General features: G+C 60.0%; 224 protein-coding genes, 3 tRNA genes, 2 pseudogenes and 2 riboswitches (1 of these 231 running past the window's edge). Of the genes and pseudogenes, 112 read left to right on the plus strand and 117 right to left on the minus strand.

Annotated elements, in window-relative coordinates; genetic code table 11:
* Positions 1 to 511 carry the final stretch of a DegT/DnrJ/EryC1/StrS family aminotransferase gene (locus ACXAC3_RS15460; protein WP_475161983.1) on the plus strand. It extends 704 nt beyond the left edge of the window, so 511 of the gene's 1,215 nt are visible here — the last part of the coding sequence; its start codon lies beyond the left edge, outside the window; it ends in the stop codon at positions 509 to 511.
* Between the two features lie 3 nt (positions 512 to 514).
* Here the strand turns inward: ACXAC3_RS15460 and ACXAC3_RS15465 are convergent, their stop codons facing one another.
* The 4 genes from ACXAC3_RS15465 to ACXAC3_RS15480 all read right to left on the minus strand — a co-directional run bounded on the left by ACXAC3_RS15465 (position 515) and on the right by ACXAC3_RS15480 (position 4,357).
* Complete coding sequence (locus tag ACXAC3_RS15465; RefSeq protein ID WP_475161985.1) at positions 515 to 1,276, minus strand: trypsin-like serine peptidase; 762 nt, start codon at positions 1,274 to 1,276, stop codon at positions 515 to 517.
* A gap of 11 nt (positions 1,277 to 1,287) precedes the next feature.
* Positions 1,288 to 1,842, minus strand: a complete 555-nt coding sequence (gene phaR, locus ACXAC3_RS15470) for a polyhydroxyalkanoate synthesis repressor PhaR (RefSeq protein WP_475161986.1) — start codon at positions 1,840 to 1,842, stop codon at positions 1,288 to 1,290.
* Positions 1,843 to 1,976: 134 nt separating this feature from the next.
* Positions 1,977 to 2,423, minus strand: a complete 447-nt coding sequence (locus tag ACXAC3_RS15475; RefSeq protein WP_475161988.1) for a phasin family protein — start codon at positions 2,421 to 2,423, stop codon at positions 1,977 to 1,979.
* Positions 2,424 to 2,554: 131 nt separating this feature from the next.
* Positions 2,555 to 4,357 (minus strand): PHA/PHB synthase family protein, encoded by a 1,803-nt coding sequence (locus ACXAC3_RS15480; protein ID WP_475161990.1) that lies wholly within the window; start codon positions 4,355 to 4,357, stop codon positions 2,555 to 2,557.
* A gap of 111 nt (positions 4,358 to 4,468) precedes the next feature.
* Here ACXAC3_RS15480 and phaZ point away from each other — a divergent pair, with 111 nt between their 5' ends.
* Entirely contained in the window at positions 4,469 to 5,740 is a 1,272-nt protein-coding gene (gene phaZ, locus ACXAC3_RS15485) for a polyhydroxyalkanoate depolymerase (RefSeq protein ID WP_475161992.1), read from the plus strand.
* A gap of 5 nt (positions 5,741 to 5,745) precedes the next feature.
* Positions 5,746 to 6,330 carry a DUF6151 family protein gene (locus ACXAC3_RS15490; RefSeq protein ID WP_475161994.1) on the plus strand — a complete coding sequence of 195 codons (585 nt, stop codon included), beginning with the start codon at positions 5,746 to 5,748 and terminating at the stop codon, positions 6,328 to 6,330.
* Here the strand turns inward: ACXAC3_RS15490 and ACXAC3_RS15495 are convergent.
* The 4 genes from ACXAC3_RS15495 to ACXAC3_RS15510 all read right to left on the minus strand — a co-directional run bounded on the left by ACXAC3_RS15495 (position 6,321) and on the right by ACXAC3_RS15510 (position 9,508).
* Positions 6,321 to 7,037 (minus strand): alpha/beta fold hydrolase, encoded by a 717-nt coding sequence (locus ACXAC3_RS15495; RefSeq protein WP_475161996.1) that lies wholly within the window; start codon positions 7,035 to 7,037, stop codon positions 6,321 to 6,323. The two genes, ACXAC3_RS15490 and ACXAC3_RS15495, sit on opposite strands and share 10 nt — an antisense overlap.
* A gap of 84 nt (positions 7,038 to 7,121) precedes the next feature.
* Positions 7,122 to 7,736, minus strand: a complete 615-nt coding sequence (locus ACXAC3_RS15500) for a hypothetical protein (protein WP_475163451.1) — start codon at positions 7,734 to 7,736, stop codon at positions 7,122 to 7,124.
* A gap of 30 nt (positions 7,737 to 7,766) precedes the next feature.
* On the minus strand, positions 7,767 to 8,762 hold the full coding sequence (locus ACXAC3_RS15505) for an alpha/beta hydrolase (protein WP_475161997.1): 996 nt from the start codon (positions 8,760 to 8,762) through the stop codon (positions 7,767 to 7,769).
* Entirely contained in the window at positions 8,759 to 9,508 is a 750-nt protein-coding gene (locus tag ACXAC3_RS15510; RefSeq protein WP_475163453.1) for an alpha/beta hydrolase, read from the minus strand. Before ACXAC3_RS15510 ends, ACXAC3_RS15505 begins: the two co-directional genes overlap by 4 nt.
* A 214-nt stretch (positions 9,509 to 9,722) precedes the next feature.
* Here ACXAC3_RS15510 and thrS point away from each other — a divergent pair, with 214 nt between their 5' ends.
* From thrS to ACXAC3_RS15535, 5 genes are all read left to right on the plus strand, one after another.
* Positions 9,723 to 11,681, plus strand: a complete 1,959-nt coding sequence (gene thrS / locus ACXAC3_RS15515; protein WP_475161999.1) for a threonine--tRNA ligase — start codon at positions 9,723 to 9,725, stop codon at positions 11,679 to 11,681.
* A 221-nt stretch (positions 11,682 to 11,902) separates the two neighbouring features.
* Positions 11,903 to 12,205: a BufA1 family periplasmic bufferin-type metallophore gene (locus ACXAC3_RS15520; RefSeq protein WP_475162001.1), complete on the plus strand. Its 303-nt coding sequence runs from the start codon at positions 11,903 to 11,905 to the stop codon at positions 12,203 to 12,205.
* A gap of 71 nt (positions 12,206 to 12,276) precedes the next feature.
* A complete protein-coding gene (gene bufB, locus ACXAC3_RS15525) occupies positions 12,277 to 13,134 on the plus strand; it encodes an MNIO family bufferin maturase (protein ID WP_475162002.1) in 858 nt (285 codons plus the stop codon).
* The gene (locus tag ACXAC3_RS15530) at positions 13,131 to 13,892 is read left to right on the plus strand and encodes an HvfC/BufC N-terminal domain-containing protein (RefSeq protein ID WP_475162004.1); all 762 of its coding nucleotides are present in this window, start codon (positions 13,131 to 13,133) and stop codon (positions 13,890 to 13,892) included. Before bufB ends, ACXAC3_RS15530 begins: the two co-directional genes overlap by 4 nt.
* A complete protein-coding gene (locus ACXAC3_RS15535) occupies positions 13,889 to 14,416 on the plus strand; it encodes a DoxX family protein (protein ID WP_475162007.1) in 528 nt (175 codons plus the stop codon). Before ACXAC3_RS15530 ends, ACXAC3_RS15535 begins: the two co-directional genes overlap by 4 nt.
* Position 14,417: 1 nt before the next feature.
* Here the strand turns inward: ACXAC3_RS15535 and ACXAC3_RS15540 are convergent, their stop codons facing one another.
* Entirely contained in the window at positions 14,418 to 14,786 is a 369-nt protein-coding gene (locus ACXAC3_RS15540) for a hypothetical protein (RefSeq protein ID WP_475162008.1), read from the minus strand.
* 40 nt (positions 14,787 to 14,826) lie between these two features.
* A complete protein-coding gene (locus ACXAC3_RS15545; protein ID WP_475163456.1) occupies positions 14,827 to 15,144 on the minus strand; it encodes an ArsC/Spx/MgsR family protein in 318 nt (105 codons plus the stop codon).
* A 216-nt stretch (positions 15,145 to 15,360) separates the two neighbouring features.
* Here ACXAC3_RS15545 and ACXAC3_RS15550 point away from each other — a divergent pair, with 216 nt between their 5' ends.
* Positions 15,361 to 15,567: a cold-shock protein gene (locus ACXAC3_RS15550; protein ID WP_008758035.1), complete on the plus strand. Its 207-nt coding sequence runs from the start codon at positions 15,361 to 15,363 to the stop codon at positions 15,565 to 15,567.
* Positions 15,568 to 15,648: 81 nt separating this feature from the next.
* Here ACXAC3_RS15550 and ACXAC3_RS15555 read toward each other — a convergent pair whose 3' ends face one another.
* The gene (locus tag ACXAC3_RS15555; RefSeq protein ID WP_475162010.1) at positions 15,649 to 15,957 is read right to left on the minus strand and encodes a hypothetical protein; all 309 of its coding nucleotides are present in this window, start codon (positions 15,955 to 15,957) and stop codon (positions 15,649 to 15,651) included.
* A 59-nt stretch (positions 15,958 to 16,016) separates the two neighbouring features.
* Entirely contained in the window at positions 16,017 to 16,928 is a 912-nt protein-coding gene (gene thyX, locus ACXAC3_RS15560; protein ID WP_475162011.1) for an FAD-dependent thymidylate synthase, read from the minus strand.
* Between the two features lie 175 nt (positions 16,929 to 17,103).
* Between thyX and ACXAC3_RS15565 the strand changes: the two genes are divergently transcribed.
* From ACXAC3_RS15565 to ACXAC3_RS15575, 3 genes are read left to right on the plus strand one after another with little or no spacing between them, the layout of a single operon-like run.
* Positions 17,104 to 17,532, plus strand: coding sequence for a VOC family protein (locus tag ACXAC3_RS15565; protein ID WP_475162012.1), 429 nt, complete (start codon positions 17,104 to 17,106; stop codon positions 17,530 to 17,532).
* Positions 17,529 to 18,233, plus strand: coding sequence for a DUF1194 domain-containing protein (locus ACXAC3_RS15570; RefSeq protein WP_475162013.1), 705 nt, complete (start codon positions 17,529 to 17,531; stop codon positions 18,231 to 18,233). The genes ACXAC3_RS15565 and ACXAC3_RS15570 overlap by 4 nt, the downstream gene beginning before the upstream one ends.
* Positions 18,230 to 19,006: a DUF1194 domain-containing protein gene (locus ACXAC3_RS15575; RefSeq protein ID WP_475162017.1), complete on the plus strand. Its 777-nt coding sequence runs from the start codon at positions 18,230 to 18,232 to the stop codon at positions 19,004 to 19,006. Before ACXAC3_RS15570 ends, ACXAC3_RS15575 begins: the two co-directional genes overlap by 4 nt.
* On the opposite strand, the gene ACXAC3_RS15580 is transcribed toward ACXAC3_RS15575, so the two are convergent.
* From ACXAC3_RS15580 to ACXAC3_RS15590, 3 genes are all read right to left on the minus strand, one after another.
* Positions 18,953 to 19,450 carry a MarR family winged helix-turn-helix transcriptional regulator gene (locus tag ACXAC3_RS15580; protein WP_475162019.1) on the minus strand — a complete coding sequence of 166 codons (498 nt, stop codon included), beginning with the start codon at positions 19,448 to 19,450 and terminating at the stop codon, positions 18,953 to 18,955. The genes ACXAC3_RS15575 and ACXAC3_RS15580 overlap by 54 nt on opposite strands.
* A gap of 78 nt (positions 19,451 to 19,528) precedes the next feature.
* Complete coding sequence (locus ACXAC3_RS15585) at positions 19,529 to 19,786, minus strand: succinate dehydrogenase assembly factor 2 (protein WP_475162023.1); 258 nt, start codon at positions 19,784 to 19,786, stop codon at positions 19,529 to 19,531.
* Complete coding sequence (locus ACXAC3_RS15590; protein ID WP_475162025.1) at positions 19,783 to 20,175, minus strand: helix-turn-helix domain-containing protein; 393 nt, start codon at positions 20,173 to 20,175, stop codon at positions 19,783 to 19,785. Before ACXAC3_RS15590 ends, ACXAC3_RS15585 begins: the two co-directional genes overlap by 4 nt.
* A 91-nt stretch (positions 20,176 to 20,266) precedes the next feature.
* Between ACXAC3_RS15590 and ACXAC3_RS15595 the strand changes: the two genes are divergently transcribed.
* Positions 20,267 to 21,469 carry a pyridoxal phosphate-dependent aminotransferase gene (locus ACXAC3_RS15595; RefSeq protein ID WP_475162026.1) on the plus strand — a complete coding sequence of 401 codons (1,203 nt, stop codon included), beginning with the start codon at positions 20,267 to 20,269 and terminating at the stop codon, positions 21,467 to 21,469.
* Between the two features lie 13 nt (positions 21,470 to 21,482).
* Complete coding sequence (locus ACXAC3_RS15600; RefSeq protein ID WP_475162028.1) at positions 21,483 to 21,884, plus strand: hypothetical protein; 402 nt, start codon at positions 21,483 to 21,485, stop codon at positions 21,882 to 21,884.
* Between the two features lie 12 nt (positions 21,885 to 21,896).
* Here ACXAC3_RS15600 and ACXAC3_RS15605 read toward each other — a convergent pair whose 3' ends face one another.
* Positions 21,897 to 23,249 (minus strand): MATE family efflux transporter, encoded by a 1,353-nt coding sequence (locus ACXAC3_RS15605; RefSeq protein WP_475163459.1) that lies wholly within the window; start codon positions 23,247 to 23,249, stop codon positions 21,897 to 21,899.
* Between the two features lie 174 nt (positions 23,250 to 23,423).
* Between ACXAC3_RS15605 and ACXAC3_RS15610 the strand changes: the two genes are divergently transcribed.
* A complete protein-coding gene (locus ACXAC3_RS15610; RefSeq protein WP_475162031.1) occupies positions 23,424 to 24,299 on the plus strand; it encodes an alpha/beta fold hydrolase in 876 nt (291 codons plus the stop codon).
* Positions 24,300 to 24,302: 3 nt separating this feature from the next.
* Here ACXAC3_RS15610 and ACXAC3_RS15615 read toward each other — a convergent pair whose 3' ends face one another.
* Positions 24,303 to 24,911 carry a carboxymuconolactone decarboxylase family protein gene (locus ACXAC3_RS15615; protein ID WP_475162035.1) on the minus strand — a complete coding sequence of 203 codons (609 nt, stop codon included), beginning with the start codon at positions 24,909 to 24,911 and terminating at the stop codon, positions 24,303 to 24,305.
* Positions 24,912 to 25,034: 123 nt separating this feature from the next.
* Between ACXAC3_RS15615 and ACXAC3_RS15620 the strand changes: the two genes are divergently transcribed.
* Both ACXAC3_RS15620 and parE read left to right on the plus strand, forming a co-directional pair.
* The gene (locus ACXAC3_RS15620) at positions 25,035 to 25,877 is read left to right on the plus strand and encodes a methyltransferase domain-containing protein (RefSeq protein ID WP_475162036.1); all 843 of its coding nucleotides are present in this window, start codon (positions 25,035 to 25,037) and stop codon (positions 25,875 to 25,877) included.
* A gap of 135 nt (positions 25,878 to 26,012) precedes the next feature.
* A complete protein-coding gene (gene parE / locus ACXAC3_RS15625) occupies positions 26,013 to 27,971 on the plus strand; it encodes a DNA topoisomerase IV subunit B (protein ID WP_475162038.1) in 1,959 nt (652 codons plus the stop codon).
* Positions 27,972 to 28,144: 173 nt separating this feature from the next.
* Here the strand turns inward: parE and ACXAC3_RS15630 are convergent, their stop codons facing one another.
* The 10 genes from ACXAC3_RS15630 to ACXAC3_RS15675 form a co-directional block, all read right to left on the minus strand.
* A complete protein-coding gene (locus tag ACXAC3_RS15630) occupies positions 28,145 to 28,786 on the minus strand; it encodes a DUF3800 domain-containing protein (protein ID WP_475162039.1) in 642 nt (213 codons plus the stop codon).
* Between the two features lie 202 nt (positions 28,787 to 28,988).
* Complete coding sequence (locus ACXAC3_RS15635; protein ID WP_475162042.1) at positions 28,989 to 29,768, minus strand: alpha/beta hydrolase; 780 nt, start codon at positions 29,766 to 29,768, stop codon at positions 28,989 to 28,991.
* A gap of 58 nt (positions 29,769 to 29,826) precedes the next feature.
* The gene (locus tag ACXAC3_RS15640; protein ID WP_475162043.1) at positions 29,827 to 30,972 is read right to left on the minus strand and encodes an iron-containing alcohol dehydrogenase; all 1,146 of its coding nucleotides are present in this window, start codon (positions 30,970 to 30,972) and stop codon (positions 29,827 to 29,829) included.
* Positions 30,973 to 31,040: 68 nt separating this feature from the next.
* Positions 31,041 to 32,423: an aldehyde dehydrogenase family protein gene (locus ACXAC3_RS15645; RefSeq protein WP_475162046.1), complete on the minus strand. Its 1,383-nt coding sequence runs from the start codon at positions 32,421 to 32,423 to the stop codon at positions 31,041 to 31,043.
* Between the two features lie 94 nt (positions 32,424 to 32,517).
* Entirely contained in the window at positions 32,518 to 33,879 is a 1,362-nt protein-coding gene (locus ACXAC3_RS15650; RefSeq protein ID WP_475162048.1) for a glutamine synthetase family protein, read from the minus strand.
* Positions 33,880 to 33,936: 57 nt separating this feature from the next.
* The gene (locus tag ACXAC3_RS15655; RefSeq protein ID WP_475162051.1) at positions 33,937 to 35,622 is read right to left on the minus strand and encodes a Na/Pi cotransporter family protein; all 1,686 of its coding nucleotides are present in this window, start codon (positions 35,620 to 35,622) and stop codon (positions 33,937 to 33,939) included.
* A gap of 146 nt (positions 35,623 to 35,768) precedes the next feature.
* A complete protein-coding gene (locus tag ACXAC3_RS15660) occupies positions 35,769 to 36,803 on the minus strand; it encodes a TRAP transporter substrate-binding protein (protein ID WP_475162053.1) in 1,035 nt (344 codons plus the stop codon).
* Positions 36,804 to 36,855: 52 nt separating this feature from the next.
* Positions 36,856 to 38,175: a TRAP transporter large permease gene (locus tag ACXAC3_RS15665; RefSeq protein WP_475162055.1), complete on the minus strand. Its 1,320-nt coding sequence runs from the start codon at positions 38,173 to 38,175 to the stop codon at positions 36,856 to 36,858.
* Positions 38,172 to 38,744: a TRAP transporter small permease subunit gene (locus ACXAC3_RS15670; RefSeq protein WP_475163461.1), complete on the minus strand. Its 573-nt coding sequence runs from the start codon at positions 38,742 to 38,744 to the stop codon at positions 38,172 to 38,174. The genes ACXAC3_RS15665 and ACXAC3_RS15670 overlap by 4 nt, the downstream gene beginning before the upstream one ends.
* Positions 38,745 to 38,752: 8 nt before the next feature.
* On the minus strand, positions 38,753 to 39,508 hold the full coding sequence (locus ACXAC3_RS15675) for an N-formylglutamate amidohydrolase (protein ID WP_475162058.1): 756 nt from the start codon (positions 39,506 to 39,508) through the stop codon (positions 38,753 to 38,755).
* A 155-nt stretch (positions 39,509 to 39,663) separates the two neighbouring features.
* On the opposite strand from ACXAC3_RS15675, the gene ACXAC3_RS15680 reads away from it, so the two are divergent.
* On the plus strand, positions 39,664 to 40,533 hold the full coding sequence (locus ACXAC3_RS15680) for a MurR/RpiR family transcriptional regulator (RefSeq protein ID WP_475162061.1): 870 nt from the start codon (positions 39,664 to 39,666) through the stop codon (positions 40,531 to 40,533).
* An 840-nt stretch (positions 40,534 to 41,373) separates the two neighbouring features.
* Here the strand turns inward: ACXAC3_RS15680 and ACXAC3_RS15685 are convergent.
* Complete coding sequence (locus ACXAC3_RS15685) at positions 41,374 to 42,048, minus strand: TIGR04283 family arsenosugar biosynthesis glycosyltransferase (protein WP_475162064.1); 675 nt, start codon at positions 42,046 to 42,048, stop codon at positions 41,374 to 41,376.
* Positions 42,049 to 42,120: 72 nt separating this feature from the next.
* Here ACXAC3_RS15685 and ygfZ point away from each other — a divergent pair, with 72 nt between their 5' ends.
* Both ygfZ and ACXAC3_RS15695 read left to right on the plus strand, forming a co-directional pair.
* Positions 42,121 to 42,858 carry a CAF17-like 4Fe-4S cluster assembly/insertion protein YgfZ gene (gene ygfZ / locus ACXAC3_RS15690; protein ID WP_475162067.1) on the plus strand — a complete coding sequence of 246 codons (738 nt, stop codon included), beginning with the start codon at positions 42,121 to 42,123 and terminating at the stop codon, positions 42,856 to 42,858.
* 106 nt (positions 42,859 to 42,964) lie between these two features.
* The gene (locus ACXAC3_RS15695) at positions 42,965 to 43,909 is read left to right on the plus strand and encodes an ABC transporter transmembrane domain-containing protein (protein ID WP_475162069.1); all 945 of its coding nucleotides are present in this window, start codon (positions 42,965 to 42,967) and stop codon (positions 43,907 to 43,909) included.
* 57 nt (positions 43,910 to 43,966) lie between these two features.
* Here the strand turns inward: ACXAC3_RS15695 and efp are convergent, their stop codons facing one another.
* Complete coding sequence (efp, locus tag ACXAC3_RS15700; protein ID WP_039525334.1) at positions 43,967 to 44,530, minus strand: elongation factor P; 564 nt, start codon at positions 44,528 to 44,530, stop codon at positions 43,967 to 43,969.
* A gap of 218 nt (positions 44,531 to 44,748) precedes the next feature.
* On the opposite strand from efp, the gene ACXAC3_RS15705 reads away from it, so the two are divergent.
* Positions 44,749 to 45,069, plus strand: a complete 321-nt coding sequence (locus tag ACXAC3_RS15705; RefSeq protein ID WP_037310273.1) for a DUF6280 family protein — start codon at positions 44,749 to 44,751, stop codon at positions 45,067 to 45,069.
* Positions 45,070 to 45,135: 66 nt separating this feature from the next.
* On the opposite strand, the gene ACXAC3_RS15710 is transcribed toward ACXAC3_RS15705, so the two are convergent.
* Positions 45,136 to 45,705: a cobalamin biosynthesis protein CobQ gene (locus tag ACXAC3_RS15710; RefSeq protein ID WP_475162071.1), complete on the minus strand. Its 570-nt coding sequence runs from the start codon at positions 45,703 to 45,705 to the stop codon at positions 45,136 to 45,138.
* A 61-nt stretch (positions 45,706 to 45,766) separates the two neighbouring features.
* Between ACXAC3_RS15710 and ACXAC3_RS15715 the strand changes: the two genes are divergently transcribed.
* Entirely contained in the window at positions 45,767 to 47,224 is a 1,458-nt protein-coding gene (locus ACXAC3_RS15715) for a cobyric acid synthase (protein WP_475162073.1), read from the plus strand.
* Between the two features lie 3 nt (positions 47,225 to 47,227).
* Here the strand turns inward: ACXAC3_RS15715 and ACXAC3_RS15720 are convergent, their stop codons facing one another.
* The 3 genes from ACXAC3_RS15720 to ACXAC3_RS15730 form a co-directional block, all read right to left on the minus strand.
* Positions 47,228 to 48,043, minus strand: coding sequence for a hypothetical protein (locus ACXAC3_RS15720; protein ID WP_475162075.1), 816 nt, complete (start codon positions 48,041 to 48,043; stop codon positions 47,228 to 47,230).
* A gap of 74 nt (positions 48,044 to 48,117) precedes the next feature.
* Complete coding sequence (locus tag ACXAC3_RS15725) at positions 48,118 to 49,536, minus strand: TolC family outer membrane protein (protein ID WP_475162077.1); 1,419 nt, start codon at positions 49,534 to 49,536, stop codon at positions 48,118 to 48,120.
* A gap of 96 nt (positions 49,537 to 49,632) precedes the next feature.
* Positions 49,633 to 50,286 carry a protein-L-isoaspartate O-methyltransferase family protein gene (locus tag ACXAC3_RS15730; RefSeq protein WP_475162079.1) on the minus strand — a complete coding sequence of 218 codons (654 nt, stop codon included), beginning with the start codon at positions 50,284 to 50,286 and terminating at the stop codon, positions 49,633 to 49,635.
* 240 nt (positions 50,287 to 50,526) lie between these two features.
* On the opposite strand from ACXAC3_RS15730, the gene ACXAC3_RS15735 reads away from it, so the two are divergent.
* Positions 50,527 to 51,114 carry a hypothetical protein gene (locus tag ACXAC3_RS15735; protein WP_475162081.1) on the plus strand — a complete coding sequence of 196 codons (588 nt, stop codon included), beginning with the start codon at positions 50,527 to 50,529 and terminating at the stop codon, positions 51,112 to 51,114.
* Between the two features lie 307 nt (positions 51,115 to 51,421).
* Positions 51,422 to 51,495, plus strand: a tRNA-Cys gene (locus ACXAC3_RS15740).
* A 35-nt stretch (positions 51,496 to 51,530) separates the two neighbouring features.
* On the opposite strand, the gene ACXAC3_RS15745 is transcribed toward ACXAC3_RS15740, so the two are convergent.
* Positions 51,531 to 52,487 (minus strand): NAD(P)-dependent oxidoreductase, encoded by a 957-nt coding sequence (locus ACXAC3_RS15745; RefSeq protein ID WP_475162083.1) that lies wholly within the window; start codon positions 52,485 to 52,487, stop codon positions 51,531 to 51,533.
* A 111-nt stretch (positions 52,488 to 52,598) separates the two neighbouring features.
* Here ACXAC3_RS15745 and ACXAC3_RS15750 point away from each other — a divergent pair, with 111 nt between their 5' ends.
* The 8 genes from ACXAC3_RS15750 (at position 52,599) to cobJ (ending at position 61,816) form a co-directional block, all read left to right on the plus strand.
* Positions 52,599 to 53,483: a LysR substrate-binding domain-containing protein gene (locus ACXAC3_RS15750; protein ID WP_475162085.1), complete on the plus strand. Its 885-nt coding sequence runs from the start codon at positions 52,599 to 52,601 to the stop codon at positions 53,481 to 53,483.
* A 72-nt stretch (positions 53,484 to 53,555) separates the two neighbouring features.
* Positions 53,556 to 53,762, plus strand: a riboswitch (cobalamin riboswitch).
* Positions 53,763 to 53,856: 94 nt separating this feature from the next.
* Entirely contained in the window at positions 53,857 to 54,237 is a 381-nt protein-coding gene (locus ACXAC3_RS15755; RefSeq protein WP_475162087.1) for a DUF1636 family protein, read from the plus strand.
* A complete protein-coding gene (gene cobW / locus ACXAC3_RS15760) occupies positions 54,234 to 55,289 on the plus strand; it encodes a cobalamin biosynthesis protein CobW (protein ID WP_475162089.1) in 1,056 nt (351 codons plus the stop codon). The genes ACXAC3_RS15755 and cobW overlap by 4 nt, the downstream gene beginning before the upstream one ends.
* A 6-nt stretch (positions 55,290 to 55,295) precedes the next feature.
* Positions 55,296 to 58,589: a cobaltochelatase subunit CobN gene (cobN, locus tag ACXAC3_RS15765; protein WP_475162090.1), complete on the plus strand. Its 3,294-nt coding sequence runs from the start codon at positions 55,296 to 55,298 to the stop codon at positions 58,587 to 58,589.
* Positions 58,586 to 59,713, plus strand: a complete 1,128-nt coding sequence (gene cobG / locus ACXAC3_RS15770; RefSeq protein ID WP_475162091.1) for a precorrin-3B synthase — start codon at positions 58,586 to 58,588, stop codon at positions 59,711 to 59,713. The genes cobN and cobG overlap by 4 nt, the downstream gene beginning before the upstream one ends.
* A complete protein-coding gene (locus ACXAC3_RS15775) occupies positions 59,713 to 60,342 on the plus strand; it encodes a precorrin-8X methylmutase (RefSeq protein ID WP_475162093.1) in 630 nt (209 codons plus the stop codon). Before cobG ends, ACXAC3_RS15775 begins: the two co-directional genes overlap by 1 nt.
* Complete coding sequence (locus ACXAC3_RS15780; protein ID WP_475162097.1) at positions 60,339 to 61,067, plus strand: precorrin-2 C(20)-methyltransferase; 729 nt, start codon at positions 60,339 to 60,341, stop codon at positions 61,065 to 61,067. Before ACXAC3_RS15775 ends, ACXAC3_RS15780 begins: the two co-directional genes overlap by 4 nt.
* Positions 61,064 to 61,816 (plus strand): precorrin-3B C(17)-methyltransferase, encoded by a 753-nt coding sequence (cobJ, locus tag ACXAC3_RS15785; RefSeq protein WP_475162099.1) that lies wholly within the window; start codon positions 61,064 to 61,066, stop codon positions 61,814 to 61,816. The genes ACXAC3_RS15780 and cobJ overlap by 4 nt, the downstream gene beginning before the upstream one ends.
* Here cobJ and ACXAC3_RS15790 read toward each other — a convergent pair.
* Complete coding sequence (locus ACXAC3_RS15790) at positions 61,789 to 62,538, minus strand: cobalt-precorrin-6A reductase (protein ID WP_475162101.1); 750 nt, start codon at positions 62,536 to 62,538, stop codon at positions 61,789 to 61,791. The two genes, cobJ and ACXAC3_RS15790, sit on opposite strands and share 28 nt — an antisense overlap.
* Here ACXAC3_RS15790 and cbiE point away from each other — a divergent pair.
* The 9 genes from cbiE to ACXAC3_RS15835 all read left to right on the plus strand — a co-directional run bounded on the left by cbiE (position 62,537) and on the right by ACXAC3_RS15835 (position 69,384).
* Positions 62,537 to 63,736, plus strand: a complete 1,200-nt coding sequence (cbiE, locus tag ACXAC3_RS15795; RefSeq protein WP_475162103.1) for a precorrin-6y C5,15-methyltransferase (decarboxylating) subunit CbiE — start codon at positions 62,537 to 62,539, stop codon at positions 63,734 to 63,736. The genes ACXAC3_RS15790 and cbiE overlap by 2 nt on opposite strands.
* Positions 63,733 to 64,101, plus strand: coding sequence for a cobalamin biosynthesis protein (locus ACXAC3_RS15800; protein ID WP_475163464.1), 369 nt, complete (start codon positions 63,733 to 63,735; stop codon positions 64,099 to 64,101). The genes cbiE and ACXAC3_RS15800 overlap by 4 nt, the downstream gene beginning before the upstream one ends.
* The gene (gene cobM, locus ACXAC3_RS15805; RefSeq protein WP_475162106.1) at positions 64,098 to 64,892 is read left to right on the plus strand and encodes a precorrin-4 C(11)-methyltransferase; all 795 of its coding nucleotides are present in this window, start codon (positions 64,098 to 64,100) and stop codon (positions 64,890 to 64,892) included. The genes ACXAC3_RS15800 and cobM overlap by 4 nt, the downstream gene beginning before the upstream one ends.
* Positions 64,885 to 66,201 carry a cobyrinate a,c-diamide synthase gene (locus ACXAC3_RS15810; protein ID WP_475162111.1) on the plus strand — a complete coding sequence of 439 codons (1,317 nt, stop codon included), beginning with the start codon at positions 64,885 to 64,887 and terminating at the stop codon, positions 66,199 to 66,201. The genes cobM and ACXAC3_RS15810 overlap by 8 nt, the downstream gene beginning before the upstream one ends.
* Complete coding sequence (cobA, locus tag ACXAC3_RS15815) at positions 66,198 to 66,926, plus strand: uroporphyrinogen-III C-methyltransferase (RefSeq protein WP_475162114.1); 729 nt, start codon at positions 66,198 to 66,200, stop codon at positions 66,924 to 66,926. Before ACXAC3_RS15810 ends, cobA begins: the two co-directional genes overlap by 4 nt.
* Positions 66,919 to 67,662 carry a precorrin-6A synthase (deacetylating) gene (gene cobF / locus ACXAC3_RS15820; RefSeq protein ID WP_475162119.1) on the plus strand — a complete coding sequence of 248 codons (744 nt, stop codon included), beginning with the start codon at positions 66,919 to 66,921 and terminating at the stop codon, positions 67,660 to 67,662. The genes cobA and cobF overlap by 8 nt, the downstream gene beginning before the upstream one ends.
* 43 nt (positions 67,663 to 67,705) lie before the next feature.
* Positions 67,706 to 67,912, plus strand: a riboswitch (cobalamin riboswitch).
* A gap of 36 nt (positions 67,913 to 67,948) precedes the next feature.
* Complete coding sequence (locus ACXAC3_RS15825; RefSeq protein WP_170741109.1) at positions 67,949 to 68,119, plus strand: CbtB domain-containing protein; 171 nt, start codon at positions 67,949 to 67,951, stop codon at positions 68,117 to 68,119.
* 4 nt (positions 68,120 to 68,123) lie between these two features.
* A complete protein-coding gene (locus ACXAC3_RS15830; protein ID WP_475162121.1) occupies positions 68,124 to 68,822 on the plus strand; it encodes a CbtA family protein in 699 nt (232 codons plus the stop codon).
* A gap of 67 nt (positions 68,823 to 68,889) precedes the next feature.
* On the plus strand, positions 68,890 to 69,384 hold the full coding sequence (locus ACXAC3_RS15835) for a hypothetical protein (RefSeq protein WP_475162124.1): 495 nt from the start codon (positions 68,890 to 68,892) through the stop codon (positions 69,382 to 69,384).
* Here the strand turns inward: ACXAC3_RS15835 and ACXAC3_RS15840 are convergent.
* Positions 69,381 to 69,716, minus strand: coding sequence for a DUF1636 family protein (locus ACXAC3_RS15840; protein WP_475163468.1), 336 nt, complete (start codon positions 69,714 to 69,716; stop codon positions 69,381 to 69,383). The genes ACXAC3_RS15835 and ACXAC3_RS15840 overlap by 4 nt on opposite strands.
* 150 nt (positions 69,717 to 69,866) lie before the next feature.
* Here ACXAC3_RS15840 and ACXAC3_RS15845 point away from each other — a divergent pair, with 150 nt between their 5' ends.
* The 7 genes from ACXAC3_RS15845 (at position 69,867) to mdoH (ending at position 79,361) form a co-directional block, all read left to right on the plus strand.
* Positions 69,867 to 70,325 carry a DUF302 domain-containing protein gene (locus ACXAC3_RS15845; protein WP_475162127.1) on the plus strand — a complete coding sequence of 153 codons (459 nt, stop codon included), beginning with the start codon at positions 69,867 to 69,869 and terminating at the stop codon, positions 70,323 to 70,325.
* Positions 70,326 to 70,403: 78 nt separating this feature from the next.
* On the plus strand, positions 70,404 to 72,023 hold the full coding sequence (locus tag ACXAC3_RS15850) for a thiamine pyrophosphate-binding protein (protein WP_475162129.1): 1,620 nt from the start codon (positions 70,404 to 70,406) through the stop codon (positions 72,021 to 72,023).
* Complete coding sequence (locus tag ACXAC3_RS15855) at positions 72,010 to 73,194, plus strand: CaiB/BaiF CoA transferase family protein (protein ID WP_475162132.1); 1,185 nt, start codon at positions 72,010 to 72,012, stop codon at positions 73,192 to 73,194. The genes ACXAC3_RS15850 and ACXAC3_RS15855 overlap by 14 nt, the downstream gene beginning before the upstream one ends.
* A gap of 181 nt (positions 73,195 to 73,375) precedes the next feature.
* Entirely contained in the window at positions 73,376 to 74,746 is a 1,371-nt protein-coding gene (locus tag ACXAC3_RS15860) for a tetratricopeptide repeat protein (RefSeq protein ID WP_475162134.1), read from the plus strand.
* A gap of 33 nt (positions 74,747 to 74,779) precedes the next feature.
* A complete protein-coding gene (locus ACXAC3_RS15865; protein ID WP_475162137.1) occupies positions 74,780 to 75,997 on the plus strand; it encodes an OpgC family protein in 1,218 nt (405 codons plus the stop codon).
* A complete protein-coding gene (locus ACXAC3_RS15870) occupies positions 75,994 to 77,493 on the plus strand; it encodes an OpgD/OpgG family glucan biosynthesis protein (protein WP_475162140.1) in 1,500 nt (499 codons plus the stop codon). The genes ACXAC3_RS15865 and ACXAC3_RS15870 overlap by 4 nt, the downstream gene beginning before the upstream one ends.
* A complete protein-coding gene (gene mdoH / locus ACXAC3_RS15875) occupies positions 77,490 to 79,361 on the plus strand; it encodes a glucans biosynthesis glucosyltransferase MdoH (RefSeq protein WP_475162143.1) in 1,872 nt (623 codons plus the stop codon). Before ACXAC3_RS15870 ends, mdoH begins: the two co-directional genes overlap by 4 nt.
* On the opposite strand, the gene ACXAC3_RS15880 is transcribed toward mdoH, so the two are convergent.
* Both ACXAC3_RS15880 and ACXAC3_RS15885 read right to left on the minus strand, forming a co-directional pair.
* The gene (locus ACXAC3_RS15880; protein WP_475162147.1) at positions 79,362 to 80,177 is read right to left on the minus strand and encodes a CE1 family esterase; all 816 of its coding nucleotides are present in this window, start codon (positions 80,175 to 80,177) and stop codon (positions 79,362 to 79,364) included. It lies immediately after the preceding gene.
* Entirely contained in the window at positions 80,174 to 80,665 is a 492-nt protein-coding gene (locus ACXAC3_RS15885; RefSeq protein ID WP_475162150.1) for a rhodanese-like domain-containing protein, read from the minus strand. The genes ACXAC3_RS15880 and ACXAC3_RS15885 overlap by 4 nt, the downstream gene beginning before the upstream one ends.
* Positions 80,666 to 80,871: 206 nt before the next feature.
* On the opposite strand from ACXAC3_RS15885, the gene ACXAC3_RS15890 reads away from it, so the two are divergent.
* From ACXAC3_RS15890 to selD, 7 genes are read left to right on the plus strand one after another with little or no spacing between them, the layout of a single operon-like run.
* Positions 80,872 to 83,742: a monovalent cation/H+ antiporter subunit A gene (locus tag ACXAC3_RS15890; RefSeq protein ID WP_475162152.1), complete on the plus strand. Its 2,871-nt coding sequence runs from the start codon at positions 80,872 to 80,874 to the stop codon at positions 83,740 to 83,742.
* Positions 83,742 to 84,101, plus strand: a complete 360-nt coding sequence (locus ACXAC3_RS15895; protein ID WP_475162154.1) for a Na+/H+ antiporter subunit C — start codon at positions 83,742 to 83,744, stop codon at positions 84,099 to 84,101. Before ACXAC3_RS15890 ends, ACXAC3_RS15895 begins: the two co-directional genes overlap by 1 nt.
* On the plus strand, positions 84,098 to 85,642 hold the full coding sequence (locus ACXAC3_RS15900; protein ID WP_475162155.1) for a monovalent cation/H+ antiporter subunit D: 1,545 nt from the start codon (positions 84,098 to 84,100) through the stop codon (positions 85,640 to 85,642). The genes ACXAC3_RS15895 and ACXAC3_RS15900 overlap by 4 nt, the downstream gene beginning before the upstream one ends.
* Positions 85,642 to 86,139: a Na+/H+ antiporter subunit E gene (locus ACXAC3_RS15905; RefSeq protein ID WP_475163471.1), complete on the plus strand. Its 498-nt coding sequence runs from the start codon at positions 85,642 to 85,644 to the stop codon at positions 86,137 to 86,139. The genes ACXAC3_RS15900 and ACXAC3_RS15905 overlap by 1 nt, the downstream gene beginning before the upstream one ends.
* Complete coding sequence (locus tag ACXAC3_RS15910) at positions 86,136 to 86,405, plus strand: K+/H+ antiporter subunit F (protein WP_475162157.1); 270 nt, start codon at positions 86,136 to 86,138, stop codon at positions 86,403 to 86,405. The genes ACXAC3_RS15905 and ACXAC3_RS15910 overlap by 4 nt, the downstream gene beginning before the upstream one ends.
* A gap of 7 nt (positions 86,406 to 86,412) precedes the next feature.
* Positions 86,413 to 86,799, plus strand: a complete 387-nt coding sequence (locus ACXAC3_RS15915) for a Na+/H+ antiporter subunit G (protein ID WP_475162158.1) — start codon at positions 86,413 to 86,415, stop codon at positions 86,797 to 86,799.
* Between the two features lie 5 nt (positions 86,800 to 86,804).
* Entirely contained in the window at positions 86,805 to 88,964 is a 2,160-nt protein-coding gene (selD, locus tag ACXAC3_RS15920) for a selenide, water dikinase SelD (protein WP_475162159.1), read from the plus strand.
* Here selD and mnmH read toward each other — a convergent pair.
* Complete coding sequence (gene mnmH / locus ACXAC3_RS15925) at positions 88,955 to 90,007, minus strand: tRNA 2-selenouridine(34) synthase MnmH (protein WP_475162160.1); 1,053 nt, start codon at positions 90,005 to 90,007, stop codon at positions 88,955 to 88,957. The two genes, selD and mnmH, sit on opposite strands and share 10 nt — an antisense overlap.
* Positions 90,008 to 90,051: 44 nt before the next feature.
* Positions 90,052 to 90,717: an SOS response-associated peptidase gene (locus tag ACXAC3_RS15930; protein WP_475162162.1), complete on the minus strand. Its 666-nt coding sequence runs from the start codon at positions 90,715 to 90,717 to the stop codon at positions 90,052 to 90,054.
* A gap of 55 nt (positions 90,718 to 90,772) precedes the next feature.
* Between ACXAC3_RS15930 and ACXAC3_RS15935 the strand changes: the two genes are divergently transcribed.
* On the plus strand, positions 90,773 to 92,425 hold the full coding sequence (locus tag ACXAC3_RS15935) for a tetratricopeptide repeat-containing sulfotransferase family protein (protein ID WP_475162164.1): 1,653 nt from the start codon (positions 90,773 to 90,775) through the stop codon (positions 92,423 to 92,425).
* Positions 92,426 to 92,483: 58 nt separating this feature from the next.
* Here ACXAC3_RS15935 and ACXAC3_RS15940 read toward each other — a convergent pair whose 3' ends face one another.
* Positions 92,484 to 94,061 (minus strand): bifunctional metallophosphatase/5'-nucleotidase, encoded by a 1,578-nt coding sequence (locus ACXAC3_RS15940; RefSeq protein WP_475162166.1) that lies wholly within the window; start codon positions 94,059 to 94,061, stop codon positions 92,484 to 92,486.
* Positions 94,062 to 94,168: 107 nt separating this feature from the next.
* Between ACXAC3_RS15940 and ACXAC3_RS15945 the strand changes: the two genes are divergently transcribed.
* Genes ACXAC3_RS15945 through arsC form a run of 4 tightly spaced genes read left to right on the plus strand, consistent with a single transcriptional unit; the run spans position 94,169 to position 96,328 of the window.
* Positions 94,169 to 94,507 (plus strand): DUF952 domain-containing protein, encoded by a 339-nt coding sequence (locus tag ACXAC3_RS15945; RefSeq protein ID WP_475162168.1) that lies wholly within the window; start codon positions 94,169 to 94,171, stop codon positions 94,505 to 94,507.
* Complete coding sequence (locus ACXAC3_RS15950; protein WP_475162172.1) at positions 94,504 to 94,935, plus strand: DUF1330 domain-containing protein; 432 nt, start codon at positions 94,504 to 94,506, stop codon at positions 94,933 to 94,935. The genes ACXAC3_RS15945 and ACXAC3_RS15950 overlap by 4 nt, the downstream gene beginning before the upstream one ends.
* Positions 94,932 to 95,990 (plus strand): quinone-dependent dihydroorotate dehydrogenase, encoded by a 1,059-nt coding sequence (locus tag ACXAC3_RS15955; protein WP_475162174.1) that lies wholly within the window; start codon positions 94,932 to 94,934, stop codon positions 95,988 to 95,990. Before ACXAC3_RS15950 ends, ACXAC3_RS15955 begins: the two co-directional genes overlap by 4 nt.
* A complete protein-coding gene (gene arsC, locus ACXAC3_RS15960; RefSeq protein ID WP_475162175.1) occupies positions 95,987 to 96,328 on the plus strand; it encodes an arsenate reductase (glutaredoxin) in 342 nt (113 codons plus the stop codon). Before ACXAC3_RS15955 ends, arsC begins: the two co-directional genes overlap by 4 nt.
* Here arsC and ACXAC3_RS15965 read toward each other — a convergent pair.
* The 3 genes from ACXAC3_RS15965 to ACXAC3_RS15975 are packed head-to-tail and all read right to left on the minus strand — an operon-like array spanning position 96,325 to position 98,585.
* Positions 96,325 to 97,641, minus strand: coding sequence for an MATE family efflux transporter (locus tag ACXAC3_RS15965; protein WP_475162177.1), 1,317 nt, complete (start codon positions 97,639 to 97,641; stop codon positions 96,325 to 96,327). The two genes, arsC and ACXAC3_RS15965, sit on opposite strands and share 4 nt — an antisense overlap.
* A gap of 6 nt (positions 97,642 to 97,647) precedes the next feature.
* Positions 97,648 to 98,166: a PaaI family thioesterase gene (locus ACXAC3_RS15970; protein WP_475162179.1), complete on the minus strand. Its 519-nt coding sequence runs from the start codon at positions 98,164 to 98,166 to the stop codon at positions 97,648 to 97,650.
* Positions 98,166 to 98,585: a PaaI family thioesterase gene (locus ACXAC3_RS15975; RefSeq protein WP_475162180.1), complete on the minus strand. Its 420-nt coding sequence runs from the start codon at positions 98,583 to 98,585 to the stop codon at positions 98,166 to 98,168. Before ACXAC3_RS15975 ends, ACXAC3_RS15970 begins: the two co-directional genes overlap by 1 nt.
* A 113-nt stretch (positions 98,586 to 98,698) precedes the next feature.
* On the opposite strand from ACXAC3_RS15975, the gene ACXAC3_RS15980 reads away from it, so the two are divergent.
* The 8 genes from ACXAC3_RS15980 to ACXAC3_RS16015 all read left to right on the plus strand — a co-directional run bounded on the left by ACXAC3_RS15980 (position 98,699) and on the right by ACXAC3_RS16015 (position 106,555).
* On the plus strand, positions 98,699 to 99,067 hold the full coding sequence (locus tag ACXAC3_RS15980) for a MerR family transcriptional regulator (protein ID WP_475162182.1): 369 nt from the start codon (positions 98,699 to 98,701) through the stop codon (positions 99,065 to 99,067).
* A 299-nt stretch (positions 99,068 to 99,366) separates the two neighbouring features.
* Entirely contained in the window at positions 99,367 to 99,768 is a 402-nt protein-coding gene (locus ACXAC3_RS15985; RefSeq protein ID WP_475162184.1) for a MerR family transcriptional regulator, read from the plus strand.
* A 46-nt stretch (positions 99,769 to 99,814) separates the two neighbouring features.
* Positions 99,815 to 101,596, plus strand: coding sequence for an acyl-CoA dehydrogenase C-terminal domain-containing protein (locus ACXAC3_RS15990; protein ID WP_475162186.1), 1,782 nt, complete (start codon positions 99,815 to 99,817; stop codon positions 101,594 to 101,596).
* Positions 101,597 to 101,650: 54 nt separating this feature from the next.
* Positions 101,651 to 101,863, plus strand: coding sequence for a hypothetical protein (locus ACXAC3_RS15995; protein ID WP_475163473.1), 213 nt, complete (start codon positions 101,651 to 101,653; stop codon positions 101,861 to 101,863).
* A gap of 146 nt (positions 101,864 to 102,009) precedes the next feature.
* Entirely contained in the window at positions 102,010 to 102,648 is a 639-nt protein-coding gene (locus ACXAC3_RS16000) for a glutathione S-transferase family protein (protein ID WP_475162188.1), read from the plus strand.
* Between the two features lie 12 nt (positions 102,649 to 102,660).
* Positions 102,661 to 103,872, plus strand: coding sequence for an acetyl-CoA C-acetyltransferase (locus ACXAC3_RS16005; protein ID WP_475162190.1), 1,212 nt, complete (start codon positions 102,661 to 102,663; stop codon positions 103,870 to 103,872).
* Positions 103,872 to 104,357: a cupin domain-containing protein gene (locus ACXAC3_RS16010; protein WP_475162191.1), complete on the plus strand. Its 486-nt coding sequence runs from the start codon at positions 103,872 to 103,874 to the stop codon at positions 104,355 to 104,357. The genes ACXAC3_RS16005 and ACXAC3_RS16010 overlap by 1 nt, the downstream gene beginning before the upstream one ends.
* Complete coding sequence (locus tag ACXAC3_RS16015; RefSeq protein WP_475162192.1) at positions 104,354 to 106,555, plus strand: 3-hydroxyacyl-CoA dehydrogenase NAD-binding domain-containing protein; 2,202 nt, start codon at positions 104,354 to 104,356, stop codon at positions 106,553 to 106,555. Before ACXAC3_RS16010 ends, ACXAC3_RS16015 begins: the two co-directional genes overlap by 4 nt.
* Positions 106,556 to 106,625: 70 nt before the next feature.
* Here the strand turns inward: ACXAC3_RS16015 and ACXAC3_RS16020 are convergent, their stop codons facing one another.
* The 3 genes from ACXAC3_RS16020 to ACXAC3_RS16030 form a co-directional block, all read right to left on the minus strand.
* The gene (locus ACXAC3_RS16020) at positions 106,626 to 107,384 is read right to left on the minus strand and encodes a Hint domain-containing protein (RefSeq protein WP_475162194.1); all 759 of its coding nucleotides are present in this window, start codon (positions 107,382 to 107,384) and stop codon (positions 106,626 to 106,628) included.
* Between the two features lie 173 nt (positions 107,385 to 107,557).
* Entirely contained in the window at positions 107,558 to 108,220 is a 663-nt protein-coding gene (locus ACXAC3_RS16025; RefSeq protein WP_475162195.1) for a sulfotransferase family 2 domain-containing protein, read from the minus strand.
* Positions 108,217 to 109,152 carry a DMT family transporter gene (locus ACXAC3_RS16030; RefSeq protein ID WP_475162198.1) on the minus strand — a complete coding sequence of 312 codons (936 nt, stop codon included), beginning with the start codon at positions 109,150 to 109,152 and terminating at the stop codon, positions 108,217 to 108,219. The genes ACXAC3_RS16025 and ACXAC3_RS16030 overlap by 4 nt, the downstream gene beginning before the upstream one ends.
* 148 nt (positions 109,153 to 109,300) lie before the next feature.
* Between ACXAC3_RS16030 and ACXAC3_RS16035 the strand changes: the two genes are divergently transcribed.
* Positions 109,301 to 110,317 carry a hypothetical protein gene (locus ACXAC3_RS16035; protein ID WP_475162200.1) on the plus strand — a complete coding sequence of 339 codons (1,017 nt, stop codon included), beginning with the start codon at positions 109,301 to 109,303 and terminating at the stop codon, positions 110,315 to 110,317.
* Positions 110,318 to 110,323: 6 nt separating this feature from the next.
* On the opposite strand, the gene upp is transcribed toward ACXAC3_RS16035, so the two are convergent.
* The 7 genes from upp to ACXAC3_RS16070 all read right to left on the minus strand — a co-directional run bounded on the left by upp (position 110,324) and on the right by ACXAC3_RS16070 (position 116,716).
* On the minus strand, positions 110,324 to 110,956 hold the full coding sequence (gene upp, locus ACXAC3_RS16040; protein ID WP_475162203.1) for a uracil phosphoribosyltransferase: 633 nt from the start codon (positions 110,954 to 110,956) through the stop codon (positions 110,324 to 110,326).
* On the minus strand, positions 110,953 to 111,939 hold the full coding sequence (locus tag ACXAC3_RS16045) for an adenosine deaminase (protein WP_475162205.1): 987 nt from the start codon (positions 111,937 to 111,939) through the stop codon (positions 110,953 to 110,955). Before ACXAC3_RS16045 ends, upp begins: the two co-directional genes overlap by 4 nt.
* The gene (locus tag ACXAC3_RS16050) at positions 111,936 to 113,147 is read right to left on the minus strand and encodes a phosphopentomutase (RefSeq protein ID WP_475162208.1); all 1,212 of its coding nucleotides are present in this window, start codon (positions 113,145 to 113,147) and stop codon (positions 111,936 to 111,938) included. Before ACXAC3_RS16050 ends, ACXAC3_RS16045 begins: the two co-directional genes overlap by 4 nt.
* Entirely contained in the window at positions 113,144 to 114,451 is a 1,308-nt protein-coding gene (locus tag ACXAC3_RS16055) for a thymidine phosphorylase (protein ID WP_475162211.1), read from the minus strand. Before ACXAC3_RS16055 ends, ACXAC3_RS16050 begins: the two co-directional genes overlap by 4 nt.
* Before the next feature lie 3 nt (positions 114,452 to 114,454).
* On the minus strand, positions 114,455 to 114,847 hold the full coding sequence (locus ACXAC3_RS16060; protein WP_475162215.1) for a cytidine deaminase: 393 nt from the start codon (positions 114,845 to 114,847) through the stop codon (positions 114,455 to 114,457).
* A 104-nt stretch (positions 114,848 to 114,951) separates the two neighbouring features.
* On the minus strand, positions 114,952 to 116,049 hold the full coding sequence (locus ACXAC3_RS16065) for a cupin domain-containing protein (RefSeq protein ID WP_475162222.1): 1,098 nt from the start codon (positions 116,047 to 116,049) through the stop codon (positions 114,952 to 114,954).
* On the minus strand, positions 116,018 to 116,716 hold the full coding sequence (locus tag ACXAC3_RS16070; RefSeq protein ID WP_475162226.1) for a hypothetical protein: 699 nt from the start codon (positions 116,714 to 116,716) through the stop codon (positions 116,018 to 116,020). The genes ACXAC3_RS16065 and ACXAC3_RS16070 overlap by 32 nt, the downstream gene beginning before the upstream one ends.
* Positions 116,717 to 116,900: 184 nt before the next feature.
* Here ACXAC3_RS16070 and ACXAC3_RS16075 point away from each other — a divergent pair, with 184 nt between their 5' ends.
* From ACXAC3_RS16075 to ACXAC3_RS16085, 3 genes are all read left to right on the plus strand, one after another.
* Positions 116,901 to 119,174 carry an NADP-dependent malic enzyme gene (locus tag ACXAC3_RS16075; RefSeq protein WP_475162229.1) on the plus strand — a complete coding sequence of 758 codons (2,274 nt, stop codon included), beginning with the start codon at positions 116,901 to 116,903 and terminating at the stop codon, positions 119,172 to 119,174.
* Positions 119,175 to 119,450: 276 nt separating this feature from the next.
* On the plus strand, positions 119,451 to 121,340 hold the full coding sequence (gene prpE / locus ACXAC3_RS16080; RefSeq protein ID WP_475162231.1) for a propionate-CoA ligase PrpE: 1,890 nt from the start codon (positions 119,451 to 119,453) through the stop codon (positions 121,338 to 121,340).
* Between the two features lie 93 nt (positions 121,341 to 121,433).
* On the plus strand, positions 121,434 to 122,891 hold the full coding sequence (locus ACXAC3_RS16085) for an amidase family protein (protein ID WP_475162234.1): 1,458 nt from the start codon (positions 121,434 to 121,436) through the stop codon (positions 122,889 to 122,891).
* Positions 122,892 to 123,130: 239 nt separating this feature from the next.
* Here the strand turns inward: ACXAC3_RS16085 and ACXAC3_RS16090 are convergent, their stop codons facing one another.
* Positions 123,131 to 123,892 (minus strand): NAD kinase, encoded by a 762-nt coding sequence (locus ACXAC3_RS16090; protein ID WP_475162235.1) that lies wholly within the window; start codon positions 123,890 to 123,892, stop codon positions 123,131 to 123,133.
* A gap of 167 nt (positions 123,893 to 124,059) precedes the next feature.
* On the opposite strand from ACXAC3_RS16090, the gene glyA reads away from it, so the two are divergent.
* Complete coding sequence (glyA, locus tag ACXAC3_RS16095) at positions 124,060 to 125,355, plus strand: serine hydroxymethyltransferase (RefSeq protein ID WP_475162236.1); 1,296 nt, start codon at positions 124,060 to 124,062, stop codon at positions 125,353 to 125,355.
* Positions 125,356 to 125,417: 62 nt separating this feature from the next.
* Here the strand turns inward: glyA and ACXAC3_RS16100 are convergent, their stop codons facing one another.
* Positions 125,418 to 125,792 (minus strand): hypothetical protein, encoded by a 375-nt coding sequence (locus tag ACXAC3_RS16100; protein WP_475162237.1) that lies wholly within the window; start codon positions 125,790 to 125,792, stop codon positions 125,418 to 125,420.
* A gap of 91 nt (positions 125,793 to 125,883) precedes the next feature.
* Between ACXAC3_RS16100 and ACXAC3_RS16105 the strand changes: the two genes are divergently transcribed.
* Positions 125,884 to 126,642 (plus strand): alpha/beta fold hydrolase, encoded by a 759-nt coding sequence (locus ACXAC3_RS16105; protein WP_475162239.1) that lies wholly within the window; start codon positions 125,884 to 125,886, stop codon positions 126,640 to 126,642.
* 18 nt (positions 126,643 to 126,660) lie between these two features.
* On the opposite strand, the gene ACXAC3_RS16110 is transcribed toward ACXAC3_RS16105, so the two are convergent.
* From ACXAC3_RS16110 to ACXAC3_RS16130, 5 genes are all read right to left on the minus strand, one after another.
* Complete coding sequence (locus tag ACXAC3_RS16110; protein ID WP_475162242.1) at positions 126,661 to 127,038, minus strand: rhodanese-like domain-containing protein; 378 nt, start codon at positions 127,036 to 127,038, stop codon at positions 126,661 to 126,663.
* An 80-nt stretch (positions 127,039 to 127,118) separates the two neighbouring features.
* Entirely contained in the window at positions 127,119 to 128,471 is a 1,353-nt protein-coding gene (locus ACXAC3_RS16115; RefSeq protein ID WP_475162244.1) for an HlyD family type I secretion periplasmic adaptor subunit, read from the minus strand.
* Positions 128,468 to 130,432, minus strand: coding sequence for a type I secretion system permease/ATPase (locus tag ACXAC3_RS16120; protein WP_475162245.1), 1,965 nt, complete (start codon positions 130,430 to 130,432; stop codon positions 128,468 to 128,470). Before ACXAC3_RS16120 ends, ACXAC3_RS16115 begins: the two co-directional genes overlap by 4 nt.
* A 320-nt stretch (positions 130,433 to 130,752) precedes the next feature.
* Positions 130,753 to 132,351, minus strand: coding sequence for a type I secretion protein (locus tag ACXAC3_RS16125; protein WP_475162248.1), 1,599 nt, complete (start codon positions 132,349 to 132,351; stop codon positions 130,753 to 130,755).
* Positions 132,352 to 132,830: 479 nt separating this feature from the next.
* The gene (locus ACXAC3_RS16130) at positions 132,831 to 134,966 is read right to left on the minus strand and encodes a hypothetical protein (protein WP_475162252.1); all 2,136 of its coding nucleotides are present in this window, start codon (positions 134,964 to 134,966) and stop codon (positions 132,831 to 132,833) included.
* Positions 134,967 to 135,577: 611 nt separating this feature from the next.
* Here ACXAC3_RS16130 and ACXAC3_RS16135 point away from each other — a divergent pair.
* Both ACXAC3_RS16135 and ACXAC3_RS16140 read left to right on the plus strand, forming a co-directional pair.
* On the plus strand, positions 135,578 to 136,333 hold the full coding sequence (locus tag ACXAC3_RS16135; RefSeq protein WP_475162255.1) for a helix-turn-helix transcriptional regulator: 756 nt from the start codon (positions 135,578 to 135,580) through the stop codon (positions 136,331 to 136,333).
* A complete protein-coding gene (locus ACXAC3_RS16140) occupies positions 136,326 to 136,823 on the plus strand; it encodes a hypothetical protein (protein ID WP_475162257.1) in 498 nt (165 codons plus the stop codon). The genes ACXAC3_RS16135 and ACXAC3_RS16140 overlap by 8 nt, the downstream gene beginning before the upstream one ends.
* A gap of 8 nt (positions 136,824 to 136,831) precedes the next feature.
* Here ACXAC3_RS16140 and ACXAC3_RS16145 read toward each other — a convergent pair.
* A tRNA-Leu gene (locus ACXAC3_RS16145) sits at positions 136,832 to 136,916 on the minus strand.
* A gap of 346 nt (positions 136,917 to 137,262) precedes the next feature.
* Positions 137,263 to 137,338: transfer RNA gene (locus tag ACXAC3_RS16150), tRNA-Thr, on the minus strand.
* 184 nt (positions 137,339 to 137,522) lie between these two features.
* On the opposite strand from ACXAC3_RS16150, the gene ACXAC3_RS16155 reads away from it, so the two are divergent.
* Complete coding sequence (locus ACXAC3_RS16155; RefSeq protein WP_475162258.1) at positions 137,523 to 138,398, plus strand: hypothetical protein; 876 nt, start codon at positions 137,523 to 137,525, stop codon at positions 138,396 to 138,398.
* A gap of 169 nt (positions 138,399 to 138,567) precedes the next feature.
* On the opposite strand, the gene ACXAC3_RS16160 is transcribed toward ACXAC3_RS16155, so the two are convergent.
* The gene (locus ACXAC3_RS16160; RefSeq protein WP_475162260.1) at positions 138,568 to 138,837 is read right to left on the minus strand and encodes a DUF2312 domain-containing protein; all 270 of its coding nucleotides are present in this window, start codon (positions 138,835 to 138,837) and stop codon (positions 138,568 to 138,570) included.
* Between the two features lie 162 nt (positions 138,838 to 138,999).
* On the opposite strand from ACXAC3_RS16160, the gene ACXAC3_RS16165 reads away from it, so the two are divergent.
* Positions 139,000 to 139,218, plus strand: coding sequence for a hypothetical protein (locus ACXAC3_RS16165; protein WP_475162262.1), 219 nt, complete (start codon positions 139,000 to 139,002; stop codon positions 139,216 to 139,218).
* Positions 139,219 to 139,227: 9 nt separating this feature from the next.
* On the opposite strand, the gene ACXAC3_RS16170 is transcribed toward ACXAC3_RS16165, so the two are convergent.
* On the minus strand, positions 139,228 to 139,443 hold the full coding sequence (locus tag ACXAC3_RS16170) for a hypothetical protein (RefSeq protein WP_475162266.1): 216 nt from the start codon (positions 139,441 to 139,443) through the stop codon (positions 139,228 to 139,230).
* 246 nt (positions 139,444 to 139,689) lie between these two features.
* Here ACXAC3_RS16170 and ACXAC3_RS16175 point away from each other — a divergent pair, with 246 nt between their 5' ends.
* Genes ACXAC3_RS16175 through ACXAC3_RS16190 form a run of 4 tightly spaced genes read left to right on the plus strand, consistent with a single transcriptional unit; the run spans position 139,690 to position 141,880 of the window.
* Entirely contained in the window at positions 139,690 to 140,553 is an 864-nt protein-coding gene (locus tag ACXAC3_RS16175; RefSeq protein ID WP_475162270.1) for an MBL fold metallo-hydrolase, read from the plus strand.
* A gap of 32 nt (positions 140,554 to 140,585) precedes the next feature.
* A complete protein-coding gene (locus ACXAC3_RS16180; protein WP_475162272.1) occupies positions 140,586 to 141,008 on the plus strand; it encodes a YeeE/YedE family protein in 423 nt (140 codons plus the stop codon).
* Positions 141,008 to 141,439: a DUF6691 family protein gene (locus ACXAC3_RS16185; RefSeq protein WP_475162277.1), complete on the plus strand. Its 432-nt coding sequence runs from the start codon at positions 141,008 to 141,010 to the stop codon at positions 141,437 to 141,439. Before ACXAC3_RS16180 ends, ACXAC3_RS16185 begins: the two co-directional genes overlap by 1 nt.
* A gap of 9 nt (positions 141,440 to 141,448) precedes the next feature.
* Entirely contained in the window at positions 141,449 to 141,880 is a 432-nt protein-coding gene (locus tag ACXAC3_RS16190) for a protein tyrosine phosphatase family protein (protein WP_475162280.1), read from the plus strand.
* 8 nt (positions 141,881 to 141,888) lie between these two features.
* Here the strand turns inward: ACXAC3_RS16190 and ACXAC3_RS16195 are convergent, their stop codons facing one another.
* The 5 genes from ACXAC3_RS16195 to ACXAC3_RS16215 form a co-directional block, all read right to left on the minus strand.
* A complete protein-coding gene (locus ACXAC3_RS16195; RefSeq protein ID WP_475162282.1) occupies positions 141,889 to 142,998 on the minus strand; it encodes a FliM/FliN family flagellar motor C-terminal domain-containing protein in 1,110 nt (369 codons plus the stop codon).
* Positions 142,999 to 143,075: 77 nt separating this feature from the next.
* On the minus strand, positions 143,076 to 145,754 hold the full coding sequence (locus ACXAC3_RS16200; protein ID WP_475162286.1) for an ATP-binding protein: 2,679 nt from the start codon (positions 145,752 to 145,754) through the stop codon (positions 143,076 to 143,078).
* On the minus strand, positions 145,742 to 146,056 hold the full coding sequence (locus ACXAC3_RS16205) for a hypothetical protein (protein ID WP_475162289.1): 315 nt from the start codon (positions 146,054 to 146,056) through the stop codon (positions 145,742 to 145,744). Before ACXAC3_RS16205 ends, ACXAC3_RS16200 begins: the two co-directional genes overlap by 13 nt.
* On the minus strand, positions 146,053 to 146,433 hold the full coding sequence (locus ACXAC3_RS16210) for a response regulator transcription factor (protein WP_475162291.1): 381 nt from the start codon (positions 146,431 to 146,433) through the stop codon (positions 146,053 to 146,055). Before ACXAC3_RS16210 ends, ACXAC3_RS16205 begins: the two co-directional genes overlap by 4 nt.
* 77 nt (positions 146,434 to 146,510) lie before the next feature.
* On the minus strand, positions 146,511 to 147,806 hold the full coding sequence (locus tag ACXAC3_RS16215; protein ID WP_475162293.1) for a short-chain fatty acyl-CoA regulator family protein: 1,296 nt from the start codon (positions 147,804 to 147,806) through the stop codon (positions 146,511 to 146,513).
* 217 nt (positions 147,807 to 148,023) lie between these two features.
* Between ACXAC3_RS16215 and ACXAC3_RS16220 the strand changes: the two genes are divergently transcribed.
* From ACXAC3_RS16220 to aat, 4 genes are all read left to right on the plus strand, one after another.
* Positions 148,024 to 148,560, plus strand: coding sequence for a LuxR C-terminal-related transcriptional regulator (locus ACXAC3_RS16220; protein WP_475162297.1), 537 nt, complete (start codon positions 148,024 to 148,026; stop codon positions 148,558 to 148,560).
* A 152-nt stretch (positions 148,561 to 148,712) separates the two neighbouring features.
* Positions 148,713 to 149,216 carry an acetyl-CoA carboxylase biotin carboxyl carrier protein gene (gene accB, locus ACXAC3_RS16225; RefSeq protein ID WP_475162301.1) on the plus strand — a complete coding sequence of 168 codons (504 nt, stop codon included), beginning with the start codon at positions 148,713 to 148,715 and terminating at the stop codon, positions 149,214 to 149,216.
* Positions 149,217 to 149,225: 9 nt separating this feature from the next.
* Positions 149,226 to 150,575, plus strand: a complete 1,350-nt coding sequence (gene accC, locus ACXAC3_RS16230; protein WP_475162303.1) for an acetyl-CoA carboxylase biotin carboxylase subunit — start codon at positions 149,226 to 149,228, stop codon at positions 150,573 to 150,575.
* A gap of 48 nt (positions 150,576 to 150,623) precedes the next feature.
* Complete coding sequence (aat, locus tag ACXAC3_RS16235) at positions 150,624 to 151,256, plus strand: leucyl/phenylalanyl-tRNA--protein transferase (protein WP_475162308.1); 633 nt, start codon at positions 150,624 to 150,626, stop codon at positions 151,254 to 151,256.
* Here aat and ACXAC3_RS16240 read toward each other — a convergent pair.
* The 6 genes from ACXAC3_RS16240 to ACXAC3_RS16265 form a co-directional block, all read right to left on the minus strand.
* Entirely contained in the window at positions 151,211 to 151,579 is a 369-nt protein-coding gene (locus ACXAC3_RS16240) for a DUF2155 domain-containing protein (RefSeq protein ID WP_475162312.1), read from the minus strand. The genes aat and ACXAC3_RS16240 overlap by 46 nt on opposite strands.
* Complete coding sequence (gene mlaD / locus ACXAC3_RS16245) at positions 151,576 to 152,028, minus strand: outer membrane lipid asymmetry maintenance protein MlaD (RefSeq protein ID WP_475162316.1); 453 nt, start codon at positions 152,026 to 152,028, stop codon at positions 151,576 to 151,578. The genes ACXAC3_RS16240 and mlaD overlap by 4 nt, the downstream gene beginning before the upstream one ends.
* A gap of 12 nt (positions 152,029 to 152,040) precedes the next feature.
* Positions 152,041 to 152,424, minus strand: coding sequence for an NADH:ubiquinone oxidoreductase subunit NDUFA12 (locus ACXAC3_RS16250; protein ID WP_475162320.1), 384 nt, complete (start codon positions 152,422 to 152,424; stop codon positions 152,041 to 152,043).
* A gap of 79 nt (positions 152,425 to 152,503) precedes the next feature.
* Positions 152,504 to 152,878 carry a RidA family protein gene (locus ACXAC3_RS16255; RefSeq protein WP_475162322.1) on the minus strand — a complete coding sequence of 125 codons (375 nt, stop codon included), beginning with the start codon at positions 152,876 to 152,878 and terminating at the stop codon, positions 152,504 to 152,506.
* Positions 152,879 to 152,941: 63 nt separating this feature from the next.
* Positions 152,942 to 154,207 carry an ATP-dependent Clp protease ATP-binding subunit ClpX gene (gene clpX / locus ACXAC3_RS16260; protein WP_170332602.1) on the minus strand — a complete coding sequence of 422 codons (1,266 nt, stop codon included), beginning with the start codon at positions 154,205 to 154,207 and terminating at the stop codon, positions 152,942 to 152,944.
* Positions 154,208 to 154,339: 132 nt separating this feature from the next.
* Positions 154,340 to 154,972, minus strand: a complete 633-nt coding sequence (locus tag ACXAC3_RS16265) for an ATP-dependent Clp protease proteolytic subunit (protein ID WP_475162325.1) — start codon at positions 154,970 to 154,972, stop codon at positions 154,340 to 154,342.
* 341 nt (positions 154,973 to 155,313) lie between these two features.
* Between ACXAC3_RS16265 and ACXAC3_RS16270 the strand changes: the two genes are divergently transcribed.
* Positions 155,314 to 155,655 (plus strand): ArsR/SmtB family transcription factor, encoded by a 342-nt coding sequence (locus ACXAC3_RS16270; RefSeq protein WP_475162329.1) that lies wholly within the window; start codon positions 155,314 to 155,316, stop codon positions 155,653 to 155,655.
* 15 nt (positions 155,656 to 155,670) lie between these two features.
* Here ACXAC3_RS16270 and ACXAC3_RS16275 read toward each other — a convergent pair whose 3' ends face one another.
* A complete protein-coding gene (locus ACXAC3_RS16275; RefSeq protein WP_475162331.1) occupies positions 155,671 to 156,720 on the minus strand; it encodes a zinc ABC transporter substrate-binding protein in 1,050 nt (349 codons plus the stop codon).
* A gap of 92 nt (positions 156,721 to 156,812) precedes the next feature.
* Between ACXAC3_RS16275 and ACXAC3_RS16280 the strand changes: the two genes are divergently transcribed.
* The 4 genes from ACXAC3_RS16280 (at position 156,813) to ACXAC3_RS16295 (ending at position 159,050) form a co-directional block, all read left to right on the plus strand.
* Positions 156,813 to 157,292, plus strand: coding sequence for a Fur family transcriptional regulator (locus ACXAC3_RS16280; protein WP_475162332.1), 480 nt, complete (start codon positions 156,813 to 156,815; stop codon positions 157,290 to 157,292).
* 26 nt (positions 157,293 to 157,318) lie between these two features.
* Positions 157,319 to 158,044 (plus strand): ATP-binding cassette domain-containing protein, encoded by a 726-nt coding sequence (locus ACXAC3_RS16285; protein ID WP_475163474.1) that lies wholly within the window; start codon positions 157,319 to 157,321, stop codon positions 158,042 to 158,044.
* Positions 158,044 to 158,838 (plus strand): iron chelate uptake ABC transporter family permease subunit, encoded by a 795-nt coding sequence (locus ACXAC3_RS16290; RefSeq protein WP_475162335.1) that lies wholly within the window; start codon positions 158,044 to 158,046, stop codon positions 158,836 to 158,838. The genes ACXAC3_RS16285 and ACXAC3_RS16290 overlap by 1 nt, the downstream gene beginning before the upstream one ends.
* Positions 158,839 to 158,912: 74 nt before the next feature.
* Positions 158,913 to 159,050, plus strand: a complete 138-nt coding sequence (locus ACXAC3_RS16295; protein ID WP_475162337.1) for an entericidin A/B family lipoprotein — start codon at positions 158,913 to 158,915, stop codon at positions 159,048 to 159,050.
* 1,184 nt (positions 159,051 to 160,234) lie between these two features.
* Here the strand turns inward: ACXAC3_RS16295 and ACXAC3_RS16300 are convergent.
* The 5 genes from ACXAC3_RS16300 to lepA all read right to left on the minus strand — a co-directional run bounded on the left by ACXAC3_RS16300 (position 160,235) and on the right by lepA (position 164,528).
* Positions 160,235 to 160,684, minus strand: coding sequence for a hypothetical protein (locus ACXAC3_RS16300; RefSeq protein ID WP_475162340.1), 450 nt, complete (start codon positions 160,682 to 160,684; stop codon positions 160,235 to 160,237).
* A 127-nt stretch (positions 160,685 to 160,811) separates the two neighbouring features.
* A complete protein-coding gene (locus tag ACXAC3_RS16305) occupies positions 160,812 to 161,126 on the minus strand; it encodes a hypothetical protein (RefSeq protein WP_475162344.1) in 315 nt (104 codons plus the stop codon).
* 91 nt (positions 161,127 to 161,217) lie between these two features.
* Positions 161,218 to 161,397, minus strand: coding sequence for a CTP synthetase (locus tag ACXAC3_RS16310; protein ID WP_475162346.1), 180 nt, complete (start codon positions 161,395 to 161,397; stop codon positions 161,218 to 161,220).
* Positions 161,398 to 161,957: 560 nt separating this feature from the next.
* Complete coding sequence (locus tag ACXAC3_RS16315; protein ID WP_475162347.1) at positions 161,958 to 162,332, minus strand: DUF2971 domain-containing protein; 375 nt, start codon at positions 162,330 to 162,332, stop codon at positions 161,958 to 161,960.
* Between the two features lie 396 nt (positions 162,333 to 162,728).
* Positions 162,729 to 164,528 carry a translation elongation factor 4 gene (lepA, locus tag ACXAC3_RS16320; RefSeq protein ID WP_170511302.1) on the minus strand — a complete coding sequence of 600 codons (1,800 nt, stop codon included), beginning with the start codon at positions 164,526 to 164,528 and terminating at the stop codon, positions 162,729 to 162,731.
* Positions 164,529 to 164,772: 244 nt separating this feature from the next.
* Between lepA and ACXAC3_RS16325 the strand changes: the two genes are divergently transcribed.
* The 3 genes from ACXAC3_RS16325 to ACXAC3_RS16335 all read left to right on the plus strand — a co-directional run bounded on the left by ACXAC3_RS16325 (position 164,773) and on the right by ACXAC3_RS16335 (position 166,305).
* Entirely contained in the window at positions 164,773 to 164,898 is a 126-nt protein-coding gene (locus tag ACXAC3_RS16325) for a hypothetical protein (RefSeq protein ID WP_475162350.1), read from the plus strand.
* A gap of 88 nt (positions 164,899 to 164,986) precedes the next feature.
* Positions 164,987 to 165,298: a hypothetical protein gene (locus ACXAC3_RS16330; protein ID WP_475162354.1), complete on the plus strand. Its 312-nt coding sequence runs from the start codon at positions 164,987 to 164,989 to the stop codon at positions 165,296 to 165,298.
* 65 nt (positions 165,299 to 165,363) lie between these two features.
* Positions 165,364 to 166,305, plus strand: a complete 942-nt coding sequence (locus tag ACXAC3_RS16335; RefSeq protein WP_475162356.1) for a LysR family transcriptional regulator — start codon at positions 165,364 to 165,366, stop codon at positions 166,303 to 166,305.
* On the opposite strand, the gene ACXAC3_RS16340 is transcribed toward ACXAC3_RS16335, so the two are convergent.
* Positions 166,302 to 166,745 carry a low molecular weight protein-tyrosine-phosphatase gene (locus tag ACXAC3_RS16340; RefSeq protein WP_475162357.1) on the minus strand — a complete coding sequence of 148 codons (444 nt, stop codon included), beginning with the start codon at positions 166,743 to 166,745 and terminating at the stop codon, positions 166,302 to 166,304. The genes ACXAC3_RS16335 and ACXAC3_RS16340 overlap by 4 nt on opposite strands.
* Positions 166,746 to 166,773: 28 nt before the next feature.
* Here ACXAC3_RS16340 and ACXAC3_RS16345 point away from each other — a divergent pair, with 28 nt between their 5' ends.
* Positions 166,774 to 167,469 carry an NAD-dependent deacylase gene (locus ACXAC3_RS16345; protein ID WP_475162359.1) on the plus strand — a complete coding sequence of 232 codons (696 nt, stop codon included), beginning with the start codon at positions 166,774 to 166,776 and terminating at the stop codon, positions 167,467 to 167,469.
* Between the two features lie 69 nt (positions 167,470 to 167,538).
* A complete protein-coding gene (locus tag ACXAC3_RS16350; RefSeq protein ID WP_475162360.1) occupies positions 167,539 to 168,147 on the plus strand; it encodes an HdeD family acid-resistance protein in 609 nt (202 codons plus the stop codon).
* Positions 168,148 to 168,235: 88 nt separating this feature from the next.
* On the opposite strand, the gene ACXAC3_RS16355 is transcribed toward ACXAC3_RS16350, so the two are convergent.
* The 6 genes from ACXAC3_RS16355 to meaB all read right to left on the minus strand — a co-directional run bounded on the left by ACXAC3_RS16355 (position 168,236) and on the right by meaB (position 172,209).
* Positions 168,236 to 168,709 carry a copper chaperone PCu(A)C gene (locus ACXAC3_RS16355; RefSeq protein ID WP_475162362.1) on the minus strand — a complete coding sequence of 158 codons (474 nt, stop codon included), beginning with the start codon at positions 168,707 to 168,709 and terminating at the stop codon, positions 168,236 to 168,238.
* A gap of 43 nt (positions 168,710 to 168,752) precedes the next feature.
* Positions 168,753 to 169,148, minus strand: a complete 396-nt coding sequence (locus ACXAC3_RS16360) for a hypothetical protein (protein ID WP_475162363.1) — start codon at positions 169,146 to 169,148, stop codon at positions 168,753 to 168,755.
* A gap of 37 nt (positions 169,149 to 169,185) precedes the next feature.
* Positions 169,186 to 169,338: a hypothetical protein gene (locus ACXAC3_RS16365; protein WP_475162365.1), complete on the minus strand. Its 153-nt coding sequence runs from the start codon at positions 169,336 to 169,338 to the stop codon at positions 169,186 to 169,188.
* A 174-nt stretch (positions 169,339 to 169,512) separates the two neighbouring features.
* A complete protein-coding gene (gene rpmB / locus ACXAC3_RS16370; protein ID WP_008756960.1) occupies positions 169,513 to 169,800 on the minus strand; it encodes a 50S ribosomal protein L28 in 288 nt (95 codons plus the stop codon).
* 159 nt (positions 169,801 to 169,959) lie between these two features.
* Positions 169,960 to 171,111: a Hint domain-containing protein gene (locus ACXAC3_RS16375; RefSeq protein WP_475162367.1), complete on the minus strand. Its 1,152-nt coding sequence runs from the start codon at positions 171,109 to 171,111 to the stop codon at positions 169,960 to 169,962.
* Positions 171,112 to 171,231: 120 nt separating this feature from the next.
* Positions 171,232 to 172,209: a methylmalonyl Co-A mutase-associated GTPase MeaB gene (gene meaB, locus ACXAC3_RS16380; protein ID WP_475163476.1), complete on the minus strand. Its 978-nt coding sequence runs from the start codon at positions 172,207 to 172,209 to the stop codon at positions 171,232 to 171,234.
* Positions 172,210 to 172,360: 151 nt separating this feature from the next.
* On the opposite strand from meaB, the gene hrpB reads away from it, so the two are divergent.
* The 3 genes from hrpB to ACXAC3_RS16395 all read left to right on the plus strand — a co-directional run bounded on the left by hrpB (position 172,361) and on the right by ACXAC3_RS16395 (position 176,949).
* Positions 172,361 to 174,805, plus strand: a complete 2,445-nt coding sequence (hrpB, locus tag ACXAC3_RS16385) for an ATP-dependent helicase HrpB (RefSeq protein WP_475162369.1) — start codon at positions 172,361 to 172,363, stop codon at positions 174,803 to 174,805.
* A gap of 113 nt (positions 174,806 to 174,918) precedes the next feature.
* A complete protein-coding gene (locus ACXAC3_RS16390; protein WP_475162372.1) occupies positions 174,919 to 175,377 on the plus strand; it encodes an NUDIX hydrolase in 459 nt (152 codons plus the stop codon).
* Between the two features lie 93 nt (positions 175,378 to 175,470).
* The gene (locus ACXAC3_RS16395; protein ID WP_475162374.1) at positions 175,471 to 176,949 is read left to right on the plus strand and encodes an inorganic phosphate transporter; all 1,479 of its coding nucleotides are present in this window, start codon (positions 175,471 to 175,473) and stop codon (positions 176,947 to 176,949) included.
* 7 nt (positions 176,950 to 176,956) lie between these two features.
* Here the strand turns inward: ACXAC3_RS16395 and ACXAC3_RS16400 are convergent, their stop codons facing one another.
* The 3 genes and pseudogenes from ACXAC3_RS16400 to ACXAC3_RS16410 all read right to left on the minus strand — a co-directional run bounded on the left by ACXAC3_RS16400 (position 176,957) and on the right by ACXAC3_RS16410 (position 181,157).
* On the minus strand, positions 176,957 to 177,931 hold the full coding sequence (locus ACXAC3_RS16400) for a 2-dehydropantoate 2-reductase (RefSeq protein WP_475162376.1): 975 nt from the start codon (positions 177,929 to 177,931) through the stop codon (positions 176,957 to 176,959).
* Positions 177,932 to 177,997: 66 nt separating this feature from the next.
* Positions 177,998 to 178,807 (minus strand): annotated as a pseudogene (locus ACXAC3_RS16405) (pirin family protein); the annotation flags it as partial.
* A gap of 211 nt (positions 178,808 to 179,018) precedes the next feature.
* Positions 179,019 to 181,157, minus strand: coding sequence for an ATP-binding protein (locus ACXAC3_RS16410; protein WP_475162379.1), 2,139 nt, complete (start codon positions 181,155 to 181,157; stop codon positions 179,019 to 179,021).
* A gap of 72 nt (positions 181,158 to 181,229) precedes the next feature.
* On the opposite strand from ACXAC3_RS16410, the gene ACXAC3_RS16415 reads away from it, so the two are divergent.
* Together ACXAC3_RS16415 and ACXAC3_RS16420 are read left to right on the plus strand one after the other, a co-directional pair.
* Entirely contained in the window at positions 181,230 to 182,171 is a 942-nt protein-coding gene (locus tag ACXAC3_RS16415) for a pirin family protein (RefSeq protein WP_475162381.1), read from the plus strand.
* Positions 182,172 to 182,410: 239 nt separating this feature from the next.
* On the plus strand, positions 182,411 to 183,694 hold the full coding sequence (locus tag ACXAC3_RS16420; RefSeq protein ID WP_475162384.1) for a hypothetical protein: 1,284 nt from the start codon (positions 182,411 to 182,413) through the stop codon (positions 183,692 to 183,694).
* Between the two features lie 154 nt (positions 183,695 to 183,848).
* On the opposite strand, the gene ACXAC3_RS16425 is transcribed toward ACXAC3_RS16420, so the two are convergent.
* Positions 183,849 to 184,043, minus strand: a complete 195-nt coding sequence (locus tag ACXAC3_RS16425) for a hypothetical protein (protein WP_475162385.1) — start codon at positions 184,041 to 184,043, stop codon at positions 183,849 to 183,851.
* A gap of 156 nt (positions 184,044 to 184,199) precedes the next feature.
* Positions 184,200 to 184,934 carry a helix-turn-helix transcriptional regulator gene (locus tag ACXAC3_RS16430; RefSeq protein ID WP_475162387.1) on the minus strand — a complete coding sequence of 245 codons (735 nt, stop codon included), beginning with the start codon at positions 184,932 to 184,934 and terminating at the stop codon, positions 184,200 to 184,202.
* Between the two features lie 558 nt (positions 184,935 to 185,492).
* On the opposite strand from ACXAC3_RS16430, the gene ACXAC3_RS16435 reads away from it, so the two are divergent.
* Positions 185,493 to 186,080, plus strand: a complete 588-nt coding sequence (locus tag ACXAC3_RS16435; RefSeq protein WP_475162390.1) for a hypothetical protein — start codon at positions 185,493 to 185,495, stop codon at positions 186,078 to 186,080.
* A 106-nt stretch (positions 186,081 to 186,186) separates the two neighbouring features.
* Here the strand turns inward: ACXAC3_RS16435 and ACXAC3_RS16440 are convergent, their stop codons facing one another.
* From ACXAC3_RS16440 to ACXAC3_RS16490, 11 genes and pseudogenes are all read right to left on the minus strand, one after another.
* Positions 186,187 to 186,522 (minus strand): hypothetical protein, encoded by a 336-nt coding sequence (locus ACXAC3_RS16440; RefSeq protein WP_475162392.1) that lies wholly within the window; start codon positions 186,520 to 186,522, stop codon positions 186,187 to 186,189.
* Positions 186,522 to 186,803 carry a hypothetical protein gene (locus ACXAC3_RS16445; protein WP_475162397.1) on the minus strand — a complete coding sequence of 94 codons (282 nt, stop codon included), beginning with the start codon at positions 186,801 to 186,803 and terminating at the stop codon, positions 186,522 to 186,524. The genes ACXAC3_RS16440 and ACXAC3_RS16445 overlap by 1 nt, the downstream gene beginning before the upstream one ends.
* 24 nt (positions 186,804 to 186,827) lie before the next feature.
* Entirely contained in the window at positions 186,828 to 187,241 is a 414-nt protein-coding gene (locus ACXAC3_RS16450; protein ID WP_475162398.1) for a hypothetical protein, read from the minus strand.
* Between the two features lie 152 nt (positions 187,242 to 187,393).
* On the minus strand, positions 187,394 to 187,915 hold the full coding sequence (locus ACXAC3_RS16455; RefSeq protein ID WP_475162400.1) for a peptidoglycan recognition protein family protein: 522 nt from the start codon (positions 187,913 to 187,915) through the stop codon (positions 187,394 to 187,396).
* Positions 187,916 to 188,262: 347 nt separating this feature from the next.
* The gene (locus tag ACXAC3_RS16460) at positions 188,263 to 189,027 is read right to left on the minus strand and encodes a hypothetical protein (RefSeq protein ID WP_475162403.1); all 765 of its coding nucleotides are present in this window, start codon (positions 189,025 to 189,027) and stop codon (positions 188,263 to 188,265) included.
* 28 nt (positions 189,028 to 189,055) lie between these two features.
* Complete coding sequence (locus ACXAC3_RS16465) at positions 189,056 to 189,919, minus strand: hypothetical protein (protein WP_475162405.1); 864 nt, start codon at positions 189,917 to 189,919, stop codon at positions 189,056 to 189,058.
* A gap of 1,563 nt (positions 189,920 to 191,482) precedes the next feature.
* Entirely contained in the window at positions 191,483 to 191,698 is a 216-nt protein-coding gene (locus ACXAC3_RS16470) for a hypothetical protein (RefSeq protein WP_475162407.1), read from the minus strand.
* Positions 191,695 to 191,934: a hypothetical protein gene (locus tag ACXAC3_RS16475; RefSeq protein WP_475162410.1), complete on the minus strand. Its 240-nt coding sequence runs from the start codon at positions 191,932 to 191,934 to the stop codon at positions 191,695 to 191,697. Before ACXAC3_RS16475 ends, ACXAC3_RS16470 begins: the two co-directional genes overlap by 4 nt.
* A 181-nt stretch (positions 191,935 to 192,115) precedes the next feature.
* The gene (locus ACXAC3_RS16480; RefSeq protein WP_475162413.1) at positions 192,116 to 193,747 is read right to left on the minus strand and encodes a recombinase family protein; all 1,632 of its coding nucleotides are present in this window, start codon (positions 193,745 to 193,747) and stop codon (positions 192,116 to 192,118) included.
* Between the two features lie 242 nt (positions 193,748 to 193,989).
* Positions 193,990 to 194,142, minus strand: a pseudogene (locus tag ACXAC3_RS16485) (pirin family protein); the annotation flags it as partial.
* 127 nt (positions 194,143 to 194,269) lie between these two features.
* Entirely contained in the window at positions 194,270 to 195,115 is an 846-nt protein-coding gene (locus ACXAC3_RS16490; protein WP_475162416.1) for a phytanoyl-CoA dioxygenase family protein, read from the minus strand.
* A gap of 184 nt (positions 195,116 to 195,299) precedes the next feature.
* On the opposite strand from ACXAC3_RS16490, the gene ACXAC3_RS16495 reads away from it, so the two are divergent.
* The gene (locus tag ACXAC3_RS16495) at positions 195,300 to 195,788 is read left to right on the plus strand and encodes a twin-arginine translocation pathway signal (protein ID WP_475162418.1); all 489 of its coding nucleotides are present in this window, start codon (positions 195,300 to 195,302) and stop codon (positions 195,786 to 195,788) included.
* Between the two features lie 6 nt (positions 195,789 to 195,794).
* Positions 195,795 to 196,397 carry a ferric reductase-like transmembrane domain-containing protein gene (locus tag ACXAC3_RS16500; protein WP_475162421.1) on the plus strand — a complete coding sequence of 201 codons (603 nt, stop codon included), beginning with the start codon at positions 195,795 to 195,797 and terminating at the stop codon, positions 196,395 to 196,397.
* Here ACXAC3_RS16500 and argF read toward each other — a convergent pair.
* The gene (gene argF / locus ACXAC3_RS16505) at positions 196,394 to 197,320 is read right to left on the minus strand and encodes an ornithine carbamoyltransferase (RefSeq protein ID WP_475162425.1); all 927 of its coding nucleotides are present in this window, start codon (positions 197,318 to 197,320) and stop codon (positions 196,394 to 196,396) included. The two genes, ACXAC3_RS16500 and argF, sit on opposite strands and share 4 nt — an antisense overlap.
* A gap of 67 nt (positions 197,321 to 197,387) precedes the next feature.
* Positions 197,388 to 198,575, minus strand: a complete 1,188-nt coding sequence (locus tag ACXAC3_RS16510) for an acetylornithine transaminase (RefSeq protein WP_475162427.1) — start codon at positions 198,573 to 198,575, stop codon at positions 197,388 to 197,390.
* 296 nt (positions 198,576 to 198,871) lie between these two features.
* Between ACXAC3_RS16510 and ACXAC3_RS16515 the strand changes: the two genes are divergently transcribed.
* A complete protein-coding gene (locus tag ACXAC3_RS16515; RefSeq protein ID WP_475162429.1) occupies positions 198,872 to 199,762 on the plus strand; it encodes a DMT family transporter in 891 nt (296 codons plus the stop codon).
* Here ACXAC3_RS16515 and ACXAC3_RS16520 read toward each other — a convergent pair.
* Positions 199,744 to 200,547 (minus strand): ABC transporter permease, encoded by an 804-nt coding sequence (locus ACXAC3_RS16520; RefSeq protein WP_475162432.1) that lies wholly within the window; start codon positions 200,545 to 200,547, stop codon positions 199,744 to 199,746. The two genes, ACXAC3_RS16515 and ACXAC3_RS16520, sit on opposite strands and share 19 nt — an antisense overlap.
* Before the next feature lie 126 nt (positions 200,548 to 200,673).
* Between ACXAC3_RS16520 and ACXAC3_RS16525 the strand changes: the two genes are divergently transcribed.
* Positions 200,674 to 201,249 carry a GcrA family cell cycle regulator gene (locus ACXAC3_RS16525; protein WP_475163478.1) on the plus strand — a complete coding sequence of 192 codons (576 nt, stop codon included), beginning with the start codon at positions 200,674 to 200,676 and terminating at the stop codon, positions 201,247 to 201,249.
* Between the two features lie 6 nt (positions 201,250 to 201,255).
* Positions 201,256 to 201,900, plus strand: coding sequence for an NUDIX hydrolase (locus ACXAC3_RS16530; protein ID WP_475162435.1), 645 nt, complete (start codon positions 201,256 to 201,258; stop codon positions 201,898 to 201,900).
* Position 201,901: 1 nt separating this feature from the next.
* Here the strand turns inward: ACXAC3_RS16530 and ACXAC3_RS16535 are convergent, their stop codons facing one another.
* Both ACXAC3_RS16535 and ACXAC3_RS16540 read right to left on the minus strand, forming a co-directional pair.
* Positions 201,902 to 202,978: a DUF2235 domain-containing protein gene (locus ACXAC3_RS16535; RefSeq protein ID WP_475162436.1), complete on the minus strand. Its 1,077-nt coding sequence runs from the start codon at positions 202,976 to 202,978 to the stop codon at positions 201,902 to 201,904.
* Positions 202,956 to 205,247 (minus strand): xanthine dehydrogenase family protein molybdopterin-binding subunit, encoded by a 2,292-nt coding sequence (locus ACXAC3_RS16540; protein ID WP_475162440.1) that lies wholly within the window; start codon positions 205,245 to 205,247, stop codon positions 202,956 to 202,958. Before ACXAC3_RS16540 ends, ACXAC3_RS16535 begins: the two co-directional genes overlap by 23 nt.
* A gap of 140 nt (positions 205,248 to 205,387) precedes the next feature.
* On the opposite strand from ACXAC3_RS16540, the gene ACXAC3_RS16545 reads away from it, so the two are divergent.
* The 3 genes from ACXAC3_RS16545 (at position 205,388) to ACXAC3_RS16555 (ending at position 210,216) form a co-directional block, all read left to right on the plus strand.
* Positions 205,388 to 208,549, plus strand: coding sequence for a valine--tRNA ligase (locus ACXAC3_RS16545; protein WP_475162444.1), 3,162 nt, complete (start codon positions 205,388 to 205,390; stop codon positions 208,547 to 208,549).
* Between the two features lie 131 nt (positions 208,550 to 208,680).
* The gene (locus tag ACXAC3_RS16550) at positions 208,681 to 209,844 is read left to right on the plus strand and encodes a benzoate/H(+) symporter BenE family transporter (RefSeq protein ID WP_475162445.1); all 1,164 of its coding nucleotides are present in this window, start codon (positions 208,681 to 208,683) and stop codon (positions 209,842 to 209,844) included.
* Between the two features lie 39 nt (positions 209,845 to 209,883).
* Positions 209,884 to 210,216, plus strand: a complete 333-nt coding sequence (locus tag ACXAC3_RS16555; RefSeq protein ID WP_475162447.1) for a DnaJ family domain-containing protein — start codon at positions 209,884 to 209,886, stop codon at positions 210,214 to 210,216.
* Here ACXAC3_RS16555 and ACXAC3_RS16560 read toward each other — a convergent pair whose 3' ends face one another.
* Positions 210,217 to 210,999 (minus strand): crotonase/enoyl-CoA hydratase family protein, encoded by a 783-nt coding sequence (locus tag ACXAC3_RS16560; RefSeq protein ID WP_475162448.1) that lies wholly within the window; start codon positions 210,997 to 210,999, stop codon positions 210,217 to 210,219.
* A gap of 261 nt (positions 211,000 to 211,260) precedes the next feature.
* Here ACXAC3_RS16560 and ACXAC3_RS16565 point away from each other — a divergent pair, with 261 nt between their 5' ends.
* Both ACXAC3_RS16565 and ACXAC3_RS16570 read left to right on the plus strand, forming a co-directional pair.
* Positions 211,261 to 211,662: a GFA family protein gene (locus ACXAC3_RS16565; RefSeq protein WP_475162450.1), complete on the plus strand. Its 402-nt coding sequence runs from the start codon at positions 211,261 to 211,263 to the stop codon at positions 211,660 to 211,662.
* 69 nt (positions 211,663 to 211,731) lie between these two features.
* Positions 211,732 to 212,841: a pyridoxal phosphate-dependent aminotransferase gene (locus ACXAC3_RS16570; RefSeq protein ID WP_475162451.1), complete on the plus strand. Its 1,110-nt coding sequence runs from the start codon at positions 211,732 to 211,734 to the stop codon at positions 212,839 to 212,841.
* Positions 212,842 to 212,942: 101 nt separating this feature from the next.
* On the opposite strand, the gene ACXAC3_RS16575 is transcribed toward ACXAC3_RS16570, so the two are convergent.
* The 6 genes from ACXAC3_RS16575 to ACXAC3_RS16600 form a co-directional block, all read right to left on the minus strand.
* Positions 212,943 to 214,133, minus strand: coding sequence for a pyridoxal-phosphate-dependent aminotransferase family protein (locus tag ACXAC3_RS16575; protein WP_475162453.1), 1,191 nt, complete (start codon positions 214,131 to 214,133; stop codon positions 212,943 to 212,945).
* 51 nt (positions 214,134 to 214,184) lie between these two features.
* Positions 214,185 to 214,820: a bifunctional 4-hydroxy-2-oxoglutarate aldolase/2-dehydro-3-deoxy-phosphogluconate aldolase gene (locus ACXAC3_RS16580; protein ID WP_475162454.1), complete on the minus strand. Its 636-nt coding sequence runs from the start codon at positions 214,818 to 214,820 to the stop codon at positions 214,185 to 214,187.
* A 4-nt stretch (positions 214,821 to 214,824) separates the two neighbouring features.
* Complete coding sequence (gene edd, locus ACXAC3_RS16585) at positions 214,825 to 216,630, minus strand: phosphogluconate dehydratase (RefSeq protein WP_475162456.1); 1,806 nt, start codon at positions 216,628 to 216,630, stop codon at positions 214,825 to 214,827.
* Position 216,631: 1 nt separating this feature from the next.
* Positions 216,632 to 218,077 carry a glucose-6-phosphate dehydrogenase gene (gene zwf, locus ACXAC3_RS16590; RefSeq protein WP_475162458.1) on the minus strand — a complete coding sequence of 482 codons (1,446 nt, stop codon included), beginning with the start codon at positions 218,075 to 218,077 and terminating at the stop codon, positions 216,632 to 216,634.
* 116 nt (positions 218,078 to 218,193) lie between these two features.
* Positions 218,194 to 220,437, minus strand: coding sequence for a phosphoenolpyruvate--protein phosphotransferase (ptsP, locus tag ACXAC3_RS16595; protein ID WP_475162461.1), 2,244 nt, complete (start codon positions 220,435 to 220,437; stop codon positions 218,194 to 218,196).
* A 46-nt stretch (positions 220,438 to 220,483) separates the two neighbouring features.
* Positions 220,484 to 221,722, minus strand: a complete 1,239-nt coding sequence (locus ACXAC3_RS16600) for an aspartate kinase (protein WP_475162462.1) — start codon at positions 221,720 to 221,722, stop codon at positions 220,484 to 220,486.
* Positions 221,723 to 221,753: the final 31 nt, after the last annotated feature.

Consider the following 221,753-nt stretch of genomic DNA (forward strand, 5'->3'; position numbering starts at 1 on the left):
GGCCTTTGCCCGCTGGCAGAACCAGCTACCGCTCTATAACCTGCGGATGAGCAACCTGAGCGCCGCCGTGATCCGGCCGCAGATCCCCGAACTGGCACGGCGCGTGCACGACGGTCTGGCCAATCACGACTACGTGGCCGAGCGGCTGAATTCATCCCCCTATATCAACGTCCCGGCCCCGCTGGCGCCTGAACGCCGCGCGCCGGATTCGATTCAGTTCAACCTGGTCGGATTGGACGAGTCGGAAATCCGCGCCTTTGCCGCCGCAGCCGAGGTGCGTGGCGTCAAGGTTCAGGTCTTCGGTCTGAGCGAAGACAACGCGCGCGCCTTCTGGAACTGGCAATTCCTGCCCGAAAAAGCTGAGCTGACACAAACGCGGGACATGCTGATGAAAGCCTGTGACGTACGCCTGCCCGTGCGGCTGACGAAAGAAGAGCTGGATGTGATCGCCGATATCCTGCTGGCGTCGGTGGGTGAAGTGACCGGTCCAGTGCCCGTTTACGGCACCTGACGTCTATTGCGCATCAAGCTCAAACAGCCTGATTGACAGAAAAAATGCTGTAATCCCTTCGGGGGTTGCAGCAACACGGGACAGGATTGCGGCAACCTGAGGTCCGCTTGGCGTCTGCACCAAAAGGGGGGCGCCGGAATCCCCCCTCATGACCGGGCAGACCGCCAATAGCATCCCGCCTTCAAGGTCTCGCGGCGCGCAGGTCCTGGTTCTGCTCAGCACATGCGGGCGAATGGCCGGATACCCGGCGACAAAGGGCTTCGCCGCAACGGTGTCTGCCGGTGGCAGAAACCCCAGTTCCCGACCGAGCGGTTCGCTGAGCTCCAGAACGGCCCAATCCAGATCGGCCCGGTCATCAAAACCTCCGCCAACGCCCTGTTCGGAATGCAATCGGTACCAGTCGACAGCCGAGACCGCAACGGCAGCCCCGCGCTGATACCCGGCCGCAAAGATGATGCTGGATGCAGGAATCCACCGTTGCCGAGAAGCGTTGTATAAACAATGCGCTGCAGTCAGAACCTGACGCTCTGATACCAGCACTCCGGTACAATGCGATCGCTGGTCTCTGCTGGCAAAGTTGATCCGACCGATGGCCTGCCACGGGAGCATTGCCGCATCCAGAATCTCGCGTTCGCGAATGTCGGCGCAGCCGGACCGCGCCTCCGCCCCAAGCGTACAAATCGGGGACAAGGTACCGGAGTAAAGACCCTGAGACAGCGCAGGCTGCATCCAAAGCAGCGCGACACTCAGGGCCAGCCAACGCATAGAAGATGACTTCAGTTCAGCTTGGACAGTTTTTGCTGCAACTCGGCCAGTTGCTTTTTGATATCGTCCAGATCTTCCTTTGATTCAGACTTGTCTTTTTCGTCCTTCTCGGGCCCGGACCACCCGCCGGACAAACCGCCAGTCATCGCCTTCAGAAAGGCCTGTTGCTGCGCCTGCATCGCTTCGAACCCGGGCATCTGAGACATCGGATTCATGGCGTTCATGTTTTCCATCATCTTGCTTTGGCTTTCGCGCAGCATTTCGAACGAGCTTTGCAAGAATTGCGGCATCATCCCCCCGCCCGGAATCATGTAGCTGCGGACCAGATCGTTCAGCACATTGACCGGCAGCACGTTTTCGCCCCGGCTTTCGTGTTCGGCGATGATTTGCAACAGATATTGCCGGGTCAGGTCATCACCGGTTTTCAGGTCGATAATCTGCACTTCGCGCCCGTCGCGAATAAAGGTCGCGATATCTTCCAAAGTCACATAGTCGCTGGTCTCGGTGTTATACAGCCGACGGCTGGCATAACGTTTGATCAACAGCGGTTTTTCTTGTTCTGACACCGTTTACCCTCCCCAAGGATGATGCGTTGCAGCAGAGATTATGCGAGCGCAGAACAAAAAGAAAGGGCAGGTCAAACGACCTGCCCCACGCGATTGCACCGTTTGGGAGGAATGGGTGCGCCTCGCGGCTTTTCTTACTTGGCAGCCGTTGCTTTCTTGGCAGCAGCGGTCACGTCGTTGGTGGCCTTCTTGACAGCAGCAGTTGCGTCTTCGGCAGCTTCTTTGCCAGCAGCCATCAGCAGCTCGACGGTTTCGGACTGCAGCTTTTTCGCGATCTCAGCGAAAGCAGCCATGTTTTCAGCAGCAACTTCAGCCGACGCGCTTGCGAAATCGGTTGCGGCTTTTGCATAGTCAGCAGGCTCTGCCTTTGCTTTCGACATCTCGGTCAGTTTGGCCAGGGTGTCCTTGGTCCATTTGTTCGAGATTTCAGCCGATTTTTCTGCTGCTTCCAGAGCAACGCCCGACAGTTTTTCGTTCAGGGTCGCGGTCGATTTGAAGGCACCTTCCAGCGCGGTGGTGTCAACGGGGAACGCGCCCATCATGTCTTTCAGGGTCGCGGTAAAGTCTTGAGTCTTTGCCATTGTCGTAATCCTTGTTGCCGAACCGGGCCCACCCCGGTTTTCATCAGCTTGAGGGCAATATGATTGCTGCATTGCAGCATTGCAAGTTTTTTCTTGCTGCAATGCAGAAAAATTTCAGGAATTGCGCGGAATCAACTGGTTGATTTGACCAGGACATATGTCCCGGGTGCCGCCGCCAGCGAGGGATGATCCGAATCGCCGGGCGAGCGGGCGGGTATCTGCTTGCCCGAACGCTTTTTCAGCCATGCCTCCCACAGCGGCCACCAGGACCCCTGGTGGAAGTCGGCATCCCTCAGCCAGGTGTCGGCATCGGGTTTCATGTCGGCGTTAGTGTAATGGCCATATTTCTTCTTGCTGGGCGGGTTGACGATCCCCGCGATATGACCGGATTCGGACACCACAAATGTCTTCGAGCGCGAGCCCATCTGCTGAACGCCCCGGTAGCAGGATTTCCAGGCTGCGATGTGGTCGGTTTCACAGGTGATGGCCATCAGTGGAACGTCGACGTCGCGGACATGCAGCTTGTGCCCCAGAAGATCGAACCCGTCGTTCACGAAATCATTGCGCTGGCACAGACCGCGCAGATACTCGACCGCCATACGCCCGGGCAGGTTCGCCCCGTCCCCGTTCCAGAACAGCAGGTCGAATGCGGGCGGCGTTTCTCCCATCATATAGCTGCGGATGGCGGGGCCATAGATCAGGTCATTCGAGCGAAGGAAGGACATCGTGCGCCCAACGACCCAGGCCTTGAGCACCCCGTCTTTTGAAACCTGATCTTCGATGCCGTCCACGAAATCGTCCTGCAGGAACGGCGTGAATTCTCCCTGATCGCCGAAATCGGTCAGCGCGGTGAAGAAGGTTGCGGACTTGATGGATTTGTCACCGCGCTGTTTCAGCAATGACAGCGTCAGGCCGAGCGTTGTACCGGCGATGCAATACCCTACCGCGTTGACCTGTTTGACCTTGCAGATGGATTTGGCTTCTTCGATAGCGGTCAGAAAGCCTTCCTGCACGTAATCGTCCATGCCGATATCGGCGTGTGAATTGTCTGCGTTAACCCAGCTGACGACAAACAGGGTATAACCCTGCTCGGTCACCCATTTGATAAGGCTGTTCTGTGCCTTGAGGTCGAGGATATAGAATTTGTTGATCCAGGGCGGGAACAGAACGATCGGGGTTTCGTGAACCGTTTCGGTTACCGGTTTGTACTGGATCAGTTCCATCAGGCGGTTGCGGAATACCACGTCGCCCGGGGTTGTGGCGATATTGCCGCCAACCTCGAACGCGCTTTCGTCGGCCAGTCGCACCACCATCTCGCCGTCGTTGGCCTCAAGGTCTGCGACGAGGTTTTCCAGCCCTTTGATCAGCGACTGCCCTTCTGTCTCGACCGCCTTTTCCAGCGCGTCCGGGTTGGTTGCCAGAAAATTCGTCGGCGACATCATGTCGATGATCTGCTGCGAAAAGAACTGCAGACGCTGTTTGTCTTTGGTATCCATATCCTCGACCGACGCGACAGCCTGCGAAATGGCCTCGGCATTGGTCTGGTACTGCTGTCGGATAAAGCGGAAATAGGGGTTGGAGTCCCACATGGGGTTGGAAAACCGTTTATCGGACGGCCTGTTATCACCGTCGTCAATCTCGCCTTTGGTGAAGGCTTGCTGCGCCTCGGCATAGTTCAGAACCGACTTGCCCCAATATTCGATCTGCTGCTCCAGCAGCTTGGCGGGATTTTGCCACGCCTCTGTCAGATAGGCCGTTGCTGCCCTTGCAAACAATTCTTGATTCGGACCGTCCAGCGCGGGGGTATGCGTCTTTTTTCCGGCAAGAATTTCGACCAGCCTTTTTGACAGCTCTTCGACCTTGGTCATGTTTTCTTTAAGGCGTTCAATATGTTCTTCGGGTACCTGAGGTGTCTGATCTTCGCTTGTTGTCATTTTAACAATTCCCCCCTAACCTTGCTGCTATGCAGAATAACGTCGTAGGCGCTGGGGGGCAAAGCGACGAATGGTCCGAACTTTCAGACTGACACTCAGGAGACCCATTTTATGCGCTATATGATCACTTACGATCTTATGGAAACCATGCGCAACACGAACCAATGGATGGGTGCCACCGCCAGTGCCATGGCCTCTTACCCCTTGTTTTCTATGGTTCCCAACCCCGCGTTCAGCATGATGGCCGCATGGGGCGAAGTGACCGAACGCACCTTTCAGCGCATGGTGGTCAAGCCCGACTGGGGTATTCGCACCTATACCTGCGAAGACGGCAAGGACCATCTGGTTGAGATTGTTCCGGTGATGGAACGCCCGTTTGGCGACCTCGTCCATGTGCGCGTGAACGGCCGCGAGGAACAGCCCCGCAAGGTTCTGCTGGTGGCGCCGATGTCGGGCCATTATGCGACCCTGCTGCGATCCACGGTCAAAAGCCTGCTGGTCAATTGCGAAGTCTACGTTACCGACTGGCATAATGCGCGTGATATTCCCGTGTCCGAAGGCAAATTCGATGTCGAGGATTACACGCTTTACCTTGTCGATTTTATGAAGGCGCTTGGCCCGGATACGCATGTTGTTGCGGTATGCCAGCCCGCGCCGCTGACGCTGGCCGCGACAGCCTATCTTGCCGAGGTCGAGCCCAAGGCGCAGCCAACCACCCTGACCCTGATCGGCGGTCCGGTCGACCCGGATGCCACCCCCACCGACGTAACCGATTTTGGCCGTCGCGTGACCATGGGACAGCTGGAAGAAACCATGATCCAGCGCGTTGGTTTCAAATACAAAGGTGTCGGCCGCATGGTCTATCCCGGCCTGTTGCAACTGGCCTCGTTCATGTCGATGAACGCCGACCGCCACTCGCAGGCGTTTTCGGACCAGATCCAGCGCGTGATGCGGGGTGAAGCCTCGGACCACGATGCGCATAACCGTTTCTACGACGAATATCTGGCTGTCATGGACATGACCGCGGAATTCTATCTGTCGACGGTCGAACGGGTGTTCAAAAAGCGTGAAATCGCACGCAACGAGTTTGTGGTGGCCGGTCACAAGGTCGATATCGGAAAAATCACCGATGTCGCGGTCAAGACGGTCGAAGGCGCAAATGACGACATTTCCGCCCCGGGTCAGTGCATCGCCGCCCTTGACCTGTGCACCGGGTTGCCCGAGTCCAAAAAGGCCAGCCATGTCGAGCCGGGCGCAGGCCACTATGGTATCTTCGCGGGCCGCAGCTGGCGCGACAATATCCGGCCTCTGGTGATCGACTTCATGAACGCCAACACGCGTAAACCGCCTCGCCGGGCAGCTAACAAGAACAAAGTGGCCTGATCCCGGTGGGAGGAAAGGCACCAAGGGAAACTTCTTTCTCCTGTGATTGCGGGTCTCTGCGCGGACGCATAACGGCGAATGGCGTACGAACCGGCACGCATGTTGAGTGTTTTTGCCACGATTGCCGCGCCGCCCAGCTGTATTTCGGACAGCCCGATCCGGCCCCCGGCCCGGTCGAGATATTTCAGATGATCCCTGAAGAGATTCAGATCGACGCCGGGGCGGAACATCTAGCGCTGATGCAGCTTAGCCCCAAAGGGATGCTTCGATGGTACGCCGCGTGCTGTAACGCACCGATTGCGACAACCTCGCGCACGCCGCAGTTCCCTTTTGCCGGGTTCATCGTCAAACGGATACCAGAACCCGGCGGGCTCGGCCCCGTCACCACCCGCGGCTTTGTCCCGAAACCCGACGGCAAACAATCGCATGAGAAACTCTGGCCCGCGATATATGGGTTGCTGACGCGCACGGCGAAATCTCGGCTGTCCGGAAGTTGGAAAAAGACCCCCTTTTTCGATCCACAGACCGGCGATCCGGTGGCAAGCCCTACCATCCTCAGCAAATCCGAGCGGGCGGCGCTTTACCCGTAAGACACTTGCCCGGGGCTGGTCAGCCACGCCTCAAGCGCGCCATTCACGATCTGCGGCGTTTCCAGTGTCGGCAGGTGCCCTGCCTCGTCGATCACTTGCAGTTGCGCTCCGGGTATCAACCCTGCCATGAAAGTGTGTTTTCTGACCGGTGTCAGCGTGTCATGCGCCCCGCACAGGATCAGGGTCGGCACGTTGATACGGCGCAGTTCCCCCTGCTGATCGGGCCGACGTTGCAGCGCGCGCATCTGGCGCGCGAACACGTCCGGTCCCAGATCCAGCGCCATATCAATGACCGTGTTGAGTATGGGGATGCGCCGCGGTCCGGGTGCCAGAGTGTCCGACCCGATCATCCTGCGTATGACATCTTCGAGACGGCCCGCCTTGGCGCCCACCATCAACTCCTCACGCGAGGCCGCGATCTGAGGCGTATCGGCCTGTGCATCTGTCGCGATCAGGCACAGGCGCGACACCCGATCCGGTGCCCGGCGAATGATCTCAAGCGCGACGCCACCGCCCATATTCACGCCGCCCAGTGCAAAACGATGCGGCAGTTGATCCAGCAGCCTGGACGCTATCTCCTCGATCCGTTCGCCATTTGATATCGGGGCCACAGTGACCGCGCGCTGTCGCGACAGGCTGACAATCTGGGGTTCGAAAAGCCGGGCATCACACATCAGTCCGGGCAGCAAAACCAGCGGCTCGATCACGCGGGGCCTCCTAAAATTCGACCTCTGGGGCGGACGTCTTTTTCAACAGGATGAGAGGTTTTGAATGCGCGGGCAAGTGAAAGTTCAGGGATAGGCGATCCCCCGAAAACCCGGAAAGTCCGCATAGCGTTTGCGCCGGGTGCCAAGGTCCTCGCCCGGTTCTGCGCTGGGGCGCAGCAGGCAACCCCGAGGTGCGATGTAACTGTCGATCCGGCGGTGGGGTACGGGCCGCCAGACAAGGTTGAAGGCGCAGAGTTTGGGAAAGAACCAGATTTCGGAATAGTCCAGATGATCATGCAGCCACCAGGCCAGATCGCGCCAGTCCCGCCCGGCCTCGTATTGATCCGCAAACCACGGGATGACGATAGACGCCCCGGCGATCCGCTGGTCGCCTTCACCCCGGTCCCAGATATGACACTCCAGCGGATTGTCGTTTCGCGCGCAATTCAGGCGGTTCTCATTCCCGAACCTGTTCAGAGAGGCCGACCGGTACCCTGACCTGACCGCCACCCGTCCGAACGTTTCTTCCAAGGGGTCAAGTAGGGTTTGGCAGAACGCCCTGCCCGTTTCGATGGCAAGGTCAGGGTTGTCGGGGAGGTTCTGCACCATATGGAAATTTCCGATTTCCGAATACAGAAAATCGCGCATGAAAAAGTGCCGGGACAGGCGCACGCGGCCAAGCGTTTCAAGGCTCCACATGCTGCCCGGTTTGCGCATCGACCGCCCCTGTTACCGTACGCCCAGCCCGTCAAGCCAGGCGAGAATTCCGGCCACCGCGGCTTCTGTCTGACCCGGTGACATCAACCGGCCCGCCACGACATGAGCCATGGGATCGTCCCCCGGCCCCATTGTCACAAGTTCGACGGTTGCGGGCGCACCCCAGACCTCAGCCACTTTGTGGGTTCGGTCAGGGCGCACAACCTGATCGTCGTCCGAGAACCAGAACAGCGCGGGCACCTGCGCCCCCGAAAAGTCCAGCGCATAGACCACGTCAACCAGCACCGTCATCGGTACAACGGCCTCCCACGGGTAGACCGCCGACCAGTATTTGTTCTTCTTCGGATCCGGACCGGAAACATCCCGCTCCTTCCCCATCAACACAGGCAACCAGTCCCGAGCCCATGGGAGGCCCGGAATCCATGCGCCCGGTGCGTTGACCCCAAAGTTGGGCGAGACAAAGACCATGCCGGCGACGTCCCGGCTGAGTTCGTCGTCCAGCGCTGCCGCGGCGGCCAGCGTCCCGCCGGTTGAGGTTGAGATGACGACAACCTTGTCACCAACGGCCCGCGCCGCCGCCAGCCCTTCGGCCAGGTCCTGCATCCAGCCCGAGGCCGTGCCTTCGGCCATCGCATCGCCCGAACGACCATGCCCCTGCAACCGGGTATAGACCAGATTGGCCCCAAGCGCCTCGGCGACCAGATCGGGAACCGGTCGGATTTCCTCGGACGAGGCGGAAAAACCGTGCACATACAGGATCGAGACAGGTGTCCGGGTTTCTTGGAATCCGTCCTGCCAGATCACCCGCTTTTCAACACCGGGCACGATGTCGTCAAACGCGGACTCTGTGCTTTCAAAGTAAACCTGAACGCGTTCGCCGAATTTGGCCGGATCAAAGCGCGGATGAAGGTTCACTTCCTCTCGCGGCCCGAACCAGTAGACCAGCCCGCCCACGACGACCAACGCCAGAAGAAGCCGCCCCAATACCTTTCCGATAACCCTGATCATGCTGCCCCCATCACTTCAAGTACCGCGTTTTCGATCACCCCAAGGCACGGCCCGTCCGAGAACCGGTGATCGGCATCTTTCACCAGCAGCAACCGCATGTCTGGCCCGCCCGCATGTTCCAGAAGGCGAATGGCGGTCTCGGTGGAAACCGCGGTGTCCGCCGTGCCTTGCAGAAACCGAATCGGAAAAGGCAGCGTCAGCGTGTCCCGCAAAACCAATTGCTGCCGCCCATCCTCGATCATTCGCTTGGTGATGACGTAAGGCTCCATATAATCCGAGGGCAATTCCACATGGCCAACGGACTCCAGTGCCGCCTTCTGTTCCGCGCTGAACGACGCCCAATACCCGTCTTCGGTAAAATCCGGCGCGGCGGCGATGGTGACCATACCGGCGATCCGATCCGGTATTGCCCTGGCCAGCAGCAGCGCCTGCCACCCGCCCATTGACGAACCGACAACAATCAACGGTCCTGCGGTCAGTTCCGAAACCGCCGCCACCGTGTCCTGATGCCAGTCGCCGATACAACCTTCCTCGAACGTGCCCGAGCTTTCGCCGTGGCCGGAATAGTCGAACCGCAAAAACGCCTGCCCGCGCGCCTGCGCCCAGGCCTCCAGATGCACAGCTTTGGTGCCCTCCATGTCCGATTTCAGCCCGCCAAGAAAAACGACGGTTGGTCCGGTACCTTCGCTTTTGTGATAGGCCAGACGCCGCCCCTGCGGTGTCTCCAGAAATTCCGCCACTGCCATGAAATCCTCTTCCTTTTGCAACATCATGCACGCTCCCACCCCAAGTGCAATTCCCGGATCCCCCTTCATCTGGCTAAAAATACCTCGGGGAGCGCGAGGGGCAGCGCCCCTCGCTTCCGTACTTGACACGCAGGCAGCCGCCTGCCAAATCAGCCGGACACCATAACCCGCAACCGGGCGTTCAGTGGGCGCCAAACCGACGAGGAGAGCCGATATGGCCCTGGATGCAAAATCCGTCTCACTCACCTTTCCCGATGGCAATGCACGATCCTATGACGCAGGCGTAACGCCCGCGCAGGTGGCTGCCGACATCTCGACCTCGCTGGCGAAAAAGGCCATCTCGGCCACCGTGAACGGCCAGCACTGGGACCTGCAATGGCCCATCGAATCCGATTCCGAAATCGCCATCCACACCATGAAGGACGATGTTCAGGCCAATGAACTGATCCGCCACGACCTGGCCCATATCATGGCCCGCGCCGTGCAGGAAATCTGGCCTGATACCAAGGTCACCATTGGCCCCGTGATCGAGAACGGCTGGTACTACGATTTTGACCGCGCCGAACCGTTCACGCCCGAAGACCTCGGCCTCATCGAGAAAAAGATGAAGGAAATCATCAACAAGCGCGACGCCGTGACCACCGAGGTCTGGGACCGTCAGCGTGCGATCGATTTCTACACCGCCAATGACGAGCCTTATAAGGTGGAACTGATCGAAGCCATTCCGGGCGACGAGCCGCTACGCATGTACTGGCATGGCGACTGGCAGGACTTGTGCCGCGGCCCGCACCTGCAGCACACCGGTCAGGTGCCGGGAGACGCGTTCAAGCTGATGTCCATCGCAGGCGCCTATTGGCGTGGTGACAGCAGCCGCGCGATGCTGCAGCGCATCTACGGCGTTGCTTTCACCGGCAAGGAAAAGCTCAAGGCTCACCTGCACATGCTGGAAGAAGCCGCCAAGCGCGACCACCGCAAGCTGGGGCGCGAGATGGACCTGTTCCACATGCAGGAAGAGGCCCCGGGTCAAATCTTCTGGCACCCCAACGGCTGGACCATCTACACGCAGCTTCAGGACTATATGCGCCGCAAGCAGCGCGCCGATGGCTATCGCGAGATCAACACCCCGCAGGTCGTCGACCGCAAGCTGTGGGAGGCCTCGGGCCACTGGGACAAATATCAGGAACACATGTTCATCGTCGAAGTCGAAGAGGAACATGCCAAGGAAAAGGCGATCAACGCGCTGAAGCCCATGAACTGCCCCTGCCATGTGCAGGTGTTCAATCAGGGTCTGAAATCCTATCGCGACCTGCCGCTGCGGCTGGCCGAATTTGGCTCGTGCTCGCGTTATGAACCGTCGGGCGCGCTGCACGGCATCATGCGCGTACGCGGCTTTACGCAGGACGACGCGCATATCTTCTGCACCGAGGACCAGATCGAAGCCGAATGCGCGAAGTTCATCAATTTCCTGGCAAGCGTCTACCAGGATCTCGGATTCGAACAGTTCGAGATCAAGTTCGCCACCCGGCCTGAAAAGCGCGTAGGCAGCGACGCAAGCTGGGATCACGTCGAAGGCGCGCTGGAAGCTGCGATCAAGGCCACCGGCCGGGACTTTACTCTGGAACCCGGCGATGGTGCCTTTTACGGACCCAAGCTGGACTTCTACCTGACGGACGCGATCGGCCGGGTGTGGCAATGCGGCACTTTCCAGGTTGACCCGAACCTGCCTGAACGGCTGGGCGCGACCTATATTGCTGCAGATGGCAGCAAACAGCGCCCCTATATGCTGCACCGCGCCTGCCTGGGCTCGTTCGAGCGGTTCATCGGTATCCTGATCGAAGAACACGCCGGCAAGCTGCCCTTCTGGCTGGCCCCGCGTCAGGTCGTCGTCGCGTCAATCACGTCCGAGGCGGATGAATACGTCCTGGAGGTGGTCGAAACCCTGAAGGCAGTCGGTGTCCGGGCTGAGGCCGATATTCGCAACGAGAAAATCAACTACAAGGTTCGCGAGCATTCGGTCGGCAAAGTGCCGGTCATTCTGGCCGTTGGTCACCGCGAGGTCGAAGACCGCACGGTCAGCGTCCGCAGGCTGGGTGAAAAACAGACACAGGTTCAGTCGCTTGACGCTGTAACAAATGAGCTGTCCAGAGCGGCGACCCCGCCCGACCTGCTGTAACATTCGGCGGCAAATTGCCCGAAATCCGGCCCCGGCTTGAGGGCCGGATTGAAACAATTACCCTTTTTCTTTTCAAAAACAATTTGTTAACCTGCAACGGGGCATGACATGTCCTGACGGGGTTGTGAGACACGGGCTCGTGAATTTAACTGTGACCGTTCAACCATTACCTTTGTCATTGTCACAAGCAGACATACGCAGTCACCAAAAGGATTACCGAGATGTCGAACACCGCAAAAACCCTGGTTATCGCAAGCGCAGTTGCAGCAGCCGTTTCCGGTGCAGCCACAACAGCCACCGCACAGGCCAAAGAGAAATGCTATGGCATTTCGCTGGCCGGTCAGAACGACTGTGCCGCCGGCCCCGGCACCACCTGCGCGGGCACCTCGACCGTTGACTATCAGGGCAACGCATGGACCCTGGTGGATGCCGGCACCTGCGCCGATATCGACCTGCCCAAAGCAGCCGATGGTTCGGCCCGCAAAGGTTCGCTTGAGCCGCTGGATCGCGACCTGCCTGCATAAGCCTGAGTTTTCAAAAACCGAAGGGGCGGGCAATAACGCCCGCCTCTTTGTCGTGATTGGGGAAGACGCACATGCTGGACAACACAACCAGAGAGAACAGACTGCCCGCGGCGCCGGGCGTCGGCTACAAGCCCCAGCATTTTTCCGAGATTCTCGATCATGCCCACCCCGTGGCATGGCTTGAGATTCATGCGGAAAACTACATGGGCGACGGTGGCCGCCCCATCGCACAACTGCGCCATCTGTCGGAACAGTTTCCGATCTCGGTTCACGGTGTGGGCCTGTCGATCGGGGGCGAAGGTCCGCTGGATAAGGACCACCTTGCCCGTCTGAAACATCTGGTCGGCTGGCTGAACCCCGCCAGCTTTTCGGAACATCTGGCCTGGTCGACCCATGACAGCCACTTCCTGAACGACCTGCTTCCCCTGCCCTACACAGACGCAACATTGACCCGCATTTGCGAGCATATCGATCTGGTACAGGAAACCGTAGGGCGGCAGATGCTGCTGGAAAACCCGTCCAGCTATCTGGCATTTGAGGAAAGCGCATGGTCCGAGCCTGATTTTCTGCGCGAAATCGCACGGCGGACCGGGTGCGGTTTGCTGTTGGACGTGAACAACGTATTCGTATCCGCAACCAATCTGGATTTTTCACCCCAAAGCTATATCGACGCCTATCCGCTGGACAAAGTGGGCGAGATCCACCTTGGCGGCCATGATGAGGACGAGGACGACCACGGCCACCCCCTGCTGATCGACAGCCACGGGCGCGAAGTCGTCGATCCGGTTTGGGCGCTGCTCGACTATGTGCTGGAGCGGTCCGGACCCAGACCTGTTCTGATCGAATGGGACACCGATGTACCCGACTGGCCTGTCTTGCGGGCCGAAGCCGACCGCGCGCAGTCGGCCCTGAACCGGGTTCCGGCATGAGCGTTTCGCAATCTACCTTCCACGCCGCGTTGCTGGACCCGGCTGCCGCGATACCCGAGGGCCTTCTGGATGCTGCCGCGCAACCTGCCGGGCGTCGGTTCAGTGTCTACCGCAACAACGTCGCAGTATCTCTGACTGAGGCGATGCATCAGGCCTTTCCGGTCATTACCAAGCTGCTGGGCCCCAAGAACATGGACGGGCTGGCGGGCATCTTTCTGCGCAAACACCCGCCTTCCTCGCCGCTGATGATGTATTACGGCGACGAATTTCCCGACTTCCTGGCCGGGATGGATCAGCTTTCCCATCTGGGTTACCTCGCTGATGTCGCGCGGCTGGAACTTGCATTGCGCCGGTCATACCACGCGGCGGACCGCCCGCCCGCGCCCGCCGATGCCCTGGACGTGCCGCCAGAAGATATCATGCGGGCAAAGCTGGAATTTGCGCCGTCGATGCAGGTTCTGCGCTCGCAATGGCCGGTGTTTTCCGTCTGGCGCTTCAACACGGAAGGCGACGCGCCAAAGCCCGCACCGGGCCCCGAGGATGTCCTGATCACCCGGCCCGACTATGATCCGGTTCCGCAGCTCCTGCCCGAAGGCGGCGCGGACTGGATCGAAGGGCTTCGGTCCGGGCAAGCCATCGGCGAGGCATTTGAACAAACGGCTACCAATTTCCCCGAATTTGACCTTGGGGCCACTCTGGCGCTGCTTTTGCAAGGCGGCGCAATAACCACTGTGACTATCGAAAGGCTGGCAACATGACTGCCCTGATCTCTCTTCACAACAACACCCTGGGAAGGCTGGAAATGACCTCTGGCTGGCTGACGCCCACTCTGGCCCGACTGGTCTTTGCCGCGACACTGCTGATTTACTACTGGAATTCGGCGACGACCAAGCTCGGCAACGGCATTTTCGGATTTCTGTTTCCGTCGGATGGCGCCTACGTGCAGATCTTTCCCAAGGCGATGGAAGCCGTCAGCTATGACAGCTCACAGCTGGGGGTCTTCCATTGGGCCGTTGCGGTCGCAGGAACATGGGCGGAATTTCTGCTGCCAGCGTTGATTGTGATTGGTCTTCTGTCCCGGTTCGCAGCACTGGGCATGATCGCCTTTGTCTGGGTGCAGACCATCGTGGATGTCAACGGCCACGGGACTGAGTTGGGCAGCTACTTTACCAACAACGTGAGTTTGCTGGACGATCGGACGCTGTGGTCGTTCCTGCTTGCGGTGATTGTGGTCAATGGCGCAGGCCCATTGTCGGTTGACCGGATCCTGCGCATCAAATGATCTAGAAATGCGCCTTGGGCTCGTCCGGTTTACCCGCGGCCAGCCCAAGCAGGCCCGCCACGGCCGCAAAAGCAACCGGGAACATTGTGAAGACATTGAACCCGAACGCGTAATACATCCCGGCTGACGAAATCAGCAGCAATACCCCACCGATCAGTGCACGCGCATGTGCCATTGCGCCCCCGGCGATGGCCAGCAACGGGGCGATGATGGACGCCGCCTGAATGAGCTGAGCGTTGTCGACCTGCTCTGCCACGCCTTCGATCTCGCCAAAGCGGTCGATCAGTTCGACATAGCCATAGCCGAAAAAGCCCACGATCATTCCGATCAAGCCGGAAATGACACCCAGAATCATAGCTGCGTTACGCATTCAAAACCTCTTTCTTGCGCCAAATCAGATAAGCACCCGTTCACGCAACGCCAAGACCCGCCCGCGTTTCAGGCCCCCAACCCAGAAACAGCGCGCCATTTTGGTCGATCAAAGGCCGCTTCATCAGAGTCGGGTGTTCAGCAAGCAGCTCCAACGGTGACCGCGTGCGTTGTTCTTCGCCCAATCCACGCCAGGTTGTAGAGCGCGTGTTGAGCAAAGCCCCGCCGAACGCCTCCAGGGCCTGTTCCAGAACGGATTCTGGCACGCCGTCCGCTCGAACGTCGACAAATTCGGCATCCGGCAGGGATTTCAAAGCCTTACGGCAAGTATCACAGGTCTTCAGACCATAAAGGCGCATTTTCGGGCAGCTCCTGTTTTTGGGGCAATTTTTGGCAAATTTGCCTGTGTCTTCCGGTAATTCTTGATTTTTTACTTCACCGTGCAATGTTGAAAAAGACGAAACACGCAATTCGGGCCGTATCGTGTGGGCGATACAGTGACGTGTTGCGGCGGCGTCAATCACTACCCCCACCAATTATGTGGGACAACGTGTAAGTAGAAGGAGACACGGGAAATGCCAACTGGCACCGTGAAATGGTTTAATACCACCAAAGGCTATGGGTTTATCGCCCCTGATGAGGGCGGCAAGGACGTTTTTGTTCATATCTCGGCCGTAGAACGATCCGGTCTGACCGGGCTCGCTGACAATCAGAAAGTCTCGTATGAGTTGCAAGACGGGCGCGACGGCCGCCAGATGGCAGCTGATTTGAAGCCACTGTAAATCACCCCGTTTTCCGCGGGGCCCCAAAACAGGTTGACGGCCAATTTCCGGCCGTTGACCGATTTTCAAAGGTTTGAAACCTTACCCTCGTGCCGGGTCGCTCCCGGCATGAGTGTGCCAGTGTTGACCCATCGCCACGATGCAGGACGTTCCCGTGGCGTAGGTCACCACCATTGTCCAGTCGCCGGACTTGCTGGTCCAGACCTCCATCACCTGCTCCGGTCCCCGCACCCCGGTTGCAGCGCGTTCCGAGCCGAACTGGCGCGTCAGTTTCTCGTGCATGCGGGGCGTCGGCTCGCAGATCACCTCGGCAATCGGAGACTTGGCAACCGCTGGCCCTGCCAACATCAGGACAAGGCAAGCGGATCGGGTTGCGGCAGAAATTGTCATGAGTTGAATGTAACATCTTCATGACAATCCGTATAGACAAACGATATGCGCTTTGCCTTTTACCCTTCGCGAATGACGGCCTCGAACTCGCGCCATTCCCGCGCGGTCATACCGGAGTTTTCCTGCGTTACCGTCTCTCCGGCCAGCATTCTGCGCAGGCTGTCGACCATCTGTGCAGACAGGTTAACGGCGCCCAGGCGGTAATCTTCGAACGCCTTGTAGGCGAAGGGCACCCAGTCGGCGACGATCCTGCACATGGTTTCGGCATAGACCCTGATCTCGTACTGAGCGTGCGGATCGGCCCGCAGGCGCAGGAAGTGGAACAGGTTGTGCAGATCCACCTTCCAGTACCACTGGGTATAGATGTTTGCCGGCAGGTTCATTCGTGCCAGTTCCCGCGCCAGCCCCTGCTGGCCGTCCTGACTGATCATCGCTTCGTAATTGTCATAGCAGCGCGCGCTGTCGGCCTTGAGAATGTCCAGCACGCGCGCGGCCTCTTCCCCTTCCAATGCCGAACCCCGGCCCTGGTTGTTGACCTCGGACTGGGCGGCGACATGGTCCGGCGCCGGGATGTAGAATTCGCGGTCCAGTATCGAATAGCGCGCGGAATATTCGTTCACATTGGCCGTGCGGTGGCGAATCCACTGGCGTGCCACGAATACGGGAAGTTTGACGTGCAGTTTGACTTCGCACATCTCGAACGGGGTCGAGTGCCAGTGGCGCATCAGATAGCGGATCAGCCCCTCATCGTTTTGAACCGATTTGGTCCCCTTGCCATAGGACACCCGCGCCGCCTGGCAGATCGCCGCGTCGTCGCCCATGTAATCGATCACGCGCACAAATCCATGGTCCAGCACCTGATGCGCCGAATACAGGTGGTCTTCCATCCCCGCAGCCACAACGCGGCGTGTAGGATACGACTGCGCCCGTTGCGCTTCGATCTCGGCCAGTTGGTCAGAGGACAGCGGCATGAAATTTCCTTTCCAGCAATGAGTTGCCTGCCACTATATCTCGGCAATTCTCGGACCGGAACCGCGATATGTGCGACGAATTCTGCAATTTCCAAATTGTGTCCGCGCGGCCTCTCGACACCCTTGACCGGCGCGCTAAGCTGCATCGCGTCACCTGAACAGAAAGGAAGCCGCAATGGGGCTGAGATATCTTCACACCATGATCCGCGTGAAGGATCTGGAAAAGTCGATGGCGTTTTACGAACTGCTGGGGCTGAAGGAAACCCGCCGGTATGACAGCGAAGCCGGGCGGTTTTCGCTGATCTTCATGGCGCCCCCGGGGCAGGAAGACCGGCCGATCGAACTGACCTACAACTGGGACGGGGACGACGCGCTGCCCAGCGACAGCCGCCATTTCGGGCACCTCGCCTATGGCGTCGACGACATTTACGGGATGTGCCAGCACTTGCAGGACAACGGTGTCGTGATCAACCGCCCGCCGCGTGACGGGCGCATGGCTTTTGTGCGGTCTCCTGACAACATTTCGGTAGAGCTGCTGCAGAACGGCGAGGCGCTGAAACCCGCCGAACCCTGGGCCAGCATGGAAAGCACCGGCCACTGGTGATCCGCTGGCTGATGACATTGGGCCTGGCCGGGCTGGCCAGCCCCCTTCGGGCTGAAACCTGCCGCCTGGCTCTCGCGCTTGCCATGGATATCTCGACATCCGTGGACGCGACCGAGGATACCCTGCAACGGCAAGGTCTGGCCGCCGCGCTGATCGCGCCCGAGGTGACAGAGGCGTTCTTTTCCTCCCCCATGCCCGTCGCTCTGGCGGTGTATGAATGGAGCGGTCGTACCACCCAGCGTGTCATTCTGAACTGGACGATGATCCGCTCTGAAGCCGACCTGCTGTTGGCGGCGTCAATCGTCCAGCAATCGGTGCGGTCCGACAGCGGCTCGGCCACGGCCATGGGATATGCGCTGGCCTTTGGGGCCACGCTGATGCAGCAGGCCCCAGGCTGTCTGTTCCAAACCATCGATCTGTCCGGTGACGGGTCGAACAATGATGGCTACGGACCGGATTCAGCCTATCGGCACTTTCCGTTTGAAAACACGGTGGTCAACGGGCTGGTCATCAATGCCGCCGATTTCGAGGGCGAGCTGTTCCTGATCCCCTTCTTCGAAAACAACGTCCTGCACGGACCCGGTGCCTTTCTTGAAATCGCGCAGGGGTTCGAGGACTTTGAACGCGCCATGCGGCGCAAGCTGGAGCGGGAATTGCAAGGTCTGCAAATCGGGGCGCTGCATAGCGATGGGCAGCAATGATACGGGTCCTGGCATTTGTCCTCAGCCTGGCCGCAGGTTCGGCGGCATCGGAATGCCGGCAGGCGCTGGCGCTGGGTCTGGACGTTTCCGGGTCGGTGGACAGCGGTGAATACCGCCTGCAACTGGATGGGCTGGCGGCCGCGCTGCAACGACCCGACGTCGCGCAATTGATCCTGTCCAACGCTGCCGCCCCAATCCGACTGGCGATCTATGAGTGGAGCGAGACCGGCCACCAGCGCGTATTGCTGAATTGGACCGATCTGCGATCCATCCAGGATCTGGAACGGATCGGCGCGATGTTGCGCAACACAAGACGCAGCGCCGCGCCGCAGGGAACCGCGCTTGGATCTGCCATGCTGTTCGGGGCTGAATTGCTGTCGCAACAGGCCGCATGCTGGAAACGCACGCTGGATTTGTCGGGCGACGGAAAACACAACCTTGGCCCCCACCCGCGGGACGTTAAAAACACACTCTCGCTGTCGGGTGTCACCATCAACGGATTGGTAATCGGGGCGGACGATCCCAACAATGGTGACACACGCTATGTGCAGGTGGGCGAGCTGTCGGCCTATTACCGCGCCTGGGTCATTCTGGGCCCGAATGCGTTTGTCGAGGTCGTGCTGGGTTTCGAAGCCTATGAGGACGCGATGGCCCGCAAACTGTTACGGGAACTTCAGGGACCTGTCCTGTCCTATGAAGGCGGGCCCAAGCGTCATCGGTCAGTAGATATAGCGGATCTGGTCGGTCCAGTACCGTTCGACCCGGCGCAATGAAGTGGTGATATCCTCAATCCCTTCCAGCCCCAGCACACCGCGACTTTGTAGCCCTTCGGCATGGCGCGCAAACAACTCGGCCACGATATCGCGGATTTCCCGGCCCCGCGGCGTCAACCTGACCCGCACCGAGCGTCGGTCGATCTCGCATCGCTGGTGGTGCATATACCCCATCTCGACCAGTTTCTTGAGGTTGTAACTGACATTGCTGCCCTGATAGTAGCCCCGGCTTTTCAGCTCACCCGCCGTGACCTCGTGATCGCCGATATTGAACAAGAGCAATGCCTGTACGGCGTTGATCTCAAGCACCCCCACGCGCTCGAACTCATCCTTGATGACGTCCAGCAGCAGGCGGTGCAGCCGCTCAACCAGGGCAAGCGCCTCAAGATAGCTGGTCATGAACCCCTTGGTTCCGGGCGCGGAGACCTGCATTTCGATACTCATCCGATCCTCCGATTCAATCGCGCTGTTTCAGGCAGAATGAATTGAAATCCCGAAAAATCGGTTAAGCGGGTTTTTCCGTTATTTTTGAAACGTCTGCGCGATATCGGAAATCAGGTCAGCGAAGGTTTCGGGCGGTCGGACCTGCCCCGTTACCCATTGATACAGATCCTGGTCATTCTCGTGCAGCAGCGCATCGTATGTATCCAGCCCGGCAGGGTCCATATCGGCCAGATGCCGTTCGGCATAGGCCGACAGGATCAGGTCCATCTCTTTGATGCCGCGCCGCATGGAGCGCATCTTCAGACGCTTGACCCGTATGTCCCGGGGTTCGCTCACTGGCCGTTCTCCAGCATCAGGCGCAGCTTTTTTTCCAGCCTTGCCGCACGTTCGGCGCTGGCGCGCATCTCGCCGCGAATGGATCGCAGCTCGGCCACGACCTCTGCCAGTTCGGGAACGCCTTCATCGGCCTCCTGCGGGGCGTCCATGCCCTCGCCCTCACCGGTCAGCAGCCACATGATGGAAACGTTGACCATGCCCGCCATCATCGAAAGTCGGTTCGCGCGCGGCTCGGACAGGTCATTCTCCCACGCTGCAATAGTTGCCTTCTTGACGCCCAGACGACGGGCCATCTGCGACTGCGTCATACCGGCCGCTTCGCGGGCGCCTGCCAGGCGATCCCCGAATGTGGCTGCGTCCGGTCCGTACCAGTCGTTTTCGTCGTTCATCGGGCTCTCCAATTCCATTCTTCATATCGCTTGATCGTCATTCGGGCGCACCCTATGACAGACAGGCTGAACATACAAACCGAGGCCGTCCATGAGTTTCCTGTCTGCGACACTGTCACGCGTAAAACCATCGCCTACGATCGCGATGACGGCCAAAGCGGCCGAGTTGAAGGCCGTCGGACGCGACGTTATCGGCCTGAGCGCGGGGGAACCCGATTTTGACACGCCGCAGAACATCAAGGATGCCGCCGTTGCCGCAATTGCGGCCGGCAAGACAAAATATACCGCCCCTGACGGCATCCCCGAACTGAAGCAAGCCGCCTGCGCCAAGATGAAACGTGACCACGGGCTGGATTACACTCCCGCGCAGATTTCGGTTGGAACCGGTGGCAAGCAGACGTTGTACAACGCTCTGATGGCGACGATGAACGAAGGTGACGAGGTCATTATCCCTGCCCCTTACTGGGTTAGCTATCCCGATATGGTGCTGTTGGCAGGGGGTACTCCGGTGGTCGTTGAAACGACGCTGGAAAACAGCTTCAAGTTGACCCCGGAACAGCTTGAGGCGGCGATCACGCCCAAGACAAAATGGTTCATCTTCAACTCGCCGTCCAACCCCACGGGCGCGGGGTACAGCCGGGCCGAACTGAAGGCCCTGACCGATGTGCTGATGCGGCACCCGCAGGTCTGGATCATGTCCGACGATATGTACGAGCACCTCGCCTATGACGGGTTCGAGTTCTGCACCCCGGCCGAGGTTGAGCCCGGCCTTTATGACCGCACGCTAACCTGTAACGGCGTGTCCAAGGCCTATGCCATGACCGGCTGGCGCATTGGCTATGCCGCTGGCCCGGTTGAGATCATCGCCGCGATGCGCAAGATCCAGTCTCAGTCGACATCAAACCCCTGTTCAATCAGCCAGTGGGCCGCGGTTGAGGCGCTGAACGGCACGCAGGCATTTCTGGCCCCGAACAACGATACGTTCAAACGTCGCCGCGATCTGGTTGTCCGGATGCTGAACGACATAGAAGGCATCACCTGCCCGACGCCCGAAGGCGCGTTCTATGTCTACCCGTCCATCGCCGGACTGATCGGCAAAACGACACCTGCCGGAACGGTGATCGACTCGGATGAGGCATTTGCCACCGCACTGCTCGAAGAGGCAGACGTCGCCGTCGTGTTTGGCGCGGCTTTTGGCCTGTCGCCGAACTTCCGTGTCAGTTATGCAACCTCGGACGAGGCGCTGACAGAAGCTTGCACCCGCATTCAGCGCTTTTGCGCATCGCTGACCTGACCGGAGACCTCTGATGACGGCTGAACTGCCCGAATACTATTTCCGAGTGCGCGAGAACGGTGCGGCTGTGTTCCGGATCGACACCGAGAACCGCCAGCGCCGGATCGAAATGGACCAGATCGCGGTGATCAACATCCGAAACGGCGAGGTTAAGCCGCAGGGACAGCGCGTTCTGAGCGATGCTGATCGCGAGGCGATCACCCGCTGGATGGAAGAACGCAAGACCCTGCTGGCGCAGCGCGATATCGACGACATTCATCGCGCGGTCGATTATCTGAACCTGACCACGCATTGGGCGCAGTCCAAGGCGACGGACGAACAGCTGGAAGAGATCACCGACCGGCTATTGCTGGCCATGCATGATCTGCGCACGGTTCTGGTGCGCAAAAAGGCGGATCGTCTCAGCAAAGGCTGATCCGCCGGGCGGCTATTCTGCGGGCACCCCAATGGCGCGCACCGAACGCAGCCAGAACCGCGCCATCAACAGGACCGCTGCGCAGGCAAGACCCAGCACGAGGCCCAGCCAGATACCGATCCCTCCGAGGTCCTGCGTAAATCCAAAGTAATATGAGGCCGGTATCCCCACGACCCAATAGCTGAGCCCGGCCATCACCATCGGAACTTTCGCATCCTGCAACCCGCGCAGCAGGCCCAGCGCGATTACCTGCGCCCCATCCACAAGCTGGAACAGGGCGGCCATGGCCAGCAAGCCGGTGCCGATCGCCAGAATCTCGGGGCGCTGCGGATCGTCAGGTTCGACAAAAATCGAGATCAGCGGCTCGGCGCAGGTCAGGAACAGGGTAATCGTGAAGACAGAGACAATCAGCGACATCGCCGTCACCGCGATCGCACCTTTTTCAAGATGCGGCCTGTCCTTGCGGCCCAGGGCGTTCCCGGCGCGGATCGTGGCCGCGTTTGACAGCCCCAGATGCACCATGAACGTGGCCGAGGCCAGGTTCAGCGCGATACCATGCGCCGCCAGCGGCACCTGACCGATCCACCCCATCATGAAAGCCGACATCGCAAACAGCGACACTTCGGCCAACAGGGTCAACCCGATGGGAACACCCAGCCGAAGGACGCTGAACAACATCTCCCAATCCGGGCGCCAGAATCTTTGGAACAGATTGTGTTCCGGCAGGACGCGCACGGCGTAGACGATCACCGCGATAAGAGACACGGTCTGCGTCACAACCGAGGCTATGGCCGCACCCATCACGCCGAGTTCCGGCGCGCCCCAATTGCCGAAGATCAGCGCATAGTTGGTCAGCCCGTTAACCACCGCCGCAGCGACCGTGATCCACAGCACGATCTGTGTCCGCTCCAGCGCCGCAAGATAGGATTTCAGTACCATGACCACCAGCGCCGGGAACAATCCCCACCCGGCAACCCGCAGGTATTCCGACGCGGTTTCAGCAACTTGCGGGTCCTGATCCGTGGCAATCAGGATCGGGTAGGACCACCAGAGCAAAGGAATCACCAGCATCCCGTAAAGCAGCGACAGCCACAGCCCCATCCGCGTCGAACGGCGGATGCTGGTTTCATCCTCTTCGGCGGCAGCGGTCGCGACCATCGGCATGACTGCCAGACCAAAACCACCCCCGAACAGGAACAGGACAAAGTAAAAACTGCTGGCCAGCGTGACAGCGGCCAGTGCCTCGACCCCGTACCAGCCCAGCATGATCGTGTCGGTCAGACCGATGGCAAACTGCGCCAGATGCCCGCCGATCAGCGGCAGGCCCAGCACTGCAATGGCCCGGAAATGGGCGCGATATGTCATCACCTTGTTCATCGCATCAGCCATATGCCCGGCCAAAGGCTTGGACAAGAGCCGATCTGAGAAATTTCAGATTGAGACCGGCATCCGGCAATCGCAGGCCCACCTTTCACAAACCAAACCGGGCTTGGACCCGCCGCAGGTTGCTTATTCCACAGGAGAACATACAAACAGACCATGGACACAAGCATCGTCGAACTGAACGGCCATCCCTTCTTTCTGCGCAGCTGGGGGCGGCCGAACCTGCCGCCGCTTCTGATGTTGCACGGGTTTCCCGAATATGGTGGCGCATGGGGTGATCTTGCCCCGTTTCTGTCGGCTCATTACCACTGTCTCGCGCCGGATCAGCGCGGGTATGGGCAAAGCTGGGCACCGGAAGGCACCGGCAATTACACTTTGTCCCAGTTGGTGACCGACATGGCGGCCCTGGCCGAACAAAAGGGCGCGCCGCTGACTGTTCTGGGCCATGACTGGGGGGCGTCAGTGGCTTACGGCCTGGCAATGTTCCGCCCTGATCTGGTCAGGCGTCTGATCATAGCCAATGGCGTCCATCCGGTGCCGTTTCAGCGGGCCCTTGCCGCCGGCGGGGCGCAATCGGAAGCGTCGCAATATATCAACGTCCTGCGCACGCCACAGGCCGCATCGTATTTTTCCGCCGACAATTTCGCCAAACTCGAACAGTTTTTTCGGCACGGCATGGGCGTCGACTGGCTGTCGGAGAGCCGCATGCGCACCTATCGCGCCGAGTGGGCCAGACCCGGTCGCCTCGATGCGATGCTGAATTGGTATCACGCTTCGCCTTTGGTGGTGGCAAAACCCGGCGAACCGCGCACCGACCTGCCCGAACTGCCGCGCGAGCGGCTGATGATCCGTTGCCCGCACCTGTTGTTATGGGGTCCCGAAGACAAAGCCTTGCTACCGGAGACAACACGGGGGCTAGAGGAATTTGCCCCTGACCTGACCCGCATGGACATTCCCGGCACGGACCACTGGCTGCATCACCAAAGGCCCGAGGCTATTGCGCGCGCCATTCTGGACTGGGACACAGGCTAGCGCCTATTTGTGTCCCCAATCCGCCGGGTCCTTGGAATTGTTTGGTGACAGGCCCAGAATGTCGCCATCCGTGGAACATCCCAAGCCCAGAACGGTTCGGTTTGCATAAGCGAAATACGCACAGACCTGATTGATCTCCAGAATCTCGCCGTCATCCCATCCGGCATCCCGGAGCGCCCCGATATCCGCCTGTACCATCTCGGCCGGTGCTTCGGTCAGCTTTCGGGCATAGTTCATCGCACTGATCTGCGCGGTGTCCAGGGGCGCGGTTTCCAGGGTTCTGGCCTCAATCGCGGCGCGAATGGCAAGGCCCCGGTCGGCATCGTCCAGCAGCCGCTGCAATCCACTGAAATGATGTTCGACACAATAGCTGCATTGGTTCAGGGAACTGACCCAGACGCCCAGAACCTCCAGAAACCACTTGGGGACGGAATTGGCCGAATGGTGCAGCACGTTCTTATACAGCGCCATGTGACCTTCCATCGAATGCGGTCGCAGCGAATGCACCATCATGATGTTGTCTACATTGTTGCCCGGGCCGGTCACCCGTTCGTAAAGTTTCTTCAGCCTGCCTGTGGCTTGTTCGAACGGAACGGTTTTTATCCAGCTCATTTGGCCCCCATGGTCCTGCGCGCATCACGTTCAACCCAAACATTTATCCCGTCATTCTTCGAGACAAATCTGGATCATCCCAACATGCCGGGATAAGCTTCCGGAATTCAAGAGGGAGAGTAAATGATGGAAAAGGCGGAAGAAACTGTCGCCGAATGGTATGCCAGCCACCCGATTTCGGCACCGCATATCCTGACCAAGCTGACTGCCAGCAGGGGAAACCTTGACGGTGTTACTGCACAGGAGCTCTACCCTTACGATCAGGATCACTATGACGGGCTGGACGCAAATGCCCGGCTGGCGGACAACACGCAGATGAAGCCCGGCGACAACGTTCTGGACGTCTGCGCCGGCCTTTGCGGACCGGCGCGGTGGTACGCGACCGAACGCGGTGTTCAGGTCACCGGTGTCGATATCAGCCCCAACCGCATCGACGGTGCGAAAGAGCTCAATTCACTGGTCGGGCTGCAGGATCAGGTGCATCCGGTTCTGGCCAGCGCAATGGCCCTGCCGTTCGACGACGCCCGGTTCGACGCTGCGGTCAGTCAGGAATCCTTTTTGCATATCCCGGACAAACCCCGGGCACTGCGCGAGGTTTTTCGCGTCCTGCGCCCCGGTGGGCGCTTTGCCTTTACCGATTGGGTGATGCACACACGCCTGTCGGACGAGGAAATGGAACAATATCGTCAGGGAATAGCCTGTCAGTCCATGCTCAGCATCCCCGAATATCAAACCGGGCTGCAACAGGCTGGTTTTCGGGTGGTTTCCGCGGATGATGTCACGGCCTCATGGGGCGACATCCTGGCACGGCGCCTCAGCATGTACCGGGCGCTTGATGCCGAGGCTGAACGCGCGGGCAACCCGTCCAAAGGGGACGAATTCCTGCGGATGTACGCGCAGTTTGTTGACGACGTTCAGAAGCGGCGAATTGGCGGCGCGCGCCTGACGGCAGAAAAACCTCAATAACCGGTTTCCGATCAGCGGCTTCCGGAAAGGCGCCGGTATTCTGACGTCCAATCGCACACAACACCTCGGGGACCTCTTCCCCCCGACCACATCACCTGCCATAATGGGACCAACCTAAAAACAAGAGCAGCACCCATGCCCGACGATCTGTTGACGCCCAGCGCGACTACTACTTATGACGCCTCTTCCATTGAGGTGCTGGAAGGTCTGGAACCGGTCCGCAAACGCCCCGGCATGTATATCGGCGGCACCGATGAGCGCGCCTTGCACCACATGGTGGCAGAGATCCTCGACAACTCGATGGACGAAGCGGTCGCCGGTCACGCCAACCGGATCGAGGTCGAGCTGCACTCTGACTACGCCCTGACCGTGCGCGACAACGGGCGCGGTATCCCAATCGACCCGCACCCCAAGTTTCCCGACAAATCGGCGCTTGAGGTCATCCTCTGCACCCTGCACGCAGGCGGTAAATTCTCGGGCAAGGCTTACCAGACCTCGGGCGGTCTGCACGGCGTGGGTGCCTCGGTGGTCAACGCGCTGTCGGATTCGATGGTCGTACAGGTGGCGCGGGACAAGCAGCTGTTCGAACAACGGTTCTCGCGCGGTATCCCTCTGGGTCCCGTGCAAAAGGTCGGCGCAGCCCCCAACCGGCGCGGCACCACCGTCACCTTCCACGCGGACGAGGAAATCTTCGGCCATCACCGCTTCAAACCGGCGCGCCTGTTCAAATCCATTCGCTCCAAGGCTTATCTGTTTTCGGGCGTGGAAATCCGCTGGAAGTCCGCCATCGACGATGGTGAGACGCCGACCGAGGCCAGCTTCCACTTCCCCGGCGGCCTGTCGGATTACCTGAAGGAGACAATGAACGGCTCCTCGACCTATGCCGAACAGCCTTTTGCCGGCACGGTGGATTTCAATGAAAAATTCGGCACGCCGGGCAAGGTCGAATGGGCCATCAACTGGACGCCTTCGCGCGACGGGTTCATCCAGTCCTATTGTAACACCGTCCCCACGCCCGAGGGCGGCACCCATGTGGCGGGGTTCTGGGCGGCGGTCCTCAAAGGCATCAAGGCCTATGGGGAACTGATCAACAATAAAAAGGCAGGTCAGATCACCCGTGACGATCTGATCACCGGCGGCTGCGCGCTGGTGTCGTGCTTCATCAGTGAGCCGGAATTCGTCGGCCAGACCAAGGACCGCCTTGCGACGGTCGAGGCGCAACGGCTGGTGGAAAATTCGGTCCGCGACCATTTCGATAACTGGCTGGCCGCGGACACGAAATCCGCCGGCGCGATACTGGACTTCCTCATCCTGCGGGCTGAGGAACGCCTGCGCCGACGGGCCGAGAAGGAAACACAACGCAAGTCCGCCACTAAGAAACTTCGTCTCCCCGGCAAGTTGGTGGACTGTAGTAGTTCAACACGCGACGGCACGGAATTATTCATCGTCGAGGGCGACTCGGCGGGCGGGTCCGCCAAAATGGGCCGTGACCGTAAAACGCAGGCCCTGCTGCCCCTGCGCGGCAAAATCCTGAACGTGCTGGGCGCGGCCAGTTCGAAACTGGGCACCAATGCCGAGATCAACGACCTGACCCAGGCGCTGGGTGTAGGCCTTGGCACTAAGTTCAACGTCGACGACCTGCGCTATGACAAGATCATCATCATGACTGACGCGGATGTGGACGGGGCGCATATCGCCTCGCTGCTGATGACGTTCTTCTTCACCCAGATGCGGCCCATGATCGACGCGGGCCACCTGTATCTGGCCTGCCCGCCGCTTTATCGCCTGACTCAAGGCGCTAAACGCGTCTATTGTCTGGACGAGGCCGAGCGCGACGAATGGCTTGAGAAAGGTCTGGGCGGCAAGGGCAAGATCGACGTCTCGCGTTTCAAAGGTCTGGGCGAGATGGACGCCAAGGACCTGAAAGAGACCACGATGGACCCGGCCTCGCGCAAACTGATCCGGGTCACGATTGATGAAGACGAACCCGGTGAAACCGGCGACCTTGTCGAGCGTCTGATGGGCAAAAAACCCGAACTGCGGTTCCAATACATTCAGGAGAACGCGCGGTTCGTGGAGGAGTTGGATGTTTGAGGCTAACCAGCTTTCTTGCCGGTTGGTAAGCCGCGTGCTGAGGCAATAACGTCCTGCACTTCTTTGTCCAACTTAACCTGTTGAAGCGAGTGAATACACTTTAGACCGGCTCCAACGATCCGACCTTTATGATCAGTAGCGAAACGACCGGACAACTCTAACCAGTAGCGGGTTTAAGGAGTCCAGTAGTTGTCTGGCGTTTTATTGACGCAGCAATAGACACTGTGCGCAACGAAGTCAGCTACTCTGAGCAAGTCTTCTTCGTCTTTGGATTGCTCAATCAAACCAAAGGGATTGATTGTTACCAGTTGCTTTGATTGCGGGTAAATCGGATTGTTCTTCACTTTGCTCAAATACCGGCGAAGAGCGTCATAGTCATGGTTTCTAGTTTCAACGACAATTCGAGGCTCGTGATAATCAGTTGGGAAGTTTGAAAGATCACGCCCGATCATTTCGAGTAAGTACTTTATGCACTTATTGTAGAACTTGTCGGGTTCCCAATCGATTTCCTTAGCATAGTCATCAAGGGTGTGTTTGTTTGAAATCAAGCCATAGAACCGCAAGCGCATATCGGCCAATCGCCGCGCAAAATGCACTTTTTGCGAATGGCTCAAGTCTGTAGCGTGCTTCCAGCGTTTCGTTTTTCGAAACGCATTTTGCAACTCATCAAGCAGTTTTCGAGCCTCAATTTGCGAGGCCCTACGCATAACTACCGCGCCCATACAAAAATATGGAGATGAGCCCGAAGCCGATTTAGACCGAATTTTGGAAAACCCAGTATCACCGCTTTCGTCAATGTAGATTGTACAAGTCATGGAAGCATTCAGCGAAATTGTGGTGCCCCAGAGGAGGCAAAAATATAATTAGGGAATTGTCGCGCGCCTAAGTTCCATGGCTCAACTGTACAACTTTATTAACAAAACAAAAGTGTAGCTAACTCTCGGGTGCGTGCTAGATGCTTTGCATCAAGCATTGGGTGTATAGATCCGGCCGAGTCCGCAACCCGCAGGCCGGGCTTCAGCCCGGCACTACAGTCACCCTGTCCAACCACTCCGCAATCTGCCCCGCTGGACCCTCCCACCCCGGCTCCATGAACAGAAAATGCGCGTGGTTTTCGACCGGCAGAAACGTCGCGCGGTCTCCGTAGAGTTTCGCCAACGCGCGGCAGGTTTTGGGGTTGACGGCCCGGTCCTCGGTGCCCGAGACAATCAGCACCGGGCAGTCGACCTTGTCGATATCGACCTTCATCGCGTGGTGGTCGTCGAACATCCAGAAGAACATTTCGAACATCACCCGCCCGCTCTCAGCACCAAGCTGGTCGAACACCTCATGCTGCTGCGCCTCGGGCATCTTGTTCAGCGCAAAGGGGGCCATCAGGTCGAACTCGACGCGCATGGGCTGTTTCCAGAATGCCCCGCCCTCCATCAACGCGCGCGGCACGGCGCGTTCGTCATCGGTTTCGGGCAAGGTGCCCCACGGCGCGTTGGGGTTGATCAGGACAATCGCGCTGGCCAGCCCGCGCGACGCCACCTGCTGCGCGACGACCCCAGCGATGGCGTGGCCCAGAATGACAGGTTTGCCGTCCAGCCCCTGCACATATGCGGCGATGTCATCGACGTAATCCAGAACGCTGGTATCGGTGAGGCCGGGATCGGGTTCAGCCCGGGGGTCGCCGCCATGATAGCGCAACGCCGGCGTATGGACCGTCCAGCCCCGGTCGCGGAAGAACCCCGCGTAATCCTGCATACACCAAGGACCGGCAAACGCGCCGTGGATCAGAACAATCTCTTTGGTCATGAAAATCTCCCTCACCTCTGATCAGTATGAGAGGTGAGGGAGCGTTTGGGCAAGGCCCTTACAGCGCCGCCTTGAACAGGCCGGTCAGGTTATCCTCGGTCAGTTCTATCGGGTTGCCGCCGCAGGACGGGTCGATGACCGCCCCCTGCACCAGTTCGGGGATCGACGCCTCGGTCACACCCAGATCAGCCAGCCTGCGTGGGATACCAAGGCTGTCATTGAATTCCTGCACAAAGGCGCGGAAGCCGTCGAACCCTCTGTCGATGCCCAGATAGGCAGCGGCCTGCTGGAAGCGGTCGGCGATGACTGGCGCGTTGAACTCCAGCACCGCCGGCATGCAGACCGCGTTGGTGGTGCCGTGATGGGTGTTGAACACCGCGCCGATGGGGTGGCTCATCGCGTGGATCGCGCCGAGGCCCTTCTGGAAAGCGGTTGCGCCCATCGCTGCCGCGCTCATCATCTGGGCGCGGGCTTCGATATCGGTGCCGTCAGTAAAGGCGCGCGGCAGGTAATACTTGACCAGCCGCATCCCCTCCAGCGCGATGCCCTGAGACATCGGGTGGTAATGCGGGCTGGAAAACGCCTCGACACAATGCGCGAACGCGTCCAGACCTGTGCCCGCCGTGATGAAACCGGGCATGCCCACGGTCAGTTCAGGGTCACAAATCACCACGGTCGGCAATACCTTGGGATGGAAGATGATCTTCTTGGCGTGCGTTTCAGAGTTGGTGATGACACTGGCGCGGCCCACCTCAGAGCCCGTTCCGGCGGTGGTTGGCACCGCGATGATCGGCGCGATGGCATCGGCATCCGCGCGGGTCCACCAATCGCCGATATCCTCGAAATCCCAGACCGGACGCGTCTGACCGGCCATGAAGGCAACCATCTTGCCCAGATCCAGCGCCGAACCGCCGCCAAAGGCAATCACCCCGTCATGACCGCCCGCGTTATAGGCCGCAACCCCGGCGTCGAGGTTCTTTTCATTGGGGTTCGGGTCCACATCCGCAAACAGGCCGCGCCCCAGTCCCGCAGCCTCCATGATATCCAGCGTCGACGCTGTGATCGGCAGATTGGCCAGCCCATTGTCCGTGACCAGCAGCGGCCTCTTCATCCCGGCCGCAGCGCAGGCCTCGGGCAGTTCCCTGATGCGCCCGGCACCGAATTTGATTGCGGTCGGATAGGACCAGTTTCCAACAAGTGTCATGTCAGAGATTCCTTTGTTATTGTGGCCTGCCCCGGCGAGGGGGTCTTTCCGGGGCAGGCAGATCGCTCTCAGCCGGTGACCTTTTTCAGGTGATAGGATTTGGGACGTGTCAGGTTGTGGTAACCGATCACGGACAGCCCGCCGCCGCGCCCGGTATTCTTGCAGCCGGTCCAGCACAGGCCCGGGTCCAGATAGTCGGCACGGTTCATGAACACGGTGCCGGTTTCGATGGCGTCACCCACCCGCGCGGCGCGATCCACGTCCCGGGTCCAGAGGCTGGCGGTCAGGCCAAACTCGCTGTCGTTCATCAACGCGATGGCTTCCTCGTCCGAGGACACTTTCATGATGCCCACCACCGGGCCAAAGCTTTCCTCCCGCATCACCCGCATGTCATGGGTGACGTTGGTGAGGATTTGAGGGGTCAGATAGGCCCCGCCGTCATCTTCAGCAAAGGTGTCGATATGGGCCACCGCTCCGGACGCGACCGCCTCGGCAATCTGCGCGCGCACCTCGTCGGCAAAACGGACATTGGCCATCGGGCCAATCGTCGTTTCGGCGTCCAGCGGGTCGCCCAGCTTGTAGCCTTTCACGATCTGAACCGCCTTGGCGACGAAGGCATCATAAAGACTCTCATGCACATAAATCCGTTCGATCCCACAGCAGCACTGCCCCGAGTTGAACATCGCCCCGTCGATCAGCGTGTCAACGGCGGCATCCAGATCGGCATCCTCCATGACATAACCCGGATCCTTGCCGCCCAATTCGGTACCCACGCCGGTAAATGTGCCCGCCGCCGCGCGCTCCATCGCCCGGCCGCCGCCGACCGAGCCGGTGAAGTTCACGAAATCAAACGCGTTGCCCGCAGTCAGGTCACTGGTCACGTCGTGGCTCAGGAACACGTTCTGGAACACATCCTCAGGCACGCCCGCTGCATGAAAGGCCTGCGCCATGCGCTCACCGACCAGAAGGGTCTGTGTGGCGTGTTTCAGCATCACAGTATTGCCCGCGATCAGCGCCGGCGCCACCGTGTTGATTGCCGTCATGTAGGGGTAATTCCAGGGTGCCACGACAAAGACAACCCCATGCGGGATGCGTTTGATGTAGCGCCTGAACGTCTCATCCTCACCCACGGCGATGTCGGCCAGAGACATCTCAGCAATCTCCGCCATGTAACTCGCGCGCTCGTTGAACCCGCCGAACTCCCCGCCATAGCGCACCGGACGCCCCATCATATGCGCGAGTTCGGTAACGATCTCATCATTCATCGCGCCCACGGCAGCGACACTTGCCATCACAAGATCGATGCGTTCTTGCAAGGGCCGTGCCGCCCAGTCCATCTGCGCCGCCCGTGCACGCTCAGCCGCCGCAAAGGCTGCGTCCCGCGACAGCACGTCCCGCTCCGCATATACCGACCCGTCAATCGGTGAGACACATTTCAACATCTGCCCCATAGTCACTCCATTTCCGAAAGAAACAGGATCCCTGCTTCATCTGGCCAAAAATACCTCGGGGGTCTGGGGGCAGAGCCCCCAGCCTGATCCGACCTCACGCCCGCTCGAACCCGCGGGCAATTTCCCAATCGGTTACGACGCGCTCGAATTCCTCGACTTCAACCTCGGCCGCACGTGAATAGTGATCAACCACCTCATCCCCCATGGCCGATCGCAACATGGACGAACTATGCAGTGCATCCCGCGCTGCAAGTAAGTTGCCCGGGATCATCCCGGTCTCACCCTGATACACATCGCCCTTGGTAGGAGGTTGCAACTCCAACCCCTCTTCGATCCCCGCGATCCCGGCGGCCAGCATCCCGGCCATCGCGAGATAAGGGTTCATATCCGAGCCCGGAATCCGGCATTCGACCCGAACGGCCTTGGTTCCATCGCCGCACAGACGGAAGCCGGCGGTGCGGTTGTCTACCGACCAGATAATCCGTGTCGGTGCAAATGTGCCCTTCATGAACCGCTTGTAGCTGTTGATGTAAGGGGCCATGAAATATGTGTAGTCGGCGGCGTATTTCAGCAGACCTGCCATATAGCTTTTCATCAGCGCCGACATGCCCAGCTCGTCCTCTGCATCAAAGAACACAGGCTTGCCATCCGCCCACAGCGACTGGTGCACATGGCTGGAACTGCCGACCTTGTCATGATGCCATTTCGGCAGGAATGTCGCGGCGTGGCCATACTGCCACGCGATCTCCTTCACCGCATTCTTGGCGATCGAGTGATACTCGGCCGTCTCCATAGCAGATGCGTATTTGATGTTCAGCTCTTCCTGCCCGGTCTCAGCCTCGCCCTTCGAATTCTCGACCGGAATCCCCGCATTCCACAGATGATTGCGGATCGGGCGCATCACATGCTCTTCCTTGGTGGTCTGCAGGATGTGATAGTCTTCGTTATAGCCCGAGATCGGTTCCAGATCGCGGAACCCTTCCTTGCGGATCTGATCAAAGCTCTTCTCGAACAGGAAAAATTCCAGTTCGGTGGCCGTCATCGCGTCATACCCCATCGCTTTCAGACGGGCGACCTGTTTCTTCAGGATCGACCGGGGCGCGTGGGGCACTTCCTCGTGCGTATGGTGATCAAGCACATCGCACATCACCATCACCGTGCCTTCCAGCCAGGGCACCGGGCGTAACGTGTGCAGATCCGGCTTCATGGCATAATCGCCATAGCCCCGTTCCCAACTGGTCGCCGCGTAACCGTCCGGTGTGCCCATCTCAAGGTCGGTGGCCAGAAGGTAGTTGCAGCAATGCGTTTCCTCCCACGCGCCGGCCACGAAGTGACCCGCGTGGAACCGCTTGCCCATCAACCGCCCCTGCATGTCCACCATGCAGACCAGAACGGTGTCCACCTCGCCCGCCTCGACCCTGGCCTTCAAATCAGCCAAACGTTGTTCATCGCCCATCTGTCAATCCTTTGTCACCCTCAGAGACCCCGGCCTCATTTCCTCAGTTGACGGCCCTCAATCCTCGGACGCGTCCTTTTCCATTTCCATGACCAGACGCGTCTCCAGCACCTGCCCGCTCTTGTAGAGGATCGGATAGGCGATGGCGGCAACATGGCCGTGCAGGTCCCGCATGGCGCGCAGCGTTTCAAGATGCAGATCGCTGGAGCGGAAGCTTTCAGTCTGCCCCCGTTCCAGCCGCTTCAGATGCGCCTTGCGGCTGTTTCGCGACAAACGCTTGACCTCGGCCTTGTCCAGCACCAGCCGGCGGGCGCAGTCCATGTCGTCCACCAGCAGCACATGGCGGGCCAGCGAGAAGCTTTCCAGTATCGCGCTGTGCAAATCCTTCAGCTCTTTCCACCCTTGGGCGGAAAACTCGGTGCGTTCCGTGTGCTTGATCTGGGCGGTGCGTGTCATGCGGTTCGAAACCACATCGCCCGCGGCCTCCAGTCGGATGGCGTATTCCACCAGCCCGCGCGCCGCCTTGATCTGCGCCTTGGTCATGTTCTGGCGCGGCATGCGCGCGACAAAACGGCGAATTTCAGTCAGTTGCGCATTGACCCGCTCATCCTGCTGCCACAGGGCTGATATCGCGTCGCTGTCGTCCTGTTCGTAAATGTCCAGCACCGGGCGAAACATCCGCTCGACCTGGGTGACCATCTGCAGCAATTCGTGGCGCACCGAGGACATTGCCACATTTGCCCCCGACGCGCTGGGATCGCTCAGCGGGCTGAGCGCATCCGAGAACTGATCCATCGCCTTTTTTTCCACCTCGGGTTCAGGCAGCAACAGAGTCATCGGCCGCTCCAGCCGGTTGACAAAACCCGATGCCAGCAGGAACACAGCCAGGTTGAACCCGATATGTGCAAGGATCAGCGACTGCCCTGCCCCGGTGATCATCAGCGCCCCTTGCGCGCCGTAAACGTTGACTGCAATCAGCACCACAAGCGCGGCACTGCCCCGCAACAGCAGGTTGGCCATCGGAATGCGGCGGGACGAAACCGTCAGGTCGCGCGTCAGCCAGATCGGGATAAAGGCCGAACCCAGATTAGCCCCCAGCACCAGTGACAATCCGGCCGCAAACGGGATCGCTCCGATCTGAACCAGCGTCACGCACATCAGGATCGTCGCAACCGAGCTGTGCATGACGAATGCTAGCACCGCCCCCACGATGAAAGCGCTGAAATAGTCGCTTTCCAGATAACCGGCGATGGCCGGAAGAAACGCGCTTTCGCGGATTGGCTCGACCGCGTCGCGCAGGAACTGAAGTGAGATCAGAATGAAGGCGATACCCAGAATGATCCGTCCCATCAACCGCACATTGGCCCGGTCGGACTTGAGGTACAGCCACCCGCCCAGCGCAAGCAGGACCGGTTGCAGCCAGCCCAGATCATAGGACAGAACCTGAATGATCAGCGCCGAGCCCAGATCGGCGCCCAGCACACCGGCCAGTGCGATACCAAAGCTCACCATGCCCGCCGCGGCAAATCCGGTCAGCAAGACGGCAACTGCGGCCGAGCTTTGAAGGATCGTGGCCAGCACCATTCCGGCCCCGCCAGCAAGAAAACCGTTCGAATGGCGCGTCAGGATCGACTGGAACAGCGCGCCAAAACGCCGTTCGATCCCGGTTCTTACCAGCCGCACGGCAAACAGCAGCAACATGGTCGCTGCAAAAATCTCGATCAAAAAGCCTGCAATGGCCATCTGCTTACACCTCGCCGCTCCGGATCACGCCGCAGCGCACCGGGGGCCTTGATTTTGGTTTAAAAACAGATGTCAGCATACGAATTGTCGGTTCCGTTTGTCCAATCCCGGCGCAGGGCAGATACCGCGCGCCGGGGCTGAGGTTCTTAGCCGTAGCGATAAGGCCGGCCGGCCTTGAGCATGTCGGCGTTATACTGCTTGAAGATTTCGACAACCTTCGCCTTGGTCTCGGACTCGGCCGCGATCTCGTCCCAGAACGCGACTGCCGCGGCTTCGACGGTTGCCCATTCTTCATCCGGGATCGAGGTCAGCTGCATCTTGGTCCCGTTGACCCGCAGGCTGGCTTCGCCGCCCCAGTACCACCACTGGCGATAGTAATGCGACTGGTCACAGCACACGCGGAACAGGGTTTGCAGGTCTTCCGGCAGCTCGTTCCAACGGTCCATATTGGCGAAGAACGACCCGGCCCATGCGCCCGAGATGTTGTTGGTCAGGAAGTAGTTGGTCACATCCGCCCAGCCGACAGTATAATCCTCGGTGATGCCTGACCATGCAATGCCGTCCAACTCGCCGGTCTGCACCGCGACCTCGATGTCTTCCCATGGCAAAGTCACCGGAACAACGCCGAATTGCGACAGGAACCGGCCCGCCGTCGGGAAGGTAAAGACGCGTTTGCCCTGAAGATCGGCCAGGCTGTTGATCGGGTCCTTGGTGGCAAAGTGGCACGGGTCCCACGCCCCGGCCGAGATGTGTTTCACACCGACCTTGGAATATTCTTCATCCCAGATTTCGTTCAGGCCGTACTGGTTGAACAGCACCGGCACATCCAGCGAATAGCGCGAGGCAAACGGGAAATACCCGCCGAATACGGTGACCTCGGTGGGCGACGCCATCGAGTCATCATCCGACTGAACCGCGTCGATAGTGCCTTTCTGCATCGCGCGGAACAATTCACCGGTGGGAACCAGCTGATCGGCATAGAACAGTTCGATCTGCATGCGGTCGCCCGCAATTTGGTTGAACATCTTGATGGCGGGGTCGATCACATGCTCGGCCAGCGCGGGCCCTGCATAGGTCTGCATCCGCCAGGTGATCGTGCTTTGTGCCAGAGCCGGCGTGGCCAGAGGCGCAGCGGCCACACCTACCCCGGCCGTTTTCAGAAACTTACGTCTTGTCGTCATGTCAATTTCCTCTCCGTTGAAGTTATTCGTGCCCATTCGAAAGGCATTCTTGTTAATTTCCATAGACATAGCCGGGCAACCAAAGCGCGATTTCCGGGAACACCATAATAATGATCAGCGCCAGCACCATCACGCCGACAAACGGAATGATCGAACGGTAGATGTCCTTGAGCCTGATCTCGGGCGGGGCCATCGCGCGCATCAGGAACAGGTTGTAACCAAAGGGCGGCGTCATATAGGCGATCTGCGTGGTGATCGTATACAGCACGCCGTACCAGATCAGATCAAAGCCCAGCGCCCCGACCAGCGGCACGTAAAGCGGCGCCACAATGACCAGCATCGCCGTGTCGTCCAGAAACGTGCCCATGACGATAAAGCTCAGCTGCATCAGGATCAGAATCATCCAGGGCGAAAGGCCCAGCTGTTCGGTGAACAGATTCTCAATCGCCTTCACCGCGCCCAAGCCGTCGAACACGGCCCCGAAGCCCAGCGCGGCAAGGATGATCCACATGAACATGCAGGAAATCGCCATCGTCTGTTTGGTGCAGTCTTCGAAAATCTTCCACGTCATGCGGCGCTTGACGACCGAAACGACCAGCGCGGTCAGCGCCCCGATGGCAGAACTTTCCACCAGCGAGGTCCATCCGTTCACAAATGGCACCATCATCGCGGCAAAGATAATCAGCGGCAGGGCACCCGCCCCCAGCAAGCGGATTTTCTCGGCCCGCGGCACCTCATGCGCGTCTTTCATCGCAGGGCCCAGTTCCGGCTGAATGCGGCAGCGAATCCAGATGTACAGGATGAACAGACCGGCCATCAGCAGACCCGGAAGAATGCCAGCCAGCCACAGCTGACCGACTGGCTGCCGCGCGATCATCGCATAAAGCACCAGAACCACCGAGGGCGGCACGAGAATACCCAGGCTGGAGCCTGCCTGAATGACCCCGGTCACCATGGTCTTGTCGTACCCGCGCCGCAACAATTCGGGCAGCGCAATGGTCGCGCCGATGGCCATGCCCGCGACACTCAGCCCGTTCATGGCCGAGACCAGCACCATCAAACCAATGGTGCCAATTGCCAACCCCCCGTTTACCGGGCCCATCCAGACGTGGAACATCCGGTACAGGTCGTCGGCCAGCCGGCTTTCAGACAGCACATAGCCCATGAAGATGAACATCGGCAGGGTCAGCAGCGGATACCATTTCATCAGCTTCATGGCGGCCGAGAACGGGATGTCCTGCCCGCCTGTGCCCCACAGCGCCAACGCGGCAATGGTTGCCACAGCTCCAATGGCGCCAAAGACGCGCTGCCCGGTGAACAGCATCAGCATCATCAGCGCGAACATGAAGATGGCGATAAATTCCTGGCTCATGCCCGCTGGACCCCGATTTCCTGCCCGTTGATCCGGGCTATGTCTTTGAAGAATTCCGAAATTGCCTGCAAAAGCATCAGGAAAAAGCCGAGCACCATGATCGCCTTGATCGGCCAGATATACGGGCGCCATGCGGTGGATGAGCGTTCCAGACGTCCGATCTCTTCACTGCCGGTCAATAGGCCGGTGAAAAAAGACAGCGGCGCGTCGCCCCAGTACCCGAGGCTATAGGCCGTGGACCCCAGCCCGCCATAGAGCAGAACACCCAGATACAGGATCAGCAAAATGACGGTGAAGGCGTCGAACCAGGCTTTTCTGCGTGGGCTCCAGTTGTGATAGAACAGATCCATCCGCACATTCGAGCCCAACTGGATCGAATACGGCCCGCCCATGATGTAATAGGTCACCATCGCGAACTGCGCCAGTTCCAGCGTCCAGAGCGATGGCAGGAAAAACGTTTTCGAGATCGAGGACCACAACAGGATCCCCATCATCGCGAACAGCCCCCACATCATCACCCGGCCGATCCTGTAGTTGACCGCATCGACGACCCGCACATATGACGCCATCGCCCTGATCACACCGCTTTCCTTTCCTGAAATCCGGCCAGCGTCCTGCTGATCCAGGGCACAAGACATTCGGCTGCGGCGATCTGCTGAGCGGGCGTGCGGATCAGATCGTTGCGCAGCTCGATCATGACGTTCAGCAACCCGTTGGGCAGCGCCTGAGTATCCAGCGTATGCGCGACCCCGTCCGCGGCCGAATAGGGTTCGTTCAACCGCGTGATGAATGGCAGTTCGGCAGGGGCCGTTGCCATCATCGCCTGCGCGAACCTGTCGTCCCGCCCATGCAGCAGACCCAATTCAACCTCTCGCTTCTGGCCAAGGTAGACCGGCGTGAAACTGTGCATCGTGACCATCAGCTCAAGCGAGGGCCGATGCCGGTCGATCTGAGCCGAAAGCGCCTGCGAAAAGGGCTGGTAGATGCCGTCGATCCGGGATTTGCGTTCCTCTGGTGATAACGCTGCGTTGGCAGGGATGGCGTAGTTTTCGCTTTTGACAGGCATCGCGCCTGCGGCTTCCGGCGGGCGGTTGCAGTCGTAGACCAATCGCGAAACGCCGCCATAAACCAATGGCGCAGACAGACGCGCCGCCATCAGCTTTGCGACGGCAAGGGCCCCCGGATCCCAGGCTATATGGCTGTTCCGCGCTTCAGGCGTCAGCCCCATATCCCCCAGATACTCCGGTATCCGTCTGGACGCGTGTTCGCACACCAGCACCACCGAAGGCATGCCGTTCGCCGTATCCGTGTGAACAACCGTTCCAAAATCCAAGTTTCAGCCCTGCGATTCCAAGAAATCTCCCTGCGGAAAAATTTCCACACGAGACATTCACCTGTCAATAATTTTCCTGTACAAATCTCACCACACTTGATCACGCTGAAAAATTATTCACACTGCGCAGGAAACCAAAGCAGGAGGACGCTTGAGTGCGGGTAACGGACAGGCTGCTGGCGCACCGGGAAAAGATGACCCCATCCGAACGGCAACTGGTCAGCGTTTTGCTGGATGACTACCCCATGGCGGGCCTTGGCAGTATTACGGAACTGGCCAGCACGGCCTCGGTGTCCACGACGACCGTGGCGCGCATGCTGCAAAAAACCGGCTTTGGCGGGTATCCCCAGTTTCAGGCCGCCCTGCGCGGCGAAGTCAAAGAAATGATTTCGGGGCCTGTCGCCAAACGCGACCTATGGCAAAACGATCTGCCCGAAGAACACATCCTGAACCGCTATTCCCAGCAGACACTCGCCAACCAGAAACGCACGATAGACGAAGTTGATCCGGCCGAATTTGACAGTTTCTGCAACCTGCTATGCGATCCCGACCGGCGCATTTTCATAACGGGCGGGCGCATCACCGGCACATTGGCGCAATATCTGTACCTGCACTTGCAGATGATCCGCCCGGATGTGCGCCTGCTGCCTTTCGCCGCCTCGTGGACCCACGACCTGCTGGATGTCCGCAAGGATGACGTGTTGATCGCTCTGGATGTGCGCCGCTACGAGAACTCTACCCTGCTGATCGGTCAGTTGTGCCACGAACGCGCCGCAGAGATCGTGCTGTTCACCGATCAGTGGCGCTCGCCCATTCACCGACTGGCCAAACACACCTTCGCCGCGCGCATCGCTGTTCCCTCTGCGTGGGATTCGATGGCGGCCATTTTGATGCTGATGGAATGCGTCATCGCCGAAGTACAGGAACGCCTTTGGGATTCGGTCAAGGAACGTACGGACGAACTGGAACAGGCGTTTGACCGGACCAAGCTGTTCCGGAAATTTGGCCAAAGTTCCGGCTCTTAAGGCGTTTCTCCGTAAGAAAGCTACAACTGCCCGTGAGGAGTGTTGCCAGCGCGCGGGCGGACGGTCACTTTGGAGCCATGACGTTTGTGACCGAAAACCAGCTGCCGCTGCTGATCCTGTTTTTCCTGATCGGATCGGTCGGCACGGCATTTCTGTTTCGCAAACCGGCCGGTCACCGGGCGTGGAAACTGGCCGATCTGGTCTGGGTCGTGCTGGGCGGTATCGGTGCGCTGGTGGCTGTGCTTGCGGGGCTTTACACCTCGGACAGTTCGCGGCTGGACCGGCAGATAGACGTGGCTTATGCCGCTACGCTGGCCTTTGATCGGGACGCGGCACGGTTCCGTCTGAGGTTCTGTGATCCCGCCTACGATCCGGACACGACCGTTTTGTGCGAAAAGGTCGAGTTTCTTTCCGCCTCAACCGCCAGCAACGCGGACCTGCCCCTGTTCATCGCGGTGACCAATGAAGTCGCCCCGCTGCAAGGGCTGCAATTCCTGTTCGGCCGGCAGGCGAAAGACGAAAAGGACGACATGCGTGCCATGGCGGCCAAGGCGGACGCGTTCGATATCGACCAGTTTCTGGTCTTCACGACGCTGGACGACGAAACGCAGGCCGCCATCGACAACATGCGCCGCAAGGTGCCCGCTATTGCCGGGGACTATATGATCTTGGCCCAAAGCTATGATGATCTGGTTGAACAGGTCGGCAAACTGAAAGACGAATGGGAATACCTGCAGGCCAATGCGCATATTCTGGTGTTGCAGATCATCGCATTGTGCCTTGTCAGCTTTGCCGCGCCCTTCAGGCTGGGCAAGTCCATCGTTGAACTGCGCACGGCACTCAGCGCCGGTAGTCCTGCGCCAGCCGCTCCGGATCTGCCCCCAGAAAATAGCGCGTCAGAGTCCACAAATTCCGAGCCCCCCGGCGCACCCAGCCCGACCGCTCGTACCGGTCCGCCCGCGTAACCGCACAGGCGTTCAGCAGCGTTACAGCAGGCAGTGCCCGCACCAGCGCTACGTCCTCCATCAGGGGCTGGTTCGGATATCCGCCAGCGTTCTGGTAAGCCCTGCGCGGAACCAGCAGACCCTGATCGCCATAGGGCAGACCGAACACGCGGCTGCGCAGATTGGCCCAGCCCGCAACCCACGACGGTCCGAACCCTCGCGTATCGAAGGCCAGACGAAACGCTGCGGGCCTGCCCGTCGACAAATGCCCTGCGACCACGTCACCCCAGCCTTCCCGCAGAACGGTATCGGCATGCAGGACCAGCAGCCACTCTCCGCTGGCCCGCACACATCCCCGGTGCAGCTGCCCGCCGCGAGAGGGCGGGCCGGTGACGATCTCTGCGCCCGCTTCTTCTGCGATTTCAAGGGTATGATCGGCTGATCCGCCATCCGTGATGATCAGTTCCCGGATCAGGCCGGAATGCAGCCCCTCCATCAATGCCTGCAGCGTCGAAGGCAGAGTGGCCCCGGCATTCAGTGTAGGTATTACGATGCTGATTTGTGCAGGCACGGCGATACCCTCTGGTCATGTCGGCGCGAACTCCTATATCACGGGGCCAAGGGAAAAGACGAGGACCACCCAATGCCCAATCGCCGTATTCTGCGCCTGAGTGGTTCGGACACCGACAGCTTCCTGCAGGGGCTGGTCACCAACGATATCGGCGGGCTGGATCACGGGCTGGTTTATGCGGCCTTGCTGACCCCTCAGGGCAAATACCTGGCGGATTTCTTTTTGAAACGCGACGGCGATGCGGTCCTGCTGGACGTCGCCGAAAATATCGCTGATGGCTTTGTCAATCGGCTGGGCATGTACAAGCTGCGCGCCGACGTCAAAATCGAGGACAGCGGCCTGAACCTGCAACGCGGTACCGGTCCTGCGCCCGAAGGCGCCCTGCCCGACCCGCGCCACCCCGATATGGGCTGGCGGGTATACACGGCCGCTGCGGAAAGTGACGACGGCACGGATTGGGACGCCATCCGCGTGCGCCACTGTATCCCCGAAACCGGCATCGAACTGACCCCGGACAGCTATATCCTTGAGTCGGGATTCGAGGTGCTGAACGGGGTTGATTTCAAAAAGGGCTGCTATGTCGGGCAGGAAGTTACCGCCCGGATGAAACATAAGGTCGAGTTGCGCAAAGGGCTACGCAGCGTTCAGGTCGAAGGCGCGGCTCCGGTCGGGACCCAAATAACGTCAGGCGGCAAACCGGCTGGCACTTTGTTCACCCAGTCGAAGGGTCTGGGCATCGCCTACCTGCGTTTTGACCGCGCGCAGGGTAGCATGCAGGCTGCCGAGGCCACGGTCACCCTTGACGACTGATATGTTGCCGATCCGGCACGACTGAACCGCAGGTTAAGCCGACGGCGCTTGGACAAGGTCCGTTGCACTGCCAAACTGGGTTCAGTTCAATGACCCGGATCCGCATATGTTTAAGTTATACAGAGCGATCTGGCGTGCCAGCGCCGGGCGGCAGATCATCCTGATCATCTTGTCCATTGCCATTGCGGCCCTTGCCGCGGTGCCCCTGGAATTTCAGCGCGATATCGTCAACCACCTTACCTCGACGGATGTCGGCGCTGAACGGCTGATCCGGCTGGGTGCCGGTATGATGGCCGTTATCCTGCTGAGCCTGGCGCTGAAATGGTTGCTGGGGTTCCGCGCGGGCACGCTGGGCGAAGACATGATCCGGATGATCCGCCAGCGGCTGCTGGTCCGTTCGTCCGACATCGGTGAAACCGGTGAATCGATGCGCAAGGGGACCATGACCACGGCCATTTCCGCCGAAGCCGAGGAACTGGGCAAGTTTGCAGGTGGCGCCTTTTCCGATCCGGTGGTCCAGATCGGCACGCTGATCAGCGTGATCGGCTATATCTCGTCCACCCAACCGGGGCTGGGCCTGATCGCTTTTTCCATGATCGTGCCCCAGATCGTGATCGTTCTGGTATCGCAGCGCAAAGTGAACGTCTTTGTTGCCGAACGGGTCCGCATATTACGCAGCTCCACCGACAAGCTGACGACCGAGGAGATCGACGCGGTAGCGCGCGATATCGATGCCCAGTTCGACAAGATATACGAAACGCGGCGCAGGATGTTTCTGTGGAAACTGTCTGCAAAATTCCTGCTGAGCGTTATCAACGGCGCGGGCACCGTCGGGGTTCTGATGCTGGGTGGCTGGCTGGTTCTGCAGGGAAGAACAGATGTCGGTACTGTGGTGGCCGCCGTCAGTGGTCTCGGCCGTATTCAGGGCCCGACCGCGTTTCTGATCGCCTTCTATCGGCAGGTCAGTGCCAACCGCATCAAATACGAACTGATGCTGGAACTGTTTGGCCCCAACCCCGAACGGTATCGATACCTGAAACGTCGCAACTAAAAAGACCGCGCGGCTGGTACCTGCGCGGTCTTTCGTTTTTCCGGAATGGTCGCTGCGTCACGCGCGCTCGGAATATTCCATGGTTTCCGTGTTCACCACGATCATCTCATCCTGGCCGATGAAGGGCGGGACCATGACCTTTACGCCATTGTCCAGAACGGCGGGTTTGAACGAGTTCGCAGCGGTCTGTCCTTTGACCACCGGCTCGGTTTCGACGATCTTGCACGTCACTTTCTGCGGCAGCGTCGCATTCAGCGCTTCGCTTTCATAGAATTCGACCACAATTGTCATGCCGTCCTGCAGAAAAGGACGCCGCTCACCCAGCAGGTCTGAGGGCAGTTCGATCTGCTCGTAAGTCTCGGAATCCATGAACACCAGCATGCCGTCGGATTCGTACAGAAACTGCTGGTCCTTCTGCTCAAGGCGCACGCGCTCGACTTTGTCGGCGGACCGAAACCGTTCGTTCAGCTTGGACCCGTTGCGCAGGTTACGCAGTTCGACCTGCGCAAAAGCACCGCCTTTACCGGGCTTTACGTGATCCACTTTGACCGCCGCCCACAGCCCGTCATTATGCTCAAGCACGTTGCCGGGGCGAATTTCGTTCCCATTTATCTTGGGCATTACATAAATCCTTCACAAACGGTTGATGCGTCAGTTGCCGCCCCTATATCTGGCGGGATCACACCTGGCAAGACAACGACACCTAGTGCTGCACTTGCAGCAAGCTATGCAAATGACGCAACGCAACTATGCATTTTAGGTGTATCCGAATCGCACCTAATAGGTCATAAGGACCGTCACGCCGAAAATGCAAGAGCAAGAACAACAAGGAAGACGAGATGAGAGATTTCGTTGACGGCACTGCCTTTAACAATGAGCAAGGCAATCGTGCACGCAAACTTTTCGCGGCCGTTGTGTTGGCTGCGCTTGATGACGCCATTGCCGATGACAAGAAATACGGCAACGGCCCGGAACAAATCGCCCGTTGGGCGCGCTCGCGCGATGGTCGCGAAGTGCTGTCCTGCGCGGGCATCGACCCGAACGAACGGGTTGTCAGCGGACTGATGGAGTTCGTTGGCCGTGGCGTGCGAACCTCGGTCGCGCTGTCGCGTGAAGAAAGCGAGCGTCGCAATGCCGCTCAGCAGGCAGAAGCCGCCTGATCTAGGGCGACCTCTGAAGGAAAAAACGCGCTCCCGAAACCGGGGCGCGTTTTTCTTTTGGGCACGTCAAAAGAACAAGAACCACTGACGGGCGACCCAAAGTTCCGCTGCCAGAAGCACGCCAAAGAACAGCTTGGCCGTGACCGTCAGTCCTCTGTGCCAAAGCACCGCATAGGATCCTGCGCAAACCACGATGGACGCCGGGGCCACCCAAAGGGCGTGGTGCGCGCTGTCCCAATAGCTGACTGGGCTGTGAAACACCCAATCGCTCAGCGGCCAGAACTGCGGGCGACCGTCACCTGCATGCAGCAGGAAATCCAGGGTCAGATGCAGAAGGCCGGCGGCAGCGGCGACGGCCAGAAACCGCCATCCGCGCCAAAGCCCCATCAGCAACGACAGCCCCCACAGGATAAAGGAATTGTCGATGGCAAATACGGTCTGCCAGGCGGGCGAAAAATAAAGCTCGTCGAACACCACCTGTGGCGGGATGCCAAGAAGGAACAGGGACGTCCCCGCCATGAGGTATAGCGACAAATCAGGCAACAGCGACCCGATCACCGCCGCCCACAGAACCCACCCTTTCGCGGGGCGCGCAAATGCGGCGGCACCGATCAAAAGATGCGCGGGCGTGTTCATCCGGGGCTTTCCCTTTGGCCTCAAATCAGGTCATCTGCGCCCTAACGTATAGGAGACGGCCATGGTTCGCGCCATCATGATTCAGGGCACCGGCAGCAATGTCGGCAAATCGGTTTTGGTTGCCGGGCTGGCGCGGGCCTATACGCGGCGCGGGCTGCGGGTTGCGCCGTTCAAGCCGCAGAACATGTCGAACAACGCAGCGGTGACGGAAAACGGCGGTGAGATCGGGCGCGCGCAGGCGCTGCAGGCCCGTGCAGCCAAACGCGCCACGCACACGGATATGAACCCGATCCTGCTGAAACCCGAAACCGACACCGGGGCACAGATCATAATTCAGGGTCAGCGCGCGGGCACGATGAAGGCGGGCGACTATCGCAAAGACAAATCGAAACTGCTGGGCGCCGCGCTTGAAAGCTTTGACCGGCTGTGCGCCGACGCCGATCTGGTGCTGATTGAAGGAGCCGGCAGCCCGGCCGAGACCAATCTGCGCAAGGGGGACATCGCCAATATGGGCTTTGCCTGCGCCGCCGGTGTTCCTGTGGTTCTGGTGGGCGATATCCATCGCGGCGGCGTGATCGCTCAGATTGTCGGGACGCAGGCGGTTCTGGATCAACGTGATCTGGCGATGATCCGGGGTTTTGCGGTTAACCGGTTCAAGGGCGATGTGTCTTTGTTTGATGAAGGGCGCGACGATATTGCCGCGCGTACGGGATGGCCCTGCATGGGCGTGGTCCCGTGGTTCCACGATGCCTGGAAACTGCCGGCCGAAGATATGATGGACATCCGGTCGCACAGCGGCGGCACCTGCAAAGTCATCGTACCGCAACTGGAGCGTATGGCCAATTTCGACGATCTGGACCCGTTGTCAGCCGAACCCGGTGTCACGGTCGAGATTATCCCCGCCGGCCGCCCCCTGCCCGGCAACGCCGATCTTGTTCTGCTGCCGGGAAGCAAATCCACCATCGGCGATCTGGCCTATTTCCGGGCGCAAGGCTGGGACATCGACCTCTATGCCCATGTCCGGCGCGGCGGGCATGTTCTGGGCCTGTGTGGCGGTTTTCAGATGTTGGGTAAAACCATCGATGACCCTGACGGCGTCGACGGTCGCCCGGGCGCGGTTGAAGGGCTGGGGCTGCTGGACGTGACCACCGTGATGGCAGGCGAGAAACAGGTCACACTGCGCACCGCGCGCACGGTTCCGGGCGATCAACCCGTGACGGGATATGAGATTCACATGGGCCGGACCGAGGGTCCGGATTGCGACCGGGCCTGGCTTGAGATCGAAAACCGGCCAGAGGGCGCCGCTGACCGCACGGGCCGTATTCGCGGCAGTTACCTTCACGGCATCTTCTCGTCCGACGCATTCAGAGCCAGCTATCTGGAACAATTGGGCGCTGCGTCGGATCTGTCATACGAGGACGGTATCGAGGACACGCTGGACGCACTGGCGGATCATCTGGAACAGCACATGAGTTTGGATCGGCTTCTGTCGATAGCCAGCCGTCCGACCCGGTCCTAGAGATCAGTCCAGTTTTTGCTCGGCCAGCGCGCGGTACACTTCCCGCCGTACCATTTTGCGAACATTGCGCGTGATACGCTCACCCAATACGCCCTGCAATTCCTCGCGCACGACCTGCGCCACGAACTCGCGCAGCGCTTCTTCGCTCATCGTCAGGGATACCAAATGCTCCAGTTCTTCCGGAGGTTCGGTGCTTGTCAGCGCAAAGACGTCGGGATCGCGGATAAACGTCGCCGTCGCGTCGAGTTCCGTGTGCTCCAACTCGATCCCGCCTTCATCGACATTGCCACTTGTTGCCACAGCTTCGGCTTCGGCTTCGGCTTCGGCTTCGGCTTCGGCTTCGGCTTCGGCTTCGACAAACTCAGCCTTTGGACGCCATTCAAGCGGTTTGGTTGGCGTGCCGGAATAGGCGTCATCGCTGTCGCCATCGGGTTCCCACTGATCCTCGGTGCGGGCGATCGCGGCTTCCAGCGCTTCGATCTTGGCGCTCAGGCTGACGGCGGGATCGCTTTCGGGTTCCGCGTCCGTTTGCTGTTCCGCCGCCGGTTCTGCGTGCTTAACAATGTCACATGCCCGCAGGATCATCGGCTTGACCAAATCCTCGGCCCGGTACTCCGGTTTCTTTTGCGATGGCCGGGTATTTTCGTCATCCGCCGCTGGCGCACCCACCCTCAACGCGTCGGTCAGAACCAGCCTGCCCGGCTTGCGCGAAACTGACGATGCAACAAGATCGGGGACTTTCCGACCCTCTTCGGTGACCAGACGTTTGATCGAGGACAGGACGTCCTCGATACCCGAGTTTACGACTTTTTCCGTCATTGTTCTCTACCGCTCTATCCTTACGGTAGAGTGTAGCCAAACAATTCGGTCCTCACAACAGGTAGTATCGCCCCTTAGTCGCGGCGCAATGCTTTGAGGACGCGATCCAGATCCCGGCTTTGGCGGCTGACCTGCGCCGGAGCCTTCTTCACCAGATTGTAGTAAAGGGTCGGATCGTAGATTTGCACCGCCAGCCCCAGACGTTCCGCCGTCAACAGGCCCTGAGCCTGCAATAGCTGATACGCAGCCCGGGACCGTTCCGTGCGTGACGCGACCTCGGCCAGTTGCGCGTCAAGAAGATCCTGCTGAGCGTTCAGAACGTCCAGCGTGGTCCGCGCGCCCAGAGTGGCCTCTTCCCGGATACCGTCAAACGCCACCTGCGAGGCACGAACCCGCTCGGTCGACGCCCTCAGGCTGGCAGTGGCGGCCTGAAACGCGGCATACGCGTCGGCGACCCCCTGGGTGATATCCTTCTGAACATTCAGCAGGTTGGCGCGGGAGGCATCCCGCGTCGCCATGGCGCGGCGAACGCTGGCCGCCAGCCGGCCGCCAGCATAAATCGGCTGGTTAAAGCGCAGAGCAATTGTCGCGTCCTCGATATTGTCGTCGTTGTCATAGCTTTCGGTGATACCGGCATCGGCGTTCAGCGTGACATTCGGACCCAGATTGGCGCGCTGCTGCTGAACCACCAGATCCAGCGCCCGCACCTGATGCTGCGCGGACAGAATTGAAGGATGGTTGCGCTGCGCCAGGCTTACCGCCTCGGCCTCGGATCGTGGCAGGTTCGGCAGCCTCGGCTGGCCTGCCGTCCGCCCCGGCGCCTTGCCGACGGCGTTCACATATTCGGCCTGCGCAATGCTCAGGTTACCACGCGCGACCGCCAAATCCGCCTGCGAGCTTGCAAGCTGCGCCTCGGACAGCGCCACGTCCGTCCGCGTAACTTCACCGACATCGAATCGGTCCTGAGAGGCCCGGAGTTCCTCGGCCGACACATCGACGTTGTTCAGCCGGATCGCAACGGTTTCTTCCTGTAGCAGAACGCCCAAATAGGCTTCGGCCGCGCGGAACAGTACAATTTGTTCGATGTCCAGCAGGGTCTGCCTGGTGGACAGAACCGTTTCCTGTGCAGATTGCTTGCCCAGCACGGAAAACCCGCCATCGTAGATCAACTGGCTCAGCGTGAGGCCGGTGAAAAAGTTGGACGGCTCATTCCTGGTGACACCGGTGCTGGTGTCGGCCCGGGTGTAATTCTGGCTGACTTCCACCGTCCAGTTGATGATTGGCCGCAGCGCCGACAGCGCGATTGCAACGTCTTCATCCGCCGCACGCAACAACGCCCGGTTCTGCTCCAGCAATCCACTTGTATTGTAAGCTCCGATGAATGCGTCGGTCAGGTTATCGGCCCAGACCGCCCGCCCCGGCATAGCACTGAGCGCAATGCCCGCCGTCAATGCAAATGCCTTAACTAACTTCCGCCCCGTCCGTGAACGCATAACGAAATCCTTCTCAAACCAAAATTACGCTGCCCTGTGGACAGTTTGCGCGTTTGTTTTCAACTAATCAAGGCAGCGAAAATTTATGCGCTACAACTATAGCGAAAATGCACACTCGGCGGAAAAGGCCCGCAATATCGGCGCATTGGCATTGAACGCGTGGCGCCACGTGATCCGGTCGCCGGATTTGTGCCCGATGCGCACAGTTCCAAGCTCTCCTTCGACGAAAAGGCATGCAATGCGACCGTGATCCTTGAGCTGACCGATCAGGGCATCCGGCACCTGCTCAACCCCGCCTTGAATCATGATGACATCGTAAGGTCCGTGTTCCGTTGCGCCCTGATCCAGCGGCCCGACATGCACAACCGCGTTGTCGGCATCCGCTTCCATCAGAATGGTCTGTGCTTCCGCGGCGAAACCTTCGTCTTCTTCCACGGCGACCACCAATTGCGCCATGTGCGCCGCAACCGCGGTCGAATACCCCAGTCCCGGAGCGATATCCAAAACCACTTCGTCATTGGAAATATTCAGCGCATCCAACATCTTGGCCAGGGTCCGAGGCTCCAACATGCAACGCCCGCCGCCAAGCTCGATCACGCCTTCGGCATAGGCCGCTTCGCGTTGCGCATCCGGCACAAAATTCTCACGCTGGACGCTGAGCATTGCGTCGATGATGGGAAACTTTGTGACATCAGACGGGCGGACCTGTGTGTCGACCATCGTACGGCGCCGGGTTGCGAAATCTGTCATTGGATCGCTCATGTTTGTCCCAAGGGTGTTTGGCTTGTGCCATATCCGGATGAAACCGGCAACGGCTCTGGCGCTGAAACTTTTGCCCCATCGCAGGAACTTGGGCACGGGCAGAGGGCAAGGCGCAACCACGTCTTGGTTTCCCGCTGCAACATACTTCGTGCCGCCGGAACCATTCGCTCACGAAATGCACACGTGTAAAGCGTGTGAGAATGCGGCAGCCAAACAGGTATGTGACTTTTGCGCCAGAACCTGATTCTGGCGTGGCGGCATGGATATCAATCACTTGACGCGGAAATCTTGCTGAACATAGCCTGTATCAAAGTCAGAAGCCGGAAAACGGCAGGCAGAGCAGTCCTAATGAGAAAATCAATTGCGGCCCTGACGGCGCTCATCTCTATGAGCCTGCCTGCGGCATCAAAAGAAATACAGGTTATCAATGACCCCGGCGGCCGGATTCTGGATCGTAAGGTCCAGATCGAAATCGCCAACAGGACCAATGCACAGGTCCGGATCATAGGAGACTATTGTCATTCAAGCTGCACCATGCTGCTTGGCGCGGATGACGTCTGCGTCTCACCTAAAACAATGTTTGGCTTTCATGGCCCCTATCGGTCAACGCGGACGAAAATGACCGCTGATGAGTTCGACAGAAAAAGCGCCTCGCTTTCCACCTACTACCCGGGTCCGGTAAGACGCTGGTTCATGTCCAAGGCCCGGTTTGCCGGGCCCGCCGAGCTTTTGTATGTTTCCGGCGAATACCTGATTGGTCTGGGCGTAAAGGAATGCGGAAGTATTTCAACCGCATCCCGACTATCCAAGCCGTAATTTGCCTCCCGAGGCTTGAAAATGCTATTGGCGGACCCCTGAACTTCGAGCGCTCAAACTCACGACGACCAGAGCCTGCCCCGTCAAGGTTTCGGATAACAGCGTTTTGACAGGTTTGAAGGCGCGGACCGCGGTCGTAACCAACAAGAAAGCCGAGTATTTTCAAAGTCACCTTGTTTGCCGCTCTCTGGGCCAAACAAACGCAAGAACAGAACAAGGCCTGAACGCGAAGGTTTGGGCAAATGTTGGGAATATCGTATTGCGCCCATCCGGCGACTCGTTTAAAGCCCTGCTTTACACCACCTTAGGCGAGTTGGCGGAGTGGTGACGCAGCGGATTGCAAATCCGTGTACACCGGTTCGATTCCGGTACTCGCCTCCACCCTCCTGATCAAATCTCACCTCCGGCACTGGAAATCACGCGTCGGCGCGACCTTGGGGGATGACTTCGTAGCCGGGCTCCTCGGGTTCGTCGTCCAGCATTTCCGTCGGGAAACCCGGTGCCCGGATTTCCAGCCCCGTCGCATCCTCCAACCTCTTGATAATGTTCGGGGACAGCTCCCGCTCGCCATACCGGGCGATGGCGTCATCGAAGATTTTGATCATCACCGGGTTGATTTCCAATGGCACGCCAGCGCGGTCCGCGACCTCCTGAAACAGTCCGATATCCTTTTTCACAAGGTCCATGGTGAAGGAGATATCACGGGATCCGTTGAGAATGACCTGGCTTTCCGTTTCGTGCACGAACGAGGTGCCGGACGAGATTTTGATGGCCTCGTAAGTGGTATTGAGGTCCATGCCCGCAGCCTTGGCCGTGACCAGCGCCTCGGCACAGGTGATCAGGTTGGCTGTCGCCAGATAGTTGGTGAGAACTTTCAGAACCGATGCCGAACCCAGTTCGCCCGTATGCAGCACCCGCCGGCCCATCGTGGTCAGAAAAGGCAGAATGCTTTCAAACGTCTCGCGGTCGCATCCGGCGAAGATCGAGATATTGCCGGTCGCGGCGCGGTGGCATCCTCCGGACACGGGGCAGTCAACGGCAGCCCCGCCGCGAGCGATCACCTGGGCGCCAAGGCGTTTGACCTCGGCCTCATCCGTGGTCGACATCTCCATCCAGATTTTTCCCGGACCGACTTCTGGCAGCATCTCCTGCATCACAGCATCCGAAGCCGCAGGCGACGGCAGGCAGGTGATGACGGCATCGCAGTCGCGCATCAACTGCGCCGGTCCCTCAGCCGCCCTGGCGCCCTGTGCCACAAATTCCACCACCAGGTCCGGGTTCAGATCGTGAACGGTCAGGTCGATACCGTTGCGCAAAAGCGAGCCCGACAGCTTTGCGCCCACATTTCCCAAACCGATAAAACCGACTTTCATTTGTTCCTCCGGAAGCGTGTTCTGTGTTGTTTCGCGGCAAGTATCCATGTTGCCTTTCTGAAAGGAAAACGAATAATAATGCAGGTAATGGTCAGATTTTTTTGGTGATAAATGGACCGCCTGCCAAACCCCGCCTGGCTGCGCAGTTTTGAATCTGCCGCGCGGCATCTGAATTTTACAACCGCGGCGCATGAGCTTGGATTGACCCAGACGGCGGTGTCTCTGCATATCCGGTCTCTGGAAGCGGAACTGGGGCAAAAACTGTTCACCAGAAACGCGCGGCGGCTGGAGCTGACCGAACTGGGGCAGTCCTATTCCATGACGGTGCGGCGCGCGCTTGGCGACATCGTCCTGTCGACGAACAGCCTGTTCGGCCCGGCCTCCCGTCAGACGCTGACGGTAAGAGCGGCGATTTCGACTGCGACCTACTGGGTTGCGGCGGAACTGCCGGACTTCACCACCCGGCACCCGGGCATTCCGGTTCGGCTGGTGTCGCATATCTGGAACGACAGTATCGCGCCCAATGATGTGGACGTCGAAATTCGCCTCGGCTACGGCGACTGGCCGGGCGTAAAATCCGAGAAGCTGACGGCGGAAAGACTGGTGCCGGTGTGCCGGGCCGATGCCGGGGCTCCCGCCCTCGGCACGATTGGCGACGGCCCGTTGATTCACATCCTGGGATATGAGGACAACTGGGCGCGTTATTTCCAGGCCAATGGCATTTCCCCTTCGGACCGGTCACCCCGGCATTCGGTGGATACAACGGTGGCGGCGCTGCAACTTGTCATGGCGGGCGCGGGCTACGCCACAATTCTTGAACGGTTTGCCCGAAATGCAATCCGGCAAGGTGCGCCGATCGCGATTGCTGGTCCGGCGATTCCCTTTGCCCAGTCACATTACCTGATCACCGCACAGGGGGCTGCGCATCAGACAGCGGCGGCCGGATTGTTTTGCGCCTGGTTGCGGGATCGGCTGGGTACGGATGCCGCTGACTGACATTGGCAGGTCGCTTTTCCGACCTTGAGCATTTCGACACCTTGCTGATGCTTGACAACCCCCCTGCCCGTGCCGCATGTCCCTTGCGTTGGTGTCCTCGTAAGAGGATGAAAAGGGAATGCGTCAGCGGTACTCCGTCAAACGCAGCCGCCCCCGCGACCGTGACCGGAGAGGGTGCCCAATGCCACTGGCCCGCAAGGCCGGGAAGGCGGGACATCTGCCAGAGCGAAGCCTCTGACATCCGCAAGCCGGGAGACCTGCCAGCACCCGAAGATGTAACCGGACGGGGTGTTCCGGTGTCGGGTCCATGTGCAGACGCGTGGCCCGCATGAAACCCCGTCCCCCGCGAAGAGGATTTGGGGGGATGAGAGACATGACCGAGACCGCACCTGTCGAGTTGCTGGTCTGCACCACTTGCCGTCGTGGGCTGCCCATCGAAGATGACGCGCAGCGACCCGGCACCCTGCTGCACAAGGCACTTGAACAGGCTGATCTGCCCGAAGGCGTAGACCTGAAACCGGTCGAATGCCTGTCGAACTGCGATCAGGGCTGTTCCGTCGTGTTGCGCGGTGGCCCCGCACGCTGGACCTTTGTCTATGAGAACCTGAACGAAACCGACCACGTCGAAACCATCGTTGAGGGCGTCACCAAGTACCTCGCGACCCAGGATGGTCTGGTCAAATGGCGCGAGCGCCCCGAACATTTCCGCAAAAACTGTGCGGCCCGCATTCCCCCGATTGGAGCCCTGAAATGAGCACTCTTGAGAAACTTCCCGTCACTGTGATCACCGGCTTTCTGGGCTCGGGCAAGACCACGCTGGTCAGGCACCTGATGCAGAACCCGCAGGGCAAGCGTCTGGCCGTCGTGGTCAACGAATTTGGCGATGTGGGTGTCGATGGCGACATCCTCAAGTCCTGCGCCATTCCCGACTGCCCGGCGGAAAACATCATGGAGCTGGCCAATGGCTGTATCTGCTGCACCGTGGCCGACGACTTCATCCCGACCATTGAGGCGCTGATGGCGCTGGAGCCACGGCCCGATCACATCCTGATCGAAACCTCGGGCCTCGCCCTGCCCAAGCCGCTGCTGAAGGCGTTCGACTGGCCCGATATCCGTTCGAAAATCACTGTGGACGGCGTGATCGCGCTGGCCGATGCCGAAGCCGTGGCCGCCGGTCGGTTTGCGCCGGATGTCGAGGCGGTGGACGCCCAGCGTCTGGCCGACGACTCGATTGACCACGAAACGCCTCTGTCCGAGGTATTCGAGGATCAGATTTCCTGCGCCGACATCATCCTGCTGACCAAGCCCGATCTGGCGGGTCCGGAAGGTGTGGCCAAGGCCAAGGCCGTCATCGCCGCCGAAGCGCCCCGCCCGCTACCTGTGGTCGAGGTTGCCGAAGGTGCCGTGGATGTGCGCGTGGTGCTTGGCCTTGAGGCCGCCGCCGAGGACGATATGGACGCGCGCCCGTCGCATCACGACGGCCATGACGACCACGAGCATGACGATTTCGAAAGCATCATCATCGAACTGCCTGAACAGACCGACCCTGCGGCGCTGGTTGCGAATATCGAGCGTCTCGCCAACGAACTGAACATCCTGCGCGTCAAGGGCTACGCCGCCGTTCAGAGCAAACCGATGCGCCTTCTGGTGCAGGCCGTGGGTGCCCGCGTGCGTCACCAGTATTATCGCCCGTGGAAGCCCGGTGAGGAACGCCGCTCGCGTCTGGTGGTCATTGCCGAGCATGACGACATCAACGAGGCCGCGATCCGCGATATCCTTGTGGGCGTGGCCGAGGCCGCCGAGTAACCGCACATGCACGTCGTCTTCCGCGAAAGCCACGGGTTAGAGGAAACAGAGACCCCGACCGATCTGGGCCAGAGCCCGGCGGATCTGGTGGTGTTGTCGTTCTCCGACAGCGACCTTGGCGCTTTCGCGGCAGGCTGGCATCGCGGGGGCGGTGCCGAAGGGCGGATGCCGACGATGCGACTGGCCAACCTGACGGCGCTGAAGCATCCGCTGTCTGTCGACACCTATGTCGAACAGACGCTGGAGGGGGCCAAAGGCATCCTGATCCGCCTGATCGGCGGCGTGCCTTACTGGTCCTATGGGTTGCAGCAGGTGTTGTCACTGGCGCAATCCAAGGGCATTGCCCTGGCCGTATTGCCCGCCGACGGGCGAGAGGACACGCGGCTGGACGACTATTCCACCCTACCCGTTTCAACCCTGCGGCGTCTGGCGCATCTGTGCGACACCGGCGGAGAGGTCGCGGCACAGGCGGCTTTGGCGCAGATGGCGCTGGCGGCAGGGTTGTATGCCGGTCCGGTGATGGGGGCGAAAACGATCCCCGAATGTGGCGCCTGGTGCCCGGATCGCGGCGTGATCCCGGTGGACACAGCGTTTGCAGGCGACGCGAAACACATCCTCGTGACCTTTTATCGTGCTTATCTGACATCGGCCGATACCGCCCCAGTCGCGGCCCTGATCCACAGCTTGCGCGCGCGTGGTTTCGAGGCTGTGGGCGTGTTCGCCCCGTCGTTGAAAGCCCCCGCCGCCGCCAATTGGCTGCGCGAAAACATCGTGGAAATGCAGCCATCGGCGATCATCAACGCCACCTCCTTCTCGGGCAAGGGCGCGTCCGGCACCTCACCTCTGGACGCTGCGAATGTCCCTGTGTTTCAAGTTGCCCTTGCCACGTCACGCCGCAAAGCCTGGGCCGAGGCGGAACGCGGGCTGTCGCCTGCCGACCTCGCCATGCATGTCGTTCTGCCCGAGGTGGATGGGCGGATTTCGGCGGGTATTGCGTCGTTCAAGGAACCGGGCAAGCGTGACCCGCATCTGGAATATTCCCGTTTTGCCCACCGGGCCGAGTCTGAGCGGGTCGAAGCGATCATCGATCGTGTAACCGGCTGGCTTAACCTGAATGACAGGCCCAAGGCTGATCAGGTTCCGGCGCTGGTGCTTTCGACCTATCCCGGCAAGGACTGGCAGATGGCCCATGCGGTGGGCCTCGACGCTCTGGCCTCGGCCGAGGCGATGCTGTCCGATCTGCAGGGCGAAGGCTATGATACCGCGCCCGCTGAGCCAATTGCCGAGACGCTGCTGAACGCGCGGTTGTCATGGCCGTTGCAGGACTATCTGGGCGCACTGTCGGACCTGCCCGAACAACTGCGCGTGGATCTGCAAACAGTCTGGGGCAATCCCGAGGATGACCCGGTATTCGCGGATGGCGCGTTCCACTTCACCGCACTGCGTCGCGGCAAGGCGCTGGTCGTCCTGCAACCCGAACGCGGCACGCCCGAGTTGCGCGATGATGAGTATCACGACCTGTCGCGCACGCCGCGTCACAGCTATGTCGCCTTCTACCTGTGGCTGCGCAAAGGGCTGAGTGCGGATGCGCTGATCCATATCGGTGCGCATGGCACGCTGGAATGGCTGCCGGGCAAATCGGTGGCGCTGTCCGCCAACTGCTGGCCCGAGGCGCTGATCCGTGATCTGCCGGTGATCTACCCGTTCATCGTTAACGATCCCGGCGAAGCCGCGCAGGCCAAACGCCGGATCGGGGCCGTCACGCTGGGCCATATCCCACCGCCGATGAAGGAAAGCGGCACGCCGGACCGGATGGTGCGGCTGGAATCGCTGCTCGATGAGTTTTCTAACGCCGACGGGCTGGACCCGAAGCGTCGCGACCGGTTGCAATCGGATATCCGCGATGAGGCGCAGGCCATCGGTCTGGAAAACGAACTGGGGCTCAATCAGGCCACCTGCACCGCCGAGGCGATCACCCGGATCGACCGTTTCGTCTGCGATATCAAGGAAAGCCAGTTCGGCGACGGGCTGCACGTCTTTGGCCGGGTTCCGGATGTGACGGGCAATTTCGACCCTGCGCCCTCGGCCCATACCGAAAGCCGCGCCCTGATCGACGCGCTGGCCGGAAAACGGATCGAGGCTGGTCCTTCGGGCTCCCCCTATCGCGGGCGTTCGGATGTGTTGCCCACCGGGCGCAATCTCTACACCACCGACCCGCGCTCGGTACCCACGCGCGCCGCTTACACGCAGGGCGTGAAACTGGCCGAGGAACTGGTGCGGCGGCATTTGCAGGAAGAAGGCGATTATCCCAAGGGGTTGATCGTCGACCTTTGGGGTTCGGCCACTATGCGCACGGCGGGCGAGGAATTCGCCATGGCGCTGCACCTGCTGGGTGTGAAGCCGGTCTGGGACAAGGGTTCGGAACGGGTGTCGGGCATCGAGGTATTGCCAATCACCGATCTCAGCCGCCCGCGCCTGGACGTGACCCTGCGCGTCTCGGGCCTGTTCCGGGACGTGTTTCCAACGCTCTCCGCGCTATTTGGCCAGGCTGTGCGGGCACTGGCCGACCGCGACGAAGCCCCCGACTGGAACCCCTACGCCGGTCAGGCCCCGGCTGCGCGGGTCTTTGGCCCTGCGCCCGGCAGCTATGGTCTGAACATGACTCACTTGTCCGAGACCTATACCGACGAGGCCCGAATAAAAGCGGGCGAGGCGTGGCTGGACGCCAGTTCCTTTGCGTTGGAAGGCGAGCATATCGCGCAAGATGTCGATGGCATCACGCAACGCGTCGCCAATGCGGACAGCTTTGTCCACCTGCAGGACCTGACCGAGACCGACCTGCTGCTGGCCAACGACTATGCCACGCATGAGGCCGGGTTTGCCGCCGCCAAGAAAATCACCGGGGGCACTGCGCAGCTGTACCATCTAGACAATACCAATCCGGAAAACCCGCGCGCTCGGACGCTGCCCGAAGAAATCAGCCGCGTGGTGCATGCCCGTGCCGCCAATCCAGGCTGGATCGCGGGGATGCAACGCCATGGCTTCCGGGGCGCGGCCGAAATCGCGGCAACGCTGGATCACATGGCATCCTTCGCGCATCTCTCCGGCACCGTCGCGCCGCATCTTTTCGACCTCTACCACGACGCCACGCTGGGCGATCCGCAGGTCGAGGCGTTTTTGCAAGACGCCAACCCACGGGCGCATCAGGCCATGCAGGACCGGTTCCGCGCTTTGCTGGAGGCTGGTCTTTGGACCACGCGCCGGAATTCGATCCGCGCCGATCTGGAGGGGCTGGGATGAGCGCGCCCATTGTCCAAGGCTGGTGCCCCGGCGCACACCGTCCGATGATGTCCGGCGACGGTCTGGTGGTGCGCGTGCGACCGCGTCTCGCCCGGCTGAGCACAGAGCAGGCGCTTGGTCTGTGCGAATTGGCGGAACGGTTCGGAAATGGCACCATCGACCTGACCAACCGCGCCAATCTGCAACTGCGTGGGGTTCAGGAAAACGATCACAAGCCGCTTCTCGACAAGCTTGCAGCACTGAATCTGTTGGATGCCGAGCCCGGCATTGAGGTGCGGCGCAATATTATGGTCTCGCCGCTTTATCAGGCGGGCGATCTGACCGCGCGGCTGGCTCAGGAACTGATCGACCGGCTGGCCGAATTGCCTGTCCTGCCCGCCAAGTTCGGGTTTGCCATCGACACTGGTCCGGCGCGCCTGCTGGCAGCGGATTCGGCCGATATCCGGCTGGAGACCGGCCCTGACGGCCTGATCCTGCGCGCCGACGGGGCCGAAACCGGGCGGCGCGTGACCGAGGCGGATGCCATTGATCACCTGATCGCGCTGGCCCGGTGGTTCGCAGACACCTACCGGCCCGAAACCCGCCGCATGGCGCGTGTGGTCGCGGCGGAAGGGCTTGCGCCGGAATGGCAGGGCAGCACGGCAGGGCCTTTTGGGTTACCGATTCAGCCCGGCCCCTGCGATCCCGGCATCTTCTACGGCGCTGCCTTCGGGCAGTTGCCCGCGCGATCGCTGTTCAACCTGATTGACAAAAGCGGCGCTGCCGCCCTGCGCGTTACCCCGTGGCGTCTGTTCCTTTTGGAAGGCGGGGCGGCGATACCTGCCCCGGACTTTGTCACAGATGGCACCGATCCGCTGATGACAACCGACGCCTGCCCCGGCGCACCGTTCTGCCCGCAGGCGCAGGTGGAAACCCGCGACATCGCGCGTGCCTTGGCACCGCGCGTTCGCGGTAGCCTGCATGTCTCCGGCTGTGCCAAGGGATGTGCCCGGATGGGTCCCGCCGACGTCACTTTGGTCGGCCAGAACGGACGATTTGATCTTGTCAAACAGGGCCGCGCGGGGGATGAGCCCCGTCAACGCGGGCTGAGCACCGAAACACTAAAGACCATGGACTTCACCTGATGCCCTATGAATACGAAACCGATGGCGCGGCGATTTATAAGCAGAGCTTTGCCACCATCCGGTCCGAGGCCGATCTGGCCCGGTTTGACGCCGATGAAGAACAGGTCGCGGTTCGCATGATCCACGCGGCCGGCATGGTCGGGCTGGAAGAGTTCGTGCATTTCTCGCCTGGTTTTGTGGCCGCCGCCCGCACTGCGCTGGAAAACGGCGCGCCGATCCTGTGCGACGCCCGTATGGTCAGCGAGGGCGTGACCCGGTTCCGTCTGCCCGCCGATAACAAGGTGATCTGCACCCTGCATGACGACCGCGTGCGGCCGCTGGCGGCTGAGATGAGCAACACGCGCTCGGCCGCGGCATTGGAACTGTGGCGCCCGCATTTGCAGGGCGCGCTGGTCGCTATCGGGAACGCGCCAACCGCGCTGTTCCACCTGCTGAACATGCTGGAAGACCCCGATTGCCCCCGCCCCGCCGCCATCATCGGCTGCCCGGTGGGCTTTGTCGGCGCGGTCGAATCCAAGGATGCTTTGTGGGCGGCGCAGCTGGTGCCTTCGTGCATTGTCAAAGGTCGCCTCGGCGGCAGCGCCATCACCGTGGCGGCCATCAACGCCATCGCGAGCCGCGCGGAATGAGCGCGGGCAAGATATATGGCGTGGGCCTTGGCCCCGGCGACCCGGATCTGATGAGCGTTCGGGCGGACCGCCTGCTGCGCGCAGCCAAACACGTGGCCTTTTTCCGCAAACCCGGACGCAGCGGTCAGGCGCGCAAGATCGTCAATGGCATGATCCCTGGCGACGCGGTCGAATTCCCGATGGAATACCCTGTCACCACGGAAATCCCGGTCACCGATCCGCGCTATAACCAACTGCTGTCAGTCTTTTACGAAGACTGCGCCGCGCATCTGAAGGCGCTGTCGGACAAGGGAGAGGACGTGGTGGTTCTGTGTGAGGGTGACCCGTTTTTCTACGGCTCTTTCATGCACCTTTACAGCCGTTTGCGGAACGCAGTTGAAGTGGAAGTTGTCCCCGCGATCACCGGCATGTCCGGCGCGTGGACGGCGACGGGTGACCCGATCACATGGGGCGATGACGTCCTGACCGTTCTGGTCGGCACCCTGCCCGAAGACGATCTGGCGCGGCGCATGGCGCAAACCGACGCGCTGGTGGTGATGAAGATCGGACGCAATATCGACAAGGTGAAACGGGCGTTGAGAACCGCAGGTCTTTACGACCGCGCCTGGATTGTCGAATTCGCCCAGATGCCGAACCAGACAGTGACAAAGCTGTCCGAAGCCTGCGCGAAGGTGACACCTTATTTCTCGATCATCATCGTGCATGGTCAGGGGCGGCGGCCATGAGCGGCTGGGTCAAAATTGCAGGGCTGGGACCGGGCAATGAAGATCTGGTAACGCCCGAAGTCTCGGCCGCGCTGGCCGAGGCAACGGATGTGGTCGGCTATATCCCATATGTCGCACGTGTGGCGGAACGTCCCGGCCTGACCCTGCACGCCAGCGACAACCGGGTCGAGATCGACCGATCCCAGCACGCGTTGCAGATGGCGTCCGAGGGGAAACGCGTGGTCGTGGTGTCCTCGGGCGATCCCGGCGTGTTCGCCATGGCGGCCGCTGTGTTCGAGGCGCTGGAGAACGGCCCCGAAGACTGGCGCGACATCGACATCGACGTGCTGCCCGGGATCACCGCGATGCTGGCGGCGTCGGCGCGGGCGGGCGCGCCTTTGGGGCATGATTTTTGCGCAATCAACCTCAGCGACAATCTCAAGCCATGGTCCCTGATCGAAAAACGCCTGCGTCTGGCGGCGCAGGGGGATTTCGCCATGGCATTCTACAACCCGCGCTCAAAATCCCGCCCGGAAGGGTTTGTAAAGACCCTGGAAATTCTGCGAGAGGAATGTGAGCCCGAACGGCTGATCCTGTTCGCCCGCGCCGTTTCACGCGCGGATGAGGTGATCCGCGTCTCAACGCTGGCCGAGGCCACCCCTGACATGGCCGACATGCAGACGGTGGTTATCGTGGGCTCCTCGCTGACCCGTGTGATCGAACGCGACAGCGCCCCAATCGTCTACACCCCGAGGTTCACGCCCGAATGAGCCAGCCAGTCCAGAACCTGTGCGACACTCGACAGCTCGGTCCGCTGCGGCAGGGCCGGACGGTCGATCATCAGCACAGGCAAGCGCAGCGCCCGCGCGGCGTCCAGCTTGGCGCGTGCACCGGTGCCGCCTGCGTTCTTGGACACGATCAATTCACATCTGTGGCGCTGCATCAATGCCCGGTCATCCGCTTCGGTGAACGGCCCGCGCGACACGATCACGTCGCACTGCGGCAAGGGCAAGACATCCGGCTCATCGACCAGCCGCAACAGGTAATGGTGTTGGGGTTGAGCGGCAAAATCCTCAAGATGCATCCGGCCCACGGCCAGAAAGACACGTCTGGCCGCGCCGGACAATGCGTTAACCGCGGCGGCAATGTCAGGTACGTGGCGCCAGTTGTCCCCATCCTGCGCGCGCCACTCCGGTCGGGTCAGCGCAGCAAGCGGCACCCCGGCGTTACGACAGGCGCTTACGGCGTTCCCGCTCATCTGCGCGGCAAAGGGGTGGGTGGCATCGACCACATGCGTCACCTCGTTTTCGCGCAGGTAACGCTCCAGACCGGCGACACCGCCAAAACCGCCGACGCGCACCGGCATCGGTTGCGGGCGTGGCGTTCCCACGCGTCCGGCGTAAGAATAGGTTGCCGGGATGCCCTGCCCGGTCACGGCTTTGGCCAGCGCGTTGGCCTCGGTCGTGCCACCAAGGATCAGGAGGTTGGTCATGTCTGAAACTCCGTGGCTGACGGTTCTGGGCTTGGGAGAAGATGGACCGGATGGGCTGCCGCCTGCAAGCCGTCAAGTTCTGGACCATGCGGAAATCATCATGGGTCCGCCGCGCCACCTGACGCTGATCCCGGACAGCGCGGCAAAACGCGTTGAGTGGCCGGTACCGTTTTCCGACGGGCTGCCGATCCTTCAGGGGTTTCGCGGGCGCCCGACCGTTGTTCTGGCCTCGGGCGATCCCTTCTGGTTCGGCGCGGGGTCGGTGATCGCGCGGAATTTCGAGCCGGGCGAATGGACCGCGTTGCCCGGGCAATCGACCTTCTCGCTGGCCGCGGCGCGATTGGGCTGGCCGCTGGAAAGCACACAGACCTTTGGTTTGCACGCGGCGCCCCTGACGCGGCTGCGCCCGCATCTGGCCCCTGGATTGCGCGCCATCCTGCTGCTGCGCAATGGCGCGGCGGTGGCGGAACTGGCGACCTACCTGACCGAGACCGGTTTTGCCGACACCCGCCTGCATGTGATGGAAGCCCTTGGCGGCCCTCGGGAACGGGCGCGCAGCGTCTCGCTGACCGAGGCACTGCTGGGCTCGTTCGATCACCCCGTCTGCGTCGGGCTTGAGGTCGCAGGCACCGGACCCGCCTTTCCCAAGGCGTCGGGCAAGCCGGACGAGATATTCGAAAACGACGGGCAAATCACCAAACGACCGATCCGAGCGCTGACCCTCTCGGCGCTGGCCCCGCAAAGGGGTGAGCATTTGTGGGATATCGGTGGCGGTACAGGTTCAATCAGTATCGAGTGGCTTATGTGTGACCCGAGCCTGACCGCAACCACGATTGAGCCGCGCGCGGATCGCGCAGAACGTATCCGGCGCAATGCGGACGCGCTGGGTCAGGATCGACTGAGTGTCGTGCATGGCACCGCCCCCGACGCGCTGAACGGCCTGCCCTTGCCGGACGTGGTATTCATTGGCGGGGGCCTAAGCGCCGATCTGCTCGAATGGCTGCGTGCAACTCTGCCTAGCGGGACACGGCTGGTTGCCAATGCCGTGACACTGGAAAGCGAAGCCCTGTTGGCGCGATGGCAGGAGAAACTCGGAGGCGAGCTGTTGCGGATCGAATTAGCGCAGGCTTCCGCATTGGGCCCCCGGCGCGGTTGGAAATCCGCCTACCCGGTGGTGCAGTGGAGCGTGACCCTATGATCATCGCCGGGCTGGGATTTTCGTCGACGGCAACCGTGGACAGTTTGCGCGCGGCTTTTGAACTCGCCAGTACCGGGCAGAGCGTGGATGCCCTGGCCACCGTTGCCGACAAAGAAGGCCATTCCGCGCTGATTGATTTCGCGTCGGTCACCGCCTTACCCATCCATTTTATCGCGCCTGCCGAACTGGCGGGGCAGCGGACCCTCACATGCTCGAACCGAAGCCGGGCCGCCTATGGAACCGGTAGCGTCGCCGAAGCAACCGCCCTTGCCGCCGCCGGACCCGGCGCGCGGCTGACCACACCCAGACAGATTTCGGACGACCGGCTTGCAACATGCGCCGTCGCCATCGGAGGACAGACATGACCGTTCATTTCATTGGCGCCGGACCGGGCGCTGCAGACCTGCTGACCCTGCGCGGGCGCGACATCATCGCCGCCTGCCCGGTCTGTCTTTACGCCGGATCGCTGGTGCCCGAAGAGATCCTGGGCCATTGCCCCGAAGGCGCAAGAATTGTGAACACCGCGCCAATGGATCTGGATCAGATTATGGCCGAGATCGAGACCGCACATCAGGCCGGACAGGATGTGGCTCGGTTGCATTCCGGCGACCTGTCCGTCTGGTCGGCGATGGGCGAACAGATCCGCCGCCTGAAAGAGATGGGCATTCCGGTCAGCGTGACCCCCGGCGTGCCCTCCTTTGCCGCCGCTGCCGCCGCGCTGGGTACGGAACTGACCCTGCCCGGACTGGCGCAATCGGTGGTTCTGACCCGAACACCCGGGCGCGCATCATCGATGCCCGAGGGCGAGACACTGGAAAACTTTGCGCTCACCGGCGCAACTCTGGCGATTCACCTGTCGATCGGCAATCTGGACAAGGTGATCGCCGATCTGGCCCCGGCTTACGGTGCCGATTGCCCCGTCGCCGTTGTGTATCGCGCCAGTTGGCCGGACGAGCGGATCATCCGCGCGACATTGGCGACTTTGAAGGGCGCGCTGGACGAGAGCATTTCGCGCACCGCGCTGATCATGGTCGGCCCGGCGCTGGCGGGTGAAGGTTTTGACGAAAGCTGCCTCTATTCAAAAGATTACGACCGCCGCTATCGCCCGCAAAGCGCCGACAGCCCGTGGTCGAGATGGAGTCACGGCGATGACTAACCCGCCGGGCCTTCTGATTTCCGCGCCCTCCTCGGGCACCGGAAAAACTACGGTTATGCTGGGCCTGCTGCGGGCCCTTGCCGAGGACGGGCTGACCGTGCAGCCGTTCAAGAGCGGCCCGGACTATATCGACCCGGCCTTTCACCTTGCGGCGGCCGGGCGCGCCTCGTTCAATCTGGACAGCTGGGCGATGGGTGATTCCCTGCTAAACGCCATTTCGGCACAGGCCGAAGGCGCGGATATCGTTGTCGCCGAAGGCTCCATGGGCCTGTTCGACGGCGTCGCCAAACCCGGCGAATTGGGCCACGGGTCCAGCGCCGAGACCGCCTTGCGCATGGGCTGGCCGGTAGTTCTGGTGCTGGATGTGGGTGGTCAGGCGCAATCGGCGGCGGCCACGGCGCTGGGGTTCCGGATGTACAACCCCGACTTGCCCTTTGCCGGCGTGATCCTGAATCGCTGTGCCAGCCCCCGGCACGAACGCCTGACCCGGCTGGGAATGGAACGCGCGGGTCTGCCGGTTCTGGGCGTGCTGCCGCGTCGCGGAGACCTCACCCTGCCTGAACGCCATTTGGGTTTGATCCAGGCGGTCGAACACCCCGATCTGGAAAACGCGATTGTTGGTTATGCCGCGTTTCTGCGTGAACACGTGGATCTGGAGGCGATCAAACTGGCGGCCTCCTCAGGCCCCAATGGGCCATCGTTAGCCGCGCTGCCGCGGCCACCGGCCCAGCGAATTGCGCTGGCCCGGGATGCGGCGTTTTCGTTCACCTATCCGCATTTGCTGGAAGGGTGGCGCGCTGCAGGGGCGGAAATTCTGCCGTTTTCGCCCCTGGCCGACGAAGCCCCGGCGGCGGATGCCGATCTGGTCTGGTTGCCGGGCGGATACCCCGAGTTGCATGCTGGCACGCTGGCCAATGCGGGGACATTCCTTACCGGATTGCGCGAACATGCCGAATCCAAACCGGTGCATGGCGAATGCGGAGGTTACATGGCCCTGGGACAAGCGCTGATTGACAAAGACGGCGTTCGGCACCAGATGGCCGGGCTTCTGGGGCTGGTAACATCTTACGAAAAGCGCAAGTTCAACCTTGGCTATCGCAGGGCGAAGCTGCTGGCGCCGATGCCCGGGTATCCGACGGATACATCCCTGCGCGGGCATGAGTTCCACTATTCCTCAATCGTCGAGCAACCGGACGCCCCGCTGGCGCGCGTGTTTGACGCAGAAGGGGCCGAGGGGCCGCAAACCGGATCGGTGCGCGGCAATGTCACCGGCACGTTCTTTCACCTGATTGCCGAGGCCTCGGCATGAGCGGTTTCGTCTCGTTCATCGGTTCGGGCCCCGGTGACCCGGAATTGCTGACGCTCAAGGCCGTGGATCGGATGCAGAAGGCCGATGCGGTGCTGTTTGACGACCTCAGCAGCGGACCGATCCTGAGGCATGCGCGCGACGACGCCGATCTGGTGGGTGTGGGTAAGCGCGCCGGACGGCCCTCGCCCAAGCAGGACCACGTCAGCCGACTTTTGGTGGATTACGCCAGAACCGGTGCCCGCGTAGTTCGGTTGAAGTCCGGCGATGGCGGATTGTTCGGGCGGCTTGAGGAAGAACTGGTGGCCTTGCGCGCGGCCGGCATCGCGTATGAGATCATCCCCGGCATCCCGTCGGCTGTGGCCGCAGCGGCTGCGGCAGGCATCCCGCTGACCCGCCGGCTGACAGCGCGGCGGGTGCAGTTCGTGACCGGCCATGACGTCAGCGGCAAACTGCCCGAAGACCTGAATCTGCCCGCTCTGGCAGATCCGGATGCGACGACCGTGGTATTCATGGGCAAACGCACGTTTCCTTTGCTGGTCGAAGCCCTGCACGCCCATGGCCTGCCGCTGGAGACGCCCGCGCTGATGGCCGAATCCGTCTCGACCCCCGATCAGACGCTGCATCGCGCGACCGTTGGCGCGCTGTCGGAAAAGCTGAGCGCCGAAGTCGGTACGGCCCCGGCCCTGATCCTCTACGGTCCGCTGGCAGAGTTCGACGATGTTTGACCTGACCCTGATCGGCATTGGCACCGGCAATCCCGACCACGTGACCTTTCAGGGCGCGAATGCCATCCGGTCCGCGGATCTGATCCTGATCCCGCGCAAGGGCGAGAACAAAGCCGATCTGGCCGGGCTGCGGGAAAAGATCATTACCGAGGTAACGGATACGCCGCCCAGGATCGAATATTTCGACATTCCAAAACGCCGCTCGGACGATGGCTATCTGCGCGGCGTGGACGAATGGCACGATGCGATTGCCCTGCGCTGGCAGGCGGCCATCGCGGACCACCCGCAAGCCCGTCATGTCGCCCTGCTGATCTGGGGCGACCCGTCGCTGTATGACAGTTCCCTTCGAATCGCGGCACGGCTGAAGCCGCAGCCCGAAACACGCGTGATCCCCGGCATTACCGCCCTGCAGGCGCTGACCGCGGCGCATGCGATTCCGATCAACGATCTTGGCGCGCCCTATACTGTCACGACAGGCCGCCGCATCCGCGACGACGGCTGGCCGGTTGGCACCTCGAAAGTGGCTGTGATGCTGGATGGCGAATGCTCGTTTCAGAAACTGGACATGGCGGATTATGACATCTGGTGGGGCGCCTATGTGGGCATGCAGGAGGAAATCCTGATCCAAGGCCCTCTGGCCGATGTCGCCGGGCAGATTCTGGAAACCCGGGAGCGGGCGAGATCAGATCACGGATGGATCATGGATATCTATTTGCTGAAAAAGCGCGGGAACTGACCAAAAAGGTCGTAAATGACGATTGCGCCACCGCCGCCATAACGGCTAAATGGAAACGTCTGGTCCTGCCGGAGACATCCGGATGCTAAGAGGGAATTTGGTGCGACTGCCCCGGCAGTCAATTCCAGAGCCGCCCCCGCGACTGTAAGCGGAGAGCCCCTGTTCAACCAGCCACTCCTGATTTCAGGGGGAAGGCGAACAGAGGCACCGACCCGCAAGCCAGGAGACCTGCCAGGCGAAAAACGAAACACCGGCCGTCGGGTGCGGCGGCAGAGGAGAACAAATGATGGCAACACAAACAAAAACAGCATCCGCCGCGCGCACAGGCTTCGTTCCGGTCATGTTCGCAGTGGTTCTGGGTCTGGGTATCATCACGCTGACCGGTCACGTTCAGGCCGCGGCGCTGCATGATGCGGCGCATGACGTGCGTCACGCGACCGGCTTCCCCTGCCACTGAGACCATGTTCAGTCGTATTCTGACCAGCGCGTTGTTCGCTGGTGCTGCAGCGGGGCTGATAGCCGCCTTGCTGCAGTTGGTCTTTGTGCAACCTGTTTTGCTGCACGCCGAGCTTTATGAGTCCGGTGAACTGGTGCATTTCGGGGCCGAGGCCGTTTCCGCCCATCCCGAACTGCCGGGCATGTTCTCGGAACTGACCCGTGACGCGCTGAGCGTCATCTTCACCATGCTGACCTATACCGGCTATGCGCTGGTGATGGTCGCGCTGATGTCGGTGGCCGAAGGTCAGGGACACAGGATTGATGGCCGCACCGGCGTTCTGTGGGGTCTGGCCGGATTCATCGCATTCCATCTTGCCCCCGGTTTCACGCTTGCCCCCGAAGTGCCCGGCGTAGCCGCGGCCGACGTCTATGTTCGGCAGGTCTGGTGGTTTGCAACCGTTGCAGCCGCGCTCGTCGCCCTTTGGCTGATCGCCTTTGGCGGCAACCTGATCAGCTACGCCATCGCCGCGGCCCTGCTGCTGGCCCCGCACCTGATCGGTGCCCCCGAACCGGATGTGTTCACCGGGCCGGTCCCGACCGAGATTGGCGCCCTATTCGCGGCGCGTGCCTTTGGCATCGGTCTGGTGGCCTGGGTTCTGGTCGGTGCGTTTGCCGGCTATTTCTGGCAGAGCGAAGGCAAGCGCGTCGAAGCGACGGCCTGATTATCGAACATCAAAACACACCGGGTCCCGCCCGGTGTGTTTCTTTTTGTCTTCAAGGAAATGAAAGATGGCACGCTCACTTGCCCTTTTTGCAATCGGTCTGGTGTTCGGCGGTGGTGCCGGATTCGTTCTGGCCGCGGCCAACGGCGTCACCTTTGACGGCCACGATCACGGCGACCCCGCGCACCACGGCGGCGCACATGCCGAGGCAATGGCCCATGACCATTCGACCGCCGTTAACCTTGCGGCGGGTCCGGATGCGCCCAGCGTTGCAATTGCGCTGACGCAAGATCCGATGGCCGGGTGGAACCTGCACGTCATGCCGCAGAACTTCCGGTTCTCGCCGGAAAACGCGTCGACCGCCGACAAACCCGGCGAAGGCCACGCGCATGTTTATATCGACGGGGTGAAACTGGCCCGTCTCTACGGCAACTGGATGCACATTCCCGATCTGCCGAAGGGAGAGGTCGAGGTCTCGGTCTCGCTGAACGCCAACAGCCACAGCCCGCTGTTGGTCGACAATGTGCCGGTCAGTTCGGCCGTAACCGTGCAAGTCGACTAAAGCGCCGGTATTCGTGCGCGCAAACACATCCGAAGCCGCCCGCATGGCCGGGCGTCTTCGATCCAGCCGCCAGAACTGTCCAGATAGGTTTTGCAGGTCGCTGCAATATCCTTCGCATCCGCAACGACATTGACCCCTGAAAACACGTAAGACGCCCGCTCAGTGGATTGCAGCGCCAGCGCGGTCGGTTCCGTGCAACTGCTGAAACAGGCGTGCTCGGCAACCTCTACGCGCTCCCCCAGTCCCGCCGCGTCCAGCGCGGAATGCACCGATTTGAGCTCGGCCGCGCGGTCACGCGTGCCGGCGCAACTGTTGCAGATCAATAGGCGCATCCGTTTCAAACCAAACCTCTTTTCTTGGCTCCGCCCCAGTACTGCGGCTTTCCGATGCCCGGTGCAATCCCGATTGCGCACAGGATTGTGAGTGCGCCGTGCGGCGGTTTCTGGCATCAATCGAACTGTGACATCAAGGGAGACACCATCATGCGCGCGCTCTGGGGCCTCATCTGTTTTCTGGCCCTGCCCGTCTGGGCGGACGAGCCGCTATCCGGATGGGCGGTTTTTCCGTCTGACAAAAGCTATGAAGCCCTTGTGGCGGACACAAAAGCCGCCGTAAAGGAAAACGGCCTGATCGTGGTCACGCAGGCCGGGCCGACCAAGGCCGCCGCTGCGCGCGGCATCACCATTCCGGGAAATCTGGTGATCGGGGCCTTTAACAACGATTATGCGGTGCGCGTTCTTGAAGCCTCGGTCAACGCCATGATCGAAGCACCGATCCGCTTTTACGTCACTGAAAACGACGACGGCACCGCAACCTTGTCATACAAGACCCCTAGCTTTGTCTTTGCGCCTTATACGAATGAGGGCGGCGAACCCCTGCGCGATATTGCGGCAGAACTGGATGAAAGGTTTCAGGCCGTGGCGGAATCCGCAGTCAAATAGTCACACTGACGTGAACCAGCTTGCGTCCGGGCGCGTCCTCCGCAATCTCCTGTGCAACCATTGTTTCGGAGCATCATGATGCAGGACCTGTCCCCCCGCGCGGCTGACCTTCTGACCCAACGACTTTACGAGGCTGGGTGCCGCCACGCCTTCGGCATGCCGGGCGGAGAGGTGCTGACGCTGGTCGATGCGCTGGAACAGGCCGGTATCACCTTTCATCTGACCAAGCACGAAAACGCCGCGGGATTCATGGCCGAGGCCGTGCATCACCGCGACGGCGCGCCCGCCATCCTTGTGGCCACGCTGGGGCCCGGCGCGATGAACGGGATCAACGTGGTTGCCAATGCGTTGCAGGACCGGGTGCCGATGATCGTGCTGACCGGATGTGTCGATGCGGACGAGGCGCTGACCTACACCCATCAGGTTATGGATCATGCGCAGGTCTATCGCTCGATCACCAAGGGAACCTTCACCTTGACGGCGCAGGGTGCGGATATCGTGGCGGACAAGGCCGTTTCACTGGCCAACCAACCCCGCCCCGGCCCGGTTCATATCGACGTTCCGATTTCGGTTGCGGATACGCGGGTATCCGGTGTCAAACGCCGGCGCCGTTCCAAGGTTGCCGCCGTCGCGCCCGAGGGGAATTGCGTCGAAAAGGCCCGCCGCTGGGTGGCTGAGGCCGAGCGCCCGTTTGCAATTATCGGGCTGGACGTTCTTTATGATGACTCGCGCAATGTAGTGCGCGCGTTTCTGGAGCATTTCAGCATTCCCTTCGTCACCACCTACAAGGCCAAGGGCGTCGTGCCCGAAGATCATCCCCTGTGTCTGGGGGGCGCGGGCCTGTCACCTCTGGCCGACAAGCATCTGGTGCCACTGGTCGAACAATCCGATCTGGTGTTGTGCCTGGGCTATGATCCGATCGAAATGCGGCCCGGTTGGCGGGAAATCTGGGACCCCGAGGACAAGCGCGTCATCGATATCTCAGCCGTGGTCAACGACCACTACATGCATCAGGCCGGGTTGAACCTGGTGGCCGATACCGGTGCCACGCTGGAGGCCATCGCCAAGGGCAACCCGGCCCGAAAGACATGGCCCAAAGGCGAGCCTGATCAGGTCAGGGCGGCATTGGCGCAGGATTTCCCCACAGACGAAGACTGGGGTCCGGCCGCCGTTATCGCCGAAACCCGCGCCACCCTGCCCGCCGAAACTCTGGCCACCGCCGATAGCGGGGCCCACCGCATCCTGCTGAGCCAGATGTGGGGCTGCACCGAAGAACGCGGCCTGATCCAGTCCTCGGCCCTGTGCACAATGGGTTGCGCAGTGCCCATGGCCATTGGCCTGAAGCTGGTCGAGCCGGATCGCCCGGTCATCAGCTTTTCCGGCGATGCCGGGTTCCTGATGGTGGCCGGAGAACTGTCGACCGCCGCCGAAATGGGGGGAAACACGATCTTTCTGGTCTTTGTCGATGCAAGCCTTGCCCTGATTGAATTGAAACAGCGCCAGCGCCAGATGAGCAACATGGGCGTGGATTTCGGTCATCACGACTTTGCCGCCATCGGCCGTGCATTTGGCGGCAACGGGCACACTGTTCGCAATCGAACAGAATTGCGCGCGGCTCTGAACGACGCCATGAAAGCCGATACGTTCACCGTGATTGCCGCCGAAATTGACCGCGGAGGGTATGATGGCCGGATCTGAAGGACCGCTGAAGGGCGTCAAGGTTCTGGACCTCAGCCGCATTTTGGCCGGCCCCACCTGCACGCAATTGCTGGGCGATCTGGGTGCCAGCGTCATCAAGATCGAAAACCCCGCGACCGGCGGCGATGACACCCGCCAATGGGGCCCGCCCTATGTCGCGGATGCCGAAGGCAACCGGTCCGACCTTAGCGCCTATTTCATGTCGGCCAACCGCAACAAGAAATCCGTCGCCATTGATATCACGACCGCGGAAGGTCAGGCAGAGATCCGGCGTCTGGCCTCGCATGCCGATATTCTGATCGAAAACTTCAAACCCGGCGGGCTTGCGAAATACGGGCTGGATTATAGGACCCTTTCGCCGGCATTTCCCAGCCTGGTCTACTGCTCGATCTCGGGCTACGGCCAGACCGGACCCAATGCCGCGAAACCGGGATACGATCTGATGGCGCAGGGTTACGGCGGGATCATGTCGCTGACCGGTGACCCGGATGGCGCGCCAATGAAAGTGGGCGTGGGCATCGCCGATGTGATGTGCGGAATGTACGCGGCCGTGGGCATTCTTGCCGCGCTGCGCCACCGGGACCAGACCGGCGAGGGCCAGCAGATCGATCTGGCGCTGGTGGATGCCCAGGTCGCCTGGCTGATCAACGAAGGCGTCAACTACCTGACTTCGGGCCACGTGCCCCAGCGGCGCGGCAACGGGCACCCCAATATCGTACCCTACGAAGTTTATGAAACGGCGGATGGCCATGTCATTCTGGCGGTTGGCAATGACAGCCAGTTCCGGCGCTTCTGCGACTTTATCGGGCATCCCGAACTGGCGGATGATCCGCGATTTGCCACCAACCCCGCCCGCCTTGAACACCGCGACGCCCTGAACACGGTGCTGCGCCCGGCGATGCAGACGCTGGATACCACCACTGTCATTGACGGGCTTGAAAGCCGCAAGGTCCCGGTCGGTCCGGTGCAATCCATGGATCAGGTATTCGCCACCGATCAGGTCGCCGCGCGGCAGATGCAGATCACGATGCAGGCGCAGCCCGGTGCGGTCCAGTTGATCGGAAACCCCCTGAAACTGTCGCGCACACCTGTAACATATCGTGCGGCGCCACCCGTTTTCGGGGCCGACACCGAGGCCGTTCTTGGCGCTGACAACCCGTTCGACGATTGAAACACTGTGCCTGATTAGGCGGCATGTTGCTGAAACATGCCGTTGAATCGGCGATTTTTTTCACGTTTTGCGCACACAGGTTTTCACCAATTCGAGAGCAGGGCCGATACTGATACGACCCTGCGGGAGTCTCTGCTAAGTCGAATATAGTAGAAAATCTAAGTTGGATTGGACCCCGCGCATGAAACAAGACGTTTTTGGACAAATGAACACCCTCAGCCAGCCCGCAAGTGTCGAGGCGTGGGATGGTGTTCTGCTTGGGTTCATGGCGCATGCCGCGATCACACCTCAGCATCTGGGTACCGTGCTTGAGCTTGAGCCCGATTTTGCGCTGGGCCACGCGGTCAAGGGCCTGTTCATGGTCCTGCTGGGGCGGCGCGAAATGATGTCGGTCGCGGTCGAAGCTTTGTCGGCGGCCAATGCCGCGATGGAACGGCAACCGGTATCCCCGCGCGAGCGTTTGTATGTCGAGGCATTGGGTCTCTACCTTGCCGACCTGCCGTCACAGGCGATCCAGAAGTTCGAGGAAATCCTGCGCGCTCATCCGCAGGACACGCTGGCAATGAAACTCAGCCACGCCACGCGCTTTGTGCTGGGCGATGCGCAGGGCATGCGGCGGTCGATCGAACGGGTTCTGCCTGCCTATGCACCAGACCATGCGGGGCGCGGTTATCTGCTGGGATGCCACTCTTTCGCGCTGGAGGAAACCGGCGCGTATGAAAAGGCCGAGATTGCCGGTCGTCAGGCACTGTGGATGGTGTCGGACGATGCCTGGGGCCTGCATGCCGTGGCGCATGTGCACGAGATGACCGGGAACGCCCAGATGGGGCTGGACTGGCTGGCCGGGCGCGAGGACGCCTGGGCGCATTGCAACAATTTCCGTTACCACGTCTGGTGGCACAAAGCGCTGATGCATCTGGATCTGGGCCAGATCGATCAGGTGATGGAACTGTATGACCAGTATATCCGTCAGGACAAAACCGACGATTACCGCGATATCTCGAACGCGACCTCGCTGCTGTCGCGGCTTGAACTGGAAGGCGTCGAAGTAGGCAACCGCTGGGAAGAATTGGCCGATCTCAGCGCCGCGCGAACCGAGGACGGGTGCCTGATCTTCGCCGATCTTCACTATCTGCTGGCGTTGACCGGCGACAACCGGACCAACGCAACCGGCAAAATGCTGCAGCGTATTCAGAAGGATGCGCAACGCAATCAAGGGGACACTCCGATCCGCATGTCCGATCCGGGCGTTGCGGCGGCCAAAGGGCTTGAGGCCTTTGGCGAAGGCCTGTACGGCGCGGCATTCGATTTTTTGTCAACCGCGCGCGGGTCCATGCAACTGGCAGGGGGCAGCCACGCCCAGCGTGATGTATTCGAGCGCATCACCATTGATTCCGGCCTGCGCGCCGGCCGTCTGGACGCTGTCGAGCGTATTCTGGATGACCGCCGCGCCAAACGGGCCGGAGGCGAGGACAATTACGCCTTGGCGCGCCGCGCATTGATTGACGCGGCCCGCGACGACGGAGACGCACAAAGCGTTCCGGCAGAATAAAAAATAATAAAGACCAAGAAGGACAGAAAACGTATGGCGACTGCATCGCCCGCTTCTGATTTTGCGCCGGTGGCGGCTTCGGCGGCCACCTCTGCAGGTACGCGCGACCCGCGGCTGGATTTTTACCGCGGTATCGCGATGTTCATCATCCTGATCGCGCATATTCCGAACGATCCCTGGGCCAAATGGATTCCCGCCCGGTTCGGGTTTTCCGACGCCACCGAGATTTTCGTTTTCTGCTCGGGCATGGCCTCGGCCATCGCCTTTGGCGGCGCATTCGCGCGCAAAGGCTGGTGGATGGGCACCGCCCGCGTCGCCTTCCGCATCTGGCAGGTCTACTGGGCGCATATCTGTCTGTTCTTCTTTGTGGCCATGAGCATGGCGGCGCTGGATCAGACCGGGTTGTTCGAGAAAACCTATGTCTCGTCCCTGAACCTGCAGCATTTCTTCAATGATCCCGCGCCGCAGATCATTGGGATGTTCACGCTGACCTACGTGCCGAACTATTTTGACATCCTGCCGATGTATCTGGTGGTTCTGGCGATGATGCCGCTGTTCATGGGCCTGTCCCGGATCGGGTTCTGGGCCGTTGCGGCAACGTCGGTCGCGATCTGGCTGGTGGCTCAATTCGATTACCTTGATCTTCCCGCCGAGCCGTGGTCGGAGCGTCAATGGTTCTTCAACCCGTTTGGCTGGCAATTGCTGTTTTTCACTGGCTTTGCCTTCATGCGCGGCTGGATACCGGCCCCTCCGGTGTCGAAAACGCTGATCTGGGCGGCGGCGCTGTTTCTGATCCTGTCCATGCCTTTCGGGTCGTGGAAAGTGTTCACCTGGATCAACGCCGCTGCGCCTGATCTGGCCGGTGAAATCCGCAAGGTCTGGCCGGTGACGAAGGAATTCCGCGACAAGACAGATTTCGGCCTGTTCCGCTATCTGCACTTTCTGTCGCTGGCCTATTTGGGCTGGGTCGTCGCGGGTGAGCATGGCCACAGGCTGATCGCAACGGGGCATGGCGCGGCGGCACGTGTCTGGCAGTTCCTGCTGACGGTGATCACCAAGGTGGGGCAGCAATCGCTGGCGGTATTCGTATTTTCCATGGCAGCAGCACGGCTTATCGGCGTCGGGCTTGACCTCTCTGGGCGGGATGTTGCCAGTGTTTTCGTCGCCAACATGATTGGCTTTGCCATGATCATCGGTGTGGCCTATTTGGCCGCCTGGTTCAAATCACACCCCTGGAAGTCGAAGAAATGAACTTTACGCGCCGCGCATTCCTAGCCTCAACCTCGGCACTGGCCTTCGCTCCGGCGACATTTGCCACAGGTGGCGAGGTTCCGTTTGACCGCAACGACGTCATAGCGCTGGCGCGTGATCTGGCCAGCCGTCCCTTTGCCGAGCGCGAAATGGTGCCGCAGGAATGGCAGGACCTGACTTATCAGCAATACCGCTCGATCCGGTTCCGTCTGGACCGCGCGCTTTGGTACGAGACCGAGACGCCCTTCAACGTCGATTTCTTCACCCCCGGCCTGTATTTCCCCCGCACGGTCAAAGTGTCGACAGTTGAAAACGGAATGACCAAACCCGTGGCCTTTGATCTGGCGATGTTCGACAAGTCCGAAGATGTACCCGAACTGCCGATCGACGACACGCTGGGTTTTTCCGGCCTGCGCCTGCGCACCGAGATGCATCGCCCCGGCAAGACCGATGAGTTCTGCGTCTGGCAGGGTGCCAGCTATTTCCGTGCCATCGGCCTGCATGAGGTGTATGGCCTGTCCGCCCGGGGCCTTGCCCTGAAGACCGGCGATCCGGACGGCGAAGAATTCCCGGAATTCATCCGCTTTTGGCTGGAACGTCCGGAACCAGGCCAGCGCAACATGGTGGTCCACGCCCTGATGGACAGCCCGAGTGTCACCGGAGCATACCGGTTCAACGTCACCGCCGGGGCCGATTGTGTGATGGATATCGAGGCGACGCTGTTCCCGCGCGAAGAGTTGACCCATGTGGGGATCGCCCCGGGAACGTCGATGTTCCTGTTCGATCAGACCAACCACAGCCGGTTCGACGATTTCCGCCCCGCTGTGCATGACAGCGACGGATTGATGATCCGCAATGGCGCGGGCGAGGTTCTGTGGCGACCGCTGGCCAACCCGACACGGCTGCAGATTTCGTCCTTTGTCGATATGAACCCGCGCGGATTTGGACTGATGCAGCGGAAACGCGAATTCTCGGACTATGCCGACCTTGAGGCGAATTACCACAAACGCCCGGGCCTTTGGGTCGAACCCAATGGCGATTGGGGAAAAGGCACCGTCACGCTGGTCGAAATTCCGGCCGATCAGGAGATCTATGACAATATCGTCGCCTATTGGCGCCCGATGGAACCTTACGCGGCGGGCAGTCAGGTCGATCTGTCCTACCGTCTGATCTGGGGTGATGAACCGCAGCGCACGCCCATGCCGCGCATCATCAACACGGCAATGGGAGAAAATACTTTTGGCGAGGGACGTCTTGCCGTCATCGACTTCGAAGCCAGCGAACTGTTCGAAGACCCCGAGGCGATGACCGTCTTCGTGGATTCCCCGCACGCCGACACATCCGATGGCGTCCTGCAACGCAACCCGGACACCGGCGGGCTGCGCCTGGCATTCTCATTCGAGCCGGGCGACCGGAACCATGTTGAACTGCGCGCGCAGTTGCTGAAGGACAAACAGCCGGCCTCAGAGGTCTGGCTTTACCGTTGGACCACATGAGCCGGGATCTTCATATCATGCCACCCGAGGCGCCCCTGGCCATGCCCGCGCAGGATTTCAGCGCGGGGTTCCGGGATGCGCAGGTGCCACAGGCGGGCAGGCCCGCTTCGGCCGGGTTCTGGCGCGCGCTGGCGTTTTCACCCGCGATGGCCGCGACGCTGGGTCTGCTCTGGGTCATGAGCGACTGGTTCGGGGCCGAGGGAATCAACCTGATCGAAGGTATCCTGCTGGCGCTGATCTCGTTCAACTTTTTCTGGATTTCCTTCACGGTCTGCACCGTGTTGCTGGGCATGGTGTCCCTGTCGCGGCAGGAAGCGCCGAAGCGCGACACCCGACCACAGCCCTTGCGCGTGGCCCTGCTGATGCCGGTCTACAACGAGGTGCCGTGGAACGTGCTGGGCAATGCCCGCTCGATGCTTGAGGACTTGCGCACGCGGGGCGGACAGCACCAATATGCCATGTTCATCCTGTCCGACACCCGTGACCCAGAGATCGCGGCGCAGGAACAGGCCAGTATCGAGGCGCTGCGCACCACCCTCGCCCCCGGGCTGGACCTGTATTACCGCCGCCGCGCACAGAATACGGACCGCAAAGTTGGAAATATTGCAGACTGGGTCAGCCGTTGGGGTGCGGATTGGGATGCGATGCTGGTACTGGATGCCGACAGCCTGATGACCGGCCGCGCCATCGCGCGCCTGACCGACGCGCTGGCGCGCGATCCCGGGGCGGGCCTGATCCAGAGCTATCCGCAACTGATCGGCGCGCAGTCGGTCTTTGCCCGGATGCAACAGTTTGCCAACGGTGTCTACGGCATCGCTTTTGCCGAAGGTCTGGCGCGCTGGTGCGGGCAGGAAGGCAATTACTGGGGCCACAACGCCATCATCCGAACGCGGGCTTTCGCCAGTAGTGCCGGTCTGCCAAAACTGCGGGCTTATAATGGTCAGGAAAAGCTGATCATGAGCCACGATTTCGTCGAGGCCGGCCTGATGCGTCGCGCGGGATGGGCTGTGCGGTTCCTGCCGCGCATTCGCGGATCGTATGAGGAAACCCCACCCACGCTGATCGACCACGCCCTGCGGGACCGGCGCTGGTGTCAGGGCAACCTGCAGCACCTGAAACTGCTGGGTTCGACAGGTTTTCGCGCTGTGTCGCGGTTCCACATGTTCCATGGCGCCGTCGGGTACCTGATGTCGCCGCTATGGTTCGCCCTGCTGGTGATGTGGGCGCTGATCGGTCAGGGCGAGGACGCCTCGGTCCTGCATTATTTCAGCCCCGACAACCCGCTGTTTCCGCAATGGCCCGAGATGTCGGAAACCCGCCATGTGCTGATCATTCTGGTGATGTACGCGATGCTGCTTGCCCCCAAGGTGCTGGGTGTTCTGGCCCTGCCCCTCAGCGGGGTGCGCTATGCGGAATTCGGCGGCGGTTTGAAATTCCTGACGTCTTTTCTGGCCGAGGTGATCCTGTCGATCCTCTATGCGCCGATCCTGATGGTGCAGCAGATGATCGCGGTGTTCCGCACCGCTCTGGGCGTACAAAGGGGCTGGTCCCCTCAGGCGCGCGACGGCGGCAGCTACGGCCTGCGAACGCTGATCCTGTGCCACATGCTGGAAACCGTCAGCGGTTTCGCGTTGAGCGCGGGCATCATGTCCGGCCTTGTGTCGATCTGGCTGGCGCCGATTGCCGTCAGTCTGGCCTTAGCGATCCCGCTGTCGGCGCTCAGCGGTGTGTCAGCCGGGGCCGCGCGACGTATGGTCGGGATGAAAGAGGATTTTCATGAGCCCGCCATCACCCGTTCAGCCCGGCGTCACCGGAGCGAGCTGAAGCGGGTGATCGAAGGCAAAGGCATCATGACCCCGGCCGAGTGATCAGCCACCCGGCAACCCCTCGTACCAATCCACCATCATGTCCGCCCAGCCATTGGGAACGTTGTGCCCACCGGGAAACAGCGCGAATTCCAACGCGCCACCTTCGGCGCAGGTCGTCCACCTGCGGCGCAGGAACTGGTCCGTGGTGCTGAACCCGGTGGGCTTGTGATCGGCACATCCGTTAGCCACGCGCCAGATTTCCAGCCCGGCATAGATATCCCCTTGCTGAAAGCGGCCGCCGCCCAGCAATCGCCCCTCCAGCGGCACCACATTGTCAGTCCAGCCATGGGTGTGGAACATGCGCACCGGCCCGTCGCAGGACACAGGGTGCGGGCGCCAGAAGCCGCCTGAAACCGGCGCATAGGCCGAAAACGTGTCCGGTGCCGCACAGGCGAGGTAATAGACCATGAATGCGCCTGCGGAAAACCCACCCAGAACAACGCGATCCGCATCGACGCCAAACCGGTCCGAGGCATCCCGAACCACCTCGGTCAGAAAGGCGGTTTCATCCCGCCCTTCCCATCCGGGAAAGAAATTCCAGCTTTGACGACCGTTGCGCTCTGATCCTTCCGGAGCCATCACCGCATAGCCGCGCGCCAGCAAAGGCTCGACCATGCCCCGGTTCTTCATCGTTCCGGTGGCCGTGCCGCCATAGCCATGCAGGAACACGACCATCGGCGGGTTCTCGGCGGTGGGCAGTTCTATGTGGTAACCGCCTGACGCAGTTTCGCACATGCCCTCCTGATCGGCGCATGCGGCAAAACCGGCCTGCCCGATCAATGCGAAACCGGTGGCCAGGGTTAGTGTTCGGATCATTCCGCTCTCCCGTTGAATTTCTGTATCGGCAATCCCGCGCGCACCCATCCGGGACCTGCGGCCGAGCCCAGCATGCCTTCGGGCACGTCGATGACTTGGGTAAAGCCGGCCTCGGTCAGCTGGTTGCTCAACCGAGCCGAACGTACCCCGCGTGCGCAGATCAACGCAACCGGAGCGGCGCGGTTTCCGCCGGTGAGTTGTTCCAGCGCCGCTGTGAAGTCGTCGCGGCGCATATCCAGCGGCTGCGCGCCTTGGCCAATTCCAGTGGCCTGCCACTCTTTGGGGGTGCGGATATCTATCAACACGACCTGACCGGACAAGGCCTGTTGATGCGCGTCGTCGACGCTTAGCTGTCCGCCCGCGTAAACCGGTGGAATCAGGCGGTATTGACGGATCGCGAATCCGCCCGCCACAACAGCGGCGCCACCCAACAGAACCCACCGACGCGTTCGGTTCACTTTGTTCGACACGCTGCACTCTCCTGACATGCTGCGGTGCTTTTACCACATTCCACGTTTCAATTCCGCGCCGAATTTTGCGCCGCGGATCAAGTTCGCGTCATTATTTCGCACCGTAATACGGCCCTGTCCAATCGTCATGGAACCAACCGGCAAACTTGCAATAGCTGGACAGTTTGAAAATTATCCTTACAAAATCAATACCACTTTTGACCGCCCAGACCGGAGTATCGCACTTGTCCCTATTCCTCATCGCGGCCCTTCCCTTTCTCGGAGCTGTATTCCCAGCCCTTCTGATCCGGGCGGGACGAAACGCAGCAGCCTCGGCGGCAGGTCTGACCACCTTCCTGGCGTTGATGGGGCTTTTGATCCACATCCCCTCGGTCATGCGCGGAGATGTGGTGACGGCGCGGTTCGACTGGATACCGGGCCTGGGCCTGAACGCGAATTTCATGCTGGACGGGCTTGGGTTTCTGTTTGCCCTGCTGATCCTGGGTATCGGGTTGCTGATCATCCTTTACGCGCGGTTCTATCTGTCGCGCGAGGACCCGATGGGGCAGTTCTATTCCTATCTGCTGCTGTTTCAGGGCGCGATGGTCGGGATCGTACTGTCCGACAACGTCCTTCTTCTGCTTATTTTCTGGGAGCTTACGTCGCTAAGTTCATTCCTGTTGATCGGGTATTGGAAACACCTGCCCGCCGGGCGGCAGGGCGCGCGAATGGCGCTTGCCGTGACCGGTTCGGGCGGATTGGCGATGATCGCCGGTATGCTGATTTTGGGCAATATCGTGGGGTCTTATGACCTGAGCGTCATTCTGCAGAACAAAGAGCTGATCCAGGCCTCACCCTATTACATGCCGGCATTGATCCTGATCCTGTTGGGTTGCTTCACCAAATCGGCACAGTTCCCGTTCCATTTCTGGCTGCCGCACGCGATGGCCGCACCAACGCCGGTCTCGGCCTATCTGCACTCTGCCACGATGGTGAAAGCCGGGCTTTTCCTGATGGCGCGGATGTGGCCGGTTCTGGCGGGAACCGATGCGTGGTTCTATATCGTTGCAACCACGGGTCTTGTGACGATGCTGATCGGTGCCTGCATCGCGCTGTTCAAGGACGACCTGAAGGCATTGCTGGCATTTTCCACCGTCTCGCATCTGGGTCTGGTGACGATGCTTTTAGGCTTTGGTACCAAAATCGCCGCCGTGGCCGCCATTTTCCACATCATCAACCACGCGACCTTCAAGGCCGCGCTGTTCATGACCGCCGGGATCGTGGATCACGAAACCGGCACGCGCGACGTCAAGCGACTGGGCGGATTGCGACATCTGATGCCGATCACGTTTACCATCGGCACGATTGCGGCGCTTTCCATGGCGGGCCTGCCGCCACTGAACGGCTTTTTGTCGAAAGAGATGATGCTGGAGGAGACCGTTCACACAACATGGTTGAATTCGCATTATCTGGTGCCCGGTCTGGCCCTACTGGCGGCGCTCTTTTCGGCGGCGTATTCCTTTCGCTTTGTCAGCCACGTTTTCCTTGGCCCGCAGCGCACCGATTATCCCCATCACCCGCATGACCCGCCAGTCGGGCTGTGGCTGGCGCCGGCCTTCCTTGTCGTGCTGGTCGTACTGATCGGCCTTTATTCCGCCGCGCTTGTTGGACCATTGGTCGCAGTCGTATCCAGTGCCGTCATCGGCGGGGAAAAGCTCCCGTATTATTCGCTGAAACTGTGGCACGGCTTTACGCCTGCGCTTTACATGTCGGTCGTGGCCACGCTGGGCGGGCTTTTCCTGCTGGCCCTGCATCGCCGGGGCGAGCTGGTATGGAACGCCCTGCCCAGACCCGAAGCCAAGGTCATTTTCGACGCCGTGATCGGCGCGCTGACAACGCTGAGCCGCTGGATCACCGACACGCTGCATAATGGCGTCATCAGCCGCTATGCGATCATCATGGTCGCGTTCACCGTGGGGCTGGGATATTACGCCTACACCACAGGCTCTATCGGTCTGGAAACGCGGGCGCCGCTGCCTGCCCCGGTCATTCCGATCATCGGCTGGATTTGCCTTGTCGGTGCGACGCTGGCGATCATGTGGTTCCACAGGAACCGCCTGTTGTCGCTGGTGCTGATCGGTGTTGTTGGCCTGATCGTCTCGATGGCGTTCAACTACCTGTCGGCCCCGGATCTGGCCCTGACGCAGATCTCGGTCGAGGTGGTGACGATGATCCTGTTGTTGCTGTCGCTGAACTTTCTGCCCACGGATACGCCGTGGGACAGCAGCGCGGCGCGGCGCTGGCGGGATGCGGCGATATCGGTCGTGGCCGGCATCGGTTCGGGCGCTCTGATCTACGCGCTGATGATGCGGGACTTTGCCTTTCCGACCATCTCGGATTTCCATCTGGCCAATTCGTACAAGGGCGGTGGCGGCACCAACGTGGTCAACGTGATCCTGGTGGACTTCCGGGGTTTTGATACCTTTGGCGAGATCATCGTGCTGGGCATCGCCGCCCTGATCATCTTTGCCCTGACCGAATCCGTGCTGAGTTCGAACGTCCGCGGCTATCTGCTGAACCGCAAGCCGCACTGGCCCCAATCGGGCGATTCACACCCGTTGATGATGGTGGTGGCGACCCGCGTGATGATGCCGATCGCGCTGATGGTCGGGGCCTATATCTTTTTCCGGGGCCACAACCAGCCGGGCGGCGGGTTCATCGCCGGGCTGATCGTCGCGATTGCGTTCCTGATGCAGTACATGGCCAGCGGCTATACCTGGGCCATAGAACGGCAGAGGTTCTATTACCACGGGACCATCGGCTGGGGCGTTCTGATCGCTGCCGCAACCGGGATCGGGGCCTGGTTCAACGAACGCCCGTTCCTGACCAGCGATTTCGGATATATCCACTGGCCACCTCTGGAAGAGTTTGAATGGGCCACAGCAATCCTGTTCGATACAGGCGTGTTCCTTGCGGTTCTGGGCGCGGTGATGCTGGCGCTGGACAGCCTGTCGCGGTTCGCGTGGCAGCCGGGTATGGCACAGGAATTCCCGATGGATATCAACCCGCTGCGGGATGATCCCTCGGACCAAGACCAAGAGAAGGAGCAGGCCTGATGGAAGCGCTCGTAGCCTCCGCCGTAGGCGTCATGACCGCAGCCGGGATTTTCCTGATCCTGCGCCGCCGGACATTTCCCGTCATTCTGGGCCTGTCCCTGATCACCTATGCCGTCAACGTGTTCCTGTTCGCCACGGGGCGTCTGGCGCTGGACGCGCCCGCCGTGCTGAACAAATACGAAGAGGTGACCTATACCGACCCGCTGCCGCAGGCGCTGGTGCTGACGGCCATCGTGATCTCGTTCGGGATGACGGCGGTGATCGTAATGATCGCGCTCAGTGCGTACCTGTCGTCGAAGGATGACCATATCGACATGACCGCGCAGGACAGCGTGGACGCGGCAGGAGAAGACGCATGAACCACTGGATCGTTGCGCCGATCGTCCTGCCCGCGATCCTGGCTCCGTTCATCATCATGGTCCTGCGCTATCACCTGGACCTGCAGCGCATCTTCTCGGTCGCCGGTGTCGTAGGTCTGCTGGGCATCGCGCTGACGGTTACGGCACAGGCTGCCGGCGGTGAAATCCAGGTATATGAACTGGGCGACTGGCCGGCACCCTTTGGCATCGTTCTGGTGCTGGATCGCCTGTCGGCGATGATGGTGCTGCTGACCGCCCTGCTGGCCCTGCCCATCGTGCTTTACGCCATCGCGTCAGGATGGGATGACAGGGGCAAGCATTTCCACGCCCTGTTCCATTTCCAGCTTATGGGCGTCTGCGGTGCCTTCCTGACCGGCGATGCCTTTAACCTCTTCGTGTTTTTCGAGGTGTTGCTGATCGCCTCATATGGTCTGATGACACATGCAGGCGGTTCCGTACGGCTTAAGGCCGGTGTGCAATATGTGGTGTACAACCTGCTGGGCTCGACCCTGTTCCTGTTTGCCCTCGGCACGCTTTATGCCGTGACCGGCACGTTGAACATGGCGGATATGGCTGTGCGTGTGGCGGAACTGCCGGCTGAGGATACCGCGCTGTTGCGCGTGGGGGCCGTGCTGCTGCTGCTGGTGTTCTGCATCAAGGCGGCCGTGCTGCCCCTGCATTTCTGGCTGCCGGCCAGCTATGCCAATGCCCCCCTTCCCGTGGCGGCACTGTTCGCGATTATGACCAAGGTGGGGGCCTACTCGATCCTGCGGATGTACACGCTGACCTTCGGGCCTGACCTTGCGGCGACGCAGGGTCTTGTCGGCGCATGGCTGCAACCTGCGGCGCTGGTGACGCTGGCGATTGGAGCGATCGGCATTCTGGGGGCACAGCACATCGCGCGGATGGTCGCCTTCTGCGCCATCACGTCCATGGGCACGCTGCTGATCGCGATATCGCTGTTCACCGAGACCGCAACCGCTGCCGCGCTTTACTATATCTATCACTCGACGCTGGCGACGGCGCTGATGTTTCTGGTGGCCGACCTTGTGATGGAACGCCGCGGTGGCGCGATTGTGCCCAAGGTGCCAATGCCGCAGAGCGGGTTGATCTCGGCGCTGTTCTTTGTGGGGGCCATCGCGCTGGCCGGTATGCCGCCGCTTTCGGGGTTTGTCGGCAAGCTGCTGGTGCTGGACGCAGCGCGCGACGCGCCGGACGCAAACGCGATCTGGGCCGTGATCCTGATCGGGTCTTTTGTCACCATTGTCGGGCTTGCGCGCGCGGGCTCTCTGATCTTCTGGAAAAGCCACCACGCCGGGCAAGCCCCTGAACAGGCCCCGGAAGACGAGGACGAGGTTGCCGCCCTGCCCGCGCCCGAGCCGCAACCCGGCCTGGCTTTCACCGCCGTCTTTGGCGCGGTTTTGGGTCTTGTGATGCTGACGCTATTTGCAGGCCCAGCCCTGTCTTATGCCGAAAAAACGGCCCAGCAGTTGTTTACGCCCCAAACCTATATTTCGGCCGTCCTGGGAGGAGAAGAATGATGAGACTTCTGCACCGGATATTCCCCCACCCCCATCTGACATTTCTGCTGACGGTGGTGTGGATATTGCTGGCGAATGAACCGTCGCTGAACTCGCTGGTATTTGGCCTGATCCTGGGGATCATCATCCCGTTCATCACGCAACCCTACTGGCCCGACCGCCCCCGGTTGCGGAACTGGCCGATGGTGGTGGAATACATGCTGGTGGTGCTGTGGGATATCGTGATGGCCAATATCACGGTCGCGCGGATCATCCTGTTCAAGCGCGATTCCGACAGGCAGCCGAACTGGATCTGCGTCCCGCTGGAACTGCGCACCCCCGAGGCGATCACGGTATTGGCCGGAACCATCACCATGACACCCGGCACGGTCAGTTGCGATCTGTCGGCGCAGGGCCACAACCTGTTGGTTCACTGCCTGGATGCTCCCGACCCCGACGCCGTGCGCGACCAGATCAAGCACCGCTATGAACGCCGCCTGAAGGAGATTTTCGAATGATCACCTTAGCGATTTATTTTGCCTTCGCCTGTTTCGGTGCCGCCATCATGATGTGCCTTTGGCGCATCATCACCGCCGATGGCGTCGGCACGCGTGTACTGGCGCTCGACACGATGGTCATCAACACCATCGCCCTGATGATCCTTTACGGTCTGGCGTTGGAGACCGAGATCTTTTTCGAAGCCGCGATGATCATTGCCATGCTGGGCTTCGTCTCAACCGTGGCCTATGCGCGCTTCATGTTGCGCGGCAACATTATCGAGTGAGGGCGCCATGAGTTTTATCTTCGAGTTTCTGGTCGCCTTCTTTCTGATCGTCTCGGGCATATTCGGCTTTGTCGGGTCCTTTGGAATGATCAAGCTGAAAGACCCGATGTCGCGCCTGCACGCCCCGACCAAGGCGACGACACTGGGTGTTGGTGGCGTGCTGATCGCATCAATCATCCACTCGGTTGTGATCGAAAATCACCTGTCCCTGCACGAGTTGCTGATCACCCTGTTCCTGTTCCTGACCGCACCGATCACAGCTCTGTTCATTGCCAAATGGCACATTCACCGCCATGAAAAGCCAGACGATCTGCCGGATGCGGGTGAGGACGAGCTTTGGGCCACCCACGCGGTCGAGCAGGTCGAAGACGTACCTGACCACAGCAAGACCTGAATACCATGCTCCAACCTCCGCTGCCCCTGACCCGCGATCTGGTTTTGATTGGCGGCGGCCATACGCATGCGCTAGTGCTGCGTAAATGGGGCATGAACCCGTTGCCCGGCGCGCGTTTGACCGTGATCAACCCCGGCCCCACCGCGCCCTATTCCGGCATGCTGCCGGGCTTTGTCGCCGGGCATTACGAACGCGGGGCTCTGGACATTGATCTGGTGCGGCTGGCCCGGTTTGCGGGTGCGCGGATCATTCTCGGAACGGTCGACGGGATTGATACCGACCGGCGTGAAATCCACGTTCCTGGGCACCCGCCGGTGGCGTTCGACGTCGCCTCGGTCAATGTGGGGATCACGTCCGACATGCCCTCTCTGCCGGGGTTCGCCGATCATGCGGTTCCCGCAAAGCCGCTGGGCCCGTTCGCTGCCAGATGGGCAGAGTATCTGGGCGGCAGCGGGGATGCCTCGGTCGCAGTAATCGGCGGCGGCGTCGCCGGGGTTGAACTGATCATGGCGATGGCGCACGCCTTGCGCCTCAAAGGCCGTCACGCGCAGATTACGTTGATCGACAACGCCTCGGCCCTGACTGCAACGGTCGACAAGGCGGCTGCAACCATTCGCAATGCGATGGCGGAGCTGGGCGTTGAAGTGATCGAGAACGTCAATATCGCGCGCATCGCCGAAGACCGCGTGATACTGGACAACGGCCGCGAGGTTCCGGCCGCGTTCATCACCGGGGCTGCCGGCGCCCGCCCTTATGACTGGTTGGCGAAGATGGGCGTCGATCTGCATGACGGCTATATTCGCGTGAATTCGCACCTGCAATCCAGCGATCCGGCCATCTTCGCTGCTGGTGATTGCGCCCATCTGTCGGAAAACCCAAGACCCAAGGCCGGTGTTTATGCCGTTCGCGAAGCCCCGGTTCTGTTCGACAACCTGCGGGCAGCTTTGGGCGCGGGTCGGATGCGGCGGTACAAACCGCAGACAGACTACCTGAAACTGATTTCGCTGGGCCGCAAATCTGCGCTGGCTGAACGGTTCGGCACGGCGATCAGCGGTCCGTTGATGTGGAAATGGAAAAACCACATTGATCAGGCATTCATGAACAAATTCCGGGAGCTGCCGCAGATGACCCGCCCGGCCCTGCCCCGCTTTTTTGCGGACGGGCTGGAACAGGCGCTGGGGAAAAAGCCCATGTGCGGCGGCTGCGGTGCCAAGGTCGGCCGCGGTGCGCTGCGAACCGCGCTTGACACCCTGCCAGCGCCGGATCGCACTGACATCGTGGTATTGCCGCAGGACGACGCTGCCCTTCTGATCACGGGCGCGGTTCGTCAGGTGATGACCTCGGACCATCTGCGCAGCTTCACCCATGATCCCGTTTTGATGACGCGCATCGCGGCCGTTCACGCATTGGGCGATATCTGGGCCATGGGGGCGAGCCCGCAGGCCGCGACTGCGACAATCATCCTGCCGCGCATGTCACCCGAGCTACAGCGCCGCACGATGGCTGAGATTATGGCAACCGCCAGCGAAGTCATCCGAACCGCAGGCGCCGAGATCGTCGGCGGCCACAGCTCGATGGGGGATGAGATGACCATCGGCTTTACCCTGACCGGCATATGCGAAAGGGAACCGATCACCCTGTCCGGCGCCCGACCCGGAGACGCGCTGATCCTGACCAAACCGATCGGCAGCGGTATTCTGATGGCGGCAGAAATGGCCGGCCAGGCCGATGGCGGATGGGTTGCCGATGCTTTCCGGCAGATGGTGCAGCCACAGGGCGGCGCATCGCGCATTCTGGCCGACGCCCACGCGATGACCGACGTGACCGGGTTTGGTCTGGCCGGGCATCTTGCGGGCATGTGCGAAGCGTCGGAATGCGGGGCTACACTCCAGCTCGACGCGATCCCGCTGATGGCCGGAGCATTGGATCTGAGCGCAAGCGGCGTCCGCTCGACGATATTTGACGACAACCGTGAAATCGCCCCTGAATTGCCCACCGGAGACAAGGCCGATCTGCTGTTCGATCCGCAAACTGCCGGAGGTCTGCTGGCAGCCGTCGCTGCCGACCAGGCGCGGAGGGTTTGCGAAGATTTGCGGCACGCGGGCTATCCGGCGGTCATCATAGGTTCGATCACCGACACACCCGGAATACGCATTCAAAGCTGAGCCAATATGCGTTCGATCCGTGCCGCTGTGTCGCTCAGACCCGCCGCGTCGAGCGCCGGAGCATCAATCCGGGCCAGGATATCCGCAGCCCGGTTACGGCTGGATTTGTCATAGGCCGGGTCATAATGCTGTTCCATCAATGCCCGTGTCAGCGCCTGCTTGTCCCCGGCTTCGAGCAGGGCAAGCCAGCCATCCACAACCTCATGCCCCCGGTGAAATCGCAGCGGAGACAAGCGGTCGTGCATGCGCTCGGCATCGGACAGGATGTCGTCATAGGCGCTGACCAGATAGGCCGTCCGCGCCCCGATCGGTGCATTGATCTGAATGCGCGGCGCAGCGCGCAGCGCGGTCCAGAGCGACGGCGGCAGGATCAACGAGCCGATCTTGGACAATTCCGCCTCAACCACCACCGAACGCGCCATGTCCAGATCGCAGAGCGCAGCCGCCAGCGCGGATTCAAAGGCTTTCTGACCGGGTTGTCCGCCCGGCATCTCGCCCAGCAGGGACCCGCGATGGTTGGCGATGCCTTCAAGGTCCAGCACCTGCACGCCCCGCGCATTCAGATGCGCCAGTAGATCCGTTTTGGCCGTCCCCGTATACCCATCCAACGCGATCAGCCGGTGCGGCAGAGGATCGTCATACAGATAACGGTTCACCAGCCGGCGATAGGTGCGGTATCCACCTTCGACGACCTCGGCCCGCCAGCCGATTTGTTGCAGCATCCACGTAAATGACCCCGACCGCTGTCCGCCGCGCCAGCAATATACCAATGGCTTCCAGCGGCCTTCGTGGTGCGACAGGCTGCGCTCGATGTGATTGGCGGCGTTCCGAAACACCAGCGCGGCCCCGAGTTTACGCGCCAGAAATGGGCTTTGCTGAACATAGATCGTGCCCACGCGCGCGCGTTCTTCATTGTCCAGAACCGGAAGGTTGATGGCGCCGGGCAAGTGGTCCTCGGCGAATTCAGCGGGGCTGCGCACGTCGATCACGGTATCGAAATCATGCGCATAAAGGCCGGGCAGGTCAGTGAATTTCAATGCCATGCCAGCGGTCTATCTTGCGCGGTTCGGAAAGAAAAGGCACGCCGTCAGGCTGGCGCGGGTTCGATCAGCTGCGGCCCGCTGGCCCGGTTCGAATTCACGGCCGGATCAACGCGGAAATAGTCCAGAACCTCTTCGGCACCCGGCCGCATCAGGCGCGCGGCACCTTTTCCCGTCTCACCCAGCCAGAGCGGCCAGTCATCGGGTTCGAGGATCAGGGGCATTCGGTGGTGGACGGTGCTGAGACGGGTGTTGGCAGCTGTTGTCACAATGGCGCAGGTCCCCTGCCGCGCGTCGTCCTTCCCCCAATCTTGCCAGACCCCGGCAAAGGCTATTGGCGCGCCATCCTTGCGATGGATATACCAGGGCAGCCGAGTGCCCTGTTCCGTCTTGGTCCATTCATAGAAACCGGTGGCGACGATCAGGCACCGCCGTTCGCGACAGGCGGCGCGGAACGCAGGCTTGTCAGCCAGCGTTTCGGCCCGCGCATTGATCAGCAGCGGCCCGGCCGTTTCGGATTTGTACCAATGGGGCAAGAACCCCCAACGCAGCGAGTCCAGCCTGCGCCCGCCCTCTCCCGCGCGCACTGCATGGACCTGATTGGTCGGACAGACGTTGAAGTTTGGAACCGAAGGCAAAGTATTCGCGGGTCGTGCCGAAAACAGCTGCGCCATGGCGTCATTGGGAAGAGTTATTGCAAACCGTCCACACATGGGTAATGAACCATCACTAATCGTTTCATACAGGCACAGGGTCTTACGAGGTCACATGCAGAATCAAACAGCGAAAACCCTCAAAGGCAAGGCGGTGGCTGCTCTGGATGCGGGCAAGCTGCAGCAGGCGCTGAAAAAGGCCCAGATTGGCATCAAGAAATTCCCCGGCGACTCGGATTTCCACGCCATTTCGGGGTTCGTCCTGACCGAGATGAAACAGTACAAGAAATCTATCCCGCATTTTGTCGAAGCTTCGCGGATGAAACCGGACGATCCGCAATTCGTGGAAAATCTTGCGAACGCGCTGATGCAAACCGGGCAGATCGCCAAGGCGCTGGATTACACAGAACAAAACCTGGAGAAGTTCCCAAATAACAAAGAGCTGAATCGGGTTCTGGACGAGATCCACCTAAAGGGCAGCAACTGGCGAACGATTGTTGACCATGCGTCCAAAAAGCTAGTCAATGACCCGGACAACGTCAGCCTGTTGTCCAAAAGGGCACAAGCTTTCGGGAAAATCGGCTTCGTTGAAGAAAATTCGCGGGACATTAACCGTGCGTATGAACTCGATCCGGGCAACGAAAAGATCGCCTTTCAGAAGGCGGTAAACCTGCATCAGGGTGGCGACAAACCGGGGTCAGCAGCTATTCTGAAAACTATTCTGGCCGAAAACCCGCAACACGTGTCTTCGCTGTTGCAAATGTCGACCATGACAAACGCCGAAGACGCGGCGAAGCTGATGGACGCTGTCGATGTTGCAATATCAAACAGCGATCAGGAATTTTCTGAACTTGCGTTTGCCAAGGCCCATCTGATTTCGAAAATCGACGGGCTGATTGCAGCGATGCCGCAGTTTGCCCACGCCAATGCGCTGCAGCACGAATCCAACCCGTATAACTTCGAGGACGAAGAGGAAAAGCTGCTTCGGATAACTGGCCTTTTCCCTGCTGAAACGGAACTTGCCGGTTCCGATGCAGTCGAAACGCCGGTGCCGATATTCGTTCTGGGGCAACCCCGATCCGGGACGACTTTGATGGAAATGATGCTCAGCTCGGCTCCGGGCATTGCTGGTTGTGGAGAGCTGACACTGGGCGCTGACCTGTCACGTAAAATCGAAAAAGATCACCAGGAATTTGACGCGGCACACGCCACTGAATTCGCACAAGAATTCCGCAAGTTTATGCCTCCGATCCCCGAAGGCTCTGTCGCCTTCGTCGATAAGATGCCGCATAATTATCAGCGCGTGGGCTTCCTGCTGTCGGCATTCCCCAATGCCAAGGTTATCAACATGCTGCGTGATCCCCGGGATGTCGGGTTGTCTAAATGGATCAGACGGTTCCCTGCGGGTGGGATGCGCTATGCGTCGAACCTCAAGGCAATTGCCCACTCGGCGAATATGTACCGCCGCTACATGGCCCATTGGGATGCCGTGTTCGGCGACAAGATCCTGACGATCCCCTACGAAGATCTGGTCGCTGACCCCAAAACCTATAGCCAGAAGGTGGCGGCATTCTGCGACATCGGGTGGAGCGAGACCATGATGCACCCCGAAAAAAACACCAAGCAGGTCAGAACTGCCAGTATCGATCAGGTGCGAAAGAAAATCTCAACCAAGTCCATCGGCGGGTGGCAGAGTGTGTCCGAACATATTCAGCCCATGCTGGAAGGGTTCGACCCGGCGCTGTGGCCGGAATATGATCTGGGCTAATTGATCCCATTAAAAAAGGCCGCATCACCCGACGCGGCCTTTCCTATTCAGTACAGAGTTACTTCTGCTTGATGCGACCGTCCAGGTACGGCTGGTACGGCGCGTTTGCAGCAAGATATTCCGCCGTCACATCGGCCAGATCCGGGCCGAAATCATAGGCGTTCTTGTCGTCCCCTTCGAACATGCTGTACCCGTCACCACCGTTGCGGACGTAATTGTTCGTGACAACAAGGTATGTGGCCGCGGGATCAATCGGAGCAAAGCCGTCGCCGTCCGCAACCATGACCTCGGACACGCGCCCTTCATTCGGTGCGACTGCGGGGTCCCAGGTAAAGGTCAGGCCGGCGACCTGCGGAAAGCGCCCTTTGACCTCTTCCACCTGACTGACACCGTTTTCCAGCGCGTCTATGACGCCCTGTCCGCTGATCTCGAAGGTGGACAGGGTGTTCTGGAACGGCAGAACCGTCAGCACCTCACCCATCGTCACGTCGCCCGGATCAATGGAAGCCCGCAAGCCACCCGAGTTTGCAATGGCGATTTTGACGCCCTGATCCGCAACCCGCGCCAGCATTGCGTCGGCTACCAGATTGCCCATCTCACATTCCTGCACACGACAGATCGAGCGGTCGCCTTCGATGGCACCGGCAGCGTTTGCGACGACTTTGTTACGGATCTCGTCCAGAGGAACCGCCAGTTCCGCGATGCGGTCCAGTGCAGCCTGATCTTCGGTCACCGTGTTGTCCATGATCAGCGGTTCGCCCGCTGCCGAGACCACGTTGCCATCGTCGTCAAAGGTCACGTTCAGTTCACCGAGGAACTTGCCATAGGCATACGCCTGAACGATCTGAACGCCGTTGACCACGGTCGGGTAAGGTCCCGCCGCCTTGTCCGACACGTTGGACAGATAGGTATTCGAATGGCCGCCGACGATGACATCCACGCCGGTGGTTTCCTGCGCAACGCGCTGATCGACGCCATAGCCGGAATGGCTGAGCACGATGATCTTGTTCACACCTTCGCCCGTCAGCCTGTCAACCTCGGCCTGAACCGCCGGAACGGGGTCCGAGAACGTGATGTTCGGCCCGGGCGAGGCCAGTTCATGCGTATCTTCCGGGGTCAGTCCGATCAGGCCGATCTTTTCGCCGCCCACCTCGATAACTGTCGATTTCTTGATCTTGTCGGTCAGCAATTCTTCGTCGGCGATATCGGCATTCGACATCAGAACAGGGAAATCCACGGAATCGATAAAACCACGCAGAACCTCGGGGCCATCGTCGAATTCGTGGTTTCCGACGGTCATTGCGTCATAGCCCAGCTTGTTCATGAACTCAGCCGCGACTTTACCTTTGTAATAGGTATAGAACAGCGAGCCCTGGAACTGGTCTCCGCCATCCACGAGGATCGAGTTTTCGGCGCGACCGCGCGCCTCGTTCACGGCTGTGACCAGGCGGGCCGACCCGCCGAAACACTTGCCTTCGGCGTTGTCCTCGGCGTTGCAACCGCTGTCGTATTTGTTGATCGGCTCAAAACGCGCGTGGAAATCGTTGGTGTGCAGAATGGTCAGCTTGTACTCGGCTGCTGCCATCCCGGCAGTCAGGCCAAGAACGGCCGCAGAAGCCAGTAAACGGGTGAACATAGTTAAACTCCCTTTGTTATTTTGCGCGATGTTGCGCCGTAGAATGCCGAGAGTCAAAGGGGGAAATCCGTCTTGATTCCGCCGGTCGCGCAGGGCATCACGGCCTTATGCTGATTTACAAGATTTTCCGGGCAGAGGAGTGGGCCACGTTGCAAGCCCAAGGCGCGTCGGACGGGGCACCCATTGACGTGGCGGACGGCTATGTTCATTTCTCGACGGCGGCCCAAGCTGCTGAAACCGCGGCCAAACATTTTGCGGGCATCGACGGGCTGACGCTGTTGGCCTGCGATGCGGACGCCATGGGCAACGACCTGAAATGGGAAATTTCGCGCGGGGGCGCAAAATTTCCGCATCTCTATCGCCAAATCCGCATGGCTGATGTGGTGTGGTCGCGCCCTTTGCCCTTTGACGGCGAAGCGCACCAATTCCCCAAGGAGATGGAATGACCACCTTCATCGACCCGGATCGCACGCAGTTCGAGGCGTTCAAGGCGCTGGACCGCGACCATCCGATCGAAATGCTGAATTTGGTGCGATTCCGCGCCTCGGCCGCCTATCCCGCCGGGCACGAACTGGCCGGTGCGGGGCTGACAGGCGCGCAGGCTTATCGCAACTATGGAACCCAGACCGCGCCGATCATCGCCCGAATTGGTGCGTCCATTCTGTGGCGCGGCGCGTTTCAGGCCACGCTGATCGGTCCGCAGGAGGAAACATGGGACGCGGTCTTCATCGCCCGCTATCCAACTGCACATGCGTTTCTTGAGATGGTCACGGACCCTGAATACCAACAAGCGGTCGTGCACCGTCAGGCCGCGGTGGAAACCTCACGCCTGATCCGATGCGCCCCGGCTGAGGGCAGTGAGGCGTTCGGATGAAACTGACGGAAAAACTGGGGCTGGCCGTCCTGCACCGGATGGACCCGGAAACCGCCCATGGCATGTCGATCAAGGCATTGAAAGCCGGGCTGACCTCGGCACCGGGGCCGGTTACGTCGCCCAGACTGCGGACCCGCCTTGCGGGCATTGACCTGCCAAACCCGGTGGGGCTGGCCGCAGGCTTTGACAAGAACGCCGAGGTCCTGACTCCACTGTCGCGCGCCGGCTTCGGCTTTATCGAGGTCGGTGCCGTCACGCCGCGCCCGCAGCCCGGCAATCCCAAGCCCCGGCTGTTTCGCCTGACCGAAGATCGGGCGGCGATCAATCGCTTTGGCTTCAACAACGAAGGTATGGAGGTCATGGCCCGGCGTCTGGCCAACCGCCCGAAGAACGCGGTGATCGGCCTGAACCTTGGCGCCAACAAGGACAGCGACGATCGCCCCGGTGATTTCGCCAAAGTGCTGGCGCATTGCGCCGCGCATCTGGATTTCGCGACCGTCAATGTCTCGTCCCCCAATACCGAAAAACTGCGGGATTTGCAGGGCAAGGCCGCCCTTGGTGCGCTGCTGTCCGGCGTGATCGAAACCCGGGACGCGTTGCCCCGTCACCTGCCCGTTTTCCTGAAAATCGCCCCCGACCTGACCGAGGCCGAGTTGCAGGATATTGCCGACGTGGCCGCCGAAACCGGCGTGGATGCGGTGATTGCCACCAACACCACCCTGTCCCGCGACGGTTTGCGCAGCCCCCACAAGGACGAAACCGGCGGCTTGTCAGGCGCGCCTTTGTTCGAAAAATCGACGCGCGTTCTGGCCCGCCTCAGCCAGTTGACCGACGGGAAGATGCCCCTGATCGGCGTTGGCGGTGTCAGCACCGCCCAGCAGGCCTATGCCAAGATCTGCGCCGGGGCATCCGCAGTGCAGCTTTACACCGCAATGGTCTACGGTGGGATATCTCTGGCGGCAGAGATAGCGCGCGGGCTGGATGAGTTGCTGGCGCGGGATGGGTTTAACTCAGTCGCGCAAGCCGTTGGAAGTAAACGAGAGGACTGGCTGTGATCGAATATTGGCACAACCCGCGTTGTTCGAAATCCCGCGCCGGGCTGGCACTGCTTGAAGACAGCGGTTCGCAAGTCGGGATACGCAAATATCTGGAAGATGCGCCCTCGGTCGATGAATTGCGTGCGGTGCGTGACAAGCTGGGCCTAAAGACCATCGAGATGATGCGCACCGGCGAAAAAGTGTTCAAGGAACTGGGCCTGAGCAAAACCATGCCCGAGGAGGATCTGATCCGCGCCATGGCCGGGAATCCGATCCTGATCGAACGCCCGCTGGCGATTGCCGGTGACAAGGCTGCCATCGGGCGCCCGCCGGAAAACCTGCTGACGCTGCTTTAGGCGATCTGCGCCTCAAGCCTCGGGTATCGCCACCCCAACGTGACGCCACGCGCGATGTTCAGCACCATCAGCGCAGCCCACAATCCGTGATTTCCCAGCGTCGGTACCAGAATGAAAAGCGCCACCACGTAAATCGCGACCGACTGGATCATCGCGCTGCGCATCGCGCGTGTCCAGGTGGCGCCGATGTAGATTCCGTCGAACATCCAGCTTGCCACGCCAATCGCCGGGGCCAGCGCCGCCCAGATCAGGTATTCTCGTGCGGCGATCCGCACTTCGGGCGAGGTGGACATCAGGTCGATCAAGGCCGGACCGGCCAGATAGAACACGATCCCCAGTGCAAAAGCGCCGCCTACGCCCCATTGGGACGCCATGATGGACGCGCGCCGAACCTGATGTCGATCCCGTGCGCCCACGGCGCTGCCCACCAGTGCTTCGGCTGAAAAGGCGAACCCGTCCAGGGCGAACGCGGTGATTTCAAGGAATTGCAGCAACACCTGATTGGCGGCAAGGTTCACATCGCCCAGATCCGAGCCGACAAAAAGAAACGTGGTGAACGCCCCGGTCAGCAGGACCGAGCGGATCATGATATCCCCGTTCACCTGCATCATCCGTCGCAACCGGGCCGCATCGAATATCCGGGGCCAGTCGCGCCACTGATTGCCGCCAAACGCGGCCCGGCACAGCCACAGGCCCAGCGCCAGCCCGGTCCATTCGGCAATCAGCGTGGCGATGGCAACGCCCTCCACCCCCCAGCCGAAGCCGAGCACGAACCACAGGTCCAACACGATGTTCAGCCCGTTCATCCAGACCTGCAGCACAAACACGCCACGCGTCCGTTCAACCGCGATCAGCCAGCCCGTCACCGCATAAAGCGCGATCGTCGCAGGAGCCCCCCAGATACGGATTTGCAGGTAATCCCGCGTCAGCGCCTCGACCTCGGGGCTGGCGGGCGACAGCGCAAAGGCCCCCCAGAACAGCCAGACCTGGGTCAGGATAAAGAACAGGCCCGCCGCACCGCCCAGCAGCACGCCGCGCATCAGCAATGCCCCGGTTTCCGCCGTGTCCCCGGCCCCGCGCGCCTGCGCCGCAAGCCCGGTGGTTCCCATGCGCAGAAAGCCGAAGATCCAATAGATCGTCGCCAGAATGACGGCGCCCATTCCCACCGCCCCAATCGGGGCGGCCTGCCCCATCTGTCCGACCACGCCGGTATCGACGGCCCCCAGAATTGGCACCGTGGCGTTGGACAGCACGATCGGAACCGCAATCTTCAACACCCGTTTATGCGTAAGGGGTGCCGTGGCCTGCTGCATGGCGGCTTACTTCTGTTCAGGCTTGGGTTGCGGCATCAGGAAATGGCCGGTTGCCTGCGCATAGGGACGCAAATGATGATCCTGCCACGCTTCGACACGCACCGAGGCATAGCGACGTCCCGACCGGCTTATGAAAGCCCGGGCATAGGCGTCACGGGGCAGCCCGGACCGCAGATAATCGACTGTAAAGTCGACGGTTTTCGGGAACCGGATCGATTCATCTCCGGCGATTGTATCAGCATCGATCTCACCGCTTTCGATACCGGGAAAGAAGTATTCCCAACTTAGCGTGATGACGGCCGTGACTTCCAGAAAAGCCGCCGTCACGCCACCGTGCAGCGCAGGCAGCAGCGGGTTTCCGATCAGCTTTTCGTCGAAGTTCAATACGCCGGTCAGCTCGTCGCCGCGCCGGTCGAAACCGATGTTGAGAAACCGGATATACGGCACGCCTTCGACGATGGCCTTCAGGGCCGCATCGCGGCGTTGTTTGACCACCTGCATGGGTTCGGGACGGGGACGCGCCATTACAGACCCTCCACCGTGAAGGACCCCGATGCCGTTGCGACCGGCAGATCCTGATCCTCGTCCATCGCGGTGGCGCGGACAAAGGCGACGTTGCGGGTGATGTGATAGCAGGTTGCGTGGGTCGTGATGCTCTGACCCGGGGTGGCTGCGCGCATATAATCAATTCTCAGGTCTATCGTGGCGGTTCCGCCGGGGGCGGACGGGTGGCTCATGACCGCAGCGCCGCAGCAGGTGTCCAGCACGGCAAAAACCGCCCCGCCATGAATCACCCCGGTTCTGGGATCGCCAACCAGATCCTTGCTGTAAGGCATGGTGATTCCTGCCTCTCCATTGCCGATTGCCGTCAGTTTCATACCAAGCGCCCGGGCATGCGGAATCGCTTCGATGAACTGGCGCGCAATAGATGCTTTGTCGACCATGTGCCTGTGTCCCTTCAATTTATCCCTTTATGAGCCTGTGGCCCGCAAAAGAGCAAGCCCACCTGTTGCGCTTGCTAAAGACAAGCCATAGGCTGTTTCAGAGGAGAACAGGAATGTCCGACAATCGTTTGTCATTCAAAGAGATGTGCGCCGAGTTCGACGTGACTCCACGCACCCTGCGCTACTATGAATACATCGAATTGCTGCAACCTGACCGGGAAGGCCGGTCGCGGTTTTACGGCCCACGCGAGTGTGCGCGGATGACCCTGATCATGCGCGGCCGCAAATACGGATTCCCCCTTGAGGACATCCGGCAGTGGCTGCTGATCTACGAAGATCAGGGCAATCAGGCCCAGATGGCCGCCTTTGTCGAACTGGCCGATCAGCAGATGATCGAGTTGCACAAGCAAAGGCAGCAACTGGACGAAGCGATCGAAGCGCTACAGAAAATGCGCGACCAGACCGCCAAGTCCCTGACCTGACTCACAGGCAGGACCAGTAATCAGTTTTCTGTTCGTTCAGCGCCGTTGATGCGTGTTGGTGTTCCGTACTTGGCCGCTGCGCTGCGGAACGACAAGCGCCTTTCCCGGGGCGCGTGGCCAAAGTTCCGTTGCGTTACGCCCGAAAATGTCAGCAGGCGGCACCTTGACGCGAGCGGATGTTACGTCAACTTATTTGTGACGTAGCGTTTGCATTACGTGAACGTCATCTCCGTGTTGTAACGTGCGCATCGACTGCGCAACTGACTTATCTAGACGCCAGTGACGAGAGTGCTGAAACCATGACCGAAGACCTGATGACCATACGTGAAATGTGCGAGACATATGATGTCACGCCACGCACATTGCGGTTTTACGAGGCAAAGGAACTTTTGTTTCCGATCCGCGAGGGACAAAAGCGTTTGTTCACCAAACGCGACCGGGCGCGGTTGAAACTGATCCTGCGCGGCAAGCGCTTCGGGTTCAGCCTGGAAGAGATTCGGCAATTGCTGGATCTGTACCACGTCGGCGACCAGCAGATGACGCAGATGACCCGCACGTTTGAAATCGCGCGGGAACGTCTGGCCGACATGGAAGCCCGGCGCGAGGAACTGACCCAGGCGATTGACGACCTGCAGGAACAGTTGCGCTGGGGCGAGAAAGTCATCGCCTCGATGAAACACGAGAAAAAGGCCGCCGAATAACCCTGGCGGCTCAATCCCCGGACATCTGAATTTAAGGGAGCTTCAAATGCCCGTTTACAACGCGCCTACCAAAGACATGCAGTTCATTCTGCACGAAGTACTCAACGTTTCGGGGTCTGATATCCCCGGTTACGATGAGTTGGAGGCTGAATTCACCGGCGCTGTTCTGGAAGAGGCAGGCAAGATTTCAACCAACGTTCTGCACCCGCTGAACGTGGTCGGCGACACCGAAGGCTGCCGTCTGGAAAACGGCGTTGTCTATACGCCCACAGGCTTCAAGGACGCCTTCGAGCAGGTCAAGGAAGGCGGCTGGACAGGTCTGGACATGCCCGAGGAATTCGGCGGCCAGAACATGCCCTATGTCATGGGCACCGCAGTTGGCGAGATGTTCTCGGCTTCGAACCAGGCGTTCACCATGTATCAGGGCCTGACTCATGGCGCGGCTTCGGCCATTCTGGCGCATGGCACCGACGAGCAGAAAAACAAGTACCTGCCGAACATGGTCAGCTGCGAATGGACCGGCACCATGAACCTGACCGAACCGCATTGCGGCACCGATCTGGGCCTGATGCGCACCAAGGCGGAACCGCAGGATGACGGCAGTTATAAGATTTCGGGGCAGAAGATCTTTATCTCGTCCGGCGATCACGACATGGCCGACAACATCATCCACCTTGTGCTGGCGAAAATCCCCGGTGGCCCCGAGGGCATCAAGGGCGTTTCGCTGTTCATCGTACCCAAGTTCATCGTCAAGGACGACGGTTCGCTGGGCGAGCGCAACGGTGTTTCGGTCGGCAAGATCGAAGAGAAAATGGGCATCCACGGCAACTCGACCTGCGTCATGAACTATGACGAGGCGACCGGCTGGCTGCTGGGCGATCTGCACAAGGGCATGCGCGCCATGTTCACCATGATGAACGAAGCGCGGCTGGGTGTGGGTATGCAGGGTCTGGCACAGGCCGAAGCCGCCTATCAGAATGCGGTGGAATACGCCAAGGATCGTCTGCAGGGCCGCGACGTGACCGGCGCGAAGAACCCGGACGGTCCTGCCGATCCGCTGATCGTGCACCCGGACATCCGCCGGAACCTGATGGATCAGAAAAGCTTCACCGAAGGCGCGCGTGCGTTCATCCTGTGGGGCGCGACCATGATCGACAAGGCGCACCGCTCGGGTGACAAGGATGCGGACGGGCTAATCTCGCTGCTGACGCCGGTGATCAAAGGCTTCCTGACCGACGAAGGCTATGACATGACCGTTCAGGCACAGCAGGTCTATGGCGGCCACGGCTACATCGAGGAATGGGGCATGTCGCAATATACCCGCGACGCCCGTATCGCGATGATCTACGAAGGCGCAAACGGCGTTCAGGCGCTGGACCTTGTGGGCCGGAAACTGGCGCAGGATGGCGGCAAGCACGTCATGGCCTTCTTCGACATGGTCAAAACCTTCTGCAAGGAAAACGCAGGCCAGAACGAAGCCTATGACAAGGCTTTCATCGAGCCGCTGAAAGCTGCGTCCAAGGATCTGCAGGCCGCGGGCATGTACTTCATGCAGGAAGGCATGAAGAACCCGAACAACGCCCTGTCCGGTTCCTATGACTTCATGCACATGTTCGGCCATGTCTGCCTGGGCCTGGTGTGGGCGCAGATGGCCAAGGCCGCGTATACCGCGCTGGATGGCGGGACGTCGGACAAGGCGTTCTACGAAACCAAGATCGACACCGGCCGTTTCTATATGGCCCGCCGCCTGCCCGCCACCGCAATGCATCTGGCGCGCATTCAAACCGGCGCTGACACGGTGATGGCACTGGAGGCCGCGAACTTCTGATTGAAAACCGGTTCCGGGGCACCGCCCCGGAACCTCTTCTTCCAAGGACACGACATGCCGAAACGCTTTCGCCTGACCCGCCGCTTTCCGGTCGCCATGACCGAGGATGGATATCGCAAGCTGAAAGGTTTTGCCCGTGAATCCGGTCTGGATGAAGGCGAAGCACTGTCTTTTCTGTTCGAAAACTTCAACAGCGTCATTGATGAGGAGAATTTGACCCACCGTTTACGCATCTTCAATTCCGAGCTCGAGTCGCGAAAGCGCTGACAGACCGCGCGACGCCATCAGCGTATGCGTGTTTCCAGCAAGACGAACCCAGAACACGGAGGCAGCCAAACTTGGCCAACCCGGTTCGCCTTTCTTGAGATACGCGGTTTCCAACCTGCACCATGCGCCTTGGGAGGGGCGATTGCATGACCATCAAACTTCACTGCTTCGGAGAAAGTGGGAACGCCTACAAAGCAGCACTGGCGCTTGAGATGTCGGGGCTGGAGTGGGAGCCGGTCTTTGTCGATTTCTTCGGCGGCGTGACGCGAACCCCGGAATACCGCGCCGACGTCAATGAGATGGGCGAGGTCCCGGTTTTGGTGGATGGCGACTTCCACACCAGCCAGTCCGGCGCCATTCAGGCTTATGTCACGGAAAAGACAGGCAAGTTCGGCGGCAAGACCCGCGATGAGAATTACGACATTTTCCGCTGGGTGCTGTGGGACAATCACAAGCTCAGTTCGATGGCCGGGCTGACCCGTTTTCTGATTAACTTCCTGCCGGAACAGCATCGCAACCCGGACGTGATCGCCTTTAACCAGGGTCGTCTGAAAGCGGCCTATCAGGTTCTGAACACCCATCTGGAAGGCCGCGACTGGATAGTTGGCGACGGAGTGACCAACGCCGATCTCAGCTGCTGCGGTTACCTCTACTATCCCGAACCGTTCGGCTTTGACCGCGCCGACTGGCCCCATATCGACGCCTGGCTGACCCGCCTCAGCGAGCAGCCCGGCTGGAAACACCCCTATGACCTGATGCCCGGCAAATTGTCGGATCGAGCTTAAGGAGAGCTACTCATGACCGAAGCTTATATCTATGACGCCCTGCGCACCCCGCGCGGCAAGGGCCGCAAGGATGGCAGCCTGCACGAGGTAACCTCGGTGCGCCTGTCCGCCCTGACCCTGAACGCAATGAAAGAGCGGAACAATCTGGAAGGCCACGCCGTTGAGGACGTGATCTGGGGCAACGTCACACAGGTGATGGAACAGGGCGGCTGTCTGGCACGCACGGCTGTACTTGCCTCGGATCTGGATGAGTCGATCCCCGGTCTGGCGATCAACCGTTTCTGCGCCTCGGGCATGGAAGCCGTGAACCTGGCTGCGAACCAGGTCAAAGGCGGAGCAGGTCAGGCCTACATCGCGGGCGGCGTCGAAATGATGGGCCGCGTGGCCATGGGCAGCGACGGCGCCGCGATTGCCGTCGACCCCTCGTTGGCAATGGACACCTATTTCGTGCCGCAGGGCATTTCCGCCGACATCATCGCCACCGAATACGGGTTCGGCCGCGATCAGGCCGACGCGCTGGCCGTAGAATCGCAGAAACGGGCCGCGACGGCATGGGAAGAGAACCGGTTCGAGAAATCGGTCATCACCATCAAGGACCAGAACGGCCTGACCATTCTGGACCGTGACGAATACATGCGCCCCGGCACAGACATGCAGAGCCTCGGCGCGCTGAACCCGTCCTTTGCGATGATGGGCGAGCAGATGCCCGGCTTCGACAAGGTCGCGATGCTGAAATACCCGCATCTGGAAACGATCAACCACATCCACCACGCTGGCAACAGCTCGGGCATCGTGGACGGTGCGGCGGCTGTTCTGATCGGCAACAAGGAATTCGGTGAGAAATACGGTCTGAAACCGCGGGCCCGCATCAAGGCAACCGCCAAAATCGGCACCGACCCAACCATCATGCTGACCGGCCCGGTTCCGGTGACCGAGAAGATCCTGGCCGACAACGGCATGAAGATCAGCGATCTGGACCTGTTCGAAGTGAACGAAGCCTTCGCCTCGGTCGTGCTGCGCTTCCAGCAGGCGTTCGATGTCGATCCGGCGCTGGTCAACCCCAATGGCGGCTCGATCGCGATGGGCCACCCGCTGGGTGCAACCGGTGCGATGATCATCGGCACCCTGCTGGACGAGCTGGAGCGTCAGGACAAGGAAATGGGTCTGGCCACGCTCTGCATCGCGTCCGGCATGGGTGCGGCAACCATTATCGAGCGCGTCTGATGCCCAAGCTGGATCTCTCTCAGATCCCGTTTCTGGGTGGCTCGGCCTATCCCGGCAAACTGGCCGCTGCGACCGCGGGTCGCTTCGTTCAGCGCGTCGGCGATGCAGGCGGGCTGACCCAGTACGGGGTCAACATTGTCCGGCTGGAGCCGCAGGGGATGTCGTCGTTGCGCCACTATCACATGGAGCAGGATGAATTTGCCATTGTCCTCAGTGGCACCTGCACCCTGATCGATGACGATGGCGAGCACGAGATGCAGCCCGGCGACTGCGCCGCTTTTCCGGCAGGTGAGGCCAACGGCCATCACCTTGTGAACAAAACCGATGCGCCCGCGACTTTTCTGGTGGTGGGCACACGGACCCCGACCGAGACCGGCTATTACAGCGACATAGACATGATGGTGAAGGATGATGAAAACGGATTCGCCTTCACCCGCAAAGACGGCAGCCCCCTGACGGCTGACCAGATTGGAGACGACGGATGACCGAGTTTACCCTGACCAAAGACGCCGACGGCGTTGCAACCATCACCTGGGACGTTCCCGGAAAATCGATGAACGTGATGTCCTTTGACGGGCTGGCACAGCTGAACGACTGCATCGATCAGGCGCTGGCTGATGACGAGATCAAGGGTGTCATCATCACCAGTGGCAAGGAAGGGTCCTTTGCAGGCGGCATGGACCTGAACCTGCTGGCGGTTATGAAGGAAGAGGCTGGCGATGATCCGGCCAAGGGCCTGTTCGACGGCACGATGCGCATGCATGCCCTGCTGCGCAAGATCGAACTGGCCGGCATGGACGCCAAGACCAAGAAGGGCGGCAAGCCGATCGTCACCGTGCTGCCGGGTACGGCCGCAGGCATCGGCATGGAATTGCCGCTGTCCACGCACCGCATCTTTGCTGCCGAGAACCCAAAGGCCAAATTCGGTCTGCCCGAAATCATGGTCGGCATCTTCCCCGGCGCTGGCGGGACGACGCGCATGGTCCGCAAGGTCGGTGCGATTGCAGCCGCCCCGCTGTTGCTGGAAGGCAAGATGCTGGACGTCAAGAAAGCCAAGGGCGCAGGCTATATCGACGAGATCGCGGCTGACCCGATGGCTGCGGCCAAAGAATGGGTTCTGAACGCCAAGGACGCCGATCTGGTCAAGCCATGGGACGCAAAGGGCTACAAAATGCCCGGCGGCGCCCCCTACCACCCCGCTGGTTTCATGAACTTCGTCGGAGCCTCGGCAATGGTGAACGGCAAGACCCAAGGCGCCTTCCCGGCCGCAAAGGCCCTGCTGAGCGCGGTCTACGAAGGCGCGCTGGTCGATTTCGACACCGCGCTGAAGATCGAGGCACGCTGGTTCACATCCGTTCTGATGAACCCGTCCTCGGGCGCGATGATCCGGTCGCTGTTCCTGAATAAGGAAGCGCTGGAAAAAGGCGCTGTGCGCCCGGCAGGCGTTCCAGATCAGTCGGTCAAGAAAATCGGCGTTCTGGGTGCGGGCATGATGGGCGCGGGCATCGCGCTGGTCAGCGCGCAGGCCGGGATGGAAGTGGTTCTGATCGACCGCGACCAGGCCGCTGCCGACAAGGGCAAGGCCTATACCGAAGCGTATCTGGACAAGGGCATGAAGCGCGGCAAGGTGACCGAAGAGAAAAAGGTAGCCATGCTGGGTCGGATCACCGCCACGCCGGAGCTTGAACACCTCAAGGGCTGCGACCTGATCATAGAAGCGGTATTCGAAGACCCCGGCGTCAAAGCGGACATGACCCAGAAGGTCGAGGCGATCATTCCCGAGGACTGCATCTTTGCCTCGAACACCTCGACCCTGCCGATCACCGATCTGGCCAAGGCCTCGGCACGTCCGGATCAGTTCATCGGCATCCACTTCTTCTCGCCGGTTGAGAAGATGTTCCTGGTTGAGATCATCAAGGGCAAGGAAACCGGTGATCGCGCGGTTGCCAAGGCGCTGGACTATGTGCGCCAGATCCGCAAAACGCCGATCGTGGTCAATGATGCGCGGTTCTTCTACTGCAACCGCTGCATTATTCCCTATATCAACGAAGGCGCGCGCATGATCACTGAGGGCGTCAGCCCCGTTCTGGTCGACAACGCCGCGCGTCAGCTGGGCTTCCCTGTCGGGCCTGTCACGCTCACCGACGAAACCTCGATCGATCTGGGCGCAAAGATTGCCCGCGCGACCAAGGCCGCGATGGGCGACGCCTATCCCGACAGCCCTTCGGACGATCTGATTTTCTGGATGGAAGAACAGGGCCGTCTCGGCCGCAAGTCCAAGGCCGGCTTCTTTGACTATGACGAGAAAGGCAAACGTCAGGGCTACTGGAAAGGTCTGCAAGCGCAGTACCCTCTGGCCGAGGACCAGCCGGATCTGATCGAAGTGCAGGAACGGCTGATGTTCGCGCAGGTGCTGGAAGCGGTTCGCGCGGTGGAAGAAGGCGTTGTCGAAGATATCCGCGAGGCCGATGTCGGTGCGATTCTGGCCTGGGGGTTTGCGCCCTGGTCGGGTGGTCCGCTCAGCTGGCTGGATATCATCGGCGCGCCTTATGCGGCGGAACGCTGCGATCAGTTGGCCGCGAAATACGGCGACCGCTTTGCCTGCCCGCCGCTGCTGCGTGAAATGGCCGAGAAAGGCCAGACCTTCTATGGCCGCTTCGACCCAGAGGCAAAAGCAGCCTGACAATAACAACGCTGGCGCATACCCCCATGCGCCAGCGTTACCTGGGGTGTTGACCGGACCGCTATGCCGTTCAGATCATAGCCAACGGTCGTCCCGGACGCCCCGGGCGACGCGTTCCTCTGACCGGCCTGACCGGCACGATCTGGTGGTCCATAATGGGTGCAGGCAGTGCGCCCAGCGAACTTGCAAGAATGGCGACATCACCGCGATTGGCTGTCAGATGGATCAACTCCGCCGCAGTTTCGGCGCTGGCGACCTCATAAGAAACTGCATCCGACACATTGCGTGCTCCAAATCGGCCCGAGGGGCAAAACGCGCGAAACCCGCCTTCAATGAAAACCACTTCGTCCTGATCGAAGAACAGCGTGCTGACATCGAAATAGGACGCTGGCGCGTCCGGGACGATGCGGAACAACCCGCTCAGCATTCTTGCGGGCACCACAGGCGGGTTGGCCGGAAGGTCGATCGGGTTGCGGTCTAATCTGGTTTGATCCAAAGCAACGCCCTGCTCCGGCATCAGCCAGACCGGGCGACCGTTATACGCGGCCTGTGACGGCACGCGGACGGGCAGGTTTTCAACTGTGGTTTCGTCCGCCGGGACCATGATGCAATCTGTCGAAACGCGCGAAACCTGCCGGAACCCGTTATCCAGCGTCCGCACCCTGTCACCGGGCTGAATATCCTCGACCAGCTTCCAGCCGCCACTGGTCGCAACTTTGGTCCCATGCACAATCCCACCCCGACGCGCATTTATCGCAGCCTGCGCCGCGCCGCTGCCGCGATAACCCGGTCGCTCAGAAAAACCCGAAACACTCTCTACTTTCAACACGAACCGCACCCACCTGTAACTCGTAACAACACTTAAAGATGACTAGCACAGGATCGTCAGGCGCGACTTATTTTTGACATATTTAGGCCCAATTTGCGCCGCTAAAGCCCAGAAACCAATGGATTTCCCGAACAACACCGCGACCAGGTCAAGTATTGGCACGCATTTGGAAACTATGCCGGATCACCGGTATCGAACGCGTATCCGAATTTGTGGATGTCCTCGGCACAGGCCTCGGCGACCGCGGCGCGGATTTCCGGGCCGTAATACCTGCGGTAGTCGCCAATGCGGTCGGACTGGTTAAGCCGTGGCAGGTCAACTCGAAACCCCAGATGCGCGAAAAGCGGCGCAGCATCCTGTTCGAAATGCTCAAGCCGGATGTAAAACTGGCATTGCTCGACCCCGTCTGCGCGGGTCATGTAACGGCGCGACGGGTTCTGCCGGAAGGAGGCCAGCGTATGCGGATGCAGAACGAAGTCGTCAAAGCACAGCGTTTTCGCCATCGCGACGGCGGCATGATCAAAACGCTGAACGCGCAGCCAGTGGTAATAGCTAACGATCCGGTCCCACGGATTGCGCACCAGTGTAAACGCGGTCATGGATTGCAGCTCTGCAATCGACAAAACCCCGTCGATATCTGCCAGCGAGGAATGCTTCCACAGACGCCCCCTGCCCGTCAAAGCCCTTGCTCGTTTGCGACGCCTCACAGCCTTGGGCGTATCACCGAGCAGAATGTCATCCTTCATCGCGCGATCTTCCAGAGCCAGCGACAGCGACGTGCCGCCCGTCTTGGGGATGTGGACGAAAACATACGAACGACCGCGCGAGATAATCACGCCGCCTCCTGCCGCTCAGCCGCGCGACCGGACCGCCAACCCAGCAGGGCGCCGGCCGCGGCGATCAATCCGATCCCCGCGATCTGCATGACGCCGATCGACTGCCCCAGCGCCACCCAGGCAAAGAGCGGGCCGAAAATCATCACCGAGTATTCAAACACCGCCACATAGGAGGGCTCACCAATCTGGTAGGCCTTGATCAGCATAAACACCGCAATCGTGGACCCGACCGCCTGCACCACAATCCAAGGCAGCGCGGCGTGTATTGGCCAGACCCATCCGCGCGCCACAAAACCGTCGGGTCCCTCCGGCACCGGTAACGGAAACGCCGTGAGGGCCGCCAGCCCGACGCCGCCTGCCGCGCCCAGAGTTATCACCATGGCAGCCAACAGCGCGACGGTGCTTTCCTGCGCGCAATGGCTGCGCGTGATGACCGCGCCAAGCGCATAGAACATCCCCCCGGCCACAGGCAGCAACGTCAGGGCATCGAACTGATACGGGTTCGGCTGCAACACAAGCAGGATTCCGGTAAATCCGATCAACACCGCCAGAACGCGCCACGGCCCGATCTGCTGCCCCATCGCCACGGCCGAAATCAGCAGAACAAAGATTGGCGACGTGAAGAGACCGGCAAGGGCCTGCGCGATTGGCATCAGCGAAAGCGAGGCAAAGTAACACAGCATCGCCAGCGTGATCAGAACGCTGCGCAGGATGACCGGGCCAACCCGTTTGGGACGGAACCCGCCCAGCCCCAACAACGACAGACCACCGATCAGTGGCAACATCAGCAGGGCGCGGCTTAGGTGGAACTGCCACAATCCGATGGAGTCCGCCAACAGGATCACCACGTTATCCACAACCCCGATGATCGCCATTGCGCTGATCATCAGCACCGATGCCAATATCGGTGAAGTCTGTGTGTTCGCCTGCATCCAGTGCCCCGGTCACGAAGTGGCGCGGGCGTCCAGCCAGCCGCGCGTCGTGATATCCAGCACATTTTCCGAACAGGGCGCAACAGGTTTGCGCCTTTGGATTTCAGCATGCTAAGCTGAGGCAAAATAATCACGAGCATACCTCACCTTGAAGACGGCACTTAAACAGTTCCAGCGGATCGAAGCCACCGGTCTGTGGCGCCCCTCGCCCGATGTTCAACGGCGCGAGGTAGTGGTGTCGATTGGCGAGGCGACTCTGACGATCTCGGATTTCAACGAACAGGCTTTGACACATTGGTCTCTGGCCGCATTGGAACGGCAAAACCCGGGCGGCTATCCGGCCATCTTCAACCCGGACGGCGACCCGGACGAGACGCTGGAACTGGAAGAATCCGAAACCACGATGATCGAAGCCATCGACCGTCTGCAACGCGCCATCGACCGGGCGCGGCCGCATCCGGGGCGTTTGCGGTGGTTGAGCGTTGCCGGCGTTGTCGCGGCCGTTGCGGCCCTGCTGTTGCTTTGGATGCCGGCGGCATTGCAGAACCACGTCGTCTCGGTAGTCCCCGACATCAAGCGCCACGATATCGGCGATGCGATCCTGCAACGGATCGAACGAGTGTCCGGCAGGGCCTGCACTTCCGAAGACGCCCAAGCTGCGCTGGATACGCTGGCCACCCGCACAGGCGTGGAAGAGATCATCATCCTGCCGGCCGGGGTGCAAAGCAGCCTCAGCCTGCCCGGCGGGATCGTCTTGCTCAACCGGTCGCTGGTCGAGGATCACGAAGACCCGTCCGTCGCAGCCGGATTTATCATCGCCGAACGCGCCCGGTCCGCAAGTCAGGACCCTTTGAACGACCTGTTGGACCGCACCGGGGCCACCACCGCCTTTCGTCTGCTGACAACCGGCGAACTGACGCCCGAGATTGTCGATTCCTATACCGAACAGGTGTTGTCAGAGCCGCGCCCGTCCGTGCCTGATGAAGACCTGCTTGCGGTTTTTGCGCAGGCCGCGCTGCCATCCACGCCATATGCTTATGCAAAGGACGTCACGGGCGAAACGGTTTTGGGTCTGATCGAGGCTGACCCGATGGCGGGCCGCCCGCTTCAACAGGTATTGCCGGACCGCGATTGGGTCCGGCTTCAGAACATTTGCGGCGAATAGACCGGGTTACTTGGTTCCGAACATCCGGTCTCCGGCATCCCCCAGACCGGGCATGATGTAACCCTTGGAATTCAATTCGCGATCCAGCGACGCGGTAACGATTTTGACGTCTGGATGCGCCTCTTTCATGCGCTCCACACCTTCGGGAGCAGCCAGCAGGCAGAGAAAGCGGATATCGGTCGCGCCTGCCTCTTTCAGCAGATCTATCGCCGCGGCCGAGCTGTTGCCAGTGGCCAGCATCGGATCAACCGCGATCACCAGACGGTCCTTCAGACCTTCGGGTGCCTTGAAATAGTACTGCACCGGCTCCAGCGTCTTTTCATCGCGATACAGACCAACAAAGCCGACGCGCGCCGACGGGATCAGCTCAAGCACCCCGTCCAGCATCCCGTTGCCCGCCCGCAGGATCGAGACCAGCGCCAGCTTCTTACCGGCCAGAATGGGCGCATCCATTTCTTCCATCGGTGTTTCGATGTGGCGGGTGGTCAGCTTCAGCTCGCGCGTGACCTCATATGCCAGCAGCAGAGTGATCTCGCGCAGCAATTGCCGGAAAACAGCAGTCGAGGTGCCCTTGTCCCGCATGAGCGTCAGTTTGTGCTGGACCAACGGGTGGTCAACGACGGTCAGGTGTTCGCTCATGTTCTCTCCAGTCTTTTCTTGACCCGCGCACGGGTGTCCTCATCACAAAAGGCCGCATTCAGGGCCGTGTCATTCAGGGCGGCGAAATCGTCGGCATCCCAGCCAAAGGCTTTGGCCAGCATCTCATATTCGCGCCGCATGGTGGTATGGAAAAACGGCGGGTCATCGGTAGAGACGGTGACCCTGGCACCCGCGTCGCGGAGTTTCGCAATCGGGTGGGCATCAAAATCGGGATACAGCCCGAGAACCACGTTGGAACCGGGGCAAACCTCAAGCGTGATCTCGCGGTCAACAAGTTCCCGGACAAGATCGGTATCTTCGATCGCGCGAACCCCGTGGCCAATCCGTTCGACGCCCAGATCGCGGACAGCATCCCGAACGCTTTCCGGGCCGCCGAATTCCCCCGCATGGGTGGTCAGTCGCAACCCGGCCTCGCGCGCGCAGTCAAAAGCCCATTTATAGTCGCCCTGCGCGCCCGTGCCCTCGTTGCCGCCCATGCCGAATCCGGTGATCCAGTTTCCGGCGGTTTCCGCCGCACACCGGGCGCTGATCCTTGCCTGCTCTGGCCCGAAATGGCGGACACAGGTCACGACCCCGCGCAGGGTAATGTCGAACTTGCGCTCTGCCTCATCGGCGGCGTCCTGAATGGCGCTCAGGTAATCCCTCCACGCGTGAAGGTCCCCGCCACCGCAGAAATCGGGGCTCAGGAAGGTTTCGGAGTAGACAACGCCGTTTGCCGCGCTTTCTTCAAGGATTGCCAGCGTCAGGCGGCGAAAATCCTCGGGCGTTTTCAACACTTCGCAGGCGGCTTCATATACGCTGAGGAAATGCGCGAAGTCGCGGAAATCATAGCTGCCGTCCGGCTTGAAAATACCGCTCAGGTCGATGCGTTTCTCATGCGCAAGTTGACGGATAAAGGCGGGCGGGGCCGCCCCTTCGTGGTGCAGGTGCAGTTCGATCTTGGGCAGATCAGCAACGGTCATAGAAAGGTCCTTCCCGGTCCTTGCGCCGGAATGTTCAGATGGTGCGCGATACTGGCCGCGACATCGGCGAAATTGACGGCGCCGATCTGCCCCGCGCCCTGCCCGGCGATCAGCACCGGCGCCTGTTCGCGTGTGTGATCGGTTCCGATCCAGCTGGGGTCATTCCCGTGATCAGCCGTCAGCAGCATCAGATCGCCGGGGCGCAGCTTCTGCAGGATCGCGCCAATCTCGCGGTCGAACCATTCCAGCGCGCGGGCGTAACCACTGACGTCGCGGCGGTGGCCATAAAGGCTGTCGAACTCGACGAAATTGGCGAAAGTCAGGCTGCCCTCTTCGGCCTCAACCACCAGATCAGACAGGTGCCGCATCAACGCGTCATCCGCGCCCTTGCGCAGCGTGTCGATCCCCTGCATCGAGAAGATGTCGCCGATCTTGCCCACCGCATGCACACGGCGCCCGGTATCCTGCGCCCAGTTGGTCAGAACCGGTGCGGGCGGCAGGATTGCGAAATCCTTGCGGTTGGTGGTGCGGGTGAAACCATCTTCCGGCGAGCCGATGAACGGCCGCGCGATGACGCGTCCCACCTTCATCCCATGCAGACGTGGGGCCAGTGTTTTGCACATGTCCAGCAGGCGGTCGAGGCCAAAGCTCTCCTCATGCGCGGCGATCTGGAACACACTGTCGGCAGAGGTGTAGCAGATCGGCCAGCCCGTGCGCATATGCTCGGCGCCAAGTTCGGCGATGATCGTTGTACCTGAAGCGTGGCAATCCCCCAAAATGCCTTCGGTTCCCGCTGCTTCGGCGGCGGCGCGGCTCAGGTCCGACGGGAAAGAGGGCGTAGTATCGGGGAAATAGTGCCAGTCCCACGGGACCGGCAACCCGGCCAGTTCCCAGTGCCCTGACGGCGTGTCCTTGCCCGGCGAATGCTCGCGCGCGCAGCCCCAGAGACCCGTCGGATCGGCGGTCAGGCCGGGCGTTTCCGCACCTGATGCAAGCCGCGTCGCCGCCCCAAGACCCAGCGCATCCAGATTGGGCAGATGCAGGGGGCCGGATCGCCCCTCCTCTGCCCGCCCTTCAGCGCAGGCCTGCGCGATATGGGCCAGAGTGTTTGCGCCCGTGTCCGGGTGGTCCCCATTGAAGAACCTGTCCGCATCGGGCGCGCCGCCGATACCGACCGAGTCCATCACCACAAGAAACGCGCGGGTCACGGTGCTATCCTTTCGTGGATGAGGTCATGAACCTGAACCGCATCGGGGCTGATTTCAATGGCTCGCAGAACCGCCTCGGCCGCTTGCCGCGCCGCATCTTCGCGGGCGGCGTGGACCACTGCCAAAGGAGTGCCCTTGTCGACCCTGCCGCCCAGACGGACGATACCCGACAACCCGACCGCAGGGTCAATCACGTCATCCTCAACCTGCCGCCCACCGCCCAGGGCAACAACGGCAAGGCCCAGCGCCTCGCCATCAATCGCTGCGACGTAACCGCTGGCCGGGGCCGGAACTTCAAGGATCACACTGGCTTCGGGCAGGTAGCGGGTCCAGTCATCAACAAACTGCAACGGTCCGCCGACCGCTGCCATCATGCGTCCGAACCGTTCGGCGGCCTGCCCGTTGCGGATGACCTCGGCAACCTTGTCGCGCCCTTCTTCAACCGTGGCGAACATCCTGGCGTCGGCCAGCAGGACCCCACCCAGTTCCGCCGAGATTTCAGCCAGAGGCGCGTCATGCTGTCCGGTCAGCACTTTCATCACCTCATCCACCTCAAGCGCGTTGCCCAGCGCCGGGGCCAGAGGCTGATGCATGTCGGTGATCACTGCCGTCGTCCGACACCCCGCCGCATTTGCGGTTTCAGTCAGCGCCGTGGCCAGACCGCGCGCGTCTTCATGGGTCTTCATAAAGGCGCCGCTGCCGACCTTGACGTCCAGCACCAGCGCATCCGGGCTGGCGGCCAGCTTCTTGGACAGGATCGATGCGGTGATCAGGTCCAGGCTTTCCACCGTCGCCGTCACATCCCGTATCGCATACAGCCGCTTGTCCGCCGGGGCGATCTGCCCCGTCGCGCCGACAATCGCGGCGCCGGTCTCGCGCAGGATCTGCGCCAGACGGTCCTGCCCGATCTGTGTGCTGACGCCGGGGATGGCTTCAAGTTTGTCCAGCGTACCTCCGGTGTGACCCAGACCACGTCCCGAGATCATCGGGACGTATGCCCCCAGTTCGGCCAGCGCCGGGGCCAGTACCAGACTGACGCTGTCGCCAACGCCGCCGGTTGAATGCTTGTCGATCACCGGACCATCCACATCCCAGGTCAGGACGTCGCCGCTGTCGCGCATGGCCACGGTCAGATCGGCGCGACCCTGCGCGCCCAAGCCACCCATACAGACGGCCATTGCAAACGCCCCGGCCTGAGCGTCAGTGACACCGCCATCGGCAAGGCCCTGCGCGAACCAGCTCAGTTCTTCTCTGCCGGGGACTTCGTTGCGACGCAGTTTGGCGATAATCGAGCGTGCGTCCATGCCTTAGACGTCCTCCATATGCGATGCACCGAACGCACCGGGCAAAAGGTCACCGATGGTGGTTTCAAACTCGGCCCCGTCCACGGTGGCCAATGTCACCTTTACCTCACGCTTGCCGAACTCGGCCAGCTTCTGGCGACAACCACCACAAGGTGGCACTGGTTGCGGGGACGAGGCAACCACGTAGACCTCAGCCAGTTCCTGTTCACCCGCGGCGACCATGGCGGCGATGGCACCGGCTTCGGCACAGGTGCCCTCGGGGTAGGCCACGTTTTCAACGTTGCAACCGGAATAGACAGTGCCGCCGGTCGACCGGATCGCCGCGCCTACCTTAAAGTTGGAATAGGGCGCATAGGCTTTTTCCCGGACAGACAGGGCTGCATCTTTCAAAGTCATGGCGATTCCCCATTTTTTGATCATCTGGTCAGAATGTCATACCCTAAATGAAACGCCCCGGGGAGTTGAAGCCCCGCGCGCAAGATTCCTGAGCCAAATTTCACTTAGTCGAGGGTTGTGTTGAAGGTGCCGGGCAAGGTCACCTCAAGCAGTTCGACATCATCCGACGGATCGGCCAGCCGGGTCCGCATGCCGGGCGGGATGACAAAGGCATCGCCCTGTTCCAGCCGGAACGGATCGCGGCCTTCACCCTCCAGCGTGACTTCACCGTTCATGACAAAGGTAAAGTGGATATCGGTGTCATGCGTGGCCCAGACCGGATCGCCCTGCCCTTTGCGTACAACCTGAACCCCGGCAACGCCTTTGGTGTTTTCGGCAATGGTCGTGTCACGGCAGACATAGCCTGGCAGACGGAACGGCCCCCATTCCGCGCCATCGGCCTGATTGTACACAAATCGCTGCCCCTGCCATTCACGATCAGGGCGGTAATGGGGCGTGGGCAGGTCCATCACATGATCAATTTCGGTAACATGCTCGGCTGGAACGCCGATCTCGATCACCTGCACATTGTCGGACGCTTCAAGCACGCGATGGCGGATTTCGGGCGGCTGGATAAAGCAATCTCCGGCGGTCAGGCACATCTTATCGCCCTGATCTTCATAGACCACGTCGACCCAACCGTGGATGCAGAAGATCAGCTGAAATCCGACCTTGTGGAAATGCACCATATCCGGCACCGGACCACCATCGGGAATGCGGATATGGCTGGCAATGATCGACCCGCCCAACCGGTCCGGCACCAGATCGCGGTAATGCATCCCGGCCCGCCCGATGATCCAAGGGGCCTGATCCTTAAGCCTGCGCACCACATAGGAATGCACGGTTTCCGGCATGACCAGCGGCGGGTTCAGTTCTTCAATCTCAACCCGTGTGCCGTTCGGGGCGACAAGACTGCGCTGACCATCGGCGAATTCGTCCGGATTTTCGGTCAGAATCCGCAGTGTACCTGCCGCCTCAGGCGCATCCTTTTCGATGCGCAACCGCAGCCCATGGCCCGAGAAAACCGCAACGCTCGGATCGTCCGCGGGATAGATCATGTCCATCCGCATGCCCAGAACTTTGGTGTAAAACGGAATGTCGTCGCGCAGTTCCTGCGTCGGCAGGCAAATCTCAGCCCGCGTCAGATTGTGAGTGTTGGTCATCCGGCGTCTCTTCGGTCTTGGATTTTGGCCATCCGATCAGAACAGCGGCCAAAATGCCAATCGAAAAGAACATCTCAAGCGTTTCTTCCAGAACGAACAAACGCATCATCATGATCTGGGACAGCTCCGCACTGAACGCGCCGCTGAGTTCTTCCAGAACCTGAGCGACAAAAGCTGACATTCCCGCCAGAAAGAAAACCAGAAGAAACGGCGCCCTTTGCCGGAACGCCCGCCACGCGCTGGGAACGCCGTGCCAGACAAGCCCGCCCAGAACAAGCACCGCCAGAACTACCCGCACCAGCGTCATGTCGAGCACCGTGTCCAGCCCGTTCAAAATCCAGTAAGGCAGGCTGTCAGTGGCGTAAATGTCAGCTTCCAGCTCCCTTTCCGCCAACAGCAGACACACCAGACCGATATACAGCCGGGTCACCCCGGGGAACCGGTACAACGCAGCTATCCCAGCCGTGAATAGTGCCGCGGCCGAGATTGTTTCGATCGGTCCGCCTTCCTGATTGAGCCCAAATGCCTGAAGCGGCCATACCACGACGGCCGCCAGAACCAGCAGAACACCAACGATTGCTGCACGGAACGCAAATCGGTCCGTGCCAAAAGACAATTCACCGGTGGAGTAATTTTCCCCGGCCCGAAACTGATCCTTGTAGCTCATGCCAAACTTTCGTGTTCGCGGTAGGCGTTCAAAATCCGAAGTTGCGGGAATGTAATAGTTCTGCGACAAAGTTCAACCAGCGCGGCAGAGGCGTCAAGAAACTGTTGCAAATTGACGCGACGTAGCCAAGCCGCCAGAAATGGTTTACCCCTCAATCAAATTTCGGAAGGGAGTTGAATTGCCGATGTCTGAAACACCCAGCCTGCGGCAGGCCGCGCTTGACTATCATGCCCATCCAAAGCCCGGAAAGCTTGAGATCAAGGCGACAAAGCCGATGGCCAACGGCCGCGATCTGGCCCGCGCCTATTCTCCGGGCGTTGCCGAAGCCAGCCTGGAAATCAAAGCCGACGCCGCGAACGCCGAACGCTATACCGCGCGCGGCAATCTTGTGGCCGTCGTCTCGAACGGAACGGCAGTTCTGGGCCTTGGCAATATCGGCGCGCTGGCGTCGAAACCGGTGATGGAGGGCAAGGCGGTCCTGTTCAAGAAATTCGCCGGGATCGACTGTTTCGACATCGAGGTCGATCAGCCCGACCCCGAAAAGCTGGCCGACATTGTCTGCGCGCTTGAACCCACCTTTGGGGCGATCAACCTAGAAGACATCAAGGCGCCCGACTGTTTCGTCGTTGAAAAACTGTGCCGCGAGCGAATGAATATCCCGGTCTTTCACGACGATCAGCACGGCACCGCCATCGTGGTCGGCGCGGCCGCCAAGAACGCGCTGCATGTGGCAGGCAAGAATTTCGAGGATATCAAGGTCGTCTCGACCGGCGGCGGCGCGGCTGGCATTGCCTGCCTGATGATGCTGGTCAAGCTGGGGGTCAAACGCGAAAACATCTGGCTGTGCGACATTCACGGTCTGGTCTACGAGGGGCGCGCCGAAGACATGAACCCTCACAAGGACCAGTTCGCGCAGAAGTCTGACCTGCGCACACTGGATGACGTGATCGGCGATGCCGACCTGTTCCTTGGCCTCAGCGGCCCCAATGTTCTCAAGCCTGAAATGGTCGAGAAAATGGCCAAGCGCCCGATTATCTTTGCGCTGGCCAATCCGACGCCGGAAATCCTGCCGCAAGCCGCGCGCGAAGTCGCGCCGGACGCGATCATCGCGACGGGGCGCAGTGATTTCCCCAATCAGGTCAACAACGTCCTGTGCTTTCCCTTCATTTTCCGGGGCGCGTTGGATGTGGGCGCGACCGAGATCAATGACGAGATGCAGATCGCCTGCGTGGACGGAATTGCCGAGATGGCCCGCGCCACCACCAGCGCCGAAGCCGCTGCGGCCTATAAAGGTGAACAACTGACCTTCGGGCCTGATTACCTAATCCCGAAACCCTTTGACCCGCGTCTGGTGGGTGTTGTGTCCTCGTCGGTCGCAAAGGCCGCCATGGACAGCGGCGTCGCCAAACGCCCGATCGAGGACATCGAAGCCTATAAGGAACGGCTGAACCAGTCCGTGTTCAAATCCGCGCTGCTGATGCGGCCGGTGTTCGAGGCCGCCGCTGCCGCGTCCCGTCGGATCGTGTTTGCCGAAGGTGAAGACGAAAGGGTGCTGCGGGCCGCGCAGGCCATATTGGAGGAAACCACGGAAACGCCCATCCTGATCGGGCGCCCCGAAGTGATCAATGCCCGCTGTGAGAGGTTGGGGCTGACCGTCCGTCCCGGGCACGATTTCCAAATGGTCAACCCGCAGGACGACCCGCGGTACTACGACTATTGGAACTCGTATCACGAGATCATGCAGCGCCGCGGCGTGACGCCCGATCTGGCCAAAGCGATCATGCGCACCAACAACACCGCGATTGCAGCCATCATGGTGCATCGCGGCGAGGCTGACAGCATGATTTGCGGCACGTTCGGCGAATATCGCTGGCACCTCAATTACGTCGAACAGGTTCTTGATGACGGTGATCTGCGGCCCCATGGCGCGCTGTCTCTGATGATCCTTGAGGACGGGCCATTGTTCATTGCCGACACTCATGTCCGGCAGTTGCCGACACCCGAGGAACTGGCCGAGTCGACATTGGGGGCGGCACGTCACGTCAGGCGGTTCGGGATCGAACCCAAGATCGCCTTCTGCTCGCAGTCGCAGTTCGGCAATCAGACCGAAGGGTCCGGAAAACGGCTGCGGGCCGCGCTGGATATCCTCGATTCCGAGCCGAGAGCCTTCACATATGAAGGGGAAATGAACCTTGATCTGGCGCTTGACCCGGAACTGCGGTCGCGGATTTTCCCCAACTCGCGGCTTGAGGGGGCAGCCAACGTTCTGATCTTCGCCCATGCCGATGCGGCCAGCGGCGTGCGCAACATCCTGAAGATGAAAGCTGACGGGCTGGAAGTCGGACCGATCCTGATGGGAATGGGCAACAAGGCGCATATCGTGACGCCTTCAATCACGGCACGCGGATTGCTGAACATGGCCGCCATTGCCGGCACCCCGGTGGCCCATTACGGGTAATGCCCGTGAACACGGTGCGTCAGGTGCTCGGACTGGCACCTGACCGCGGGATCTTGATAGGTGATTCTTTGCACCCGGGAATTTGCAGATTTGCAAAACCCGATAATTGTTTTACTCAACGCCGCCCTGGGAAACGGGTTTGCAAAAATTTGCAGGTCAATCTACCGAATTCTGCAAAGATTTTGCGATAAAGTGACGCCCCGTCATTTCCCTTGCTTGTGCGCCGCCCCCTGACCGCCTTACACACGGCACGAGGAATTCTTGGAGGAGGTCAGCGTGGCTTATCAGGACGTTTACGAGAGCTGGAAATCCGATCCGGAGGCATTCTGGATGGAAGCCGCAAAAGGCATTGATTGGGTCCAACCCCCGACCAAAGCGCTGTTTGACGATAACGCCCCGCTCTATGAATGGTTCTGTGATGCCAAGGTGAACACCTGCTGGAACGCGGTGGACCGGCATGTCGAAAACGGCCGGGGTGAGCAGACCGCCATCATCTATGACAGCCCGATCACCCACACCAAGCGCGAGATCTCTTATGTCGAACTGCGCAACCGCGTGGCCAATCTGGCCGGGGCGCTGCGTGCCAAAGGCATCGAAAAGGGCGACCGAGTCATCACCTACATGCCGATGATCCCCGAAGCGCTTGAGGCGATGCTGGCCTGCGCCCGGCTGGGCGCGGTGCATTCGGTGGTGTTTGGCGGTTTTGCCAGCAACGAACTGGCCGTCCGGATCGACGACGCGAAACCCAAGGCGATCATCGCCGCCTCCTGCGGGATGGAGCCGGGCCGCGTGGTGCATTACAAACCGCTGCTGGACGGCGCCATCGACATGGCCAGCCACAAGCCCGAGTTCTGTGTGATCTTCCAGCGTGAGCAGGAAGTAGCGCAGCTTGTCGAAGGTCGCGATGTCAACTGGCACGGGTTTCAATACGGGGTCGAACCGGCGGAATGCGTCCCGGTCGACGGCAACGACCCGGCCTATATTCTTTACACATCCGGCACAACCGGCGCGCCCAAAGGCGTCGTGCGTCCGACAGCGGGCCATCTGGTGGCGTTGAACTGGACGATGAAGAACATCTATGACGTCGATCCCGGCGACGTGTTCTGGGCGGCTTCGGACGTGGGCTGGGTCGTCGGACACTCCTATATCTGTTATGCTCCGCTGATCCACGGCAACACCACCATCGTGTTCGAAGGCAAACCGGTCGGCACCCCCGATGCGGGCACGTTCTGGCGGGTGATTTCTGAGCACAAGGTCAAAAGCTTCTTCACCGCCCCGACCGCGATCCGTGCGGTCAAACGCGAAGACCCCAAGGGGGAAATGCTGGCGAAATACGACCTGTCCAGCCTGCGGGCCCTGTTTTTGGCCGGTGAGCGCGCCGACCCCGACACGATCGTCTGGGCGCAGGATGCGCTTAAGGTTCCCGTGATCGACCATTGGTGGCAGACCGAAACCGGCTGGACCATCGCGGGCAACCCGCTGGGAATCGAGGAATTGCCGGTCAAGCTGGGATCGCCTGCCAAGCCGATGCCGGGCTATGACGTACAGATCCTGGACGAAGGCGGTCACCCGATGAAACCCGGCGAACTGGGTGCGATTGCGGTCAAACTGCCGCTGCCGCCGGGTACACTTCCGACCCTTTGGAACGCGGAGGATCGGTTCAAAAGCTCATATCTCAACCAGTTCCCCGGCTATTACGAAACCGGCGATGCGGGCATGATTGATGAGGACGGTTACCTTTACATCATGGCGCGCACCGACGACGTGATCAATGTCGCGGGCCACCGCCTGTCTACCGGCGGCATGGAAGAGGTCCTGGCCGCCCACCCCGACGTCGCGGAATGCGCGGTGATCGGTGTGACGGATCAGTTGAAAGGGCAAATGCCTGTTGGATTCCTGTGTCTGAACGCCGGCTGCGCGCGCGACCATGGTGAGGTCGTGCAGGACGTGGTGAAGCTGGTGCGCGAAAAGATCGGCCCCGTAGCGGCTTTCAAGCAGGCCGTCGTGGTGGATCGTCTGCCCAAGACCCGATCCGGTAAGATCCTGCGCGGGACAATGGTTTCGATTGCCGACAGCAAAGAGTTCAAGATGCCCGCAACCATCGACGATCCGGTCATACTGGATGAAATCACCGTTGCGCTGAAATCCATCGGCTACGCTCAGTGACCCCGGTTCGGGCGGACAACGTCCGCCCGGCCTCGCCTTTCTCTTGCAACCGGAAACAGGGTCCCTACTGTCTGACCCAGACAGTGAGGCCCCATGACACAAACCGACATCTGGCGTCTGAGCGCCACAGACCTGACCGCCCTGACCCGCAGCGGAGAGCTAAGCACCGAAGACGTTGTGAAAGATGCCGTCGCGCGGATGCATCAGGTCAACCCGGACCTGAATGCCGTGGTCGAGGATCTGAGCGCCGAAGCGCTGGATCGGGCGCGTGATCTGGACAAGGCCCGGATGCAGTGCGCGCCGGCCGGCCCGCTGCACGGGGTGCCGGTGACCATCAAGATCAATGTCGATCAGAAGGGTCACGCGACATCCAACGGGGTTGTGGCGTTAAAGGACGTGATCGCGCCCGACGACGCCCCCATCGTGCGCAACCTTCAAAATGCCGGGGCTGTGGTGATCGGACGGACGAACACGCCCGAGTTTTCCTTTCGCGCAGACACGGACAACCCACTGCACGGGCGCACGCATAATCCTTGGGGTCGGCATATCTCGCCCGGCGGGTCGTCGGGCGGCGCAGGCGCGGCTGTCATGGCCGGGATCGGGGCGCTGGCCCATGGCAACGACATTGGCGGCAGCCTTCGGTTTCCGGCCGCCGCGAACGGCGCGGTCACCGTCAAGCCGGGCCTCGGCCGCGTTCCCGCGTGGAACCCCAGCCAGCAGGCCGAGCGCGGGCTGCTGGCGCAATCCATGTCGGTGCAGGGGCTGATCACACGTTCGGCGGCCGATCTGCACCTGTCCATGCCGAGCCTGATCGCCGCTGACCCGCGCGACCCGTTTCACGTGCCTATGCCCTGGCGCGGTGAACCTGTGAGCGGCCCAATCAGGGTTGCCTATACGAAGGAAACCTTTGGCTATGCCCTGCATCCCGAGGTCGAAAAAGCGCTGGACACAGCCCGCGACGCATTGATCGACGCGGGCTATCAGGTCGTGGAAATCACGCCGCCCGATGTGTTCGACTGCGGGCGGACCGGTTACCGCACCCTTATGGGTGAGGTTCTGACCCTGATGAAAAGCGATATCGAGGCTGCCGGGTCTCAAACCATTCGCGACATTTTTGACGTCTATTTTCAGGAATTCCCTCCAATCGTGGGAACCGATCTGGTCCGGATGCTGGCCAAACGCAGCCACTACGCGCGGGAATGGTCGCTGTTCATGGAGGACTACCCGCTGGTCCTGTCACCCTTCCTGCCGCAGCCATTCTTCGGGCCCGACCGCGATACCGAGGGTGCGGAAGGTGTGCATGAGGTTCTGGGCTGCGCGGTGTATTCCTATGCGATGAATTTCCTTGGCCTGCCTGCTGCCTGCGTCCCCGCGCGACTGGCCGATCTACCCAACGGCCCACAACCGATCAACGTGCAGATTGCTGCCCGGCGCTGGCGCGAGGATTTGGCTGTCGACGCTGCCGAAGCGATCGAAGCGCGCGTAGGTCAGATGTGCCTGCCGCTGTGGCAAAAAATGGAAGCAGCCAACAAAACCAGTCCCCAAAAGTAATAGACCCCGGGTTATTGTGCCCGGGGCCTGCGTGCTAAAATATACCCGGAAATCTGATAACGAGCGTAGCACCACCTACCCTCGCCAGCGCGAAAACTGCGCAATCATTCGACAACGCCGTCTGGTGGCCACTCACTCCCACCTTGGCGTGTTCTCCGGGCAAGTTCAGATTAACAAAGGATAAATCATTCTCCTGTGAACTGGATCACATAAGCCGAAAAAAGTTTGCCATTGAGACGTCAGGTGAATTGTTCAGAGATCAACCGCTCTTCCAATCCGTGGCCCGGATCGAAGAGAATGCGGTGCTGTATGGACGGTTCCGACCGAATCTCGACCCAGTCGATATCCGCAAAGGAAACGGAATCGGCGTCCGCCATGACCGGGCGTTTGTCGGCGTCCAGCACGTCGAAACGCACTTTGGCGATCTTGGGCAGCAATGCCCCCCGCCACCGGCGCGGGCGAAAGGCGGCAATCGCTGTCAGCGCCAGCACGTCCGACCCGATGGGCAGAATCGGCCCGTGCGCAGAATAATTGTAGGCCGTCGATCCTGCAGGCGTTGACAATAGCGCGCCGTCACAGACCAGTTCGTCCATCCGCACGCGCCCATCGACACTGATCTTCAGCCGTGCCGCCTGCGGACCCGCGCGCAGCAACGAAACCTCATTGATCGCCAGCGCCTCATGCAGTTTGCCGGCCTGATCCATGGCCTTCATCGCCAGCGGATTGATGAGCTCTTCCTCGGCCGAGTCCAGGCGCTCCATCAGATCCGTCTCATGAAACTCATTCATCAGGAAGCCGATCGTGCCGCGGTTCATCCCGTAAACGGGCGTGTCGAGATGCTGCATGTTGTGAAGTGTGTGCAACATGAAACCGTCACCGCCCAGCGCAACTACCACATCTGCGTCCCGTGGCGCCGCGTTGCCGTAACGGGCGATCAGCTTATCCCGCGCCGTTTGGGCCACTTGGACATCGCTGGCGAGAAAGGCGATTCTCTGGATCATCTTTTCCGGTTTCCGGTGTTGCACATTTGGTTCCGAAACAAGCATACCTTTCCCCGATAGGCCAGACTTGACGCCACAGCGGGCCAAATCGTCGCTTTACAGCTTTTGTGCATGTACCGTTTCCGATAGGAAATCCGCGAGATAATCCCCAGCTATGCGGAGCCCCCATGAACGCCAATCTTCGTGATACCGGTTTTTTCACTCAGTCCCTCGCGGATCGTGACCCCGAGCTGTTCGGCTCGATCACATCCGAACTGGGTCGCCAGCGTGACGAAATCGAACTGATCGCTTCGGAAAACATCGTCAGCGCCGCCGTGATGGAGGCGCAGGGCTCTGTCATGACCAACAAATACGCCGAGGGTTATCCCGGGCGTCGGTATTATGGCGGCTGTCAATTCGTCGATATCGCGGAAAACCTGGCCATCGACCGCGCCAAGCAGCTCTTTGGTTGTGAGTTCGCCAATGTTCAGCCGAATTCGGGCAGCCAGGCGAACCAGGGTGTGTTCCAGGCGCTGATCAAACCCGGCGACACCATTCTAGGCATGAGCCTGGACGCCGGCGGTCACCTGACCCACGGTGCCCGCCCGAACCAGTCGGGCAAATGGTTCCACGCGGTGCAGTACGGCGTCCGCAAGGAAGACAACATGCTGGATTATGATCAGGTCGAGGCGCTGGCGAAAGAACACCAGCCCAAGCTGATCATCGCTGGTGGCTCGGCCATCCCGCGCGTGATCGACTTTGCCCGCATGCGCCAGATCGCCGATATGGTCGGCGCCTATCTGCATGTGGACATGGCGCATTTCGCAGGGCTGGTGGCAGCAGGCGAACACCCCAGCCCGTTCCCGCATGCGCATGTGGCGACGACGACCACGCACAAGACCCTGCGCGGTCCGCGCGGTGGCATGATCCTGACCAATGATGAAGAGATCGCCAAGAAAGTGAACTCGGCCATCTTCCCCGGCATTCAGGGCGGCCCGCTGATGCATGTAATCGCGGCCAAGGCCGTGGCCTTTGGCGAGGCACTGCAACCGGCGTTCAAGGACTATATCAAGCAGGTTGTCGTCAATTCACAGGCGCTGTCGGACCAGCTGATCAAGGGCGGTCTGGACACGGTCACCCACGGCACCGACACCCACGTCGTTCTGGTCGACCTGCGCCCCAAGGGCGTCAAAGGCAACGCGACTGAAAAGGCTCTGGGCCGCGCGCATATCACCTGCAACAAGAACGGCGTTCCGTTTGATCCGGAAAAGCCGACCATCACCAGCGGTATCCGCCTGGGGTCGCCCGCGGGCACAACGCGTGGGTTCGGTGAGGTCGAATTCCGTCAGATCGCCGACTGGATCATCGAGGTTGTCGATGGGCTTGCTGCGAATGGCGAAGAGGGCAACGGCGCGGTCGAAGCCAAGGTAAAGGCCGAAGTGGCCGAGCTGTGCGCCCGGTTCCCGCTTTACCCGAACCTGTAAGGTGAACACCTGTCACTGATCTGAACGGCGCCCATGGGTGCCGTTCTTTTTTACGCTGGTGATCAGATCAGACCCTGCCAGCGCAGAAAGACCAAAAGAAGCACAGCCAGGGCCAGCAAATTAAAGGCCAGCCCGCCCAGCAGCCCCAGAAACCAGCCCCATCGCCGATCGGCGAGATTTATGCGGCGCAGATGGGCCTGAACCTCTTCCGACGCCTGCTCCAGCTTGGGCGTGTCCAGCACCAGCCGCAGCTTGGGGTGGGCCGCCATCTGTTCGGCATTCGCTAGCAGCATCGCCTGCTTGTAGATGCGCCGGGGCAGCCTGCGCTTGGCTTTGCGGACCGAGGCCGTCAGCGTTTTGTCCCGGACGCCCAGCTTGGCGCGTAACATCCGCACCGTTTGCGCGATCTGCGTCTGAACATCTGTTTCCTGCGGCATCAAGCGACCTCCTGATCGTGCAATTTAGCCGCGCTGCGCAAGGGCGACAATGGGGCTGGTTGTTTGGCATCCCGGCAGGTATCACACGAGAATGCTGAATACGATCATACATGGCGATGCCACCGACAATCCGCCGCTTCTGATTGCGCACGGCCTTTATGGCTCGGCCCGCAACTGGCGGGTGATCGCCCGGCGTCTGTCTGATGAACGGCAGGTCGTTGCCGTCGATATGCGGAACCACGCGTATAGCGAATGGACCGAGCATCACGACTATGGTGATCTGGCGGATGATCTGGCCGAGGTTATCGAGCATTTCGGAGGCCGGGCCGATCTGGTCGGACATTCGATGGGGGGCAAGGCCGCCATGGCTTTGGCGCTGCAGCATGGTCATCTGTTGCGGAAACTGGTGGTCGCTGACATTGCGCCGGTGACCTACGCCCACAGTCAGATACAGTTTATCGAAGCAATGCGCGCCACCGACCTGACCACGGTCGAGCGGCGTTCGGATGCCGAAAGGCAACTGGCCGATCAGGGTGTTGAAAAAGCCCTGCAGAGCTTTTTCACGCAATCCCTTGATATCAAAGGCCAGCGGTGGCTGCTCAATCTGGACACTCTGGCAGCAGAGATGCCAAAAATCATGGGTTTTCCCCAGTTCGACACGACCTGGGACGGCCCGGTTCTGTTTCTGTCGGGCGGCGCATCCGACTATGTCCTGCCCGAGCATCGCGGCGTAATCCGTGCCCTTTTTCCCGCCGCGCGGTTCGCCAAAATCCCCGGTGCCGGCCATTGGCTGCATGCTGAAAAGCCCCGTGAATTCGAGGCCGCCGTTCGTGCTTTCCTGAACGCCTGATCAGGGCGGGTCCGGTCACTAGGGGGTAGTGATCGCGCCCCCTCCGTTCACCCAATCGGTCAACCCGCCAACGTTGTAGACCCGCTCATACCCCATATCTTTCAGCAACTTACCTGCCAAAGCGGCCCGTCCGCCCGCGGCGCAGTAAAGAACGATGGGGCGATCTTTGCGAAGCTCGGGATCGTGGGATTGCAGAGATCCGTCGGCGCGGAATTCCAACATTCCGCGTGGGATGTGGTGGGCTCCGGCGGCGCGGCCGGTATTCTGCAATTCGTTGGCGTCACGAACATCCAGCAGCAGCCCGCCCTGCCCCAGCACTTCCTGGGCATTTTCAGTGTCGATGCGATCCACAACCGCATTCGCGGCTTCCATCATGTCTTTTACGGTCAATGGCATACGCTGCTCTCCCGGTGAGTTTCGCAGGATGCTATCATGCGTAAAATGGAAGGTGTAGACCGGCCGTCAGGCGCGCAGCCCTATTGTTCCCGGAACGCCCGGGACATACTGTCCGTGACAGGCTTAGCGATATAGGCGGCAAAGGTCCGTTCCTCGGTCTGGATCATGATCTCGGCAGGCATGCCGGGCGTCGGAATAAATCCCCTGACACGGCTGATTTCGTCGGGTTCCAGCGAAATCCGGGCAAGATAAACCTCTTGCGGCGCACCGCCGGATTCCTCAACCAGCGCATCGGCCGAGATATAGAACACCTGACCGCTCAGAACCGGCGTCGTCCGCTGGTTCAAGGCAACCAGTCGCACGGTCGCATCCTGGCCGGTGACGACGCTGTCGATCTCGGTCCGCGGAATTTGTGCCTCGATAATCAGGGGCGCATCGGCGGGCAGAATCTCGGCGATAGGTTCGCCGGTTTCGATCACGCCGCCGGGTGTATGATAATGCAGCCGCACGACCGTTCCCGACACCGGCGCACGCACAACGGCGCGGTCCAGAACGCTGCGGGCCTGGCGGGCTTTTTCGCGGACACTTTCCAGATCGGCGGCGATCACGCTCAGTTCATCCAGCGCGGCCTCACGATAGGCGGCGCGTGTGCGTTCGATCTGTTCTTCGTACTTCAACAGCATCTGGCTGATCTCAGCCGCTTCGGCCGTCAAACGCGCCTGCTGGCCTTCCGCTTCGGCCTGAACACGGCGTATCGTGTTCAACTCGCCTTTGCGCACCAGCCCTTTTTTGAACAGCGACTCTTTGGTTTCATACTCTTCCTGCAGGATTTCCGCGCGTCGCACCATACTGTCCAGTTGCGCTTCGAACCCGCTGGACCGGATTTTCAGGGCTTCCATATTCCGCTCCAGCAGGGCGATGTCGTTCAGCAAGGTCTTGCGGGACAGGTCGAAGCTGATTTTCTGACCGTCCAGTATCGACATCACCTCAACATCTTCCGAGGCTTCCATCAAACCGGGCGAAAACTCCAGCCGCTGAAGTTCGTCATATTCCGCGTTCAGACGCTCGGACATGGCTTGCAGGCGGATCTTGCGGATGAACAGCTCGCGCTCATTCGCCTCGGCCGAGGTCTGATCCAGCGTCATCAGCACTTCACCGGCTTCTACGGCCTGGCCTTCGATAACCTTGATGTCCTGAATAATACCGCCTTCAAGGTGCTGCACGATCTTGTTGCGACCGGTGGCGACAAAGCTGCCCTGTGCGATCACCGCCGCAGCCAGCGGCGCGCTGAACGACCAGATGCCAAATCCGCCGAAACAGACGACCAGCATGATCAGGCCGATGGTAATCAGCCGGTTAATCGAACGCGGAACCTCGGCATACCAGACCGCCGGATCCTTGGGATCATTGTTCACGGGTACGAGGTCGTTCATGCCGGGCCCCCTTGCTGGTTCTGAATTCCGGGTTGCTGACTGCGCGACGCATTCAGTTGTTGCAGAACCTGATCGCGATGTCCAAACAACGCCACACGACCGTCCGTCAGCAACATGATCTTGTCGACAGCGTTCAGCAGCGTCGGCTTCTGAGTAATCACCACAACGGTAATCTTGCTTTCCCGGGCCTGTGCAATCGCACGGGCCAGCGCCTGATCACCGGCGACGTCGAGATTTGAGTTCGGCTCGTCCAGCACCACCATACGCGGATTGCCGAAAAATGCACGAGCAAGGGCGATGCGCTGCTTTTGGCCGCCGGACAAGGGCGTACCATCCGCCGCGACGACAGTTTCATAGCCCTGCGGCAAAGTTGCGATCATGTTGTGCACATCGGCCAGAACGGCGGCATCATGGATTTGCTCGTCCGTCGCGTCTGCCCGCATCCGGCCAATATTGTCCTTGATCGTACCCGGGAACAGTTGCACGTCCTGCGGCAGATAGCCGATGCTTTCCCCAAACTGACGCGGATCCCAGTTGCGGATATCCATCAGGTCCAGCCGGACACTGCCAGAGGTCGGAAGTATCGAGCCGACCAGCGTTTTTCCCAGCGTGGTCTTACCTGCGCCGGAATTGCCGATGATGGCCAGCGTTTCGCCGGGGTTCAGCGAAAAGCTGATCCCGTTCAGGACCACGCGCTTGGTGCCGCCGGGGACAAACAGCAGACGCTCGACATCCAGCCGGCCTTCGGGCCGCGGCAGCCGCAGCTTTTCGAACTGCAATGCCGAGTTGGAGAGCAATTGGTTGATCCGGCCATAAGCGCCACGCGTCAGAAGGAAGCTGTTCCATCCTTCAATCGAACCTTCGATCGGGGCAAAGGCGCGACCTGCGATGATCGACGCTGCGATCACCATGCCGCCCGTAATCTCGCCCTGCAACGCCAGGAACGCGCCCCAACCAAGAATGGCGATCTGTGTCAGCAGACGCACACCGCGCGAAATGGCGGCGAAGATCACGTTGCGGTCCTGCGCACGAACCTGCCATGTCAGCGACTGCGCCGTATCCCGCCCCCAAATGCGAACGGCTTCGGGGATCATGGCCATCGCATTGATGATCTGGCTGTTGCGCGCCATCGAATCCAGATGCTGATTTGCCATGGATTGCGCTTTGTTTGCCTCGGCAAAAGGCTTGGCTGTCATGCGCTGGTTAATCAACGCGATCAGCATCAGCAACAGGGCCGTGACGATCACGATCATCCCAAGCTGCGGGTGGACCAGAAAGATCATCAGGATGAACAGAGGCGCGAATGGCACATCCAGGAAGGAAATCAGCGTACCGGAAACCAGAAAGCCCCGCACCTGCTGCAAATCGCCCAGCGTCTGATATTCGCGGCCGGTCCCATGCAACGAGGCATGCGCGGCCGCACTGAGAACCGGAGCCCCCAGACGGGCCGCCACTTCGACCGCGGTGCGCATCAGCATGAACCGGCGCACGGCATCAAATGCCGACTGGAACACCACCGCCCCGGCAACAATGGCCGTCAACATGATCAGCGTATCAAGCGACCGGCTGGTCAGCACGCGGTCGCTGATCTGGAACAGATAAATCGGAATGGCCAGGATCAGGATGTTCGTCGCACAGGTCAGTATCAGCACAAAGGCCAGATTGCGGTAGATCGCCCGCAACGAGGTGCGCAGTGTTTTTTGAAAATCCTCTGGCGGAGTTCGCTTGTGGAATGTTTGGGGTGGCCCTTTCCCGTCACCACCGCCCGAATTGCTTCGCAGCAGTGGTTGGTTCGCCTTGGCCTCGATAGTGGTGCCCATGCCTTCTCCGCCGTTCGAGCGCGACGCGGGGGGTATACGGTCGCTCGTTTTACTGACGGTTTCAGGATCGGGGTCCTCGGCATCGGCCACCCCAGCACCGCTGCCCTGTTGGTCACTGTCTTCGGCAGGCTGCGGCTGCATACGCCGGGGGGGAGATCCGGCGTGCAGTTTCAATTCCTCACTCTCTCCCTGATTTGCGTTGTCTTGTTTCACGGTTCTGTCGGCGCCCGCTGTTTGTTCTGCGGCCGCGTCCTGAACTTTAATTTCTGCTTCGCCAATGCGCAGGTCCGCGCTCAGACGCAATTTTGGTGTCTTATTGGCGTTACTGTCAGAACGGGTCACTTCTGGCGTTTCTGAAACGGCGCCCCCGTTACGATCCAATGGGCTAGCGTAACGACTCGGACGAGACGAAAAAACAATCGACATGATAAAACTTTCGGGTCACTCGTAACAAACAGGTACTATGCTAGCATAGACTGCAGGCCGTCGTCGACGGTCGCCGTCTCCGAAGGTGTAAGTTTGATCTGGCCGGGCGCGTTTTCAGAGTTTCCGGGCCCGTCGGCTTCTTCCATCAGGTACGCGATGGCTTCGTTCGCAATCTCAAGATTCTGCTCTTCCGGAACATCGAACAGGCTGGCCTGATGCAGCAGAAGATCAGAATACTCGCCGTCCTGCGCCATCACGACCGAATCCACGCCTACTTTGTTCACGTTGGCGGTATTCAGAATGGCGTTTCCGGCACCCAAGGCCGAGGCGACCTCGCCCTTTGTCGCATCAACCGAGATGTCATCCTGGTCCTGCAACTTGGTGACCTGGTCGATGATGTTGACCTGCAGCAGATCGCCTTCGATCTTCAGCACCCGGATCAACTCCGTTCCGGCATACGTGGGATCGTTAAGCAACGCATCCTCAAGCGCGTCGGTGTCCACCTCCTGCAGCGGTACCATATCGGCGAAACTGTCGCTCATTTCTTCATGCGTGTCTTCACCGGTGGCCGTCAGCGTGGCCTGGTTCATCACGAGGTTTTCTTCATCTTCGGTCGGAAGCGTGCCAGAGATTTTGTCGTCATCCATGAACACGATGGTCTGGGACACGACATCAACCGATATCATGTTGCCGCCAACAATGATCAGATCGTAGAAGCTGCCCAGCTGGATAATATCGGCCACGTTGGTCATCACGTTATCGCCCAGTGTGTACATCGTCGACGATGCCGATATCTCGGTACTGATCTGGTCAATATCCGTGGCGTCGATGAGCTGCTGGATGAAGTTTGTGACGATCAGGTCACCTTCGATCCAGTCAATCGCGACAATCGGGTCCTCGCCCGGATCGGCGACATTGTCCTGAACCCAGGGCGCTTCGCTGGCTTCAACCCCGATATGGGCGGCCTGGACAATATGGGTATCGCTTTGCGCCCCGGCCTCGCCCTCATCAATGTCGGACACCACGGCGACCTGGCTCATAACGGTCAGGTTCATGGCCTGCCCGCCAACGACGATGTTCGGCGCGTCGACCCAACCAACCGTTATGGAGACTTCGTTGATGGCCAGGTTGCCACCTGCGATCACCGAATGGCCGTCCTCAAATTCCGAGTCGTCGCCCTGATCCCATTCCACCGGCAGCAGATCGGGCGCATCACCTTCTTCGCCTTCATCCTCTTCGGTCTGGTGATGATCCGGCAGCAGGTCGCTCCAGACCGGCATTTCATCAACATATTCGCCGTTTACGATCATGCCGCTGGCATCTTCGCCATGGAATTGATAAATCGTAACCCCGTCAACTTCGGTAACCAGGGGCGATTGCATCTGTTCCGCAATCTCCTTGACCTTTTCGATGGACAGGTAGTCTGAAATGTGGATCGACGGGGCAGCGATCGCATGCAGCGACATCGCAATCTCCATCGCGTGCTCGCCCTCTTCCATCAGCACGTCTTTGTCGCGGAAATCGCCGTCGCCGATCGTGTCGTTGTCGTTCAGGATGATTTCCTGGAACGTGTAGGTCACAGCCGAACCAATAAGTTCGGTCACGATCTGCGGTTCAATTTGAATGATGATCACTTCGGATGAAATCTTCAGCCCCGAAAGAAGAGCTTCGGGAGCGTAGAATTCCTGGGTCTCCGCCGACGCATAAAAACTGGATGTGTCCGAAACCGAACTCGGGGGGACCGGCGCAGGCGGAATAAAAACCTGCGGTGTTTCAAATTTGTAAGGCAGGGGGTCGTATTCGCCCTCGGGAAGTTTCAAATCCGCTTTAACATTAATCTTCGTCGCGTCTTCCAGTTCTTCGAGTTCGGTTTTCCGCCGTAATGCCGTGAACTCTTCGTATTGTTCCCGTAGACGCGCCTGTTCAATAGTTAGCTCAAATGCTCCGAAAAAATGTGCAATCTGTTCCGTAATACTGTCGAGCGACATAATCGTTATCCTTTCCCCGCCCCGGCCTAAAATTTCCGGTTTAGGTGAAGCTGGACCGAGGCCGCCTGATGCGGCCCCGGCATTTTCAAAAAGTCAGAGCCCGGTAATCCGGGCTCTGCTATCAGTTACACGTCGTTGTCGTCGCTGGAGTAGCTCGAAGTCATCGAACCACCAACCATGGTCGTGTCGACCGAGTTGCCCAGAACGTTTGCACCCATGACGATCGACTGATTGAACGCCGAGGTGTCAACGATCGCAGCAGCAGATGCGTAGGATTCACCGGAGACAATACCGTCGCCAGCATTGTTCGAACCCCACATCCCGGCGTTGCCGCCAGTACCGCCGTCGCCCGAGTTGGCGCCTGCAGTCGTACCACTGGTGACAGTTGCACCCATGGTATTTCCAGCATCCGCCATACCGTGCGCTGCACCGCTGGATCCGGCATTCGACTGAGCGGCACCACCGCCACCGCCGACGCCCGATTCGGACATTCCGACGGCTTTGCCCATTCCGGTCGACGTCGCATCATTGTCGGTCGCCGCAGCACCGCCATAGCCCGAAATCGCTTCGGCCAGGCTGTCCGCTGAACCGTCGGTATCGGCCATCGAGAAGACATCCGCCGCACCGCCATCACCTGCGGTGTTGGTCGCATCAGCAGAACCCGTGCCAGAACCGTCCGAGGTCGCGTCCTGGTCGATTGCGCCACCGGCACCACCGTCACCATCTGCCATCGACGTACCGGTTCCGGTACCATCAGCACTGCCGTTGGTGGTGTTGGTTCCGCCAGCACCGGCCATGGAGTCCGCAGTCTGGTCACCAACGCCCTGAGCATCAGCGTCCGCATCCGCGTCACCGCCGTCACCCGAGCCGCCTGTGCCCGCGCCGCCAATTCCGTCACCGGTCATGTTCTCGTTTGCGCTGTTGCCACCGGTGCCGTCACCGCCGTCACCGCCGCCACCGGCCAGTTCTTCGAAAAGTTCGGGACCACCCGCGCCACCGTCACCACCAGTGCCGTCGCCGCCAGTTGCGTCGTTGTTGTCGCCGTCACCGCTGGTGCCGTCGCCACCGTCGCCTTTGCCGCCGTCACCGCTGGCATCGCCTGCAGCAAGGCTGCCTGCAAGACCCAGACCCAGGTTACCGGCACCACTGTCGCCACCGTCCGCGCCGTATGCCGACGAGTTGTTTGCGCCCAGGCCAGCACCTAGTGCGTTGGCGTCGCTGTCGCTGTCGCCACCGGTGGAATCACCATCGTTGCCGGCGCCTGACAGACCCAGCCCCAGACCAAGACCGATAGATCCTGCACCGCCGCCGTCGCCGCCGGTTGCGTCAGAATCGGACGAGTCCGAGTGTCCGCTGTTATGAGCGGCCGAGTCGCTGTTGGCGTCTCCGCTGTCGCCACCGTCGCTGTTGCCGTTGGCGTCGGCGTCGGATTTGCCCACACCCAGACCCAACGTAGTCGCGTCACCGGACGCACCGCCGTTCCCGCCAGTCGCATCAGCGCTTGCATCACCGGTATAGCCGCCTGCGCCGAGCGCTTTGCTGCCATAGGTGTCACCGTCGGCGTTGCCGCCATATGTTGAGCCACCACTACCAGAAGCACCACCATCCGACGAAGTCTGGATGCCTTCTTCAGCATATGCAGAGCCACCATGGGCGCTGCCGCTCTGATCGAAGGAACCGGTGTTGGAAACCGAAGCGTTGCCCAGATGGTCATCGTCATGCAGGTTCGCAACTTGGTTGTTGATTGACGACATGTCGTTGCCAGGACCGTCCAACGAGATATCCAAATTGATGTCGTCACCCGGATCATAGTCCAGATCGTTGCCGGCTGTGATGACATCATTGACGTAGCCGCCTTCGCTTACGTCGACATCAACAAAGTCATCGTCGCGCGGGATCCACTCGCCGCCGCCGAAATCGATGTTGACGGAGTTCGAGTTATCGTTGCTGTCGTCGCCACCGTTTGTCTGCGACTGATCCTGACCCTGACCCTGATCCTGGCCTTGACCCTGATCCTGGCCTTGTCCCTGATCCTGACCCTGATCCTGGCCCTGACCCTGCTCATTATCGACCTTGGTCTTCTGAGCTTGCTCCTGGCCCTGGCCCTGATCATTCGAGACAGTGTTTTCGTTGTCCTGCTTGGTGTAGTCCGCGTCAACTTCAGCGTGCTGCACCTCTACGTCGGCATCCACCGGCGCATAGACCTTGTCGACGTTTACTTCATCAACGACTGTAACATGAGGTTGTTGGCGTTTTGACATATCAATTTCCACTTATTAAGCGCCGACCGTCATTCATCTACAAAACGGCCACAGGCGCGGTTGAAACAAATTTTAAGCACACGGGCGAAATCCACGCCTGAATGCGGACTTGTTCATCAAAGTTGTCTACCACCCTCCTTTCCCGGCTTAGCCGATACAGTGACCAATCAGAAAAACCGCGTTAATTCGCGAATCGTGGACACCCCAGGAACCTGCGCTCCTCAAATTGAAGCAGCTTCATAGTTGCAGCAGGAAAGTCGCCTGAATAGCTAACCTAAAGCATTAGATATCGCATCATACTGATATTGTTGTTAAATTTCATAAGTCCGCCAGTGAGACCGGGGACTTAAGTCAGAAACGCAAAGGAAATAGCGTTGTTCGGGTAAAGCCCTAGTTTCTCTCTACTTTTGCGGGAAGATTGATCGTGAACCTAACCAAAAGTTCTAAGTCTATTTGGCAGAACCACACGAAAGATTGAAGAAAATCACTCTTTCAGGTATAGTCGGGCGGCAATAGAAGTTTACATACCGTTAAGTTTTGCTGAAAAAGCGTTCCTAGTGTTTTTACGATTTCGCCGCAGATTTGGTGGCGTGGGTTCAAAGGGGGGAATAATGAACAATCCGTTGCAGGATAGTCTTGCCCAAATTGAAATTTGTCCGGAAGATTTCTCGATTAACTTCATCGGCAAAGAACTGTTCTACTCAAATCAAACGCTGCGCAGCGTTCAGTCCGAATTCGGCGTCGCTGCGCATCGGTTCGAAGCCGTTGCAGATCTGGGCCAAGCTGCTGAATCTGATGCAAGCGCGGGCAAGGTCGTCGTTGTCGATCAGATGATGTTGGACGACCTGCTGACCCGGCCGGAGGTTTATACTCAGGCCGCAGGATCAGGTTGCCTGGCTTTCGCCTACCGCAAAGAGGACGCCGCGCGCGCGTTGTTCGAAAGCTGGGACAGGTCACAGCACGGAGATATCGGCTATCTTCCAATGAACGTCGCCCCGGATGTTTGGCGTTCGATACTGCGTCTGCTGATGCATGAGGAACTTTACCTGCCCAGCTTTCTGGCCGACTGCATGTCAAACGTCAAAAACCAGAGCAAACCGCGCCTGGTAAGTGACCGCGCGCCCAAGTCGAAAGATCCGCACCCGATCTATTCAAGACTGACGCGTCGCGAGAAACAGGTGCTGCATCTGGTTTCGCAAGGTCAAAGCAACAAGATCATCGCGTCAAATCTTGGAATTACGGAACACACAGTCAAACTGCATATGCACAACGTTGCCGGCAAGATCGGTGTGAGCAACCGAACCGCCGCCGCGCAATTCTATTTTGAGGTGGCGCCCGACGAAGTACACGGCCAGGCAATTGACTGAAGACCTCAAATCCCGGTTTGACCGCCTGATCCTGCTGGTTGGCAGGCTGAACTACATGTGGACCAACACCGAAAGCCTGTTGATCCACCTCATTGCCGGGTTGAGTGGCACAAACAAGGATGTTGCGGTCATCATTTTCCTGACGCTCAACACGACGCGCGCCCGGATCGACCTGGTGGAGCGGCTGGCCAAAATGGAAGGCCGCCCCGCCGATGTCCGCGATCCAATCCTCAAGCACACCCATCGTCTGAGCAAGCTTTCCGCCATTCGAAACCGGTATAATCACTGCATCTATTCCTTCGACGCCGAAAGCGGAAACCCAAAGACCATCCTGATGCGCATTTCCGACCGGAAAACCGACATTAAACTTGGGCGCGAGGACACTGTCGACGAAAAGGCAATACAAGAGATCGAGGATATCGTGGCCCAGCTTTCAGCTGCGAACCGAGACATCTGGCGCCTGATCGGGCAGTTGGGTTTTCCGATCTGACGGGTTAATGGTGCGGATGGCGGGGATCGAACCCGCAAGTCCTAGGACGAGGGATTTTAAGTCCCTTGCGTTTACCAGTTTCGCCACATCCGCTTGTCACCGGGCCAGTTTTTCCGATGGCTTGAGGCACTCTTACTGCCAACAAAACTGATTGGAAAGGAGGGAAGTAACTCTTCCTTATTGATTGCCGCCTTTCGATTACGGATCAGATTTGAAGGATCGCAATTTCGACGGTGTGTTGCAGACGCGCAGCTTTTTCGGCTCCTGCACGACACCAAAGTTTCTCCCAGGTTTCTTAGGCCGGTCGAACTGAATGTCCTTGGATTGTCTTTAATGGCGTAACCCACGAGTGGATCGCGTCATTACGTCACAAATCGCGATGTCCGCAGACTCCCAGTTATTGAACCTGTATGTGATGAACTGTCGATTTAGAGAGAAGTGGTGCCCCCACACGGACTCGAACCGCGGACCTACTGATTACAAATCAGTTGCTCTACCAGCTGAGCTATAGGGGCGCTTCGTGTCGATTACTTTCTCTTGTTCGGGACTGCAAGCCCATATTTTTATCTGAACTTAGGGATTACGGACTTTCCTGTCGGTGTTACGGGCCGGGCTGTTGAAAGGCGGGTGGATTTGACTGTGCGGGTCGCAGATTGTAACCCGTCAGGCAGGGCATAAAAGCAAGGACAAGATCCGAGTATGCAGGTTGCTATCCACGCAGGGGCGGCTTTCACCGACGAGGGCCGGCTGTTGAGTTCGCTGCAGAAGAACGCGGACATCCTTGCGCAGAACGGGGTCTCGTTTGTGGGCCCGCGACGATACCGGCAGGTATTCAAACCCGCTTTTGACGGGATGGACACCGAACCCGTCGACATTGGCGCATATCAGCGGCTCAGGAGTGTATTGCCCGCGGGGCAAGACGGAGGGCGTATTGTCTTTTCCAGCGAGAACTTTGCGGGTGAGACGCCATCGGCGCTTCGGGAGGGGCAGCTATATCCGATTGCAGGCAAGCGGATAACGCTGTTGGAGCAGGCCTTTCAGGATCATCAGGTTGAGCTGTTTCTGGGGCTTCGGAACCCCGGCAGCTTTATTCCCAAGCTTCTGATGTCGCTCCCTCTTGAGACCCGCAAGGACATTATCCGCGATACCGATCTGAGTTGCCTCAGCTGGATTGGAATGGTGGAAGACATCCGGGATCTCGCGCCAGGCGTGCGAATAACATTGTGGAGCAACGAAGACACGCCGCTGATCTGGGGTGACATCCTGCGCGCGGTGGGGGCACTGCCTGAGGATGCCGGGCTAAATGACGAATACGACCTTCTGGTATCCCTGCTGGATGAAACGGGCCGGAAGGCAGCATTGGATGTGATCGCACAGGGCGACACGAAAGATAAGGCGCAGCTGCGGAACGATCTGGCCCGTATTCTTGAGGATCACGCACAGCCGGAAAAGATAGAAGAGGAACTGGACCTGCCGGGCTGGAGCACCGAAATCGTCGATGCCTTTTCCGAATTGTACGAGCAGGATCTGGAGCGGCTGGAGACGATGCCGGGCGTGCGGATGCTGAAGCCCTGACGGCCGGTATACCTGCATCATACATTGATACAGGTTTCGCGTTACCCGCCTTTTAAATGCTTCGGTCGGTAGCAGGCCGGTGCGCATTTGGTACAGAGGGAGACGCAAGACAACACCCTGATAGGTGCCGGCGTCTCATCTGCGGCGGTCAGATCGACCAGGGCCGGGCTCAGCTCATGCCCAGCGCTTCCTTGTACATTTCCAGCACCGCCTCTTCCTCGGCAATGTCGTCCTTGTCACGCTTTCGCAGCGCAATCACCTTGCGCATGACTTTTGTGTCGTAGCCCCGGGCCTTGGCCTCGGCCATGACTTCCTTTTGCTGTTCCGCCAGATCCTTTTTTTCGGCATCCAAACGTTCGAACCGTTCGATGAACTGGCGCAGTTCGCCCGCGGTCACGCGGTAGTTGGCAGAGGCCTGATCTTCGGTCACGTCTTCCATTTACATCTCTCCCAGAGGTGGATTTCCAATGCTGTCACAGCGGGCAATATGCCGGATACATCGCCGCCGCCCGGGCCGCAAGCGCACAATCCCCGGCGGCCTTGTGTGAACCGGACCTATCCGCTAAGCGCAGTTGAAATTGATAACCAAATGTGGGGAACCATGTTCGAAATCATCACCTGGGGCGGTGCCGCCCTGTCCCTTGCCGGGCTTGTCGGCCTCGTCTGGTGCATTCTGCGTGTAATGAAGGCGCGCAGGTCGGGTCTGTCGGACGACGAATTGCGCGCCGTGGTTCAAAGCGTACTGCCTTGGAATCTGGCGTCTCTGTTCCTCTCGGTGATCGGCCTGATGGTGGTGATCGTGGGGATTTCCTTCGGCTGACAGCGCGAGTCAGATCGGCAGATTGTCGAAACGCGCTTCCATCGCATCCTCGCACAATGCCGCATCCAGATGCCGCAGGCGCGATGGCACGTGCATCCCCTGCTGACGCATACGCTCGATCACTTTGCTTACGCTGGGCTGAAGCGCAAGACGGGTATCAAGACACGCACCCTTCAGCTTTTTCTCAAGCTGTTCGGCTTCGGAGTACAAGTTTACTGTTGTCATTTGCTTCCTCCCAGATGCGGTTCGTTATTCCGAATATAAGTAACCGTTTTAAGACCTGCACAGAATAATCCGATTTCACGCGGAAACCCGCCTGCCCGGCCCGCGGTTTTGGCTGTACCGCGCAGATTGGTTAAATTTTACTCTGTTTGGAATTAACCTGCCTTGACCGGCATCAAATAACACAGTGTTGATTAGATCACATTCCGTAAATAATATATGTTCGGCAGCGCATCGACGGAGAGCCAGATGACACCAAAAGTGAAAGCGTTTTTTGATCCGGAGACCTTTACGGTTTCCTATATCGCGCAAGAGCCCGAAGGCGTCGCCTGCGCCATCATCGACAGCGTTCTGGATTTCGACCATGCTTCGGGGCGGACCAATACAGGGTCGGCTGATCAGATCATTGATTATGTGCGGTCAAGCGGCCTCAGGGTCGAATGGATACTGGAAAGCCATGTTCACGCCGATCATCTTTCCGCGGCCCCGTACCTGCAACAGGAACTGGGCGGCAAGATCGGGATCGGCGATCAGATCGTCACCATCCAGGAAACCTTTGGCAAGATTTTCAACGAAGGGACCGAGTTCCAGCGCGACGGCAGCCAGTTCGATGCGCTGTTTCGTGAAGGCGACAGTTTCCACGTTGGCCAGATGCGCGGCGATGTCCTGCACACGCCGGGCCACACGCCGGCCTGTCTGACCTATGTGATCGGGGATGCGGCTTTTGTCGGCGACACCCTCTTTATGCCGGATTTCGGCACCGCGCGCTGTGATTTTCCGGGCGGATCGTCAGAGATGCTGTACGCATCCATCCAGAAGATTCTGTCGCTGCCCGATGAAACGCGCATCTTTGTGGGGCATGACTATAAGGCACCGGGGCGCGACGAGTTCGCGTGGGAAACGACGGTGGGAGAGCAGAAGGCGCTGAACGTCCATATCGGACAGGGTCGCTCAATCGAAGAGTTCGTTGAAATGCGCGACGCGCGGGATGCGACGCTGGCCATGCCGCGGCTGATCCTGCCGTCTTTGCAGGTCAATATGCGCGCGGGCCAGATGCCGCCCGCTGACGAGCAGGGCGACGTGTTTCTAAAACTACCCATCAACAAACTCTGACACGTCACAACCGGGTAATCGGAGAAGAGACCATGCAAACAGAATGGCTGTGGGGGCTGGCTGGCGGCCTGATGATCGGGCTGGGCGCCGCGATCTACCTTTTGGGAAACGGGCGCATCATGGGGGCCAGTGGTATATTGGGCGGTTTGATCGACAACAGTGATCGTTCGGTCGAACGGTTGAGCTTTCTGGCTGGCGTGGTCGGAGCCCCGTTAGTCATCAGCCTTTTTCTGTCCGAGACCCCGCAGACCCATCTGACCGGCAACATTGCCGTAGTGGTTGTTGCGGGATTGCTGGTCGGCATCGGGACGCGCATTGCCAACGGGTGCACGTCAGGCCATGGGGTTTGTGGCATATCGCGCTTTTCGCTACGCGGCACTGTCGCCACCATCGTGTATATTCTGGCCGGAGCAGTTACCCTCGCCCTGTTGCGTAACGTGTGGGGGCTGATCTGATGCGTGTGATCATTTCCCTGATTGCCGGCTCATTATTTGGGGCGGGTCTGCTGATTTCTGGCATGACGGACACAACCAAAGTGCAGGGCTGGCTGGACGTATTCGGGAATTGGGACCCGACCCTGGCCTTTGTGATGGGCGGTGCGATTCTTCCCATGCTGGCTGCCTGGCGGCTGACTGCCAATCGCCGTCCCCTGATCGGGGGGCAGTTTCCAAAGCCGCCACGCGCCGAGTTGGACCGGCGTCTGATTCTGGGTTCTGTGATGTTCGGAATGGGCTGGGGACTGGCCGGTCTCTGCCCCGGGCCGGCAATCGCGTCATTGACATACGGAGGATTGGGCGGGCTTGTTTTTCTGTTGGCCATGATGGCCGGAATGTATGCGGCGCCGACACTGGGTGCGCAACTGGACAGAGCCGCCAACGCGGCCTAAGCAATTGACATGGAGATTCGACAAATTACCCCCCGCTACGCCGTCTCGCCGCAAATCACGGTCGAAGACGTCCCAGCCATCGCGGAAGCCGGCTTTGTCAAGGTCATCTGCAACCGGCCAAACTCAGAAGTTCCGACAGATATGCAGTCGGATCTGATCGGTCAGGCCGTACGCGCGGCTGGAATGGAGTATGAAATCCTGGAACTTACGCATCAGACCATGACGCCCGAAAATGTTGCACGTCAGCGGGAACTGTCCGAAAGCTGTGACGGGCCTGTTCTGGCTTACTGCGCCTCGGGCACCCGTTGCTCGGTCGTTTGGGCGTTGGGCCAGTGCGATCAGATGAGCACGGACGACATTCTGAGCGCGACGACAAAAGCCGGATACACACTGGACGCACTGCGCTCGACCCTTGAACAGGTTCGGAACTCCACTCGCTGAAACACCCGTTAGACCGGGCTTTCCCGGTCTTCTTCCGGCCGCGTCAGACCTGCAAGCTGTGAAATTTCGGCGACCATCTGTTCTGAATCATCGAAGTTGAGACCGCCGTCCAATTCGACCCGATCAGTCGGGACCAAGTTTGCCAGCTCCGGTATCGGCTCTTCCGGTTCGGGCAGGTCCGGTGTTTCGAATGGTGAGGAAGCGGAGCGAGCCTCCAGAAAATCCTGCGCTTCGTCCTGGGACAAAGCGGGTAAAGGCGCATACTCGTTCAGCCGAACGGCGCGCATCCCACCGCATTGACCCAAACGGCCAACTGCGGTTCGGGAGCGGTCGATTGTCAGGATCTCAGCACGGTCCAGCCTGGCCCCGGTCAAGGGCAATACATCCCCTGCCCCAAGACCCGACAGCGATGCCAGCGGTAGGGTCATCCGGCAAATCACCGTATCCAGTTCAGCCCGCAAAACACCGGATGCGTGTTCGAGGTTCGGACCGGTTGCATCCTGCGCAGCGTCGGCCTCTTCAACCTCTGCTGCGCTTTCGGGCAGAAACACCGAAATCTGCCCCTGACGCAGACCGCCGCCCAGTTCCACGGTCAGATCAAACACCCGGTAGCTGTCTTCGACCAATGCCAGTGACAAGGACCGCAGGTCAGGAAAGCGGGCTGCATATTCGCACCCGGACAGACCGGACCGATCCGCCGGCGCATCAACCAACGCAACTGCCCGCGACAGAGCATCCTCTGCCAAAGGTGCCGCCATTGCGGCATCCGTATCGGTAAAACCACGCGGCAAAGGCGTATCCGGCATGACCTCACCGATTGTCTGGACCTGAACAATCGCCGACACGGTGCCAAGATCCATGCAGATGGCGACCGGGACACCATCATCGTTTTCGAACCGCAAAAACAGCCAGTCTTCCCCGACCAATTCCGTCAGGGCCGCAGGAGTGCGGCAGGACTGTCTGGCGCCGATGACCGACAAGGCAAGCTGCAACCGATCACCCGCGGCCCGCGCAAACGCCAGCCGCAAGGCGCGCAGCGCGGAACGGGGTTTGTCGCCCTGCTCAGCCTGCCCGAAGGAAAGCTTACGCTCCAAAGCTGTGCTGCCCGTCTGCGTCATCCCCGAAACCGCTATTCAATGCCATTCATGGCATCCGGTCTAACCCGGCTCGGGTTACGATTGTCTTTACAGCCGCCTCACTGTGCCGCCTGCTGATAGGCAAGCGGCAACCTGACACGGAAGGCCGCGCCGCCCTGACCAGGGAGATAGTCGATCTCTCCACCCAGGCGCTGCATGATCTCGCGGCAGATCGCCAACCCCAACCCGGCCCCGCCCGCCTTGTCCACGCCGACGCGGGCGAATTTTTCGAAAACCATCGACCGGGCCTCGTGTGGTATTCCGCTGCCGTTGTCGATAAAGTCGATGACAAGCTGCCCGCCGACATCATGCGCGGAAATTGTAAGAACCGGGTCTTCCGCGTCGCAATATTTCTGCGCGTTCGAGATCAGGTTGATAAAGACCTGACCCAACCTGTCCAGATCCGTGTGCAGCGGAATGCGTTCCGACGCTTTTGTCCGCCGCACGGTCAGGCCCCGGCTGGACCCGGCCAACGCGCTGGAAACCGCCCGGTCCAGTACCGAACGCAGCGTGTCGCCCCCGACATTCAGACTGACACGGCCGCTTTCCAGCACGCTCAGATCCAGCAGATCGTCCAGCAATCGCGTCAGGCGCAGGGCCTCGTCATGGATAATCGCGGCGTAGCGTGTTTGCTCTGCGTCGCTCAGCCCATCAGAATCGCGCATGATCTCGGAAAAGGCGCGGATTGAGGTCATGGGCGTGCGCAATTCGTGGCTTACCTGACTGAGGAAACTGTCTTTCTGTTCCGAGATTTGCGTCAGCTTGGTGTTGGCCTCGCGCAATTGGCGGGCGGTTCGGCTGAGTTCAGCTGATTTGACTTCCAACTGGCTGGAATATTCCAGCAATTGGGCGGATTCATCGGCAACGGCCAGCAGGTCCTCGACGGAAACCGAAGAGCCGCCCACGATCTGGCCGATCATCGCATGGGCCGTCGCCGCCCCGACCGAGCCGCTCAACTCACGCTCAAGGCGTTCCAGAAAAGCGGGCGTAGGCTCGGGCAGGCCGGATCGGCCGCCCTGCTGTTCCGCCTCGGCCTGAAAAAACTCCTGCGCCGGACCAGCGCCCAGGATGCGCTGCGTCATGATCATCAGATCCTCGCTTTGCGCCACCGATCCGGTCCAGCCACGCAGTGCCATCGAATGATCAAAGACATTGACGAACTGCGCCCCCTGCAACCGCTCAAGCGGGCTGGGGAAGCTCAGCAGCGACGCCACGCAAAACGCCACTGTGTTCAGCGATAGCGACCACATCACCGTGTGCACCATGGGGTCCATCCCCTCAATCCCGAACAGAGCCTGCGGGCGCAGCCAACCCATGCCGAAGGGGCCGTTCTGCAATACCGTTTCGGGCATCAGGACGCCACCCATGCCGGGCAGCAGCAACGTGTAGATCCACAGAAGAAACCCGACCGTCAGGCCAACCAGCGCGCCGGTGCGCGTGGCCCCGCGCCAGAACAGCCCGCCGACCAGCGCCGGCAGAATCTGGGAAATCCCGGCAAAGGCCACAAGCCCGATCGATGCCAGCGCGGCACCGCCCCCGGACAGGCGGTAGTAGAAAAAGCCCAGCGCCATGATGACGGCGATAGAAACCCTGCGCGCGACCAGCACAACGTTACGCACGTCTCCCGAAACCGACCCGGAGCCTTCCTGTGTGCTCAGCCAGATCGGCATGACCAAATGGTTCGACACCATGGTCGACAGCGCCATTGCCGTAACGATGACCATGGATGTGGCCGAGGAGAAGCCGCCAATGAACGACAGCATCGCCAGCCAGTCGTTTCCCTGTGATAATGGCACTGTCAGTACGAACAGGTCGGGGTTTGATCCCGCGGGCAGCAGGTCCAGCCCGACAACGGCAATCGGAACGACGAACAGACTCATCAGCAGAAGGTACAGTGGAAAAGCCCAGGCCGCGGTTCTCAGATGCGCTTCATCGGCGTTTTCCACGACCATGACCTGAAACATACGCGGAAGGCAGATGAAGGCCGCCGCGGACAGAAAGATGAATGTCGTCCACCGCCCCGCGTCCACGTTCCATTGCCCAATTTCCGAAGCGTCAATGCGGTCCATCATCGGACCAATACCGCCGGCGATCCCCCAAACGACGAAAATTCCGACGGCCAGCAAGGCAAACAGCTTCACCACGGATTCCACCGCAATGGCGGTAACTACCCCATGGTGGCGTTCATTTGCATCCAGGTTTCGCGTTCCGAACAGGATCGCAAAAACCGCCAACCCGGCCGCCACCCAGAACACGCTGGAGCCTTCGCGGTAGAGACCGGACGGGTCAGCCTCGGCAAAGATCGAAAAGGAAAGGGTGATGGATTGCAGCTGCAACGCGATATAGGGCGTTCCCCCAAGCACCGCCAGAATGGTCACGCAGATCGCCAGCGTGTTGGACTTGCCGTAGCGCGATGAGATCAGGTCAGCGATCGAGGTCACGCGCTGACTGCGCCCGACGCGCACCAGCTTGCGCAGACCCCACCACCAGCTGAGCATCACCAGCGTGGGGCCAAGATAGATCGTCACGAACTCCAGCCCCGACCGCGCGGCATTTCCCACAGCGCCGTAAAACGTCCAGGCCGTGCAGTAGATCGACAGGGACAGGGTGTAGATCAGTGGTGAGCGCAGCCAGGCCCCCCTGCCCGCCGCCGCCATCCTGTCTGCGGCAAAGGCGACGCCGAACAGCAACACCACATAGCCAAGGCAGACCAGGATCAGAACGTTCAGCGTGGCCATCGATCCGAATCCGGCTCGGAGTCGTCACCTGCCGCCAGACGTCTGGCGGCAAACCCGAATATCAGGCTGGCCACGATCAGGGCCGCCCAACAGGCAAAGATGTAGAAAATCGCCGATGACAACGGAACGCCATCCGGACTGCTCTGACCATCCGGCCACAGCAACGGAATTGCGATCAGCGCGGCCCCCAGTATCGGCAACAGGCGCGCGGCATCGGTCAGCCTGCGGCGGCGGTAACTTTGACGCTCCAGAAAAAGCGAAGGCCGGATGCCTGGCGGCTTGCGGTCCTCGCCCGACGTCATGACCGCGTCGCCTGGGCGTGCAGATCGCGCACCGCTGTCAGCATCTCGGCGTTGGAAAACGGTTTGGTCATAAAGCGGCTGACACCAGCGTTTTCAGCCATCTCCCGGTCTCGCGACTGGCCCCGGGCAGTCAGCATCAACACGGGCAAACTCTGCATGTCGTCCAATTCGCGCAGGTCGCGCAAAATTTCCATCCCGCTTTTCCCCGGCAGCATCACATCCAGAATAACAAGATCGGGGTTGGCCCCCTGAATGACCCGCAGCGCATCCGAACCCTCGGCATGCGTCTCGACCTGCCAACCCTCACGCGTCAGCAGGAACCGAATGGCCTCAGCAATGTTCGGCTCATCCTCAATCAACAGAACCCTGCGGCTCATAATTTGCATTCCTCCCCTGACGGGTCACCCATCCGTCAACCTGTCGCCGCCAGCTTACGCGCAGTGTCAGGAAACTGTCAAAAACCTTCACTCAGAATCGAAGGCTCGCGACGGGCTTCGCAATCGCTGTTGGGACAAACCCGACAGCTGGGGCCAACCCTGGCCAGAGCCTGACCGTTCTGCGCGACGTCTTCAACCGAACGCACCAGCATAACCGACCGGTACACAGGCCCGTCATCATAGCCCGAGACGGTCTGAGGCCACGCATAGGCATAACAATCAAAGACAGCCGCTGTTCGCCCAAGCTGTATGATGCGCTTTCGGATCGGGACCAGCGGCCTGTTCAGGGCCTGAAACAACGGCCACAACGGGCAGGCTTCGCCAAATCGGGGCATTGCAAATCCCGGCGTCGATTTGGTGAACAGGATGCTGCCGGATGCATCGCATACCACCAAACCTGTGGGGCGGGACAAATAGCCCTCGGGCAGCGCGGCAAGCCGGCGCAGGACCGACGCGACATCTACCGAAAATGTTGCGGCCAGTTTCAACGGGTCAATCTCACCCCCGTCCAGAGTTGCTTTCATCTCTTCCAGAGGCATGGCGCTGGCGTCCGCGGCATAGATGTCCAGAAAATCGCGGGCCAGGGATCTGGCCGTTGGCGATTCAAGTTCGGTCAGGTCGATATCCTCGACGCGCCCGCCTTCTTCAATTCCGGGAAAATGGTGCCCGTTCGCGTCAAAGAAGGCTTCGACATCCTCCAGCGGGACCCCACGGCGATCGTCGGCGGAATCGCTGTCATCCAGATAGGTGACCAGAGATTTGGAACTGTCGGCCAGACGCTCGGCATCCTGATGCAGGTTGCGATGGAACCGGTCCTGCCATTCGGGCTCAATCTCCTGTGTCTCCGCAAGGATCGCCGCGGTGGAACGAATTGCAGCAGCGGTGGACAGAACTTCGTGCATCGAGGCCGCCAGATGGGGGTCATGGGTCAGTCGGTCGGACAATGTCTCGACCGTGCGTTCCAGCGACACCACCCGCCGGTGCATCTGGGCAAGCACGCCCGCCCAGCCGGGAAAACGGCCGGCGAATTCCTCAAGCGCGTCCACCTCGGCCTGCTGGCCCACCGCGTCAACGGCAGCTTCACGCAGCGCCGAGATCAGCGTGGCCTCGATGCCCTGCGTCAGAACGGATGGCTCAACCTCAAGTGCAGCAGCGATGTTAACCAGCAGTTTTCCCCCGATCCTGCGGCGGTTATGTTCGATCAGGTTCAGGTAGGACGCAGATATTTCCACCCGGCGCGCAAGTTCGGCCTGCCGCATGCCGGCGATCTGGCGTCTTTCCCGAATTCGGCTGCCTGTCAGCGTATCGCGCATTTGCCTGCCTCTTTCCTGTCACAGCGGCACTTAAAGTGATTGCCACGTGTTTTCAGAACTCCTGTTTTATTTCTAGTGGTTAAGCCGTGATTTTCATAGTCGCTTTACAAGCTTAACTGCCCCCGGACCTCTTCGACGCGAACCATGTCCCTGCCCGCCGTTCAGATTCTGCGTACCACCCCTTCTATTTTCACCGAATTCCCTGCACGATGGCCGGATGAGCGACCCCGCGTTTGAATATGCGCCTATCGGACTTGTTGAGTTGGAAAACCGGATCATCCGGCGCTGCAATCTGCAATTTGCGCGCACCTTTGGCGGCGAGGCCGGGGATTACCGCAACATGCCCCTTCTGCATCTTTACCCGTCGGTTGCCGACTGGGAGCGGATCGGCGCGCGCAGCCTGCAGGTGATGCGGGACACCGGATATTACACGGACGAACGCGTCATGCGGCGCAGAAACAGCGATCTTTTCTGGTGCCGGGCACGGGGACGCTCCCTGACCCCTGATGACCCGTTTCGTCATGGGATCTGGAGCTTTTCCGACATCTCGGAAGAACGGCCGCTTGTCGAACTCACAACGCGCGAGCGCGAGGTCGCCATCCTGTCCTGCCGGGGCTTGTCGGCCAAGGAAATCGGGGCCGAACTTGGGCTTAGCTATCGCACGATCGAAGCCTACCGGGCGCGGCTGCTGGAAAAATTCGGCGCGCGAAAACTTCCCGAACTGGTGGCGAAACTTTCCGGAATGCCGCTGTAACGCCATTTGCCCCTAGGAATATTGGGTAAAACCCCCATCTGACAGCCCGAGACTGCGCTTTTCATGGCCGGACGCATGGCTTATAACGCTGCGTAATTAAACCAAAGCCCGCATGACACAGACGGGCCAAAGGGGAACCGTCGAGGACACTCATGACAGACACCAAACACGAAGCGGATGTGGCATTCATCAAGGCACTGGCCGAATTGCTGCGCGAAAACGACCTGACAGAGTTGCAGGTCAAACGCGAATATGGCGAAGAAGACAGCCTGAACGTGCGCGTCAGCCGTATGACGCAGGTCGCGCCTGCTCCGGTTCAGGTGGCCGTTCCGGCGGCGGCACCTGCTGCCGCGCCGGCAGCACCTGCTGCTGCCCCCGCTCCGGCCGAAGCGCCTGCCGCCGTCGAAGATCCGGCCAGCCACCCCGGTGCCGTAACCTCGCCCATGGTCGGCACGGTTTATATGCAGCCCGAACCGGGCGCGCCCGCGTTCATCTCGGTCGGGGCGTCGGTGTCCGAAGGCGACACGCTGCTGATCGTCGAGGCGATGAAGACCATGAACCACATCCACGCGCCGAAATCGGGCACGATCAAGCGTATCCTTGTGGGTGATGGCGACGCGGTTGAATTCGGCACCCCTCTGGTCATTGTTGAGTAAGGCGCGCCCATGTTCGACAAGATCCTGATTGCCAACCGAGGCGAGATCGCCCTGCGCGTGATCCGCGCCGCGCGCGAGATGGGGATTAAGACGGTCGCCGTCCACTCCACCGCCGACAGCGACGCGATGCATGTGCGCATGGCGGATGAATCGGTCTGCATCGGCCCCCCGCCCAGCCCGCAAAGCTATCTGTCTGTGCCTGCGATCATCTCGGCCTGTGAAATCACCGGCGCGCAGGCGATCCACCCCGGCTATGGCTTTTTGTCCGAAAATGCCGAGTTCGTGCAGATCGTCGAAGATCACGGCATCACCTTTATCGGCCCCACCGCCGAACATATCCGCATCATGGGCGACAAGATCACCGCCAAGGACACGATGAAGGAACTGGGCGTGCCTTGCGTTCCGGGTTCGGACGGTGGTGTTCCCACGCTGGCCGAGGCCAAGCGCATCGGTGAGGAATTCGGCTATCCCGTCATCATCAAGGCCACCGCCGGCGGCGGCGGGCGCGGCATGAAAGTCGCGATGAGCGCTGACGAGATGGAAAGCGCCTTCATGACCGCGCGCGCCGAGGGCAAAGCCGCCTTCGGCAATGACGAGGTCTATATCGAGAAATACCTGACCACCCCGCGCCACATCGAAATTCAGGTCTTTGGCGACGGCAAAGGCAAGGCGGTCCATCTGGGCGAACGCGACTGTTCGCTGCAACGTCGCCACCAGAAAGTCTTTGAAGAGGCGCCCGGTCCCTGCATCACCCCGGAAGAACGCGCCAAGATCGGCAAGGTCTGCGCCGACGCTGTGGCCAAGATCAATTATATCGGCGCGGGCACCATCGAGTTCCTTTACGAAAACGGCGAGTTTTATTTCATCGAAATGAATACACGCCTGCAAGTGGAACACCCGGTGACCGAGGGTATCTTTGGCGTCGACCTTGTGCGCGAACAGATTCTGGTGGCCGCGGGCGAGGACATGTCGTTCGGTCAGGACGATCTGGTGATCAACGGCCACGCCATCGAGGTGCGGATCAACGCGGAAAAGCTGCCCAATTTCTCGCCCTGCCCGGGTAAAATTTCAGCCTATCACGCGCCGGGCGGTCTGGGCGTGCGGATGGATTCCGCGCTCTATGACGGGTATTCGATCCCGCCCTATTACGACTCACTGATCGCCAAGCTGATCGTGCAGGGCCGCGACCGTAACGAGGCGCTGGCGCGTCTGGAACGGGCTTTGGGTGAGTTGATCGTGGACGGAATCGACACCACGGTTCCCCTGTTCCATGCCCTTTTGCAGGAACCCGATCTTCACAGCGGTGACTACAACATCCACTGGCTGGAGCACTGGCTTGCGGAGAATATGGCCGATTAATACGGAACGGTCGAAGGGCAAACGCTCTTCGACCCCCGGGCATTCCAGATGAGCCTTTCACCGGAACTTTTGCTTCATGGCTACTCTATCGGAATTTTTCCGATGGCTGAACATCGCGACGATCCGGAACTGTTCTGGGTCGATCCCAAATTTCGTGGCGTATTCCCACTGGACGGCTTCCACGTCTCTCGCAGTCTGGCACGTCGCATTCGCAATTGCGGGTTCTCCGTCACCATCAATCAGGACTTTTCCGGTGTGGTCGACGGCTGTGCGGATCGCGCGGATACATGGATCAATTCCGAATTGCGGGACTTGTATCAGCAACTCCATCAGACAGGTCATGCCCACTCGTTAGAAGTGCGCGAACAGGATGTCCTGGTCGGGGGCGTTTACGGGGTGACGCTTGGCGCTGCGTTCTTCGGCGAAAGCATGTTCTCGCGCCGGACGGATGCATCAAAAATTGCTCTGGCCTACCTTGTGGACCGTCTGCAGGAAACCGGATTTCAACTGTTTGATACGCAGTTTCTGACCGCCCATCTGGCTTCGCTGGGCGCGATAGAAATTCCGCGCACGCAGTATCGGATTGAGCTTGAAGAGGCGATCAACGCCAGCGCGGATTTCGCTGCCGCGCTGGATCAGTCGCCCGAGGGCGTGATACAGCGGATCACCCAGACGTCATAGCGGGCGTGATCCAGCGCATTCAATGCCGGGGACGTGGCGATCATCCAACCGTCAAATAATTGATCTGATTTACCTTTTTCCCAGATCGTCAGATATGCAAAGGCATCTCCTGTCGGGTTGTCTGCCGGATAGCGGCAATCGCCCAGCGCCACGTCCAGGCCGAAAATCTCTCCGGTCTCGCCGTTCTGCATTTCGACATCGACGGTCTGACCGTTGACCTTGTCCAGCCCCCGCAGCATAGCGCCGGGACCGGATTGCACCTTTTGCTGCGCCGATGCACCTGTCGCGGCCAGAATCGCCGCCATCAGGACCAGCCGCTTCATTCGCTTCCGTCCCCGGCCACAAATTTGACCAGCAGCGAAATCAGACTGACCGCGCCCTGCGTGTCTTCGACCTGATCTCCGGCCTCGAAATAGAATGGCGACCCGCCGGGCATCACTTCGACAAAGTTACCGCCCAGCAGACCTTCGGAAGAGATCACGATGGCGCTGTCATCAGGCACCAGAATGCCCTCTGAGATCGAAAACGTTGTGTCCGCGCGATAGGTATCAGGGTTCAGGGTAACACCGGTGACGGTTCCGATCTTGACACCCGCTAGCCGCACATCCGTGCCGACACCGACGCCTTCCAGCGACCGGAACGACGCCCCGAGTTCATACCCCGTGCCATTCTGCGACAAACCGGTGGACTGGCTTGCATAGACACCAAACGCCAGCGCGCAGGCCAGTACGGCCCCGCCGACAAGAACTTCGGTTACATTATAGGTCGACATTGCTCGCCTCGTTTATTCCGGGCTCCAGGCTTCGTAATCCTTGCGATCGACCGGGTCGGGGCGACGCAGGGACCCCGCGGGCGTATATGCCAGCGCTGTACCCGTCAGGTTTTCCTGATGTGGTTTTTCCCAGGATTTATGCGGCAGCGGCTTGTCTGTCGGCGGCTCGTCCCAGGTGCGGTGCAGCCAGCCGTGCCAGTCCGGGTCGATCCGGCTGGCCTCGGCCTCGCCGTTGAAAATCACCCAGCGCTTGCTGTCATCGGCAGTGCGGTAGAACACATTGCCCTCATCATCCTCACCGACCTTGACGCCCTTGCGCGCGGTGTAGAACTGCGTGTTCAGAGTGGCCCCGTTCCACCACGTTACGGCCCGCAAAAGACTGTTCAGGATACCCATCGGCTGCCTCCGGCATTTCTGTTCCCGCAGATATGGACCAAAGGCACGCCAAGGTCCAGTGTCACAAGGACCGCAGTCACTATTTGGGCAAAGCTGCGGTAACTTCGATCTCGATGCGATCCTTTGGGGTAATAAGATTGCATTCTGTCACCGTGGCAGCGGGCGGGTTTGCACCAAACGCTTCAACCAGCAAAGGCCAGCACGCCTCAAACTCGCTCATATCAGGAAGGTAGTAGTTCACCCTGACGACATCGGCAAAGCTTGCGCCAGCTTCCGCCAACGCTTTCCCAATCGCCTCAAGCGCCGATTGGCACTGACCGACGATATCGTCGGGGATGTCATCCCCCTGAGCACAGGTTCCGGCAACAAAGACGAAACCGTTTGCAACCACAGCTCGGCAATAACCGACCTTGGCTTCATATTCGCCGCCCGATGAAATGCGTTTGATTGCCATCACATCCCCCATAAGAAAACGGCGCGGTTGATACCGCGCCGCATGTTTTCAGATTTTCCGATCTTATCCGGCTGAAGCGGATTCCGCTGCATCCGCATAGATGATCAATGGTTGCTTGTCGGACGACACTGCCTCTTCGTTCACCACGACCTCGGTCACGTTCTTCATGCCAGGCAGTTCGAACATGGTATCCAGCAGGATGTCTTCGAGGATCGAACGCAGCCCGCGTGCACCGGTCTTCCGTTCGATGGCCTTCTTGGCAATCGCCTTCAACGCATCGTCGGTAAAGGCCAGTTCGGCATCTTCCAGCTCGAACAAGCGCTGATACTGCTTGACCAGAGCGTTCTTGGGTTTGGTCAGGATGGTGACCAGCGCGTCTTCGTCCAGATCTTCCAGCGTCGCCAGAACCGGCAGACGGCCGACGAATTCCGGGATCAGGCCGAATTTCAGCAGGTCTTCGGGCTCCAGGTCCTTGAAGATTTCGCCTACACCCCGTTCATCATTGTCCCGCACGTCCGCGCCAAAACCCATGGCCGAGCCTTTGCCGCGCTGCGCGATGATCTTGTCCAGACCGGCAAACGCACCACCGCAGATGAACAGAATGTTTGTCGTGTCCACCTGCAGGAACTCCTGCTGCGGATGCTTGCGCCCGCCCTGCGGCGGAACGCTGGCCACGGTGCCTTCCATCAGCTTCAGAAGCGCCTGCTGCACACCCTCGCCCGATACGTCGCGGGTGATCGAGGGGTTCTCGGACTTGCGTGTGATCTTGTCGACCTCGTCGATATAGACGATGCCGCGCTGCGCGCGTTCGACGTTGTATTCGCTGGCCTGCAACAGTTTGAGAATGATGTTTTCGACGTCCTCACCCACATAACCGGCTTCGGTCAGGGTGGTTGCGTCGGCCATGGTGAATGGCACGTCCAGAATCCGCGCCAGCGTCTGCGCCAGCAAGGTCTTGCCGCAGCCGGTCGGGCCGATCAGCAGGATGTTCGATTTCGCCAGCTCAATATCGCTGCCCGCCTTTTGGGCGTGGTTCAGGCGTTTATAGTGGTTGTGTACCGCAACCGACAGCACCCGCTTGGCGGTGGCCTGACCGATCACATAATCGTCCAGAACTTCGCAGATATCCTTGGGCGTCGGCACCCCGTCGCTGGACTTCAGCCCACTGGCCTTGGTCTCTTCACGGATAATGTCCATACACAGTTCGACGCACTCATCACAGATGAACACGGTCGGGCCGGCAATCAGCTTGCGCACCTCATGCTGGCTCTTGCCGCAGAAGCTACAGTAGAGCGTGTTCTTGCCGTCACCGCCTGAATTCGTCGCCATGTTCTACCTTTCGGGCTTCTTCCCTGCGGCCCGGTTGGGCCGCGCTTGCCGCATGTTGGTGCAGCTTAGGCCAGCACCGGGACGGCTACAATCTCAAAATGCGCCCCGCGCCGTTGACGCGGGGGCTAAAACTCAGGCCTCGTCGCCGTCCATTTTGGCACGATTTTCGACGATTTCGTCGATGTGACCCCATTCCTTCGCCTCTTCCGGGCTCATGAAATTGTCACGATCCAGCGCCTTTTCAACCGCCTTTTTGGTCTGGCCGGTATGACGAACATAAATATCGTATAGACGATCCTTGAGCTTCTGCGTCTCGGCGGCATGAATCATGATATCACTGGCCTGACCCTGATACCCGCCGCTAGGCTGGTGAACCATGATGCGGCTGTTGGGCAGCGAGAATCGCATCCCCGTTTCACCGCCGGCCAACAGGACAGACCCCATCGAGGCCGCCTGACCGATGACCAATGTGGAACATTTCGGCTTGATGTACTGCATTGTGTCGTAGATCGACAGGCCGCTGGTCACGACGCCACCGGGCGAATTGATGTAGATCGAGATTTCCTTGTTCGGGTTTTCCGCCTCAAGGTGCAGCAACTGGGCGACGACCAGATGGCTCATGCCGTCATGGATCGGGCCGTTGATGAAAATGATCCGTTCTTTCAGAAGGCGCGAGAAAATATCATATGCGCGTTCGCCCCGGCTGGTCTGTTCGACGACCATGGGAACAAGTGTATTCATATATGTATCAACGGGATCGAACATGAGAAACCTGCCTGTTTTGCGATGGGTCGGGACATTACCCGAAGAAACGTTACCCGAGTCTTAGTGTCGCCACCGGGGGGCTGCAAGGGGGGCCGATTACTTCCTGCACTGCCGGTGCGCATTAACACGTGACTATCCGTGATCACGGGTCTGCGATCCTAGCCTTGCACTGGCAGAATGGCGCTATGGGCACTAATTATGGTAAGTTCCCCTTTTCCCATCACGGCATTTTGATTCATGCATATAGAGATACATGGTCAAAATATGAAACCGCCAAGACTGCTATTGCGGACCCGACAACGGAAACACGCGCCCGGTTCCGGGCTGATAAGGAAAGAACGATGGCCCTCCCCCAGCTTTCGCAAGACATGTCCCCCGAGCAATTCGACAAAATGGTTGGAAACGCGACCCGTGCCTCGAATTTTCTAAAGGCCATCAGCCATGAAGGACGGCTGATGATCCTGTGTCATCTCGTTTCCGGCGAAAAATCCGTTACCGAACTCGAAGAACTGTTGTCCGCCCGGCAGGCGGCCGTTTCCCAGCAACTGTCCCGCCTGCGCCTTGAAGGTCTGGTGACGCCCCGCCGCGAGGGCAAGGCGATCTTTTACCGTTTGGCCGATGATCGCCCGCGCCGCATGCTCGAAGTGGTTTACGAGCTGTTCTGCAACGATGACGAGGCCTGACCGCCCGCCCCTAAATCACGAACCGCTTGCGCAGCTTTGATAACTGTTGGCCAATCCACGCAACAAATCCGCGTATTGGCCTTCGCCCGGATCAAGGTCTACGCCGATCGGGTCCAGTTCAAAGATCATCGCGCCGGATCCCTCGATCGCCGTTTCCACAAGACGCATGTCATATTGCGGTTCCGCGAAGGCGCAGGTGATATTGTTCTCGGCCACTTTTTCCTGCAACGCCGCCAGACGGGCCGGACCGGGGGCCGCAGCATCGCCCAGGCTGACCGAGCCTGACGTTTCCAACCCGAACCGCTTCTCGAAATACTGGTAGGCGTCATGGAAGGTGATAAAGCGGCGCGCCTGCATGCCATTCATGCCTTCGGCAATCTCGTCCCGCAGTTCTATCAGTTCCGCATCCGCAGCCTGAGCATTGTCGCGATATTGCTGCGCATTCTCAGGGTCGGCCTTGGCCAGAGTATCGGCAATCACATGAACCCAAACGCGCGCGTTTTCCGGGTCCAGCCAGGCATGAGGGTCTACGCCTTCGTGATCATGCCCGTGATCGTCGTGCGCGTGGGAATCGTCGTGTTCGGCCTCGGCGTGATCGTCGTGGTCGTCATGACCGGCGTGATCTTTGTGGTCGCCGTCATGATCCGCATGGTCCGCGTGATCCGCATGATCCTCATGGTCGTCATGTTCATCATGTTCGTCGTGATGGTCGTCAGCGGCCACGTCCCGAAACTCATAGAGCGCCGTTCCATCCGCATCCAGCAACGCGACGTGCTGAGCATCCGCTGACAACGCGCCAAGGGGTTTGGTCATCCAGGGGGTCAGTTCCTCGCCAACCCAGAATACAACATCCGCCGATTGCAACGCGCGCGCCTCGGATGGGCGCATGGCATGATCGTGCGGCGACGCACCGGGCGGAATGATCAGGTCAGGCTCACCCACACCCGACATGACCCGGGCGACCAGCGAATGAACGGGGGCAATATCGGCGGCGACGTTCGGGGTTTCAGCGGCGGCATGGCTGGCGACACCGACGCCAATCACACAAAGGGCAGATCGTATCATATGCGCTCCGGGATGATATGTTATTACATTATGCGCCCGCTTGATAAGCCCCACGTTATAACATATCAAGCGCAAAATACGCGGAGCCCTCTATGAGCACAGTTGGATTCAGACAACACGACCACACGCATTGCGTTCACACGGCGCTGGCTCAGGCCGAGGCGAAGTGCAAAGCGCAGCGGTTGCAGTTCACGCCCGTCAGGCGGCGCGTTCTTGAGATTCTGCTGGAAAAACACCGGGCCATGGGCGCGTATGACATCCTGAGCGTTTTGTCCGCCGAAGGCATGGGCTCACAGCCGCCCGTCGCATACCGCGCCCTGGATTTTCTGGTGCAGAATGGATTCGTGCACCGCATCGAACAGCTGAACGCCTACGCCGCCTGCGCGCACCCAACCCACGACCACGTTCCGGCCTTTCTGATCTGCCGCTCCTGCAAGGCGGTCGCGGAAACCGAAACCGAACTGACTCAGGGCCGTCTGGGCGCCGCGGCGAATACCTCGGGGTTTCGGATCGAACGGGTTGTTGTCGAGGCCGAAGGTCTGTGCCCCGAATGCGTCGGATCACAACCGTGAAGAAAACGCTCATATCCCTGAACGACATGTCCATTCGTGTGGACGGCAGAACTATCCTGGAACGGGTGAACGCCTCGGTTTGCGAAGGCGAGATCGTTACGATTGTCGGCCCGAACGGATCGGGTAAATCGACCCTGCTGCGCGCCATGATTGGCGCGGTTTCCCCGGCCGCGGGCGACGTCCAGCGCGCTGCGGGCCTGCGCATCGGCTATGTGCCGCAAAAGCTGGCGCTGGACGCGGCCCTTCCTTTGACCGTGCAGCGTTTTCTGGGGCTGCCCCGGCGCATTTCCGCCCGCGACGCAATCAACGCGCTGGAGCTTGCCGGCGTTCCCGATTTGCGCAACCGGCAGATGACAAAGCTGTCCGGGGGTCAGTTTCAACGCGTTCTGCTGGCGCGTGCCCTGCTGGAAAACCCCCAACTTCTGCTTTTGGACGAGGCGACGCAGGGCCTCGACCAACCTGGTGCAGCGGCCTTCTATCAACGCATTGAACAGGTTCGCCGGGACATGGGATGCGCGGTTGTCATGGTCAGCCATGACCTGCATGTCGTCATGGCGGCTTCGGATCGCGTTCTGTGCCTGAACGGCCATATCTGCTGTGAAGGATCCCCCCGCACGGTAGCCGACGCGCCCGAATATCGCGCCCTGTTCGGCAGCGGCACCAAGGGAACCATGGCTCTGTACCAGCACCAGCACAGACATTCACACGATCACGATCACGATCACCACCACGCACAGGACAAGACGCACTGATGCTGGACGATTTCATGGTTCGCGCGGCCCTTGCCGGGGTTGGCGTTGCAGTTGCGGCAGCCCCATTGGGGTGTTTCGTGGTTTGGCGCCGGATGGCTTATCTGGGCGAAGCAACCGCGCACGCCTCGGTGCTGGGCGTTGCCTTTGCATTGGCATTCTCGCTGCCGCTTTTGCCGGCCATCATCGCCTCGGCGCTGGCGATGGGGATCACTGTAACGCTTTTGCGCGGCAAGGGGTTTGCAATGGACACGCTGCTGGGTGTCATTGCCCACACGGCGCTGGCTGCGGGCCTGGTTACGGTTGCTCTGTTGTCGGACGTCCGGCTGGACCTGAACGCGTTTCTGTTCGGCGACATCCTCGCAGTTTCAAAAAGCGATCTGGTCACGATCTGGGGCGGTGGTCTGCTGATCCTGACGGTGATGATCTGGCGATGGTCCGCGCTGCTGGTCGCCACCCTGAATCCGGATATGGCCTATGCCTCGGGCATTGATCCAAAACGCGAAGAGATGTGGCTGACGTTGGCCATGGCGCTGGCAGTTGCCGTTGCAATCAAAGTCGTTGGCGTTCTGCTTATTGCGGCATTGCTGGTTATTCCGGCAGCTGCGGCGCGATCCCTGGTCAGGACCCCGGAAAGCATGGCGTTTTTTGCAGCCGCGATCGGATCTCTGGCGGCATTGGCAGGGCTGGGTGGCGCGTATCTCGCGGACACACCGGCCGGCCCCAGCATCGTCTGCGCAGCGGCTCTGGCCTTCGTTGTAACCGCTTTGTTCGGGCCGCTGATCCGCCGCGATTAACACCGGTGCAAAGCTCTGGTTCCCTTTTGGAAAAACTGCTACGCAACTGAAAACCCGCACAAAAGGAGACACCGATGATCCGCACAATTCTGATGGGATTGGCCCTGTTCACCCTGACCGCCTGCGAAACCGCAAAAGGCGCCGGAAAAGACATCGAAAAAGCCGGCGACGCAATTCAGAGCGCGGCGACCGACGTTCAGCAAAATCTGTAAACCGGATCAGAATGTAGCGAAAATTGGGCAGGCGCCCGCAACATGTAGTTGATGTGCGCAGCCATCCACTATAGAGTGCAGGCACAGGTGCATAGACGCGGCATTGCATTTCTGACACAACTTCGGGGTTCCTGTGTTTCCGCAGGAACCCCGTTCTCATTGTAATATTGAGAAAAGTGGCAGCTTGTTTGTTCGTCGCGTCAGACAAAAGGAAAAGGCGTCAGGTGCGCAGACGCGGTCTTTGCACGTACCCTTGCGGATACCCCTGACGCCTTGCCGGGCCGACACGTCCGAGGGGACGTCCCGATCCAGTTGCTCTGGCCCCCGAAAGGGTCACAGCCGCCGCACAGCACCCAAGGGTGCCCCGCAGCACACATTGACCTTCTGAGAGTTTGGTCATCTGAACCAGGTCTGACACCCAAATCAGCTAACCATCCACCGGTAAGTCTTTGCGGTTCAACATAAATCCTAAGATCTGCCCTCACCGCTCTGACCCCCTAGGTCTTTGCGTCCCACCCTGGCTCCTAAGAACCGAAGCGGTAACGTGACTGTTACATCCGCGTCATAATCCGACAAGAAAATAGCACTGCAGCATGAAAATTAGACGGGGATAAAGTGTTGATATCCGCTGGGAAAGGAATGTGGATAACTCCAGAATCGCCGCAACGGCACAGGGTTGAGGATGGAAAACTCCTGCCCGTTGCACAGGGCCGGATTCCTGGCTTTTTCTGCGTGTGCAAAGGCCAGCGCGTGTGTTGTAGAGCGTGAATTACTGGTCTGGTTCAGCGGCTGACCGACGAATCTCTCGAATCGAGCACCCACGGATTCGCCAATGCCCCGCCCGACCGGGCTCCTTGTTTTCCCGATCGCGGGACAAGTGGAACGGGATCAATGTGCCGACGAACGGCACAACGGAACCAGGGCCGGGCGGCATCCCCGACATCGCACGGGACACCGCGCTGAAGGATCGCGAGGTCCGGATGACCCGTGCCGGGGAACGCCGCAATCCGGCAAGGGCTTGTCCGGACCCTGTCGCAGGCGGTTTAGGTGCCGCCCGACCCGTCTCCTCCCTGCGGAGACGTTGGTTCCGTTATTGCGAAGCGCCCCGACCCGACCAGTACCAATTACGCGCTGCGTCATAGCGCAGCCAGTACCCCCTACTGACCGACCGGGCCAGGGACGCTTCAGTTCACCTGACGTTCCAGAACGGTGCTGTAGGTCGTTCCGTTCCGCAGGCTACGGAAATCCGCATAGATCTTGCCGTCCTCATACCGGGCGTCGATCAGCGCATTGGCACCGATCACCAGAGGGGCGGTTTCCACGATGCCGATCACGCCTGACCCATCCAGGCTGATGGTTCCTGTGGCTTCGTATTCGTTCCACTCGGTATCACCGTCCCGGCGCCACTTGCTGGGCCCCCAAAAGACGTTGTCTTCCTGAATCTGGACGTCCAGCATCCATTCGGCCTGATTGAACCGGGGATCACCACCGCGGTGGAAATGGCTGGGCGACACTGTTGTGTAGGTTCCCAGCCAGGTGCCGCGCAGGTCTGGCGTGGTGTCGGCCAGCGCGGCCGTCCCAAGGGTGAGGGTCGTGGCCAGAGCGGCTGCTCCGGCAGTCATGTATCTGGTCATTGGCTCTCTCCTCCAAAATTCTTGGCCGTTGCTGGCCTGCTGAACAGATTGGAAGGCGGAGAGCCGGTTACAACTTACCTAAGGGAAACTTCATGATTGCTTTAGAAGGACGTTACGCAGCGCCCGTTCAGGCCCAGGCCAGCGCGGTGCCGATCAGGACCAGACCGATGCCAAACGCTTCACGGTGCGAGAAGTTCTCGCCGAACAGAAAGAACGAGGCGACAGCGATCAGGATGACCTCGGCACCCAGAATACCGGTGTAGATGATCCCCAATCGCTCCTCACGCAGCGCGGCGAGTTCCAGTGTCGCCCCGGCCAGCAGGGTCGCGACGATCAAGAACCCCAGCCCGACGCCCGGAACCTTCCACCAGAACTTCATCGCGATCATGGCAACGGAATAGAGACCGGCCGATCCGAGGGCGATGATGGGGATCATGGACATCTGGGCCTCCTGCCGAGGGTTCCGTTTGGTCACCCTAGCAGGTCATTGCGGCAAAGGCTGTGAGGTGGATCACAATGGACCGCGCCGGCGCTTATCCCGCGATCTTGCGGGCCACCAGATAAGAGGCCGGAAAAGCCGCCACAAAGCCAACGGCCGCGGCGGCCAGGATCGGGGTCACCGACGTGTATCCCATCGACAAAACCGCAATCACAGCGGACCCGGCAAGGGTGGAGCCAAGGAAGATATGGACGATCAGCATCAGGGGAAACATGGGTGCCTCGTTTCAGGATTTGTTTGCCGCTGATCCTATGGCCGGAGGAGGCATCGGTCCTTGATCTGGGTCAGGATAGGCTCTGGTTCGTGCCCGAGTTTCGTCAGTTGATCATTAGAACTGAGGGTTAAGGCCGACCCGAGGGGGTGAGGCCCGCCAGGGAAACGGTCCAGTGGACCGTTTCAAGGCCGAACGGGCGGAGCCCCGGGGCGCAAACGCGCTGCCCGTTTTGCCGGAGGTAAACCTTCGGTTTGACGGGGGCGGGTCATGCCGTAGGCATGCTTTCAGCATGACGCGGCCCGACGGTGCCGCCGGGCGGGAGGGGTGAGCACAAGAAGAAGTCGTTTAAACGCCTATTGCAGTTTCAACTCGAAGTTCTCTTTGTCCATGCCCACCCTAAGAACCGGCAATTTGTCACCACAAATTTTCTCAACAACTGACAGTTTTTCAGAACCAACCCGCATCCCAACAATCACTTCTCTTAACACGAGAGATGGAACCGTTTTGTATGCGTTCCCACCTTTGAACCGCGCTTGTACTCGCCATTCCTCTTCGTATTCCTACACTTTAGGTTTTGTGAGAACAAATGCATCGAATGCTTTGTCACTTCTTCGCGCAAGCGAAGCATCAGAAATTTTGTCAGACTCTAACCAGCGCACTAAATCCGTAGTCTTCAGCGTTGGTCGGCGTTCAACGTAACGAACCTTCAAAGGCACGTCCTCATAAGCCTCAATCGCAGTATCCACGTCAGGTTCAAATCCCAAAACAATCCCGTTGTGACCTGCTCCATAATGGGCCCACAAAAGAGGGTTGTTCCAAGACTCGGAAAGACAGATTATTCGCGAGTCAGATCGAATTTCACCAACAAACCTTTCAAGAGTGGCGTTCGATTTGGCCATTTTAGAAAGAGAGACAGCATAGTCTTTTTTATGCATCCTCCTGAGTTCTTTACGATTCAGGGTAGGATAATACTCTTTAAGCACCTCAATAGGGACTAAGTACTTCTTTCCTATTCGTTTGTAGAGTTGAAACAACTCAAGGTTTGAGGAAGCGACAAACTTTGGGTTGCAATCGAATGGGTCGTTCTGGGTGCTAACGGAAGAGAAATACTGCTCTTGTCGCTCGACAACGGTGCGCAGTTCTTATTCAAAGTAATCGGAAGAAACCGACCTATACCGATAGAGCCGTGAAGGGATTTGCTTTTCATTCATAACAACCAAAACCAACAGCTACTTAGTAGAACTGTCTAAAAATGAGCTAGAATCACCACACGTTGGCTCAAAACTGCTGAAGCCGTATGCAACATTCACCTGCACCAAAATAGCCAGCATTCAGCTGTCCATCTTCAACGCTGAAATAAACGCCTCCTGCGGGATATCCACCTTCCCGAACTGGCGCATCTTCTTTTTCCCCGCCTTCTGCTTGTCCAGCAGTTTGCGTTTCCGCGTGGCGTCGCCTCCGTAGCACTTCGCGGTCACGTCCTTGCGCAGGGCCGAAAGGGTCTCGCGGGCGATGACTTTGCCTCCGATGGCGGCCTGGATCGGGATTTTGAACATGTGGCGCGGGATCAGATCTTTCAGCTTTTCGCACATCGCCCGGCCACGCATCTCGGCTCGGTCGCGGTGAACCATGGTTGACAGGGCGTCGACCGGTTCGTCATTCACCAGCACCGACATCTTGACCAGATTATCCTCAGTGTAACCGGTCATCTGGTAGTCGAACGAGGCATAGCCCTTGGTCACTGATTTCAGGCGGTCGTAGAAGTCAAAGACGACCTCGTTCAGCGGCAGGTCATAGACGACCATCGCGCGGGTGCCCGCATAGGTCAGGTCCAGCTGGATGCCGCGGCGGTCCTGACACAGTTTCAGCACATCGCCGAGATATTCATCCGGCACAAGGATGGTCGCCTTGATGCGCGGTTCCTCGATATGATCGACCTTGGACGGGTCGGGCATGTCGGCGGGGTTGTGCAGCTCGATCATCTCGCCGTCTTTCATGTAGACGTGATAGATCACCGACGGCGCGGTGGTGATGAGCTCGATATCATATTCGCGTTCGATGCGGTCGCGGATGACCTCTAGGTGCAACAGGCCCAGGAAGCCGCAGCGGAAGCCAAAGCCCAGCGCGGCCGAGGTCTCCATTTCGAAGGAGAACGAGGCGTCGTTCAGGGCCAGCTTGTCGATGGCATCGCGCAGGTCTTCGAATTCGGAACTGTCGACAGGGAAGAGGCCACAGAACACCACCGGCTGCGCGGGTTTAAACCCGTCCAGCGCGTCCTCAGTGCCGTTGCGGTCATTGGTGATGGTGTCACCGACGCGGGTGTCGCGGACCTGTTTGATCGAGGCCGTCAGAAAGCCGATCTCACCGGGGCCAAGACTGTCGACCATCTCCATCTCGGGGCGGAAGACGCCAACGCGGTCGACATGGTGCAGGGTGTTGTTCGACATGAACTTGACCCGCATCCCCTTTTTCAGCGTGCCGTCCATGATGCGGACCAGAACGATGACGCCGAGATAGGCGTCGTACCACGAATCCACCAGCATCGCCTTGAGCGGCGCGTCCAGATTGCCCTGCGGTGCGGGCAGTTGCTGCACGATGGCTTCCAGCGTCTCGTGGATGCCCTGCCCCGTTTTGGCCGAGACCTGAATGGCATCGGTCGCGTCGATGCCGATCACATCCTCGATCTGTTCGGCCACGCGGTCACAGTCGGATGCGGGCAGGTCAATCTTGTTCAGCACCGGCACGATCTCGTGATCGGCGTCGATGGCCTGATAGACATTCGCCAGCGTTTGCGCCTCGACCCCTTGGGTCGAGTCCACAACCAGCAGAGAACCCTCGACCGCACGCATGGACCGCGAGACCTCATAGGCAAAGTCCACGTGGCCGGGCGTGTCGATCAGGTTCAGAACGTATGCCTCGCCGTTGTCGGCGGTATAGTCGATGCGAACCGTGTTGGCCTTGATGGTGATGCCGCGCTCGCGCTCGATATCCATGCTGTCGAGCAGCTGTTCCTTCATGTCGCGATCCTTGACCGTTCCGGTCTCTTGGATGAGCCGGTCAGCAAGGGTGGATTTGCCATGGTCGATATGCGCGACGATGGAGAAATTGCGGATATGAGCGAGGTCTGTCATAGCGACGGGATATGGTTCGAAAACGGGCGTTGGTCAAGGTAGGACGATACGGTCCGAAAGCCTTTGTTTGATGGGCAGGTCAGGCCGAATTGCAATCCAGGACCGTGGCATCCGAAAAGCCAGACTTTCAGAGCAACACGTTCTTCGTCGGATCGGGCGTCTCGCCAGGCAAGCCCTCACCAAAAACCAGACTTACCGGGCGTTCTCGATGGGATTTCGCGCTGTTGTCGCAAGAGCGGCAATCATGGAAAACGAACTGGACGTTCGCATTTTCGCAGCGTTTTCAAAGCAAACGCCATCTCGGCAGGTCGTCGGCACCCAAAGTTTCGACAAATCCGGCGCCGAAAATCACATTTGTCACAACGTATGATTGATCCGCATCCCCGTTTGATTCATACTCCCGCGCAGACCGAGAGGGGCAGAAGACCCGTCCGGGCAGGCAAAAACGAGGTTCGAGCATGAAAAAGTTCCTACTTATGGCATTTTGCGCCACGTCGTTGACAGCAATGGCTCCGGCACCGACCGAGGCCGCGCAGATCAAGCGGGCGTGTCTGGCCTCTGACCGCGCAGCGGCGACACGGGCGCGGTGCAGTTGCATTCAGCGGGTGGCCAATCAGGCCCTGACGCGTGGCGACCAGAAGACGGTTGCCAAGTGGTTCAGCGATCCGCATCAGGCGCAGGAGCTGAAGATGTCCCAGTCCGCGCGCGACGATGCGCTTTGGGATCGGTATCAGAACTTTGGCCAGATGGCGCAGGCGATCTGCAGCTAAGCCGCTCGCAATCCTTGACCTGACCCGCCCTGCGCCGCAGAAAGGCGCAGCGAAAGGTATATCTGATGGTTATCAAAGGGCTGACCCTGCGCGGGCTCGAGGTGTTCGAGGCACTGGCGCGGACGGGATCGGTGGCGCAGGCCGCCGAGATCACCGGACTCAGTCAGCCATCAGTGTCCCAGCAACTGCGCAATCTCGAAAACGCTCTGGGCACCGAGCTGGTGGATCACGGAAGGCGACCGATGCGGCTGACGCAGGCCGGGCGCAGTTTTCTGGCGCGTGCCGAGACGGTTCTGGCGGAACTTCAGATGGCCCAGAGCGAACTGACCGTGATGGATCTGGGGCATCTGACGACGCTGTCGATCGGGCTGATCGACGATTTCGACAATGACCTGACCCCGCGGCTGGCGACCCTGCTGGCCGACAGTCTGACGCGGTCGAAATTCAAACTGATCACCTTGCCCAGCCTGGACCTGTTCGCGGACCTCGCCGCGCAGCGGCTGCACCTGGCCGTATCGGCCCATAGCGGTGAGGTGCTGGAGGGCGTGGTCGAATACCCTTTGGTCCAGGATCCGTTCATTCTGGTCACGCCCAAGGGCGCCGGGAACGCCCTGCAAGAGCTGCCCTTTCTGCGATATGCCCGGGAACAACTAATCAGCCGCCAGATCGAAGGTCATCTGGCACGGCAACAGATGGAGTTCGAAGAACGGTTCGAGATCGGTTCGCATCTTGCATTGATGGCGATGGTCGCACGGGGCCTGGGCTGGTCGATTACGACACCTCTTGGCTACATGCGGGCGGCGCGGTTCCACGATGCCCTGCAGGCACATCCCGCACCGTTCGGAGAGTTTTCGCGCACCATTTCCCTGTTCACCCGCACCGACTGGTCCGATCAGGTTCCGCGAGAGGTCGCCGGGATGATCCGCCGTCTTATGCGCAGCCAGATCGTCGATCCGGCGTTGGCGCAGCTGCCGTGGCTGCAAGACCGGCTGAAAGTGATCAGCTAGCCGCGCAGATGGGCTTCAAGCCCGTCGACAGCGGCTTCGATCAGGTCAAGTGCGCCGTCGAAATCACGGGTGTAATACGGATCTGGCACATGATCTGCACCGGTATGTGGCGCAAAATCGGTCAGCAGGCGTACCGGGGTATCGTTGCCGTTCGGCCGAAGCCTCTCGATCCCGGCAATATTGTCCGGGTCCATGCCGATGATCAGATCGAACCGGTCGAAATCCTCGGCCACGAATTTTCGGGCGCGCAGATCACTCAAGTCGATATCGCGCTGCCGCGCGGCCTTTTGCATCGGGCCATAGGGCGGATCGCCGATATGCCAGCCCGAGGTTCCGGCGCTGTCGGTGATGTATTGCGGCGCGCGGGCCCGGAAAACGCCCTCGGCTGCAGGCGAGCGGCAGATATTGCCCAGACAGACAAACAGGATACGGTGGGTCATGGGTCAAGGTGTAACGCGCGGGGGGGAAATGGAAAAGATCGTCATTCTGACAGGGGCCGGAATTTCCGCCGAAAGTGGTCTGGGAACGTTTCGCGACGAAGGCGGCCTGTGGGCACAACACCGGATCGAGGATGTCGCCACGCCCGAAGGCTTTGCCCGCAACCCTGCGCTGGTTCACGGGTTTTACAACGCCCGCCGCACTCAGGCGGCCAAGGCGCAGGCCAACCCAGCGCACGAAGCTCTGGCCCGACTGCAACAGGACTGGCCCGGAGAGGTCGTGATCGTCACGCAAAACGTCGACAGCCTGCACGAAGCCGGGGGCGCAACAGACGTGATTCACATGCACGGCACTTTGGCCGGGGCGCTCTGCGCAGCTTGCGGCCACCGCTGGCCAGCGCCACCGGAAATGGCGGTAGGTGAACCCTGCCCGGCCTGCCAAGCACCATCTGCACGTCCGGACGTCGTATGGTTCGGAGAAATGCCTTATCGGATGGATGAAATCTACGATCATCTGGCCGCGGCCTCGGTCTTTGCGGCCATCGGCACGTCGGGGCAGGTCTACCCCGCCGCAGCTTTCGTCCACGAAGCCATCATGGCGGGCGCCAGAGCGGTCGAGTTGAACCTCGCCCCATCGGACGGGGCCTCAAGCTTTGACGAGGTCATTCTGGGTCCGGCCACAGAAACCGTACCGCGCTGGGTCGACGCGCTTTTGGCCCGGGGCTGAGGGTAATTCCCGCAGACACCGGCCGATTTTTTCGTTTATGGTGAAGGCGTAACAAGCCCGGAGACCGCCATGACTGATCCCCAATCCCCTCGCGAAGAAATCCTTGATGATGGCGCCCGGGACCAGCGCGACGCGCTGGGAGATCAATTAGCGAACCTGTGGTGGACGTTCCTGTTGCGCGGAATACTGGCCGGAGCGCTTGGGATTGCTGCGTTGTTCTGGCCGACCAACAGCATCGCGCTGCTGCTGCGCCTTGTAGGTCTGTTGCTGATCCTGGACGGCGGCCTGACCCTGCTGGGCTTTGGACGGCGCGGACTGATCGGAGGCGTCGGGGTCGGTGCGCTGCTGATCGGGCTGGTGCTGCTGATCTGGCCCGAAGGCGTGGCCCGCCTGACATCCTTTCTGCTCGGCGCCTGGGCGCTGATTGTCGGCATCGGTTCGTTGATGGCGTGGCGGCAGATGCCGGACCAGAACCCGGACGCGCCAACCGTGCGCAATTCGGGTCTCGTGGCGCTGTTGATCGGGCTGGTTCTGCTGTTCTGGCCCGGCAGCGGCATGGTGGCGCTGGGTTGGGCCATCGCATTCCTGGCCCTGGCCTTTGCCGCGGTCATGTTCTGGCTGGCGGCCCGGTTCAAGCGGGCCCATGACCGCGTGGCCATGCGGGTGGTCAACCGCTGATCCGGTTCTCGTAACGGCAACAGGCCGGGCTCTGCCCGGCCTGACGCATGGATGACGGCCGCAAAACGGCCTGAAGACAGGCGTTGCCTCAGTTGGAATGCGATCCGTGCCCGCCCGCATCCTGACGTTCAAGGTCGACAGGGATTTCAATCTCAACCTCACCGGCGTTCTCGAAGATCAGGGTCACAGGAACCGTTGCGCCCTGTTCGAACGGCGCGGAAAGCCCCATGAACATCACGTGATCACCGCCGCGCTTCAGCATGTGGGTTTCGCCGGCGGGGATGACAAACCCCTCTTCGACATGAGTCATCTTGGCGACACCGTTTGCGTCGATCAGGTGAGTATGCAGTTCCACCCGCGCGGCGATATCGGATTCGACACCGACCAGCCGGTCGTCGGCCTCACCGGCATTCTGGATCATCATAAACGCCGCACCGGCTTTGGCCGACTTGCCTGAGGACCGGGCATAAGCATCGTCGATGGTGATCGTATCCTGCGCAAAGGCGGCGGTGGCCATGGTTGCGGCGGCCAGAGTTGCAAGCAGTTTGGATTTGAGGGACATGATGCCTCTCCTTCGTAAATATCTGAAAAGTTTCGAAAACGGGTCAGATCAAGATCGGAGGGGCACGGGCCGGCCTGCGCGGAACCGGCAGGGCAATCAGATTTTCGGCAACACGCTCAGGCGCTGGCTGGACTATCTTCGGCGCAGGCGGAACGGATACGGCCGCCATGTCAACCGCTCCCAGCAGGGTCAGCGCGTAGTCAGGGCAGAAATGCGGAGCTTGGGTCGGTTGCCCATCACCATCCATATAGACGACCACCGGCCCCGAGCCGGTGCAAAGCACCATCTGCCCCACCGCCTTGTCCACGCCGCGCGAGGCGGCAACCCCCTGCCCCGTCAAAAAGACGAGCAGAGAAAGCACCAAAGGCAGAATTCTGTTCCGAGCGGGTTTCATCCTGCGTCCGATATAGGCCGGACGCAAAGCGGGCTTCAAGCGCATTCAGGTGCGCCCGAAGCCCGCAGTCTTAAGTTTCGTGTCAGCTGTCCAGACCCGGACGTTTGACAGAACCTTTGGTCAGGCTGGTATGCAGCCTGTTCACCTGACGTTGCATTCGAATACATGTTCCAAATGATTTGCCGATAAAGGCTGTCAACAGGGAGAAAAAATCAAAGGATTTGAAAGACATCATACTCAACTCCACCAGATGAATATGCACAAACATAATGCAGGGTGGGCGCAGCGTATGTGAACAATTTCACCCAGATCGGAAATTTAATTCCAATTCGGGAACAACTGTGGATCAGGCAAAAGAAAAGGCCCCGCACCGCAAGGTACAGGGCCCGAAAATCCGGTGAAGAAAGGCTTAGGCCGAGGCTTGTGCCTTGGCGATTTCCTTTTTCACTTTCAGTGCGTTGGCGGACAGCTCATCGTCCTTGGCTTTGGCCAGGAACGCGTCCAGACCACCGCGGTGGTCCACCGAACGCAGCGCAGCCGCCGAGATGCGCAGCTTGACGCCACGACCCAGGGTTTCCGACTGCAGGGTGACGTCGTTCAGGTTGGGCAGGAAACGACGACGAGTTCTGTTTTTGGCGTGGCTGACATTGTTGCCAGTCATCGGGCCTTTTCCGGTCAGTTCGCAACGGCGCGACATGGTTTCTTCCTTTGTTTCTGGAGGCCGGGCAGATGCCCTCGGCCAAATCACAAGGGGCGCAACCCGAAGTCGCGCCCGAAAACTGGTTGGATGCGTGTAGTGGGAATCGCCGGAAGGGTCAAGTGCGTGGCGCGAAATCTTTGCGCGCCGGTCAAATTCCTATGCGCCCTCGGCTGTACGGCCTTGTAGCAGGGGTTTGTTGTTCTTCAAATGCCGGGCAACCAGTTGGGCCTGTTGCCGCCCTTTGGGGATGAAACGGGCCGGATCGACGACCGGGTGATTATGGGCCAGATCGGGGAAGATCTCAAAAATCTCGCGCCGGGCCGCCGGGCTGAGGGATTTCAGCGCCTCCGGCCCGGTATACAGGCTTTCTGTCGGAGCCTGCTCGGCAAAGATCACCTGATGCTGATCGAACAGCAGGTGGAAATACTCGACCTCCTCTACCGTTTCAGCGACGTAGATACCCGGCAGTTCGGTCAGTTTGACTGCGGGGATAAGAACCTCGGTCGCGCCGAACATCCGCTTGGCAATTCTCGACTGCACCAGCATCCGGTGCTGACGCGACACCAGCAGGTCGCGATGTGGCAGTCCCTCACCCAAAGCGCCTGCTAGGATACGCACCGGGCAGAGCCGCGGATTGGCCCGCAGCGCAGCGGTGTCAAACCTTCGCCGGCCGATCCAGCGGATCGCTTGAAGACCATCCCCCAGCGTGTGGATCAGGTCACCGGGGCGCAGGGTCTGGATGGGAACCGAACCGTTCTGCGAGCGGATGCGTGTATCGCGGGTGAAACAGGGCACACCCGACCCGTTTTCAAAACTCTGATACGAGACCGTGATCCCCGACGGCAGCGTGAAACTGCCGCTGGACAGGGAATAACTGACGCCGTCCTGAACCGTGAAAGTGCCAAACGTATTGTCATTGATGACTGTACCGACCGGCAGGTTCAGCGTATCGGTGCCGCTGCCGCCACGTACATCCCCCGAAACGCTGGTGCTGCTGAAATTCAGGGTGTCGTTGCTGTTGCCCAGCCGGATCGTGTTGACGGACGACCCGCTGACATTGACCGTGTCCGCCCCCGACCCGCCGGCGATGCGCCCGCCCACCGTGCTGCTGGTGATCGTAATCGTGTCGCTGCCGGCGTTTCCGACCACCACGCCCGAAACCGTGCTGTTGATGATCTCGATATCGTCGGCACCGCCCTGTCCCCGGACGTTATCAATCGGCGACCCCTGCGGTGTTCCATTCAGGGTTCCGCTGTTGTTCGTGACATCAATGTCGTCGTTGCCGTTGGTCCCATTTATGTTGGGCATATCAGACGGTTCCCGAACGTTTCGCCAAGCGCCAGCCGTCCGACCTTAACATCAAATCGCTGTCGGGTCAGCCCCGGCCACAACTTATAATTGCAGTCCGCCCTCCCGGGAGCCCGTTGTTCAGTCTGACACCAGAGTCGACAACATCCGCTCGGCCGCCGCCGAGGGGCTGATCTGACCGTCGCTTACCTGTGCGCCGAGTTGCTCCATTGCGGCGCGGGCCTGCGGGGTGGACAACCGCGCCAGCAGGGCCGAGCGCACTTCCTGATCAAACCAATAGCGCGCCTGCGCCGCCCGGTTCGCGTCCCAGTGGCCATTGTCGCGGCGCCACCGGGTCAGCGACTGCATCTCGTCCCACGCCTGTTCCAGCCCGTGTTCCTCAACCGCCGATACCGTCATCGCCCGGGGAAACCCTTCGGGGTCCTGAGCACGCTTTCGCAACAGGCGAAGCGCCCCGGCATAATCGGCGCAGGTGCGGGTGGCGGTGGCCTTCAGGTCCCCGTCCGCCTTGTTGACCAGGATCATGTCCGCCATTTCCATGATACCGCGCTTGACGCCCTGCAGCTCATCCCCGCCCGCAGGTGCAAGCAGCAAAAGAAACAGATCGGACATTTCCGACACCACCGTCTCGGACTGGCCCACGCCCACGGTTTCGATCAGCACCACGTCGAACCCCGCCGCTTCGCATAGGGCGATGGCCTCGCGGGTGCGGCGCGCGACCCCGCCCAGATGGCTCTGGCTGGGAGAAGGGCGGATAAAGGCGTTCTTGTCGCGGCTCAGGCGCTCCATCCGGGTCTTGTCGCCCAGTATCGATCCTCCGGACCGGGTCGAGCTGGGATCGACGGCCAGAACCGCCACACGCAACCCCTGCCCGGTCAGCATCATGCCAAAGCTTTCGATAAAGGTGGATTTACCCACACCCGGCGTGCCCGACATGCCAATGCGCAGGGATTGCCGCCCGGACTCGGCCAGTTGGGCCAGCAACCCGGCCGCCTGTTCTCTGTGATCGGCGCGGCCGCTTTCGACCAATGTGATCGCACGGGCCAGCGCGCGCCGGTCCCCTTTCAATATCCTGTCGCCCAGACTGCCTGTTTCCATCTCGACCCCGATCATTTGCGGCACGACTACTTGCCGCCCGAAGGGGCGGTTTGTCCAGACCGATCCGCCGATCTTTCCAATGCGTGTTGCCGGGGATATTGGCCAGACTGCGAAACTGGACCTTCCCGGATAGTTGGCGGATAAAGCCCGCATGACGACGCGCCTGCCAATTGATGACGCCATTCCCGAATTGCTTGAGGCTCTGACAGCCTCGGGCCGCGCTGTTTTGCAGGCCCCGCCGGGTGCGGGGAAGACGACGCGGGTGCCTCTGGCCATGCTGGATGCAGGGCTGTGCAAAGGTAAAATCGTGATGCTGGAGCCGCGGCGGCTGGCCGCCCGTGCCGCTGCGGAACGCATGGCGCAAACATTGGGGCAGCGTGTAGGTGAAACCGTCGGCTATCGGGTGCGCGGTGAGGCCAAAATCTCCGGCGCCACGCGGATCGAGGTCGTGACCGAAGGTATCCTGACAAGGATGCTGCAATCTGATCCCGACCTGCCCGGAATCGGCGCAGTGATTTTCGACGAGTTTCACGAACGGTCTCTGAACGCCGATCTTGGGCTGGCACTGTGTCTGGAAGTGACAGGTGCGCTGCGCGATGACCTGATCCTGCTGGCGATGTCCGCAACGCTGGATGCCGATCCGGTTGGGCGGTTAATGCAGGCCCCTCTGGTCACATCGCAAGGGCGCAGCTACGCGGTCGAGACGCGCTGGCTCGATCGGCCGCTGGGGGCACAGGCGCGGCGGCTGGACGCGGTGGTCGATCTGGTTGTCAGGGCCGAACGGGACACGCGCGATATCGGCGGCGGTGTGCTTGTGTTTCTTCCGGGCGAGGGAGAAATCCGTCGGGCCGAGGCCGCGCTGACCACCCGATTGCCCGGCAAGTGCGAATTGCGGCCTCTGTTCGGGGCGATGCCGTTTGCCGCCCAGCGCGCGGCCATTGCACCGGCAGAAACCGGTCGCAAAGTGGTTCTGGCCACGTCGATCGCCGAAACCTCGCTGACCATCCCCGACATTCGCGTCGTGGTGGATATGGGTCAGGCGCGCCGGGCCCGGTTCGATCCGGGTTCGGGCATGTCCCGTCTGGTGACAGAACGGGTGACGCGCGCCGAAGCGACCCAGCGCGCCGGCCGTGCGGGTCGCGTGGCCGAGGGCGTGTGCTATCGCCTGTGGTCCAAGGGTGAGGAAGGCGCTCTGGCCGCCTATCCCCCGGCCGAAATCGAAGCGGCAGACCTGACCGGTCTGGCATTGGAGCTGGCGTTGTGGGGCGCAGCGCCGGATGATCTGGCCTTCCTGACACCGCCGCCCGAGGGAACGCTGGCCGAGGCCCGCTCGTTGCTGAAAATGCTTGGCGCTCTGGATGGCAAAGGCAGGATCACAGATCACGGGCGGGCGCTGGCCGCCCTGCCCCTGCATCCGCGTCTTGGGCACATGCTGGAGCATGCCGGCGCGGGTGCCGCGCCCTTGGCCGCTTTGCTGGCCGAGCGCGATCCGCTGAAAGGGGCCCCAGCCGATCTGTTGCTGCGGCTTGAGGCGCTGCGCGACCCACGTGCGTTTCAGCGCAACCGGGTTTGGCAGGTGAATACGGGAACTTTGGACCGGATCCGGGCCGAGGCGAAACGGTTACGCCCGCAGCGCGGGACCGGCGAACTCGGCCCGGCAGCAATGGCTGCTTTGGCCTATCCCGACCGGATCGGACAACGCCGCAAGGGCGACATCCCGCGCTATGTTCTGTCCGGCGGTAAAGGCGTGGTGCTGGACGGCGGCGACACGCTGGCAAACGCACCGTATCTGGTGGTCACGGACACCGATGGAAATCCACGCGAGGCGCGGGTGCGGATGGCCGTGCAGATTGCGGAACGGGAAATTCGTGATCTGTTCGTGGAGCAGATCACCTGGGTCGACTTCTGCGAATGGTCGAAACGCGAGCGCCGCGTCGTGGCGCGCCAACAGGAAAGGTTCGGCGCGATCACTTTGGGCGACCGCATTTGGCGGGATGTGCCAGATGACGCCGTGGCACGGGCCATGCTGGACGGCGTGCGCGATCTGGGGTTGCGGCTGGACGGGGCCGCGGCCCGGCTGGCGGCGCGGGTCGAGCTGGTCCGGGCCGAAGGCGCGGATTTGCCCGATTTTTCGACCGAAGGGCTAACGGAAACGCTGGAAGACTGGCTGCTACCCATGCTCTCGGGCGTGCGCAACGCCGAAGACTGGAAACGGTTCGACCTTTTGCCTGCCCTGCGGACCCGACTGGATTGGGGACAGACGCAAGAGCTGGACCGCCGTGCGCCGGGATCGTTTGTCACCCCGCTGGGACGGAAGGTGCCGATAGACTATGGCGGCGCGGTGCCGGAAATCTCGGTCCGGTTGCAGGAATTGTTCGGTGTGACCCGCCACCCTGTGGTGGGCGGCGAGGCCCTGAAAATCACCCTGCTGTCCCCGGCCCAGCGCCCGATCCAGATAACCCGCGACCTGCCCGGATTCTGGGCCGGGTCTTATGCCGACGTGCGAAAAGACATGCGTGCGCAATACCCCAAACACCCCTGGCCCGAAGACCCGACACAGGCCGATCCGACACTGCGGGCAAAGCGGCGGAGTTGAAATCGGAACCGGCCCCATTTTCCCGGGGATTTTACCGGAAACGTTGAATCTCATATGTTTGATTGGTATGAATTGGCGGTTTCAGGAAAGAATTGCGCGAAATCACTCAACCAATGTCCGCATGGCTGCGAAATATCTGGGAAGAGGTCGCCCGACCGTTTTTCCTGCGCCCGCGCCGGGTGCAGTTCGCGGCCCTTTGCGTGCGCGCCTCCAAGGATGGAAAAGAGGTTTTGCTGATCACCAGCCGCGACACCGGACGCTGGGTGATCCCCAAAGGCTGGCCCATGGATGGCAAGGACGGTGCGGAAACAGCCCTGCAGGAAGCCTGGGAAGAGGCCGGCGTGCGGGCTGAGCACCTGCATCGGAACTCGGTCGGGCACTTCACCTATGACAAGGTTCTGGATGACGGTTCGGCCCTGCCGGTCCGCACCAGCGTCTATCGCGTGGATGTCAGGGAACTGGCTGATGAATTCCCCGAGGCCGGTCAGCGGGAACGGCGCTGGTTCACTCCGGAGGACGCCGCCACGCAGGTTCAGGAACCGGAATTGAGCGCTTTGCTGCGCCAGATGTAACAATTTCGCAAAGATTTGATGACGGGGCGCTTGCCCGCGCCAAGGAAACCGGATAGCCGCACGCGTCAAACTAACGTCGCCCGATGTGAAACAATGTCTAACTCGAACATAAAATCCCGCTGGCAGGCTCTGGACAGCGACTTGCACCGCATTTCGCGTGTTGAAAACGCGAATGTCCACGTGGCGCGTCCGATGCTGGCGCCCGGGATTGCGCTTGCGTTCATCGCGCTGGCCGGATTGTCGGCGGCAGTGTTTTTCGGGCGCGCGGATGGCGGTCTGATCGTCGTCGCAGCGGCAGCTTTCGGCGCCTATATGGCGATCAACATCGGTGCAAACGACGTTGCCAACAACATGGGCCCGGCGGTTGGGGCCAACGCACTGACCATGGGCGGTGCGATCGTCATTGCCGCCATAGCGGAAAGCGCAGGGGCGCTGCTGGCCGGTGGTGATGTGGTCTCGACCATTTCCAAGGGGATCATCGACCCGGCTTCGGTCCAGAACAGCAACGTGTTCATCTGGGCGATGATGGCGGCGCTGATCTCGTCTGCGATGTGGGTCAACCTGGCCACATGGGTCGGCGCACCGGTTTCAACCACGCATTCCGTCGTTGGGGGCGTGATGGGCGCGGGTATCGCCGCCGCGGGCCTCAGCGCTGTCAGCTGGGGCACGATGAGCGCGATTGCAGCCAGTTGGGTGATCTCGCCCGTGCTGGGCGGCGTAATCGCGGCCGGATTTCTGGCGCTGATCAAGGCAAAGATTCAATATCAGGAAGACAAGATCGCCGCCGCACAGCGCTGGGTTCCGATCCTTGTCGCACTTATGGCGGGCGCATTTGCGACCTATCTGGCGGTCAAGGGCCTAAAGCGGATCGTCAAGGTCGATCTGGAAGTGGCCTTGCTGATCGGTCTGGCCTTTGGTCTTTTGGTCTGGTCGCTGACAGTGCCCTGGGTCCGCCGCAAGTCCGAAGGGCTGGAGAACCGCACGCGGTCGCTGAAGACTCTGTTCGGCTTGCCCCTGGTGATCTCGGCCACGTTCCTGAGTTTTGCCCATGGTGCAAATGACGTGGCCAATGCAGTCGGGCCGCTGGCGGCCATCGTACACGCGGCAGAGTTCGGCGATTTCGCCTCGAAAGTGTCAATCCCAAGCTGGGTCATGGTGATCGGAGCGTTCGGGATCTCGTTTGGCCTGTTCCTGTTCGGTCCCAAGCTGATCCGGATGGTGGGCAGCCAGATCACCAAACTGAACCCGATGCGCGCCTTCTGCGTGGCTTTGTCGGCGGCGATAACCGTGATTGTGGCAAGTTGGCTGGGTCTGCCCGTCAGTTCGACCCATATCGCCGTGGGCGCGGTATTCGGGGTTGGGTTTTACCGCGAATGGCATTCGGATCGCCGGTGGAAGCACTCGAACCGGCAGCGCCCGCCTGAACGGCGGCTGGCCCGAGAAGAACATCAGAGACGCAAACTGGTGCGCCGGTCCCATTTCATGACCATTGTGGCGGCCTGGGTCATTACGGTGCCTGCCGCTGCAACCATGTCCGCCGTGATTTTCTGGATGCTGACTGCCTTTCAATGAGCGCGCGTTACCGGGCAATCTGTTCCGGTGTCATCGCAGCGGATGGCCCCTGCTCGATCATCTTTCGCACCCGGGTACAGATCGGCGTTGGCACGCCGACCTGCGCACCCAGTCGGATGATTTCACCTTGCAGGCTATCGATTTCGGTCGGCCTGCCCGCCTTCAGATCATAGGCCATGGAGGTACGGGCGCTGGGGTCGATGGTCAGCATCCGCGCCGCGATCCGGGTAAAGATCGGCGTCGGCAGGCGCAGGATATATGGGGTCATTCCTGCCGGCAGCGGTGTGGTCGAGGCAACCGGCTGACCGGCTGATTTCAGCACTCTCAACGCCTCGGCCATCTGGTCAGCCATCAGGCGACGCCATGAGCGGTCCAGCAACTGGTCTTTCAGGGTCAGTCCGGACAACGCGTTCAGTGCGTTGTTTAGATTGATGACCAGCTTGCCCCATTGCACAGCTTCAATTTTATCGCTTTCGATGACGGGCAGATCGCCGCTGCTGAGCGCTGAGCCCAGATCGCCGGGCCCGCCCTGAATCACAATCTCACCGGACGTGGCGCGGTGAAAGCTGGCCGGTTCCGTCGGCACCACGTTAAAGGGCACCATTCCGGCCCGAACATCATGATCCGGCAGTGCCGCGCGCAAGGAACGGGCGTTTTCCATCCCGTTCTGCCAGGACAGCACCGGGGCGGGTGCCGGCGTGTATTTTGCGATCTGGATCGCCATTTGCGCCGTCGCCCCTGTCTTGACAGTCACGATCACCATTTCGGCTTCGCGCAGACAGGCCGCATCCTCGGTCAGCGTCAGATCAGAGGCGGCGACATGGCGGCTCAGGCCCGAGAAATCCGTGACCGTCAGTCCACGTTCACGGATCGGGTCCAGAATGCGAGCACGGCCCAGTAAGGTCACTTCGTGCCCCGCGCTGGCCAGCAAAGCCCCGCAGTAACACCCGATGCTGCCTGCCCCCGCAATCACGATTTTCATGGCGTTCCTCCCTTGGTGGAAGGATTGCCGGGATCAGAAGGGCCGACAAGGCCCCATGACGTCTGGTCAGCGCGCCAGCCTGGGCCGCGTGCGTTCCAGATCCTCAGAGATGGGAATAAACTCCTGATCGTCGCCGGGTGGCAGGTGAAAGGCCCCGTTGGCCCAGTCCGCCGTCTTCCATTCGCGCGTCGCGTTTTCGATCTTGTCCTTTGATGAGGAAACGAAGTTCCACCAGATATAGCGGTCTTCGTTCAGCGTCGCGCCGCCCAGCAACATCAGCCGCGCACCCAGAGCCCCGGCCCTGACCGAGAGGTGATCGCCCGGGCGGAACACCATCATGCGCCCCTCTTCGAACCTGTCGCCCGAGATTTCGACCGATCCCTGCGTGACATATACACCCCGATCCTCATGATCGTCAGGCAGCGGGAACGAAGCATCCGGGTCCAGTTGCACATCCAAATAGAAGGTTTCCGACAGCATCGTCACCGGGCTGGCCACCCCATAAGCGTTGCCCAGGATAAGCCGGGCACTGACGCCGGTGTCCTCGATATGAGGCAGCGCGCCCTGCTTGTGATGTTCAAAATCCGGGGCCATGTCCTCATGCGCTTCGGGCAGTGCGATCCAGGTTTGAATGCCGAACAGGCTGTGTTTCTTCCCCCGCGTTTCCTTGCTGGTGCGCTCGGAATGGGTCACACCGCGCCCGGCCACCATCCAGTTGACCTCGCCGGGGTAAATCATCTGATGGGTCCCGAGGCTGTCGCGGTGTTCGAATTCACCCTGATACAAGTAGGTCACGGTCCCCAACCCGATATGAGGGTGCGGGCGAACGTCTATGCCGCCATCGGTGATGAATTCGGCGGGGCCCATCTGATCAAAGAGTTTTATTCGAAAAAAGATTTAGGGCCTATCAAATGGCAGGAAATCGGCTGTTTCCGAGGCTGCACCCGAGCCTCCGGCGTACCCGGCGGGTGTCCTGCTGGTTTTCTCCGAGTGTTCAAAGGGGGCCACGGGGGGGAGCCGGGAAGGATCACGTATTTTGTAACTCACTCAGATTTTTGACCTGAAATTGAAACCTCCCTGTGTGGACCTATGGGTCAACGCTAGCGGGTTCTGCCTCCTCTGAGTGTTCCTCAGCGACACCGACGAGGTACTTATCGTAGGTTTTCTTGAGATATTTCAAAGCGGAGTCTTTATCGACGTTTGCCTTGAGTGTCTCCTGAACGAAGTGCATACGCGCCTTGCAGGATTGAAATATCTCACCCCAACTTTTAACCCAAATTTCGATGCTCTCGTCCTCTGAGATGTAGACCCTTCCCGGTGGGTTGTCTTTTTGCCGCGCACGTCTATTCGCATGTGCGTCTAAGTCATTCGATACGACCCAGAATATCCATCGCGTTTTCACCGAGCGGAAACGCTCATCTTCGGCGATGGCAAAAGCGTAATCCTCGACTTGCCCGATTTCCTCTTTCCCAATTGTGCAACTCGGTCTTTTCAGTTCGACAATTAAGTGTTCACGTTCGTCTGCACGGCTGAGAGGAACAGACCGGGAAAGCATCAAATCCACGATACCTACTCTCCCATCAATCCGTTTCACAGAACGGTCAATCACGGTCTCCTTGCCGATCAGCTTTTGGTGTTTCCTCAGGACCTCTGTTAAGGACTGATCGTCAACAGTTAGGTTAAACTCTTCACCAAAAATCCATGTATTGTTCTCAGCGATCATGCGATGCAACTGACTGCGTTCTTTCAGCAGTTTCTTACTCTGTTCGCCGAAAATCAGTTCTTCCAAACCATGCACGAACTTGAGCCTGTCAGACACAAGACGTGAGGCGCTGATGACGTTAGCTAGGTCTGCCTCTTCCAAGAGTTTCGACATCTCCCTCTGTGTCTGAGGAGGAAGCTCTAACACCTCGGTCAGAATGTGCTGCAACTCGTCTGGCCCGCGCTCAATAGCTTGTCGAAGCATACGCAGTTGGAATGCCCTACTCTTGGAACTCTGAACTTTGAAATCCGGCAGGTGCTTATTGACGTTCAGAGCAACGATCTCGAAGACTTTGCGTTCTGCAGCTTCGACAGACGTCTGAGGGTCAGCGTGGAACGGGTAAACCTCTTCCTCTTTCCATTGATCTATCTCGGTCTGCGCGGCTTCCGCATCTTTGTTGTTGAAAAACTCTTTAATGAGTTCAGCAGCGGCATCCTGAATGTCGAGAACACCTTCGTTCATTTCAGAGAAGTCCAGTTCACCGCGCTCTTGGAGCGCTTCGATATAGCTGGATTTTACATATGCCGAGAACTTATGACCCGCCGTGTGGAACCTCGGTGTTGATCGGTGGAATGGGAAACCATGAGGGCCGCACAAGAAAAACCAACGATCAGACGCCGATTTCCATTCAATGAGGTCAACTCGCACGGGGTGAGATACGCCGCTTTCATCTATGATCGGATCGAGGTCAAACACCGTTCTGTCTTCGATTGCGGCGCTTGGGTCCAGTTTCTCGTGTTCCACAAATATGGACACATCCTTGTAGTCGGTCAGATACAGGGCGAAGACCTCAGACAAAGACTGAACCGAGTTTGCAGGCTCGAGTGACCGATATGTCCTGTCAAGTTCGGAGATCGTCACATCAACCCCGGCGCGTAGAGCTTTGTCCACTTCCACTGGTTCGGTCACTCTCACATCCACCAAGTCGTCTTTGAGTAGAGAGATACGATATCCGAAGAGTTTTCCGCCCTCGTAGTAGCGGACATTCCATTCAGCCGACCGACCGATAGCTAGCGCCTTCAAGCGTCCTTTACCCTCTTTCCCGTGTAAAATACGGTTCTTTTTTTTCGAGAGGCTACCGTTGCGCTTCCATGATCCGCCGAGATTTCCGAACAGATTACCAACTTCATCGTGCGGAATACCGTGTCCGTTGTCCCTAACCGTCACCGACCTCATTGCGATGTCGTCGTTCTCAATCTCGACATCCACCCTCGTGGCGTCGGCATCAAGTGAGTTCCAAATCAACTCGGCGAGAGCTTGAATAGGTTTAGCGTTCGCAAGTTTTGTAAGGTGATCCCGTTCAACTTGAACTCGAAAATGGGCTTCCGCCATGCTGCTACGGCCTTCTGAAATCAACAAATAATGGAAGAAGGTTATACAAACCCAAGCAGGATTGAAAACACTGAATGCACCCAAGACGCGAATTGCAGGCCCGCCACCGTTGTGTGCGATCCCGCACGACATCTGAGCGTCTCTTGGGGTTCACTTCCCGTCTCCTTGAGCCATCTTATCGACAGAGCCAAATGAGTACGCCCCATGTCTTGGAACCCTGCGCTAGACCCCCACTGCCCCACGGGTGACGCCGTGGACGCCATTGAAACCGTCATAATCCCCCGCGCCCGCGATCTGGGTGGCTTCGAGGTACGCCGCGCCCTACCCGCACCGAAGCGCCAGATGGTCGGAAGTTTTATCTTTTTCGATCAAATGGGACCCGCAGAGTTCTTGCCCACAAAAGGCATGGACGTACGCCCTCACCCGCATATCGGCTTGGCAACGATCAGCTACCTGTATCGTGGTCGGATGCACCACAGAGATAGCCTCGGGACGGATTCTTGGATCGAGCCGGGTGCGGTGAATTGGATGGTTGCCGGTCGAGGCATCACACACTCAGAGAGAACCGACGATGAAACCCAAGTGGACCCTATGCCGTTCTTTGGTATCCAGACTTGGGTAGCTCTGCCAAAGGACCACGAGGACCTAGACCCTACTTTTGAACATGCCTCTGCTGATGCTCTGCCCGTCATGGAAGGTGAAGGCAAGGAGGTGCGTCTGATCCTCGGCAATGCCTACGGTGAACGTGCGCCAGTTAAGACGCCTGCAGAGATGTTCTATGCCGATGCTGTGCTTCAAGCTGGTGCCAGTATTCCAATGCCGGATGACCATGAGGATCGCGGGGTGTATGTCGTGGATGGGTCGGTAACGGTCTCCGGCGATACCTTCGAAGCGGGTCAAATGATGGTCTTCCGTCCTGGTGATCGGGTGTCGATGAAAGCCGGTGAAAGGGGGGCACGGGTGATGCTGCTGGGTGGAGAGACACTGGAGGGGCCTCGGCATATCTGGTGGAACTTCGTGGCGTCATCCAAGGAGCGCATAGAAGAGGCCAAGGAAGCTTGGCGGGCCGAGGCTTGGGAGTGTAACCCAAGGTTCCATTTGCCACCCGGTGATGATCAGGAATTCATACCGCTTCCGAAACGGTAACTGGACAACAATGCTGACAAAGCACCGGTCGGCTGCAGTGGCGTCAAACTTCGCTTTCGTAAACGCGGCCATCGGCTGTCTACATTGCTGGTCGCCATCCGGCGGGCTGATACCGCTTTACACAACGCACAACAACGTAACCCTTTCATGCCAGCTAAAAGACGTAAGTTGTGCGTTGGCATTATGCTGCACGCTACATATAGTTCGCCACAAGAATTCACACATTATGCGAGTTTACGATGCGCGGCTACAATTCGGGGTCAAATGATCTGCTTTTCAACCAAGGCGACTGGCACGCTACGCAAGATGCTTGGAAAACGAAGATGGTATCTTCGATTGAAGCTATGGATGGCGACGAACTCCTGAATACTTCGACAACTGACTTGGCCCGCTACTACGCGGACCAATACGCTTTCGACGCACCAACCATTCATCCAGACGACCTTGAGGTGGATCAACGTGAAACCCAAATCGACGTCAGCCACGATAGTAACCGGTGGATTCGTGATCGCTCGCGCCCATACTACATAACCGGCACCGCACTGGACGTTGAAATTCCTTACTCCGGCAACAAGGTTGGTTTCGAAATACAACCTACGACTTGGAGCACTGGAAAACCGCGTGGCACAGTTGCCGCGAACGTAATCAAGTTCACCATTTCCGGGACCGACCTAACGCAAGACCGCGTGAAAAGCGAAATCGACAGGCGTATTGCTGGACTGAACGAACACCTTGAATGGCTGCGCAACGACGCGCATGGCTACAACGCCGCGCTTGAGGCACTTGCGACCGAAACTATTGAACGGCGCAAGGAAAAACTCCTAAAGGACAAATCGTTGGTCGCAGGCTTGGGCTTCAAAATGAAGCAACGCCCCGGTACTGCTGAAACATACGCCGCTCCGCAGGTGCGGAGGAAAATCCGCCCGTCCACGCCGAAACCTTCTGCTTCCCGCGCTCCCTACAAGCCCGAACCGACGCTTACCGTCGAAGACTACGAGCACATACTCACGGTGCTCGAGAACATGGTTAGCGTAATGGAACAAAGCCCCGGTGCTTTCCGAGAAATTGACGAAGAAAGCCTTAGAACGCACTTCCTTGTTCAGTTGAATGGCCACTACGTCGGCGATGCCACCGGAGAAACCTTCAACTACGAGGGCAAAACCGACATATTAATCAAGGCTGAAGGTCGAAACATCTTCATTGGTGAATGCAAGTTCTGGACAGGTGAGAAAGCATATCTCGAAACGTTGGACCAAGTGCTTTCTTATTTGAGTTGGCGTGACACGAAGGCCGCGGTCCTGATGTTTAGTCGAAACAAAGACTTCACCGGCGTTCTTGAGAAGATTTCCAGCAGCACGTCGAGCCACGCAAACTTCAAGAAGCTGATAGAGCAACGCTCCGAAAGTAGCTGGACCTACCTTTTCGGCCATAAAGACGACCCAAACCGCGAAATTTCCATCACGGTTCAAGCCTACAATGTGCCGGAGCGTATCGAGCCGCGTATTCGAAATCCGGGACGGTAAGAATACCACGCTAACGGCTTGGTAAACACCTGATGGATGACTACAAGTGACAATACGCTTCAAGCGACTAAGTCGGATGCCCAGCAAACCGAAGAACGATTTATGCCCGAGAAAAGGAGGGAACCAATAAGGTTCCCTCAATGTCCACTCAACGTCACTCTTTCAGCAAATCCTCGAACGTCCTGGTCCTGCGCTTCACCCGCACAGTTGCCCCGCCAGCCTTCACCGGGAACAACTCACGGTTCCGCCTGACCTGAGCCTTCAAGAGTTCACCCTGACCTTGCTTCTCGGCCCTGATGATATCCTGCAGTTGCTTGAACTCACCCTGAGCGGCCTTGCGGTAGGACACAATCACCTTCCTGATGAGCGCCCCTCGTTGGTCTGTTCTCCTAAGTTCACTAAGCGGATGAAAGTGAGCTTTCGCTACACGCCAACTATTGTCGGCTCCCAGATCAGCGCAACCATGAAAAAACGCCGAGCGAAAATCCGATATGGTTCACAATGCTCATGTTCCATCGTTAAGGTACAACTTGGGACTTGTTACCATTGCCAAACGAACAAGGTCTGAGCGTTGCTTGCAGTCTAGTTTTTGCAGGATTGACTTTATTTGACCTCGGACGGTCTCCAATCCCGTACCTCTGTGGTCTGAGACCGATGTTGTATTTAATCCGTTCAACAGTAAGTTACATATCTCTGTTTCTGCGGGTGTTAAAGTCCCCAAAGCAGCCAATCCATCGGCAGTGACGTGTCGGTTTTCTGCGGGGTCCAGTGCGAAAACCAAAGACACTCTTTCACGCCGAATACTCGCATCTTTGACAGCAGCAATATGCAGGACCAATGGTGAGGCTCCTGATCGCCGAGCGACCGAAAGAGTCGTGGCTGAAGCTTGTTTTTTCGCCAAGGAACCGCATTCCAACGCCGCACGAAGAATGTGCTTATCAGCATCAACCGCCGCCACAATCCGGTTTCGGACTTTTACGAGGGCATCTTTTTCGCTGAGCCAATGACGTAGCTTTTCGTTGGCAGTGATTACTTCGCCATTTTGATCGCAAAAAGCTATCCCGAAGCTGAGGTGATCAAATAGATCAAGCAGAGCGTTGTAGCTCTCTGTTAGGCGATCAATTAGCCGCTTTGACTTTATGGATTTCTGCAAAATGGCGGACAATGCTGGCGCGTACTCTACGAGTCGCTTCGAAGCGCCATAATCGTCTTGAATGTCGCAGGTGATGGCTACGTCCATCCATGGACCGAGTTGATTGAGACGTAGGGCACTTCTCGACGTGGCTCCGGTCGCCCCAAGGACCCGATCACGGATTGGGTTCATTGATGGGGGACCCGATGAATCGAAACCAAATGCTTCCGCCTCTCCGAGCACAGTGCCCGGTGCCACTCTAGATAGGGCACTGTATCCAACTCTTTCCACAGTCGTGTCTTCATGGCCGGTGATCACTTTCTCTAAAATGCGCCTACCGTCTCCAGTTCGCATGTATCGAGATGCATGAAAAATCGGCGTTGAGTGCTCTGCAACATTGTACTCCTGTAGCATGAACGCTTGCACACCAAGTCGCCTTACAATGACATCACACAATTCGCCCCAGCGTTCGGGACGAGTGGTTGCCTCAATGGCGGCAACGGCGATTTGTGCGTCTTCAATCCGCAAAGCTTAATAATCTAGATTTCTGGTTTTGTGATCAATCTGGCCACAGTCTGTGACACTTAGTTTCACCCCCCATCTGAGGGATGAACCAACCCTCGTGTCAAGGTTTACTATCAAGGAGAATAGTGGAGAAATGATATTATGTCGAACTTGCCTTCTGAGTTTGAAACTGCACCCTCACCGTACGGACAACTGGATGTCGAGCTTCTCAAGTCAAGCTTCTGGATGGCACGCACAGATTCGGACCGAGTCGTCTTCTCGAACAGACGTGAAGAGAACGGTGGCTACTACTTTTCAATAAAGGGCGATCCGGAGTTTGTCTTTTCCTATAAGGAGGGACAGACATCAATCGATATGAAGATCAAGCCCCTTTCCCTTACGATTGAGCGTTCTCGCTTCGGTCGTGGTCCTCTTGTCGCCGATGCTAAATGGGAATTTAATTACTCTTTTGATACCACTCGTACGGTCAAATCTAACTCTACCATGAAACTAGGCCCAGCGACCAACCTAAGATTTAATCTGTTCTTCCAACGAAGCGATGCAGCTACGCTCGCCACTTGGGGTGAAGTTTATTGGTTCCAACACAAGTGCAGCAAATCCATATCCCATCGTACACTCATCAAAGTGCAGCCTCCTACAAAATCGCTGCTTTGGGAGACCTTCGAAAGCAACATCGAGCGTTTGGAACTTCGTCCAGTTCATAGTGGCTTTTTTGAGCAGACTTGTTAACTGATACCCCAGAAGCCGACCCGCGCCGAACACAGAGTTAAACGCCGGGGCGACCGTAGGGTTGGCGACCAGCTTATCGATGGCCGCTTGGGGGATGAGTTCATAATCAGCCATAGTTACTGTTCCGATCTTTCTTGAGGGCATCTTCTAGTTCCCTCAGGTTTGCTTCGTAGATTTGGACCATTGCTTCACGCGCTCGTTCAAAGGACACCACCGAACCTCCAAGGATCGGCGCGGCCTCAGGCAGGAACATGCGGGCTTGTGAAAAGTCGTAAGTCCATGCGCCGGGGCGGTCGGTGTAGACGGCACCTGATGATTGTTGGAGAACGTGAGTGACACCGGATGCGGCCTTGACTTGCTTGGCGGCATACCGTGCAGCCCAGAGTTTATCTCTGAGCCACACGAGGTCACTTGCAGTGTGTCCCGTAGACGTAATCAACATCACCGAAGCTCGTCCGGTATGGCCAGATTGCGGCTACGCGCAATCGCGCGAACTTCGGTGCTCATAACCGCGTGGGCGTTGTTAAGAGCGCTTACCAAATCGGCCCGCTCCCAATGGCCGGGTTTAATCCATTGATTAGGATAAGCCGCTTCGATCTGGCGAGCTTCGGTACGTACCTGACTGGCAACCTGCTTGATGCCCGCGAGAATAGACAGGGTGCGCTGCCAGACTTCGGTATCTTCGGTTAGTGGCCCCGGCGTGGGGTCGGTCTTGGATGTCATGTTGGGTCCTTTGATATTGCGGCGTCACTGAGCCGCTGGGTTGAACATTGAGTGCTGCTGGAAGATCGCGCGGGCATCCCGATAGAACTCAGCTTTGCCAAGCGTTGTCCCTTTCGACCGGCGCAACATGTCACACCAGATTGGCAGTTGCGTATTGGGGTCGAGGGGATGGTCGGTCACATGCTCGAGGGCGATCACTGCGGATTGGTCGTAGCGGTGCCGGTTGCGGCGACCTTGGAGACGCGTGAGCATCTCGTCGATCTTCCGGTCGATTACCTCATCACTGCGTTTGGCGATCAGGTTTTCGGCCTTGGTCATCGGGGAGGGTGCTTTGGCAACTGCTTCGAGGTCTGCCTTGTGCTGGCGAGTTCTTCCGTGCAGCGGAGTGTGTCGTTGGTAGTGACGTTTGGCGTCACCTATTGTGATGGCATTTGCCATTGGCGGGGTCCTTTGTGGAAGCCCTCAGAACCCCTAAAACAGCACTTCCGTACCGACCCCTGCGGAGGGTCGATTTTAGCCTCAGAAAAGCCAATGAAATCAATGGATCACGGGAGGTGATTTTGGGAGTCGAGGGTCGCTGCTGACGGGTGTCAGTTGACGTCTGCGGTCATCGCCTCAGTGCGGTCGAGGGTTTTTTCAAATTCAGCTTCGGCAGTTTCGTCCTGCACATACTGAACCGAAGCATTGGGCGTCAGTTTTTCATCAATTTCCAACGGAACACCCAACGCATCGGCAAGCCTCTGATACAACTCTTCGAGGGCTTCGCGCTGAGCGGAGGTCAATGTGTTCGCGAAATGCCCTGTCTCACGGTCTTCACCCCCGACCACGCCGATCTGAATACTGTGCATTTTGATTGCAGCACTCCGCCCAATAGCCCCGACAGTCAGTGGGTGCCTCGCGACCTCAACGACACCGTCCAGTTTCACCACGTAGTGGAAGCCTATGCCGAGACGTCCTTCATTTGCGTGTTGTTTGTCGAGGAATACAGCATCGATGCGGTTATCTGGGATGTGATGGGTGTACCTTACGAAGATGCCGGTGGTTTTCTCTCGGTGAACCGTCGGGAACAACTCGGTGCGGAGTAGCGTCCTCGCGCGTCTTATCTTGAGCATAATTTGATTGTCCTGTTTTCACACGCGCTTCCCACGCTTTGAGTTCACTGTTGTTTAACCGCCTGGTACCGGTGGGACACCGACCGTCCTCAATGAGGTCAACGGTTGCAAAGAAGTAGTCCGGGTCAGAGCATTCATGCGGTTTGATACGGTTCAGGACCAGCATGATATCGGCATCCGTCACCATCTCTCTCAGGTCGATCATGATATTGTCTCTCACTCTCTCGACCCCGACAGGGAACCGCAGTTATCCTCGCAGTTCACCCTCGGGCAAACTGATCTGGGCTGGGTGTCAACCTGCAGGGGTCGTGGCTGGCGATGGTAGCGAGCCATCACCAAGCAGAAGGTCAGTGGCCAAGTTGCTCGCGGATATGCTGCGCAAACTCGGTCCAAGTAATCCCATCAGCACGACCCGCCGCCCGGTCTACCGCGAACTGACGGACCACACGGTCCACTCCAGGGTTTGTGGCGGATGCCTGTTTCAGGAAATCGAAGCCATCTTGCCCAAGCTCCTGCATTGCGCTCTGGGTTGCGGCCTCAGTGACCGTGCTTTGGACATTCGAGAACATCGCGCGGGTATCGCCGTGTACATCGATCTCAGAAACCGACCCGTCAGCCAGACCGCGCATGGTTTCGGCGGCTTGGTCGATGGTCATACCAGACATGGCGATCTGTCCGAACGCTGCTTCATATGTCTGAGCCTCGCGCATCGACATGATGCTGTCATCAAGCGAGGCGTTGAGACCATCGATCACGGAGTCGAACTCGGCATGACCTGTGTCGCTACCTTTGGGTTCCTCGGGCGTCTCGTCTACCACAGAACTATGTTCCTGCGCTGCCCTCTGAGCCGCGCCAATCGACAGGCCTTCATCAAAGACGGCGTTGAGCAAACCAAGCTCTTTAGCCTGAGTTACCTTCATCGACATACCCTGTACGTTGATCACGTCGCTGTCTCTGAGATCGCCCTGTGAGTGAACATCGCGCTGCATGTTGTTGGTGTCGCGGACGGTGACGCCCCCGCTCACGTAGTCTGCACTTGAAGCGTATGATTTGGAGGATGGCATTGTTTGTGCGGTGGCATCGCCGCCACCGAGGGTTACTCTTTCAACCATGTTTCTTGTGTCCTTTGGAATGGGTTGGTTATCGAAGACCGAGTTCGATCTCGGCCAACTCTTGCGATGTTGGTGGGTTTGGGTTTTCGATTAGGGGCAGACCAGTGATCGCTTTGTCCTCATCGAGAGACATCAGGTGGACGGGGCATAGTTGAGCCAGTGCGTCCAGCGCGTAGCCTTTTAGCCGGAGGCGGTTGAACGCCATAACCAGACGCAGCTTGGTTTCCTCATCGATCTCGCGTTCATGAAGTTGCGACAGTGAGGAGACCTGTCCATCGCGACTTACAAGCTCGAGCCATGCCACTCCGATGGCGCTTTCTTTCACTTTGGTGGTCATCTTGCGGGTCCCTTTGGGTTTCGCGTTGCTGCGTTCGTCGAGTTCTGCCTCAAGGATCGCGACCTTGTTCTTCCACTTGCCGAGCTTCTCCTCGGCCTCCCGAGCTTCGCGTTGTTCTGGGGTGAGTTCTGACTGTCCGATCCCAAGCCCTTCGGCGCATGACGGACACTGGTATTCATCCCCATTCGGCGCTGGGAACTTTGCGCCGCAAGTGATGCAGGACTTTCGTGTAACCCTGCGATCCTCGGAGATACACGGATCACACCTCGTGGCTCTTGCCTTGTGGGTCTCGAAGACTTCACCACACGCGCCGCAAGTTTTTGTTACCAACTCAGGTGCGGGTTTAGCTGACCTGATCTTGGGCTTTGGCCTGCTCGTTGTGGGCCGTGGCTTGAGAGATGCGTTAGACTTCTTCCGCTGTGCCATCTGGCGATCTCGAGGAACCTTGAGGCCAGCAGTCTTACAGACATCACACCGGGTTGCTGCGGGTGTACCCATGAACGCGGTGTCACAGACGAGACACTGGCGCTCGACCTTGGGTTTTGCTCTGGGCATTCGGACGGTCCTTAAATGTCAAACAGCCAGCTTGGGTCTGGCATCGGGGGTGCTTTGGGTTTGGACGGGGGTGACTGTCGCGGTGTCAGATCACAGACAGGGTCGATGCCCTCCGGCCAATGACCAGTGATCAGCCCCGAGGACCTACGAATTGCCTTGTGGTATCTTGCGGGTATCTCTGGGGACCTCGGGAGGACGTGATCGAACAAGCTATCTCCGAGGAAGTCGGTACGCATTGAGCGCAGTGGTACGGAGACCGGTGGATGTGCATCACCAGCGGCAAGGAGGCGACCATAGGTGGTCACAATGAATGCGGTTTGGTCACGGTCAGATCGACGCAGACCGAGCTTCTCAGCCGCCTTGAGCGTGTGTGTTCCAACAGATGCAAAGTCAACGTATCGTAGACGGTACTTGCAATGCTTTGTTAGACGCTGCGCATCGGCCTTTCGACCGGGGGGAACACATAGACCTTGCCGACCCATGTATGTCCCACCCGCGAGGTAGACGTTGTACCTATGTCCCGTTCCTATGAACTCTCTTGCCAACGTGTACTGAACAAACGCCCGTGCAATCGCCATGGAGTTCGGCAGGTGACGCCGACCAACAAGCAGATGTGGAAGTCTGAAACGGGCCGGTTCGTGCAGCAGAGAGGTCATCTTGTAGACTGGTCGGTTGTCCCAAGGACCGAAACGATAGAGCGGACCTCGAGAAAACTTAACGGCCTCGGCGATCTCTGAGGGTGTCGGCTTGATGTGCTTTAAGACCGACCGAGCAACTGTGTTGATCGCACCACCGGCGATGTAGCCACCGAGGGGAACGCCACGGTTACTGACGACCGACTGGCAGCGGGAACACAGGCCCCATCGCTGAGATAGTCTTTGTTTGAACTCGTAGGCAGGCAGTGGGTTGGTGCATGTAGCTGAGGCACATGTGATCATGGCGACCTCACTGGGTTATGTTTCGGGATTACTTCGGGGGTGTCCCACCAAGGATAGAAGGACACCCCCATCACTCCGCCCACGTGCCAAGCTGACAACAGACATCACGGGCGGAGTGAAACGGTAAAAGGTCCCACTAGCTCGACCACTCAGTACACGCTGGGTGTTACTTGAGGGGAGCCGTGTGGGACCTGAACCATCATCGAACAAAGGACCAAGATCGATGTGGTGTTGGAATGGGATTGATGATGATCGTTGTTGATCACTGAACTCAGAGAAGAACCCTGTCTGTGTGACCGCCGACCAGAGACATCAGGCTTGGGACCTGATGAGAACTCGGGGTAGTCTTGGGGTGCTAACCAAGAGATATAACTTTTGGTTCTTCTCTTACTTCATTGGGGAGGGAGAATTGATTGGAGCAACAACGTTGAGGTTATGCCGGTCGTTGAACCGATGGTAAACCTAGAGGTATATCTTTCGTTTCTTCTCTCTCATAAGGGGGCAGTAATTCAGAACCCCTTGTTTCATTGGGTTTCTGGTAGTCCGGTCCCGGCCAGTAGATCACCAGCCGAGACGTTCCGGGGTTATATCATTGGGGAGGGAAAAGGGGTGCGAGCCTCAGGCCTTACTGAGGCAACCCCATGCTTCTCGCGACCGTGAGGAGGCCATCAATCTTCCTTTGCAAATCCCGGTATTCCTCATCCCCCACAAGACCATCGCGATCCACTTTGTCCAACACACTTTTCTGCGTCATGTGGATTGCAGCATCGAAGGCGAACGCTTGAACCTCGAGCGTGGACTTGAAGTGTTTTAAATCCAATTTGCGTCGGGTGCTGCTCATACGCGCAATGCCTCAGGCGGGTGGGTATCTGACTTTTCGGTTTTGTTGCTGGTAATGAGGATAGCTTTGGTTGCCATCAAGAGGAACGAGAGCGGCAAGCGTTTCCAGAAGGTGCCCTTTAGTTTCGGCAGCGGGTCGGCGTGAAAGCCGTAGTCATCACCGTGTGTCAGTTCATGAATGCGTTGCTCGAGAATTTCTTGAACCTGTTCGAGGTCTTTGTGTGTCTGGTTGTCCATGCCGTCGCTTCCTTTTTCGTAAATGCGATACGGATACCTACGAGCCGAGACTCGTCGAAGTCAACAACTAAATTGTTTATTTTCATATAGTTACGATATGAATACCCTTACGATATCGTATGTATTCGAGGCGTCTAGGTGGGCCTTTCCGACCCATACAGAAATTAGTTCTTTCAGCCGCCTAGTGGATCACTTCGTCTGATGGTCTCCTTGATTTGAGACCGCTCAGTCCTTTCCCGATGGTCAACTTGATACCGTTCCGCATGGTGACGCTGAGGTCATAGACAGGGTGCGGCACTCGGATGCCTTTCACCCGCTTTCGGAGAGTCTTTGAGAGGCGCATCTCCTCACCTTTATGGACATCAACACGGGCAACAACTCGACGCACCAGTGCATTCAACTCGTGAGGCTCGAGGTCGCTCACATCGCGGGGAAGATCAATCACACCCAAACCAGCACTCTCGGTGATCCGTTTCAGTTCGCCCTCGAGTTCCTCGACCTCAGCCTGCGCAGCCATCAGCAGACGGGGCGTTACTGCGGGTTTTGATTGGAGGTATTCGAGTGTACCTTGGGCATCCAACAGTGCCGCCTCGAGGCCCTCTGTCTCCGGTGTCGTTTCAACCGCATTGGCCTTCCTGATTTCCGGCCAGTAGTCGATCAACACCTCGTCGATGTGGGACACGGCCCCGATGTAGGTATTCAAGACTGGATCGATGTAGGCTGCAGTTCGAGCATACGCCTTGCGCTTTGCGTTCCTGTCAGTACCGGGAACCTTGAGTACACCTGTCAGCGCCGCTTTGGTCTGGCGACGCATAGGTTCGACCGGTGATGTTGTTTTGACCTCAGCACCACCAGCAGCTTCGCGTTGCTCTAGGCGGAACCTCACACGGCGCTCGATGTCCTCATCAACGATCCTTGGGAAATAATCCCTTACCTTGTCGATGATCACCCGGTCACCTTTGCGGTAGAACCCTTTGGCAATCGGTAGTGACCCGTCCTTTTCCTCGGGCTTGATCTTGCGGCCTATCTCAAGCGTCCCATACGCGGCCTCTGAGCGCACCAACTGACTGACAGTCTGCCCCCGCCACTGCCCTCGGACCAACGCAGGAACACCCTGAGCGGCCAGATCACGGGCAATACCGACAGGGCGTTCACCGTCGGCAAATCTCTCGAATACGTCACGGACCAGATCAGCCTTGTCGTCGATCACCTCGAACTCTCTGGATGTCTTGGGGTCACCAATTACCTTGATCCATGCCGGTGTCTGAGACGAGCGCACACGGGTGCCTGCGAGCGTCTCGTCGGTGTTCGCTCCCCAAGCTGCGGTCAGTCGTTTCGACTTAACCTCGCTCTCCTCATTCGCTCTCTGGAAGCCAACCAGCAACATGATGCCATCTGCGAAGTCGATAGGCTCATTCGCCTTGAACATCTTCCCATCGAACAAGGTCACGAGGTTCACACCGCTCTCAACGATGTCTTGAAGCAGCGCAAGGCCTCTCTGCCAGTGTTGACGCGACAGGCGATCTAACAACTCCACAAGGAGAGTTGAGCCGTGTGGAACGGAACCCTCCTCTACGGCCTCTAAGAAGCCTCGTAAGGCCCCTACCTCAGCGTTGGCTCCCTTGAAGGCGGACACCCCGAGGTCCTCGAAGTTACTCGACGACAGTTCATAACCATTAGCATCACACCATGCTTGTGCGGCCTCGGTCTGTCGCTTGATGCTGTTACCATCCTTTTGTTGAGCCGAGGAGAACCTCCTGTAGCTGAACGCTAGGGGCTTGCCTCCGTTGCTGAGCGATGCGTTGGCATCCATGTCAGTGTCTCTCCGTTTGCACCAGTAGGTTCACCCTGGATGATCGGCCCGATATCTCCGCCTGTTCTATTGGAGATGAGGCCTATCATGGTCAAGTGTACCTGCGGTGTTACCCTTGGTTTCTGTCTTTGACCGAGGACGCTGGAAAGGACATGAACGAAAGAGGAGATCAACCCAACTCAAGCACACACCAAGCAACCTCAGTATGTGTATTTGATAGGGTCATATCGAATTTACTTCAAGAAAATAAATGGGCCCACCAGCTGACGTTTGACCGAAGGCAGCGCCCGGCGCACTTCGAACCCACCCAGATCCCGAGCACGAGGGATGATCAGGGCCTCAAGGGCGGGATTTTCAGACTGGCATTCGGGGTTGTGCGACGGGTTCCAGCTCATTCCTGCTCTCCGATGATCCAAAGACAAGGTTCATTGATGCAGGATATAGGTCTGTTTTTGCCAAAACCATTCGCAAATCCGCACAGTCACAGTGCAGATCGCCTGTTATGTCATGCCGTGACCATCGTCATCCGGCGCTACCGCGCGGCCATAATTGTGGGAAAAACGGACCGTCCAGGCGGTCGCCCTCCCGATAGCCGGCAGCTTCGAACTGGGCGCGTTCCCCTTTGGCCCAGTCGCCGCGATAGCGGATGATCCCGTCGGGACCTGTCATCCTGAGCGTGAACCGGCGAACCGTTTCCGTCGGGGTCACGGAAGACAGCCCCCCATGCAATGTGCGCATGTCGAAAAAGATGCAATCCCCAAGGTCCATGTCCCATTGCAGCAGGTCAAAGGACTGCGGGTCGGCGTTTACGTCGGGCGGCGGGTGATAGGTGCGGCCGGCGACCTCGGTCGGTTCATAGCTGGGATGCCCGTCGGCGAAGCGCACCCGCATGAACAGCTTGTCCCACAGATGCGACCCCTTCACAAAGGCAATGCCGTTATCCCTGCTCACCGGTTCAAGCGGCAGCCACAACACACACATAGTGCCTTCGAAGTCGAAATAGGACAGGTCCTGATGGAACGGCGGGCGCGACGTCGACCCGGCCTCGCGCAGAAACCAGTTGTCCATGACCAGATTGATCTTTGGTGCACCAAGCAGGCCGGCGGCCAGCGGGGCGCAGGGTGAATTGAGGACAAAATCGCGAAATTGCGGGATTTTGTTCCAGGCCCAGTAGTCTTCGAAATAGGCCGGCGCGCGCGGATCTTTGGTGTGGCGGGTGAAATTCCCGGTTGGATCGGCAAGATCCGCGTCAATGCCTGCGCGCAGCAACTCAAGCCATTCGGTGGCAAATTTCGCCCGCAGGACGATCGCACCGTCCCGCCGGAATGCGGCAATGTCTTCGGCGGTAACAAGGTCATTGGCGCTCATGGGATGGGTTTTCCACGCAATTGTTTACGTCCGCGAGGATTGCACCCGGCCCATTTCGCGTCAAAGGAAATCACAAATTGGCGGGATAGCCCGCCTGCGACCTCGGCAACGGGATCAATCGTGCTATTATCTGTGCCAGTACGGCAGCAGAACGCCAACCAAGCGCGGTTTCGGGGAGGTTTTCATGGCCAACGCTTTTCTTACGCGTCGCAGACTTGTCCTTGTTGGCGGTGCGGCCCTTGTTTCGGCAACATCTGGCCTGACGGTTCCGGCGCGGGCCAAGGGTCTGGCACCCACTCCGTCGATGCGCGGCGGGGCCAACAACTATCGCCCCGGCGCGCCCATTGTGAAGCGGATTGGCGGCGGCGGGTTCTGGATGACCGGCACGGTGCGGCGCGCGGGCGATGGCGCCCCCTTGCCCGGACAGCGTATCCAGATCTGGGCGCATACGACCGAAGGCCACGAGCGCGAGCCGCAAAGCCACGGCGCAACGCTGACCGATGCGAACGGGGAATTCCGGCTGGAAATGCCGCAGATCGTGCCTGCATTTGGTCAGCCGCACGGACATCTGGCGTATGACAGCGGTGAATTCGAAACCGTATTCCTGCGGCCGATCATGCCGAGTTCCAGGGATAAGACGCTGGCCGCGCATTTCGTGTTGCAGCCCATCTGACTTTCCGTGAGCAGTCCGGTTGTAATCTGGGCGGCGCTGATCGCCGTTATTGCCGCGCCGCTGCTGGCGGCGGCAACCAGCCCGTTGCTGGCCTGGCGTCAGCCGGTCTATATCCTGGCCGGGTTTGCCGGGGTGATCAGCATGGCGCTGCTGCTGATGCAGCCGCTTTTGGCTGCAAAGGACTTGCCGGGGCTGGCCCCAATGACCAGCCGCCGCCTGCATCGGTGGATGGGCTTAAGCCTGGTGATTGCCATTCTGGTCCATGTTGGCGGGCTGTGGATCACCAGCCCTCCTGACGTTGTGGACGCCTTGCTTTTCGTGTCCCCCACCCCGTTTTCGGCATGGGGGGTGATCGCTATGTGGGCGGCGTTTGCCGTGGCCTTACTGGGTTTGTTTCGCAAGCGCCTGACCCTGCGGTTTCGGGTCTGGCGGCTGTGTCATACGGGGCTGGCTTCGGTGACCATTCTCGGCAGCGTCGTCCACGCCATGCTGATTGAAGGCACGATGGAGGTCATCACAAAAACCGCGCTTTGCATGCTGGTGTTGTTGGCGAGCGTACGAACGCTCGCCAAATTGCGTGTGTGGGATATCAGGCGTCGCGCGGATTAAACACCAAGGCACCAGCGCATCACGGCCTTTTGCGCGTGCAGACGATTCTCGGCCTCGTCAAAAATGACCGAGTTCGGACCGTCCATAACCTCGGATGTCGCCTCTTCCTCGCGGTGCGCAGGCAGACAGTGCATGAACAACGCGTCGGGCTTGGCGTGCGACATCAGGTCGGTGTTTACCTGATACGGGCGCAGCAGGTTGTGGCGACGTTCCTTGGCTGATTGGGAATCATGCATCGACACCCAGGTATCGGCCACAACCAGATCAGCGCCCTCAACCGCCTTGTACGGATCCCGTTCAACAACGATTTGCGAGCCCTTGCGACGGGCGAATCCCATGAACTCTTCCTCGGGGTTGAACTGCGCAGGGCCGGTGAAGGTCAGGTCGAACCCGAACTGCCCCGCCGCGTGCAGGAAAGAGGCGCAGACATTGTTGCCGTCGCCGGTCCAGACTACCTTTTTGCCGGCAATGGGACCGCGATGTTCCTCGAAGGTCAGCACGTCGGCCATGATCTGGCAGGGATGGGTACGGTCGGTCAGGCCGTTGATCACCGGCACGTCCGAGTATTCCGCCATTTCGGTCAGGATCGTTTCATCGAAGGTCCGGATCATGATCATGTCGACATAGCGCGACAACACGCGCGCAGTATCGGCAATGGTTTCGCCGTGGCCCAACTGCATGTCCTTGCCCGACAGCACCATGGTCTGGCCGCCCATCTGGCGCACCCCGACATCGAATGAGACGCGCGTCCTTGTGGACGGCTTTTCAAAGATCAGGGCAACCATGCGCCCTTTGAGAGGCTGTTCATCATCCAGCGCTGCCTTGGGGCGGCCAAGGCGGGCCTGTTTCATCGCACCGGCCTTGTCGATCATGGCCCGCAAGTCGGCGGCATCGGTCTTGTGGATATCAAGGAAGTGGTTCATATCATGTCGCTTTTGGCTGTCGGTCGCCGGGGGATCGGCCCCCGGTGACTTTGGAAATATTCAGTCGTCAGGCGGTGGCGTGTTGCGTTTCGACCTGTGTGGCGGCTTTTTCCAGACGGATCATCGCCTGCGCGATATCATCCTCGGTCAGCGTAAGGGGCGGCAACAGGCGGATGACGTTATCGGCGGCGGGAACGGTGATGACCTCGTTGTCATAGCCCGCATTCACGACATCCAGATTGGCCGGCTTGCATTTCAGACCAAGCATCAGGCCGGCCCCGCGCACCTCTTCAAAGACCTCGGGATGGTCGGCGATCAGACCTTCGAGTTTCTGGCGCAGCAGTCCGGCCTTGCGGTTGACGCCTTCCAAAAAGGCAGGCGTGGCCACCTGATCAATCACAGCGCAGCCCACGGCACAGCCCAGCGGGTTGCCGCCATAGGTCGAGCCGTGGGTCCCTGCTGTCATGCCATTTGCCGCGTCTTCGGTGGCCAGGACAGCACCCAGCGGGAAACCGCCGCCGATACCCTTGGCCACCATCATGATGTCGGGGGTAATCCCCGCCCATTCATGGGCGAACAGCTTGCCGGTACGGCCGACGCCGCACTGCACCTCGTCCAGGATCAGCAGCAGGCCGTTATCGTCGCAGATCTGGCGCAGAGCTTTGAGCTCGGCATCGGGCACCGGACGGATACCGCCTTCACCCTGAATGGGCTCGATCAGGATCGCGGCGGTCTTGTCTGTGATGGCATCAGTGACACCGTCGAGATCGCCGAAGGCGACATGCACGAAACCGGGCAACAGCGGGCCAAAACCCTTGGTCATTTTCTCGGACCCGGCGGCGGCGATTCCCGCCGAAGACCGCCCGTGGAACGATTCGTCAAACGTAATGATCTCGACCCGTTCTGGCTGCTCTTTGTCATAGAAGTGCTTGCGGGCCATTTTCACGGCCAGTTCGCAGGCTTCGGTACCGGAATTGGTGAAAAACACCGTGTCGGCAAAAGTATGCTCTACAAGCTTGTCGGCCAGCGATTGTTGCTGCGGAATGTTATAGAGGTTCGAGACATGCCACAGCGCATGGGCCTGTTCGGTGAGCGCGGCCACAAGCGCCGGGTGCGCATGGCCCAGCGCATTGACGGCGATCCCAGCGCCCAGATCCAGAAAACGTCGGCCATCCGCCTCGGTCAGCCAGGCGCCTTCGCCCTTCACGAAGGTCAGAGGCGCGCGGTTATAGGTCGGCAGGACGGACGGGATCATGGGATCATCCTTTTCAGATAGGTTAAGCCCCGTGAGTGATACACGAAGGCCGGGTTCGTCAACTGATTTGGTTGGGATTGCGCGGAATTGGACAGCGCAAAAGGATCAAACGGGCCGGTTACGCAAAAATGCGTCGGCGTCGGAGGCGCAGGATATGTGCAGGTCTGATCATGCGCGCCGTATAGCGGGGCGCGGGCATTCTGGAAACCCCGAAAATCGCGGACTTGGGTAAATTCTCCTCTGGCGCCCGGTATTTGGCGCTTGCTATTTTTCCGGTGCTGACGCACCCGTGAGCCATGACTCCGGTACGCCAGAACCCCGCCCTTGCCGCCATGCTGATTGTCGCGGCCAGTGCCTTTATCGCCAGCACAACACTGCTGGCCAAGGCGCTGGGGACGGACACGCTGGGGCCTGCACTGCATCCGATGCAGGTCAGCCATGGGCGGTTTTTGTTTGCGTTTCTGGTGATCGTCAGCGCGGTTGGCATCCTGCGCCCGACCCTGCGGCGCCCCCATTGGGGGTTGCATATCGGGCGGACAAGCTTTGGCTGGGTGGGGATCACTCTGATGTTCGCTTCGGTCGCCTTTATCCCGATTGCGGATGCAACGGCGATTTCATTCCTGAACCCGGTCTTCGCGATGGTTCTGGCGATCCCGCTGCTGAAAGAGGGTGTCGGCCCGTGGCGATGGCTGGCCGCGGCAGTGGCCTTGTCCGGCGCGTTGATCCTGCTGCGCCCGACACCGGCCAGTTTCCAGCCTGCCGCCCTGCTGGCATTGGCCGCGGCGGCTGTGATCGGGATGGAACTGATTTTCATCAAGAAACTCTCTGGCCGGGAAATCCCGATCCAGATCCTTCTGGTCAACAATGCAATGGGTCTGACGATTGCTTCGGTCGCTGTCAGTTTCGTGTTCCAGATGCCTACCCCCGCGCAATGGGCGGCGCTGGCCGGGATCGGCGTACTGATGGCATGTGCGCAGGCCTGTTTCGTCAACGGCATGGCACGGGCGGATGCATCCTTTGTGGCTCCGATCAGTTACGCAACACTGATCTTTGCTGCGTTTTATGACTTTCTGATATTCGACGTGATCCCGGACTGGGTCAGCCAGGTCGGCTCGGCCATCATCCTGACGGGCGGGTTGATCCTGGTCTGGCGCGAGGCGCGACAACGTCACGCCTTGAGCCGATAGCCCGTCCGCAGCATCTGCCAGGTCAGCGCGCCAACCAGCAGCGTCGCAAAGGAGCACACCGCCATCCCCAGAATGGGCGAGCTGTCGGACACGCCGATCATGCCATAGCGCAACCCGTCGATCAGATAGAACACCGGGTTCACATGGCTGACGCGGTTCAGGACGGGCGGCAGGGCCTCGACCGAGTAAAATGTACCCGACAGAAACGCCAATGGCGTAACGATGAAATTGGTGATCGCCGCCATCTGGTCGAACTTGTTGGCAAAAATTCCGGCAAACAGCCCCAGCGCGCCCATGAACGCGCCGCCAAGTATGACAAAAACGGCAGCAACCAGCGGATTTTGCGGCACTATTCCCAGCACCACCGCCAGCGCGGTGGCGACCACGCAGGCGATCAGCACTCCGCGCGCGATGCCACCGGCCAGATAACCCAAGAGAATTTCAAGCGGTGACAGCGGCGGCATCAGCGTATCGACGATATTGCCCTGAACTTTGGCGATCACCATCGAGGACGAGGTATTCGCAAAGGCGTTCTGGATCACCGTCATCATCATAATGCCCGGCGCAAGAAAGGTCAGAAACGGCACACCCATGACATCCGGACGGCCGGGCCCGATGGCGATGGTGAAGATCAGCAGGAACAGCCCCGCCGTCACCAGCGGCGCCAGAAGGGTCTGGGTCCACACCGCCAGAAAGCGCAGGGTCTCGCGCTGCGCAAGCGTATAAAGGCCCATCCAGTTGACCGCTCCAAAGCGGCGCGCGTTCTGATCTGCGGGAATCTGCATGTTTTGCCCTCAACCTGATTCGAAGACAGCTTGTAACTCGGGCTGCAGTGATTAAAATAGGGGGCTGAGACGATTTCCCAAGGCGGCCCGAATCCGAGGCCGCTTTCCGCTTTTGAAAGGCAAATGATGTCCTGGACTGACGAGCGTGTAGAACTGCTGAAAAAGATGTGGGGCGAGGGCCAGTCGGCCAGCCAGATTGCAAAGGAACTGGGCGGCGTGACCCGCAACGCCGTGATCGGCAAGGTACACCGGCTGGGCCTGTCGAACCGCGCCACCGGCGCTGCCCCGGCCAAGGCGGAACCCAAGGAAAAACCGGCGCCCGCGCCCAAGGCCGAGGCCAAGCCGAAACCGGCCCCCAAGACCGAACCGGCCCGCCCGGCCCCCGCACCCGCGGCCGAAGCCAAGCCCGCGATGCCCGCGCGGCGTCAGATCATCCCCGCCGGTCAGCCGCTGCCGCCGCAACCATCGGCCAACGAAATCAGCCCCGAGGCGCTGGCCAAGGTCAACGAGGTCGAGAAAAAGGCCAAGAAGCTGACGCTGATGGAGCTGACCGAGAAAACCTGCAAATGGCCTGTGGGCGACCCGGCGACCGAGGATTTCTGGTTCTGCGGCCTGCCCGTTGAAGCCGGCAAACCCTATTGCGAGGCGCATGTGGGCGTGGCCTTCCAGCCGATGAGCTCGCGCCGCGACCGCCGTCGCTGATCGCTGATGCGCCAGGATCCGACAGCTTTGGAGGATGCCTGGCTGGCCAGGGCGAAACGGCTGTTGGCGCTGTCCGAAACCGGCCAGCATTTCACTAAAGATCCTTTCGACCGTGAACGGTACGAGGAAATCGCCGGCATGGCCCGCGCCATGCTGGCCGATCTGGGTCGTGTGCCCCTGTCGCGGATCGAAGGGCTGGTCTCTGAACATGCGGGTGGCTACGCCTCGCCCGGTATCGACATTCGCGGCGCGGTGATCCGCGACGGGCGTATCCTGCTGGTGCGCGAACGCAGCGACGGCCTCTGGGCCATGCCGGGCGGATTTGCGGATATCGGCAGCTCTCCGGCCGAAAACATCGAACGCGAGGTATGGGAAGAGGCCGGATTGCACGTCCGTGCACGACTGCTTTACGCCCTGCGCCACAAGGCGCGGCACCCCTACCCGCCGGATGCCCGCGATTTCTACAAGATGTTCTTTCTGTGCGACGAGGAAAACGCAGGCATCCCGACCGCCGGGGCTGAAACCAGCGAGGCCAAGTTCTTTGCCCCCGATGCGTTGCCTGAACTCTCTCAGGTGCGGGTATTGGCCTCGGACATAGCGGCGGCGTTTCACGCAACGACCGCGGATCAGGCACAAACCGTATTTGACTGAGCTACTGTGCCGGATGTGACGGCAAATCCGGCATTGGCACCCAGCGCGGCAGATCGTCCGGCGACACCGAAACATGCAGTTTCTCCGAACGATCCTTGCCCACCTTCCGATGCTTTCGCAACAGGAATATCTTGCCCCAGCCGCGCCAAGTACCGACAGACGGCGCCTGGGGGCTGATCGGGAACCTGTCTCGCCAGCCTTCGGGCAGGGGCAGGCCGTGCAGCTCGGCCTTGTCCAGCATCCAGATCAGAGAGATATTGCTCAGCGGTCGCGCCTCTTCAAACCCGTTCAGTTGCCCGCCGACATCGCCATGCGTGCCCCGGAACCAGACCTGTTCGACATGACCCTTGAAATCAGGCGTACATTTCCACAGGACCGGCTCGTAAACCTCGCGCGTTTCGTCAAGTGCCATGGCGTGATAGCCGTGGCGCGTAGCGGGTCCAAGCTGATGGTTGTGAAAGGCGTGACGTTCTTCGGCCCAGCGCCACAGCAGGGGCAGGCGCAGGCCCAGCGCCTTTACGGTATCCCAGACACCGACCATTTCGATCGCCACATCCTCATGGCAGAACTGACTGCGGAAAGCCGCTGCCGCTGCACCATTGGCATTGCATTCATAATGCCGGTAGGCCTGTTTGATATTGCGCTCGGTGGCATGTTCCGACTTGAGCAGACCGATCATGTCGATCACGCCCGCAAGGCTGCGCACACCGTAAGCCCCGCGCGAATATCCGATGAAATAGATCCGGTCACCGGGTTTGTAACGCGACGCCAGATACCCGTAGGCGCGGCGGATCTGGCGGTTGATCCCCCTGCCCATCATCACGTCCAGCGAGGATTTCCAGCTGTCCCATTGCACGCCGGACTCGTAAAAAACCGAAACCTTGCTGCCCATTTCGCAGCACAGGCGCAGGGTCCGGCCGGCATGGGTTTCATATCCCGGCTCCAGCGTCGACATGGTGCCGTCAAGAATGATCACATGGCTGATCGGTTCGCGATGGCGCGTCTCGGCGGAATGCTCGGAGCGTAGGGGCCGTCCAAGCCATCCCAGTACCTTTTTACTCAGCCGCGACAGAACCATGCGTCAGCAATTCCCATACTTTATGCGGTGTGAAAGGCATATCCGCCTGCCGCACCCCGTGATCCCAAAGCGCGTCCTGAACCGCGTTTGCCACTGCGGCCAGTGCTCCGACGGTGCCGGCCTCGCCGCATCCTTTCATCCCCATCGGGTTGGAAGTTGACGGAACCGGCGCCGAGGTAAACTTAATCATGGGTATCTCAGCGGCGCGGGGCAAGGCGTAATCCATCAACGAAGCCGTGAGCAGTTGCCCCCGCGCATCATGCACAACATGCTCTGACAACGCCTGTCCGATGCCCTGCACGACGCCGCCATGCACCTGCCCTTCGGCCAGCATCGGATTGATAAGGTTGCCGAAATCATCGACTACTGTGTAACGATCGACCCAGGTTTCGCCAGTGAAAGAATCGATAACGATTTCGGCAACATGCGCGCCATTGGGATAGCTGCGCGCATCCAGATTGGCGCGCGCCTCGTGCTGCAACAGGTCGGTACGACCGTCGGCGCGGGCCATCTCGGCGGCCTCGGTCAGCGTTGGTGTCAGGTTCGAGCCGGGCGCGCGAAAGGTCTCATGATCAAAACTCACGTCGCTCTCCTCCGCGCCCATCTTATCGGCCAGATAGGGCGTGAATGCGGCGATCATCACGTCGATTGTGGCCAAAGTCGCCGTGCTTTGAACCGTGACCGAACGGGACCCGCCGGTCCCGCCCCCATGTGTTAGCCGGTCGCTGTCGCCCTGCACTATGTTGATCAGATCCACCGGAATGCCAGTCTGGTCGGACAGGAACTGCGCATAGACCGTTTCATGCCCCTGCCCGTTCGACTGGGTTCCGACACACAGGTTCACAGTGCCATCTTCGCAGAATTCCACTTTTGCGTTCTCTGACGGGTCGCCCAAAATGCTTTCGATATAATAACATAGCCCCTGACCGCGGATCAGCCCGCGTTCCGCATCAGCAGCCTTGCGGGCGGCAAACCCTTGCGTCTGTTCTGCGGCGCGGTTCAGAACCATGTCGAAATCGCCCACATCATAGGTCTCACCCGTGGCGCTTTTGTACGGGAAATTCTCAGGACGGATGAAGTTCCTGCGCCGCAGTTCCCAGGGGTCAATGCCCAGTTCGCGCGCGGCACGGTCGATGACGCGCTCAAGGGCATAGATCGCCTCGGGGCGGCCCGCGCCGCGATAAGCATCGACCTGAGTGGTATTGGTAAAGAACCCTTCGACCCGCAAATGGGTGGTCTGCACGTCATAGACGCCCATCAGCACCTTGCTGAATAGGTCGGTCTGGATCGCCTGCCCGAAATGGCTGTTGTAAGCCCCCAGATTGACCTTGCTGTGCACCCTGTAGGCCGTGATCCTGTAATCGGCGTCAAATGCCAGTTCGGCCAAAGAGGTCAGGTCGCGGCCGTGATGATCCGACAGCATCGCCTCGGACCGATCGGACATCCAATGGACCGGCTGGCCCAGTTTCATCGCAGCGACGGCAACGCAGAAGTATTCCGGGTAGGGCATCACCTTCATACCAAACCCGCCGCCCACATCCGGGGTTGTGACGCGGATGGCCTCGGCATCCAGGTTCAGTTTCTGCGCCAATTGTCCCCGCATCGCCCAGACGCCCTGCCCGCCATAGGCAAAGTGCAGTCGCCCGTCGGCCCAGGTCGCCTGACAGCCGCGCGATTCGATCGAGGTGATGATCACCCGGTTGTCCGCAACATTCAGTGAAACCGTATGCGCAGCGGCCTGAAACGCCGCCTCGGTCGCCGCTTCGTCGCCCAAACCCCAGTCAAAGGCGCGGTTGTCCGGGGCCTCGCGGTGCAGGGTTTCACCACCCACATCGACATCCAGCTTGGCGTGCAGATCGTCGGTCTCCATCCAGATCAGCTCGACCGCGTCGCGGGCCTGCGCCGGGTTGTCCGCTATCACCGCGGCCACCGGCTCACCCACGAACCGCACCCGGTCTTTAGCCAGCATATAGCGATCCGGCGCCGCGGCTTTCGAGCCGTCGCAGTTGGTCACCGTGGCTGCGTTCATCACCGTGTCGATCCCGGCCTCTTTCAGATCATCCAGCGACAGGACCAGACGCACCCCTTCGGCCGCGCGCGCGGCGTCCAGATCCAGAGCGGTGATGCGCCCATGGGCCACCGGGCTGCGGAAGAAAGCGGCAAACAGGGCATTACCGGGCACGTTATCGTCCATGTACTGACCCTGCCCGGTCAGAAAACGCTGATCCTCGGTTCGCCTGACCGACTGGCTTTTTCCGAACTTTTCCATGGGACGCCCCCATCATTGCCTCAGGGGCGACATTAGGCTGCGGCGGTTCATTGTCCAGAGCGTCCGCAGACCCTTCCCCTTTGGCTATCCATTCGCTATTGCAAGCGCTGACCCGAGATTGATGACGCAGGACGCACCCCATGGCGATGGAAAAGACATTCAACGCGGCCGAGGCCGAGGCCCGCATCTACAAGGCCTGGGAACAGGCCGGAGCCTTCAAGGCAGGCGCGAACAAATCGCGCGACGAGAGCTTTACCATCATGATCCCGCCGCCCAACGTGACGGGCGCGCTGCATGTGGGTCACGCGTTCAACAACACGCTGCAGGATATTCTGACCCGCTGGCACCGGATGCGCGGCTTCGACACGCTATGGCAACCCGGTCAGGACCACGCGGGCATCGCCACGCAGATGCAGGTGGAAAAGATGCTGACTGCCACCCAGCAGCCGGGGCGGCGCGAATTGGGGCGCGAGGCGTTTCTGGACAAGGTCTGGGAATGGAAGGGGGAATATGGCGGCACCATTATCGAGCAGCTAAAGCGACTGGGCTCCTCCTGCGACTGGTCGCGCAATGCCTTTACCATGGCCGGTGCGCCGCGCGATCCGCGCACGGGGCACGAAAACTCGCCCAACTTCCATGATGCGGTCATCAAGGTCTTCGTCGACATGTACGAAAAGGGCCTGATCTATCGCGGCAAGCGGCTGGTGAACTGGGACCCGCATTTCGAAACGGCGATTTCGGACCTTGAGGTCGAAAACATCGAAGTCGCGGGCCACATGTGGCACTTCAAATATCCGCTCGCAGGCGGCGCGACCTACACTTACGTCGAGAAAGACGAGGACGGAAATGTCATCCTCGAAGAAGTGCGTGACTATATCTCGATCGCAACAACCCGGCCCGAGACCATGCTGGGCGACGGCGCGGTGGCCGTTCACCCATCGGATGAACGTTACGCGCCAATCGTCGGGAAACTCTGCGAGATTCCGGTTGGTCCGAAAGAGCATCGCCGCCAGATCCCGATCATCACCGATGAATACCCCGATCCCGATTTCGGCTCGGGCGCGGTGAAGATCACCGGTGCGCATGACTTCAATGACTACCAGGTTGCCAAACGCGGCGGCATTCCTCTGTATCGCCTGATGGACACACGCGGCCACATGCGGGCCGATGGCGCACCCTATGCGAACGAAGCGTACAAGGCCGGGCAATACGCCCGCGGCCAGTCCTTTACCGAAGGTGAGATTGACGCGATCAACCTTGTCCCCGATCACCTGCGCGGGCTGGACCGGTTCGAGGCGCGCGCCAAGGTGATCGAGGAAATTACCTCGGAAAGTCTGGCCGTGATGACCCGCGCGGATGACCCGCGTCTGGGCTCGACCGCGCTGAAGCCCAAGCATGAAGGCGCGGACAAGGCGGTGCCGCTGGTCGAATCCAAACCGATCATGCAGCCTTTCGGCGACCGCTCGAAAGTGGTTATCGAACCGATGCTGACCGATCAGTGGTTCGTCGATGCCGAAAAGGTTGTTGGCCCCGCACTGGACGCGGTCAGGGACGGTACGGTCAAGATCATCCCCGAGTCGGGCGAGAAAACCTATTACCACTGGCTGGAAAACATCGAGCCCTGGTGCATTTCGCGCCAGTTGTGGTGGGGACACCAGATCCCGGTTTGGTACGGGCTCGATCTGTCCGCTGATGATTTCCTCGGCGGCAAAAACGATGGTGAACTTGATCTGGTCCAACTGGGTCGTTTGCTGAACGAAGGCGGAATGCTTCATCGTGGCAACGTCATGGAATGCGCGCCCAACTTCGAAGCCGTAGTCGAGAAATTCCTTGACGACAATGCCAACATTCCAAGCCCGTTGAGCCACGCGACCGTCATAGAAGTGGCCGACAAGCAGGAAGCGATTCATCAATTCGCCGAAAGCCTTGCGCAATTCGCCGTCGAACAGGACCCGACCAAGCTGGTCTATCCGGTCTGGCGCGACCCCGACGTGCTCGACACCTGGTTCTCCTCCGGCCTCTGGCCCATCGGCACGCTGGGCTGGCCCGAGCAGACAGAGGAGTTGGAGCGCTATTTCCCGACCGATGTGCTGATCACCGGCTTCGACATCCTGTTCTTCTGGGTGGCGCGGATGATGATGATGCAACTGGCCGTGGTGGATCAGATTCCGTTCCACACCGTCTACCTTCACCAGCTTGTCCGCGACGAGAAGGGCAAGAAGATGTCCAAGACCACCGGCAACGTCATCGACCCGCTGGAGATCGTGGACGAATTCGGTGCTGACGCGCTGCGCTTTACCAACGCCTCGATGGCGGCGATTGGCGGCGTACTGAAACTGTCCCGCGAGCGTATCACCGGCTATCGCAACTTCGGCACCAAGCTGTGGAACGCCGTCCGCTTTGCCGAGATGAACGAGGTCTTTACCGACAGCGTGCCGCAACTGGATGTCGCCGACCTGAAACCCAAAGCGGCAGTAAACCGCTGGATCATCGGCGAAACCGCCCGCGTGCGGGAAGAGGTTGACGCGGCGCTGGAAAGCTATCGGTTCAACGACGCGGCCAACGGGCTTTACGCTTTTGTCTGGGGCAAGGTTTGCGACTGGTACGTAGAACTGTCGAAACCGCTGCTGCAGGGCGATGACGCCGAGGCACAGGCCGAGACTCGCGCCACCATGCGCTGGGTTCTGGATCAGTGCATGGTCCTGCTGCACCCGATCATGCCCTTCGTCACCGAGGAACTCTGGGGCCTGACCGGCAACCGCGCCAAGATGGTCGTCCATGCCGACTGGCCAACCTACGCCGCCGCCGACCTGATCGACGCGGACGCGGATCGAGAGATGAACTGGGTGATCTCGGTCATCGAAAACACCCGTTCGGCCCGTGCGCAGATGCGGGTTCCGGCCGGCCTTTACGTGCCGATGCTGGTGACCGGGATTGATACGATTGGGCAGGCTGCCTGGGACCGGAACGAGGCGCTGATCAAACGTCTGGCGCGGATCGACAGCCTGACCAAAGTGGATGCCTTCCCCAAAGGCACGATTTCGATTGCCGCCCCCGGTGCGTCTTTCGGCCTGCCGCTGGCGGATATCATCGATATCGGCGCGGAAAAGGAACGGCTGGAGAAAGCCAAGGGCAAGCTGGCCAAGGAGCTGGGCGGTCTGCGCGGACGCCTGAACAACCCCAAATTCGTGGCTTCGGCCCCAGAAGAGGTGGTCGCCGAAGCCAAGGCCAACCTCGCCGCCCGCGAAGAGGAAGAGGCCAAGCTGAACGAGGCGTTGGCCCGACTGTCTGAAATCGCCTGATCAGCAGCTCTTTCGACGCAATACCCGGAACCCCGCCGCTGGTCCGGCGGGGTTTTCTTTTTGAAGTTAAACGGCTTGTACCCCTGCCCCGACCCTTGTTAGCAAGTGCGGGTCACAACCCCGAGGACCAGATGGCGCGCGCATTCCCCCCAATCCAGACCACATCGACCGGGATGGTCGTGGCGATCGTCGGGTTCTTCAGCTCATTCCCAATCGTCCTTCAGGGCCTGTCAGCCATGGGGGCATCGGCGCAGCAATCGGCCTCGGGGCTGATGACAGCGGCCATTGCCATGGGGCTGACGGCCATTGGCCTCAGCCTGTGGTACCGGCAGCCAATCTCGGTGGCGTGGTCGACGCCGGGCGTGGCTTTGCTGGCCGTCTCGGCAACGCCAGCGGCAGGGTTTTCCGATGCAGTCGGCGCTTTTTTGTGCGCGGGAGCACTGACCGTGCTGGCCGGGTTATGGCGGCCATTGGGTCGCTTGGCCGCATCCATCCCAACCACAATCGCGCAGGCAATGCTGGGCGGCGTGTTGCTGCCGCTGTGCATTGTGCCATTTCAGGCTGCGGTCGACATGCCGTGGCAAGCCTTGCCGGTGATCCTGACATGGTTCATTGCCGGGCGGCTCAACCGCCTGTTTGCGGTTCCGGCTGCGGTTGTTGCGGCGGCGATTGTGGTTGTGCTGAACGCGGGCGATGTTTCGGTCGTGCCAGACAGGTTGGTGGCAGCTCCGGTCTGGATCACGCCCACATTCTCGGCCGCGTCGGTCATTGGCATCGGCATCCCGCTGTTCATCGTGACCATGGCAACACAGAACATTCCCGGTATTGCCGTGATGCGCAGCTTTGGTTACGCGCCGGACGCCGGCAAGCTGTTTTCTTCGGTCGGTGGGGCCAGCATCCTGTCAGCCCCTTTCGGGGCCCCTGCTACCTGCCTTGCCGCCATCACAGCCGCAATGTGCGCGAATGAGGACAGCCACCCCGACACGGCCCTTCGCTATTGGTCGGCGATCATGGGCGGGGTGTTCTATTGCCTGTTCGGCGTCTTTGCCGTGGCCATTACCGGCTTCGCCGTGCACGCGGACCCGCTGTTGATGGGGACACTGACAGGCATCGCGCTGATCGGCGTGATGGCAAACGCCACCTTCGCCGCGCTGGAGGTTCCGGCCGAACGAGAGGCCGCTATCCTGACTTTCGCCATCACGGCTTCCGGCATCTCGGTCTTTGGGCTGGGGGCTGCGGTCTGGGGGTTGCTGACCGGCGGCATTGTGTATCTGGTGACAAATCGAAACCGCTAGCGGTTCTCAAACTGTATCAAACCGAGGTATACTCACATCATGTTTGGGTCGTTTGGAAAACTGATTGAGCGCCAGATCAAAAAGGCGCAGGCCGAGGGCCAGTTGCAGGGATTGGAAGGTGAAGGCCAGCCGCTGCCGGACCGCTCGGGCGAGGCGCAGAGCGACCCGGCCATTGCAGCCGGGCACCGGATCATGGCGCAGGCCGGCGTCCTGCCCGAGGAATTCGACTTTAAAAAACAACTGGATGCCGCCCGCAAGGACTATGCTGCACTGACGGACCCTGAAGCGCGCAAAGCCGCCATGGCCCGGATTGCCGATCTTGAGATGCGGTACAATATGGCCCGCGACGCGCGGCGGGCCTTTATGCGATAGCTATTTGAACTCGGGCTTGCGGCCCTGCATCTGCGCGGCGATGACTTCCATCTGATCAGGCTTGCCGATCAACTCTACCTGCTCGGCGGATTCTTCAAGCAGCACGTCGGCGCGTGATTTGGTTTCGGCGACTTCGATCAGACGTTTGGCGGCCCGGATAGCCGAGGGGCTGCGACCTGCGATGTCTTCGGCCAGCGCCAGCGCCTCGCTCAGCGGGTCGTCGGACAGACGGGTGACGAGACCCCAGTCAGACGCCTGTTGCGCACTGATGGGACGCGCAGTGTAGGTCAGCAAACGCAGAACATCCGAGCGGACCAGCCTGGGCAACAGAACCATTCCCCCCATATCGGGGATGATGCCCCACTTCATCTCCATCACGGCCAGTTTGGCTTCGGGATGCGCGATCCGGATATCCGCGCCAAGCGCGATCTGCAGGCCACCACCATAAGCGACGCCCTGAATTGCGCAGATCACCGGCACAGGCACCCGCCGCCAGACCAGCGCCAGTTCCTGCATTTCGTTGGCGTCCTCGTGGCTGCGGCTCATCAGCCATTCGCTGGGGTCCATATGCGCCATCTTGGCAAAGCTTGCCATGTCCAGCCCGGCGCAGAAGCTCTTGCCCTCGCCCGACAAAACCACGGCACGGGCGTCCGAGGCGGCGACCTCCTGTCCTGCGGACAGGATGGCTTTGACCATCGCGTCATCCAGCGCGTTCATCTTGTCGCCGCGTGTCAGCGTGACGTGGGCAATGTGATCTTTGTATTCGACGGAAACGCGTGACATGCGGACCTCCCAATTTCCTGTTGCCCAACCATGCCCCGAATGGCCCGGCCATTCCACCGCGACGTCAGGGCAGACCAACATCACGGATTGCGAGGACAGAGTTCTTTGCTTTGGAAGTGGGTGCAGACGCAAGAGCAGATCACCGGCGCGCTCAGTCCATCGACGTTCGGTGGTCAGTTGTTGATCCAATACGTCACCCTGATATCTGCTAATATGGTTGTGAATTGAAGGCGGCTTGGGTGACTTTGAGAGGGTTGTGGTGTGAAAAGTAGATTAAGCGGTGGATGCGCCTGCGGCGCCGTGCGCTATGCCAGTGACGCTGAAATTGAGTTTTCGTTCAACTGCCATTGCAGAAAGTGCCAACACGCAACCGGATCAGGGCATGCGTCAGCGTTTGCGTTGCTATCTGAGGCTGTAAAGATTGAAGGGGATATCAAGGAATATAAAGGGAAAGCAGACACCGGCTTTGCGACTTTCAGCGGGTTTTGTCCGCATTGTGGGTCGCCCATGACCAGCCGAACCGAACGCTTTCCCGAACGGCTCTATTTCTACGCTGCAACGCTTGACGACGCGTCGGTGTTCCGGGCTGGGTTCACGGTGTTTCAGGAAGAGGCGCAACCCTGGGATCCGCCGCTTGAACAGACTGACCCCGCGACAAAATAGGTTGCAAACAGGGGTGGTGGTGGCAGAGCGAGGCTTGCCCAATTCCACGGCATGCGCTTATCTGCGCGCATGACAGAGCCCCGCTATACCCCGCTCGCCCAATCCTTGCCCGCAACTGTCCCGTTTGTCGGGCCTGAGACGCAAGAGCGCCAGCGCGGTGCGCCGTTTGTGGCGCGGTTGGGCGCGAATGAGAGTGTTTTTGGCCCTTCTCCCAAAGCGATCGAGGCAATGGCAGCCGTCGATATCTGGATGTATGGCGATCCCGAGAACCACGATCTGCGGCACGCGCTGGCGGATCATCATGGCGTAAAGCCCGAAAACATCGTGGTTGGTGAAGGGATTGACGGTTTGCTGGGCTATCTTGCCCGGCTGTTTATCGGGTCGGGCGACGCGGTTGTGACATCGGACGGAGCCTATCCAACCTTCAATTATCACGTCGCGGGTTATGGCGGCACGCTGCACAAGGTTCCCTATCGCAACGATCACGAAGACCCTGCTGCGCTGTTCGCCAGGGCGGCGGAGGTTGATGCCAAGCTGGTCTATCTGGCCAATCCTGACAATCCGATGGGCAGTTGGCATTCCGGCGCCGATATCGTGGCAGCGATGGAAGCTCTGCCGGACGGCTGTCTGCTGGTTCTGGATGAGGCCTATGTGGAATGCGCGCCCGAAGGCACTGCGGCCCCGGTCGATCCGGATGACCCGCGTGTGATCCGGATGCGCACGTTTTCCAAGGTTTATGGCATGGCTGGCGCGCGGGTTGGTTACGGGATCGGCGCGCCGGGGCTGATTTCCGCCTTCAACAAGGTGCGCAATCATTTCGGAATGAACCGGGCCGCTCAGGCCGGCGCGCTTGCGGCACTGCATGACACCGCGTGGCTGGCGCAGGTGCAGGAAAAGATTACCGCAGCCCGCGATGGGATTGGGCAGATCGCAAGAAAAAACGGGCTTGTGCCACTGCCTTCGGCCACCAACTTCGTGACAATTGACTGCGGCAGGGACGGCGCGTTTGCCGGGGCTGTTCTGGAGGCGCTGGTTGCGCAGGGCATCTTTGTGCGAATGCCCTTTGCCGCCCCGCAGAACCGATGCATCCGCGTCAGTTGCGGTGAAGTGGCGGATCTTGAGGCATTTGCGGCAACGTTGCCCAAGGCGCTTGCGGCGGCGACGAACGGAAACCGGTAAAAGGGGGCTGTCTGCCCCCTCTTGCCCCTGCGGGTCAATTCACCCCCGAAGGTATTTTTGGCCAGATGAAGCGGGGGATCAGTGCGTCTGTTGCGTTGCGCCTAACTGGCCAGAACGGCGGCGGCAGCTTCGAGCGCACCCTTACCCCGTGGAATGTCAAGCGCGGCCATCGCGGTTTCGACGCCCCCCAGCATCGCCATCACCATCTGGCCGTTCACATGGCCCATGTGACCGAGGCGGAAACAGCCATCCCAATCCTCCATCCCCAGACCGATGCCCAACGTCAGACCCAGCTGGTGTTCGGCAAATTTGCGCAGTGGTGTGCCCTGCCCGTCCGTCAGCCGCAGGGCGGTGACCGCGTGGCTGCGTTGGGCGCGGTCTGCTACATTCAGGTGCAGCGCTCCGCCCTGCGCCCAGATTTCGCAGGCGCCCCATATCGCGGTTGCGAGGCGCTCGTGGCGGGCCCAGACATGTTCGATCCCCTCGGCGTGGATCATGTCCAGCGCGGCGCGCAGCCCGTACAGGTGATGGGTCGGGGCCGTACCGTTAAAGTATTGATAGAACAGGTCGGGGTTTGCGCGCGACTGCCAATCCCAATATTGCGAAACCCGCGGCATGGTGGCGCGTTTGGCCTGCGCCTTGTCGTTGAAGAACACAAAACCAACACCGGCCGGGGTCATCAACCCTTTTTGGCAGGCTGCAACCGTGACATCCACGCCCCACGCATCCATTTCGAACCGGTCGCAGCCCAGTGAGGCAATGCAGTCCGCCATCAAAAGCGCCGGGTGGTTCAGTTCGTCCAGCAAGGCCCGCAATGTTGGAATGTCGTTGCGGATCGAACTGGAAGTATCCACATGCACAGCCAGAACCGCCTTAATCCGGTGCCCCTTATCGGCCCGAAGAACATCTGCGATGCGGTCGAAATCCCAGGTTGAGGCCGAGCCGAAGTCGATCAGTTCGGGTTTTGCGCCGATGCCTTCCGCCATTTCGGCCCAGCTGTGGGTGAACCGACCAGAGGCCGGGGCCAGTACAGTCTCGCCCGGGGCGATCACATTGGACAGTGCGGCCTCCCACGCGCCGTGGCCGTTGGAGACATAGATTGCGACGTGATGATCTGTTCGGGCCACGCGGCACAGATCCCGGGTCAGAGCGGGCATCATCCCGATCAATTCGCCTTCGTAGATATTGGGCGACGGGCGGTGCATCGCCTGCAACACCGCGTCGGGCATGACCGAAGGGCCAGGAATGGCCAGATACTCGCGCCCCTGCGCGAGAGAAATTGGGTGTGTCATGGGGTCAACCTGTGTGAATTGACGCCCACCCTAGCGAAGCATCGGACGGCGTCAATCCATCAGCCGGGACGCCTCGCGCGCCAGGGATTCTATTCCTGACCAGTCGCCATCCTGCACCTTCTGTTTTGGTGCAACCCAGCTGCCGCCGGCGCAGACCACGTTCGACAGCGACAGGTAATCATGCGCGTTTGACGGCGACACCCCACCGGTCGGGCAGAACTTGATCTGCGGCAGAGGGGCACCAATGGCCTTCAGCGCAGGGGCACCGCCCGAAGCCTCGGCCGGGAAGAATTTCAGCATGTCATAACCCTGCTCTAGCAATTGCATCGCCTCGCTGGCTGTGGCCGCGCCGGGCAGCAGCGGCAGGCCCTCTGCTTCACAGGCCGCAATCAGAGCTTTGGTCGCACCCGGAGAGACGCCGAACTGGGCCCCCGCCTCCTTCGCGGCACGAACGTCTTCGGGTGTGACAAGGGTACCCGCGCCCACAACGCCACCCGGGACCTGGGCCATGGCGCGAATGGCATCCAGCGCCGCCGGAGTGCGCAAGGTCACTTCCAGCGCGGGAAGGCCGCCGGCAACCAGCGCTTCGGCCAAAGGGCGCGCCTGTGCGGCGTCATCGACGACGAGAACCGGAACGATAGGCGCGAGAGCGCAGATTTCACGGGTGCGTTGGGTTTTGACGGACATGGGTTCAGGCTCCGAATATGCTGGCACCGGCATCGGCAGAGCCGACATTGGCGCGAAATGCGGCAAAGAGATCGCGACCGACGCCGTGTTGATTGGCCGAAAGATCGGCGGTCACGGGGGCGCGGTCAAAGACGCCTTCGGTCAGGATCTCCAACTCGCCCTTTACGGCGTCCACGCGCATCAGGTCCCCGTCCTGCAGATAGGCGATCGGACCGCCGTCCAGCGCCTCGGGGCAGACATGGATGGCGGCGGGGACCTTGCCCGATGCGCCGGACATGCGCCCGTCTGTGACCAGCGCCACCTTTTGCCCACGGCCCTGCAGGATCGACAGGATCGGAGTCAGCGAGTGCAGTTCCGGCATCCCGTTGGCCTTTGGTCCCTGGAAACGAACCACAACAATGGCGTCGCCGGTGAATTCCCCGGCCCTGAAGGCGGCTTTGACCTCATCCTGATCGTGGAACACGCGGACCGGGGCCTCGACCACCTGATGTTCCGGCGCAACGGCCGACACTTTCATAACGCCGGTGCCCAGATTTCCGGTCAGGCGTGACAGGCCGCCGGTCGGCTGGAACGGGTCTTTCGCGGAGCGAACGATCTTTTCATTGAGGCTGTGCCCTGCGCCTTCCTCCCAGATCAGTTCCCCGTTCTTCAGCTTGGGTTCCTTGGTGTAGTTGTGCAGCCCCTGTCCTGCGACGGTCAGGGTGTCGGGGTGCAGCAAGCCATCGTCCAGCAAAGTGCCGATGCAATATCCCAGCCCGCCTGCGGCGTGGAAATGGTTCACGTCGGCCAGACCGTTCGGATAGACGCGCGCGACCAGAGGCACAACGGCGGAAATATCGGAAAAATCCTGCCAGTCCAGAACGATGCCACCCGCCCGCGCCATCGCGATCAGGTGGATCAGCAGGTTGGTCGAACCGCCCGTAGCCATCAGGCCCACGATGCCGTTGACGAAAGCGCGTTCATCCAGAATCTGGCAAACCGGCGTATAATGATTGCCCAGCGCGCTGAGGGACAGGGCCCTGCGGGCGCCTTCTTCGGTCAGGGCATCGCGCAACGGCGTGTTGGGGTTGATGAAGCTGGAGCCCGGAAGATGCAGGCCCATGAATTCCATCAGCATCTGGTTGGTGTTGGCGGTACCGTAGAATGTGCAGGTGCCGGGGCCGTGATAGGCGGCCATTTCGGCGGCCATCAGTTCTTCGCGGCCCACTTCTCCGGCAGCGAATTTCTGGCGAACCTTGGCCTTTTCATCGTTGGGCAGACCGCTGGTCATCGGGCCTGCGGGCAGGAAGACCGCCGGCAGATGGCCGAACGCCTGCGCGCCGATGACCAGACCGGGTACGATCTTGTCGCAGACCCCCAGGAAAACGGCCGCATCATAGGTGTTGTGGCTCAGCGCGACACCGGTCGCCAAGGCGATCACATCGCGCGAGAACAGGGACAGTTCCATCCCCGCCTCGCCCTGCGTGACGCCGTCGCACATGGCGGGCACGCCGCCCGCGACCTGAGCGGTTCCACCCGCGGCGCGGATCGCCTGACGGATCAATTCGGGATAGCGTTCGAAGGGCTGGTGAGCAGAAAGCATGTCGTTATACGCAGTGACGATGCCCAGATTTCCGGCTGTTCCGGTGGCCATCGACTGCTGATCCTCACCGGCCCCGGCATAGGCATGGGCCTGACCGCTGCACGACAGATGGGCCCGGGCCGGACCCTTGGACCGGGCCTGCTCCATCCGTTCCAGATGTGGACCCCGCAGAGGCGCGCTGCGGTCGATAATCCGTTTGGTGACGTCGGTGATGACTGCGTGAACCATGTTATCCTCCGATCTGGCGCCAGCGGCGCCCGTCGCGATGCATCAGCATCAATGCTTCTTCGGGACCCGAACTGCCCTGATCATAGCGCGAGGGGCGGTCGCCGCGGTCTTCCCAATCGCGAATGATGGGATCGACCCAGGCCCAGGCGGCCTCGGCTTCGTCCCCGCGCATGAAAAGGGTCTGGTCGCCGCGGATCACGTCCATCACCAGCCTCTCATAGGCGTCCGGCGCGCTGGCATCCGCGCCGAGCGCGTCGGCGAAGCTCATGTCCAGCGCGACGTCCGACAGGCGGAAACCGCCCGGTCCCGGATCCTTGATCGTGGTGCGCAGGGTGATGCCTTCGTCGGGCTGGAGCCGGATCACCAGCACGTTGCCATGCAGCGGGCCGACATTGGGGAAGATCGTGTGCGGAGGATCGCGGAAAAACACGGCGATCTCGGACTCCCGCGCACGCAGACGTTTCCCGGTCCGCAGGTAGAACGGCACACCTGCCCAGCGCCAGTTGCCCAGATGCACCTTGAGCGCAATGTAGCTTTCGGTGCGGCTGGCCGGGTTATCGACATGGTCCAGATACCCGTCACCGCCCTTACCCGTGCGGTACTGCCCCCGCGCGATATCCGCAGGTGCCACAGGTTCCAACGCTTCGATCACCTTGACCTTTTCGTCGCGCACCGCGTTGGGGGCGAATTTCGAAGGCGGCTCCATCGCGGTCAGGCACAGCAGTTGCACAAGGTGGTTCTGGATCATATCGCGCATGGCACCGGACTGATCGTAATAGGCACCGCGCCCCTCGACCCCAACGGTTTCCGCCACAGTGATCTGAACGTGGTCGATATGGGTAGAATTCCACAGCGGTTCGAACAGGGAATTGGCAAAGCGCAACGCCATCAGGTTCTGCACTGTTTCCTTGCCCAGATAATGGTCGATCCGGTAAATCTGATGCTCTTCAAAACAGGCGCGCAACCCTTTGTTCAGCGCCTGAGCCGAGGCCAGATCGTGGCCAAAGGGTTTTTCCACCACGATACGGCTGTCGGGCGTTGCAAGGCCCTGATCGTGCAGCTTTTGAGCGATACCCGGAAACAGCTTGGGCCCAACGGACAGGTAGAAGGCGCGCACGACATCCGGGCGCAGCACTTTGGTCAGTTCCGGCCACCCCGCATCGCCCAGCGCGTCCACCGCAACGTATTCCACCCGGCTCAGAAACCGATCCAGGACGTCCTGTTTGAACGCAGGTGCAAATTCCTTCATCGCCGTTCGGATCTGGTCGCGAAAGCCGTCGCTGTCCATCTTCGACCGCGCCGTCCCGATGATCCGGGCGTCTTCGGGCATCTGCCCGACTTCGAACCGGTGATAAAGACCCGGCAATATTTTGCGCTGAGCCAGATCGCCGGTGGCACCGAACAACACCAGATCGAACGGGTTAACCGGAATTACGCGTGAAACCATCGACAGGCTCCTTCAGATCTTGCCGGTTTCATCTGCCCCCAACCGAAGAGAGCTTGGGGGGCACGTGATGTTACCGCTAACATTCGCGTTCTGATTAGGGTACCGCGACCTGAAAATCAACCCTGATTTCGTAACCATTCCATGACGGCAGGCCGCACCGATTGTTCACCACGATGCCGCGAGTCGGCGATGATCTTGCGCAAGGACTGCAGGTCAGCCCGGAGCAGCACACTTTTGACCGGTCCGATCGAGGCCGGGCGCATCGACAGCGTGCGGATACCCATCGCGGCCAGACACAGGGCCTCAACCGGGCGGCCGGCATCTTCGCCGCAAAAGCTGAGCGGTGTGTTCGAGATATTACAACGCTCGACGATCCGCTCGATAAAGCTCAGGAAGCTGACGTTCAGCGTGTCATAGCGACGCCGCACAAGTTCGTTTTCCCGGTCTGCGGCAAAGAAGAACTGTTTCAAGTCATTGCCACCGATTGAAATGAAATCGACCTCGTCAAAGAACTTCTGCGGTGCGAAGGCAAGCGACGGGGTCTCTAGCATGGCACCGACTTCGATCGCTTCAGGCAGGGCGTGACCCAGACGTTTTTCGCGCTCGATGGTTTTGTTGACTTCCCAGCGGGCTTCGCGGAATTCATCAGCTTGCGCCACAAAAGGGAACATCACCGTCAGCGGACGGCCATTGGCGGCGCGCATCAGCGCCTGCAACTGCATCCGCATGACACCGCGTTTGTCCAGACCCACGCGGATCGCCCGCCAACCCAGCGCCGGGTTCGGCTCTGCCACATGCTTCATATAGGGCAGAACCTTGTCCGAGCCGATATCGAGCGTGCGGAATACCACGCGCTTGTCGCCCGCGGCATCCAGAACCCGTTTATATTGCGTCACAAGCTCGGATCGTTTCGGCATCTGGTTTCGGATCAGAAATTGCAGTTCGGTCCGAAACAGGCCCACCCCTTCGGCCCCTGAGTTGTTCAGCGACGGCAGGTCTGCCATCAGACCCGCGTTCATCACCAGATTGATGCGTTCACCGTCGCGCGTTACCGTCGGCGTTTCCCGGATCGAAGCATAACGTTCCTGCGCCTTGGCCTGCATGGCGATCTTGTCGCGGAACGCGCTGACAACAGTGTCCTCCGGGCGCAGGTGCACGATGCCATGATCCCCGTCGACAAGAATATGATCGCCGTTCAGCGCCTCGGTCGTGATACGGCCGACATGGACAACCAGCGGAATCGCCAGCGCACGGGCCACGATTGTAGCGTGGCTGCCGACCGAGCCTTCCTCAAGCACGATCCCCTTGAGCGAGCGCCCATATTCCAGCAGGTCCCCAGGCCCGATATTGCGTGCGACCAGGATCGGATCAGGCGGCAGATCGGCGCCGTTCGTCTTTCCCTGCCCGGTCAGAATCCGCAACAGCCGGTTGCTGAGGTCATCCAGATCGGCCAGACGCTCGCGCAGATAGGGGTCTGTGACCTGGCCCATGCGGGCCCGGGCCTGCGATTGCTCTTTCTCGACCGCGGCCTCGGCGCTGAGGCCGAGGCCGATATCTTCTTCCATCCGGCGCATCCAGCCTTTGGAATTGGCGAACATCCGGTAGGCTTCGAGAACCTGCAACTGCTCCTTATCGCCGCCTTGCGAGATTTCGAGCATCTTGTCGACACCCACGCGCAATTCTTCCACCGCTTCGCTCAGGCGTTCGCGTTCGCGGCGCGGGTCTTCAGCGATGGGATTGGTAACAACCACCCGGGGTTCGTGCAGCCAGACATGCCCCTCGGCTGAGCCTTCCTGCGCGGGTCCGCCGGTCAGCTGAACCGATTGCTGGTGCCGAGGCGACAGGGCGGCGCCTTCACCCACAAAGGCGCCCAGTTCGGCCATTTCGGCCAAAACCATCGCCACCACTTCCAGCGCATAAACCTCATCTGCGGAAAACTTGCGCGCTTCGCGGGACTGAACCACAAGAACGCCCAGCTTTTCCCCCAGTCGCTGAACCGGAACGCCCAGGAAGGAAGAGAACCTCTCCTCACCCGTTTCGGGCATGTACCGGAAACCCTTGGCGGAGGGCGCATCCGGGGTGTTGACCACCTTGCCCGATCTGGCGACACGGCCCACCAGCCCCTCACCCATGCGCATGCGGGTTTTATGGACTGCCTCGGGTGACAGCCCCTCGGTCGCGCAAAGCTCAAGCGTTTCTTCGTCGCGGAACAGGTAGACCGAGCAAACCTCGGCCCTGATGCTGTCCGCAATCAGGTGGGTGATCCGGTCAAGACGCTCCTGACCGGCGGCTTCGCTTGCCATTTCCTCGCGCAGCCGCCCCAGCAGCTTGCGGGATTCTGTTTCGGTGCCGTCCGCCATGGCCCAACCAAATTACGGTGTCAGGCGAGACCCTTGGCTGAATTGCTCAGGCCGCCTTGTCCAGTTCAAAGGCATCATGCAGTGCCTGAACAGCAAGTTCCATGTATTTCCTGTCGACAAGCACGGAAATTTTTATCTCAGAGGTTGTAATGACCTTGATGTTGATCCCCTCATCCGAGAGTACCTTGAACATTTTCGCCGCCACACCCGACTGCGAGCGCATACCGATCCCCACGACCGAAACCTTGCAGACATCCTCGTCTGCGACCAGTTCCGCATAGTTCAGTTCACCCTTTTCCTTGATGGCAAGCAACGCCTGCTCGGCGCGCGCCACCTGATCGGTGGGGCACGAAAAGGTCATGTCCGTGCGCCCCTCGTCCGAGATGTTCTGGACAATCATGTCCACATTCACACCCTCATCACTGAGAGCGGTGAAGATGATCGAGGCGATGCCGGGCCGGTCCGCCACCGAAACGACGGTCATTTTGGCTTCGTCGCGGGAATAGGCCACACCGGCCACTACGTTGGATTCCATGATATCCTCCTCATCGCAGACCAGCGTGCCTGCATTGTCGGACTGTTCTTCGAAACTGGACAGCACCCGCAGGCGCACCTTGTAGCGCATCGCCAGCTCGACCGAGCGAGTTTGCAGAACCTTGGCCCCCAGCGAAGCCAGTTCCAGCATTTCTTCAAACGAAATCTTGTCCAGCTTGCGGGCTTTTTCGCAGATTCGCGGATCGGTCGTGTAAACGCCGTCCACGTCTGTGTAGATGTCACAGCGTTCGGCACCGAACGCGGCGGCAAAGGCCACGGCGGTGGTGTCTGACCCGCCCCGGCCTAGCGTGGTAATCCGCCCTTCGGGGCTGAGACCCTGAAAACCGGCGACAACGGCAACCCGCATGCCTTCGCCAAATTTCTGGTTGATATTGTCAGTCGGGATTTCCTCAATCCGGGCCTGGCTGTGGGCGCTGGTGGTCAACAGGGGTACCTGCCAGCCCTGCCAGCTGCGGGCCGGAACGTCCATTTCCTGCAACGTCAGTGCCATCAGGCCCGCGGTCACATTCTCGCCCGACGAGACCACGGCGTCATATTCGCGCGCATCGAAAAGGGGCGACGTTTCATTGACCCAGCCCACCAGTTCGTTTGTCTTGCCGGACATGGCCGAAACGATGACGATCACGTCATAGCCCTTGGCAACCTCGACGCCGATGCGTTTTGCCGCGCGGCGGATGCGGTCAAGATTGGCAACCGAAGTGCCACCGAATTTCATAACGAGTACGGGCATGGGGGGTGGTATCTCCGCGCCTTGGAATTCA

The organism is Ruegeria sp. ABV4_181 (genome assembly GCF_056158465.1).

Excerpts from the sequence above, each read along its gene's own strand:
- ACXAC3_RS15465 (WP_475161985.1), bottom strand. The coding sequence starts at position 1,276 with ATGCGTTGGCTGGCCCTGAGTGTCGCGCTGCTTTGGATGCAGCCTGCG.
- ACXAC3_RS15475 (WP_475161988.1), bottom strand. The coding sequence starts at position 2,423 with ATGGCAAAGACTCAAGACTTTACCGCGACCCTGAAAGACATGATGGGC.
- ACXAC3_RS15480 (WP_475161990.1), bottom strand. The coding sequence starts at position 4,357 with ATGACAACAAGCGAAGATCAGACACCTCAGGTACCCGAAGAACATATT.
- phaZ (WP_475161992.1), top strand. The coding sequence starts at position 4,469 with ATGCGCTATATGATCACTTACGATCTTATGGAAACCATGCGCAACACG.
- ACXAC3_RS15500 (WP_475163451.1), bottom strand. The coding sequence starts at position 7,736 with ATGTGGAGCCTTGAAACGCTTGGCCGCGTGCGCCTGTCCCGGCACTTT.
- ACXAC3_RS15505 (WP_475161997.1), bottom strand. The coding sequence starts at position 8,762 with ATGATCAGGGTTATCGGAAAGGTATTGGGGCGGCTTCTTCTGGCGTTG.
- ACXAC3_RS15510 (WP_475163453.1), bottom strand. The coding sequence starts at position 9,508 with ATGGCAGTGGCGGAATTTCTGGAGACACCGCAGGGGCGGCGTCTGGCC.
- thrS (WP_475161999.1), top strand. The coding sequence starts at position 9,723 with ATGGCCCTGGATGCAAAATCCGTCTCACTCACCTTTCCCGATGGCAAT.
- ACXAC3_RS15520 (WP_475162001.1), top strand. The coding sequence starts at position 11,903 with ATGTCGAACACCGCAAAAACCCTGGTTATCGCAAGCGCAGTTGCAGCA.
- bufB (WP_475162002.1), top strand. The coding sequence starts at position 12,277 with ATGCTGGACAACACAACCAGAGAGAACAGACTGCCCGCGGCGCCGGGC.
- ACXAC3_RS15530 (WP_475162004.1), top strand. The coding sequence starts at position 13,131 with ATGAGCGTTTCGCAATCTACCTTCCACGCCGCGTTGCTGGACCCGGCT.
- ACXAC3_RS15535 (WP_475162007.1), top strand. The coding sequence starts at position 13,889 with ATGACTGCCCTGATCTCTCTTCACAACAACACCCTGGGAAGGCTGGAA.
- ACXAC3_RS15540 (WP_475162008.1), bottom strand. The coding sequence starts at position 14,786 with ATGCGTAACGCAGCTATGATTCTGGGTGTCATTTCCGGCTTGATCGGA.
- ACXAC3_RS15545 (WP_475163456.1), bottom strand. The coding sequence starts at position 15,144 with ATGCGCCTTTATGGTCTGAAGACCTGTGATACTTGCCGTAAGGCTTTG.
- ACXAC3_RS15550 (WP_008758035.1), top strand. The coding sequence starts at position 15,361 with ATGCCAACTGGCACCGTGAAATGGTTTAATACCACCAAAGGCTATGGG.
- ACXAC3_RS15555 (WP_475162010.1), bottom strand. The coding sequence starts at position 15,957 with ATGACAATTTCTGCCGCAACCCGATCCGCTTGCCTTGTCCTGATGTTG.
- thyX (WP_475162011.1), bottom strand. The coding sequence starts at position 16,928 with ATGCCGCTGTCCTCTGACCAACTGGCCGAGATCGAAGCGCAACGGGCG.
- ACXAC3_RS15565 (WP_475162012.1), top strand. The coding sequence starts at position 17,104 with ATGGGGCTGAGATATCTTCACACCATGATCCGCGTGAAGGATCTGGAA.
- ACXAC3_RS15575 (WP_475162017.1), top strand. The coding sequence starts at position 18,230 with ATGATACGGGTCCTGGCATTTGTCCTCAGCCTGGCCGCAGGTTCGGCG.
- ACXAC3_RS15580 (WP_475162019.1), bottom strand. The coding sequence starts at position 19,450 with ATGAGTATCGAAATGCAGGTCTCCGCGCCCGGAACCAAGGGGTTCATG.
- ACXAC3_RS15590 (WP_475162025.1), bottom strand. The coding sequence starts at position 20,175 with ATGAACGACGAAAACGACTGGTACGGACCGGACGCAGCCACATTCGGG.
- ACXAC3_RS15595 (WP_475162026.1), top strand. The coding sequence starts at position 20,267 with ATGAGTTTCCTGTCTGCGACACTGTCACGCGTAAAACCATCGCCTACG.
- ACXAC3_RS15600 (WP_475162028.1), top strand. The coding sequence starts at position 21,483 with ATGACGGCTGAACTGCCCGAATACTATTTCCGAGTGCGCGAGAACGGT.
- ACXAC3_RS15605 (WP_475163459.1), bottom strand. The coding sequence starts at position 23,249 with ATGACATATCGCGCCCATTTCCGGGCCATTGCAGTGCTGGGCCTGCCG.
- ACXAC3_RS15610 (WP_475162031.1), top strand. The coding sequence starts at position 23,424 with ATGGACACAAGCATCGTCGAACTGAACGGCCATCCCTTCTTTCTGCGC.
- ACXAC3_RS15615 (WP_475162035.1), bottom strand. The coding sequence starts at position 24,911 with ATGAGCTGGATAAAAACCGTTCCGTTCGAACAAGCCACAGGCAGGCTG.
- ACXAC3_RS15620 (WP_475162036.1), top strand. The coding sequence starts at position 25,035 with ATGATGGAAAAGGCGGAAGAAACTGTCGCCGAATGGTATGCCAGCCAC.
- parE (WP_475162038.1), top strand. The coding sequence starts at position 26,013 with ATGCCCGACGATCTGTTGACGCCCAGCGCGACTACTACTTATGACGCC.
- ACXAC3_RS15630 (WP_475162039.1), bottom strand. The coding sequence starts at position 28,786 with ATGACTTGTACAATCTACATTGACGAAAGCGGTGATACTGGGTTTTCC.
- ACXAC3_RS15635 (WP_475162042.1), bottom strand. The coding sequence starts at position 29,768 with ATGACCAAAGAGATTGTTCTGATCCACGGCGCGTTTGCCGGTCCTTGG.
- ACXAC3_RS15640 (WP_475162043.1), bottom strand. The coding sequence starts at position 30,972 with ATGACACTTGTTGGAAACTGGTCCTATCCGACCGCAATCAAATTCGGT.
- ACXAC3_RS15645 (WP_475162046.1), bottom strand. The coding sequence starts at position 32,423 with ATGGGGCAGATGTTGAAATGTGTCTCACCGATTGACGGGTCGGTATAT.
- ACXAC3_RS15650 (WP_475162048.1), bottom strand. The coding sequence starts at position 33,879 with ATGGGCGATGAACAACGTTTGGCTGATTTGAAGGCCAGGGTCGAGGCG.
- ACXAC3_RS15655 (WP_475162051.1), bottom strand. The coding sequence starts at position 35,622 with ATGGCCATTGCAGGCTTTTTGATCGAGATTTTTGCAGCGACCATGTTG.
- ACXAC3_RS15660 (WP_475162053.1), bottom strand. The coding sequence starts at position 36,803 with ATGACGACAAGACGTAAGTTTCTGAAAACGGCCGGGGTAGGTGTGGCC.
- ACXAC3_RS15665 (WP_475162055.1), bottom strand. The coding sequence starts at position 38,175 with ATGAGCCAGGAATTTATCGCCATCTTCATGTTCGCGCTGATGATGCTG.
- ACXAC3_RS15670 (WP_475163461.1), bottom strand. The coding sequence starts at position 38,744 with ATGGCGTCATATGTGCGGGTCGTCGATGCGGTCAACTACAGGATCGGC.
- ygfZ (WP_475162067.1), top strand. The coding sequence starts at position 42,121 with ATGCCCAATCGCCGTATTCTGCGCCTGAGTGGTTCGGACACCGACAGC.
- ACXAC3_RS15695 (WP_475162069.1), top strand. The coding sequence starts at position 42,965 with ATGTTTAAGTTATACAGAGCGATCTGGCGTGCCAGCGCCGGGCGGCAG.
- efp (WP_039525334.1), bottom strand. The coding sequence starts at position 44,530 with ATGCCCAAGATAAATGGGAACGAAATTCGCCCCGGCAACGTGCTTGAG.
- ACXAC3_RS15705 (WP_037310273.1), top strand. The coding sequence starts at position 44,749 with ATGAGAGATTTCGTTGACGGCACTGCCTTTAACAATGAGCAAGGCAAT.
- ACXAC3_RS15710 (WP_475162071.1), bottom strand. The coding sequence starts at position 45,705 with ATGAACACGCCCGCGCATCTTTTGATCGGTGCCGCCGCATTTGCGCGC.
- ACXAC3_RS15715 (WP_475162073.1), top strand. The coding sequence starts at position 45,767 with ATGGTTCGCGCCATCATGATTCAGGGCACCGGCAGCAATGTCGGCAAA.
- ACXAC3_RS15720 (WP_475162075.1), bottom strand. The coding sequence starts at position 48,043 with ATGACGGAAAAAGTCGTAAACTCGGGTATCGAGGACGTCCTGTCCTCG.
- ACXAC3_RS15725 (WP_475162077.1), bottom strand. The coding sequence starts at position 49,536 with ATGCGTTCACGGACGGGGCGGAAGTTAGTTAAGGCATTTGCATTGACG.
- ACXAC3_RS15730 (WP_475162079.1), bottom strand. The coding sequence starts at position 50,286 with ATGACAGATTTCGCAACCCGGCGCCGTACGATGGTCGACACACAGGTC.
- ACXAC3_RS15745 (WP_475162083.1), bottom strand. The coding sequence starts at position 52,487 with ATGAAAGTCGGTTTTATCGGTTTGGGAAATGTGGGCGCAAAGCTGTCG.
- ACXAC3_RS15750 (WP_475162085.1), top strand. The coding sequence starts at position 52,599 with ATGGACCGCCTGCCAAACCCCGCCTGGCTGCGCAGTTTTGAATCTGCC.
- ACXAC3_RS15755 (WP_475162087.1), top strand. The coding sequence starts at position 53,857 with ATGACCGAGACCGCACCTGTCGAGTTGCTGGTCTGCACCACTTGCCGT.
- cobW (WP_475162089.1), top strand. The coding sequence starts at position 54,234 with ATGAGCACTCTTGAGAAACTTCCCGTCACTGTGATCACCGGCTTTCTG.
- cobN (WP_475162090.1), top strand. The coding sequence starts at position 55,296 with ATGCACGTCGTCTTCCGCGAAAGCCACGGGTTAGAGGAAACAGAGACC.
- cobG (WP_475162091.1), top strand. The coding sequence starts at position 58,586 with ATGAGCGCGCCCATTGTCCAAGGCTGGTGCCCCGGCGCACACCGTCCG.
- ACXAC3_RS15775 (WP_475162093.1), top strand. The coding sequence starts at position 59,713 with ATGCCCTATGAATACGAAACCGATGGCGCGGCGATTTATAAGCAGAGC.
- ACXAC3_RS15780 (WP_475162097.1), top strand. The coding sequence starts at position 60,339 with ATGAGCGCGGGCAAGATATATGGCGTGGGCCTTGGCCCCGGCGACCCG.
- cobJ (WP_475162099.1), top strand. The coding sequence starts at position 61,064 with ATGAGCGGCTGGGTCAAAATTGCAGGGCTGGGACCGGGCAATGAAGAT.
- cbiE (WP_475162103.1), top strand. The coding sequence starts at position 62,537 with ATGTCTGAAACTCCGTGGCTGACGGTTCTGGGCTTGGGAGAAGATGGA.
- ACXAC3_RS15790 (WP_475162101.1), bottom strand. The coding sequence starts at position 62,538 with ATGACCAACCTCCTGATCCTTGGTGGCACGACCGAGGCCAACGCGCTG.
- ACXAC3_RS15800 (WP_475163464.1), top strand. The coding sequence starts at position 63,733 with ATGATCATCGCCGGGCTGGGATTTTCGTCGACGGCAACCGTGGACAGT.
- cobM (WP_475162106.1), top strand. The coding sequence starts at position 64,098 with ATGACCGTTCATTTCATTGGCGCCGGACCGGGCGCTGCAGACCTGCTG.
- ACXAC3_RS15810 (WP_475162111.1), top strand. The coding sequence starts at position 64,885 with ATGACTAACCCGCCGGGCCTTCTGATTTCCGCGCCCTCCTCGGGCACC.
- cobA (WP_475162114.1), top strand. The coding sequence starts at position 66,198 with ATGAGCGGTTTCGTCTCGTTCATCGGTTCGGGCCCCGGTGACCCGGAA.
- cobF (WP_475162119.1), top strand. The coding sequence starts at position 66,919 with ATGTTTGACCTGACCCTGATCGGCATTGGCACCGGCAATCCCGACCAC.
- ACXAC3_RS15825 (WP_170741109.1), top strand. The coding sequence starts at position 67,949 with ATGGCAACACAAACAAAAACAGCATCCGCCGCGCGCACAGGCTTCGTT.
- ACXAC3_RS15830 (WP_475162121.1), top strand. The coding sequence starts at position 68,124 with ATGTTCAGTCGTATTCTGACCAGCGCGTTGTTCGCTGGTGCTGCAGCG.
- ACXAC3_RS15835 (WP_475162124.1), top strand. The coding sequence starts at position 68,890 with ATGGCACGCTCACTTGCCCTTTTTGCAATCGGTCTGGTGTTCGGCGGT.
- ACXAC3_RS15840 (WP_475163468.1), bottom strand. The coding sequence starts at position 69,716 with ATGCGCCTATTGATCTGCAACAGTTGCGCCGGCACGCGTGACCGCGCG.
- ACXAC3_RS15845 (WP_475162127.1), top strand. The coding sequence starts at position 69,867 with ATGCGCGCGCTCTGGGGCCTCATCTGTTTTCTGGCCCTGCCCGTCTGG.
- ACXAC3_RS15850 (WP_475162129.1), top strand. The coding sequence starts at position 70,404 with ATGCAGGACCTGTCCCCCCGCGCGGCTGACCTTCTGACCCAACGACTT.
- ACXAC3_RS15855 (WP_475162132.1), top strand. The coding sequence starts at position 72,010 with ATGGCCGGATCTGAAGGACCGCTGAAGGGCGTCAAGGTTCTGGACCTC.
- ACXAC3_RS15860 (WP_475162134.1), top strand. The coding sequence starts at position 73,376 with ATGAAACAAGACGTTTTTGGACAAATGAACACCCTCAGCCAGCCCGCA.
- ACXAC3_RS15865 (WP_475162137.1), top strand. The coding sequence starts at position 74,780 with ATGGCGACTGCATCGCCCGCTTCTGATTTTGCGCCGGTGGCGGCTTCG.
- ACXAC3_RS15870 (WP_475162140.1), top strand. The coding sequence starts at position 75,994 with ATGAACTTTACGCGCCGCGCATTCCTAGCCTCAACCTCGGCACTGGCC.
- mdoH (WP_475162143.1), top strand. The coding sequence starts at position 77,490 with ATGAGCCGGGATCTTCATATCATGCCACCCGAGGCGCCCCTGGCCATG.
- ACXAC3_RS15880 (WP_475162147.1), bottom strand. The coding sequence starts at position 80,177 with ATGATCCGAACACTAACCCTGGCCACCGGTTTCGCATTGATCGGGCAG.
- ACXAC3_RS15885 (WP_475162150.1), bottom strand. The coding sequence starts at position 80,665 with ATGTCAGGAGAGTGCAGCGTGTCGAACAAAGTGAACCGAACGCGTCGG.
- ACXAC3_RS15895 (WP_475162154.1), top strand. The coding sequence starts at position 83,742 with ATGGAAGCGCTCGTAGCCTCCGCCGTAGGCGTCATGACCGCAGCCGGG.
- ACXAC3_RS15900 (WP_475162155.1), top strand. The coding sequence starts at position 84,098 with ATGAACCACTGGATCGTTGCGCCGATCGTCCTGCCCGCGATCCTGGCT.
- ACXAC3_RS15905 (WP_475163471.1), top strand. The coding sequence starts at position 85,642 with ATGAGACTTCTGCACCGGATATTCCCCCACCCCCATCTGACATTTCTG.
- ACXAC3_RS15910 (WP_475162157.1), top strand. The coding sequence starts at position 86,136 with ATGATCACCTTAGCGATTTATTTTGCCTTCGCCTGTTTCGGTGCCGCC.
- ACXAC3_RS15915 (WP_475162158.1), top strand. The coding sequence starts at position 86,413 with ATGAGTTTTATCTTCGAGTTTCTGGTCGCCTTCTTTCTGATCGTCTCG.
- selD (WP_475162159.1), top strand. The coding sequence starts at position 86,805 with ATGCTCCAACCTCCGCTGCCCCTGACCCGCGATCTGGTTTTGATTGGC.
- mnmH (WP_475162160.1), bottom strand. The coding sequence starts at position 90,007 with ATGGCATTGAAATTCACTGACCTGCCCGGCCTTTATGCGCATGATTTC.
- ACXAC3_RS15930 (WP_475162162.1), bottom strand. The coding sequence starts at position 90,717 with ATGTGTGGACGGTTTGCAATAACTCTTCCCAATGACGCCATGGCGCAG.
- ACXAC3_RS15935 (WP_475162164.1), top strand. The coding sequence starts at position 90,773 with ATGCAGAATCAAACAGCGAAAACCCTCAAAGGCAAGGCGGTGGCTGCT.
- ACXAC3_RS15940 (WP_475162166.1), bottom strand. The coding sequence starts at position 94,061 with ATGTTCACCCGTTTACTGGCTTCTGCGGCCGTTCTTGGCCTGACTGCC.
- ACXAC3_RS15945 (WP_475162168.1), top strand. The coding sequence starts at position 94,169 with ATGCTGATTTACAAGATTTTCCGGGCAGAGGAGTGGGCCACGTTGCAA.
- ACXAC3_RS15950 (WP_475162172.1), top strand. The coding sequence starts at position 94,504 with ATGACCACCTTCATCGACCCGGATCGCACGCAGTTCGAGGCGTTCAAG.
- ACXAC3_RS15955 (WP_475162174.1), top strand. The coding sequence starts at position 94,932 with ATGAAACTGACGGAAAAACTGGGGCTGGCCGTCCTGCACCGGATGGAC.
- ACXAC3_RS15965 (WP_475162177.1), bottom strand. The coding sequence starts at position 97,641 with ATGCAGCAGGCCACGGCACCCCTTACGCATAAACGGGTGTTGAAGATT.
- ACXAC3_RS15970 (WP_475162179.1), bottom strand. The coding sequence starts at position 98,166 with ATGGCGCGTCCCCGTCCCGAACCCATGCAGGTGGTCAAACAACGCCGC.
- ACXAC3_RS15975 (WP_475162180.1), bottom strand. The coding sequence starts at position 98,585 with ATGGTCGACAAAGCATCTATTGCGCGCCAGTTCATCGAAGCGATTCCG.
- ACXAC3_RS15980 (WP_475162182.1), top strand. The coding sequence starts at position 98,699 with ATGTCCGACAATCGTTTGTCATTCAAAGAGATGTGCGCCGAGTTCGAC.
- ACXAC3_RS15985 (WP_475162184.1), top strand. The coding sequence starts at position 99,367 with ATGACCGAAGACCTGATGACCATACGTGAAATGTGCGAGACATATGAT.
- ACXAC3_RS15990 (WP_475162186.1), top strand. The coding sequence starts at position 99,815 with ATGCCCGTTTACAACGCGCCTACCAAAGACATGCAGTTCATTCTGCAC.
- ACXAC3_RS15995 (WP_475163473.1), top strand. The coding sequence starts at position 101,651 with ATGCCGAAACGCTTTCGCCTGACCCGCCGCTTTCCGGTCGCCATGACC.
- ACXAC3_RS16000 (WP_475162188.1), top strand. The coding sequence starts at position 102,010 with ATGACCATCAAACTTCACTGCTTCGGAGAAAGTGGGAACGCCTACAAA.
- ACXAC3_RS16005 (WP_475162190.1), top strand. The coding sequence starts at position 102,661 with ATGACCGAAGCTTATATCTATGACGCCCTGCGCACCCCGCGCGGCAAG.
- ACXAC3_RS16010 (WP_475162191.1), top strand. The coding sequence starts at position 103,872 with ATGCCCAAGCTGGATCTCTCTCAGATCCCGTTTCTGGGTGGCTCGGCC.
- ACXAC3_RS16015 (WP_475162192.1), top strand. The coding sequence starts at position 104,354 with ATGACCGAGTTTACCCTGACCAAAGACGCCGACGGCGTTGCAACCATC.
- ACXAC3_RS16030 (WP_475162198.1), bottom strand. The coding sequence starts at position 109,152 with ATGCAGGCGAACACACAGACTTCACCGATATTGGCATCGGTGCTGATG.
- upp (WP_475162203.1), bottom strand. The coding sequence starts at position 110,956 with ATGAGCGAACACCTGACCGTCGTTGACCACCCGTTGGTCCAGCACAAA.
- ACXAC3_RS16045 (WP_475162205.1), bottom strand. The coding sequence starts at position 111,939 with ATGACCGTTGCTGATCTGCCCAAGATCGAACTGCACCTGCACCACGAA.
- ACXAC3_RS16055 (WP_475162211.1), bottom strand. The coding sequence starts at position 114,451 with ATGGACGCACGCTCGATTATCGCCAAACTGCGTCGCAACGAAGTCCCC.
- ACXAC3_RS16060 (WP_475162215.1), bottom strand. The coding sequence starts at position 114,847 with ATGACTTTGAAAGATGCAGCCCTGTCTGTCCGGGAAAAAGCCTATGCG.
- ACXAC3_RS16065 (WP_475162222.1), bottom strand. The coding sequence starts at position 116,049 with ATGACCAACACTCACAATCTGACGCGGGCTGAGATTTGCCTGCCGACG.
- ACXAC3_RS16070 (WP_475162226.1), bottom strand. The coding sequence starts at position 116,716 with ATGAGCTACAAGGATCAGTTTCGGGCCGGGGAAAATTACTCCACCGGT.
- ACXAC3_RS16075 (WP_475162229.1), top strand. The coding sequence starts at position 116,901 with ATGTCTGAAACACCCAGCCTGCGGCAGGCCGCGCTTGACTATCATGCC.
- ACXAC3_RS16085 (WP_475162234.1), top strand. The coding sequence starts at position 121,434 with ATGACACAAACCGACATCTGGCGTCTGAGCGCCACAGACCTGACCGCC.
- ACXAC3_RS16090 (WP_475162235.1), bottom strand. The coding sequence starts at position 123,892 with ATGATCCAGAGAATCGCCTTTCTCGCCAGCGATGTCCAAGTGGCCCAA.
- glyA (WP_475162236.1), top strand. The coding sequence starts at position 124,060 with ATGAACGCCAATCTTCGTGATACCGGTTTTTTCACTCAGTCCCTCGCG.
- ACXAC3_RS16100 (WP_475162237.1), bottom strand. The coding sequence starts at position 125,792 with ATGCCGCAGGAAACAGATGTTCAGACGCAGATCGCGCAAACGGTGCGG.
- ACXAC3_RS16105 (WP_475162239.1), top strand. The coding sequence starts at position 125,884 with ATGCTGAATACGATCATACATGGCGATGCCACCGACAATCCGCCGCTT.
- ACXAC3_RS16110 (WP_475162242.1), bottom strand. The coding sequence starts at position 127,038 with ATGCCATTGACCGTAAAAGACATGATGGAAGCCGCGAATGCGGTTGTG.
- ACXAC3_RS16115 (WP_475162244.1), bottom strand. The coding sequence starts at position 128,471 with ATGAACGACCTCGTACCCGTGAACAATGATCCCAAGGATCCGGCGGTC.
- ACXAC3_RS16120 (WP_475162245.1), bottom strand. The coding sequence starts at position 130,432 with ATGCAGCCGCAGCCTGCCGAAGACAGTGACCAACAGGGCAGCGGTGCT.
- ACXAC3_RS16130 (WP_475162252.1), bottom strand. The coding sequence starts at position 134,966 with ATGTCAAAACGCCAACAACCTCATGTTACAGTCGTTGATGAAGTAAAC.
- ACXAC3_RS16135 (WP_475162255.1), top strand. The coding sequence starts at position 135,578 with ATGAACAATCCGTTGCAGGATAGTCTTGCCCAAATTGAAATTTGTCCG.
- ACXAC3_RS16155 (WP_475162258.1), top strand. The coding sequence starts at position 137,523 with ATGCAGGTTGCTATCCACGCAGGGGCGGCTTTCACCGACGAGGGCCGG.
- ACXAC3_RS16160 (WP_475162260.1), bottom strand. The coding sequence starts at position 138,837 with ATGGAAGACGTGACCGAAGATCAGGCCTCTGCCAACTACCGCGTGACC.
- ACXAC3_RS16165 (WP_475162262.1), top strand. The coding sequence starts at position 139,000 with ATGTTCGAAATCATCACCTGGGGCGGTGCCGCCCTGTCCCTTGCCGGG.
- ACXAC3_RS16170 (WP_475162266.1), bottom strand. The coding sequence starts at position 139,443 with ATGACAACAGTAAACTTGTACTCCGAAGCCGAACAGCTTGAGAAAAAG.
- ACXAC3_RS16175 (WP_475162270.1), top strand. The coding sequence starts at position 139,690 with ATGACACCAAAAGTGAAAGCGTTTTTTGATCCGGAGACCTTTACGGTT.
- ACXAC3_RS16180 (WP_475162272.1), top strand. The coding sequence starts at position 140,586 with ATGCAAACAGAATGGCTGTGGGGGCTGGCTGGCGGCCTGATGATCGGG.
- ACXAC3_RS16185 (WP_475162277.1), top strand. The coding sequence starts at position 141,008 with ATGCGTGTGATCATTTCCCTGATTGCCGGCTCATTATTTGGGGCGGGT.
- ACXAC3_RS16190 (WP_475162280.1), top strand. The coding sequence starts at position 141,449 with ATGGAGATTCGACAAATTACCCCCCGCTACGCCGTCTCGCCGCAAATC.
- ACXAC3_RS16195 (WP_475162282.1), bottom strand. The coding sequence starts at position 142,998 with ATGACGCAGACGGGCAGCACAGCTTTGGAGCGTAAGCTTTCCTTCGGG.
- ACXAC3_RS16200 (WP_475162286.1), bottom strand. The coding sequence starts at position 145,754 with ATGGCCACGCTGAACGTTCTGATCCTGGTCTGCCTTGGCTATGTGGTG.
- ACXAC3_RS16205 (WP_475162289.1), bottom strand. The coding sequence starts at position 146,056 with ATGACGTCGGGCGAGGACCGCAAGCCGCCAGGCATCCGGCCTTCGCTT.
- ACXAC3_RS16210 (WP_475162291.1), bottom strand. The coding sequence starts at position 146,433 with ATGAGCCGCAGGGTTCTGTTGATTGAGGATGAGCCGAACATTGCTGAG.
- ACXAC3_RS16215 (WP_475162293.1), bottom strand. The coding sequence starts at position 147,806 with ATGCGCGATACGCTGACAGGCAGCCGAATTCGGGAAAGACGCCAGATC.
- ACXAC3_RS16220 (WP_475162297.1), top strand. The coding sequence starts at position 148,024 with ATGAGCGACCCCGCGTTTGAATATGCGCCTATCGGACTTGTTGAGTTG.
- accB (WP_475162301.1), top strand. The coding sequence starts at position 148,713 with ATGACAGACACCAAACACGAAGCGGATGTGGCATTCATCAAGGCACTG.
- accC (WP_475162303.1), top strand. The coding sequence starts at position 149,226 with ATGTTCGACAAGATCCTGATTGCCAACCGAGGCGAGATCGCCCTGCGC.
- aat (WP_475162308.1), top strand. The coding sequence starts at position 150,624 with ATGAGCCTTTCACCGGAACTTTTGCTTCATGGCTACTCTATCGGAATT.
- ACXAC3_RS16240 (WP_475162312.1), bottom strand. The coding sequence starts at position 151,579 with ATGAAGCGGCTGGTCCTGATGGCGGCGATTCTGGCCGCGACAGGTGCA.
- mlaD (WP_475162316.1), bottom strand. The coding sequence starts at position 152,028 with ATGTCGACCTATAATGTAACCGAAGTTCTTGTCGGCGGGGCCGTACTG.
- ACXAC3_RS16250 (WP_475162320.1), bottom strand. The coding sequence starts at position 152,424 with ATGGGTATCCTGAACAGTCTTTTGCGGGCCGTAACGTGGTGGAACGGG.
- ACXAC3_RS16255 (WP_475162322.1), bottom strand. The coding sequence starts at position 152,878 with ATGGCAATCAAACGCATTTCATCGGGCGGCGAATATGAAGCCAAGGTC.
- clpX (WP_170332602.1), bottom strand. The coding sequence starts at position 154,207 with ATGGCGACGAATTCAGGCGGTGACGGCAAGAACACGCTCTACTGTAGC.
- ACXAC3_RS16265 (WP_475162325.1), bottom strand. The coding sequence starts at position 154,972 with ATGTTCGATCCCGTTGATACATATATGAATACACTTGTTCCCATGGTC.
- ACXAC3_RS16270 (WP_475162329.1), top strand. The coding sequence starts at position 155,314 with ATGGCCCTCCCCCAGCTTTCGCAAGACATGTCCCCCGAGCAATTCGAC.
- ACXAC3_RS16275 (WP_475162331.1), bottom strand. The coding sequence starts at position 156,720 with ATGATACGATCTGCCCTTTGTGTGATTGGCGTCGGTGTCGCCAGCCAT.
- ACXAC3_RS16280 (WP_475162332.1), top strand. The coding sequence starts at position 156,813 with ATGAGCACAGTTGGATTCAGACAACACGACCACACGCATTGCGTTCAC.
- ACXAC3_RS16285 (WP_475163474.1), top strand. The coding sequence starts at position 157,319 with ATGTCCATTCGTGTGGACGGCAGAACTATCCTGGAACGGGTGAACGCC.
- ACXAC3_RS16290 (WP_475162335.1), top strand. The coding sequence starts at position 158,044 with ATGCTGGACGATTTCATGGTTCGCGCGGCCCTTGCCGGGGTTGGCGTT.
- ACXAC3_RS16295 (WP_475162337.1), top strand. The coding sequence starts at position 158,913 with ATGATCCGCACAATTCTGATGGGATTGGCCCTGTTCACCCTGACCGCC.
- ACXAC3_RS16300 (WP_475162340.1), bottom strand. The coding sequence starts at position 160,684 with ATGACCAGATACATGACTGCCGGAGCAGCCGCTCTGGCCACGACCCTC.
- ACXAC3_RS16305 (WP_475162344.1), bottom strand. The coding sequence starts at position 161,126 with ATGTCCATGATCCCCATCATCGCCCTCGGATCGGCCGGTCTCTATTCC.
- ACXAC3_RS16310 (WP_475162346.1), bottom strand. The coding sequence starts at position 161,397 with ATGTTTCCCCTGATGCTGATCGTCCATATCTTCCTTGGCTCCACCCTT.
- ACXAC3_RS16315 (WP_475162347.1), bottom strand. The coding sequence starts at position 162,332 with ATGCATAAAAAAGACTATGCTGTCTCTCTTTCTAAAATGGCCAAATCG.
- lepA (WP_170511302.1), bottom strand. The coding sequence starts at position 164,528 with ATGACAGACCTCGCTCATATCCGCAATTTCTCCATCGTCGCGCATATC.
- ACXAC3_RS16325 (WP_475162350.1), top strand. The coding sequence starts at position 164,773 with ATGGAAAACGAACTGGACGTTCGCATTTTCGCAGCGTTTTCAAAGCAA.
- ACXAC3_RS16330 (WP_475162354.1), top strand. The coding sequence starts at position 164,987 with ATGAAAAAGTTCCTACTTATGGCATTTTGCGCCACGTCGTTGACAGCA.
- ACXAC3_RS16335 (WP_475162356.1), top strand. The coding sequence starts at position 165,364 with ATGGTTATCAAAGGGCTGACCCTGCGCGGGCTCGAGGTGTTCGAGGCA.
- ACXAC3_RS16340 (WP_475162357.1), bottom strand. The coding sequence starts at position 166,745 with ATGACCCACCGTATCCTGTTTGTCTGTCTGGGCAATATCTGCCGCTCG.
- ACXAC3_RS16345 (WP_475162359.1), top strand. The coding sequence starts at position 166,774 with ATGGAAAAGATCGTCATTCTGACAGGGGCCGGAATTTCCGCCGAAAGT.
- ACXAC3_RS16350 (WP_475162360.1), top strand. The coding sequence starts at position 167,539 with ATGACTGATCCCCAATCCCCTCGCGAAGAAATCCTTGATGATGGCGCC.
- ACXAC3_RS16355 (WP_475162362.1), bottom strand. The coding sequence starts at position 168,709 with ATGTCCCTCAAATCCAAACTGCTTGCAACTCTGGCCGCCGCAACCATG.
- ACXAC3_RS16360 (WP_475162363.1), bottom strand. The coding sequence starts at position 169,148 with ATGCGCTTGAAGCCCGCTTTGCGTCCGGCCTATATCGGACGCAGGATG.
- ACXAC3_RS16365 (WP_475162365.1), bottom strand. The coding sequence starts at position 169,338 with ATGATGTCTTTCAAATCCTTTGATTTTTTCTCCCTGTTGACAGCCTTT.
- rpmB (WP_008756960.1), bottom strand. The coding sequence starts at position 169,800 with ATGTCGCGCCGTTGCGAACTGACCGGAAAAGGCCCGATGACTGGCAAC.
- ACXAC3_RS16375 (WP_475162367.1), bottom strand. The coding sequence starts at position 171,111 with ATGCCCAACATAAATGGGACCAACGGCAACGACGACATTGATGTCACG.
- meaB (WP_475163476.1), bottom strand. The coding sequence starts at position 172,209 with ATGGAAACAGGCAGTCTGGGCGACAGGATATTGAAAGGGGACCGGCGC.
- hrpB (WP_475162369.1), top strand. The coding sequence starts at position 172,361 with ATGACGACGCGCCTGCCAATTGATGACGCCATTCCCGAATTGCTTGAG.
- ACXAC3_RS16390 (WP_475162372.1), top strand. The coding sequence starts at position 174,919 with ATGTCCGCATGGCTGCGAAATATCTGGGAAGAGGTCGCCCGACCGTTT.
- ACXAC3_RS16395 (WP_475162374.1), top strand. The coding sequence starts at position 175,471 with ATGTCTAACTCGAACATAAAATCCCGCTGGCAGGCTCTGGACAGCGAC.
- ACXAC3_RS16400 (WP_475162376.1), bottom strand. The coding sequence starts at position 177,931 with ATGAAAATCGTGATTGCGGGGGCAGGCAGCATCGGGTGTTACTGCGGG.
- ACXAC3_RS16410 (WP_475162379.1), bottom strand. The coding sequence starts at position 181,157 with ATGTCGTGCGGGATCGCACACAACGGTGGCGGGCCTGCAATTCGCGTC.
- ACXAC3_RS16415 (WP_475162381.1), top strand. The coding sequence starts at position 181,230 with ATGTCTTGGAACCCTGCGCTAGACCCCCACTGCCCCACGGGTGACGCC.
- ACXAC3_RS16420 (WP_475162384.1), top strand. The coding sequence starts at position 182,411 with ATGCGCGGCTACAATTCGGGGTCAAATGATCTGCTTTTCAACCAAGGC.
- ACXAC3_RS16430 (WP_475162387.1), bottom strand. The coding sequence starts at position 184,934 with ATGGACGTAGCCATCACCTGCGACATTCAAGACGATTATGGCGCTTCG.
- ACXAC3_RS16435 (WP_475162390.1), top strand. The coding sequence starts at position 185,493 with ATGTCGAACTTGCCTTCTGAGTTTGAAACTGCACCCTCACCGTACGGA.
- ACXAC3_RS16440 (WP_475162392.1), bottom strand. The coding sequence starts at position 186,522 with ATGTTGATTACGTCTACGGGACACACTGCAAGTGACCTCGTGTGGCTC.
- ACXAC3_RS16445 (WP_475162397.1), bottom strand. The coding sequence starts at position 186,803 with ATGACATCCAAGACCGACCCCACGCCGGGGCCACTAACCGAAGATACC.
- ACXAC3_RS16450 (WP_475162398.1), bottom strand. The coding sequence starts at position 187,241 with ATGGCAAATGCCATCACAATAGGTGACGCCAAACGTCACTACCAACGA.
- ACXAC3_RS16455 (WP_475162400.1), bottom strand. The coding sequence starts at position 187,915 with ATGCTCAAGATAAGACGCGCGAGGACGCTACTCCGCACCGAGTTGTTC.
- ACXAC3_RS16460 (WP_475162403.1), bottom strand. The coding sequence starts at position 189,027 with ATGGTTGAAAGAGTAACCCTCGGTGGCGGCGATGCCACCGCACAAACA.
- ACXAC3_RS16465 (WP_475162405.1), bottom strand. The coding sequence starts at position 189,919 with ATGCCCAGAGCAAAACCCAAGGTCGAGCGCCAGTGTCTCGTCTGTGAC.
- ACXAC3_RS16470 (WP_475162407.1), bottom strand. The coding sequence starts at position 191,698 with ATGAGCAGCACCCGACGCAAATTGGATTTAAAACACTTCAAGTCCACG.
- ACXAC3_RS16475 (WP_475162410.1), bottom strand. The coding sequence starts at position 191,934 with ATGGACAACCAGACACACAAAGACCTCGAACAGGTTCAAGAAATTCTC.
- ACXAC3_RS16480 (WP_475162413.1), bottom strand. The coding sequence starts at position 193,747 with ATGGATGCCAACGCATCGCTCAGCAACGGAGGCAAGCCCCTAGCGTTC.
- ACXAC3_RS16490 (WP_475162416.1), bottom strand. The coding sequence starts at position 195,115 with ATGAGCGCCAATGACCTTGTTACCGCCGAAGACATTGCCGCATTCCGG.
- ACXAC3_RS16495 (WP_475162418.1), top strand. The coding sequence starts at position 195,300 with ATGGCCAACGCTTTTCTTACGCGTCGCAGACTTGTCCTTGTTGGCGGT.
- argF (WP_475162425.1), bottom strand. The coding sequence starts at position 197,320 with ATGAACCACTTCCTTGATATCCACAAGACCGATGCCGCCGACTTGCGG.
- ACXAC3_RS16510 (WP_475162427.1), bottom strand. The coding sequence starts at position 198,575 with ATGATCCCGTCCGTCCTGCCGACCTATAACCGCGCGCCTCTGACCTTC.
- ACXAC3_RS16515 (WP_475162429.1), top strand. The coding sequence starts at position 198,872 with ATGACTCCGGTACGCCAGAACCCCGCCCTTGCCGCCATGCTGATTGTC.
- ACXAC3_RS16520 (WP_475162432.1), bottom strand. The coding sequence starts at position 200,547 with ATGCAGATTCCCGCAGATCAGAACGCGCGCCGCTTTGGAGCGGTCAAC.
- ACXAC3_RS16525 (WP_475163478.1), top strand. The coding sequence starts at position 200,674 with ATGTCCTGGACTGACGAGCGTGTAGAACTGCTGAAAAAGATGTGGGGC.
- ACXAC3_RS16530 (WP_475162435.1), top strand. The coding sequence starts at position 201,256 with ATGCGCCAGGATCCGACAGCTTTGGAGGATGCCTGGCTGGCCAGGGCG.
- ACXAC3_RS16535 (WP_475162436.1), bottom strand. The coding sequence starts at position 202,978 with ATGGTTCTGTCGCGGCTGAGTAAAAAGGTACTGGGATGGCTTGGACGG.
- ACXAC3_RS16540 (WP_475162440.1), bottom strand. The coding sequence starts at position 205,247 with ATGGAAAAGTTCGGAAAAAGCCAGTCGGTCAGGCGAACCGAGGATCAG.
- ACXAC3_RS16545 (WP_475162444.1), top strand. The coding sequence starts at position 205,388 with ATGGCGATGGAAAAGACATTCAACGCGGCCGAGGCCGAGGCCCGCATC.
- ACXAC3_RS16550 (WP_475162445.1), top strand. The coding sequence starts at position 208,681 with ATGGCGCGCGCATTCCCCCCAATCCAGACCACATCGACCGGGATGGTC.
- ACXAC3_RS16555 (WP_475162447.1), top strand. The coding sequence starts at position 209,884 with ATGTTTGGGTCGTTTGGAAAACTGATTGAGCGCCAGATCAAAAAGGCG.
- ACXAC3_RS16560 (WP_475162448.1), bottom strand. The coding sequence starts at position 210,999 with ATGTCACGCGTTTCCGTCGAATACAAAGATCACATTGCCCACGTCACG.
- ACXAC3_RS16570 (WP_475162451.1), top strand. The coding sequence starts at position 211,732 with ATGACAGAGCCCCGCTATACCCCGCTCGCCCAATCCTTGCCCGCAACT.
- ACXAC3_RS16575 (WP_475162453.1), bottom strand. The coding sequence starts at position 214,133 with ATGACACACCCAATTTCTCTCGCGCAGGGGCGCGAGTATCTGGCCATT.
- ACXAC3_RS16580 (WP_475162454.1), bottom strand. The coding sequence starts at position 214,820 with ATGTCCGTCAAAACCCAACGCACCCGTGAAATCTGCGCTCTCGCGCCT.
- edd (WP_475162456.1), bottom strand. The coding sequence starts at position 216,630 with ATGGTTCACGCAGTCATCACCGACGTCACCAAACGGATTATCGACCGC.
- zwf (WP_475162458.1), bottom strand. The coding sequence starts at position 218,077 with ATGGTTTCACGCGTAATTCCGGTTAACCCGTTCGATCTGGTGTTGTTC.
- ptsP (WP_475162461.1), bottom strand. The coding sequence starts at position 220,437 with ATGGCGGACGGCACCGAAACAGAATCCCGCAAGCTGCTGGGGCGGCTG.
- ACXAC3_RS16600 (WP_475162462.1), bottom strand. The coding sequence starts at position 221,722 with ATGCCCGTACTCGTTATGAAATTCGGTGGCACTTCGGTTGCCAATCTT.